The organism is Salipiger mangrovisoli, from assembly GCF_015223355.1.
GTDB lineage: Bacteria > Pseudomonadota > Alphaproteobacteria > Rhodobacterales > Rhodobacteraceae > Salipiger > Salipiger mangrovisoli.
The window spans coordinates 53841-280224 of the sequence record NZ_JADFFK010000002.1 but is presented as its reverse complement, the minus strand read 5'-3'; the positions used below and the strand labels follow the sequence as shown (position 1 = coordinate 280224).

Annotated in this window: 201 protein-coding genes, 1 tRNA gene and 1 pseudogene (2 of these 203 only partly in view); 93 read left to right on the top strand and 110 right to left on the bottom strand. The window is 67.9% G+C overall.

The window, feature by feature from the left end; all coding sequences use genetic code 11:
* On the top strand, positions 1-593 hold the 3' portion of the coding sequence (locus IQ782_RS04695; RefSeq protein WP_194133456.1) for a transglycosylase SLT domain-containing protein. It extends 4 nt beyond the left edge of the window; only the last 593 of its 597 coding nucleotides appear in the window; its start codon lies beyond the left edge, outside the window; it ends in the stop codon at positions 591-593.
* 81 nt (positions 594-674) lie between these two features.
* Here the strand turns inward: IQ782_RS04695 and IQ782_RS04690 are convergent, their stop codons facing one another.
* The 4 genes from IQ782_RS04690 to dapE form a co-directional block, all read right to left on the bottom strand.
* On the bottom strand, positions 675-1256 hold the full coding sequence (locus IQ782_RS04690; RefSeq protein WP_194133455.1) for a LolA family protein: 582 nt from the start codon (positions 1254-1256) through the stop codon (positions 675-677).
* 294 nt (positions 1257-1550) lie between these two features.
* Entirely contained in the window at positions 1551-4973 is a 3423-nt protein-coding gene (locus IQ782_RS04685) for a DNA translocase FtsK (protein ID WP_194133454.1), read from the bottom strand.
* A gap of 21 nt (positions 4974-4994) precedes the next feature.
* The gene (locus IQ782_RS04680) at positions 4995-6176 is read right to left on the bottom strand and encodes an aminotransferase class I/II-fold pyridoxal phosphate-dependent enzyme (protein WP_194133453.1); all 1182 of its coding nucleotides are present in this window, start codon (positions 6174-6176) and stop codon (positions 4995-4997) included.
* Positions 6177-6466: 290 nt separating this feature from the next.
* Positions 6467-7618 carry a succinyl-diaminopimelate desuccinylase gene (gene dapE / locus IQ782_RS04675; RefSeq protein WP_194133452.1) on the bottom strand — a complete coding sequence of 384 codons (1152 nt, stop codon included), beginning with the start codon at positions 7616-7618 and terminating at the stop codon, positions 6467-6469.
* 159 nt (positions 7619-7777) lie between these two features.
* Here dapE and IQ782_RS04670 point away from each other — a divergent pair, with 159 nt between their 5' ends.
* Together IQ782_RS04670 and rnr are read left to right on the top strand one after the other, a co-directional pair.
* Positions 7778-8851 (top strand): Hint domain-containing protein, encoded by a 1074-nt coding sequence (locus tag IQ782_RS04670; protein WP_194133451.1) that lies wholly within the window; start codon positions 7778-7780, stop codon positions 8849-8851.
* A 142-nt stretch (positions 8852-8993) separates the two neighbouring features.
* A complete protein-coding gene (rnr, locus tag IQ782_RS04665; RefSeq protein WP_194133450.1) occupies positions 8994-11321 on the top strand; it encodes a ribonuclease R in 2328 nt (775 codons plus the stop codon).
* On the opposite strand, the gene IQ782_RS04660 is transcribed toward rnr, so the two are convergent.
* Positions 11293-12003, bottom strand: coding sequence for a glutathione S-transferase family protein (locus IQ782_RS04660; protein WP_194133449.1), 711 nt, complete (start codon positions 12001-12003; stop codon positions 11293-11295). The two genes, rnr and IQ782_RS04660, sit on opposite strands and share 29 nt — an antisense overlap.
* A gap of 103 nt (positions 12004-12106) precedes the next feature.
* Here IQ782_RS04660 and IQ782_RS04655 point away from each other — a divergent pair, with 103 nt between their 5' ends.
* Complete coding sequence (locus IQ782_RS04655) at positions 12107-12814, top strand: helix-turn-helix transcriptional regulator (RefSeq protein WP_194133448.1); 708 nt, start codon at positions 12107-12109, stop codon at positions 12812-12814.
* Between the two features lie 125 nt (positions 12815-12939).
* Positions 12940-14229 carry a lytic murein transglycosylase gene (locus tag IQ782_RS04650; RefSeq protein ID WP_194133447.1) on the top strand — a complete coding sequence of 430 codons (1290 nt, stop codon included), beginning with the start codon at positions 12940-12942 and terminating at the stop codon, positions 14227-14229.
* A 1-nt stretch (position 14230) separates the two neighbouring features.
* On the opposite strand, the gene IQ782_RS04645 is transcribed toward IQ782_RS04650, so the two are convergent.
* The 12 genes from IQ782_RS04645 to IQ782_RS04595 form a co-directional block, all read right to left on the bottom strand.
* Positions 14231-14671 (bottom strand): hypothetical protein, encoded by a 441-nt coding sequence (locus IQ782_RS04645; protein WP_194133446.1) that lies wholly within the window; start codon positions 14669-14671, stop codon positions 14231-14233.
* Positions 14668-15150 (bottom strand): RNA pyrophosphohydrolase, encoded by a 483-nt coding sequence (locus IQ782_RS04640; RefSeq protein ID WP_194133534.1) that lies wholly within the window; start codon positions 15148-15150, stop codon positions 14668-14670. The genes IQ782_RS04645 and IQ782_RS04640 overlap by 4 nt, the downstream gene beginning before the upstream one ends.
* 146 nt (positions 15151-15296) lie before the next feature.
* The gene (locus IQ782_RS04635) at positions 15297-16661 is read right to left on the bottom strand and encodes a S41 family peptidase (RefSeq protein WP_194133445.1); all 1365 of its coding nucleotides are present in this window, start codon (positions 16659-16661) and stop codon (positions 15297-15299) included.
* A 7-nt stretch (positions 16662-16668) separates the two neighbouring features.
* Complete coding sequence (locus IQ782_RS04630) at positions 16669-17781, bottom strand: murein hydrolase activator EnvC family protein (RefSeq protein ID WP_194133444.1); 1113 nt, start codon at positions 17779-17781, stop codon at positions 16669-16671.
* Positions 17778-19295, bottom strand: coding sequence for a 2,3-bisphosphoglycerate-independent phosphoglycerate mutase (gene gpmI, locus IQ782_RS04625; protein ID WP_194133443.1), 1518 nt, complete (start codon positions 19293-19295; stop codon positions 17778-17780). Before gpmI ends, IQ782_RS04630 begins: the two co-directional genes overlap by 4 nt.
* A 79-nt stretch (positions 19296-19374) precedes the next feature.
* Positions 19375-20655: a TRAP transporter large permease gene (locus IQ782_RS04620; RefSeq protein ID WP_194133442.1), complete on the bottom strand. Its 1281-nt coding sequence runs from the start codon at positions 20653-20655 to the stop codon at positions 19375-19377.
* On the bottom strand, positions 20655-21152 hold the full coding sequence (locus IQ782_RS04615; protein WP_194133441.1) for a TRAP transporter small permease: 498 nt from the start codon (positions 21150-21152) through the stop codon (positions 20655-20657). The genes IQ782_RS04620 and IQ782_RS04615 overlap by 1 nt, the downstream gene beginning before the upstream one ends.
* Before the next feature lie 102 nt (positions 21153-21254).
* On the bottom strand, positions 21255-22259 hold the full coding sequence (locus IQ782_RS04610; protein WP_194133440.1) for a TRAP transporter substrate-binding protein: 1005 nt from the start codon (positions 22257-22259) through the stop codon (positions 21255-21257).
* Positions 22260-22499: 240 nt separating this feature from the next.
* On the bottom strand, positions 22500-22754 hold the full coding sequence (locus tag IQ782_RS04605) for a DUF6455 family protein (RefSeq protein ID WP_240989087.1): 255 nt from the start codon (positions 22752-22754) through the stop codon (positions 22500-22502).
* Between the two features lie 3 nt (positions 22755-22757).
* Positions 22758-23081 carry a DUF6455 family protein gene (locus IQ782_RS29655; protein ID WP_240989086.1) on the bottom strand — a complete coding sequence of 108 codons (324 nt, stop codon included), beginning with the start codon at positions 23079-23081 and terminating at the stop codon, positions 22758-22760.
* 4 nt (positions 23082-23085) lie between these two features.
* Complete coding sequence (locus IQ782_RS04600; protein ID WP_194133439.1) at positions 23086-23343, bottom strand: DUF6455 family protein; 258 nt, start codon at positions 23341-23343, stop codon at positions 23086-23088.
* Between the two features lie 91 nt (positions 23344-23434).
* Positions 23435-24148, bottom strand: coding sequence for a M48 family metallopeptidase (locus tag IQ782_RS04595; RefSeq protein WP_194133438.1), 714 nt, complete (start codon positions 24146-24148; stop codon positions 23435-23437).
* 179 nt (positions 24149-24327) lie between these two features.
* Between IQ782_RS04595 and IQ782_RS04590 the strand changes: the two genes are divergently transcribed.
* Entirely contained in the window at positions 24328-24561 is a 234-nt protein-coding gene (locus tag IQ782_RS04590; protein ID WP_194133437.1) for a hypothetical protein, read from the top strand.
* On the opposite strand, the gene IQ782_RS04585 is transcribed toward IQ782_RS04590, so the two are convergent.
* Positions 24562-24819, bottom strand: coding sequence for a DUF167 domain-containing protein (locus tag IQ782_RS04585; RefSeq protein ID WP_194133436.1), 258 nt, complete (start codon positions 24817-24819; stop codon positions 24562-24564).
* Between the two features lie 169 nt (positions 24820-24988).
* On the opposite strand from IQ782_RS04585, the gene IQ782_RS04580 reads away from it, so the two are divergent.
* Positions 24989-25567: a nitroreductase family protein gene (locus IQ782_RS04580; RefSeq protein ID WP_194133435.1), complete on the top strand. Its 579-nt coding sequence runs from the start codon at positions 24989-24991 to the stop codon at positions 25565-25567.
* A complete protein-coding gene (locus tag IQ782_RS04575) occupies positions 25564-26265 on the top strand; it encodes an EI24 domain-containing protein (protein WP_194133434.1) in 702 nt (233 codons plus the stop codon). The genes IQ782_RS04580 and IQ782_RS04575 overlap by 4 nt, the downstream gene beginning before the upstream one ends.
* Before the next feature lie 32 nt (positions 26266-26297).
* Here the strand turns inward: IQ782_RS04575 and IQ782_RS04570 are convergent, their stop codons facing one another.
* A complete protein-coding gene (locus IQ782_RS04570) occupies positions 26298-26591 on the bottom strand; it encodes a DUF1467 family protein (RefSeq protein WP_194133433.1) in 294 nt (97 codons plus the stop codon).
* A gap of 9 nt (positions 26592-26600) precedes the next feature.
* Positions 26601-27005, bottom strand: coding sequence for a methylmalonyl-CoA epimerase (mce, locus tag IQ782_RS04565; RefSeq protein ID WP_194133432.1), 405 nt, complete (start codon positions 27003-27005; stop codon positions 26601-26603).
* A 206-nt stretch (positions 27006-27211) separates the two neighbouring features.
* Between mce and IQ782_RS04560 the strand changes: the two genes are divergently transcribed.
* From IQ782_RS04560 to IQ782_RS04550, 3 genes are all read left to right on the top strand, one after another.
* Complete coding sequence (locus IQ782_RS04560) at positions 27212-27946, top strand: response regulator (RefSeq protein WP_240989085.1); 735 nt, start codon at positions 27212-27214, stop codon at positions 27944-27946.
* Positions 27947-28020: 74 nt separating this feature from the next.
* Positions 28021-28497 carry a hemerythrin domain-containing protein gene (locus IQ782_RS04555; RefSeq protein WP_194133431.1) on the top strand — a complete coding sequence of 159 codons (477 nt, stop codon included), beginning with the start codon at positions 28021-28023 and terminating at the stop codon, positions 28495-28497.
* Positions 28498-28869: 372 nt separating this feature from the next.
* Positions 28870-29502, top strand: a complete 633-nt coding sequence (locus tag IQ782_RS04550; protein WP_194133430.1) for an MT-A70 family methyltransferase — start codon at positions 28870-28872, stop codon at positions 29500-29502.
* Between the two features lie 12 nt (positions 29503-29514).
* On the opposite strand, the gene IQ782_RS04545 is transcribed toward IQ782_RS04550, so the two are convergent.
* Positions 29515-30246 (bottom strand): BglII/BstYI family type II restriction endonuclease, encoded by a 732-nt coding sequence (locus IQ782_RS04545; protein ID WP_194133429.1) that lies wholly within the window; start codon positions 30244-30246, stop codon positions 29515-29517.
* A gap of 5 nt (positions 30247-30251) precedes the next feature.
* Positions 30252-32033, bottom strand: coding sequence for an aspartate--tRNA ligase (gene aspS / locus IQ782_RS04540; protein ID WP_194133428.1), 1782 nt, complete (start codon positions 32031-32033; stop codon positions 30252-30254).
* 183 nt (positions 32034-32216) lie between these two features.
* On the opposite strand from aspS, the gene IQ782_RS04535 reads away from it, so the two are divergent.
* Both IQ782_RS04535 and carB read left to right on the top strand, forming a co-directional pair.
* A complete protein-coding gene (locus IQ782_RS04535; protein ID WP_194133427.1) occupies positions 32217-33449 on the top strand; it encodes an SAM-dependent methyltransferase in 1233 nt (410 codons plus the stop codon).
* Positions 33450-33714: 265 nt separating this feature from the next.
* A complete protein-coding gene (gene carB, locus IQ782_RS04530) occupies positions 33715-37086 on the top strand; it encodes a carbamoyl-phosphate synthase large subunit (protein WP_194133426.1) in 3372 nt (1123 codons plus the stop codon).
* Positions 37087-37340: 254 nt separating this feature from the next.
* Here carB and IQ782_RS04525 read toward each other — a convergent pair whose 3' ends face one another.
* From IQ782_RS04525 to IQ782_RS04505, 5 genes are all read right to left on the bottom strand, one after another.
* Entirely contained in the window at positions 37341-38027 is a 687-nt protein-coding gene (locus IQ782_RS04525) for an ABC transporter ATP-binding protein (protein ID WP_194133425.1), read from the bottom strand.
* Positions 38024-38773, bottom strand: a complete 750-nt coding sequence (locus tag IQ782_RS04520; protein ID WP_194133424.1) for an ABC transporter ATP-binding protein — start codon at positions 38771-38773, stop codon at positions 38024-38026. Before IQ782_RS04520 ends, IQ782_RS04525 begins: the two co-directional genes overlap by 4 nt.
* Positions 38766-39749 (bottom strand): branched-chain amino acid ABC transporter permease, encoded by a 984-nt coding sequence (locus tag IQ782_RS04515; protein ID WP_194133423.1) that lies wholly within the window; start codon positions 39747-39749, stop codon positions 38766-38768. The genes IQ782_RS04520 and IQ782_RS04515 overlap by 8 nt, the downstream gene beginning before the upstream one ends.
* The gene (locus tag IQ782_RS04510) at positions 39746-40666 is read right to left on the bottom strand and encodes a branched-chain amino acid ABC transporter permease (protein WP_194133422.1); all 921 of its coding nucleotides are present in this window, start codon (positions 40664-40666) and stop codon (positions 39746-39748) included. The genes IQ782_RS04515 and IQ782_RS04510 overlap by 4 nt, the downstream gene beginning before the upstream one ends.
* Before the next feature lie 111 nt (positions 40667-40777).
* Positions 40778-41908: an ABC transporter substrate-binding protein gene (locus IQ782_RS04505; RefSeq protein WP_194133421.1), complete on the bottom strand. Its 1131-nt coding sequence runs from the start codon at positions 41906-41908 to the stop codon at positions 40778-40780.
* 220 nt (positions 41909-42128) lie between these two features.
* On the opposite strand from IQ782_RS04505, the gene IQ782_RS04500 reads away from it, so the two are divergent.
* From IQ782_RS04500 to IQ782_RS04480, 5 genes are all read left to right on the top strand, one after another.
* Positions 42129-42527: a winged helix-turn-helix domain-containing protein gene (locus IQ782_RS04500; protein ID WP_240989084.1), complete on the top strand. Its 399-nt coding sequence runs from the start codon at positions 42129-42131 to the stop codon at positions 42525-42527.
* A gap of 69 nt (positions 42528-42596) precedes the next feature.
* Positions 42597-43385, top strand: a complete 789-nt coding sequence (gene modA, locus IQ782_RS04495) for a molybdate ABC transporter substrate-binding protein (protein WP_194133420.1) — start codon at positions 42597-42599, stop codon at positions 43383-43385.
* Between the two features lie 3 nt (positions 43386-43388).
* Positions 43389-44081: a molybdate ABC transporter permease subunit gene (gene modB, locus IQ782_RS04490; RefSeq protein WP_194133419.1), complete on the top strand. Its 693-nt coding sequence runs from the start codon at positions 43389-43391 to the stop codon at positions 44079-44081.
* Positions 44078-45190, top strand: a complete 1113-nt coding sequence (gene modC, locus IQ782_RS04485) for a molybdenum ABC transporter ATP-binding protein (protein WP_194133418.1) — start codon at positions 44078-44080, stop codon at positions 45188-45190. Before modB ends, modC begins: the two co-directional genes overlap by 4 nt.
* A 50-nt stretch (positions 45191-45240) precedes the next feature.
* Positions 45241-45930 carry a GntR family transcriptional regulator gene (locus IQ782_RS04480; protein ID WP_194133417.1) on the top strand — a complete coding sequence of 230 codons (690 nt, stop codon included), beginning with the start codon at positions 45241-45243 and terminating at the stop codon, positions 45928-45930.
* A 9-nt stretch (positions 45931-45939) separates the two neighbouring features.
* Here the strand turns inward: IQ782_RS04480 and IQ782_RS04475 are convergent, their stop codons facing one another.
* From IQ782_RS04475 to IQ782_RS04460, 4 genes are all read right to left on the bottom strand, one after another.
* Positions 45940-46854, bottom strand: coding sequence for a DMT family transporter (locus tag IQ782_RS04475; protein WP_194133416.1), 915 nt, complete (start codon positions 46852-46854; stop codon positions 45940-45942).
* A 65-nt stretch (positions 46855-46919) separates the two neighbouring features.
* On the bottom strand, positions 46920-47306 hold the full coding sequence (locus tag IQ782_RS04470; RefSeq protein WP_194133415.1) for a hypothetical protein: 387 nt from the start codon (positions 47304-47306) through the stop codon (positions 46920-46922).
* A gap of 13 nt (positions 47307-47319) precedes the next feature.
* Positions 47320-48096, bottom strand: coding sequence for a DUF6478 family protein (locus IQ782_RS04465; RefSeq protein ID WP_194133414.1), 777 nt, complete (start codon positions 48094-48096; stop codon positions 47320-47322).
* Positions 48097-48213: 117 nt separating this feature from the next.
* Positions 48214-48825, bottom strand: a complete 612-nt coding sequence (locus IQ782_RS04460) for a dihydroxy-acid dehydratase (protein ID WP_194133413.1) — start codon at positions 48823-48825, stop codon at positions 48214-48216.
* Between the two features lie 203 nt (positions 48826-49028).
* Here IQ782_RS04460 and IQ782_RS04455 point away from each other — a divergent pair, with 203 nt between their 5' ends.
* The 3 genes from IQ782_RS04455 to IQ782_RS04445 all read left to right on the top strand — a co-directional run bounded on the left by IQ782_RS04455 (position 49029) and on the right by IQ782_RS04445 (position 52296).
* Positions 49029-49916 (top strand): CPBP family intramembrane glutamic endopeptidase, encoded by an 888-nt coding sequence (locus IQ782_RS04455; protein WP_194133412.1) that lies wholly within the window; start codon positions 49029-49031, stop codon positions 49914-49916.
* Positions 49917-50056: 140 nt separating this feature from the next.
* Positions 50057-51004, top strand: coding sequence for an acetyl-CoA carboxylase, carboxyltransferase subunit beta (accD, locus tag IQ782_RS04450; protein ID WP_194133411.1), 948 nt, complete (start codon positions 50057-50059; stop codon positions 51002-51004).
* Between the two features lie 53 nt (positions 51005-51057).
* Positions 51058-52296: a bifunctional folylpolyglutamate synthase/dihydrofolate synthase gene (locus tag IQ782_RS04445; protein WP_194133531.1), complete on the top strand. Its 1239-nt coding sequence runs from the start codon at positions 51058-51060 to the stop codon at positions 52294-52296.
* A gap of 387 nt (positions 52297-52683) precedes the next feature.
* Here the strand turns inward: IQ782_RS04445 and zapE are convergent, their stop codons facing one another.
* Complete coding sequence (gene zapE, locus IQ782_RS04440; RefSeq protein ID WP_194133410.1) at positions 52684-53745, bottom strand: cell division protein ZapE; 1062 nt, start codon at positions 53743-53745, stop codon at positions 52684-52686.
* A 139-nt stretch (positions 53746-53884) separates the two neighbouring features.
* Here zapE and IQ782_RS04435 point away from each other — a divergent pair, with 139 nt between their 5' ends.
* On the top strand, positions 53885-55123 hold the full coding sequence (locus IQ782_RS04435) for an MFS transporter (RefSeq protein ID WP_194133409.1): 1239 nt from the start codon (positions 53885-53887) through the stop codon (positions 55121-55123).
* Positions 55124-55153: 30 nt separating this feature from the next.
* Here the strand turns inward: IQ782_RS04435 and IQ782_RS04430 are convergent, their stop codons facing one another.
* The 6 genes from IQ782_RS04430 to IQ782_RS04405 form a co-directional block, all read right to left on the bottom strand.
* Positions 55154-56095: an alpha/beta fold hydrolase gene (locus tag IQ782_RS04430; protein WP_194133408.1), complete on the bottom strand. Its 942-nt coding sequence runs from the start codon at positions 56093-56095 to the stop codon at positions 55154-55156.
* Entirely contained in the window at positions 56092-56712 is a 621-nt protein-coding gene (locus IQ782_RS04425) for an HAD family hydrolase (RefSeq protein WP_194133407.1), read from the bottom strand. Before IQ782_RS04425 ends, IQ782_RS04430 begins: the two co-directional genes overlap by 4 nt.
* Before the next feature lie 3 nt (positions 56713-56715).
* Entirely contained in the window at positions 56716-57165 is a 450-nt protein-coding gene (locus tag IQ782_RS04420; RefSeq protein WP_194133406.1) for a YaiI/YqxD family protein, read from the bottom strand.
* Positions 57162-57992, bottom strand: a complete 831-nt coding sequence (gene fghA, locus IQ782_RS04415; RefSeq protein WP_194133405.1) for an S-formylglutathione hydrolase — start codon at positions 57990-57992, stop codon at positions 57162-57164. The genes IQ782_RS04420 and fghA overlap by 4 nt, the downstream gene beginning before the upstream one ends.
* Positions 57993-58090: 98 nt before the next feature.
* On the bottom strand, positions 58091-59017 hold the full coding sequence (locus IQ782_RS04410) for an AEC family transporter (protein ID WP_194133404.1): 927 nt from the start codon (positions 59015-59017) through the stop codon (positions 58091-58093).
* A gap of 29 nt (positions 59018-59046) precedes the next feature.
* Entirely contained in the window at positions 59047-59226 is a 180-nt protein-coding gene (locus IQ782_RS04405; protein WP_194133403.1) for a zinc-finger domain-containing protein, read from the bottom strand.
* A 74-nt stretch (positions 59227-59300) separates the two neighbouring features.
* On the opposite strand from IQ782_RS04405, the gene IQ782_RS04400 reads away from it, so the two are divergent.
* Positions 59301-60227 (top strand): ABC transporter ATP-binding protein, encoded by a 927-nt coding sequence (locus tag IQ782_RS04400; RefSeq protein ID WP_194133402.1) that lies wholly within the window; start codon positions 59301-59303, stop codon positions 60225-60227.
* Positions 60228-60403: 176 nt separating this feature from the next.
* On the opposite strand, the gene IQ782_RS04395 is transcribed toward IQ782_RS04400, so the two are convergent.
* Positions 60404-60772, bottom strand: coding sequence for a histidine triad nucleotide-binding protein (locus tag IQ782_RS04395; RefSeq protein WP_194133401.1), 369 nt, complete (start codon positions 60770-60772; stop codon positions 60404-60406).
* 9 nt (positions 60773-60781) lie between these two features.
* Complete coding sequence (locus IQ782_RS04390; protein ID WP_194133400.1) at positions 60782-62356, bottom strand: DUF5928 domain-containing protein; 1575 nt, start codon at positions 62354-62356, stop codon at positions 60782-60784.
* A gap of 135 nt (positions 62357-62491) precedes the next feature.
* Between IQ782_RS04390 and IQ782_RS04385 the strand changes: the two genes are divergently transcribed.
* A complete protein-coding gene (locus IQ782_RS04385; protein WP_194133399.1) occupies positions 62492-63310 on the top strand; it encodes a sulfotransferase family protein in 819 nt (272 codons plus the stop codon).
* 3 nt (positions 63311-63313) lie between these two features.
* Here IQ782_RS04385 and IQ782_RS04380 read toward each other — a convergent pair whose 3' ends face one another.
* A complete protein-coding gene (locus tag IQ782_RS04380) occupies positions 63314-63931 on the bottom strand; it encodes a TetR/AcrR family transcriptional regulator (protein ID WP_194133398.1) in 618 nt (205 codons plus the stop codon).
* A gap of 77 nt (positions 63932-64008) precedes the next feature.
* Between IQ782_RS04380 and IQ782_RS04375 the strand changes: the two genes are divergently transcribed.
* Positions 64009-64764 carry an SDR family oxidoreductase gene (locus tag IQ782_RS04375; RefSeq protein WP_194133397.1) on the top strand — a complete coding sequence of 252 codons (756 nt, stop codon included), beginning with the start codon at positions 64009-64011 and terminating at the stop codon, positions 64762-64764.
* 3 nt (positions 64765-64767) lie between these two features.
* On the opposite strand, the gene IQ782_RS04370 is transcribed toward IQ782_RS04375, so the two are convergent.
* Positions 64768-65358, bottom strand: coding sequence for a DUF1285 domain-containing protein (locus tag IQ782_RS04370; RefSeq protein ID WP_194133396.1), 591 nt, complete (start codon positions 65356-65358; stop codon positions 64768-64770).
* A 70-nt stretch (positions 65359-65428) separates the two neighbouring features.
* Here IQ782_RS04370 and IQ782_RS04365 point away from each other — a divergent pair, with 70 nt between their 5' ends.
* From IQ782_RS04365 to IQ782_RS04350, 4 genes are read left to right on the top strand one after another with little or no spacing between them, the layout of a single operon-like run.
* Complete coding sequence (locus IQ782_RS04365) at positions 65429-66430, top strand: AAA family ATPase (RefSeq protein WP_194133395.1); 1002 nt, start codon at positions 65429-65431, stop codon at positions 66428-66430.
* Complete coding sequence (locus IQ782_RS04360) at positions 66427-67305, top strand: DUF58 domain-containing protein (RefSeq protein WP_194133394.1); 879 nt, start codon at positions 66427-66429, stop codon at positions 67303-67305. Before IQ782_RS04365 ends, IQ782_RS04360 begins: the two co-directional genes overlap by 4 nt.
* Positions 67302-70091: a DUF4159 domain-containing protein gene (locus IQ782_RS04355; protein ID WP_194133393.1), complete on the top strand. Its 2790-nt coding sequence runs from the start codon at positions 67302-67304 to the stop codon at positions 70089-70091. The genes IQ782_RS04360 and IQ782_RS04355 overlap by 4 nt, the downstream gene beginning before the upstream one ends.
* A 13-nt stretch (positions 70092-70104) precedes the next feature.
* Positions 70105-72147 (top strand): glutamine amidotransferase, encoded by a 2043-nt coding sequence (locus tag IQ782_RS04350; protein WP_194133392.1) that lies wholly within the window; start codon positions 70105-70107, stop codon positions 72145-72147.
* 61 nt (positions 72148-72208) lie between these two features.
* Here IQ782_RS04350 and IQ782_RS04345 read toward each other — a convergent pair whose 3' ends face one another.
* Entirely contained in the window at positions 72209-72916 is a 708-nt protein-coding gene (locus tag IQ782_RS04345; RefSeq protein WP_194133391.1) for a DUF599 domain-containing protein, read from the bottom strand.
* A 2-nt stretch (positions 72917-72918) separates the two neighbouring features.
* Positions 72919-73329 (bottom strand): CopD family protein, encoded by a 411-nt coding sequence (locus IQ782_RS04340; RefSeq protein WP_194133390.1) that lies wholly within the window; start codon positions 73327-73329, stop codon positions 72919-72921.
* Positions 73330-73461: 132 nt separating this feature from the next.
* On the opposite strand from IQ782_RS04340, the gene IQ782_RS04335 reads away from it, so the two are divergent.
* The 6 genes from IQ782_RS04335 to IQ782_RS04310 all read left to right on the top strand — a co-directional run bounded on the left by IQ782_RS04335 (position 73462) and on the right by IQ782_RS04310 (position 79689).
* The gene (locus IQ782_RS04335; RefSeq protein WP_194133389.1) at positions 73462-74910 is read left to right on the top strand and encodes an FAD-linked oxidase C-terminal domain-containing protein; all 1449 of its coding nucleotides are present in this window, start codon (positions 73462-73464) and stop codon (positions 74908-74910) included.
* A gap of 73 nt (positions 74911-74983) precedes the next feature.
* Positions 74984-76081, top strand: a complete 1098-nt coding sequence (locus tag IQ782_RS04330) for an FAD-binding protein (RefSeq protein ID WP_194133388.1) — start codon at positions 74984-74986, stop codon at positions 76079-76081.
* A 24-nt stretch (positions 76082-76105) separates the two neighbouring features.
* A complete protein-coding gene (glcF, locus tag IQ782_RS04325) occupies positions 76106-77410 on the top strand; it encodes a glycolate oxidase subunit GlcF (RefSeq protein ID WP_194133387.1) in 1305 nt (434 codons plus the stop codon).
* Positions 77411-77489: 79 nt separating this feature from the next.
* The gene (locus IQ782_RS04320) at positions 77490-78269 is read left to right on the top strand and encodes a trypsin-like serine peptidase (protein ID WP_338092548.1); all 780 of its coding nucleotides are present in this window, start codon (positions 77490-77492) and stop codon (positions 78267-78269) included.
* On the top strand, positions 78266-79060 hold the full coding sequence (locus IQ782_RS04315) for a trypsin-like serine peptidase (protein WP_338092547.1): 795 nt from the start codon (positions 78266-78268) through the stop codon (positions 79058-79060). Before IQ782_RS04320 ends, IQ782_RS04315 begins: the two co-directional genes overlap by 4 nt.
* Positions 79061-79212: 152 nt before the next feature.
* Positions 79213-79689, top strand: a complete 477-nt coding sequence (locus IQ782_RS04310; protein ID WP_194133386.1) for an Hsp20 family protein — start codon at positions 79213-79215, stop codon at positions 79687-79689.
* Positions 79690-79814: 125 nt separating this feature from the next.
* On the opposite strand, the gene IQ782_RS04305 is transcribed toward IQ782_RS04310, so the two are convergent.
* Both IQ782_RS04305 and IQ782_RS04300 read right to left on the bottom strand, forming a co-directional pair.
* Positions 79815-80357, bottom strand: coding sequence for a GNAT family N-acetyltransferase (locus tag IQ782_RS04305; RefSeq protein WP_194133385.1), 543 nt, complete (start codon positions 80355-80357; stop codon positions 79815-79817).
* 131 nt (positions 80358-80488) lie between these two features.
* A complete protein-coding gene (locus IQ782_RS04300) occupies positions 80489-81451 on the bottom strand; it encodes an NAD(P)-dependent alcohol dehydrogenase (protein ID WP_194133384.1) in 963 nt (320 codons plus the stop codon).
* 110 nt (positions 81452-81561) lie between these two features.
* Here IQ782_RS04300 and IQ782_RS04295 point away from each other — a divergent pair, with 110 nt between their 5' ends.
* Positions 81562-82461 (top strand): LysR family transcriptional regulator, encoded by a 900-nt coding sequence (locus tag IQ782_RS04295; RefSeq protein WP_194133383.1) that lies wholly within the window; start codon positions 81562-81564, stop codon positions 82459-82461.
* 109 nt (positions 82462-82570) lie between these two features.
* Here IQ782_RS04295 and IQ782_RS04290 read toward each other — a convergent pair whose 3' ends face one another.
* Complete coding sequence (locus IQ782_RS04290; RefSeq protein ID WP_194133382.1) at positions 82571-84730, bottom strand: esterase-like activity of phytase family protein; 2160 nt, start codon at positions 84728-84730, stop codon at positions 82571-82573.
* A gap of 453 nt (positions 84731-85183) precedes the next feature.
* On the bottom strand, positions 85184-85972 hold the full coding sequence (locus IQ782_RS04285) for an alpha/beta hydrolase (RefSeq protein ID WP_194133528.1): 789 nt from the start codon (positions 85970-85972) through the stop codon (positions 85184-85186).
* 89 nt (positions 85973-86061) lie between these two features.
* On the opposite strand from IQ782_RS04285, the gene IQ782_RS04280 reads away from it, so the two are divergent.
* The 4 genes and pseudogenes from IQ782_RS04280 to IQ782_RS30370 form a co-directional block, all read left to right on the top strand.
* The gene (locus tag IQ782_RS04280) at positions 86062-87537 is read left to right on the top strand and encodes an NAD-dependent succinate-semialdehyde dehydrogenase (RefSeq protein WP_194133381.1); all 1476 of its coding nucleotides are present in this window, start codon (positions 86062-86064) and stop codon (positions 87535-87537) included.
* A gap of 283 nt (positions 87538-87820) precedes the next feature.
* A complete protein-coding gene (locus IQ782_RS04275) occupies positions 87821-89041 on the top strand; it encodes an aminopeptidase P family protein (RefSeq protein ID WP_194133380.1) in 1221 nt (406 codons plus the stop codon).
* Between the two features lie 186 nt (positions 89042-89227).
* Positions 89228-89851, top strand: coding sequence for a DUF1523 family protein (locus tag IQ782_RS04270; protein ID WP_194133379.1), 624 nt, complete (start codon positions 89228-89230; stop codon positions 89849-89851).
* Positions 89852-90018: 167 nt separating this feature from the next.
* Positions 90019-90213: pseudogene (locus IQ782_RS30370) on the top strand (hypothetical protein); the annotation flags it as partial.
* A 56-nt stretch (positions 90214-90269) separates the two neighbouring features.
* On the opposite strand, the gene IQ782_RS04265 reads toward IQ782_RS30370, so the two are convergent.
* From IQ782_RS04265 to IQ782_RS04245, 5 genes are all read right to left on the bottom strand, one after another.
* Entirely contained in the window at positions 90270-91220 is a 951-nt protein-coding gene (locus tag IQ782_RS04265; RefSeq protein ID WP_194133378.1) for a nuclear transport factor 2 family protein, read from the bottom strand.
* A 5-nt stretch (positions 91221-91225) separates the two neighbouring features.
* A complete protein-coding gene (locus tag IQ782_RS04260) occupies positions 91226-92092 on the bottom strand; it encodes a dimethyl sulfoxide reductase anchor subunit family protein (RefSeq protein WP_194133377.1) in 867 nt (288 codons plus the stop codon).
* A gap of 1 nt (position 92093) precedes the next feature.
* Positions 92094-92843: a 4Fe-4S dicluster domain-containing protein gene (locus IQ782_RS04255; RefSeq protein ID WP_194133376.1), complete on the bottom strand. Its 750-nt coding sequence runs from the start codon at positions 92841-92843 to the stop codon at positions 92094-92096.
* Positions 92844-92925: 82 nt separating this feature from the next.
* Positions 92926-95733: a molybdopterin oxidoreductase family protein gene (locus IQ782_RS04250; RefSeq protein ID WP_194133375.1), complete on the bottom strand. Its 2808-nt coding sequence runs from the start codon at positions 95731-95733 to the stop codon at positions 92926-92928.
* A 144-nt stretch (positions 95734-95877) separates the two neighbouring features.
* Positions 95878-97101 (bottom strand): glycosyltransferase family 4 protein, encoded by a 1224-nt coding sequence (locus tag IQ782_RS04245; protein WP_194133374.1) that lies wholly within the window; start codon positions 97099-97101, stop codon positions 95878-95880.
* Between the two features lie 307 nt (positions 97102-97408).
* Between IQ782_RS04245 and IQ782_RS04240 the strand changes: the two genes are divergently transcribed.
* Both IQ782_RS04240 and IQ782_RS04235 read left to right on the top strand, forming a co-directional pair.
* Positions 97409-98803, top strand: a complete 1395-nt coding sequence (locus IQ782_RS04240; protein ID WP_194133373.1) for a hypothetical protein — start codon at positions 97409-97411, stop codon at positions 98801-98803.
* A 31-nt stretch (positions 98804-98834) separates the two neighbouring features.
* A complete protein-coding gene (locus tag IQ782_RS04235; protein ID WP_194133372.1) occupies positions 98835-100130 on the top strand; it encodes a glycosyltransferase family 4 protein in 1296 nt (431 codons plus the stop codon).
* Here the strand turns inward: IQ782_RS04235 and IQ782_RS04230 are convergent.
* Positions 100042-100641 (bottom strand): serine O-acetyltransferase, encoded by a 600-nt coding sequence (locus tag IQ782_RS04230; RefSeq protein ID WP_194133371.1) that lies wholly within the window; start codon positions 100639-100641, stop codon positions 100042-100044. The genes IQ782_RS04235 and IQ782_RS04230 overlap by 89 nt on opposite strands.
* Before the next feature lie 298 nt (positions 100642-100939).
* Between IQ782_RS04230 and IQ782_RS04225 the strand changes: the two genes are divergently transcribed.
* Genes IQ782_RS04225 through IQ782_RS04215 form a run of 3 tightly spaced genes read left to right on the top strand, consistent with a single transcriptional unit; the run spans position 100940 to position 105302 of the window.
* The gene (locus IQ782_RS04225; RefSeq protein WP_194133370.1) at positions 100940-102970 is read left to right on the top strand and encodes an acyltransferase family protein; all 2031 of its coding nucleotides are present in this window, start codon (positions 100940-100942) and stop codon (positions 102968-102970) included.
* Positions 102967-104532: a GMC oxidoreductase gene (locus tag IQ782_RS04220; RefSeq protein WP_194133369.1), complete on the top strand. Its 1566-nt coding sequence runs from the start codon at positions 102967-102969 to the stop codon at positions 104530-104532. Before IQ782_RS04225 ends, IQ782_RS04220 begins: the two co-directional genes overlap by 4 nt.
* Complete coding sequence (locus IQ782_RS04215) at positions 104529-105302, top strand: SDR family oxidoreductase (protein ID WP_194133368.1); 774 nt, start codon at positions 104529-104531, stop codon at positions 105300-105302. Before IQ782_RS04220 ends, IQ782_RS04215 begins: the two co-directional genes overlap by 4 nt.
* Here the strand turns inward: IQ782_RS04215 and IQ782_RS04210 are convergent.
* A complete protein-coding gene (locus IQ782_RS04210) occupies positions 105299-106063 on the bottom strand; it encodes a WecB/TagA/CpsF family glycosyltransferase (RefSeq protein WP_194133367.1) in 765 nt (254 codons plus the stop codon). The genes IQ782_RS04215 and IQ782_RS04210 overlap by 4 nt on opposite strands.
* 339 nt (positions 106064-106402) lie before the next feature.
* Between IQ782_RS04210 and IQ782_RS04205 the strand changes: the two genes are divergently transcribed.
* From IQ782_RS04205 to IQ782_RS04180, 6 genes are all read left to right on the top strand, one after another.
* Positions 106403-107530, top strand: a complete 1128-nt coding sequence (locus IQ782_RS04205) for a Gfo/Idh/MocA family oxidoreductase (RefSeq protein ID WP_194133366.1) — start codon at positions 106403-106405, stop codon at positions 107528-107530.
* The gene (locus IQ782_RS04200; RefSeq protein ID WP_194133365.1) at positions 107518-108522 is read left to right on the top strand and encodes an NAD-dependent epimerase/dehydratase family protein; all 1005 of its coding nucleotides are present in this window, start codon (positions 107518-107520) and stop codon (positions 108520-108522) included. Before IQ782_RS04205 ends, IQ782_RS04200 begins: the two co-directional genes overlap by 13 nt.
* Positions 108519-109736 carry a glycosyltransferase gene (locus tag IQ782_RS04195; protein WP_194133364.1) on the top strand — a complete coding sequence of 406 codons (1218 nt, stop codon included), beginning with the start codon at positions 108519-108521 and terminating at the stop codon, positions 109734-109736. Before IQ782_RS04200 ends, IQ782_RS04195 begins: the two co-directional genes overlap by 4 nt.
* On the top strand, positions 109733-110692 hold the full coding sequence (locus tag IQ782_RS04190; RefSeq protein WP_194133363.1) for a glycosyltransferase family 2 protein: 960 nt from the start codon (positions 109733-109735) through the stop codon (positions 110690-110692). Before IQ782_RS04195 ends, IQ782_RS04190 begins: the two co-directional genes overlap by 4 nt.
* 10 nt (positions 110693-110702) lie before the next feature.
* On the top strand, positions 110703-112808 hold the full coding sequence (locus IQ782_RS04185) for an NAD-dependent epimerase/dehydratase family protein (protein ID WP_194133362.1): 2106 nt from the start codon (positions 110703-110705) through the stop codon (positions 112806-112808).
* Between the two features lie 267 nt (positions 112809-113075).
* Entirely contained in the window at positions 113076-114116 is a 1041-nt protein-coding gene (locus IQ782_RS04180) for a CpsD/CapB family tyrosine-protein kinase (RefSeq protein ID WP_194133361.1), read from the top strand.
* A 114-nt stretch (positions 114117-114230) separates the two neighbouring features.
* On the opposite strand, the gene IQ782_RS04175 is transcribed toward IQ782_RS04180, so the two are convergent.
* The 7 genes from IQ782_RS04175 to IQ782_RS04145 all read right to left on the bottom strand — a co-directional run bounded on the left by IQ782_RS04175 (position 114231) and on the right by IQ782_RS04145 (position 131033).
* Positions 114231-115541: a GumC family protein gene (locus IQ782_RS04175; protein ID WP_194133360.1), complete on the bottom strand. Its 1311-nt coding sequence runs from the start codon at positions 115539-115541 to the stop codon at positions 114231-114233.
* A gap of 220 nt (positions 115542-115761) precedes the next feature.
* Positions 115762-116418 carry a 4'-phosphopantetheinyl transferase family protein gene (locus IQ782_RS04170; protein ID WP_194133359.1) on the bottom strand — a complete coding sequence of 219 codons (657 nt, stop codon included), beginning with the start codon at positions 116416-116418 and terminating at the stop codon, positions 115762-115764.
* 1 nt (position 116419) lies between these two features.
* Entirely contained in the window at positions 116420-121138 is a 4719-nt protein-coding gene (locus IQ782_RS04165; RefSeq protein ID WP_194133358.1) for a MupA/Atu3671 family FMN-dependent luciferase-like monooxygenase, read from the bottom strand.
* Positions 121139-121143: 5 nt separating this feature from the next.
* Complete coding sequence (locus IQ782_RS04160; protein WP_194133357.1) at positions 121144-122151, bottom strand: glycosyltransferase family 2 protein; 1008 nt, start codon at positions 122149-122151, stop codon at positions 121144-121146.
* A gap of 4 nt (positions 122152-122155) precedes the next feature.
* Positions 122156-128599 carry a type I polyketide synthase gene (locus IQ782_RS04155; protein ID WP_277347830.1) on the bottom strand — a complete coding sequence of 2148 codons (6444 nt, stop codon included), beginning with the start codon at positions 128597-128599 and terminating at the stop codon, positions 122156-122158.
* 203 nt (positions 128600-128802) lie between these two features.
* On the bottom strand, positions 128803-130185 hold the full coding sequence (locus IQ782_RS04150) for an oligosaccharide flippase family protein (RefSeq protein ID WP_194133355.1): 1383 nt from the start codon (positions 130183-130185) through the stop codon (positions 128803-128805).
* The gene (locus IQ782_RS04145) at positions 130167-131033 is read right to left on the bottom strand and encodes a glycosyltransferase (protein ID WP_194133354.1); all 867 of its coding nucleotides are present in this window, start codon (positions 131031-131033) and stop codon (positions 130167-130169) included. The genes IQ782_RS04150 and IQ782_RS04145 overlap by 19 nt, the downstream gene beginning before the upstream one ends.
* 145 nt (positions 131034-131178) lie before the next feature.
* On the opposite strand from IQ782_RS04145, the gene epsE reads away from it, so the two are divergent.
* Entirely contained in the window at positions 131179-132390 is a 1212-nt protein-coding gene (gene epsE / locus IQ782_RS04140) for an exopolysaccharide biosynthesis GT4 family glycosyltransferase EpsE (protein WP_194133353.1), read from the top strand.
* A 51-nt stretch (positions 132391-132441) separates the two neighbouring features.
* On the opposite strand, the gene IQ782_RS04135 is transcribed toward epsE, so the two are convergent.
* Positions 132442-135411 carry a calcium-binding protein gene (locus IQ782_RS04135; RefSeq protein WP_194133352.1) on the bottom strand — a complete coding sequence of 990 codons (2970 nt, stop codon included), beginning with the start codon at positions 135409-135411 and terminating at the stop codon, positions 132442-132444.
* 334 nt (positions 135412-135745) lie between these two features.
* On the opposite strand from IQ782_RS04135, the gene IQ782_RS04130 reads away from it, so the two are divergent.
* The gene (locus IQ782_RS04130; protein ID WP_194133351.1) at positions 135746-137311 is read left to right on the top strand and encodes a 2-isopropylmalate synthase; all 1566 of its coding nucleotides are present in this window, start codon (positions 135746-135748) and stop codon (positions 137309-137311) included.
* Positions 137312-137387: 76 nt separating this feature from the next.
* Here IQ782_RS04130 and IQ782_RS04125 read toward each other — a convergent pair whose 3' ends face one another.
* The 3 genes from IQ782_RS04125 to IQ782_RS04115 all read right to left on the bottom strand — a co-directional run bounded on the left by IQ782_RS04125 (position 137388) and on the right by IQ782_RS04115 (position 140296).
* On the bottom strand, positions 137388-138278 hold the full coding sequence (locus tag IQ782_RS04125) for a hypothetical protein (protein ID WP_194133350.1): 891 nt from the start codon (positions 138276-138278) through the stop codon (positions 137388-137390).
* 140 nt (positions 138279-138418) lie between these two features.
* A complete protein-coding gene (gene rfbD / locus IQ782_RS04120) occupies positions 138419-139273 on the bottom strand; it encodes a dTDP-4-dehydrorhamnose reductase (protein ID WP_194133349.1) in 855 nt (284 codons plus the stop codon).
* A 36-nt stretch (positions 139274-139309) separates the two neighbouring features.
* Positions 139310-140296, bottom strand: coding sequence for a 2-hydroxyacid dehydrogenase (locus IQ782_RS04115; protein WP_194133348.1), 987 nt, complete (start codon positions 140294-140296; stop codon positions 139310-139312).
* Between the two features lie 106 nt (positions 140297-140402).
* Between IQ782_RS04115 and IQ782_RS04110 the strand changes: the two genes are divergently transcribed.
* Positions 140403-140903, top strand: coding sequence for an SH3 domain-containing protein (locus IQ782_RS04110; RefSeq protein ID WP_194133347.1), 501 nt, complete (start codon positions 140403-140405; stop codon positions 140901-140903).
* A gap of 6 nt (positions 140904-140909) precedes the next feature.
* Here IQ782_RS04110 and IQ782_RS04105 read toward each other — a convergent pair whose 3' ends face one another.
* The gene (locus IQ782_RS04105; protein WP_240989083.1) at positions 140910-141344 is read right to left on the bottom strand and encodes a GNAT family N-acetyltransferase; all 435 of its coding nucleotides are present in this window, start codon (positions 141342-141344) and stop codon (positions 140910-140912) included.
* 195 nt (positions 141345-141539) lie between these two features.
* Here IQ782_RS04105 and IQ782_RS04100 point away from each other — a divergent pair, with 195 nt between their 5' ends.
* Positions 141540-142232: a ZinT family metal-binding protein gene (locus tag IQ782_RS04100; protein WP_194133346.1), complete on the top strand. Its 693-nt coding sequence runs from the start codon at positions 141540-141542 to the stop codon at positions 142230-142232.
* 52 nt (positions 142233-142284) lie between these two features.
* On the opposite strand, the gene IQ782_RS04095 is transcribed toward IQ782_RS04100, so the two are convergent.
* Positions 142285-143079, bottom strand: coding sequence for a Hint domain-containing protein (locus IQ782_RS04095; protein ID WP_338092545.1), 795 nt, complete (start codon positions 143077-143079; stop codon positions 142285-142287).
* Between the two features lie 618 nt (positions 143080-143697).
* On the opposite strand from IQ782_RS04095, the gene IQ782_RS04090 reads away from it, so the two are divergent.
* The 3 genes from IQ782_RS04090 to kdsA are packed head-to-tail and all read left to right on the top strand — an operon-like array spanning position 143698 to position 146263.
* Positions 143698-144651, top strand: coding sequence for a KpsF/GutQ family sugar-phosphate isomerase (locus IQ782_RS04090; RefSeq protein ID WP_194133344.1), 954 nt, complete (start codon positions 143698-143700; stop codon positions 144649-144651).
* Positions 144648-145436: a 3-deoxy-manno-octulosonate cytidylyltransferase gene (locus tag IQ782_RS04085; protein WP_194133343.1), complete on the top strand. Its 789-nt coding sequence runs from the start codon at positions 144648-144650 to the stop codon at positions 145434-145436. The genes IQ782_RS04090 and IQ782_RS04085 overlap by 4 nt, the downstream gene beginning before the upstream one ends.
* Before the next feature lie 5 nt (positions 145437-145441).
* Positions 145442-146263 carry a 3-deoxy-8-phosphooctulonate synthase gene (gene kdsA / locus IQ782_RS04080; protein WP_194133526.1) on the top strand — a complete coding sequence of 274 codons (822 nt, stop codon included), beginning with the start codon at positions 145442-145444 and terminating at the stop codon, positions 146261-146263.
* A 30-nt stretch (positions 146264-146293) separates the two neighbouring features.
* Here the strand turns inward: kdsA and IQ782_RS04075 are convergent, their stop codons facing one another.
* The 6 genes from IQ782_RS04075 to IQ782_RS04050 form a co-directional block, all read right to left on the bottom strand.
* Positions 146294-147010 carry an LrgB family protein gene (locus tag IQ782_RS04075; protein ID WP_194133342.1) on the bottom strand — a complete coding sequence of 239 codons (717 nt, stop codon included), beginning with the start codon at positions 147008-147010 and terminating at the stop codon, positions 146294-146296.
* Positions 147007-147381, bottom strand: a complete 375-nt coding sequence (locus IQ782_RS04070) for a CidA/LrgA family protein (protein ID WP_240989082.1) — start codon at positions 147379-147381, stop codon at positions 147007-147009. The genes IQ782_RS04075 and IQ782_RS04070 overlap by 4 nt, the downstream gene beginning before the upstream one ends.
* Before the next feature lie 288 nt (positions 147382-147669).
* A tRNA-Thr gene (locus tag IQ782_RS04065) sits at positions 147670-147745 on the bottom strand.
* A gap of 45 nt (positions 147746-147790) precedes the next feature.
* A complete protein-coding gene (locus IQ782_RS04060; protein ID WP_194133341.1) occupies positions 147791-149368 on the bottom strand; it encodes a heme biosynthesis protein HemY in 1578 nt (525 codons plus the stop codon).
* An 18-nt stretch (positions 149369-149386) separates the two neighbouring features.
* Positions 149387-150925, bottom strand: a complete 1539-nt coding sequence (locus IQ782_RS04055) for a hypothetical protein (protein WP_194133340.1) — start codon at positions 150923-150925, stop codon at positions 149387-149389.
* Between the two features lie 13 nt (positions 150926-150938).
* Complete coding sequence (locus IQ782_RS04050) at positions 150939-151739, bottom strand: uroporphyrinogen-III synthase (protein WP_194133339.1); 801 nt, start codon at positions 151737-151739, stop codon at positions 150939-150941.
* A gap of 87 nt (positions 151740-151826) precedes the next feature.
* Here IQ782_RS04050 and tsaD point away from each other — a divergent pair, with 87 nt between their 5' ends.
* The 5 genes from tsaD to IQ782_RS04025 all read left to right on the top strand — a co-directional run bounded on the left by tsaD (position 151827) and on the right by IQ782_RS04025 (position 155027).
* Positions 151827-152906 (top strand): tRNA (adenosine(37)-N6)-threonylcarbamoyltransferase complex transferase subunit TsaD, encoded by a 1080-nt coding sequence (gene tsaD, locus IQ782_RS04045; protein WP_194133338.1) that lies wholly within the window; start codon positions 151827-151829, stop codon positions 152904-152906.
* A complete protein-coding gene (locus IQ782_RS04040) occupies positions 152903-153862 on the top strand; it encodes an NAD(P)H-dependent glycerol-3-phosphate dehydrogenase (RefSeq protein ID WP_194133337.1) in 960 nt (319 codons plus the stop codon). Before tsaD ends, IQ782_RS04040 begins: the two co-directional genes overlap by 4 nt.
* 2 nt (positions 153863-153864) lie before the next feature.
* Positions 153865-154137, top strand: coding sequence for a YciI family protein (locus tag IQ782_RS04035; RefSeq protein WP_194133336.1), 273 nt, complete (start codon positions 153865-153867; stop codon positions 154135-154137).
* A 4-nt stretch (positions 154138-154141) separates the two neighbouring features.
* Positions 154142-154561, top strand: a complete 420-nt coding sequence (locus IQ782_RS04030) for an EVE domain-containing protein (RefSeq protein ID WP_194133335.1) — start codon at positions 154142-154144, stop codon at positions 154559-154561.
* Between the two features lie 73 nt (positions 154562-154634).
* Positions 154635-155027: a DUF1761 domain-containing protein gene (locus IQ782_RS04025; RefSeq protein WP_194133334.1), complete on the top strand. Its 393-nt coding sequence runs from the start codon at positions 154635-154637 to the stop codon at positions 155025-155027.
* A gap of 190 nt (positions 155028-155217) precedes the next feature.
* On the opposite strand, the gene IQ782_RS04020 is transcribed toward IQ782_RS04025, so the two are convergent.
* Positions 155218-155559 carry a DUF2853 family protein gene (locus IQ782_RS04020; protein ID WP_194133333.1) on the bottom strand — a complete coding sequence of 114 codons (342 nt, stop codon included), beginning with the start codon at positions 155557-155559 and terminating at the stop codon, positions 155218-155220.
* Between the two features lie 259 nt (positions 155560-155818).
* On the opposite strand from IQ782_RS04020, the gene IQ782_RS04015 reads away from it, so the two are divergent.
* Together IQ782_RS04015 and IQ782_RS04010 are read left to right on the top strand one after the other, a co-directional pair.
* Positions 155819-156256, top strand: coding sequence for a universal stress protein (locus IQ782_RS04015; protein WP_194133332.1), 438 nt, complete (start codon positions 155819-155821; stop codon positions 156254-156256).
* A gap of 16 nt (positions 156257-156272) precedes the next feature.
* On the top strand, positions 156273-157838 hold the full coding sequence (locus tag IQ782_RS04010; RefSeq protein ID WP_194133331.1) for an alanine/glycine:cation symporter family protein: 1566 nt from the start codon (positions 156273-156275) through the stop codon (positions 157836-157838).
* Positions 157839-157901: 63 nt separating this feature from the next.
* Here IQ782_RS04010 and IQ782_RS04005 read toward each other — a convergent pair whose 3' ends face one another.
* Together IQ782_RS04005 and ahcY are read right to left on the bottom strand one after the other, a co-directional pair.
* The gene (locus IQ782_RS04005; RefSeq protein WP_194133330.1) at positions 157902-159251 is read right to left on the bottom strand and encodes an esterase-like activity of phytase family protein; all 1350 of its coding nucleotides are present in this window, start codon (positions 159249-159251) and stop codon (positions 157902-157904) included.
* A 203-nt stretch (positions 159252-159454) separates the two neighbouring features.
* A complete protein-coding gene (gene ahcY / locus IQ782_RS04000; RefSeq protein ID WP_194133329.1) occupies positions 159455-160840 on the bottom strand; it encodes an adenosylhomocysteinase in 1386 nt (461 codons plus the stop codon).
* A 123-nt stretch (positions 160841-160963) separates the two neighbouring features.
* On the opposite strand from ahcY, the gene IQ782_RS03995 reads away from it, so the two are divergent.
* From IQ782_RS03995 to IQ782_RS03985, 3 genes are read left to right on the top strand one after another with little or no spacing between them, the layout of a single operon-like run.
* Entirely contained in the window at positions 160964-161644 is a 681-nt protein-coding gene (locus IQ782_RS03995; RefSeq protein ID WP_194133328.1) for an FkbM family methyltransferase, read from the top strand.
* 2 nt (positions 161645-161646) lie between these two features.
* Positions 161647-162249 carry an HD domain-containing protein gene (locus IQ782_RS03990; RefSeq protein ID WP_194133327.1) on the top strand — a complete coding sequence of 201 codons (603 nt, stop codon included), beginning with the start codon at positions 161647-161649 and terminating at the stop codon, positions 162247-162249.
* A 47-nt stretch (positions 162250-162296) separates the two neighbouring features.
* Positions 162297-162734, top strand: coding sequence for a GNAT family N-acetyltransferase (locus IQ782_RS03985; RefSeq protein ID WP_194133524.1), 438 nt, complete (start codon positions 162297-162299; stop codon positions 162732-162734).
* A gap of 107 nt (positions 162735-162841) precedes the next feature.
* Here IQ782_RS03985 and IQ782_RS03980 read toward each other — a convergent pair whose 3' ends face one another.
* Both IQ782_RS03980 and IQ782_RS03975 read right to left on the bottom strand, forming a co-directional pair.
* The gene (locus tag IQ782_RS03980) at positions 162842-163396 is read right to left on the bottom strand and encodes an ActR/PrrA/RegA family redox response regulator transcription factor (protein WP_194133326.1); all 555 of its coding nucleotides are present in this window, start codon (positions 163394-163396) and stop codon (positions 162842-162844) included.
* A 97-nt stretch (positions 163397-163493) separates the two neighbouring features.
* Positions 163494-164120, bottom strand: coding sequence for an SCO family protein (locus IQ782_RS03975; RefSeq protein ID WP_194133325.1), 627 nt, complete (start codon positions 164118-164120; stop codon positions 163494-163496).
* A 166-nt stretch (positions 164121-164286) separates the two neighbouring features.
* Here IQ782_RS03975 and regB point away from each other — a divergent pair, with 166 nt between their 5' ends.
* The 8 genes from regB (at position 164287) to trxA (ending at position 176144) form a co-directional block, all read left to right on the top strand.
* Entirely contained in the window at positions 164287-165675 is a 1389-nt protein-coding gene (gene regB, locus IQ782_RS03970; RefSeq protein WP_194133324.1) for a sensor histidine kinase RegB, read from the top strand.
* Positions 165676-165786: 111 nt separating this feature from the next.
* Complete coding sequence (locus IQ782_RS03965) at positions 165787-167292, top strand: PAS-domain containing protein (RefSeq protein WP_194133323.1); 1506 nt, start codon at positions 165787-165789, stop codon at positions 167290-167292.
* 48 nt (positions 167293-167340) lie between these two features.
* Positions 167341-167802 carry a tRNA (adenosine(37)-N6)-threonylcarbamoyltransferase complex ATPase subunit type 1 TsaE gene (gene tsaE / locus IQ782_RS03960; RefSeq protein ID WP_194133322.1) on the top strand — a complete coding sequence of 154 codons (462 nt, stop codon included), beginning with the start codon at positions 167341-167343 and terminating at the stop codon, positions 167800-167802.
* A complete protein-coding gene (locus tag IQ782_RS03955; RefSeq protein WP_338092544.1) occupies positions 167799-168758 on the top strand; it encodes an aminoglycoside phosphotransferase family protein in 960 nt (319 codons plus the stop codon). Before tsaE ends, IQ782_RS03955 begins: the two co-directional genes overlap by 4 nt.
* Positions 168758-169432: a nucleotidyltransferase family protein gene (locus IQ782_RS03950; RefSeq protein WP_194133321.1), complete on the top strand. Its 675-nt coding sequence runs from the start codon at positions 168758-168760 to the stop codon at positions 169430-169432. The genes IQ782_RS03955 and IQ782_RS03950 overlap by 1 nt, the downstream gene beginning before the upstream one ends.
* Positions 169425-172355 carry a double-strand break repair protein AddB gene (addB, locus tag IQ782_RS03945; protein WP_194133320.1) on the top strand — a complete coding sequence of 977 codons (2931 nt, stop codon included), beginning with the start codon at positions 169425-169427 and terminating at the stop codon, positions 172353-172355. Before IQ782_RS03950 ends, addB begins: the two co-directional genes overlap by 8 nt.
* A complete protein-coding gene (addA, locus tag IQ782_RS03940) occupies positions 172352-175729 on the top strand; it encodes a double-strand break repair helicase AddA (protein ID WP_194133319.1) in 3378 nt (1125 codons plus the stop codon). The genes addB and addA overlap by 4 nt, the downstream gene beginning before the upstream one ends.
* 94 nt (positions 175730-175823) lie before the next feature.
* Positions 175824-176144 carry a thioredoxin gene (gene trxA, locus IQ782_RS03935; RefSeq protein WP_194133318.1) on the top strand — a complete coding sequence of 107 codons (321 nt, stop codon included), beginning with the start codon at positions 175824-175826 and terminating at the stop codon, positions 176142-176144.
* Between the two features lie 142 nt (positions 176145-176286).
* Here the strand turns inward: trxA and IQ782_RS03930 are convergent, their stop codons facing one another.
* Positions 176287-177264: a phosphotransferase gene (locus tag IQ782_RS03930; protein ID WP_194133317.1), complete on the bottom strand. Its 978-nt coding sequence runs from the start codon at positions 177262-177264 to the stop codon at positions 176287-176289.
* A gap of 94 nt (positions 177265-177358) precedes the next feature.
* On the opposite strand from IQ782_RS03930, the gene hslV reads away from it, so the two are divergent.
* From hslV to IQ782_RS03915, 3 genes are all read left to right on the top strand, one after another.
* Entirely contained in the window at positions 177359-177916 is a 558-nt protein-coding gene (gene hslV, locus IQ782_RS03925) for an ATP-dependent protease subunit HslV (RefSeq protein ID WP_194133316.1), read from the top strand.
* A 22-nt stretch (positions 177917-177938) separates the two neighbouring features.
* Positions 177939-179246, top strand: a complete 1308-nt coding sequence (hslU, locus tag IQ782_RS03920; protein WP_194133315.1) for an ATP-dependent protease ATPase subunit HslU — start codon at positions 177939-177941, stop codon at positions 179244-179246.
* 243 nt (positions 179247-179489) lie between these two features.
* Positions 179490-180167 (top strand): D-lyxose/D-mannose family sugar isomerase, encoded by a 678-nt coding sequence (locus tag IQ782_RS03915; RefSeq protein WP_194133314.1) that lies wholly within the window; start codon positions 179490-179492, stop codon positions 180165-180167.
* 18 nt (positions 180168-180185) lie between these two features.
* On the opposite strand, the gene IQ782_RS03910 is transcribed toward IQ782_RS03915, so the two are convergent.
* On the bottom strand, positions 180186-181724 hold the full coding sequence (locus IQ782_RS03910; RefSeq protein ID WP_194133313.1) for an ABC transporter substrate-binding protein: 1539 nt from the start codon (positions 181722-181724) through the stop codon (positions 180186-180188).
* 131 nt (positions 181725-181855) lie between these two features.
* Complete coding sequence (gene pip, locus IQ782_RS03905) at positions 181856-182854, bottom strand: prolyl aminopeptidase (RefSeq protein WP_194133312.1); 999 nt, start codon at positions 182852-182854, stop codon at positions 181856-181858.
* Positions 182855-182905: 51 nt separating this feature from the next.
* Between pip and ubiG the strand changes: the two genes are divergently transcribed.
* On the top strand, positions 182906-183646 hold the full coding sequence (gene ubiG, locus IQ782_RS03900) for a bifunctional 2-polyprenyl-6-hydroxyphenol methylase/3-demethylubiquinol 3-O-methyltransferase UbiG (protein WP_194133311.1): 741 nt from the start codon (positions 182906-182908) through the stop codon (positions 183644-183646).
* A gap of 92 nt (positions 183647-183738) precedes the next feature.
* Here the strand turns inward: ubiG and IQ782_RS03895 are convergent, their stop codons facing one another.
* From IQ782_RS03895 to IQ782_RS03875, 5 genes are all read right to left on the bottom strand, one after another.
* Positions 183739-185082, bottom strand: coding sequence for a dicarboxylate/amino acid:cation symporter (locus IQ782_RS03895; protein ID WP_240989081.1), 1344 nt, complete (start codon positions 185080-185082; stop codon positions 183739-183741).
* A 157-nt stretch (positions 185083-185239) separates the two neighbouring features.
* Positions 185240-185680 carry a MarR family winged helix-turn-helix transcriptional regulator gene (locus IQ782_RS03890; protein ID WP_194133309.1) on the bottom strand — a complete coding sequence of 147 codons (441 nt, stop codon included), beginning with the start codon at positions 185678-185680 and terminating at the stop codon, positions 185240-185242.
* Positions 185677-186510, bottom strand: a complete 834-nt coding sequence (locus IQ782_RS03885; protein ID WP_194133308.1) for a carbon-nitrogen hydrolase family protein — start codon at positions 186508-186510, stop codon at positions 185677-185679. The genes IQ782_RS03890 and IQ782_RS03885 overlap by 4 nt, the downstream gene beginning before the upstream one ends.
* 12 nt (positions 186511-186522) lie before the next feature.
* Positions 186523-186780 carry a glutaredoxin 3 gene (grxC, locus tag IQ782_RS03880; protein WP_194133307.1) on the bottom strand — a complete coding sequence of 86 codons (258 nt, stop codon included), beginning with the start codon at positions 186778-186780 and terminating at the stop codon, positions 186523-186525.
* A 46-nt stretch (positions 186781-186826) separates the two neighbouring features.
* Complete coding sequence (locus IQ782_RS03875) at positions 186827-187537, bottom strand: ComF family protein (RefSeq protein WP_194133522.1); 711 nt, start codon at positions 187535-187537, stop codon at positions 186827-186829.
* Between the two features lie 41 nt (positions 187538-187578).
* Here IQ782_RS03875 and IQ782_RS03870 point away from each other — a divergent pair, with 41 nt between their 5' ends.
* Positions 187579-188427 carry a methyltransferase domain-containing protein gene (locus IQ782_RS03870; protein ID WP_194133306.1) on the top strand — a complete coding sequence of 283 codons (849 nt, stop codon included), beginning with the start codon at positions 187579-187581 and terminating at the stop codon, positions 188425-188427.
* 51 nt (positions 188428-188478) lie between these two features.
* On the top strand, positions 188479-189543 hold the full coding sequence (gene hemH, locus IQ782_RS03865) for a ferrochelatase (protein WP_194133305.1): 1065 nt from the start codon (positions 188479-188481) through the stop codon (positions 189541-189543).
* A gap of 81 nt (positions 189544-189624) precedes the next feature.
* On the opposite strand, the gene IQ782_RS03860 is transcribed toward hemH, so the two are convergent.
* On the bottom strand, positions 189625-189819 hold the full coding sequence (locus tag IQ782_RS03860) for a ferrochelatase (RefSeq protein WP_194133304.1): 195 nt from the start codon (positions 189817-189819) through the stop codon (positions 189625-189627).
* A 148-nt stretch (positions 189820-189967) separates the two neighbouring features.
* Positions 189968-190567 carry a L,D-transpeptidase gene (locus IQ782_RS03855; RefSeq protein ID WP_194133303.1) on the bottom strand — a complete coding sequence of 200 codons (600 nt, stop codon included), beginning with the start codon at positions 190565-190567 and terminating at the stop codon, positions 189968-189970.
* A gap of 230 nt (positions 190568-190797) precedes the next feature.
* Here IQ782_RS03855 and dalA point away from each other — a divergent pair, with 230 nt between their 5' ends.
* Positions 190798-191355, top strand: coding sequence for a divisome-associated lipoprotein DalA (gene dalA, locus IQ782_RS03850; RefSeq protein WP_194133302.1), 558 nt, complete (start codon positions 190798-190800; stop codon positions 191353-191355).
* Between the two features lie 140 nt (positions 191356-191495).
* On the opposite strand, the gene IQ782_RS03845 is transcribed toward dalA, so the two are convergent.
* The 8 genes from IQ782_RS03845 to hslO form a co-directional block, all read right to left on the bottom strand.
* Positions 191496-192017, bottom strand: coding sequence for a L,D-transpeptidase family protein (locus tag IQ782_RS03845; protein ID WP_194133301.1), 522 nt, complete (start codon positions 192015-192017; stop codon positions 191496-191498).
* Between the two features lie 97 nt (positions 192018-192114).
* Entirely contained in the window at positions 192115-193332 is a 1218-nt protein-coding gene (locus IQ782_RS03840) for a class I SAM-dependent RNA methyltransferase (protein WP_194133300.1), read from the bottom strand.
* Positions 193333-193404: 72 nt separating this feature from the next.
* Positions 193405-195237, bottom strand: coding sequence for an ABC transporter ATP-binding protein (locus tag IQ782_RS03835; protein ID WP_194133299.1), 1833 nt, complete (start codon positions 195235-195237; stop codon positions 193405-193407).
* Between the two features lie 27 nt (positions 195238-195264).
* The gene (locus IQ782_RS03830; RefSeq protein WP_194133298.1) at positions 195265-197121 is read right to left on the bottom strand and encodes an ABC transporter ATP-binding protein; all 1857 of its coding nucleotides are present in this window, start codon (positions 197119-197121) and stop codon (positions 195265-195267) included.
* A 42-nt stretch (positions 197122-197163) separates the two neighbouring features.
* Positions 197164-197745, bottom strand: a complete 582-nt coding sequence (locus IQ782_RS03825; RefSeq protein ID WP_194133297.1) for a LysE family translocator — start codon at positions 197743-197745, stop codon at positions 197164-197166.
* Between the two features lie 9 nt (positions 197746-197754).
* Positions 197755-198918, bottom strand: a complete 1164-nt coding sequence (locus IQ782_RS03820) for a CCA tRNA nucleotidyltransferase (protein ID WP_240989080.1) — start codon at positions 198916-198918, stop codon at positions 197755-197757.
* On the bottom strand, positions 198915-199517 hold the full coding sequence (locus IQ782_RS03815; RefSeq protein WP_194133296.1) for a CoA pyrophosphatase: 603 nt from the start codon (positions 199515-199517) through the stop codon (positions 198915-198917). Before IQ782_RS03815 ends, IQ782_RS03820 begins: the two co-directional genes overlap by 4 nt.
* Positions 199514-200509 (bottom strand): Hsp33 family molecular chaperone HslO, encoded by a 996-nt coding sequence (gene hslO / locus IQ782_RS03810; protein ID WP_194133295.1) that lies wholly within the window; start codon positions 200507-200509, stop codon positions 199514-199516. Before hslO ends, IQ782_RS03815 begins: the two co-directional genes overlap by 4 nt.
* 76 nt (positions 200510-200585) lie before the next feature.
* On the opposite strand from hslO, the gene IQ782_RS03805 reads away from it, so the two are divergent.
* Positions 200586-201023, top strand: coding sequence for an NUDIX hydrolase (locus IQ782_RS03805; protein ID WP_194133294.1), 438 nt, complete (start codon positions 200586-200588; stop codon positions 201021-201023).
* A gap of 6 nt (positions 201024-201029) precedes the next feature.
* On the opposite strand, the gene IQ782_RS03800 is transcribed toward IQ782_RS03805, so the two are convergent.
* On the bottom strand, positions 201030-202268 hold the full coding sequence (locus IQ782_RS03800) for a PP2C family protein-serine/threonine phosphatase (RefSeq protein WP_338092543.1): 1239 nt from the start codon (positions 202266-202268) through the stop codon (positions 201030-201032).
* 152 nt (positions 202269-202420) lie between these two features.
* On the opposite strand from IQ782_RS03800, the gene IQ782_RS03795 reads away from it, so the two are divergent.
* On the top strand, positions 202421-202816 hold the full coding sequence (locus IQ782_RS03795; protein WP_240989079.1) for an Hpt domain-containing protein: 396 nt from the start codon (positions 202421-202423) through the stop codon (positions 202814-202816).
* Between the two features lie 48 nt (positions 202817-202864).
* Here the strand turns inward: IQ782_RS03795 and ilvA are convergent, their stop codons facing one another.
* Both ilvA and IQ782_RS03785 read right to left on the bottom strand, forming a co-directional pair.
* Positions 202865-204091, bottom strand: a complete 1227-nt coding sequence (gene ilvA / locus IQ782_RS03790) for a threonine ammonia-lyase IlvA (RefSeq protein WP_194133293.1) — start codon at positions 204089-204091, stop codon at positions 202865-202867.
* 59 nt (positions 204092-204150) lie between these two features.
* The gene (locus IQ782_RS03785) at positions 204151-204888 is read right to left on the bottom strand and encodes a hypothetical protein (RefSeq protein ID WP_194133292.1); all 738 of its coding nucleotides are present in this window, start codon (positions 204886-204888) and stop codon (positions 204151-204153) included.
* A 132-nt stretch (positions 204889-205020) separates the two neighbouring features.
* On the opposite strand from IQ782_RS03785, the gene IQ782_RS03780 reads away from it, so the two are divergent.
* The 3 genes from IQ782_RS03780 to msrA all read left to right on the top strand — a co-directional run bounded on the left by IQ782_RS03780 (position 205021) and on the right by msrA (position 208027).
* The gene (locus tag IQ782_RS03780; RefSeq protein ID WP_194133291.1) at positions 205021-206241 is read left to right on the top strand and encodes an argininosuccinate synthase; all 1221 of its coding nucleotides are present in this window, start codon (positions 205021-205023) and stop codon (positions 206239-206241) included.
* 162 nt (positions 206242-206403) lie between these two features.
* Positions 206404-206832 carry a DUF1810 domain-containing protein gene (locus IQ782_RS03775; protein WP_194133290.1) on the top strand — a complete coding sequence of 143 codons (429 nt, stop codon included), beginning with the start codon at positions 206404-206406 and terminating at the stop codon, positions 206830-206832.
* A gap of 550 nt (positions 206833-207382) precedes the next feature.
* Positions 207383-208027 (top strand): peptide-methionine (S)-S-oxide reductase MsrA, encoded by a 645-nt coding sequence (gene msrA, locus IQ782_RS03770; RefSeq protein WP_194133289.1) that lies wholly within the window; start codon positions 207383-207385, stop codon positions 208025-208027.
* Between the two features lie 24 nt (positions 208028-208051).
* Here the strand turns inward: msrA and IQ782_RS03765 are convergent, their stop codons facing one another.
* Together IQ782_RS03765 and IQ782_RS03760 are read right to left on the bottom strand one after the other, a co-directional pair.
* On the bottom strand, positions 208052-208924 hold the full coding sequence (locus IQ782_RS03765) for a ribokinase (protein ID WP_194133288.1): 873 nt from the start codon (positions 208922-208924) through the stop codon (positions 208052-208054).
* 65 nt (positions 208925-208989) lie between these two features.
* Entirely contained in the window at positions 208990-211245 is a 2256-nt protein-coding gene (locus IQ782_RS03760; RefSeq protein ID WP_194133287.1) for an NADP-dependent malic enzyme, read from the bottom strand.
* Positions 211246-211378: 133 nt separating this feature from the next.
* Here IQ782_RS03760 and mutS point away from each other — a divergent pair, with 133 nt between their 5' ends.
* Positions 211379-214018 (top strand): DNA mismatch repair protein MutS, encoded by a 2640-nt coding sequence (gene mutS, locus IQ782_RS03755; RefSeq protein ID WP_240989078.1) that lies wholly within the window; start codon positions 211379-211381, stop codon positions 214016-214018.
* Positions 214019-214138: 120 nt separating this feature from the next.
* On the opposite strand, the gene IQ782_RS03750 is transcribed toward mutS, so the two are convergent.
* Together IQ782_RS03750 and hrcA are read right to left on the bottom strand one after the other, a co-directional pair.
* Positions 214139-214693: a nucleotide exchange factor GrpE gene (locus IQ782_RS03750; protein ID WP_194133286.1), complete on the bottom strand. Its 555-nt coding sequence runs from the start codon at positions 214691-214693 to the stop codon at positions 214139-214141.
* A 9-nt stretch (positions 214694-214702) separates the two neighbouring features.
* Positions 214703-215767: a heat-inducible transcriptional repressor HrcA gene (gene hrcA / locus IQ782_RS03745; protein WP_194133285.1), complete on the bottom strand. Its 1065-nt coding sequence runs from the start codon at positions 215765-215767 to the stop codon at positions 214703-214705.
* A 114-nt stretch (positions 215768-215881) separates the two neighbouring features.
* Between hrcA and rph the strand changes: the two genes are divergently transcribed.
* Genes rph through hemW form a run of 3 tightly spaced genes read left to right on the top strand, consistent with a single transcriptional unit; the run spans position 215882 to position 218374 of the window.
* Complete coding sequence (gene rph, locus IQ782_RS03740) at positions 215882-216592, top strand: ribonuclease PH (protein WP_194133284.1); 711 nt, start codon at positions 215882-215884, stop codon at positions 216590-216592.
* Positions 216589-217212, top strand: coding sequence for an RdgB/HAM1 family non-canonical purine NTP pyrophosphatase (rdgB, locus tag IQ782_RS03735; RefSeq protein WP_194133283.1), 624 nt, complete (start codon positions 216589-216591; stop codon positions 217210-217212). The genes rph and rdgB overlap by 4 nt, the downstream gene beginning before the upstream one ends.
* Positions 217205-218374 (top strand): radical SAM family heme chaperone HemW, encoded by a 1170-nt coding sequence (gene hemW, locus IQ782_RS03730; RefSeq protein ID WP_194133517.1) that lies wholly within the window; start codon positions 217205-217207, stop codon positions 218372-218374. The genes rdgB and hemW overlap by 8 nt, the downstream gene beginning before the upstream one ends.
* A gap of 242 nt (positions 218375-218616) precedes the next feature.
* Here the strand turns inward: hemW and IQ782_RS03725 are convergent, their stop codons facing one another.
* From IQ782_RS03725 to rho, 6 genes are read right to left on the bottom strand one after another with little or no spacing between them, the layout of a single operon-like run.
* Positions 218617-219525 carry a ParB/RepB/Spo0J family partition protein gene (locus IQ782_RS03725; protein ID WP_194133282.1) on the bottom strand — a complete coding sequence of 303 codons (909 nt, stop codon included), beginning with the start codon at positions 219523-219525 and terminating at the stop codon, positions 218617-218619.
* 27 nt (positions 219526-219552) lie between these two features.
* On the bottom strand, positions 219553-220362 hold the full coding sequence (locus tag IQ782_RS03720; RefSeq protein WP_194133281.1) for a ParA family protein: 810 nt from the start codon (positions 220360-220362) through the stop codon (positions 219553-219555).
* Positions 220355-220975 carry a 16S rRNA (guanine(527)-N(7))-methyltransferase RsmG gene (gene rsmG / locus IQ782_RS03715; protein ID WP_194133280.1) on the bottom strand — a complete coding sequence of 207 codons (621 nt, stop codon included), beginning with the start codon at positions 220973-220975 and terminating at the stop codon, positions 220355-220357. The genes IQ782_RS03720 and rsmG overlap by 8 nt, the downstream gene beginning before the upstream one ends.
* Entirely contained in the window at positions 220972-222849 is a 1878-nt protein-coding gene (mnmG, locus tag IQ782_RS03710) for a tRNA uridine-5-carboxymethylaminomethyl(34) synthesis enzyme MnmG (protein ID WP_194133279.1), read from the bottom strand. Before mnmG ends, rsmG begins: the two co-directional genes overlap by 4 nt.
* Before the next feature lie 3 nt (positions 222850-222852).
* Positions 222853-224136, bottom strand: a complete 1284-nt coding sequence (mnmE, locus tag IQ782_RS03705) for a tRNA uridine-5-carboxymethylaminomethyl(34) synthesis GTPase MnmE (protein ID WP_194133278.1) — start codon at positions 224134-224136, stop codon at positions 222853-222855.
* Positions 224137-224160: 24 nt separating this feature from the next.
* The gene (gene rho, locus IQ782_RS03700; protein ID WP_194133277.1) at positions 224161-225444 is read right to left on the bottom strand and encodes a transcription termination factor Rho; all 1284 of its coding nucleotides are present in this window, start codon (positions 225442-225444) and stop codon (positions 224161-224163) included.
* A 540-nt stretch (positions 225445-225984) separates the two neighbouring features.
* Here rho and IQ782_RS03695 point away from each other — a divergent pair.
* Positions 225985-226384 carry the 5' portion of a Maf family protein gene (locus IQ782_RS03695; protein WP_194133276.1) on the top strand. Its footprint extends 200 nt past the window's final position, so only the first 400 of its 600 coding nucleotides appear in the window; it begins with the start codon at positions 225985-225987; the stop codon falls past the right edge of the window.

The following is a 226384-nucleotide window of genomic DNA, read 5'->3' as shown; positions in this document are numbered from 1 at the left end:
GCAGATGGCTTCGCGCGGCGACGCTGGTGTTGCTGGCCGCGTCCTGCGGAGGTGGCGGTGCAGGCCGCGCCCCGAACAACCTGGAAGACGCATGCGCCATCATCCGTGAGCGCCCGCAGTATATCCGCGCGTTCCGCGACGCGGAGCGCAAGTGGGGCGTGCCGGTGCACGTGCAGATGGCGACGATCTACCAGGAAAGCAAGTTTATCTCGGACGCGCGGACCCCGTTCCGCTACGCGCTCGGGGTGATTCCCTATGGCCGGCAAAGCTCGGCCTTCGGGTACAGCCAGGCGCTGGACGGCACCTGGGATGAATACCTCAAGGAAACCGGCCGTTGGCGTGCCGACCGCGACGACATCCGCGACGCCACGGATTTCATGGGCTGGTACATGGCCGGCAGCCGCGATCGGCTGGGAATCAGCCTGCGCGATGCGCGCAACCAGTACCTCGCCTACCACGAGGGGCGCGGCGGCTTTTCGCGCGGCACCTACAACGGCAAGTCTTGGCTGATGCGCGTGGCCGAGGACGTGGGCAACCGCGCCGTCGTCTACGAGGTCCAGTTGGCCAACTGCCGGCAGGCGCGCCGCTGGTGACCTCGAGCCGGTGACAGCAAAAAGGCCGGGCATCACGCCCGGCCTTTCCCTTCTGTGCACGCGGCTCCGATCGGCCGGGCGTCACTTCACCCGGTTCACGTCGAAGACCGAGTTCGGCAGCTCGGCATCGTCGAGCGCGCCCAGGACCACGGTGGTCTTGCTGCCATTGCCGTCGGTGATCACCCATTGCCGCAGCTGCACCGGGTTGCCGGTGAACTTCATCTGGATCGAGCCGCGATCGGGGTGATCCGGATCCTGCGCCGTCACCGTGGTGGCGGTGCCGTCGTAGCCATGCCCGGTCACCATGCCGGCACGCCCCAGGTTGACGTTGCGCGCGAGGATGATCGACAGCGGCGTCTGGCTCAGCGGGTAGGTTTCGGGCTGGCCGCCGAGCTTCTTGTCGAAGACATAGACCGCCCCCGCCCAGGCCAGCACCAGCGCCTGGTCCGGCGGGTTATACTCGAAGCGCACCTTGCCCGGCCGCTTGATCGAGATCGTCCCGGTCGAGATCGAGCCGTCGCCGTTGATCTGGGTGAACTGCCCCTTCGCCGACTGGATCGAATTCAGGTACTGCGAAACTTCGCCCAGCGACAGCTTCTGTGCCGCTGCCGGCAGCGTGGTGAGCACAAGCGCCGTGAGCGCGGCGATGAATGTGCGGATCATATGCGTCGTCCTTCTGCTCTTTGTCTGCCGATCTGTCGCATGCCGCGCGTCGGATATGCGATATCAGGCAAGCGTCGATGCCTATCTAGGGCGCGCGGCGGCGCGATCAAAGCCCCCGCGGCGTCACCCCGGCATGGCTCCGCCCAAGTGGGGGCTCTGCCCCCGCCCGCCTGCGGCGGCCTCCCCCGGGATATTTCTGCCTAAAAGAAAGCCCGGAGGCGGCACCTCCGGGCTTCTTCTCTTTTCAAATACGCAAGGCTGCCGGTGCCGCGGGCGCAGCGCCGGGCCGGGGCGTCACTGCTCGGGCACGAGGATCTCGCGCTTGCCGACGTGGTTGGCGGCAGAGACGACACCCTCGTCCTCCATCTGCTCCACCAGGCGCGCGGCCTTGTTGTAGCCGATGCCGAGCTTGCGCTGGATGTAGGAGGTCGAGCACTTGCGGTCCTTGATCACGATGGCAACCGCCTGGTCGTAGAGCGCATCCTCGCCGTCGGTGTTGCCACCGGTGTTCAAGCCGAGCACCGCGTCGATGGTCTCGGCCTTTTCCTCGTCCGGCCCCTGCACCACGCCGTTGACGTATTCCGGCGGGCCGAAGGCCTTGAGGTGGTTCACCACCTCCTCGACCTCTTCATCGCTCACGAAGGGACCGTGGCAGCGGGTGATCTTGGCACCGCCGGCCATGTAGAGCATGTCGCCCATGCCGAGAAGCTGCTCCGCGCCCATCTCGCCGAGGATGGTGCGGCTGTCGATCTTCGAGGTCACCTGGAAGGAGATCCGGGTGGGGAAGTTGGCCTTGATGGTGCCGGTGATCACGTCCACCGAGGGGCGCTGCGTGGCCATGATCAGGTGGATGCCGGAGGCACGGGCCATCTGTGCGAGGCGCTGGATGCAGGCCTCGATCTCCTTGCCCGCGACCATCATCAGGTCGGCCATCTCGTCGACGATGACGACGATATAGGGCATCTTGCGCGGCTCGAACTCCTCGGTCTCGAACACCGGCTCGCCGGTCTCGTCGTCGAAGCCGGTCTGGACGGTGCGCTTGAACATCTCGCCCTTCTTCAGCGCCTCGGCGACGCGGCCGTTGTAGCCGTCGATGTTGCGCACACCCATCTTCGACATCTTGCGGTAGCGGTCCTCCATCTCGCCCACGACCCACTTGAGGGCCACGACGGCCTTCTTGGGGTCGGTCACCACGGGGCTCAGCAGGTGCGGGATGCCGTCGTAGACGCTGAGTTCCAGCATCTTCGGGTCGATCATCACCAGCCGCAGGTCCTCGGGGGTGAGCTTGTAGAGCAGCGACAGGATCATCGTGTTGATTGCCACCGACTTGCCCGAGCCGGTGGTGCCGGCGATCAGCAGGTGCGGCATCTTGGCGAGGTTGGCCACGACCGGATCGCCGCCGATGTCCTTGCCGAGCGCCAGCGGCAGGCGCTGGGTGCCGTTGTCGTAGTCGCGGCTCGAGAGGATCTCGCGGAAGGACACCATCTCGCGCTTGTCGTTGGGCAGTTCGATGCCGATCACCGAGCGGCCCGGCACGGTCGAGACACGGGCGGAGAGCGCGGACATCGAGCGGGCGATATCGTCGGCGAGGCCGATGACGCGGCTGGCCTTGAGGCCCGGCGCGGGTTCGAGTTCGTACATGGTGACCACCGGGCCGGGGCGGACCGAGACGATCTCGCCCTTCACGCCGTAGTCGTCGAGCACCGATTCCAGCATCCGCGCGTTCTCTTCCAGCGCCTCGTCCGAAAGCACGTGGCGCTCGATGTTCTCGGCGCTGGCCAGCAGGTGCAGCGGCGGCAGCTCGTAGTCGATGGCGTTCTCGGCGAAATGCAGCGCCGGCTGCGCCTCGGCCTGGGCGCGGCGCGAGGGTTGCATCACCTTCGGCTCGGATTTCTGCACCACCTTGCGGGGCTGGGCGACGGGGATCGCCGGACGCTGTGCCGTCTCTTCCGACCAGCTCTGGACATCGTAGCCATCATCCTCGTCGTCCGCTTCATAGCCGACGTCCGCCGCGCCGTAGCCTTCGTCGAAGCCGTCTTCATAGGTGTCATCGTCGACTTCATCCTCGGCGTAGGACGCTTCGGCGTACTCCGCGTCGACATGGTCGGCCGCCGCGTAGGCTTGCACCGCGTGATCGTCCCGCGCCAGGTCCCGGCGCGCCGGTGCAGGCTGGGCATGGAAGCTCTCTGGGGCCTCGTCGCCGTAGTCGTCGAAGTCGCGGTAGTCGTCGTAACCCTGCATGTCGGCGCGCGGATCGGCCTCATAGGGATCCTCGGCATGGGTGAAGGGCGCGGGGCCAGAGGTCCGCGCATAACCCGGCTGCGCAGCGACATGTTCCGGCGCCGGCGGCACGGACCGCGTGCCGGGCACCGCGCCGCGCGAGGCGGTCAGCGGCGGCTCGGCCGGCAGCGCCTGCGCCGCCTGGGCCGCGGTAAGCGGCGGCTCGGCGCGCAGCAGCTGCGTCGGTTTGTAGATCAGCGGTGCCGGACCACGGCCACGGCCCTTGGTCAGCGGCTTGCTGGGGTCCTCGGTGCGGCTGGCACCGCCGAAGGACGGCATCGCGGGGCGTTTGCGGCTCTTCACCGCGTGGAGGATCTTGGCGCGGATGCGGTCCTCGCCGTTGTCGGGTTCGATCGGCAAGAGCTCGACCTCGTCGTCATAGGGTTCGGGTTCGGGTTCAGCGCGGCGGGTGATCCGGGCCAGCAGGCCCGGCTTCTTCGCCGGTTCGGGCGCGGGGCGCGGGGCGGGAGCCTGTACGGCGGGTGCGGCGGGCTGCTGCCAGGCCTGCATCTGCGCGTAGGCGTAGGCGTCATCCTCATCGAGCAGCTCAGGCTCTTCGGGTTCCAGTTCCAGCGGCGGCGGCGCGGCGCGGCGCACGCGAGAGACCTGGCGCTGCGCCTGGACGGGAGGCTCGGGGTCATAGTCGTCGGGGTCGTAATCGTTGACCGCCTCGGTGTCGCCGTAGCGGGTGGCCGCCCAGGCCTCGGCCTCGGCGGCCTCCTCGGCCCGGCGCGCACGGCGGTCGGAATGCGCGGCCTGCGCCTTGTGAGCCGCCGCCATGGCGCCGCCGGCACCGCGCCCCAGGACGTTCAGCAGCGAGGCGTAGGACATGATCAACCCGACCAGCAGGAAGCGCGCGATGTTCTGAAGTTCGGGCTTGGTGAAGCCAAGCACGAAGGCGCCAAGCGCCAGAAGCCCGCCGCCCAGCAACACGGTCAGCAGCTTCAGGCCGAAGCCCGCGCTCAGTGGCAGGATGCCGAGGGCCGTGCCCATCATCATGTCGCCGAACAGCCCGCCAAGGCCGAAGCTGTGGGTCCATTCCGGCCCGGTGGTGAGCCCCGCCGCATAGACCGAGGCCAAGGCGATCCAGATCGGGGCGAAGACGACGCGCGAGAGCGCCCGCTCGTCGCCGCGGTGCAGGGCAAAGCGCACGCCCCAGACCAGCAGCACCAGCGCGAGACCCCAGCTGCCGAGGCCGACGATCATGAACAGGGGTGCGGCGATCGAGGCCCCGAGCCGGCCGAGCCAGTTCTGCACCGGCGCATCGGTGGCCGAGAGCCAGGACGGATCGTCCGGCGTGTAGGAGCCGATCATCGCCGCCGCCATGAGGCCGAGGAAAATCAGGGCGATGCCGCCCAGCTCCCTGCCCCGCTTCTCGATCGCGGCCTGCATGTTGCTGTCGAAGAGCGGGTCACGCCCCTTCACCTGATATGCCATCGCTCGCCTCGTCGTTTTTTCTTATTGCCCGTACAGGCAGTCCCGGATCCGGGTCAGCCCGCGCTCGGTTTCCTCGCGGGAGGCCACCAGAGCCACGCGCAGGTAGCCCTTCCCCGGATTTCCCGCCTCGGTGTCACGCGACAGATACGCGCCCGGCAGCACCCGCACGCCGGTTTCCTTCCAGAGTTTCAGCGCCGCTTCCTCGCCGTCCTGCACGGGCAGCCACAGGAAGAAGCCTGCCCGCGGCGGCATGTAGCCCGGCACGTTGCCGAAGATGCGATCCGCCAGCTCGAACTTCTCGAGATAGTGCGCGCGGTTCTCCACCACATGCGCCTCGTCGGCCCAGACCCGCTCGGACACGCGCTGCACCGGCAGCGGCAGCGGCGCGCCGGCAAAGGAGCGGTGCTGCTTGATCCGGCGCAGGCTTTCCGGCCCGCCCGCCACGAAGCCCGAGCGCAGGCCCGGCAGGTTCGAACGCTTGGACAGCGAGTGGAAGATCACCACCCGCTCGGGATCTGCGCCCATCTCGGTCGCCACCTGAAGCGCGCCCACCGGAGCCTCGCCGCGGTAAATCTCGGAGTAGCATTCATCCGCGAGGATCTGGAAATCGTGCTTTTCGCCAAGCGCGATCAGCGTCTCCCAATAGGCACGGTCGGCGACGGCACCCTGCGGGTTGGCGGGCGAACAGAGGTAGACCAGCGCGGTGCGCGCCAGCAGGTCCTCGGGCAGGCCCGCGATGTCGGGCAGATGGCCCGTCGCGTCCGTCGCATTCACGTAGACCGGCTCGGCCCCGACCGACAGTGCCGAGACCGCGTAGACCTGGTAGAATGGGTTGGGCATCAGCACCGCGGGCTGCTGGCCGTTCTTGGTCTCGGGGCAGAGCGCCATGCCGGCGTTGTAAAGTCCTTCGCGGGTGCCGTTCACCGTGGTCACCTGCGTTTCGGGATCCACGGTCACGCCGTAGCGGCGGGCGATCCAGGCAGCGATATTGGCGCGCAGTTCCGGCGTGCCCTCGTTGGGCGGGTATTTGCCGAACTCCTGGACAGACTCGGCCAGCACCTCGCCGACAAAGGCCGGGAAGGCGTGCTTGGGCTCGCCGATGGTCATGTGGATGACCTCGCCGCCGGGCTCGAAGGAATCGAGCAACGCCCGCAGGCGCGGGAACGCGTAAGCCGGAAGGTTCGAGAACCGTTCGGGGAACATGCCAATACTGCCTCTGTAAGTCGGGATCGTAAGCGCCCCGTTTTGCCAAGAAGATACGCAAGGCAACGGGCTTCGTCTACCGCAACTCCACGCTCTGCGGGGGTCGTGGCAGGAATGTCGCAACCTGTCAAAATTTTCGCCATTAGGCGGGGTCGCCGGGAATTCTAATGTCACCCCGGCGACTTAGAGAGGCCCTTTCGCCGCGGAACGTCCGCGCCAGAAGGGGCGAATCACGCCCCTCCCCGTCCGAAGACGCGCGCTGCCCGAGCCGGCGACCGGCCCGCAACAGCTCAGGCGAAATAGTCGCGCAGCATCCGGGTATAGATCGCCTTCAACTGGCCGATCTGCGCCACCTCGACGTTCTCATCGACCTGATGCAGCGTCTTGCCGACCAGGCCGAACTCGACCACCGGGCAATGGTGCCGCACGAAGCGCGCATCCGACGTGCCGCCGGTGGTCGACAGTTCAGGCGTGCGCCCGGTCTCGGCTTTGACCGCGGTCGCGACAAGGTCGGACAGCAGACCCGGCGGGGTCAGGAAGGCCTCGCCCGAAATCTTGAACACCAGCTCGGTGCGGGTGCCAAATTCGGCGTCCACCTTTGCGGTCTCGGCGCGCAACCAGTCCGAGAGCGAGGCCCCGGTGTGCGTGTCGTTGAACCGGATGTTGAGCGTGGCACGGGTCTGGGCGGGCACCACGTTGGTCGCCGGGTTGCCGGTGTCGATGGTCACCACGGCCAGCGTCGAGGGATCGAAGTGCTCGGTGCCCTCGTCGAGTACATGGCTCGACAGCCGGTCCATCAGCCGCGCCATGGCGGGCATCGGGTTGAGGGCACGGTGCAGATAGGCCGAGTGGCCCTGCTTGCCGGTCATGGTGAAAAAGGCGTTCATAGAGCCGCGGCGGCCGATCTTCATCATGTCGCCCATCTCGTCCGGGCAGGTCGGCTCGCCGACGATGCAGATCGACATGCGCTCGCCCTCCGCCTCCATGTACTCGAGCAGCGCCGTGGTGCCGTCCACCGCGTCGCCCTCCTCGTCGCCGGTGATGGTCAGCACGATGGCCCCCTCGGGGGGCGTCTCGCGCACGAAATCCACCGCCGCGGCGGCAAAGGCGGCAACGCCGGATTTCATGTCCGTCGACCCTCGCCCGTACATGAAGCCATCCTTCACCTCCGCGCCAAACGGATCGACCGTCCAGGCCGCAAGATCACCGACCGGCACCACGTCGGTATGGCCATTGAACCCGAAACTCTTGGCGTGACCCTTCCCGCCCCAACGGGCGAAGAGGTTCGCCACCCCGCCCCGGTCGACGCGCGTGCAGGCAAAGCCCGCCCCATCCAAAAGGCCCTGGAGCAACACCAGCGCACCCCCCTCCTCGGGTGTCACCGAGGGACAGCGGATCAGATCGGCTGTCAGCTGGACGGGATCGGTGGGCTGAATGGTCATGGGCGCGTCTCCGGCAATGGTTTGCCCTTGGCTACAGCGCCGGGCGCGCACGTGCAAATGTGATGAAAAGGGCGCAAGGCGCGGGCACGCGGCCACCGGCGGCTGACGCGCCGGCAGGCGCGGTGCTACCCTTGCGAAAAACGAGCAGGACCCCCCGACATGAGCTGGATCGCGATCGCCTCCGAGGAGACGCGCTGGATCGACACTCAGGCTTTTGCCGAGGCGCTGGAGTTGCCCGGACGGCTGCTGACCCGCGGCACCTTGCTGATCGAGACCCGGATCGACCCCCGCGCCGAGCCGAAAACGCTCCTCGCCTACGAACGCGGCTTTCCGCTGTCCGCGAGCCTGACGCTTCAGGTGCTTCCCGACGGGAACATCATCCTCGCCGCCAGCCGCGGCGGCGAGATTTTCCACACGGTGATCGCCCACCCCGAGGACGGACGCCCCGAGACACTGCGCCTGAGCCTGAGCTGGGATGCGGACCGAACCTGGGCGCGGCTCGCGGTCGAGCGCCCCGACACCGACGGCAGCCAGCTGCGCGAGGTGCAGGCACTGCCGCCGCCTTTCTACGAGGACGTCAAGGCGGTCATCCTGCATCCGCAACTGCGCCACACCGCGCCCGACCTTCTGTTCTTCGCGGTCTCGGACGAGATCGAGCCGGTCGGACCGCTGCCCACCCTCTCGGGCACCATCCCCATCGACACGGCGCAGGGACCGCGCCGCCTTGACCGGCTCGGCAGCGGGGCCGAGGTGCGGATCCGAGGAGGCAAGACCTTGCCGGTGCTTCAGACCGTCGCCCGCACCCTGCCCGCCTTCGGCAGCTTCCGCCCGGTGCGCCTGCGCGCGCCCTACCTCGGGCTCACACGCGACATCCTCGTCGCCCCTCACCAGCGCCTGCTGATCTCGGGGTCCGAGGTCGAATATCTCTTCGGGCGCGAGGCGGTGCTGGTTCCGGCGCAGAGCCTGACTCACGGCTTCGCCGCCCACTTCGAACCCTGCGGTCCGCTGATCCGCTACCACCAGCTGCTGCTGCCCGCGCATGACGCGCTCTGCGCCGCCGGCCTCGCGGCCGAGAGCCTCTACATCGGGCGGCTCCGCCGCGATCCGGCGCGGCTCGGGGCCTCGGTGCTGGCCGGCACGGACCGTCGTGCCCTGCCCGAGCATCACCGCGCCGGGCATCCGCTGCTGCGGCCCTTCGAGGCGGTGACGCTGGTCGAGGCGCGCGCGGCCTGAGCGACCGCCCGGAGAGGGCTCTGCGCCCGCAGCCCGCGGCGGCTTTCCGGGATATTTCCTCCTGGAAGAAACCGCGGGCACGGCGCACGAGCGCGGCGAGAATCGCAATGACGCTGGCGGCGGCGCGTGTTACGGCTGCGGCATGAGCAAATTGCCTTCGAAAGCCGAGATCCTCGACTGGATCATGGCGCACCCGACCCAGACCGCGAAACGTGACATCGCCAAGGCCTTTGGCATCAAGGGCGCTGCGCGGATCGACCTCAAGCGCATCCTCAAGGAGCTCGAGGCCGAGGGGCATCTGGAGAAGCGTCACAAGACCTACCGCGACCCGGACCGGCTGCCGCCGGTGTCGGTGCTGCAGGTCAAGGCGCCGGATGAGAACGGCGATCTTTTCGCGCAGCCGCTCGAATGGCATGGCGAGGGTGTCGAGCCGATCGTGCTGCTGGTGCTGCGCGCCTCGGACCCGGCGCTCGGCGAGGGTGACCGCATCCTTGCCAAGCTGCAGGTGGTGCACGAGGCGGACCACAATTACGAGGCGCGGCTGATCCGCAAGATCGGTGTCAGCCCGCGCAAGATCGTCGGCATCTTCCGCAAGGGCCCCGAGGGCGGGCGCATCGTGCCGATCGACAAGGGCGCCGACAAGGAATGGCTGGTGGCCCCCGACGCCATCGGTGGCGCCAAGGACGGCGAGCTGGTCGAGGCCGAGCAGGCCGGGCCGCGCGCCTCGCGCATGGGGCTGCCGAAGGCGCGCATCGTGATGCGGCTCGGCGATCCCTCGGAGCCGAAGGCGGTCTCGCTGATCGCCATCCACCAGCACGGCATCCCCGACGACTTCCCGCCCAAGGTGCTGGAAGAAGCCGACCGGATGAAGCCCGCGGGGCTCAAGGGCCGCGAGGACCTGCGCGAGCTGCCGCTGGTGACCATCGACCCCTCGGACGCGCGCGACCATGACGACGCCTGCTTCGCCGAGCCCGATACCGATCCGAAGAACCCCGGCGGCCACGTGATCTGGGTCGCCATCGCCGACGTGGCGCATTACGTGCTGCCGGGCTCGCAGCTTGACCGCGAGGCCAAGAAGCGCGGCAACTCGAGCTATTTCCCCGACCGCGTCGTGCCGATGCTGCCGGACCGGCTGTCGGGCGATCTGTGTTCGCTGCACGAGGGCGTGCCGCGCGCCTGTATCGTGGTGCGCATGGTGATCGATTCCGAGGGCAACAAGCGCACGCACCATTTCGTCCGCGGGCTGATGCGCTCGCCCGCCTCGCTGAACTACGCCGAGGTGCAGCAGGCGATGGATGGCCAACCCAACGACAAGACCGGGCCGCTTCTGGATGACGTGATCCGCCCGCTCTACGATGCCTACTACGCCCTGCGCGCCGCGCGCGAGCGGCGCCAGCCGCTGGACCTGGAACTGCCCGAGCGCAGGATCGTGCTGGCCGAGGACGGCACCGTCAGCTCGGTGAACTTCGTCGAGCGGCTGGATGCGCACAAGCTGATCGAGGAATTCATGATCCTCGCCAACGTCGCCGCCGCCGAGACGCTGATCGCCAAGCGCACCCCGCTGCTCTTCCGGGTGCACGAGGAGCCGCCCCCCGAGAAGCTCGACGCGCTGCGCGAGACGGCGCTGGCCTCGGGACTGAGCCTTGCCAAGGGGCAGGTGCTGAAGACCTCGCATCTCAACAAGCTGCTGCATGATGCGGCGGGGCGCGAGGATGCCGAGCTCATCAACCTCGCCACGCTGCGTTCGATGACGCAGGCCTACTACAACCCCGAGAACTTCGGGCACTTCGGCCTGGCGCTGCGCAACTACGCGCATTTCACCTCGCCGATCCGGCGCTACTCGGACCTCATCGTGCACCGCGGGCTGATCAAGGCGCACGGCTGGGGCGACGACGGGCTGAGCCAGGAGGACATCGAGCGGCTGCAGCAGACCGCCGAGCACATCTCGGACACCGAGCGGCGCTCGATGATGGCCGAGCGCGACACCACCGACCGCTATCTCGCGGCCTACCTGTCGGAGCGCGTCGGCGCGGAATTCGGCGGGCGGATCAGCGGCATCGCCAAGTTCGGGGTCTTCGTGAAGCTCGACGAGAGTGGCGCCGACGGGCTGGTGCCGATCCGCAACCTCGGCAACGAGTTTTTCCACTTCGACCGCGACGCGGGCACGCTGATGGGCGCCGACACCGGCACGCTGATCACGCTCGGCCAGCGCGTGCGGGTGAAGCTGGTGGACGTCACGCCGGTGACCGGCGGCATCGGGCTGGAGCTGCTGGAGCTTGCCGGCGAGGCGGTCGAGGCACCGCGCCACCGCAAGCCCGCGGGCTATGGGCGTTTCAAGAAGACGCCCGGCGGCCCGAAGGGCAAGGGACCCAAGGGCAAAGGGCCCGCACGCCGCAAGGACGTGCAGGCCCGGGCCAAGGACGCCAAGACCGCCCGCAAGGTCAGCCGGACACGTAAGACAGAGCGTTGAGCGGCGCGTAAAGCGTCGCGCGTCCGCGCGCGACGTAATCCATCAGCGGCTGCCGCGCGCGCAGCGCCCGGCGCAGCGCGGTGTCGCCGGGTAGCCGGTCGATCATGCTGAGGACCGGCAGCGCCGAGGCATCCGCCGCCGAAGGCTGCGCGCCGAACAGCCACGGCCCCTCGCCCAGCACCGCGATCAGCGCGTCCATGTCCATCTCGGCCAGCGCGCAGCGGTCTTCTTCCGAGTAGCGCGCGACTCCGTGCCAGGTCATGCCCTGGCGCTGCCCCTCCTGCACCTTGGCCTCGAGCCCGTCGGGCATGCCCTTGAACACATGCGGGAAGAACTGCGGCCAGACGCGGGCGTCGAGCCAGCGGTCATGCGCCACCTGCCAGCGCAGGCTCTCTTCCACCATGCGCATCACCGAATGGGCCATGCCGCGCGCGGCGGCATCGAAACCGGGGAAGAAGTCGGCCCCCTGCGCCTCGAGCCACTGCTGGATGAGCGCGCTGTCGGGCACCACGCCCTGGGACGTCTCGAGCACCGGCAACTTGCCATAGGGGCCCTCGGGCATGGGCACGAAGCGCGGCTGCCAGTCGAGGCCGGACATTTCCAGCAGGATCATTGCCTTGACGCAGAATGGGCTGTTCGAGGGCTCGCCGAGGGCGGGCGGAAAGGAAATCAGGGTCAACATGGGAAGGGTCCTTTGGGGACTGGGGAAAAGGAAGCGCCGGCCCCTCGGACCCTAGCCGCGGCTCTTGCCGGAAACTGTCAGCAGGGTGCAGGATGATCGTGCCATGTCCCGTACCGAACGCCTCTTCCAGCTCATGCAGGCGATGCGCCGCCTGCCCTCGCCCGTCACGGCCGCCACGCTGGCGCAGGAGACGGGGGTGTCCGAACGCACGCTCTACCGCGACATCGGCTCGCTGCGCGGGCTCGGCGCGGTGATCGACGGCGAGGCGGGCTACGGCTTCACCCTGATCGAGGATCCGCACCTGCCGCCGCTGTCCTTCGACGAGGACGAGCTCGAGGCGCTGGTGCTGGGGCTGCGCGAGGTCGAGGCGCTGGCCGATCCCGCGCTGGCGCATGCGGCGCGCAACGCGCTGGCCAAGCTCCGCGCCCGCCTGCCCGAGCGGCAGGCCCACCAGCTGCGCCACGCGGTGCTGACCGCGCACCGCTTCTCGCCCCCTGCCCCGCCGACCATCGACGCGGCGCTGCTGCGCTGCGCCTGCCGCGAGGAACGGCACATCCGGTTTGACTACCGCGACGCGCAGGGGGCAGCGACGCAGCGCGAGGTGAAGCCTTTGTCGCTGCTGTTGCTCGACAATTCGCATTGCCTGATCGCATGGTGCCTGCTGCGCGACGACTACCGCACCTTCCGGCTCGACCGGATGGCCGGGATGGAGGTGCTCGAGCTGTCGTTCCGGCCCGAGCGCGTGCCGCTGCTGCGCGGCTTCATGGACCGCATGCAGGCCGAGCGGGGCAACTGCGCGATCCGGCTCTGAGGCGCATTCCCGTCCGCGGTCTCTTGCCGACGGGGCAAAAAGTGATCGCCGCCCCTCCTTCGCAAATCGTCCTGCGCAAGGTAGCCTTTCGGACAATAAGAACACGAGCAGTAAGGGGACCCCAGATGAAACGGAGCCTTTCCGGCCTCGCGCTGTGCCTGATGGCCACGCAGGTGCAGGCCGAGCGCATAGACGACTTTACCGCCCCGGTGATCTCGGCACGCCCGGCGGTGCGGCCGATGGCTTTTGCCGCCGCGCAACCGGCGCAGGTGGTCAAGGTCGTGCCGTCGAGCGAGGTGCAGCGGGAGTTCGCCCGCTGGCTCGTCGGGTTCCGCGCCCGCGCCGGTGCCGAGGGGATCAGCGAGCGCACGCTGGATGCTGCGCTGCGCAACGTGACACTGGACGCCGATGCGCTGCACAAGATCAACAACCAGGCCGAGTTCACCAAGACGCTCTGGGCCTACCTCGGCTCGGCGGTCTCGGACACGCGCATCGAGAACGGCCGCGCGGCGCTGGCCGCCAATGACCAGCTCCTGCGCCAGATCGAGGCGCGCTACGGCGTCGAGCGGCAGGTTGTCCTGGCGATCTGGGGCATGGAAAGCGCCTATGGCACCCACCGCGGCACGCATCCGGTGATCCCGGCGCTGGCGACGCTGGCCTATGGCTCGCGGCGCGGCAAGTTCTTCGAGGGGCAGCTGATCGACGCGCTGCGCATCGTGCAGGACGGCGACACCACCGCAGAAAAGATGACCGGCAGCTGGGCCGGGGCGATGGGCCACACGCAGTTCATCCCCTCGTCCTACCGCGCGCTGGCGGTGGACTGGACCGGCGACGGCAAGCGCGACATCTGGTCGGACAACCCCGCGGATGCGCTGGCCTCGACGGCGCATTACCTGGCCGAGAACGGCTGGATCCACGGCCAGCCCTGGGGAGTCGAGGTGCAGCTGCCACGCGGCTTCGACTACGAACTGGCGGGCAGCTCCAATCGCATGCCCTCGGACTGGGCGAAGCTGGGCGTGGTCGCCATGGATGGCCGCCCGGTGCAGGACTTCGGCTCGGCCAGGCTGCTGCTGCCGGCGGGCTACAAGGGCGCGGCCTTCCTGACCTTCAAGAACTTCAAGGTGATCTCGCGCTACAACGCCGCCGATGCCTATGTGATCGGGGTCGGGCATCTGGCTGACCGGATCATGGGCGGCGCGCCGATCCGCTCGAACTGGCCCGACGACGAGCGCGCGTTGACGAGCGACGAGCGCAAGGAGCTTCAGGTGCGGCTCAAGCAGGCGGGCTTCGATCCGTCCGGCGCCGACGGGCGCATCGGGCCGAACACGATCAAGGCGCTGCGCGACTACCAGCGCGCGGTGGGCGTCGTGCCGGACGGCTACGCCTCGCTCGAGGTGCTTCACCGCCTGCGGTAACTCAGCGGCAGCCCGCGCCGCAGCTTTTTTCCAGCGCCTTCACCTGACGGGCGCTGGGGCTCGGCCAGCGGTTGGCATTGCAGGGGTCGGCGATCAGCACCAGACGATCGCCCTCGCGCTTCAGCAGCGCCGCCATCGGGCCGGTCTCGGCCGCGCCGCACCATGGCCCGTAGCAGGAGACGCGCAGGGTGATGCGCCGATCGAAGGGCCGCTTGAATCCCCCCTTCCCCAGCGTCCAGCCCCAGAAGCGCGCAGGCACCTCGCCCGAACTGCGCGGCACCTGGCCGGTCTCGAGCATGCCGTTCACCGCGACCCACTCGGTCTGCTCGGCCTCGGCGGCGCGCACGTCGCGGGCGACATCCGGCGGCAGGCATTTCAGCGCGAAGGCCGGACGGGCAACACCAAGCAACAGAACAAGAAACAGAAACGCGGTACGGATCACAGCTTCTCCCGGAAGGCGGCAATGACCTGCTCGTAGACCGGGCGCTTGAAGGGCACGATCTGGCCCAGCACCTCGTCGGCGGGCAGCCAGCACCATTCCGAGAACTCCGGGTGCTCGGTCTGGATGTTCACCTGCGCGTCCTCGCCGTGGAAGCGCAGCAGGTACCATTTCTGCTCCTGCCCCTTGTAGCGGCCCTTCCAGATGCGCGGCACGATGTCATGCGGCAGGTCGTAGGACAGCCAGCCGTCGGTCTCGGCCTCGACGGTGACCAGCGCGGGGCTGACGCCGATCTCTTCCTCGAGCTCGCGCAGGGCGGCCTCCTGCGGCGCCTCGCCCTTGTCGATCCCGCCCTGCGGCATCTGCCAGGCGGGCACCTCGCTGTCGAGCCTCTGGCCGACGAAGACATGTCCGGCGGCGTTGACGAGCATCACACCGACGTTGCGGCGATAGGGCAGCGCGGCGATCTCTTCGGGGGTCATGGTCTTCATCAGCAGGCTCCTGGATTGTGGCCGCACGCTAGCGCCGGTGCGGGCGTTTTGGAAGGGCAGCCAGGCGCGCGGGCCTTCCATGGAAAAAGGCGCGCCCCGTGGGACGCGCCTTTCTTCAGTTATCCCGACCGGCGGTCTTACTTGTCGGCGGCCTGCGCCTGCTGCATCAGCGCCTGCTCGTCGCCGAGCACGCTGAGGCCCTTGAGGATGTCGATCGCATAGGCCAGCTGGTAGTCGTCCTGGCGCAGCTTGGCGGCATCCTCGGCCTTGGCCCGGTCTTCCTCGATCTGGCGGATCTCGTCCTCGGTCAGGCTGTCGTTGTCCAGAGCGCCGCGCAGGTCGGCCTCGGAGCGGCCGAAGCCGGGCACGGCGTTCTCTTCGTTCTCCGGCTCGGGCGGACGCTGCTCAACAACGATGTCGGGCGAGACGCCGAGCGCCTGGATCGAGCGGCCCGAGGGCGTGTAGTAGCGCGCGGTGGTCAGGCGCATCGCACCATCGCCCCGCAGCGGCATGACCGTCTGGACCGAGCCCTTGCCGAAGCTCTTGGTGCCGACAACCACGGCGCGGCGGTGATCCTTCAGCGCGCCGGCGACGATCTCGGAGGCCGAGGCGGAGCCGCCATTGATCAGCACGACGATCGGCTTGCCATTGGACAGGTCGCCCGCCGTGGCGTTGTAGCGCTCGCCGTCCGAGGCGTTGCGGCCACGGGTCGAGACGATCTCGCCCTTGTCGAGGAAGCCATCGGCCACCTTGATCGCCTGGGTCAGCAACCCGCCGGGGTTGTTGCGCAGGTCGAGCACGATGCCGTTGACCTTGTCCATGCCGCCCGCGGCCTCGACCTCCTTGGCCAGCCCCTCTTCGAGATTGGGGAAGGTCTGGTCGTTGAAGGTGGTCACGCGCAGCACCACGCTGTCGCCCTCGAGACGGGTCCGCACGGCGGTGAGGGTGATGGTGTCGCGGATGATCGAGATGTCGAAGGGCTCGTCCTTGCCCTCGCGCACCACGGTGATCACGATCTCGGAGCCGACCGGCCCACGCATCTTGTCCACCGCCTCGTCGAGCGAGAGTCCGAGCACCGACTCGCCATCCACATGGGTGATGAAGTCGCCGGCCTCGACCCCTGCCTCGTCGGCCGGGGTGCCATCCATCGGCGAGACGACCTTCACGAAACCGTCTTCCTGGGTGACCTCGATGCCGAGTCCCCCGAACTCGCCGCGGGTCTGCACGCGCATGTCGGCGGCATCATCGGGCGGCAGGTAGCTGGAATGCGGGTCAAGCGAGGTGAGCATGCCGTTGATCGCAGCCTCGATCAGCTTCTTGTCATCGACCTCGGTGACATATTGCGCGCGGATGCGCTCGAAAATGTCACCAAAGAGGTCAAGCTGCTCGTAGACGCTGGTGTTCTTCTCGGCTTCCTGTGCGAGCAGAGGGCCGACGAATTGCGTCGTCGCCACAACCCCTGCCACCGTGCCGCCCAGAGCGGCCATCAGAAACTTGTTCATCCTCAGATCATCCCTTGTCGCTGGCGAACCATTCTAGCGGGTCCACGGGGGCGTCGCCCTCTCTTACCTCTATATACAGGGTTTCCGTGCGTCCAGCGCCGGAACCTTCACGTGACGGTGACGCCGTGTCACTTGCTGCATCCCCCATCAAACCCACCGGCGCGCCTTCGGACAGGATCTCGCCCGTCGCGGCATAGCTCTCGTCGAGCCCGGCAAGCACGAAGAGCAGGTCCGGCTGGGGCTCGAGGATGGTCACGAGACCATAGTCGAGCAAGGGGCCGGAATAACGCACGGTGGCGGCAGTGGGTGTGGTGACGATGGCCTGCGGAAGCGTGGCGATGACGATTCCCGGCCGGGAAACCCCGGCGGCATCGCTCTCGCCCGCCGCGCGCAGCACCTGTCCACGCACCGGCAACGGCAGCGCGCCGCGCCTTGCATCGACCGGCGGCAAGGTATTGGGGGCCTCGTCCGATACGATATGCGACAGGCCCGAGGCGAAGCCCTCGAGCGTCTCGGTGGCCGCGATCAGGATCGCGGTGCGCACCGGATCCTCGGTGAAGCGCATGGGCAGGTCGGTGCGATCGGCCACCGCCTGACTCAGCTCGGTGCGCGCCTGCTGGACGCCCGAGAGACCCTCGCGAAGAGTCTGCGCCGCACTTTCCTGGAGCGTGCGCAGCTGCGCCACCTCGTCGAGGTCCGAGCGCAGATCGCGCGCCTCCTGCGCCAATGCCGGCGTCACCGCCGCCAACAGCATCCCCGCCCGTGCCGAGCCGACCGGCCCCGCCGGATGCAACAGCGCCTCGGGGGCGGCGGTGCTGCCCAGGCTCGACAGCACCCCAAGAAGCTGCGCCACCTCGCCCTCCTGTGCCGCAAGGCGGCGGCTCAGTTCGGTCTCGCGCACCGCGGCCTCACGCAGCCCGTCGCGCAGAGCTGCGAGCCCGTCCTCGTAGGCTTCGACGGTGCGGGTCAGCGCCTTGACGCGGTCGCGCGCGGTCTCGGCCTGCCCCAGCTGCACCGACGCCTCTTCGAGTGCCCGCGCGGCAGCACGGGCCGCCTCGCCCGGCGCCTGCGCCAGCGCAGGAGTTGCCATCAGGCAGAAAAGGAGCGCTGCCGCCTTCATCCGTCGATCAGGCTCGTCCCGGTCATCTCCTCGGGCTGCGGCAGGTTCATCAGCTGCAACAGCGTCGGGGCGACATCGGCGAGAATGCCGTCATGCACGGTTGCGCCCTCGGGCCCGCCGAAAAGGATCACCGGAACCGGGTTGGTGGTGTGGGCGGTGTGCGGGCCGTTGGTCGCGTCGTCCCACATGGTCTCGCAATTGCCGTGGTCGGCGATGACGATCATGGCACCGCCGACCTTCTCGAGCGCCGCGACCACCTTGCCAAGCCCATCGTCCACCGCCTCGCAGGCCTTGATCGCCGCATCGAGATCGCCCGTGTGTCCCACCATGTCGGGGTTGGCGAAATTGGTGACGATCAGGTCATAGCCCTTCTCGATCGCATCGACGAAACGCTCGGCCACCTCGGGTTCGGACATCTCGGGCTGCAGGTCGTAGGTCGCCACCTTGGGCGACTTGGGCATGAAGCGGTCCTCGCCCTCCTCCGGGGTCTCCTTGCCGCCGTTGAGGAAGAAGGTGACGTGCGGGTACTTCTCGGTCTCGGCAAGCCGGAACTGCGTCAGCCCATGCTTGGCCACCCATTCGCCCAGCGTGTTGACGATCACCCGCTTGGGATAGGCGGTGGTCATATAGGCGTTGTGCTTGTCGGAATACTCGACCATGCCGAGCAGCGCCGAGAGCTCGGGCTTGTCGCGCTCGAAGCCGTCGAAGTCCGGCGCGCCGATGGCGGCGAGAATCTCGCGCGCGCGGTCGGCGCGGAAGTTGAGGCAGAAGAAGCCATCGCCCGACTTGAGCCCCTCGTAGCCGCCCACAACGGTGGCGGCGATGAATTCGTCGGTCTTGTCCTTGGCGTAGCTCTGGCTGACGGCGGTGACCGCGTCAGGGGCGGTCTCGCCCTTGCCGTTCACCATCGCGTCATAGGCCGTCTCGACCCGCTCCCAGCGGTTGTCGCGGTCCATGGCGTAGTAGCGGCCGATGACGGTGCCAATGCTGGCACCGGCGGGCAGGCTGTCCGAAAGGTCCTTCACGAAGCCCTCGCCCGACTTCGGCGCCACGTCGCGGCCGTCGGTGATCGCGTGCAGCACCACCTCGAGCCCCTGCTCCACCAGCAGCTTCACCGCTGCCTTGATGTGGGTGATATGGCCGTGCACGCCGCCATCCGAGACGAGGCCCATCAGGTGCGCCCGCCCGCCCGCGTCCTTCACCTTGGCGGCGAAGTCCAGAATGGCCTCGTTCTTGAAGAACGACCCATCCTCGATCGCAAGGTCGATCTGGCCCAGATCCATCGCCACCACCCGGCCCGCGCCGATGTTGGTGTGACCGACTTCCGAGTTGCCCATCTGCCCGCTGGGCAGGCCCACGTCCGGCCCGAAGGTGGTCAGCGTGGCATGTGGGCAGGTGGCGTAGAGCCGGTCCATCGTCGGCGTCCTGGCCAGCGCCGGGGCGTTGTAGGCCGTCTCGTCGCGCAGCCCCCAGCCGTCGAGGATGGTCAGGACAACGGGTTTCGGAGTGGTCATGGCATGCCCTTCTGCTCGCGAGGTTGTCGCAGGTGTAGCAGGGCCGCGCGGCGATGTGGAGAGCCGCCGCGCGCCGGGCTCAGCCGAAGATCAGTTTCGGGACAAGGAGCGAGATCTGCGGCACGTAGGTGATCAGCAGCAGCACGAGGATGTTGACCACCACGAAGGGCCAGACCCCGGCGATGATCTGCGCCACCGGCTTGCCCAGCGTCGACGAGGCCACGAAGATGTCGAGCCCGAAGGGCGGCGTGATCATCCCCAGCGAGATATTGAGCGTGACGATCATGCCGAAATGCACCGGATCGATCCCCAGCGACTGCGCCACCGGGAAGAGCGGCGGTACGAGGATCAGCATCGCCGAGTTCGGGTCGATGAACATGCCCGCAATGAAGAAGCAGAGGTTGGCGACCATCAGGAAGGTGATCCAGCCCGCATCGACCGAGTCCAGCATGCCGATGATCCCGGCCGGGACCTGCGCCAGCGTCACGAAGAACGAGATCAGCCCGCCCATCGCCAGAAGCACGAAGATGATCGCCGTGTTGATGGCGCTGCGCTCGGTGATCGCGAAAAGATCCTGCCACGTCAGGCTGCGCAGGATGAAGGCCTCGACGACGATGGCATAGACCACGCTGACCGCCGCCGCCTCGGTGGGGGTGATGATCCCCGAGTAGATGCCGCCGAGGATGATCACCGGCATCCCCAGCGCCCATTTCGCCTGCCAGATGGCGCAGAGCCGCTCGGACCAGGGCATGCGCGGCTCGCGGGTCACCCCGCCCTTGCCGGCCTCGAGCCAGACGAAGAGCGCGAAGGCGAGGCCAAGCACGATGCCCACCGCCAGGCCGCCGGCGAAGAGCTGGGAAATGGAGGTGCCGGTCATCCAGCCGTAGACGATGAGGGTGATCGACGGCGGGATCAGCAGAGAGGTTTCGGCGCTGGCCACCAGCAGGCCGAGGCTGAACCTGTCCGAGTACCCGGCCCGGCGCATCTCGGGGTAGACCATCCGGCCCATCGCCGCGACCGTCGCCGGGGCCGAACCCGAGACCGCGCCGAAGGCCATGGAGCCGCCCACGACCACGTGACCGATGCCGCCGCGCGCATGGCCGACAAGCGCCTTCACCACATTGACCAGCTGCGCCGCGATCTGCCCTGCGCCCATCAGGTTCGCCGCGAAGATGAAGAAGGGGATGGCAAGCAGCGTCGTGTGGTCGATGCCACCGACGATCTTCTGCACGATCGCCGGGTCGGGCAGCCTGGCATAGAAGAGTTCCTTGTAGGCCAGCGCCGGCACACCCAGCACCAGCAGCATCTCGAAACCGGCGAGCAGCAGGCCGGCGGCGAGGAGGATGATCAGGACCAGCATCACTCGGCCTCCGCCTGCGCCGCGAAGCGGTCGATGACGCCGAAAAGACTGAGCCCGTAGCGCAGCGCCAGCAGCAGGAAGCCGATGACCGGCGCGAGGTAGATCAGCCCCATCGGCAGTCCCAGCGTCGGCGAGGTCTGCCCGGATTTCAGCACGAATTGCACCATCTGCACGCCGAGCCAGGCCACGTAGAGCGAGAACAGCAGCCCCACCGTGTCGATTAGGCGCAGCAGCCAGCGCCGCGCCCCCTCGGGGAGCCGGTCACGCAGGTTGGTGATGCCAACGTGCTTGCCGCGTTCCAGCGCGAGGCCGAGCGCGAGGAAGACGAGAAAGAGGTTCATCAACCGCACCGCCTCTTCGATCCAGGCGAAGCGGCTGGCCATGGTGCCGCCGAACTCGCGCATGACGACCGAGCCGAAGAACAGCGCCACCATGGTCAGGAAGAGCACCACGAGGATCGTGCGCTCGACCCGTCGCAGCAGGGTGAGAAATGTCATGGGCGGTCTCCGGGTCTGTCGCGGGCGGCGGCTTGCAAAGAGGCGCCCGGAGAACCGGGCGCCTTTCAGGGTCTTGGTAGATCTACGTGCGGAGCACGGGGCTTACTCGGCCGTGGCCTCTTCGTAGGCCGCCAGCAACGCCGCGCCGGCATCACCGGCCTTGGCGAGATAGGCTTCGGAGGCCGGGCCCCAGGTCAGCTCGCGCAGCTCGGCGCGCTCTTCGGGCGAGGCGACGCGGACGTTGGTGCCGGAGTCCTTGATCACCTGCAGCGCCTCTTCGACGGCGGCGGCCTTGTGCGCGGTCAGATCCGGAATGACCTCGGCAAAGGTGCCCTTGATCACGTCCTGGTACTCGGCCGGCAGGCTCTCCCAGAACATCGGGTTGAACAGCACCACGTCTTCCATCGCACCGTGATCCGAGATCACCACGTTTTCCTGCACCTCGTAGAACTTCATGTTCTTGATGGTGTCGAGCGGGTTCTCCTCGCCGTCCACGACGCCGGTCTGCAGCGAGGTGTAGAGCTCGCCGAAGGGCAGCGCGATGGCCGAGGCACCCAGCGCATTGAACTGCTCGATGAGGATCGAGCTGTCCATCACGCGGAACTTCTGGTCGGCGAAGGCGGCGAGGTTGTCGAGCGGCTTGTTCGAGGTGAACTGCTTCTTGCCGTTCGGCCAGAGCATCAGCGCCACCATGCCCTTGTCGGCGAAGGTGTCGAGCAGCGCCTGGCCGAAGGGACCGTCGCGCAGAGCCTGCGCCTTCCCGGCGTCCTCGGGCAGCAGATACGGGATGTCGAGGATCGACACGGCAGGGTTGAAACCGCCGAGGAAGGCGGCGGGGGCGACGGTGCCCTCGATGGTGCCGAGCTGGACACCCTCGTTCATCTGGCGCTGGTTGCCCAGCTGGCCCTGCGGGAAGATCTGCAGCTCGACCGCGCCCTCGGTGCGCTCCTTGACCAGCTCGGCGACCTTCTCAAGGTGCACGTGGCGGCTTTGCGCGGTGCTTTCGAGATGGCCGATCTTGGCCACGAACTCCTGCGCCGAGGCGGCTCCGGATGCGAAGGAAAGCGCAAGCGCGAGCGCGGCGCCGGCAAGACGGGTCGTGACCATGCGGGGGGTACTCCAGAATTTTGAACGCCACTAGCTATCGGCGTTGCCGGGTGCAAGTCAAAGCGAACCGCCTGACCTTAGAGCGATACTGCGATATTGGCACAAATCTTGGGCATTTCGGCAGATATCAAAACGGCCGCAGATCCTTCAACGCGGCAGTGGCCGCAAAAAAAGGCGGCCCGCCAGCATTGCTACGGGCCGCAGTGAGATGCACTCCCCTCTCAAAAAAGTGCACCTGTCTCAAACCGTTCGGCACAGTCGCATCAGCGGGGCGGATATCCGGCACCCCGGCGGCGGCGCCTTGGCCAGGTCGCTTTGCGTGGCCAGCCATTTCTCGCATTGCTCAACCAGAGCACAGCCGCGGCAAGCGGCCACCATCACCCGATAGTCCTCGGGGCGGAGGCGACCCATGTCGATCTGGTCGCTAAGATTCAGCCCCATCACGCGCGCAACGCTGCGCGCCATCCAGAAATGCCGTGCGTGATCGCCCAGCATGGCTCACACCTCGTGATCGAGTTCACCCTGCAACGTCGCGAAAACGCGGCGGTTCACACAATCTTCCGGGCAGGTCCGCGGCCCGCAAAGATCATCCGTCATCTCGGGTCTTTTGTCGAGCCAACGGTCGCAATTCTCGGCCCACAGGCAGCCGCGGCAGCGCCCCACCATCCCCGCCCAATCGTGCTGCGGCAGCACGCCGAGGCGTTGTGCCTCGGCCAGATCCAGCCCGGTTGCCCGCGCCATGCGCTGCACACGCCAGTAATGCGTGCGTTCGTCACCAAGCGGAAAGGGCCTCGGGCCGCGCAGCATGTTGGCCGAGATCATCGCCTCAGCCTCCGGAGAGCTGCCGGAAAAGGTCGGCGTTGCGGCAGTAGCTCGGCGTCGCGGCGGCAACGCCGTCACGGGTGGAGAGCCAATGTTCGCAGTCACCTGGGCGGTGGCAGCCGGTGCAGGCCAGAACCGCATCTTCGAGACCGGCAAAGCTCAGTCGGCCGCGCAGCATTTGCTCTTCAAGATCGACACCGAGCGCTCCGGCCATCTGATCGACGAGACCGGCGTGGCGCTTGAAATCCTTCGCTCCGGGCATGGCTCTTCTCCCTGTTGTGCAGCCCCTTTGGGCCTACCTCGGGTCAGAGCGTATCAGGTCCGGGCGCAGGCGCCCTTGATGCACATCAACGTCAGGCACCGCCACCGGCGCGATAGGCCTCCACGGTACGCCGGACGGTGTCGATTCGCTCGCCGTTCGGCGGGTGGGTGCCCAGGAAGCGGTTGCCCGGATCGGGCAGGCGTTCGAAGAAACGCGCGCCGCGAATCGCATCGAAGCCGCTGCGCAGGGTGATCACCGTGCCCAGCTCATCCGCTTCCAGCTCGTAGTTCTTGGTGAAGGTGCGCGCGCCGACCGAGGCGCCGAATTCCTCGGCGCTGCGCACCGAAGCCTCGTCGGCCCCGGTCATCGCGGCGATGCCGGAGAAGATGATTGCCCCGATCGCCGCATCCTCCTGGACCCGATCGAGGTGCCCGAGGATGTGATGAGAAGCCTCGTGGCCCATGACAAAGGCCAGTTCGTCGGCGTTCTGCGCCTCGCGGATCAGCGCGAGGTTGAACGCCAGAACCGGACGGCCCTGTCTGTCGCGTGTCTGGAAGGCATTTGGCGTCGAGTCCGGGCGGTCATCCACCACGATCAGGAAATCGCAGTTCGTGCCGCCACGGGTGTAGTTCCTGCACTGCCCCTCGGCCACTGGCTCGACCCTGTGGACAACCTCGGTGAACTGTTGCGCGGCGCGCGAGCCCGTCCCCGAGAACGGATCGCTGCCGCCGGTCGGCACCGAGGAGATCGGCGCCACGGTACAGGCCGAGACAAGGACGAAGAGAAGGGGCAGAAGTCGGCGCATGGGGCGGGTCGCTCCGGTTCGGGTCATGCCGTTCAGGATAGGCGGCACAGCCGGTGGGCGCCAGAGCGCTGCGCGCGGGCTGGCATCATTGTGCTTTCCGCGCGTCTCTGGCCGCGCCGTGACCATGCCGTACGTTTTGCGGATTGTGCGCCGCGGGGCGGCAGGTCTAGGCTGGGGCCATGTTCAGCATCGAGCACGAATTCGACGCCACCGTGGTCACCCTCGTCGACGAGGGCGAGCCGCATCTCCAGGAAGACGTGATTGTCTCGAGTTTCGAGGAATGCGTCACGGTCGAACAGTATGATCCCCGCACCGACAGGGTGAACAAGATCACGCTTTCGATCACCCAGATGCGTGATCTCGCCGCGGCGATCAGCCTGCCCGAAGGCGTCTACACCCGTTCGGTGGAGTGATCACTCCTCTACCCGAAAGGCCTTGTCCCGCGACGTCGCGCCGCGGACCAGCGTGAGCCTTGATTTCGGCACCCCGAGCGCCTTCGACAGCAGCTTGACCACCGCCTCGTTGGCCTTGCCGTTTTCGGGCACGGTGGTGACATAGACGCGGAGCTGACCGCCTTCCTCTCGGATTTCGTTGCGCGAGGCCTTTGGCGTGACTCGCAGCTCCAGCACCGCGCCGGGCGTCGCGAGATGGGTGAGGTCGGGCTTGGCCATGTCAGGCTCCTTTGCGCGGGTGCGGGAAGTGATAGCAGCCGGCCCGCCGGGGCGCACCTGAGTTCGGCCCTTGCCCGCGCGGGCGGAGGCAACAGCCGCAGGGATCGCAAGCGGTTGAATTCGTGCCGCCAAACGCAGACATAAGGGCGACTGACTTGAGGAGACGGCGATGCCCACCCCCAACCCGCAGGCCATGGCGTTCCTGCTCAGCCGGCGCTCGCGTCCGGCAAAGACCCTGACCGGCCCCGCGCCCGACCGCGATGCACTTCTGCCGCTGCTCACCGCCGCGGCGCGCACGCCGGATCATGGCAAGCTCGAGCCCTGGCGCTTCATCGTGCTGGAGCGCGGCGCGCTCGACCGCCTGGCGGACGCGGTGACCGCACGCGCGGCGGCGCTGAACATCGACGACGACCAGGCCGCCAAGGCGCGCGCCGCCTTCGCCGACAGCCCGCTCTGCGTCGCGGTGATCGAGGTGCAGAAGGAAAGCCCCAAGATTCCCGCCCTGGAACAGACCTATTCCGCCGGTGCCGCCTGCCTCGCGCTGCTCAACGCCGCACTGGCTTCCGGCTGGGGGGCCAACTGGCTGACCGGCTGGGCTTCGCACGACCGTACCTTTGTCTCCGAGACCCTGGGGCTGGCCGAGAACGAGCGCGTTGCCGGGTTCCTTCACATCGGCACCGAGACCTCGGCTCCACCGGATCGCCCGCGCCCGGACCTTAAGTCGATCACGACCTGGTTGGACGCATGATCCCCGCGTCCTTCCTCGCCGCCATCGCCCAAATCGGCGATCCGCGCTTCCGGTCGGTGCTGCTCAAGGGACTCGGCCTGACGGTCGGGCTCTTCGTGCTGATCTATTTCGTCTTCGTCACCGTGGTTGGCTGGCTGGTCGGCGACACCGTCACCCTGCCCTGGATCGGCGAGATCACCTGGGTCGACACGGCGATCAGCTGGGGCGCGGTGCCGCTGATGATGCTCCTCTCGGTGGTTCTGATGGTGCCCGTCGCCTCGGCGATCACCTCGTTCTTCCTCGACGACGTGGCACAGGCGGTCGAGGATCGGCATTACCCGGCGCTCGGTCCGGCCACCGAGGTGAGCTGGGGCGAGGCGCTGCGCGACACGCTGAGCTTCCTCGGCGTGATGATTGCCGCCAACCTCGTGGCGCTGGTGCTCTACATCTTCTTCGCGCCCTTCGCGCCCTTCATCTTCTGGGGGCTGAACGGCTTTCTGCTGGGACGGGAATATTTCACCCTCGCGGCGATGCGCCGGGTCGGGCGGGAAAAGGCTGCCGTGCTGCGCCGCCGCCACATGGTGACGATCTGGGTCGCGGGGGTGCTGATGGCCCTGCCGCTGTCGGTGCCGCTGGTGAACCTGCTGATCCCGATCCTCGGGGCGGCGACCTTCACCCACCTCTACCACCGGCTGCAGGGCGAACGCCCCGCAGGCTAGGCGAACGGTCTAAGCATCCGGGGCTGGCGGGGTCACTCGCCAGCCGTCACCGGCGGGCCCATCCGGTTGAACATCCAGCCGTCGATGTCCCGCACCGAGATCATCCCGCTGAAGATGATCCCCGCGAAGATGGCCCAGAGAACCACCGTGATCCCCGTGGTGATCCACGCCTTGCGCTTGAGGTTGTGCACCTCGGGGCTGCCCGCATGGGTGCCGGGCACGATCTCGCCCAGATCCCCCTGCGTCTTCAGCCGCACGGGGATCACGCAAAGGAAGGTCATGAACCAGATGACCGCGAAAAGCACGATGCCGGATGTGATTGCCATGACCGTGCCTCAGACCTGTTCCAGCTCGACCAGCGTGCCCTGGAAATCCTTCGGATGCAGGAAAAGCACCGGCTTGCCATGCGCGCCGATCTTCGGCTCGCCGCTGCCCAGCACCCGTGCACCCTGCGCCTTCAGGTGATCGCGAGCGGCGAGGATGTCGTCCACCTCGTAGCAGACGTGATGGATGCCGCCCGAGGGGTTCTTGTCCAGAAAGCCCTTGATCGGCGACTCCGTCCCGAGCGGGTAGAGCAGCTCGATCTTGGTGTTGGGCAGCTCGATGAACACCACCGTCACGCCGTGGTCCGGCTCGTCCTGCGGCGCGCCCACTTTTGCGCCCAGCGTGTCGCGGTACATCGCCGAGGCGGCCTCCAGATCGGGCACGGCAATGGCGACATGGTTGAGACGACCGATCATGACACTCTCCCTCGAATCCTCGCGTCGCCCGGTTATCGCGCGCCCGGCCCCTGCCCCGCAAGCCGGGTGCGTCCATTAACCGCCCATTAGCCACGTGGGTGCAGGATGGTCCTGCATCGACACCACCAGAGATCCCGCAGGCGCCGCCACGGCGCGGCCGGTTTCACAGGGGAAAACCACAGGAAAACGCCACAGGAACACAGCACATGACCGACAGCGAGATGACCGACAGCGACCGCAACACGCCCTATCCTCCGCGCCCCACCGCCACGCGCCCGCTGCTCGGCATGACGGTCCTGGCGGTTGAGGACAGCCGCTACGCCTGTGACGCGCTGCGGCTGATGGCCCTGCGCAGCGGCGCACGGATCCGCCGCGCCGATTGCCTGCAGGCGGCGCGCCGGCACCTGACGCTCTACCGCCCGACCATCGCGGTGATCGATCTCGGCCTGCCTGACGGCTCGGGGGCCGAGCTGGTCGCCGAGCTGGTGGCCTGCGGCCCGCGGCTGCCGGTCATCCTCGGGATCAGCGGCGATCCTTTCGCCGAGAACGTGCTGCGCGCCGCCGGCGCGGACGGCTTCCTCGAGAAGCCGCTGCAAAGCCTGCTGGAATTCCAGAACGCGATCATTGCCGCCCTGCCCGAAAGCCGTCGGCCGGGCGGAATCCGACTGGTCTCGGACGATCCGATCAACCCCGATCCACTGGCCTATCAGGATGACCTCAGCCACGCCGTGGCGCTCTTGCAGGAGGCGGACGAGCCCGCGCTCGCCGACTACCTTGCCCAGTTTCTCAGCGGACTTGCGCGCAGCGCGGGGGATGGCGCGCTCGAAGGTGCGGCGCTGGCGCTGTCTCTCGCCCGCGCCGAGCAGCGACCTACGGCGCCGGCGATCAGCGCCCTGGCCGCGCTGCTGCGGCACCGCATGGCCACCCGCCTGGCGATCTGAGCCAGCGGCACCGGAACCGGGGCCGCGCCCGCCGCGTTTGCAGGAAAATCGCCATCTGCACGCGGAGAGCTGCCATGACCTCGATCTACGACGCCATCAAGAAGGACCATGAAACCCACCGCGCCCTGCTCGAGCGCATCGACGCAACCAGCGGCGACAGCCCGGAACGCCGCGAGGCGTGGGAGTCCTTCTATCGCGACATCAAGTCCCACTCGGCCGCCGAGGAAGAGGAGTTCTACGCCGAACTGATGAAGCACACCTGGGGCCAGGATGCCGCCCGCCACTCGGTGCATGAACATGCCGAGATGGACGAGATCCTCGAGGAGCTGAACGAGATGGACATGTCCTCGCCAGGCTGGCTGACTCGCTTTCGGACGCTCAAGCATGACTACGAGCACCACATGGACGAGGAGGAGGAAGAGGTCTTCACCCGCGCCCGCAAGGTGGTCGGCGAGCAGGACAACGACGCCTACGGCAAGCGTTTCCTGGACCGGAAGAAGAAGGAGCTGGGGCTGATCGAGAAGAAAAAGGAAGATCATCTCGAAGATTGATCCGCCACCCGGGCCGCGCGCTGGCCCTCAGCCAGCGCCGCGGCAAACACGCCCCGCCCCTTGCGACCCAGCCCTTTTGGCGCTCTGGACATCCGCACCCGGATGCGTTGCCCGCCGGGGTCGCGCGCGGCTCTCGCCACTTGGGCTGGTATCCAGGGTTCAGGGCCCACCTGCTTCTGCATGGCGCTCGCGGGCGGGCGGCGCGGCGCGCGCCGGGCGAGCCAACGTCGAGGCAACGTCGAGGCAATTCTCCGCCTTCCCCAGCGTCGAATCGTTCCATTTTTGTTCGCGATCTGAGATAGAGCACAAATGCCACGCGCGGGGCGCGAAAGCCGCGTGACATTTGCTCGATCCGGGGGCTATATTTCGACAATGACACAAAGCGCCGCGCAACATCTGTCCGATTTCCTGGGGGAAGACCGGTTCGCCACCGTGATGGCGGATCCGCCGTGGCGGTTCACCAACCGCACCGGAAAGGTGGCCCCAGAGCACAAGCGCCTGGCGCGCTACCCGACGATGACGCTGGACGAGATCTGCGCGCTGCCCGTCGCGGACCACCTGCAGGACACGGCGCATTGCTACCTCTGGGTGCCGAACGCGCTGCTGCCCGAGGGGCTGCAAGTGCTCAAGTCCTGGGGCTTCGAGTACAAGTCGAACATCGTCTGGCACAAGATCCGCAAGGATGGCGGCTCGGACGGTCGCGGCGTTGGCTTCTATTTCCGCAACGTGACCGAACTTCTGCTCTTCGGGGTGCGCGGCAAGTACGCCCGCACCGAAGACGCGGGCCGGCGGCAGGTGAACATGCTTCAGACCCGCAAGCGCGAGCACTCGCGCAAGCCGGATGAGCAATACGCGCTGATCGAAAGCTGCTCGAAGGGGCCCTATCTCGAGATGTTCGGGCGCGGGGTGCGCGACGGTTGGACGGTCTGGGGCAACCAGGCCGACGCCGATTACAAGCCTACCTGGAAGACCTACAGCTACAATTCGAGCGTCGCCGCCGAGTAAACCGCCCGGCGGTCAGCCCTGCAGGATCGCATCCGGCAGGCCGATCAGCACCAGCGGGCACGGGTTGCCGACGCCGCGGCGCACCCGCTCGTCGAGCTTCGACCAATGCGTGGTGGCGGTGCCGAACTTGTCGGCGACGAACTTGCGGGCGAAGGCCTCGGGGAAAGACATGCCCTTGGCGAGCTGCGCCTCGACCGCAGCGCGCTGCTTGGCGGTGCGGTCGCCGATGCCGAGCCGTTGCAGGTCTTCCTCGGATTGCAGCCCGTTCGCCTCGAGCCAGCCACGGATCCGCGGCAGCATCCGGTCCTGCAGCGTCGAGCCGCGGGTCACCACGATCCCCAGAGAGATCGCCGACTGTGCATGCAGGCGCTGAAAATTCTCGAGATCGCGGTCGAAGAACGGGTCCTTGTTGTTCCACTCGATCTCGAGCGCCAGCCGCCCCGCCCCGGCGCGGCGCACGTGGTCGATCTCATGCGAAATCGAGTCGCGCTCGACGCCATCGACGATGGTCTGGACAAGGAAGTTGTGCTTCTCCCAGCCGCGGGCGCTGAGCGCGCGCCGCAGTCTCTGGGTCTGCCCCGACTCGCCGCCGCCGCCGGCGATCAACTCTGAAAGCTCGATGGTGAACTCCGAGAGCGTCTCGACCAGCTCGGCCGTCTCCTCGGGGAAATCGACGCTCAGGATCGCCGCGGCATGGTTGCGGACTTCCACATCGAAGCCGCGGGATCTGAGCGTCTCTAGCATCGGGATCATTCCTGCGGGATGACCCGCAGCGACAGGTCCATCAGCTGGTCCGAGGCAGGCACGGAGGGCGCCTGCATCATCAGGTCCTCGGCGCGCTGGTTCATCGGGAACATGATGACCTCGCGGATGTTCTGCTCATCCGCCAGCAGCATCACGATCCGGTCGATGCCGGCCGCGCAGCCGCCGTGCGGCGGGGCGCCGTAGTGGAACGCCTGGTAAAGCGCGCCGAAGCGGTTCTTGACCTCTTCTTCGCCGTAACCGGCGATCTCGAAGGCCTTGAGCATGATCTCCGGCTTGTGGTTCCGGATCGCGCCCGAGACCAGCTCGTAGCCGTTGCAGGCCAGGTCGTACTGGAAGCCGCGCACGTCCATCGGATCGCCCAGCAGGGCGTCCATGCCGCCCTGCGGCATCGAGAACGGGTTGTGCTCGAAGTCGATGTCGCCGGACTCGGCATCCTTCTCGTAGATCGGGAAGTCGACGATCCAGGCGAATGCGAAACGGTCGGTCTCGGTCAGGCCGAGCTCGGCGCCGATCACGTCGCGCGCCTTGCCCGCCACGCGTTCGAAGCTCGAGGGCTTGCCGCCGAGGAAGAAGGCCGCGTCGCCGACACCCAGGCCGAGCTGCTGGCGGATCGCCTCGGTGCGCTCGGGGCCGATGTTCTTAGCCAGCGGGCCGGCGGCTTCCATCGCGCCGTCGGTCTCGCGCCAGAAGATGTAGCCCATGCCGGGCAGACCCTCTTTCTGGGCGAAGGCGTTCATCCGGTCGCAGAACTTGCGCGAGCCGCCGGTGGGCGCGGGGATGGCGCGCACCTCGGTGCCCTCCTGCTCGAGCAACTTGGCGAAGATCGCGAAGCCGGAGCCGCGGAAGTGCTCGGAGCAGTCCTGCATCTTGATCGGGTTGCGCAGGTCGGGCTTGTCGGTGCCGTACCACTTGGCCGCGTCGCGATAGGAGATCTGCGGCCATTCGCCGGGGGCGTCGACCCTACGGCCGCCGCCGAACTCCTCGAAGATGCCCGCGATCACCGGAGAGATCGTGTCGAAGACGTCCTGCTGCTCGACGAAGCTCATCTCCATGTCGAGCTGGTAGAAGTCGGTCGGCGAGCGGTCGGCGCGCGGGTCCTCGTCGCGGAAGCAGGGCGCGATCTGGAAGTACTTGTCGTAGCCCGACACCATGATCAGCTGCTTGAACTGCTGCGGGGCCTGCGGCAGCGCGTAGAACTTGCCCGGGTGCAGGCGCGACGGCACGAGGAAGTCGCGCGCGCCCTCGGGCGAGGACGCGGTGATGATCGGCGTCTGGAACTCGCGGAAGCCGTTGCCCCACATGCGGCGGCGGATCGAGGCGACCACATCCGAGCGCAGGGTCATGTTGCGCTGCATGCTCTCGCGGCGCAGGTCGAGGTAGCGGTAGCGCAGGCGCGTCTCTTCCGGGTACTCCTGCTCGCCGAAGACCATCAGCGGCAGCTCGTTCGACGCGCCCAGCACCTCGATGTCGCGCACGAAGACTTCGACTTCACCGGTCGGGAGCTTGGCGTTCACCAGCTCGGGGTCGCGGGCCTTCACCTCGCCGTCGATGCGGATGCACCACTCAGAGCGCACCTTCTCGACGTCCGCGAAGGCGGCGCTGTCAGGGTCGCACAGGACCTGCGTGATGCCGTAATGGTCGCGCAGGTCGATAAAGAGAATGCCGCCGTGATCGCGGATGCGGTTCACCCATCCGGAGAGACGGACGGTCTCGCCGACGTTGGCCTTGGTCAGATCTGCGCAGGTATGGCTGCGATAGGCATGCATGGCTCTTGCCCTTCGGAAACTGCTGGAAAGTTAGGCGCCGATACACCGCTAGAGCCACGGGAAGTCAAGGGAGGCCCACGGTATTTGCCATATTTCGTTCATGTTGTAACGTCTGGGAACCTTTTTGCGATTCCGAACGTTTTCGACCTTTTTCAAACAGGGAATATCTTAGGGGGTCCGGCAATGTGGCAATCCGTCCTCGAACGCATTTTGAAAAGACTCATTGTTGAAGGCCGCTTGCGGGTCACCTGGCCCGACGGCATGAGCCGCGACTACGGTCCCGGCGCCGGTCCCAAGGCCGAAGTGACTCTCACCGACGACAGCATTGTCGCCGCGCTGTGCCGAAACCCGGTGATGGCCCTCGGCGAGGGCTACATGGATGGCAGAATCGACTGCCCGGCGCACAAGCTCTACGAATTCGTCGCGCTGCTGGTGCGCAACCAGCAGTCCGGCAGGATGCCAAGCTGGTTCACCGCGATGGACCGGATGCGGGTTGCGCTGCGCGGCATAGAGCAGCGCAACAACCCGCTGCGCTCGCAGTCGAACGTGAAACATCACTATGACATCTCTGACGACCTTTACCGGCTCTTTCTCGACCAGGACATGCAGTATTCCTGCGCCTATTTCACCGATCCGGGACTCAGCCTCGAGGCGGCGCAGAAAGCCAAGAAGAACCATATCGCGCACAAGCTGCTGCTGAAGCCCGGCATGCGGGTGCTGGACATCGGCTGCGGCTGGGGTGGCATGGCGCTGACGCTGGCGCGCGACTACGGGGCGCATGTCACCGGGGTCACCCTGTCGGAGAACCAGCTTGCCACCGCCAAGCGCCGCGCCGAGGAGGCCGGGCTTGCGGACAAGACCGAGTTCCGCCTGCTCGACTACCGCAAGGTCGAGGATGCGTTCGACCGCGTGGTCTCGGTCGGGATGCTGGAACACGTCGGCTTCCCGCACCTGCAGGAGTATTTCACCAAGGTGCAGAAGGTGCTGAAGCCGGATGGCGTCGCCCTGATCCATACCATCGGGCACACCGCCCCACCGGCCCCCACCTCGCCGTGGATCGACAAGTACATCTTCCCGGGCGGCTACGTGCCAAGCCTGTCCGAGGTGTCTGCGGCGGTCGAACGGTCCGGCCTCTGGGCCACCGACGTCGAAATTCTGCGCGGCCATTACGGCCCGACGCTCAATCACTGGCGGCGACGCTTCGAGGCGGCGCTGCCGAAGGTGCGCGAGCTGGGCTACGACGAGCGCTTCATCCGCATGTGGCGACTCTACCTCGTGGTCTGCGAGGCGGCCTTCGAGGAAACCCGCCAGGGGGTCTTCCACCTGCAACTGTCCCGCAAGCAATACGCGGTGCCCACCACCCGCGATTATCTGCACGGCCACAGCGAACAGGAAATGCTCCACGCCGCGCAATGAGCGCCGCCCCGGCAGCCTGCCGCTCCGCCCCGCGCCGCGATGGTGCGGGCTTCGCTTGAGAATCCCGAGCCGCAGCCTTGACGCTGCGACAGCTTTCACGTCATCCCCCGTCACCGGCTTTTGCTTTGCAGAAGGAAACAAGGCGGATCTGGGGTTGCGTGGGCAAAGCTTCTGTCTATAACGCACGACAATTTGCGGGGAGCGGCGACTCCAGCGCGTGCTGCCCCATGCCCGACCGCGACAGACATGACATGAAGGTGCCCCCATGCCCAAAAGAACCGATATCAAATCCATCATGATCATCGGAGCGGGGCCCATCATCATCGGGCAAGCCTGCGAATTCGACTACTCCGGCGCACAGGCCTGCAAGGCCCTGCGCGAGGAAGGCTACCGGGTCATCCTGGTGAACTCGAACCCGGCCACAATCATGACCGACCCCGAGCTCGCCGATGCAACCTACATCGAGCCGATCACCCCCGAGGTCGTCGCCAAGATCATCGAGAAGGAGCGCCCCGACGCGCTGCTGCCGACGATGGGCGGCCAGACCGGCCTCAACACCTCGCTGAAGCTCGAGGAAATGGGCGTGCTCGAGAAATTCGGCGTCGAGATGATCGGTGCCAAGCGCGACGCCATCGAGATGGCCGAGGACCGCGCCCTGTTCCGCGAGGCGATGGACCGCATCGGCCTCGAGAACCCGCGCGCCACGATCGTCACCGCGCCGAAGAAGGCGAACGGCAAGGTCGACCTCGACGCCGGCGTCGCCATCGCGCTCGAAGCGCTCGAGGACATCGGCCTTCCGGCGATCATCCGTCCCGCCTTCACCCTCGGCGGCACCGGCGGTGGCGTGGCCTACAACCGCGAAGATTACATGCACTTCTGCCGCACCGGCATGGACGCCTCGCCGGTGAACCAGATCCTCGTCGACGAGTCGCTGCTGGGCTGGAAAGAGTATGAAATGGAGGTCGTCCGCGACAAGGCGGACAACGCGATCATCGTCTGCGCCATCGAGAACGTCGATCCGATGGGCGTGCACACCGGCGACTCGATCACCGTGGCACCGGCGCTGACCCTGACCGACAAAGAATACCAGATCATGCGCAACGGCTCGATCGCCGTGCTGCGCGAGATCGGTGTCGAGACCGGCGGCTCGAACGTGCAATGGGCAGTGAACCCCGAGAACGGCCGCATGGTGGTGATCGAGATGAACCCGCGCGTGTCGCGTTCCTCGGCGCTGGCGTCGAAGGCCACCGGCTTCCCGATCGCCAAGATCGCCGCGAAGCTGGCCGTGGGCTACACGCTCGACGAACTCGACAACGACATCACCAAGGTGACCCCGGCCTCCTTCGAGCCGACCATCGACTACGTCGTCACCAAGATCCCCAAGTTCGCCTTCGAGAAGTTCCCCGGCTCCGAGCCCTACCTCACCACCGCGATGAAGTCGGTCGGCGAAGCCATGGCGATCGGCCGCACCATCCACGAGTCGCTGCAGAAGGCGCTGGCCTCGATGGAATCCGGCCTGACCGGCTTCGACGAGGTCGAGATCCCCGGCGTCGATGTCGACCTCTGGTCGAACGCCCCCGAGAAATCGGCGGTGATCAAGGCGATCAGCAAGCAGACCCCGGACCGCATGCGCACCATCGCGCAGGCGATGCGCCACGGCCTGTCGGATGACGAGATCCACGGCGTGACCATGTTCGACCCGTGGTTCCTCGCCCGCATCCGCGAGATCGTCGAGGCCGAGGCGCAGGTCCGCGAGCAGGGCCTGCCCACCGATGCCGACGGGCTGCGCGCGCTGAAGATCATGGGCTTCACCGACGCCCGCCTCGCCAAGCTGACCGGCTTCGCCGAGAAGGACGTGCGCAAGCGCCGCACCGATCTGGGCGTTGTCGCCAGCTTCAAGCGCATCGACACCTGCGCCGCCGAGTTCGAGGCGCAGACCCCCTACATGTACTCGACCTACGAGATGCCGATGATGGGCGAGGTCGAATGCGAGGCGCGCCCGTCCGACCGCAAGAAGGTGGTGATCCTCGGCGGCGGTCCCAACCGCATCGGCCAGGGCATCGAGTTCGACTACTGCTGCTGCCACGCCTGCTTCGCGCTGACCAATGCCGGCTACGAGACAATCATGGTCAACTGCAACCCCGAGACCGTGTCGACCGACTACGACACATCGGACCGTCTGTATTTCGAGCCGCTGACCTTCGAGCACGTGATGGAAATCCTGCGCGTCGAGCAGGAGAACGGCACGCTGCACGGCGTGATCGTGCAGTTCGGCGGCCAGACCCCGCTGAAGCTTGCGAACGCGCTGGAAGCCGAGGGCATCCCGATCCTCGGCACCACGCCCGACGCGATCGACCTCGCCGAGGACCGCGAGCGCTTCCAGGCGCTGGTCAACCAGCTTGGCCTGAAGCAGCCGCGCAACGGCATCGCCTCGACCGACGCGCAGGCGCTGGCCATCGCCGAGGACATCGGCTTCCCGCTGGTGATCCGCCCCTCCTACGTGCTGGGCGGCCGGGCGATGGAGATCGTCCGCGACATGGCCCACCTCGAGCGCTACATCGCCGAGGCGGTGGTGGTTTCGGGCGACAGCCCGGTGCTGCTCGACAGCTACCTGTCGGGCGCCATCGAGCTTGACGTCGACGCGCTCTGCGACGGCGAGGCCGTGCACGTCGCGGGCATCATGCAGCACATCGAGGAGGCCGGCGTGCACTCGGGCGACAGTGCCTGCTCGCTGCCGCCCTTCTCGCTCTCGGACGAGATCATCGCCCAGATCAAGGTGCAGACCGAGGCTCTGGCCAAGGCGCTCAACGTGGTCGGCCTGATGAACGTGCAGTTCGCGATCAAGAAGAACGAGCAGGGCGTCGAGGAGATTTACCTCATCGAGGTGAACCCGCGCGCCTCGCGCACCGTGCCCTTCGTCGCCAAGGCCACCGACAGCGCGATCGCCTCGATCGCCGCGCGGATCATGGCGGGCGAGAAGCTCTCGGCCTTCCCGCTGCGCGCGCCCTACCCCGAGAACGCCGATTACGACACGGCGCTGCCGCTCGCCGATCCGATGACGCTGGCCGATCCCAACATGCCGTGGTTCTCGGTGAAGGAAGCCGTGCTGCCCTTCGCCCGCTTCCCCGGCGTGGACACGATCCTCGGGCCGGAAATGCGCTCGACCGGCGAAGTCATGGGCTGGGACCGCTCGTTCCCGCGCGCCTTCCTCAAGGCGCAGATGGGCGCGGGCACGCACCTGCCCGAAGAGGGCGCTGTGTTCATCTCGATCCGCGATCAGGACAAGACCCCGCAGATGATCGAGGCCGCGCAGATCCTGTCGGACCTCGGCTTCAAGATCCTCGCCACCGTCGGCACCGCGAAGTTCCTCGAGGCGGCCGGGATCACCTGCGAGGTGGTCAAGAAGGTCTACGAGGGCCGTCCCAACGTGGTCGATCTTCTGAAGGACGGCGGTGTGCAGCTGGTGCTGAACACCACCGAGGGCGCGGCGTCGATCTCCGACTCCAGCGCCATCCGCTCGGTCGCGCTCTATGACAAGATCCCCTACTTCACCACCGCCGCCGGTGCCCATGCCGCGGCGCAGGCGATGCAGGCCCGCGAAGAGGGCGAGCTGGTGGTCAAGTCGCTGCAGGCGTAAGCCTCCACGATCAGAGACAGGAAAAGGGGCGGGAATTTTCCCGCCCCTTTTTCTTTTGGGCCTTCGAGCGCGCTACGCCCCCCGCCCGGACTCAAGGCGAGGCCGCCGGTCGAGCGGCTGCCCGTCCCGGCGGGCTGGCGCTTTGTTTGCCTCGAGCCGAGGTCTAGGTCACACGGACTTGGCTGGAATAAACTGCTGACCTCCAGCGCCGGAGCGCCCCCCACGGGCAGGCCCTCGCCCGGCTATCGTTTGCGCTAGACCCCCAGATACCGCTCCGCCACCTCGCCCTTCACCTCGGCGAACACCCCGTCCCAGACCGAGCGCCCACGTTCAAGGATCACCGCGCGGTCGGCGACCTGCGCAAGTTCCGCCAGCGCCTTGTCCACCACAAGGATCGACAGCCCGCTGTCGCGCTTGAGCACCCCCAGCGCATCCCAAATCTCCTGCCGCACCAGCGGGGCCAGGCCCTCGGTTGCTTCGTCCAGCACCAGCAGCCGCGGGTTGGTCATCAGCGCGCGGCCGATGGCGAGCATCTGCTGCTCGCCCCCCGAGAGCGTGCCCGCCACCTGCCCGCGCCGTTCGGCGAGGCGGGGGAAGAGCACCTCGACCTTCACCTGATCCCAATGTCCGGGCCGCGCGGCGGCGATCAGGTTCTCGGTCACCGTCAGATCCCGAAAGCAGCGCCGCCCCTCGGGCACCAGCCCAACCCCCAGCCGCGCCACCCTGTGCGACGGCAGCCTGCCGATGTCCTGCCCGGCAAAGCGCCGGACACCGCCAGCCGCCATCATCCCGCAAAGGCAGCGCACCGTCGTGCTCTTGCCCATGCCGTTGCGCCCCATGAGCGCCAGCACCTCGCCCTCGGCAATCTCCAGCGACACGCCGAAGAGCGCCTGCGACGCCCCGTAGGACGCGGTGATCTCGTGCAACTCCAGCAGGCTCATGACGCATCCCCGAGATAGGCGTCGCGCACTTCCGGGCTGCGGCGGATCTCCTCGACCGTGCCGGTGGCGATGATGCGCCCGTAGACCAGAACCGAGATGCGGTCGGCGAGGGCGAAGACCGCGTCCATGTCGTGCTCGATCAGCAGGATCGGTGCCTCGGCGCGCAACCGATCGAGGATGCCGGTCAACTGCTTGGACCCCTCGCCGCCAAGACCGGCCATCGGCTCGTCCATCAGGAAGGCCCTGGGCTGCAGGGTCAGCGCGACCGCCACTTCGAGCTGGCGGCGCTGGCCGTGGCTCAATTCGCTGACCACCGTGGCGGCGTGGCCCGCCAGCCCCATGCGCTCCAGTGCCGCTGTGGCGCGGCCCCTCAGCTCCGCCCGCTTCAGCGCCGGCCGGAAGAAACGGTAGGGCGAACTCATCGCCCCCAAGGCACCGAGCACCGCGTTTTGCAGCACCGTGTCCTCCATCGCCAGCGCCGAGACCTGGAAGGTCCGCGCCAGCCCCATGCGCGCGCGGGCCATGGTGCTCAGCGCGGTCACGTCGCGGCCGAGGAAATGCACCGTGCCCTCGTCGGGCGCAATGTTGCCCGAGAGCTGCTTGATCAGCGTCGATTTGCCCGCGCCGTTCGGCCCGATCACCGCGTGGATCTCGCCGGGTCGCAGGTCGAGCGTGATGCCGTCGGACGCGCGCAGCGCCCCGAAGCTCTTCACCAGCCCGCGGGTTTGCAGAACCGGCTCAGTCATGCGCCCGTCCCCGTCCCGCCAGCAGCCCCACGAGGCCGCCCCGCGCGAAGAGCACAACCGCCAGCAGCAGCAGCCCCAGCCAGATGTGCCAGAACTCGGACATGTCGCCGAGCCAGTGCTCGAGCATCACGAAGACCCCCGCCCCCACCACCGGGCCGAACAGCCGCCCGACGCCGCCGAGGATGATGAACACCATGATCTCGCCGCTGGTCTGCCAGCTGAACATGGTCGGGCTGACGAAGCGGTTCAGATCGGCAAAGAGCGCCCCTGCAAGCCCGGTGATCGCGCCCGAGACGACGAAGCCCACCAGTTGCAGGCGCTTGGGGTCGAGCCCCACCGCCTGCACCCGGTCCGGGCTCTGCCGCGCCGCGCCGAGCGCGAGGCCGAAGGGGCTGCGCGCCAGCAGCCGCGCGCCCAGCAGCACGAGGCAGAGCACCGCGTAGCAAAGGCCGAAGAACTGGATCGGGTCGAGCGTGTTCAGACCCGGGAAGCCGTTGCGCACGTAGATCGACAGCCCATCCTCGCCGCCGTAGCGGCTCCAGGAGATCGAGAAGAAGTAGAACATCTGCCCGAAGGCCAGCGTGATCATGATGAAGTAGACGCCCGAGGTGCGCAGCGCGAGCAGCCCGATCAGCAGCGCCGCCAGCGCCGAGGCCAGCACCGCCAACAGCCAGATGAGGGGCATCGAGGTGGAGCCCTCGAACAGGAACGGCCACTCGAACAGCGGCTCGTAGTCCTGCACGTGGCTGGCGAGGATGCCCATGGCATAGCCGCCGATGCCGAAGAAGGTGGCGTGGCCGAGGCTCACCAGCCCGCCGATCCCCAGCGCGATGTTCAGCCCCACCGCCGCCAAAGCGAGGATCGCCGCGCGGGTCGCCAGCGTGATGGTGAAGGGCTCGCCCATGACATGCGCCGCCAGCGGCACCAGCCCGAGCGCCAGCAGCACCGCCGCGTTGAGAAGTCCCTCGCGGCTCATGCCCTTGCTCCGAATAGTCCGGTGGGTCTCCAGACCAGCACCGCCGCCATCAGCACGTAGATCGCCATCGAGGCCAGCGCCGCCCCGGTCTGCGTGGCGGCGGCGGGCTCCATGAAGAGCGCCAGCAGCTGCGGCAGGAAGATGCCGCCCAGGGTGTCGGTGAGGCCCACCAGCAGTGCGCCGACCAGCGCCCCCTCGATCGAACCGATGCCGCCGATGACGATCACCACGAAGGCGAGGATCAGCACCGGTTCGCCCATGCCCACCTGCACCGACTGGATCGCCCCCACGAGCGCCCCCGCCAGCCCCGCCAGCGCCGCGCCGAGCGCGAAGACCAGCGTGTAGAGCCGGGCGATGTCGACGCCGAGCGCGGCGATCATCTCGCGGTCGTTCTCGCCGGCGCGGATGCGGATGCCGAGCCGGGTGCAGGCGATGAGCCAGAACAGCAGCGCCGCGACCACCAGCCCCATGCCGATGAGGAACAGCCGGTAGAGCGGGTACTGGATGCCGCCCGGCAGCGTCACCGGGCCCGACAGCGCCTGCGGAATGTCGAGATAGAGCGGGAACGACCCGAAGATCCAGCGCGTGCCTTCCGAGAAGATCAGGATCAGCGCGAAGGTGGCCAGCACCTGGTCGAGGTGGTCGCGGTCGTAGAGCCTGCGGATCACCAGCCGCTCGACCAGCGCGCCCGCGGCGGCGGCGGCGGCCAGCGCGGCGACCAGAGCCAGAAGAAACGAGCCGGTGGCGACCGCCGTGGCGGCGGCGGCGAAGGCCCCGACCATGTAGAGCGATCCATGGGCGAGGTTGATCAGCCCCATGACGCCGAAGATCAGCGTCAGCCCGGCGGCCATGAGGAACAGCATGACGCCGGATTGCAGCCCGTTCAGCACCTGCTCGGCGATGAGGATGGGGGTCATTCGAAGGTCCGTCTCTCGTCATGCGCGGGCGCCTGCCCGCGCGCCCGGCAGAAACGCCGGGGTCGGACGCGGCCCTGCCCGGCTTTCGCCGAAGGGCCGCGCCCGGCTGCGTCACATCTTGCACTCGTCTTCGTAGGCGTGTCCGCGGTCCTCGATCGCCGTGCCGACGATCTTGTTGGTGAGGATGTCACCCTCCTTCACCACCTCGCGGACGTAGATGTCCTGAATCGGGTGGTGGCTCGGCGAGAACTTGAACTCACCACGCACCGAGCTGAAGTCGGCCTCTTCCAGCGCCGCGCGGAAGGCGTCCTTGTCGGCGATGTCGGCTTTTTCCAGAGCCGAGAGCAGCAGCAGCGCGGTGTCGTAGCCCTGCGCCGAATAGAGCGAGGGCAGACGGTCGTACTTGGCGAGGTATGCCTCGACGAAGTGCGCATTGCTCTCGTTCTCGAGGTCCTTGTTCCACGACGAGGTGTTCTTCACCCCAAGCGCCGCGTCGCCCACTGCTTGCAGGATATTCTGGTCGAAGGAGAAGGCCGGACCCACCAGCGGCAGCTCGACGCCGCTGTCGGCATATTGCTTGAGGAAGGAAATCCCCATGCCGCCGGGCAGGAAGAAGAACACGCTGTCGGCACCCGAGGCGCGGATCTGCGCGATCTCGGCGGCGTAATCGGTCTGGCCAAGCTTGGTGTAGACCTCGCCGGCCAGCTCGCCCTTGAAGAAGCGCTTGAAGCCGTTGAGCGAATCCTTCCCGGCCGGGTAGTTCGGCGCAAGGATGAAGGTCTTCTTGAAGTCGGCGCCGGTGGCATAGGCGCCCGCCGCCTCGTGCAGGTTGTCGTTCTGATACGACACCGAGAAGTAGTTGGGGTTGCAGCCCTTGCCCGCCAGCTGCGCCGGGGCGGCGTTGGTCGACAGGTAGAACAGCCCCTGCGCCGTCGCCGCCGGCACCACCGCCATCGCGAGGTTCGACCAGACGATGCCGGTCAGCAGGTCCACCTTGTCGGACTGGATCATCCGGTCGGCGATCTGCACGGCGACGTCGGGCTTCTGCTGGTCGTCCTCGACCACCACGTCGAGATCATCGCGACCGGCTTCCTCGACGGCCAGCATGAAGCCGTCGCGGGTGTCGATGCCAAGGCCCGCGCCGCCGCCCGAAAGCGTGGTGATGAGCCCGACCTTGACCTCGGCCGAAGCTGCCGTGGCGCAGGCCAGCAACGCCGCGGAAGCGAGAAGATGTTTCAGCATTCTTGTCTCCCTGTGTCCCTTGTGCGGCCGCCTCTTCCGGGCGGCCCCGCTGTTGATTGTGGCCAGTCTTGGTCAGACGTAACGGAAAGACAATGCAGGAAAAGCGCGGCTGTGCGGCCGCGTGGCCTTTTCGCCCTCATTGCGATCATCCCTCCCTTGAGCGGCCGGAGTGGGCGCGCCCCGGCTTGCCAGCCTGCGCCGGATGCGGGATGACTTGGACATGAGCGAGACACCTCCAGACAGCGCCACGCGCCTGCGGCTGCGCATCCTCTTCGGCACCGACGCGATGCTCGGACCGGGCAAGGCCGACCTGCTGGAGCATATCCGCGAGACCGGCTCGATCGCCGCCGCGGGCCGCGCCATGGCGATGAGCTACAAGCGCGCCTGGAGCCTCGTGGAAGAGATGAACTCCGCCTTCCGAGCGCCGCTGGTGGACAGCAGCCGGGGGGGTGCCAAAGGCGGCGGCGCGCATCTGACCGAGACAGGCGACGAGGTGCTGGCCAATTATCGCGCGCTGGAAGAGACCATCGCCGTTGCCGGGGCCGACCGCATAGAGACCCTGCGAGGATTGCTTCGGCCAGCGCAGCACCCTGCCTCCGATATTCCCGAGGGGAAATAACGCTTGCCGCGCCGGGATCCGATTGCGATATGTTCACGCGAATATATCACTTTCCGAGGATTGCCCCCCATGCCCTTTGCCCGCCGCCTGCGCCCGCTCGTCGCCGGAGCCCTGCTCATCGTCCTCCCCCTTGCGGCACAGGCCGAGGAGGTGGTGGTATTCGCCGCCGCCAGTCTGAAAACCGCGCTGGAAGATATCGCCGCCGACTACGAGGCTCGGACCGGCGACGAGATCACCATCTCCTTCGCGGGCTCCTCGGCACTGGCGCGGCAGATCCAGCAAGGCGCACCCGCCGACATCTTCATCTCGGCCAACGAGGCCTGGATGGATGAGCTCGAGACGGACGGCCTGCTCGAACCCGGCACGCGCAGTGACCTTCTGCGCAATTCCATCGTACTGATCGCCCATGGCACCGAGGCCGAGCCCGTCGAGATCTCGGACGCGCTCGACCTGCCCGCGTTGCTGGGCGACGGCCGGCTCGCCATGGCGCTGGTCGACGCGGTGCCGGCGGGCATCTACGGCAAGGCGGCGCTGGAGTCGCTCGGGCTCTGGCCGCAGGTCGCCCCGCGCGTCGCCCAGGCAGACAACGTGCGCGCCGCGCTGGCACTGGTCTCGACCGGAGAGGCGCCGCTCGGCATCGTCTACGCCACCGATGCCGCCGCGGACAAAGCGGTCTCGGTGATCGGCACCTTCCCCGAGGACAGCCACGCGCCGATCATCTACCCCGCAGCACGGCTTTCCGGTCGCGACGGCGTTGCCGCGGCGGACTTCCTGAGCCACCTGCACGGCGACGAGGCGCGTGCCGTCTTCGAGGCGCAGGGCTTCGTGATGGCCGCCCCAGCCGGCACTGGCAGCTGACACATGGAGTGGCTTGGTCCTGAGGAATGGCAGGCGGTGCGGCTCTCGCTGCGGGTCTCGCTCTGGGCCACGCTCTTCGGCCTGCCGCCGGCGCTGCTGGCGGCCTATGCGCTGGCACGCTGGCGCTTTCCCGGCAAATGGCTGCTGAACGGGCTGGTGCACCTGCCGCTGATCCTGCCGCCGGTGGTCACCGGATACCTGCTGCTGCTGACCTTCGGCACGCGCGGCCCGGTGGGCTCGGTGCTGCAGGAGATCGGCGTGGTCTTTGCCTTCCGATGGACCGGTGCCGCGCTGGCCGCCGGGATCATGGCCTTCCCGCTGCTGGTGCGCGCCATGCGCCTGTCGCTCGAAGCAGTGGACCCCAAGCTGGAGCAAGCCGCCGCCACCCTTGGCGCCTCGCGGGTCTGGGTTTTCCTGACCGTCACCCTGCCGCTGATCCTGCCCGGCATCATCGCCGGGTCTGTGCTCGGATTTGCCAAGGCGATGGGCGAATTCGGCGCGACGATCACCTTCGTGTCGAACATCCCCGGCCAGACCCAGACCCTGCCCTCGGCAATCTACGCCTTCCTGCAGGTGCCCGGTGGCGAAAGCGCCGCGCTGCGGCTGGTGGCGGTCTCGGTTGCCGTGGCCATGTCGGCCTTGCTGCTGTCGGAATGGCTGGCGCGGCGGGCACAGCGGCGGGTGGCGGGCACATGACGCTTTCGGTGACGATACAGCACCGGTTCGCGGGCTTCGACCTCGATGCCCGCTTCGAGGCCCCGGCGGGGATCACCGCGCTGTTCGGGCGCTCGGGGTCGGGAAAGACCACCATCGTCAACGCCGTCGCCGGGTTGCTGCGGCCGAACGCCGGGCGGGTGGCGGCTGAAGATCACGTGCTGTTCGACACGGCGCGGGGGGTCTGGCTGCCGCCGCACAGGCGGCGCGTCGGCTACATCTTCCAGGAAGGTCGGCTGTTCCCGCACCTCTCGGTTCGGCAGAACCTGCGCTATGGCACGTGGTTCTCGGCACAGCGCCCAAGACCCGCCGAAGAGAAACGCGTGATCGAGATGCTTGGCATCGGCGCGCTGCTCGAGCGCCGCCCCGGCGCGCTTTCCGGCGGCGAGAAGCAGCGCGTCGCCATCGGGCGCGCGCTGCTCTCCGCCCCGCGCATGATCCTTGCGGACGAGCCTCTGGCGGCGCTGGACGAGGCGCGGAAATCCGAAATCCTGCCCTATTTCGAGCGGCTGCGGGACGAAGCCTCCATTCCCATCCTCTTCGTCAGCCACTCCGCCGCCGAGGTCGCGCGCCTGGCCACCACGGTGGTCGCGCTCGAAGCCGGACGGGTCACCCGGCAGGGGCCGGCCGCCGAGGTTCTGGCAGATCCGGCCGTGACCCCGCTCGGCGCGCGGGCCGCCGGCGCGGTCCTGAGCTGCCGGGTCACCCGGCACCATGACGACGGCCTCACCGAGCTTGACGCGGGCGGGACACCGCTGTTCATTCCCCGGCTTGGCGCGGCACCGGGCACCCCGGTCCGGGTCCGCATCGCGGCCCATGACGTGATCCTGTCGAGGCAGCGGCCCGAAGGGCTCTCGGCGCTGAACATCATCAGCGGACGGGTGCAGGAAATCCGGTCGGGTGATGGACCAGGGACGCTGGTTTCGCTGGAAACCCCCGCCGGACGCCTGCTTGCCCGCATAACCCGGCGTTCGGCCGAGGCGCTGGTTCTCGCGCCCGGGGTTGCCTGCCACGCGGTCATGAAGACTGTTGCCGTCGCGCCAGAGGACATCGGCGGCCTAGGCGGGCCTACCGGTCAAGGATTGCTTTGATATTCCAGCTTCAATAGATTTCCCCTGCGTAAGCTTTTGGGTTCCTTGTCATGGCGTTTCAGGTTGCGGCCGCGGAGAGTATCGATCCACTTGCTCGTCCCTGGGACAAGATCTTCAGAAGCTTGCGAGACAGCATCTGTCGCAACCGGATTCCGACAGGCACCCGGATCCTGCTCCAGGGGGTTGCCGAAGACCGCGGCGCGTCGCCGAAATCGGTGTCCGACGCATTTCTTCTGCTCGCCGCGGAAGGTCTGGTCGAGCGCAATGCGCCCGATCATGCCACGGTGCTGCCGATCTCGGAACGCCGCTTGCGCAATGTGATGTTCCTGCGCGAACAGGCCGAGGTCGAGATTGTCCGGCAGGTCTCTCAGACGGCGGACAGTGACTTTCTCGGCGAACTTCGCGAACAGATCACCCGGCAGAAGTTGGTCGGACTGCGCGGCCCGCGCGACCTGCTTCGGCTCGACGACCGTTTCCATCGGACCCTCGCGGACCGCGTCGGTCACGGCACGATCTGGCCCTACCTTGAGGGCTGGAAGCTCTACAACGACCGCGTGCGCTTCACGGTCGAAGGCAGCTTCACACCCTCCGACATGATCAGCCAGCACAGCGCGCTCGTCGATCGCATCGCCATGCGGGATGCCGAGGGGGCTGCTGCGGCCATCCGCTACCACCTGCGCGGCGCGCTCCGTCGCCTGCCGGAGCAGCGGCTGACCCATCCTGACCAGTTCAGCGACTGACGCGGGCGGTCAGCCTTGCGGCGTCATGCCGGGCCGCGCCCTGTGCCGCTTCAGGCCAAGCGCCCGCTCGCGCAGGATGATGGCAATTCCAGAGGAAATCACGATCGCCGACCCGACAAGCATCAGCGGAGTTGGCACCTCGGCGAAGACGACATAGCCGATGATGATCGCGAACAGGATCGAAGCATAGTCGAAGGGCGCCAGCAGCGCGGCCTCGGCGCCCTTGTAGGCCGAAGTCAGGCAGATCTGCGCCACGCCGCCAACAAGCCCGGTGCTGATCAGCAGCAGCAGCGTCATCGGGTCGGGCACCACCCAGCCGAAGGGCAGCGTCAGCAGGGAAAGCGCGGTCGCGGTCAGCGAGAAATAGAAGACGATGGCCGAGGTCTGCTCGGTCTGCACCATGCGGCGGATGTGGATCTGCACCAGCGCCCGCAGCACGGCCGAGGTCAGCACGAAACCGATCCCCCAGAGCACCGCCGGGCTGACCTCTGACACGGTGAGCAGCGGCAGCATGATCACCAGCACCCCGAGCAGCCCGATGCCCACCGCCGAGATGCGGAACAACCGCACCTTCTCGCCGAGCAGCAGCGCCGCGAAAATCACCGTCAGCGGCGGCGCGGCATAGTCGAGCGCCGTCACCTCGGGCAGCGGCAGGAGCCCCAAGGCCGCGAAGCTACAGCCCATCGCCCCGACCCCGACGATGCCGCGCAGCACATGCGCCAGTGGGCTGGCGACGCGCAGGCCGGTTCGCAAATCGCCGCGCCACAACAGCCAGCCGACGATGACCGGCATGGCAAAGATCGAGCGGAAGAACACCGCCTCGCCGGTCGGCACCTCGTCGGAGGTGGACTTCACGATGGCGGACATAATGACAAAGAGCACCACGGCGGTGAGTTTCAGCGCAATGCCGCGCAGAGGGGACATGGGGACTCCGGGCGATGCGCCGAAAAGAAAAATCCAAGCCACACTGGCGCTTGGCCAAGGCAAGGTCAACCTGCCGCGGTGCGCTCCGTCTCAAGACAGTGACGGCGGAAGGCGCGCTTGAGCAAGTCGAGTTCGGCGCGCAGCAGCGCCATCTCGGCGCGGATGTCATCGCCAAGCGCTTCGCCCGCGATCAGCGTGAAACTGTCCAGCACCGCCCCGCTGGCCGCCTCGCGGATCAGGAAGGTGCGCACGCCGTCTCCGACCGCTTCGAGCGGCACCGGCACCTCGAGCGCCCAGCGGCCGGGCTCGGTCATCGCCGCCAGCGTGACGCCGCGCACCGGCGCGTCGTCGAGCGTGACGTCGATCTCGGGCTGGCTGCCGGCGGGACCCGCGAGAAGACCATGCCAGACGCCCTCGCGGAAACGGGTCTTGGTCAGAATGTAGTCGCTCATCACGTCTTTCCGCTCAGAATTCCGCACGCGGGCGGCGGCTGAAGGTCATGTCCCGCAGGATGACCTGATTCATCTCAGGCCCCTCGAAGATCAGGTCGAGCCACATGCTCTCTACCCTCTTCTCGTTGAGCCGCGTGTAGGCGAGGTCGAACTCGGCGTTGATCTCCTCGGCGTTCAGCGGCAGCTCGCGCACGATCTGCTCGGTGTTCGGCCCATGGCGGATGTTGAGTCGCGCGAAGATTTCCAGCGGCTTTTCCATCTCGACAATCGTATCGACCCGGATCAGGTGACGCCGACCCAGCCCGGCGCAGGCCTCGGGCGGCAGGTCCACCGCCAGCGACAGGTAGGACCCGCTGAACCGGAAAACGTCGAGGCGCAGCCCGTAGGGCGCAAGGTCGGATTCGCGCTGGTTGCGAATCTGCCGCAGGGTGATTTCGGAACGCGGGCAGTCGTGGAAGAGCGTCGCCTCGGCCCCGAGGTGCGCCTTGGACGGGACAGACGCAATGCCGGGCTGCGGTAGCGGCCCCCGCCAGAGCTCGGGGCGCCAGGCCCAGTCGGCATCGGCGGGACGCGGAAAGGCCGAGTTGCCGACAAGCGGCAGCGCCAGCCGTTCCTCGGCCACGTGCAGAAGGTCATCCAGGCGGAGACGCAGGCGGCGCGCCGCGCTGCGCTGGCTGCGCAGCTCCGCCAGGGGCATGTCCGGGGCGGCCCCTGCAAGCCGCGACCAGCGCCGGAGCGATGCCGCCTGCAGCGCCTGCCGCATCCACCTGCCGCCCCATTGCCTTGCCATCTGTCTCTGGCCCCTTGTCCCGCCTTTCGCCCTGATCCTCACCGTGACCGGGGCGCGTTGCGGATCTTATGGCAAATCCCGAAGATCGAATAAACGGGGCGGCGGGCCGAGGGGCCGTCAGCGTTGCGCCGCCGCCTCGGGGCTGAGCGCGACCATGCGGGCATGGACCGCCCGCAGCATCTCTGCCCCGTCGCTCCCGGCCAAGGCCCCGTCCCGCGGCGCGTAGAGCGCCATGAGCACCAGCCTGCCGTTCAGCCGGAACGCGCCGCGCCAGTACCGCGGGTCGCCCTCCGGCAGCACGCGGTTGCCCCCAGAGGCAAGATGAACCAGCGATAGCCCGCCGCGCAGCGCGCTGCCCGAGATCGCCTGCTGACCGGCCTCTGCGGCCATGGTCGCGGGAGACGGCAGGGTGCCGGAGGCGCCGGCAGCTCCCACGGTCACCGTCAGCATCATCGGGTCGACGAAGGCCCCGGTCTCGCCGCCGCTGAGGATCTGGCATGAGGCTAGCACCGCGAAGCCCTGTCCCGCACGGCGGTCGAGCGTCACCGGGTCGATGCAATAGCCGCCGGGGCCGGCGACAACCACCGCGCCTTCTTCAAGCGGCGCCCGCAGCAGCGGCGGCCGCCCCTTGCCCGTCATGTCGTCACAGGAGGCCAGCGCGGAAAACGCCAGAAGCGCCGCGCAGCACCGCCGACGCAGGGCGCGGCCTTTTCCGGGGATCGCGATCATGGATCCGGGTTAGCGAAGCCCCCTGCCCCGCACAAGAACGAAAGCGGTGGCGTCCGGCAACGGCCTGTCACGATCCCGCGCATTGACAGCCCGCCCCAAGCATCTGAACATCGTCGGAAAAGGACCGCAGTCATGCGCCCACATAAGCACACTCCCCTCGCCCACACCTCATCGATGCGCCTTCGGTCCCGGCCCGCGCGTCGATGAGCTATCGCGCCTTCTCGAGCCTGACCGAGCCCGCGCGGAAGACCGGACTCTGGCGTCTGGCACTTGGGCTGGTGCTGACGGGCGTCGTGACGTTCCTGCTGGGGCAGCTGCTGTTCGGCCTCGTCATGCTGGCGGCCCCCTCCGACAGCAGCGCGGCGCTTGCCGGTGCCCTCCACCGCGCTGACACGCCGCTCGCCATGCTGGTGCTGCTGCTCTCGATGGGTGCACTCGGCATCGGGGCGATGCTCGCCGCGCGGGTGGTGCATGACCGCGCGCCGCTGACGCTGATCGGCCCGCTGCCGCTCGCCCTCGGACAGTTCCTGCGCGTCGGCCTTGCCTCTGCGCTCACGGCGCTGCTTGGCGCGGCGCTGATGATCTGGGCACTCGATGAGCCACTCGAACCCGGCCTTCCGGCGCTGCGTTGGCTGGCGCTGCTTCCTTTGGCGCTGGTGGGAATCCTGATCCAGACAAGCAGCGAGGAGCTGCTGTTCCGCGGCTACCTGCAAAGCCAGCTTGCGGCGCGCCTGCCGCAGCCCTGGGTCTGGCTGACCGTGCCCTCGGCGCTTTTCGCGCTTGGTCACTATGCGCCCGGCACCTATGGCGGTGCCGCGGTGAGCGTGGCGATCTGGGCCTTTCTCTTCGGTCTTGCCGCGGCCGACCTGACCGCCCGGTCAGGCACGCTCGGACCCGCCATCGCCCTGCATTTCACCAACAATATCGTGGCGATGGCGCTTGTGTCTCCGCGCGGGGACATGTCGGGACTGGCGTTGATGCGCTGGCCTTTTGGCCCGTCGGACACCGAGGCCCTGATGCGCATGTTGCCGGTCGACCTGGTGACCCTGCTGGTCAGCTGGCTGGCCGCGCGTCTGGTGCTTCGCCGCTGAAATCCCAGCGGCGCTCCAAGCTGGCTGTCCTGCCGCCTTGCAGGCCGTGATTGCATTTCCCCTGCCTCTTGCTTAAGTCACCGCCAACACAAAAACGCTGAACGCCGCACGGAACGCTCGGAACACAAGGGCAGCACCGCATGAACTGGATTACCAACTACGTCCGTCCCCGGATCAACTCGATCTTCTCGCGCCGCGAGGTGCCCGAGAACCTGTGGACCAAATGCGAGTCCTGCGGGACGATGCTGTTCCACCGCGAAGTGACGGACAACCTCGGCGTCTGCACCACCTGCGGGCACCACATGAACATCACGCCCCGCGCGCGCTTCAGCGCGCTTTTCGACGGCGGCGTGTTCAACGAGATCGCCGTGCCCGAGCCGATCACCGATCCGCTTCATTTCCGCGATCAGAAGAAATACCCCGACCGGATGAAGGCGGCGCAGAAATCCACCGGCGAGCGCGAGGCCATGCTGGTCGCCGCCGGCGAGATCAACCGCACCCCGGTCGTGGCCTGCGCGCAGGACTTCTCGTTCATGGCAGGATCGATGGGCATGTACGTCGGCAATGCCATCGTTGCCGCCGCCGAGGAAGCGGTGAAGCTCAAGCGCCCGCTGATCCTCTTCTCCGCCGCCGGTGGCGCGCGGATGCAGGAAGGCATCCTCTCGCTGATGCAAATGCCGCGCACCACCGTGGCCGTGCAGATGCTGCGCGAGGCGGGGCTGCCCTATATCGTCGTGCTCACCCATCCGACCACCGGCGGCGTCACCGCCTCCTATGCAATGCTGGGCGACGTGCAGATCGCCGAGCCGGGGGCGCTGATCTGCTTCGCCGGTCCGCGCGTGATCGAACAGACCATCCGCGAAAAGCTGCCCGAAGGGTTCCAGCGCGCCGAGTACCTGCTCGAGCACGGGATGCTCGACCGCGTGACCGACCGCCGCGAGCTGCGGAGCGAGCTGACCACCATCCTGCGCATGCTGCTGGGCCTGCCGCCCGCGATCGCCGGTGACCTGCCCGCGCCCGGTGCGGAAGCACTCGCCGAAGCCGCCGCGGCCGAGGCACAACCCGCGAAGAAGAAAACCGCCAAGTGAGCAGCGTGGACAGCGTGACGGGACCCGCTGGGTCGGACGTGATCCTCGAGCGGATGATGTCCCTGCACCCCAAGATCATCGACCTGACCCTCGACCGGGTCTGGCGGCTGCTGGACGCGCTGGACCACCCCGAGCGCGCCCTGCCGCCGGTGATCCACCTTGCCGGGACCAACGGCAAGGGCTCGACGCAGGCGATGATCCGCGCCGGGCTCGAAGCTGCCGGCAAGCGCGTGCACGCCTATGTCTCGCCGCATCTCGTGCGCTTCCACGAACGCATCCGGCTGGCCGGAGAACTGATTTCGGAAGAAGCGTTGAGCGCCGTGCTCGACGAATGCTGGGAGAAGAACCAGCACGAGCAGATCACCTATTTCGAAATCACCACCTGCGCCGCTCTGCTGGCCTTTGCCCGCACGCCCGCCGACTACACGCTGCTGGAAACCGGCCTCGGCGGCCGCCTCGACGCGACCAACGTCGTCGAGCAACCCGCGCTGACCATCCTCACGCCGATCTCGCTGGATCACCAGCAGTACCTCGGCGAGACGCTGGCCGAGATCGCCGGCGAGAAGGCCGGCATCCTCAAGCGCGGCGTGCCCTGCGTGGTCGGCCCGCAACCCGACGAAGCGATGGAGGTCATCGAGGCCCGCGCGACCCAACTCGGCGTTCCGCTTCTGGCGCATGGCCAGCACTGGCACGTCTGGGAAGAGCGCGGCCGCATGGTCTACCAGGACGAGACCGGGCTTCTGGACCTGCCACTGCCCAACCTGCCGGGCAAGCACCAGCTCCACAATGCCGGTGCCGCGCTGGCCGCGCTGCGCCACCTCGGCATGGACGAGCCCGCCTGCGAGGCGGCGGTGACCTCGGCCGACTGGCCCGCGCGCATGCAGCGCCTGACCCGTGGCCCGCTGGTCTCGGCGGCACCGCAGGCCGAGCTCTGGCTCGACGGCGGCCACAACCCGGCGGCGGGAGAGGCCCTGGCCGAGCACATCGCCCGGATGCCGCGCCGCCCGACGCACCTGATCTGCGGCATGCTGAACACCAAGGACATCGGCGGCTACCTGCGCCCCCTCGCCGCGGTGGCCGACAGCCTGACCTCGGTGTCGATCCCCGATGCCCCGGCGACGCTGGAAGCCGAGGAAACCGCCCGCATCGCCCGCGCCTCGGGGCTGCGCGCCCATGCCGCCGCCGACGTCCGCGCCGCACTGGCAGCCATCACTGCCGAGGAGCCGCGCGCCCGCGTATTGATCTGCGGCTCGCTCTACCTGGCAGGCACGGTGCTGCGCGAAAACGGCTGAAAGCGGCTGCCGTAGCGGCACCAAGGATGGTAGTTGGAAAAAAATGGACTCTTAGGGTTCGTTTAACCAACTATATCTTGACGGATCACGCGAATGTCACCTAGGCTTAGGTTGTAAGGTTTCGCTTCACCACAATCTGCGCGGTGAAGCGCTCGGGGACAGTCAGAGCTACGGGGCGGTGCCAGCCAAGACGGCACCAAAGGGACAGACCGGTCACGCGCAATTCCTGCGTGGCCTCCGCTGCCGAACTCTCTGCCATGCCCACGGCCCTTCGGGGCCGAAGACGATTTCTATCGCAGGCAGAAGACTTATATAAAACGAGCAGTTTGAAGGGTCCCTCGGGACCCTTCCTTTTTGCGTGGCGTCCGCCGAAGCCGGCGACAGCTCTCAGATCGGCTTGCCCCAGTCCGCATCCTGCATCTCGCGCAACCGGCTGGCAGTGCGCTCGAACTCGAAGGCCCCGGCGCCCTCGACGTAAAGGCTCTCTGGCTCGTCCACCGCGCTGGCGATCAGCTTCACCTTGGCCTCGTAGAGCGCATCGACCAGCGTGACGAAGCGCTTGGCCTCGTTGAAGTTGCCCCGGCCGAGGCGCGGGATGTCCTCGATCACCAGCACCCGCACCGCGTCGGCCAGCGCAAGGTAGTCGGCCGGGCCCAACGGCTGGCCGCAGAGGTCGTAGAACGACGCCCGCGCGACGCCGTTCCAGTAGCGCGGCAGCTCGACCTTGCGGGTCTTGATGTGCAACGTCAGAACTTCCTCGTGGCCGTGCGTCAGTTCCTTCCAGACATGGTCGATCTGCGCGCGGGTCTCGGCGGTCACCGGGCAGAAATAGACCTGCGCGCCCTTCAGCCGGTCCTGCCGGTGATCCTTTTCGGAGACCAGCTCGCGCACCTCGAGCTTCTCCTTGATCTGCTTGATGAAGGGCAGGAAGAGCTGGCGATTGAGCCCGTCCTTGTAAAGATCGTCCGGAACGCGGTTCGAGGTGGTCACCACCACCGTGCCCGCCGCAAAGAGCTGCTCGAACAGCCGTCCCACCAGCATGGCGTCGCCGATGTCGGTGATCTGCATCTCGTCGAAGGCCAGCACCTTCACCGCGTCCGAGACCTTCTTGGCCATAGGCACCACGGGATCCGAGACGCCCTGCTCGCGCAGCCGGTGCAGGTCGGACTGCATCTCCTGCATGAAGGCGTGGAAGTGTACCCGACGCACCGGCACGTGCAGGCTTTCGACGAACATGTCCATCAGCATGGACTTGCCGCGCCCCACCCCGCCCCAGAGGTACAGCCCCCTTGGCGGCTCGGGTGCCTTGCGGAAGAAACCCTTCTTCACCGGCTTGGCAAGCTCGGAACGGATGCGCTCGAAATGGGGAAGCGCCTCTTCCTGCGCGGGATCGCGCAGCAGCAGGCCCTCGGCCACCTTCTCGTCGTAGAGGTCCATCAGCGTGGTCATGCACGCGCCATAGCGCGGCGCGCGGAGATTGTGTAGGCCCCCCGCACATCACGCATCGTGATGTTTCAAATCATGAAACGCGAATTGACCCTGCGTTCAGATGCCGTAAAGCTTCCGCGGCGCAGCAGGAGCCTCCCCAATGAGCCGCACCCCCCTTTTCACGCCCGTCCTCGTGGTGGGCTGCCTGATCATCCTGATCTCCTTTGCGATCCGCGCCAGCTTCGGCGTGTTCCAGATCCCGATCGCCGAGGAGTTCAACTGGCCGCGCGCCGAATTCAGCCTCGCCATTGCGATCCAGAACCTTGCCTGGGGCATCGGCCAGCCGATCTTCGGCGCGATGGCCGAGAAGATCGGCGACCGCAAGGCGATCATCCTCGGCGCGATCATCTACGCCGCGGGCCTCGTGCTTTCGAGCTTCGCCGTCAGCCCGGTGCAGCACCAGCTCTACGAGGTGCTGGTCGGCTTCGGCGTCGCGGGCACCGGCTTTGGCGTGATCCTCGCCGTCGTGGGTCGCGCCTCTTCCGACGAAAACCGCTCGATGAGCCTCGCCATCGCCACCGCCGCGGGCAGCGCCGGGCAGATTTTCGGTGCGCCGATGGCGGAGTGGATGCTCGGTATCATGCCCTGGCAGCAGGTCTTCCTGGTGTTCACCGTGGCGATCCTCGCGGTGCTGCTGTTCCTGCCGCTGATGCGCGCCCCCGCCGCCAGCAAGGCCGAGCTCGAGGAGAGCATGGGCACGATCCTCGGCCGCGCCTTCCGCGACCCGTCGTTCGCGTTGATCTTCCTCGGCTTCTTCTCCTGCGGCTACCAGCTGGCCTTTGTCACCGCCCACTTCCCGGCCTTCGTGACCGAGCTCTGCAGCCCCATCGCCGCGGGCAGCGTGCTGCACAACATCGGCGTGACCACCACCTCGGCGCTTGGCGCGGTGTCGATCGCGGTCATCGGCGTGGCCAACGTCGGCGGCACGTTGCTGGCAGGCTGGGCCGGCAAGCGCTGGCCGCGCAAGTACCTTCTGGCGCTGATCTACCTTGGCCGGACCATCGCCGCCGGCCTGTTCATCATGCTGCCGATCACCCCGGTCAGCGTGCTGGTCTTCTCGGTGGTCATGGGCTCTCTGTGGCTGGCGACGGTGCCGCTTACCTCGGGGCTTGTCGCGCATCTCTACGGGCTGCGCTACATGGGCACGCTCTACGGCATCGTGTTCTTCAGCCACCAGCTCGGCGGCTTCCTCGGAGTCTGGCTGGGCGGTCGGATGTACGACATCTACGGCGACTACACGCTGGTGTGGTGGATCGGCGTCGGTGTCGGTGCGCTGAGCGCCATCGTGCACCTGCCGGTGCGCGAGACGCCCCGCGTGGCCACCGTCCGGCCAGCCTGAGGCCGACCGGACAGCGCGTGCGAGCAGCCGTCAGGCGAACTCGCGCGCGTGCTCCTGCGCGCAGACAAGCTGCGCGACCTGAAGGGCATGGGTGTGCGGGATGCCGTGCCAGGCATCTTCGATGACCCTCTGCTCCACCGCCGGATTCCAGGCCGCAAGCTGCTCGATGCTGCCCGCCCCCACCATCCTGTCCTGCCCGCCCCAGATCGCCAGCATCGGGAGACCAAGCCCGGCAATCCGCCGGTGAATGGCCTCCTGCGGCTCCAGCAGGCAGCCGCGCAGGCTCGACAGCACCGAACGCACGTAGCCGCGCCGCTCGAGTTCCGCCAGGTGGACGCGGTCGATCTCGGGCACTTCGCTGCGCGCGTCCGAGCTCTCGATGACGTTCTGCCGGTGCGCCTTGGGGAACACCATGTGGAACAGCCAATCCCCGAGACCCCGATGCTCGGCCGTCCACTCGACGATCGGCGACAGGTCCGACTCGATGCCCGCCGGTGCCAAAAGCACCAGCCGCGTGACGCGCTCGGGCATCTCGGCCGCGAATTGCACCGCCACCGTGGCGCCCAGCGAATAGCCAAGCAAGGTGAACGGAGCCTCGAGCTTCAGCGCCCCGAGCAGCTCGTGCAGCTGGCGGGTCAGGAAGGCCGGGGTCTGGATTGCCCGCGGGCGGTCGGAATAGCCGCGCCCGTAGAGGTCGTAGGTCAGCACCCGCTTTCCCTGCGCCGCAAGATGCCGCGCCAGCGCCTTGAACACCACCGAAGAGGCGGTCAGCCCGTGGATGCAGACCACCAGGTCGCCCCCCTCGGGACCGGTCAGGCTGTAGTGGGTGTCGCCCTGCGAGAGCCGGGCAAACTGCCCCGGTGCCTCGGTCTGGCAGGTTCGGTCAAGCTTCCGGCGGCGGAGTTCGCCAATCCCCGGAAGCGCCGCGAGCAGCGGCAGCGCCAATGCGATGGCGCCAAGCGTGTAGCTCATGCCGCGTCGCGCTCCGGCAGAAGCCCGTGGGAGATCAGGCAGCGTTCCCAGGCCTCCGGCCTCTCGAACAGGTGCACCTGCCACCCCCGCGCTGCGGCGGCGGCGATGTTCTCTTCGCGGTCATCGGTGAACAGCAGCCGCTCCGGCGCCACCCCGCTCTCGGCTTCGAGCCGCGCGTAGATCTCGGCATCGGGCTTCGTGACGCCCATGTGCCCCGAGATGAACCGGCGGTCGAATTCCCCGAGAAACGGATAGGCCTCCTCGGCGATCTCGAAGGTGCCGATGCCGAAATTGCTCAGCGCGAAGACCGGCACGCCACGCGCCCGAAGCGCCCGCAAGAGCGCGACGGACTCCGGGATCTCCGGGCTCGCGAGGTCGATCCAATGGTCGTGCCAGTGCCGGACCTCGTCGTGCCAGTCCGGGTTCTGTACGGCCGCCTCGTAGACGGTGCTGCGGAAATCCTCGCCGCGATCGACCCTGTCATTCATGTCGTGAAGGTCGATCTCGGCGAACATTTTTCGCCTGCGTTCCTCGCCCATGAGGCGATCATAGTATCGTTCGGGCTGCCACTCTATCAGCACGTTCCCGATGTCTAAGACAACGGCTTCGATGGTCATTTCCTAGTCCCCTGCAGCGCGGACCTCGCGCTCTAGCGCATTTAGGAAACGGGAACGGTCATTCTTTGTAAAGCTCCGGCCTTTCCCGCTCTGGTAGAAAGGATCCGAAGCGCGGATATCTTGCATCAGGTCGCGCATTGCCAGTTGCGCGCCGATGTTGCCGGGGGTGAAGACCTCGCCGTCGGGGCGCAGCACCCGCGCCCCACCCTCGATGCAGCGGGCCGCAAGGGGGATGTCGCTGGTGACCACCACGTCGCCCTTGCCGGCCCGCTCGGCGATCCACATGTCCGCCTCGTCGGGACCGGCGGCGACGGTCACCACCTCGACCAGCGGGTTGCGCGAGGGGCGCAGCCCGCCGTTCGACACCAGCACCATCCGCAGGCGGTGGCGGCTCGCCACGCGCTCCGCCTCCTCCTTCACCGGGCAGGCGTCGGCGTCGATGTAGAGCGTCACGCGTAGAGCGCCTCTGCGTGGAAGGCGATATGCTCTTCCATGAAACTCGAGACGAAGAAGTAGCTGTGGTCATAGCCCGGCTGGATGCGGAAGCTGCCCGCCTGACGCTTCGCCGCCATCGCCTCGGCCAGCGCCTCGGGGTTCAGCAGGTGCAGGAACTGGTCGCTGCCGCCCTGGTCGATCAGCACCGGCCCGTCGAATCCCGTCTCGCGCATCAGCAGGGTGGAATCATGCGCCGCCCACTTGCTCTCGTCCGCGCCAAGGTAGGCGCCCAGTTGCTTGCGGCCCCAGTCGCTCTGCGTCGGGTTGGCGATCGGCGCGAAGGCCGAGACCGAACGGAAGCGACCCGGCAGCGACATCGCCAGCGTCAGCGCGCCATGGCCGCCCATCGAGTGGCCGGTGATCGCCTGCCGCTCCATATCGAGCGAGAACTCCTGCCCGATCAGCGCCGGCAGCTCCTCGGCCACGTAGTCCCACATGCGGAAATGCGGCGCCCAGGGGTCCTCGGTGGCGTTGACGTAGAAGCCCGCGCCCTTGCCGAGGTCATAGGCCTCGTCGTCGGCCACGCCCTCGCCGCGCGGGCTCGTGTCGGGGAAGACCAGCGCCACGCCTGCCTCGGCGGCCCAGGCCTGCGCCCCGGCCTTGGTCATGGCATTCTCATGGGTGCAAGTCAGCCCCGAGAGGTACCAAAGCACCGGGACTTCCATGTCCTTGGCCATCTCGGGCAGGAACAGACCGAAGGTCATCTCGCCGCCGCAGGCTTCGGAGGCATGGCTGTAGACGCCCTGCACGCCGCCGAAGCAGCGGTTCTCGGATTTGGTTTCCATGGTGGCTCTCCTGTTTGCGCCGGGGCTCGGCCCCTGTTGCGCCAAGGGCTACCCCGCCGGGATGACGTGGCGCAAGGGGTGGAACGGGGCGCGGCGGTTCAGGGATGCACCCAGGCAATCACCGCGCTGACCGTCAGGATGCTGGCCGTCGTCGAGACCAGGATCGCCGCCGAAACCCGCTGCGGCGCGATGCCGTAGTGCTGCGCCAGGATGAAGACGTTGCCCGCCACCGGCAGCGCCGCCGCCGAGACCATCACCGCCGCCTGGTAGGCGGTGACCGGGAACAGCAGGAAGGCCCCGATCGCCACGAAACCCGGATGCAGCACCAGCTTGCAGAAACTCAGCCAGCCCGCCACCGCCAGCCGCTCGGCGCTCTTCGAGGCCAGCGAGGCACCGATGGCGAAAAGCGCGCCGGGCGTCGCGGCATTGCCGAGGATGGTCAGGAATTCGGTGATCGGCGCGGGCAGCGTCAGCCCCGAGCCCGAGACGCAGAGCCCCGCCGCAATCGAGACGATCATCGGGTTCTGCACCAGCCCCAGCCCGACCCGTTTCAGCGTGGCCGGGGTCAGCCGCCCCTCACGCGCGCCGGTGACGAGGATGACCAGCAGCGTCGAGAAGACGATGAGGTCGATCGACAGCATCAGGATGATCGGCCCCACCGCCGCCTGCCCCAGCAGCACCGCCAGCATCGGCACGCCAAGAAAGCCGGTGTTGCCGATCGCCGCGCATTGCGCCTCGATCGCCGTGGTCTGCACGTCCTGCCGCCGGATGAAACCGACCACCGTGGCCACCGCGTAGACCGCCGCGGTGCCGAAGAGATAGGCCGAGGCCACGCGCGGGTCGAAGATCTCGGAAATCGACAGCGTGGCGGAAAAGCGGAAGAGCATCGCCGAGAGGGCGAAGTAGAAGACGAAGCGGGTGATCGCCGCGACGGATTGCTCCGAGAAGAATCTGATCCGCGCGGCCCCGTAGCCGAGGCCGATCAGCGCGAAGAACGGCAGAACCTTGAGAAATACTGCGAGCATGAACCGGGGTCAGATGGTCCGGCGGGCGCTCAGACCTTGCCCTCGAAGTCCTTGTGCACGTAGCGCGCATCGCAATAGGGGCATTCCACGACGCCGGTCTCATGCGGCAGCGAGAGCCAGACGCGCGGGTGGCCAAGAGCCCCCTCGCCGCCGTCGCAGGCGATGCGGTAGCTGTCGACGAATTTGGTCTCGGGCGCCTCGGTGGCCATGCTCCGGTTCCCTTTTCACTGGCTTTGCACTACCTGCGTTATGAGACAAGTCAGACACGGGAGCAAGGCTCGGCATGAGTGACGACGCGATCCGCATCGAAGGGCTGCGCAAGACCTACGCAGGTGGCAAGCAGGCCCTGAAGGGCATCGACCTGAACGTGCCGCAGGGGTCGATCTTCGGCCTGCTCGGCCCGAACGGGGCGGGCAAGTCGACGCTGATCAACATCCTCGCCGGGCTGGTGGTGAAGAGCGCCGGCAAGGTGTCGATCTGGGGCTGGGACCAGGACCGCAACCCGCGCCAGTCGCGCGCCGCCATCGGGGTGATGCCGCAGGAGCTGAACCTCGACCCGTTCTTCACCCCGCGCGGCGCGCTCGAGGTGCAGGCCGGGCTCTACGGCGTGCCCAAACGCGACCGGCGCACCGACGAGATCCTCGAGCTGGTCGGGCTCGAGGACAAGGCCGAGGCCTATGCCCGCACCCTCTCGGGCGGCATGCGCCGCCGGCTGCTGCTGGGCAAGGCGCTGGTGCACGCGCCGCACATCCTCGTGCTCGACGAGCCCACCGCCGGCGTCGACATCGAGCTGCGGCAGATGCTCTGGCGCAACGTGCGGCGGCTCAACGCCGAGCGCGGCATGACGATCATCCTCACCACCCACTACCTCGAGGAGGCCGAGGAGATGTGCGACGAGATCGCCATCATCAACCACGGCGAGGTCGCCGCGCGCGACAGCACGGCGAACCTGCTGGGCAATATCGACGCCAAGACGCTGGTGATCACACCCGAGACCATGCCGGACACCCTGCCCGAGGCGCCCGGCATCAAGGCCGAGACACGCGACGGCGGGCTGATCGCGCTCCACTACCGGGCCCGAGAGACCACCGCCGAGGACGTGCTGGGACTGGTGCGTGCCCACGGCATCAGCCTGCGCGACGTGCGCACCGAGCAGGCCGACCTCGAGGACGTCTTCCTGGAACTGACCCGCAGCCGTCCCGCCGCCTGAGAGGGGCCTCCGGCGGGCGTATTTGGGGAACAATGAAGGGGCGGCGCCGATACCCCCGGCGCCGCCCTTTTGACCTTGTGCCCGGCAAGGGGGCCGAGCCCCTTGCTTCTTCTCTTTGACAAATACGCCCGCCGGAGGCGGTCCTGCCCGCCCCGCGCGCGCGGTGGCGGGAAATTTCAGCCGCGCTCGAGCATCCGGCCCAGCGGGCGGCCGGCGAGGATGTGCACGTGCAGGTGCGGCACCTCCTGAACACCCTCGGCGCCGGCATTGGAGATCAGCCGGAAGCCGTTCGCCGCAACGCCCTCCATCTCGCAGACCTTGCCGACGGCGCGGGTGTAGTCGAGAATCTCGGCGTCCGAGGCGTTCTGCGCGAAATCGTCGTAGCAGACGTAGGCGCCCTTGGGGATCACCAGCACGTGGATCGGTGCCTGCGGACGGATGTCGCGGAAGGCAAGGCTGTGCTCGGTCTCGAGCACGGTGTCATTGGGGATCTCGCCCCGCAGGATCTTGGCGAAGATATTCTGGTCGTCGTAGCTGTAAGCCATTGTCATCCCTCAGTCGGAATAGAGTTGATCGTCGGAAAGGATTTGCCGCGCCGCCGCGGGCGAGAGCGAGAGGAACTGCGCGAGGGCCTGCACCTGCGCCTCGATCGGATCGAGTTCGCGCAGATGCAGGTGGCGCGGCAGGTGCGCGTCGCGCAGCGCGTCGCCCTCTTGCAGGATGTCGTTGCGGATGGTCGGCACCAGCCGCGCCATCGCCGACTCGGAGGTGCGCTCGCCTGCCAGCCCGATGCGCGTGGCATGGCCGGCAAGGAATTCGTCCGAGAACTGGCAGTCGATCTGCAGCAGGCGGGTGGTGGCGCGGTCGCGGCAGAAGTCTTCGATCAGGTCGAGGTTGCCGGGATCGAGGCAGATCACCAGCCGGTCGCAGCCGTAGTAGTCATAAAGCATCCGCATCAGCGCCCGGTGATGGCGGTGACGCTTGTCCATCGTCGACTGCAACCCGCCGAGGTCGGGCAGGTCACAGCTTTCCTCGTTGAACAGGTAGTCGATGCAGGGCAGCCCGGTCGCGTCGCGGATGCGGCCGATCAGCCGCTTGGCCACGTGCCATTTCTTGCTGACCAGAATGAGCAGATCGCGCTGTCGCCCGATCGAGCTTTCGGTCTCCCAGAAGCGCGGCGCGAAGCGGTGCCCGGCGCGGCCCTTCTCGGTGAGGAACTGGTAGAGGGCGCGGCCCTCGCCGGAAATCTGGAACGCCACGCGCTCGGAAGAATAGAGCACCCCGAGGCGGCGCTTGAGATCCAGCGCACCGGGGCTGATCTTGCGCGCGAAGAGATAGTCCTGAGCCAGCAGCAGGTCGTAGTGGTCGTTGTAGAAGGTCACCGGCATCCCGTAGTCCGAGAACATCAGGAAGGTCAGCGTGCGGTTCTCGATCTCGGTCTCGGGCACCAGGTGACGGACCAGTGTCTGGAAGAAGGTCTCATCGGGGATCCAGGTGCCCCGGAAGAAGCGCAGCACGTCGCGCCGTTCGGCCGCGAAGCGCAGGATCGCCTCGACGGTGCGGCGGCGCAGGCACCACCATTGCGAGCCGATCATCACCTCAAGATCGGCAGGGATCTTGCGCTTCAGACCAAGCCGCTTCTGCAGCTCGAGCAGGGCGTAGAAGCGCCGCTTCTGGGTGCGCTCGTTGAAAGGGTGGCGGTAGATCAGCCGCTCTTCCTTCCAGCCGGTCTTGATCCAGCCGGAGGTGAAGAAATCGACGCTCTCGATGTAATCGGCCTCGCGCGCATCGAGCAGTTCGTGAGCGTATTCGGCGGATTTGATCGCCATGCAGTCGCCCGAAACCATGTAGAAATGCGTGGCGCGCGGGAAGCGGTCCAGCGCCGCCTCGACCGCGTTGAGCGTCGCCTGCACCAGCGACCACGCCCCCCAGCCGCATTTCACCCGCCGCGCGAAGGTGACGTTCGGGTTGTCGGCCAGCGCGGCGCGGATGAGATCATAGTCGGCCTGGGGCGCGCGGGCATCGAAATGGATGGCCATGCAGTCGCCGACGGCGGTCAGACTCTGCGCCTGCTTGATGACCGCCTGGGGATCCTTGTGGCACAGCAGTATGAAGGCAATCTTCGCCAAAGGATGAGGTCCGCCCAATTTTCGCCCGCATCATCGCCTTTACCCGCCCGAAGGCGTTGAACAGGCCGATGTCTTTTGCTTTTTTGCATGTCCATGGAGCCCGCGACAAGCCGGGCAGTACGAGGAGCGCGCAGGATGGGGTTTCCCGGCACATGGATGACCGAGAGCGAGAGCATGATCTACCGGGTGGTGCCGAAATGCGCCTGCTCGACCATCGGCCAGATCATGTACTACTCGGACCACGGCAGCTTCTACGACGGCGACATCCATGACGCGACGCAGGGCCTGCACAAATGGGCCCGCGACGAGAGCCACAACCCGATCCGTGCCAACGTGAGGACCCGCGGCGCCTACGCCTTCACCTGCGTCCGCAACCCCTACAGCCGCATCCTGTCGAGCTTCTTCGACAAGATCTGCGGCATCCAGCGCAACGGCAACCGCTACCGCGGCAACCTCGTGCCGATGCTGGTGCAGAAATACGGGATCGAGGTCGGCGGGGAAGACGGCAAGGAGGACTTCGACCAGATCCGCGCGTTCCGCCGCTTCCTGCTGTTTGCCCGCGACACCATCCGCTGGCGCCGCCCGATGGACCCCGACATCCACTGGTCGGCGGTCTCGGGGCATGTCTCGACCTTCATCGCAGGGGGCGGGCGCTACAACCAGATCTTCTGGACCGAAAACTTCAACGCGGGGATGCAGGGCGTGCTCGACCGGGTGGAGACCCGTCATCCGGTGGACCTTGCGGCCATTCCCCGTTTCAACGAGTCCGAGGGCCATGGGCCGAAGCGCGCGCATCCGGTCGAGGACTATTTCGACGACCTGTCGATGCACCTGGTCTACGAGATCTACAAACGCGACTTCGATCTCTTCCGCTACGACTTCGAGAACCCGGCGAACAAGATGCCGGTGGGCGAGATCGACCTCGACGAGGTGCACGCCAAGCTTGGCGACTGAGCCTCAGGCCCCGCCCTCGGCGATCCCCAGGTAGCCGAAGACCGCCGGGCGCAGCCGCGCCTCGATGGCGTCAAGGTCGCACTCTCCGTGCATCAGCGCCGCGTGCACCATGCCGCGGCAAAGCGCCGAAAGATCGCGCGCCGCGACCTCGGGCCAAGCGATGCCAAAGCTTTCGAGCAGCTCGATGAGCTGACGGTCCACCAGCCCGCCCGCGGCGCAGACGTCCTCCTCGTCGCAGTCGATCGTCGCCTCGACCTTCTCAAGCTCGCGCGACAGCACCGGGGCGCGGGCGTGGTGCAGGATCGAGGCGTGAAGCACCGTCGAAGTGGCGCAGCGCAGGTCCATGGTCTTCGCGTGCTGAACGGCACCGGACATGTCCTCGAAGAACTGCATCTTCTGCCGCCGCACCAGCTCGGCGAGGATCGTCTGCTTGTTGGGAAAGTATTGGTAGAGCGTGCCGATGCTCACCCCCGCCCGATCGGCGACCGCGTTGGTGGTCAGCGCGCCGATCCCGCCCGCCTCGAGAATCTGAGCCCCCGCAGTCAGGATTGCCTCGACCGAGGCGCGTGAGCGGCCCTGGCGCGGTGTTTTACGGGGAGTTAGCTGGACAATCCGGGCCATGGGGGAATGCGAGTATGAGATCTGAGACTTTGCTCACATTCTAACCGGGAGAGACCATCGCACAAAGGAAAACCGTCATGTCCGGCTACTGGAACGGCCGCAAGGTCCTGCTCACCGGCGCGACTCGTGGCATCGGCCGCGCCATGGCCGAGCAGCTGATGGCCGAGGGTGCGACCGTGCTCGGCGTCGCGCGCAACTTTGCCGCGCTGGACGAGATGACGCGGCGGCTGGGGCCACGCTTCGACGGGCTAGAGGCGGATCTCGGCGATCCCGAAATACCCCGCGGCGTGGTCAACTGGGTGGCGGACATGCATCCCGACTGCTCGGTGCTGATCAACAACGCCGCGGTGATGAGCTACCCGCTGCTCACCGATGGCGGCAACCATGACGTCGGCATCGAGGAGGAGGTGCAGATCAACCTGATCGCCCCGGTGCAGATCGCCACCGCCCTGCTGCCCCGGCTGGCGGCGCAGCGGGATTCGCGGATCGTCAATGTCACTTCGGGGTTGGCCGTCGCACCGAAGACCGATGCGCCAGTCTATTGCGCCACCAAGGCGGCGATGCGCAGCTTCACCCGCAGCCTGCGTTACCAGGCCGAGGATGCGCGGATGGCGATCGGCATCTGCGAGGCGCTGCTGCCTGCCGTGAACACGACGCTCTCGCGCGGTCGGGCCGAGCGCAAGATGCCAGCCCCGGAAGCCGCTGCCGCGATCCTGCGCGGTGCCGCTGCCGGAACGCCCGAGATCTGGATCGGCAAGACCCGGCTGCTGCGCCGGGTCATGCGTCTTTCGCCCGCGTTGGGGCATGTGATCATGCGGCGGATCGAGGCCTGAGGATCAGACCTCCAGCTCGTCCGAGGGGATCATCGGGAAAAACATGCCCGACGACCACAACCCGAACCATCGCACGCCCTCATGTTCGTGGTGCGCGCCAAGCTCGACCAGCCGGTAGAAGCTCTTGCGGTCGATCAGCGCCTCGAGATTGCGCCGCACCAGAATGTAGGGCGAGGGCTCGCCGCTTTCGGCGTCGCGGACCACCCGGATCGGATGCTCGGGCCCGGCGACGGCAAAATCTCCGACATGGGTCTGGAAGGTCAGCACCTGCGACTCGCCCGCACCCTCCGCCTCGAAGTCCGTGGCGACGAAGGGCGCGTCCTCGACGGTGATTCCGACCATCTCGACCGGGGTGACGAGGAAGTATTTCTCTTCGTCTTTCCGCAAGATCGATGAAAATAGTTTCACCAGCTCGAACCTGCCGATCGGCGTGCCGAGGTAGAACCACGTGCCGTCGCGGGCGATCCGCATGTCGAGATCCCCGCAGAAGGGCGGATTCCAGCGTTCGACAGGCGGCAGGCCGCGCTCGGAAGCGGCGCGCGCTGCAGCAGCAATGCCGTCAGCCGAGGGAGTCACGTAATTTTGTGTGCGCATTGCTTTTGCCATTTTTCAGCCCCGCGATACACTCGCTTCGGTAAAGGAATTACGCAAGGGAGTCTCCCCCATGGCCGAAGACCTGGTCGCCGAGATCGAGGCGCTGGAAGAAAAGCTCGCCGAAGCCAAATCGGCGATCACCCGGCGTTTCATCGGGCAGGAACGGGTCGTCGACCTGACCCTTGCCGCGTTGCTCTGCGGCGGCCACGCGCTGCTCATCGGCCTGCCCGGCCTGGGCAAGACCCGCCTGGTCGAGACCCTGTCCACGGTGATGGGCCTCAATGGCAACCGCGTGCAGTTCACCCCCGACCTGATGCCCGCCGACATCCTTGGCTCGGAGGTGCTGGAAACCGCCGCCGACGGCAGCCGCGCCTTCAAGTTCCTGCCCGGCCCGATCTTCTGCCAGCTGCTGATGGCCGACGAGATCAACCGCGCCTCGCCGCGGACCCAGTCGGCGCTTTTGCAGGCGATGCAGGAGAAATCGGTGACCATCGGTGGTGAAACGCGCCAGCTCGAACTGCCGTTCCACGTGCTCGCCACGCAGAACCCGATCGAGCAGGAGGGCACCTACCCGCTGCCAGAGGCGCAGCTCGACCGCTTCCTCGTGCAGATCGACGTGGCCTACCCCGACCGCAAGACCGAGAAGGACATCCTGCTCGCCACCACCGGCACCGAGGAGGCCGTGGCGCATCAGGTCTTCGATCCCGCCACGCTGATGGCCGCGCAGCACCTGCTGCGGCGCATGCCGGTCGGTGACGCGGTGGTCGAGATGATCCTCGACCTGGTCCGCGCCTTCCGCCCGAGCGATCCCTCCTCCTCTGTCCGGGTGCGCGACACCGTGGCCTGGGGCCCCGGCCCGCGCGCCGCGCAGGCGCTGATGTTGACGGTCCGCGCGCGTGCCCTGCTTCAGGGCCGCCTTGCGCCCTCGCCCGACGACGTCATGGACATGGCCCGACCGGTGTTGGTGCACCGCATGGCGCTGACGTTCTCGGCCCGCGCCCGCGGCGAGGACCTCGGCAGCATCATCGACGAGGTCTGCAGCACGCTGGAGCCCTCCGAGGCGGCCGCTTGATCACCCCCGTCGCCCAGCTGCGGCAGAGCGCGCAGCAAGAGGCCACGCGGTTCCCGGCCCTGCTGGCCCGTGCCGAGCAGCTTGCCGGCACGGTGCTGCTGGGCGAGCACGGGCGACGGCGCTCCGGGCTTGGCGATGACTTCTGGCAATACCGCCCGCTGCGCGCCGGCGACACCTACCGCTCGATCGATTGGCGGCGCTCGGGCCGGGGCGACGAGCAATACGTGCGCGAGCGTGAATGGCAGATCGCCCAGAGCGTGCAACTCTGGGTCGATACCGGGGCCTCGATGCGGTTCTCCTCGCACAAGGACCTGCCAACCAAGGGAGATCGCGCCCGGCTGGTCGCGCTGGCCGCCGCGATCCTGCTGATCCGCGGCGGCGAACGGGTCGGCTTTACCGGCTGGACGCTGCCGCCGCGCAACGGCGACATCCAGATCCTGCGCCTCGCCGAGGCGCTGAGCAAGGACGCCGAAGAGGACTACTCCCAGCCCGAGGCGCGCGGCATCATCCCCCACGCCCGCGCGATGTTTGTCTCGGATTTCCTTGGCGATCTCGCCCCGATGGAGGCGGCGCTGACCAAGGCCGCCGACCGCGGCGTGCGGGGCGTGCTCGTTCAGGTGCTCGACCCCACGGAAGAAAGCTTCCCGTTCAAGGGCCGCACGATTTTCGAAAGCGTCGGCAAGACCCTGGCGCATGAGACGCTGAAGGCCGGCGACCTGCGCGAGCGCTACTTGCAGCGCCTTGCCGAGCGCAAAGCGCGGCTCGAGCATCTGTCTCGCTTAACGGGTTGGCAATTTATGTGCCATCATACAAGTGACAGCGCGCAGAACGCCCTGCTCTGGGTTTACCGCGCGATGGATGGAGGGCACGGATGACCGTTCTCGGGCCCCTGGGCTTCACCGCCCCCTGGCTGCTGCTCGGGCTGCTGGCCCTGCCGGTGCTCTGGGTGATCCTGCGCGCCGTGCCCCCGGCCCCCATCCGGCGGCTGTTTCCCGGCGTGGTGCTGCTGCTGGGCCTCAAGGACGACGACCAGGTCACCGACCGTACCCCGTGGTGGCTGCTGCTGCTGCGCCTGCTGGCCGTGGCGGCGGTGATCATCGGCCTCGCCGGACCGATCCTGAACCCCGAGGACGACTCGCAGAGCGCTGGCACAGGGCCGCTGCTGGTGGTGATGGATGCCAGCTGGTCCTCTGCCGCCGATTGGCGCGCCCGGCAGGTGGCGCTCGATGCCCTGCTCTCCCGCGCCGAACGCGAGGCGCGCCCGGTGGCGCTGATGCGCCTCACAGACCCCGAGGCGCCGCACTTCCAGCAGGCAGCCGTGCTGCGGGCGCGTCTCACCGGGCTCGAACCCGAGCCATGGGAGCCCGGCGAGGCCCATGTGGCCCGCGCCCTGTCGATGCTGCCCGAAGAGGATTTCGACAGCTACTGGATGTCCGACGGGCTGGCCCGCGCCAGCCGCGACCCGATGCTGAATGCCTTGATGGAGCACGGGCAGGTCACCGTCTTCGAAAGCCCGCGCAACCTGACGGCGCTGCTGCCGCCACGCTTCGAGGACGGCCACGTGCAGCTGACCGCCCGCCGCCTGCACCCCGGCACCGCGCGCGAGATTTCCATCGCCGGGCACGGGCTTGACCCTGCCGGCAACCCGGCCGTGCTGGTGCGCGCGCCGCTGACCTTCGCCGAGGGCGCCTCGGAGGGTGAGCTCGACCTCTCGCTGCCCGCCGAATTGCGCGCCCGCATCACCCGCTTCGAGATCGACGGCGCGCGCAGCGCCGGAGCCGTCAGCCTGCCCGACGACAGCCTGCGCCGCCGCGAGGTCGCGCTGATCGCCGGGAACGAGAACCGCGAGGGGCTCGAACTGCTCTCGCCGCTCTACTACCTGCACAAGGCGCTGCAGGACGATGTCGACATCCTCGACGGCGCGCTGACCGAGGTGCTGCCCGCCAACCCCGACGTCATCGTGCTGGCCGACGTGGCGACGCTTGGACCCGGCGAGGAAGCGGGGGTGACCGAGTGGCTCGAGAAGGGCGGCACGCTGCTGCGTTTCGCCGGTCCGAGGCTTGCTGCCTCGGACCTGTCGCGCGACCGCGAGGACCCGCTGATGCCCGTGCGGCTGCGCGCCGGAGGGCGCTCGGTCGGCGGCGCGATGAGCTGGGGCGAGCCGAAGTCGCTGGCCCCCTTCCCCGAGGGCAGCCCCTTCGAGGGTCTGACCATTCCCGCCGACGTGACGGTCACCAGCCAGGTCATGGCCCAGCCCGATCCGACGCTCGCCGACCGGGTCATCGCCCAGCTCTCCGACGGCACACCGCTGGTGACCCGCAAGCGCGTCGGGCAGGGGCAGGTCGTGCTGTTCCACGTCACCGCCAACGCCGAATGGTCCAGCCTGCCGCTGTCCGGGCTGTTTGTTCAGATGCTCGAACGGCTGGCGATCTCGGCCATGCCCGCCACGCCAGAACCCGGCGAGCTGGTCGGCACCATGTGGCAGCCGATCCGTGTGCTCGACGGCTTCGGCGCGGTGGTCGACGCAGGTACCCTGCCGGGCGTCCCCGGCGAGGCGCTGCTGACCGAAGCCCTTGGCCCCGAGCTGCGCCCCGGCCTCTACCAGGGCGAGGAACGCAGCCTTGCGCGCAACGTGGTGACCGAAAGCACAGTGCTCGAACCCGCCGTCTGGCCCGACACGGTGCCGGTCGAGGGGCTGAACCGCCCGCAGGAGACCCCGCTTGCCGGCTGGCTGCTTGCCCTGGCCATTGCGCTGCTGCTGGCCGATGTGATCGCCTCTCTGGCACTGTCGGGCCGTCTGCGCGGCGCGCGCCCGACCGCCGCCACGGTGCTGCTGGCACTGGCGCTTGGCGCGCTTGCAACGACGGGCGGCGCGCGGGCGCAGGGGGCATCCTCCTCTAGCGCCGATGCCTTCGCAGAGGCCGCGACGGCCGAGGTCACGCTGGCGCATGTCGTCACCGGCGACACGCAACTCGACGAGCTGGCGCAGAACGGGCTGCGCGGCCTGTCAGAGACGCTTTACTACCGCACCTCGGTCGAGCCCTCGGACCCCATGGCGGTGAATCTCGAAACCGACGAGCTGGCCTTCTTCCCGCTGCTCTACTGGCCGATCACGCCCTCTCAGCCGACGCCCTCGCCCGCCGCCTACGCCAAGCTCAACGACTACCTGCGCTCGGGCGGGATGATCCTGTTCGACACGCGCGATGCTGACGTGGCGGGCTTCGGCGCCGCCTCGCCCGAGGGCCGCAAGCTGCGCGAGCTGGCCGCGCCGCTCGACATCCCGCCGCTTGAGCCGGTTCCGCAAGACCATGTGCTGACGCGGACCTTCTACCTGCTCCAGGACTTCCCCGGCCGCTACAGCAGCCGTGACGTCTGGGTCGAGGCCGCGCCGCCCGATGCCGAGCTGGTCGAAGGCATGCCGTTCCGCAACCTCAACGACAATGTCACCCCGGTGGTGATCGGCGGCAACGACTGGGCCGCGGCCTGGGCGGTGGACAGCCGCGGCAACCCGCAGGTGCGCATCGGATCCGGCTTCGCCGGCGAGCGCCAGCGCGAGATCGCCTACCGCTTCGGGGTCAACCTGGTGATGCATGTGCTGACCGGCAACTACAAATCCGACCAGGTCCACGTCCCCGCCCTGCTCGACAGGCTCGGCAATTGAACGGAGCGCAGGCATGACCGGCGAGATCGTCTTTGACCCGCTGCTGCCCTGGCCCGCGATCTGGGTGCTGGGAGCTCTGGCCCTCGTTTCGGTGGCGCTGGCGCTGTGGCGGGGCATGCCCGGCTGGGCGCTGCGCCTCTGCGCCGGGCTGGTGCTGGTGGCCGCGCTGACCCAGCCCTCCTTCCAGGAGGAGGACCGCGCGCCGCTCTCGGACATCGTCCTGCTGCTCGAGGACCAGAGCGCCTCGCAGCGTCTCGGCGACCGGGTCGAGACAACGGCCAGCGCCGCCGACGCGCTCGAGGCGCGCCTTGCCGCCCGCCCCAACACCGAGGTCCGGCGCATCGCCGTGCCCGATGGCGAGGGCGACAGCGGCACCCTGCTGATGACCGCCCTCTCCGAGGCGCTGGCCGAGGAGCCGCGTGGCCGTGTCGCGGGGATCTTCCTGCTGTCGGACGGGCGGCTGCACGATCTCGAGCGCGCGCCGACCCTGCCCGCGCCGATGCACCTGCTGCTCACCGGGCATGACACCGACTGGGACCGCCGGCTGATCGTCAAGAATGCCCCGGCCTTTGCCATTCTCGGCGAGCCGGTCACCCTGACCTTGCGCGTCGAGGACGACGGTGCCGCGCCGCGCGAGAGCGAAACCGAGCTCCAGATCTCGGTCGATGGCGGCGCGGCGGAAACCTTCCGCGTGCCGCTCGGCCAGGACATCGAACTGCCTGTCACCCTGCCCCACGGCGGGCTCAACGTGATCCAGTTCTCCGTGCCCGAGGGCGCGGGCGAGCTGACCGACCGCAACAACACCGCGCTGGTGCAGATCAACGGCGTGCGCGACCGGCTGCGCGTGCTGCTGGTCTCGGGCGAGCCGCACGCAGGCAGCCGCACCTGGCGCAACCTGCTGAAATCCGACAGTTCCGTCGATCTCGTGCACTTCACCATCCTGCGCCCGCCCGAAAAGCAGGACGGCGTGCCGGTGACCGAGCTGTCGCTGATCGCCTTCCCCACCCGCGAGCTCTTCCTCGAAAAGATCGAGGATTTCGACCTGATCATCTTCGACCGCTACAAGCGCCGCGGCATCCTGCCCGCCATCTACCTCGACAACGTACGCAACTACGTCGAGAACGGCGGCGCCGTGCTGGTCGCCGCCGGTCCCGATTTCGCCAGCGCCGATTCCATCTACCGCTCGCCACTGGCCGAGATCCTGCCCGCCGAACCCACGGCGCGGGTGATCGACCAGGGCTACCGCCCCAAAGTGACCGACCTCGGCCAGCGGCACCCGGTGACCGCGGGGCTCACCGGCGCGGACAGCTGGGGACGCTGGATGCGCCAGGTCGAGGTGACACCCAACGAAAGCGCCGAGGTGCTGATGACCGGCGCCGAGGAAAAGCCGCTGCTGGTGCTCGACCGGATTGGCGAGGGCCGGGCGGCGCTGATCGCCTCGGACCAGGCCTGGCTCTGGTCGCGCGGCTTCGAGGGCGGCGGCCCGCAGCTCGACCTGCTGCGGCGGCTGGCCCATTGGATGATGAAAGAGCCCGAGCTCGAGGAAGAGGCGCTCTGGGCCGAGGCCACGGGACAGCGGATGCAGATCATCCGCCGCACCCTGGCGGACGGCGTCGGCGCGGTGACCATCACCCGCCCCGACGGGACAGAGGACAGCGTCACCTTGCAGGAAGTGTCGCCGGGCAGGTTCGAGGCCGGTTACGCCGGTCCGGAGATTGGCCTCTACCGGCTGAAGGAGGGCGAACAGGAGGCGGTGATCGGCCTCGGCCCTGCTGCCCCGCGCGAATTCGAACAGACCATCGCCAGCGCCACGGCGCTCGAACCGGTGCTCGCCAGCCTGCGCGGCGGTGCGGCACGGATCGAGGATGGGCTGCCGAGCATCCGCGCGGTCGGTGCCGGGCGGCCCGCGGCCGGGCGTGGCTGGATGGGAATCACCCCGCGCGAGGCCTTCGAGACCATGGATGTCACGCGGCTTCCGCTGCTGCCGGCCTGGCTGACGCTGCTTCTTGCAGCCGGGTTCATCGTCGGCGCCTGGCTGCGAGAGGGGCGGCGCTGATCCGCCGCGGCGCCGAGGGCCCGAGACCGGGAGCGGCGCAACTTCCTTAGAAGGCTCTTGCTCAGGTTTCTTCGCTGGCCAACAGCACTTCGCGCGACTGCGAGGTGAACTCGCGCCGCAGGATCACCGACAGGGTGATCAGCACCGCGATCAGCAGCGGGATCGAGCCCAGCAACCAGGCGGTGGAGCCGATGCCGAAATAGACCGAGCGCAGCCCGCGGTTGTAGCTTCGAGCTGCGAGGATATTGATCTCGGCGGCCTTGGCCGCGCGGGTGTAGGCAATCGAGCTTTCGTCGTTCGGCACGGCCCCCATCATCACCGAGCAATAGCCGAAGAGCCGGTTCGACCAGACGAACTTCAGGAAGGCATTGGCGGCAAACGCGAGGATCAGCAGCAGCTTGGCTTCCCAGACGATGGTGGGCGCATCGCCGCCCATCGACAGATCGTCGGCGACACCGCGCACGCGGTCGGGATTGCCGAGCAGCGCGAAGATGCCGCCGATGGCGATCATCGAGGTCGAGGCGAAGAAGGCGGTGCTCTGCCGCAGGCTGCCGACGATGTTGGAATCGAAAATCCGCGGCTGGCGGGTGACGAAATGCTTCATCCAGTGTCGCCGGTAGCGCGCCATCAGCACCGAGACGGAGGGACGCCGTGCCGGGGGATGCTCGATCAGCCACGAGCTTCCGAGCCAGCTCATCACCAGAAGAACCACCCCCGCAAGATCAAGCGGCGCGAAGTAGAAAAAGGGATCGAGGGAGGGAAGCGCCATGGTCAGAACGGCTTGGCCACGACCAGCCAGAGGATGGCGATCGTCCCCACCACGCTGATCTCGTTGAAAATGCGCAGGAACATGTCGGACTCGCGGAACACGCCACGCTTGGCCCGGCCAACCAGAACGCCGGTCCAGACGTAATGCGCCGCCAGCAGCACCACGAGGCCGATCTTGGCATGCAGCCAGGCCGGGAAGCCCCAGAGCACCCCGAGCCACAGCCCGGTGATCACCGCGATCACCGCCAGCCCGGCCGAGAAGCGGTAGAGCCGATAGGTCAGATCGCCAAGCGGGCCGAACGCGCCGGTCTGCGCGAAGTCCCGCTTCCAGTAGATGAGCGCGCGCGGCACGGCGAAGATGGAGGTCATCCATCCCATGACGCAAAGAATGTGAATGATCTTCAGCCAGGTCATGGCGGTCACCTGCTATCATTCCCCCGCGCCGCGCAAGATCCCGCGTCACCCCGGACCGCCGGGCGTGGCAAAAACGCTTGGCCATCGTCGAAATTGGTTATATGAGTTTACCAATTCTAGGAGGAGACCCCGATGAAGATGCCAGCCCCCAACGCAAGCATCCTCGCGCGAAAGGACCAGATCGTCGCGCGACTGAGGGAGGTTCTTCCCGAAGGCTCGGTGATCTCGGAGCTGTCCGAGACCCGCGCCTATGAATGCGACGCGCTCACCGCCTACCGCTGCCCGCCGCTCTGCGCGGTCCTGCCGTCCTCGACCGAAGAGGTCTCGGCGGTGCTGAAGATCTGCTTTGAGGAAGGCGTGCCCGTCGTGCCGCGCGGCTCGGGCACCTCGCTGGCGGGTGGCGCGCTGCCCACCGCCGACAGCGTGATCCTCGGCGTGGCGAAGATGAACAGCGTGCTCGAAACCGATTACGCCAACCGCCTCATCCGCGTGCAGACCGGGCGCACCAACCTCTCGGTCAGCGGCGCGGTGGCCGAGGAAGATTTCTTCTACGCCCCGGACCCCTCGTCGCAACTTGCCTGCGCCATCGCCGGGAACATCGCGATGAACTCGGGCGGGGCGCATTGCCTGAAATACGGCGTGACCACCAACAACCTCATGGGCGTGACCATGGTGCTGATGGATGGCACGGTGATCGAGCTTGGCGGCGCGCATCTCGACGCGCCGGGGCTCGACCTGCTGGGCGTCATCTGCGGCTCCGAGGGCCAGCTCGGCGTGGTCACCGAGGCCACCCTGCGCATCCTGCGCAAGCCCGAGGGCGCGCGGCCGGTGCTGATGGGCTTCGCCGCCAACGAGGTGGCCGGGGAATGCGTGTCGGACATCATCAAGGCGGGCGTTCTGCCGGTGGCGATCGAATTCATGGACCGCCCCTGCATCGAGGCCTGCGAAGCCTTTGCCCACGCGGGCTACCCGATGTGCGAGGCGCTGCTGATCGTCGAGGTCGAGGGCTCGGAGGCCGAGATCGCCGAGCAGCTCGAGAAGATCATCGAAATCGCGAAGCGCCATAACCCCGTCGAACTGCGCGAGGCGCGCGACGCGGACGAGGCGGGCCGCATCTGGCTCGGCCGCAAGTCCGCCTTCGGCGCCATGGGGCAGATCAACGACTACATGTGCCTCGACGGCACGATCCCGGTCTCCTCGCTGCCGCACGTGCTGCGGCGGATCGGCGAGATGTCGGAGGAGTTCGGCCTGAAGGTCGCCAATGTCTTCCACGCCGGCGACGGCAACATGCACCCGCTGATCCTGTTCAACGCCAACCAGGAGGGCCAGCTCGAACTCTGCGAGCGCTTCGGGGCGGAGATCCTGAAGCTCTGCGTCGAGGTCGGCGGCTGCCTGACCGGCGAGCACGGCGTCGGCATCGAGAAGCGCGACCTGATGCACGCGCAGTACCGGCCCGCCGACCTCGAGGCACAGATGGCGGTGAAGGACGTGTTCGACCCGCACTGGCTGCTGAACCCCGCGAAGGTGTTTCCGCTGGACGCCTCGGAGAGCCGCCGCAGGCTCGCGATCGCCGCCGAGTGAGCGGGACCGCAGGCCGCGAGACGCGGGGGCGCTGCCCCCGCACCCCCGAGATATTTGGACCTAGAAGAAAGCCATGACACCGACGAGCGAAAACGATCTGGCCGAGGCGATCCTCGGGGCGCGCGGGGCGCTGCGGCTCCGCGGGGGCGGCACGCGGAGCATCGGCCTGTCCGAGGGCACGCTGCTGGAGACCGGCGGCATCACCGGGGTGACGCTCTACGAGCCGGGGGCGCTGACGCTGGTGGCCAGGGCCGGCACACCGCTGGCCGAGGTCGAGGCGGCCCTGGACGCCGAGAACCAGCGCCTGGCCTTCGAGGTGCCGGATCTGCGCGGGCTGCTCGGGACGCAGGGCGCCAGCACCCTGGGCGGGATCGTCGCCGCCAATGCCTCGGGGCCGCGGCGCATCGCCTCGGGCGCCTGCCGGGATTTCCTGCTCGGCGTGCGCTTCGTCGACGGCGCGGGCCGCGTGGTGTCGAACGGCGGGCGGGTGATGAAGAACGTCACGGGTTACGACCTGGTCAAGCTGATGGCCGGCAGCCACGGCACCCTCGGGGTGCTGACCGAGGTGAGCTTCAAGGTGCTGCCGAAGCCCGAGGCCGCCGCGACCTTGGTGCTGCACGGGCTTACGGAGTCCGAAGCCGTGGCCGCGATGGCGGCGGCGCTCGGCTCGCCCTACGATGTGACCGGCGCGGCGCATGACCCCGGCGCGCGGCAGACGCTGCTGCGCATCGAGGGATTCGCGCGCTCGGTCGCCTACCGCCTCGGACAGCTCAGGGCCCTCTTTCCGGGGCGCGAGACCAGCGAGGACACCGACCCCGACGCGGTTGCGGCGCTCTGGGCCGGGGTGCGCGACGTGGCACCGCTGCAAGGGCGGGTCGGGGATGTCTGGCGCATCTCGTGCAAACCTTCGGACGCGCCGGAACTGGCCGCGCGGCTGCGCGCCGAGGCGCTGCTTTATGACTGGGGCGGCGGGCTGGTCTGGGCGCTGCTGCCCGAGGGCACCGACGCGCGCGCCCGGCTCGGCACTTTCGCTGGCCACGCCACGCGCGTTCGCGGCACCGGCAGCGCCCCCGCGTTCCACCCTGATCCCGCCCCCGTCGCCGCGCTCGCCGAGGGGCTGCGCCGCCGCTTCGACCCGCGCGGGGTGCTGAACCCCGGCCTGATGGCGTGACCCGAGCGAGCTGAGGACCAAGACATGCAGACCACTTTCACTCCCGACCAGCTGCGCGATCCGGGCACCGAGCGCGCCAATGAGATCCTGCGCTCCTGCGTGCATTGCGGCTTTTGCACCGCCACCTGCCCGACCTACCAGGTCCTGGGTGACGAGCTCGACAGCCCGCGCGGCCGCATCTACCTGATCAAGGACATGCTCGAGAACGAGCGGGTGCCGGATGCCAAGACGGTCATGCACATCGACCGCTGCCTGTCGTGCCTGTCCTGCATGACCACCTGCCCCTCGGGCGTGCACTACATGCACCTGGTGGACCACGCGCGGGCCTATATCGAAAAGACCTACACGCGGCCCTGGCACGACCGCGCGCTGCGCTGGTTGCTGGCGCAGGTCATTCCGCACCCGATGCGCTTCCGCGTGGCGCTGGCGCTGGCCAAGCTGGGCCGCCCCTTCGCCGGGCTGCTGCCCGACCCGCGGCTGAAGGCGATGCTGGAGATGGCGCCGAAACGGATCCCGCCGGTCAGCCGCAACGACGATCCGCAGAGCTTTGCCCCCATCGCGCCGCGCCGCAAGCGCGTCGCGCTGATGACCGGCTGCGCGCAGAAGGCGCTGAACACCGACATCAACGATGCCACCATCCGCCTGCTGCGGCGGCTCGGCTGCGAGGTGGTGGTGGCGAAGGGCGCGGGCTGCTGCGGCGCGCTCACCCATCACATGGGGCGCGAGGCCGAGGCGCACGGGTCGGCCGAGGCCAACATCCACGCCTGGACCGCCGAGATGCAGGGCGAGGGGCTCGACGCCATCGTCATCAACACCTCGGGCTGCGGCACCACGGTGAAGGACTACGGCCACATGTTCCGGACCTCGCCGCTTGCGGAGGCCGCGGCAAAGGTCTCGGCGAAGGCGATGGATATCAGCGAGCTGCTGCGCGATCTCGAGATTCCCCAAGAGATGCTGACGGGCGGCCCGCAGCAGCTGCGCGTCGCCTATCACGCCGCCTGCTCGCTGCAACACGGGCAAAAGGTGAAATCGGCGCCCAAGGACCTGCTCAAGCGCGCCGGCTTCGAGGTGGTCGAGCCCGCCGACAGCCACCTCTGCTGCGGCAGCGCCGGCACCTACAACCTGTTGCAGCCGGAGATCTCGAAGCAGCTGCGCGATCGCAAGGTGAAGACGCTGGAAGCCAAGGCGCCGCAGCTCATCGCCGCGGGCAACATTGGCTGCATGATGCAGATCGGCTCGGGCACCGGGCTGCCGGTGGTGCACACGGTCGAGCTTCTCGACTGGGCCACCGGCGGGCCGAAGCCGCCGGCGCTGGCGGCGCTCGGCTGACGCAAGGGCGCGCCCGCGCGCGCCCAAATTTCGCCCCAGACTCTCCCTAGCGTAAGGGGGCGAACAGGGAGTCATTTGCGTGAGATACCTCATTGCGCTGCTCGCCGCGTTGCTGGCCGCGCCGGCATTCGCCCAGGGTGGCCTGTTTTCCATGGAAAGCCGCGAGGAAGGGCGCGGCTGGGAGGCGGTCGGACGCCTGGAGGTTGGCGGCAGGGCCTTCTGCACCGGCGCGCTGATTGCCCCGGACCTGGTGCTCACCGCCGCGCATTGCCTGTTCGACGCGCGCAGCGGTGCACGTGTGCCGGTCGATCAGATCCAGTTCCTTGCCGGCTGGCGCAACGGCCGCGCCGCCGCCTACCGCCGGGTGCGCCGGGCACTCTCGCTCGACAGCTACGACTTCAGTGCCGCGGCCAGCCCCGATCGGGTGCGCCAGGATCTCGCGGTGATCGAGCTGCAACTGCCGATCCGCAATTCCAGCATCGCGCCATTCGGGCTTGGCCCCTTGCCCGAGGCGGGCGACGAGCTCGGCGTGGTCTCCTACGCCCATGACCGGTCGGAGGCGCCTGCCCTGCAGGACTACTGCGGGGTCCTCGACCGTCAGGAGGGCATGCTGGTGCTCGATTGCACGGTGGATTTCGGCAGCTCCGGCTCGCCGGTGTTTTCCTTTGCGAGCGGCGAGCCACGCATCGTCTCGGTGATCTCGGCCAAGGCCGAGGCCGGGGGCGCGCCGGTCTCGCTCGCGACCGGGCTCACCGGGCCGCTGACCGAATTGCGCAGCGCGCTCGCCGAGGACATCGTGCTGAACCCGCTGGGCGCGGGCAGCAGGCGCGACACGGGCGCGAAGTTCATCAAGCCGTGAAGTCGCATTATCTCCTCGTCGCGCTCTTTCTGGCGCTGCCCGCGGTGGCCGCCGCACAGGCGCATTTCGACGTCATCGACCGTCGCGGCGACCTGCTGGGCTGGGAGGCGGTCGGGCGGCTCGACACCGGCGACGGCTTCTGCACCGGCGCGCTGGTTGCCTCGGACATCGTGCTTACCGCCGCGCATTGCGTCTTCGCTCCCAACGGCAGTCCGCGCCCGCCCGAAAGCCTGACCTTCCGCGCCGGCTATTACAGCGGCACGCAGATCGTGGCGCAGCGCGTGCGCCGCTGGGTCGTGCCGCCCGCCTACCTTCCGGGTGCTACGCCAACACACGAAAGCGTTGCCGTCGACGTGGCGCTGCTGAAGCTCGACGCGCCGGTGACCAGCGCCGAGGCCGACCCCTTTCGCGTGGTGGACCATGCGCCGGAAGGCAGCGAGGTCACCGTGCTCAGCTACGGCAAGGGCCGCGAGGAGGTGCTCTCGCGCGAACCCTCCTGCGCCATCACCCAACGCTATGCCGACGATGTTCTGGGCTTCGACTGCGATGTGACCTTCGGCAGTTCGGGCGCGCCGGTTTTCCTGCGCGAGGACGGCCGGTTGCGGATCCTGTCGGTGATCTCCTCGATCGGCGGTGGTTCGGCCTATGGACCGGGCATCGCGACGCTCGTTCCCGAGCTCGCCGCGCGGCTGCGCAACGAGGACTCGCGTCCGGCTGCCGGCACCGGTGCGAAGCGGATCACCGTGGGCGGCGCGCGCCAGTCCACCGGGGCACGCTTCGTCCGCCCCTGAGCTTCCCGCCCTCTTGAAAGCACAAAAATGCCTCCCCATCTGAGCTTTACCGGGGTGCCTGTAACAGGGCCCCGGCGCCAAGCCCGCGCCTGTTCCACGAGGAAAGGCGCATCACAAAGGTATCGCACAGTCTCGCTCAACGGAGGATTCCCATGCGACATTTCGATCTTGCCCCGCTCTATCGCGCCACCGTCGGTTTCGACCAGATCGCCGACATGATGGACCGGGTGCTGGCCAGCGACGTGGCCCAGCCCAGCTACCCCCCCTACAACATCGAGAAGACCGCCGACGATGCCTATCGCATCTCGATCGCCGTGGCCGGCTTCGCCGACGAGGATCTCTCGGTCGAGGTGAAAGAGCACGCGTTGGTCGTCTCCGCGAAGAAATCCGATGACGGCCAGGGCCGCACCTACCTGCACCGCGGCATCGCCACCCGCGCCTTCGAGCGCCGCTTCACCCTGGCCGACCACGTGCGGGTCGAGGGGGCGACGCATGAGAACGGCATGCTGCACATCGACCTGCGCCGCGAGATCCCCGAGGCGCTGAAACCGCGCCGGATCGCGATCGCCAAGCCGCAGCGCACCGCGGCCATCGAAAAAGACGTGGTCGACGCGCAATCGGTCAACTGACCGGTCCGGACTGATCCAAGGGTGCATTGACCCGACCGGGGCCCCGCTGGACGCAGCGGGGCCTTCTTCTCTTGCGGTGCTGCGACGGCGGCCCGAGGAAATGCGCAGGCCGCGGACGCGCCGTGCTAGCGCGACCGGCGCGGCCGGTACAGGAACAGCGCCTCCTTCCCGCCGTAGCGTCCCTTGCGCTCATCACGGAAGCCGACCTTCCGCGCGACGTGGATCGAGGCGGCATGCGCGGGTTCGAACATCGCCACCGTCGCCGCGTGTCCAAGCGTCGCATCCGCCCATCGCAGCATCGCCGTCACCGCCTCGGTCGCATATCCCTTTCCATGGGCATGGACGGCAAACACCCAGCCGGCCTCGGGCACACCCGCGAGATCGGGCTCGGTGTCGCGGCGATAGTCGGCGAAGCCCACCTCGCCCAGGAAGGTGCCATCCGCCCTGTCGGTCACCGCCCAGTAGCCAAAGCCGAGGTGCAGCCAGTGCCCCGTATAGCGCAGCAGCCGCGCCCAGGCCTGCTCGCGGGTTGAAGGGACGCCCGAGATATGGGCCACCACACGGGGATCGGCCCACATCCTCGAGACAGCCTCGAAGTCGTCAGCCCGGTGACCACGCAGGATCAGCCGTTCGGTCTCCAGCACGGGAACCAGTGTCGTGTCTTGCATGGTCGAGTGCGCCTTCCGTGCCGCAGGGGGTTTGAAGCCATCTTCAAGCACATGCGCTCGCCCTTTGCACGAGGGGCAACGCCCCACGCCTGCGACCCCCGAGACTATGGGGCCTCGACCGCTGCACCCAGCTACGCCCCGATCTCCAGCACCACCGCCCCGGCGCGGTGCCGCGTCTCCACCAGCCGGTGCGCCGCGGCGATCTCGTCCAGCGCGAAGCGGGAGTCGATGACCGGGCGCAGCTTGCCCGCACGCCACAGCTCCAGCAGGGTCTGCAATCCCGCGCGACTCTCGCGGCTCACGTGCAGCACCATGCGCGGCCCGCCCGTGAGCTTCGCCCGCAGCAGGTGCCCCAGATCCCACAGGCCGAAATTGAGCGGCAGGAACAGGCCCTGCTTTCCAAGCAGCCCGCGGCTTTCCGGCCAGCGCATTGCCCCCACCGTGTCAAAGACAAGATCGAAGCGCCCCGCGACCTCGTCCTTGCGGTGGTCAAGCACGCCCACGGCCCCGAGCCCGCGCAGCAAGCCCTCGCGCCCCGGCCCGGCCACCGCCGTCACCCGCGCGCCGAGCGCCGCGGCGATCTGCACCGCATAGGCCCCGACCCCACCCGAGGCGCCGAGGATCAACACTTCCTGCCCCGCGCGCAGGCTTGCCACGTCGCGCAGGAACTCCAGCGCCGTCAGCCCGCCGAAGGGCAGCGCCGCGGCCTCGTCGAACCCCATGCCCTCGGGGAGGGGCACCACCGCGCCCGTGGCCTTGGCCAGCCCATATTCCGCATGGCCGCCGTGCCCCAGCACCGCAAGCACCCGCTGCCCCACCGCAAAGCCGGTGACCCCCGCGCCCAGCATCACGACCTCACCCGCCACGTCAGAGCCGGGCACGAGGTGGCGCGGCCTCCACAGCCCCGCGACCAGCCGCCCGATCAGCGCCAGCCCGCCGGGGAAGGCGGCGGCGCGCAGCCGCCAGTCGGCGGTGGTGACCGAGGCAGCACGGATGCGGATGAGGATCTCGCCCGGCCCCGGCTCGGGGCGCGGCAGCTCTTCGATGCGCAGGCTGTCGGCGGGGCCGTAGCGGCGGGCGGTGACGGCTTTCATGGCGGGCTCCTCGGGGCTCGGGGTCGGATTCTGATTGGATGGGCCCGAAATACACCAAACGGTTACGCAGGCATATTGACCGATATTGCACCGACCCCATACAAATACGCATGGATTGGCAAAACCTCCGCTTCGACTGGAACCGGTTGCGCGGCTTTCTCGCCACCGCCGAGCAGGGCTCGCTCTCCGGCGCGGCGCGGGCGCTGAACATGAGCCAACCGACGCTCGGCCGGCAGGTCGCGGCGCTGGAGGCGGAACTCGGCCTGACCCTCTTCGAGCGCCATGGCACCGGGCTGCAGCTCACCGAGGCAGGGATGCAGCTGGCGGAACATGCCCGCGCCATGGGCGAGGCCGCCGAGCGGCTGTCGCGCGTGGCCTCGGGCCAGCAACAGCAGATCGCCGGGCACGTGACGATCACCGCCTCCGAGATCTACGCTGCCTGGCTGCTGCCGCGACTCCTGCCGAGGATACGCGCGGCCGCGCCCGGACTGACGCTCGAGATCCTCGCCTCCAACGCCATTCGCGACCTCAAGCGCCGAGAGGCCGACATCGCGCTGCGCAACGCCCGGCCCGAGCAACCCGAGCTGATCGCGAAACGTATCGCCGAGGACCGCGGCAGCTTCTACGCCACGCCGGGCTATCTTGCCACGCTGCCGCCGATCACCGGCCTGCCCGACCTCGCCGCCGCCGAGTTCATCGCCTTCGAGGACCCCGGCCCGCACCTGAACTTCCTGCGCGAACTGGGCGTGCCGGTCACCGAGGCGAACTTCCCGCTGGTCAGCTCCAGCCACCTCGTCCACTGGCAGATGGCCCGCGCCGGGCTGGGCATCGGGGTCGGCCCGCTCGGCCTCGGCGATGCCGACCCGCAGCTTGTCCGCGCATTTCCATCGCTCGAGATTCCCTACCCGGTCTGGCTGGTCGCCCACCGCGAGCTGCATACCTCGCGCCGCATCCGCCTCGTCTACGACCTTCTGGCCGAGCTGATCCCGCCACTGCTGCGCATGCCCTGACCCTTCTTCTCTTTCCAAATACGCACGGCGCACGCCTGCCGCCCGCGCGGCGAATGGCAAAGGCGCCGCACGGTCTCCCGCACGGCGCCCCTGCGTCGATTCACGAGGCTCAGTCGAGCTTGAAGGACCAGAAGAAGGTCTCGCCCGAGCTGTCGTCGACACCGTCATTGTCGGTCGAGACATAGGCCGTGCCGTCCTGCGCGATGGCGAGGCCCTCGACCTTGTCCACCACGTAGCCGCCCCAGCCCTTCAGGTCGGGAATGAGGTCACGCACCTCTTCCTTGCTGACCACCGGCAGCTCGCCGCCCAGCGGTGCGGGAACCATCTCCGAAAGCGGGATGCGGTAGACCTTCTTGGTGACCGCCGCCGCGCCGATCTGGTTGTCGCGCTCCACCACATAGACGTGGTCGCCGTGCGCGGTGATTTCCGACAGTCCAACCCAGCCCTTTTCGGGCGCAGCCTTGGCATAGCGTACGGCGCCCCATTCCTCGGTCTCGGGGTTGTAGGACACCAGCTTCACGTGGTCCTTGGGATCGTCGCCCCATTCGCGCTGGACAGCCATCCACAGCGTGCCCTCCACCATGGTGACGCCCTCGAAACCGAAGCGCTTCTCACCGGCGAGCAACTCGGCGGGCAGGCCCACCTCGTCCTCGATCTCGCCCTCGGCGCTCAAGTGGTAGAGCGCGTGCGGGATCAGCTTCGCGGTATTGCCCTCGGAGGCGAGCCAGAAGCCGCCGTCGCCATCCAGCGTGATGCCCTCGATGTCGAGCTTCTGCGCCGGCATGCCCGCGCGGGTGATCTCGATGGCACGGGTGATCTTCGCGGGTTTCGACGATGGGTCGATGACGAAGATGCGCGGCTGGAAGCCGTAGAAGCTGTCGTTGACCGCGTAGACCAAGCCGTCCTCGCCCGCGACCATGCCCGAGATCGCGCCCCAGCCGATCAGCTCGTCGGCACCGGCGGAGGTCAGCGTCGGGTACTGGGCTTCGCCTTCGGCATACTCGTAGATCATCACGTGGGCGCGCACGCCGCCATCTTCCACGAGGTCTTCCTCGTTGGCGGTGACCAGCAGGTTGCGCTGCGGGATGGCCACGGCACCCTCGGGGGCGATGCCCGAGGGCAGCATCTGCTTCAGCACCGGCGCGGCGGGATCGGTCATGTCGTAGACCCCGGCGACCGAGCCGCGCTCGGAGAGCAGGATCATGTAGGGCGTGCCGTCGAAGGTGGCGAACTCCATGCCCTCGGGCTCGGCACCCTTGGCGTCCGAGCGCTTGTCCGGGTAGTGGCCGACCTGCACCACGGCATGCTCGAAGCTGTTGCCGCTGTCGTAGAGCTCGGTGCCGTCCTTGCGGAACACGGTGAAGCTGCGCGAGCCGCCGTCCATGTCGCCCTCGTTGGCGATGGCGAAGGTCTCGTCGTCGATCCACTGCACCGAGTCGGGCTCGCGCAGGCGGCCCGGCTGGCTTTCCGTGAAGATCAGCGCGCCGCGCTCGTCGGTGGCGTCGATCCCGGTGAGGTCGGTACTGCCCGCGGAGAAGTGGTTCAGCACCTCGCCCGCCTTGTTCAGCACGACGATGTGGTTGTTCTCCTGCAGCGTCAGGACGATCTCGCCCGCGCCGTTGATGTCGACGAACTCGGGCTCGGGATCCTCGGGCGCGATCTCGGCAAGGCCGGTCACGTCAGCCTTCACGAGGCTGGCGCAGTCGGCCGAACCGTCCACCACGTCGAGGATCGCCACATAGCCCGCAGGCATCTGCGGCACGCGGCCATCGCCGGCATCCTCGTCGCGCTCGTTCTCGATCGCCACGGCGACGAAACTGCCATCCTTCGCCAGCGCCACGCTGTCCGGCTGGCCGCCGAGGTCGCACGCGCCGACGATCTCGCCGCTCGCCATGTTCACCATCTCGAGTTTGCCCGAGGGGTTGGTGAAGCTCTCCGACGTGTTCACCCCGACGAAGGCGGTGCCGCCCGCGACGGCGACCGAGGTCGGCTCGCCGCCCATCTCGATATTGCCCAGCGGCTTCGGCGCGCGCGGGTCGGTGATGTCGATGCGGCCGATCACGCCCAGCGGGCTGTCGGTGTAGACCAGCGTGTTGCCGTCTTCCGAGGCGTAGATGATCTCGGCCGAGGTGACGCGGGCGCGGTCCTCGCCCTCGCCCATGTTGTCGGGCGTCGCGAAGCTGGCGATGCGGTTGAAGGTCATTTCGGCCTGCGCGGCACCGGCGAAAAGCGCCAGCGCCGAGGTCAGGCACAGCGTGCGGATGGTCATGGGACGTCCCCCTGTTGCGGTCCGCTTCGCCATGGGGCGGCAATGTAACAGCCACGTGATGCGCGGATGACGCATTGATGACGCTGAGGAAATCAGGTGCTCCCCAAGCTTCCGCACCTGCGCAAACATTCCCGCGATCCCGCCTCCCCTTGCACGGATCCCGGCCTCCGGCGGCGCGGCATCCTGCCCCTCTGCCGACGATCACACCGGCTTTGGCAGTTTGAAATCACCAAGGAGATTGACCTTGTCGATAGCAGCCCCGATCCCCCCGCGCTTGTCCCGTCGTGTCCGCCCCCTGCGCCTCGCCACGGCCTTTGCACTTGCCCTTGGCACCCTTCTGAACGGCGCGGCCTCCGCTTCCGACACCCTGCTCACCATCGTCGCGGCGGACGGGCAAACGACCGCCCGTCTCCCTCGGCCCATCTCCCTCGGCGCGCCGCCGCTGCTGCGCGGTCAGTCTCCGGTCACCGCCTTGCACAGCGGGCTGCCGGCCTCGGCCAGGCCGTCGATGACATCGAAATGATGCAGCCCCGCATCGATCACCACGTCGCAGCCCCAGGCCTCGCCCAGCCAGCGCGCCTGGTCGAGAAACACCGGCCGCTCGTCCCCGCCGACCCAGACGGTCACCGGCACCCGCGGCGCGGGCTGGCGGATCGGGCTCTCGGCCAAAGCTTCCGCCTCGTCCAGCTTCAGCCCGGCGTTCATCTCGGTCTGCATCAGCGGACGCAGATCCGACAGCGGCGAGATCGGCACGACCCCGGTGATCCGCGATGCCACCTGCTCTGGCAGCAGCCCCGGAGCCAGCATCCGCGCCACGAGGTGCCCACCCGCCGAATGTCCGGTCAGGCGGATCGGTCCGGCGATCTCCGCCGCCGCCCTGCACAGCGCAGCCGCCACCTGCCGGGTGATCTCTGAAATGCGCACATCGGGGCAGAGATCGTAGGACGGCATCGCCACCGCCCAGCCCGCCGCCAGCGCTCCCGCGGCGAAATGCGACCAGACCGAGCGGTCGAAGCGCAGCCAGTAGCCGCCGTGCACGAAGACCACGAGGCCCGTCGCCTCCCCCTCTGGCAGGAACAGGTCCAGCGCCTCGCGCGCGCCCGACCCGTAGGCGAGGCTGCGGAAGCGTCCCTCTTCGGCAAGCTCTGTCCGGAACGCCTCGGCCGCCGCGCTCCAGCGGGGCGGGAAGTCGGCCGCGCCGGGAATATGGGCTGCATTGGCATATGCGTCGCTGAGATCCATCGTCATCCTCCGTTCTCGTACTAGAGTAGGGGATAGCAGATACGCCGACGCCCGCAGCAGGAAACGCGGCAGGACAAATGGAGATCGCCATGCTTGACCAGACCACCAACCTTCCCGCGCTGCTGAAGGACCCGAGCCTCCTGGCCACCCGCGCCTATGTGAACGGCGAGTGGATCACCGGGGCGGACGGCGAGTTCGAGGTGACCAACCCGGCCCGCGGCGACGTCATCGCCCGCGTCGCCGACCTCAGCCGCGCGCAGATCGCCGGGGCCATCGACGGCGCCTACCTCGCGCAGAAGGCCTGGGCGGGATGGACCGGCAAGGAGCGCGCCAAGGTGCTGCGCAAGTGGTTCGACCTGATGATGGAGAACCAGGACGACCTCGGCACCATCATGACCGCCGAACAGGGCAAGCCGCTGGCCGAGGCCAAGGGCGAGATCGCCTATGGCGCGTCCTTCATCGAGTTCTTCGGCGAGGAGGCCAAGCGCGTCTACGGCGAGACCATCCCCGGCCACGCCCGCGACAAGCGCATCACGGTGCTCAAGCAACCGATCGGCGTCGCCGCCTCGATCACGCCGTGGAACTTCCCCAACGCGATGATCACCCGCAAGGCCGGCCCGGCGCTGGCCGCCGGCTGCGCCTTCGTCGCGCGCCCGGCCTCGGAAACCCCGCTCTCGGCGCTGGCCATCGCCGTGCTCGCCGAGCGCGCCGGCATCCCGGCAGGGGTGTTCAACGTGGTGCCGACCTCCTCGTCCTCGGAGGCGGGCAAGGAGTTCTGCGAGAACCCCAAGGTGCGCAAGCTGACCTTCACCGGCTCCACCGAGGTCGGCCGCATCCTGCTCCGCCAGGCCGCAGACCAGGTGATGAAATGCTCGATGGAGCTCGGCGGCAACGCGCCCTTCATCGTCTTTGACGACGCCGATCTCGACGCGGCGGTCGAGGGCGCCATCGCCTGCAAGTTCCGCAACAACGGCCAGACCTGCGTCTGCGCCAACCGAATCTACGTGCAGTCCGGCGTCTATGACGCCTTCGCCGAGAAGCTTGCCGCCGCCGTCGGCAAGCTGAAGGTCGGTGACGGTCTCGAAGAGGGCACCGATCTCGGCCCGCTGATCACCACCAAGGCGATCGACAAGGTGCAGGAGCACATCCGCGACGCCAGGGAGAAGGGTGGCACGCTCCTTCTCGGCAGCGAGGAGCAGGAGCTCGACGGCCAGTTCTTTGCCCCGACCATCGTCACCGGCGCGACGCGCGAAATGAAATTCGCCACCGAGGAGACCTTCGGCCCGCTCGCCCCCCTGTTCAAGTTCGAGACGGTGGACGAGGTGATCGACATGGCCAACGACACGATCTTCGGCCTCGCCTCCTATTTCTACGCCAAGGATCTCAGCCGCGTGTACAAGGTCGCCGAGGCGCTGGAGTACGGCATCGTCGGGGTGAACACCGGGCTCATCTCCACCGAGCTCGCGCCCTTCGGCGGGGTCAAGCAGTCGGGCCTCGGCCGCGAGGGCAGCCACCACGGCATCGAGGACTATCTCGAGATGAAATACGTCTGCCTCAGCGTCTGACGCCGGCCTTTCTTCTAGGCTCAAATATCCCGGGGAGTGTGAGGGGCAGCGCCCCTCACCGCATCGCGGCGCAGCCGCGACCCCGCGTAACGCTCCACGTGAAACAGCGCTTGCCAAGCGCCCCGGAGCGCCGCATCCTTCGCGTCGGGCAGGCGATGGCGTCGCCGGTGCCGCTTGGCATTGCCCCGTCTTTTCACAGACGTTCCGTCCTGAACGCCGGGACCTTGCTTTGTCTCTGCGGCAGGGTCGGGTTCCACACCCTCCGCATCCAAAGGAGGGCCATATGGACCACCACGCGAACACCCGTCCCGCGACCTATCGCTTCCACAACGGCGACAAGGGGCCCCTGCCCTTCGCAGCCGCGGAATACGACGCCCGGCTCGCCGGCCTGCGCGCCGAAATGGCGACCGAGGGGCTCGACGCCTGCGTGCTCAGCTCGATGCACAACATCGCCTATTATTCCGGCTTTCTCTATTGCAGCTTCGGCCGCCCCTACGCGCTGGTGGTCACCGCCACCGAATGCGTCACGATCAGCGCCGGCATCGACGCCGGTCAGCCCTGGCGGCGCTGCCATGGCGACAACATCACCTATACCGACTGGACGCGGAACAACCTCTGGCACGCCGTGCGCGAGGTGACCGGCGCCGGAAAGGCGATCGGCTACGAGGGCGATCACCTGACCCTGGCGCAGAAATCCCTGCTGGACAGCTTCCTGCTGCCCTCCGCCACGCGGGACGTCGCCCCTGCGACCATGCGCCAGAGGATGCTGAAGTCACCGGCCGAGATCGCCCTCATCCGCCATGGCGCAGCGGTCGCCGACATCGGCGGATACGCCCTCCGCGAGGCCATCCGCATCGGCGCGCGCGAGCTTGACGTGGCCATGGCCGGGCGCGACGCCATGGAACTGGAAATCGCCAAGCGCTTTCCCGATGCCGAGTACCGCGACACATGGGTCTGGCTGCAGTCGGGACCGAACACCGACGGCGCGCACAACCCGGTCACCGCGCGCCGGCTCGAGCGCGGCGACATCCTCTCGCTGAACTGCTTCCCGATGATCTCGGGCTATTACACGGCGCTCGAGCGCACGCTCTTCCTCGCCGAGGTCGATGCCGCCTCGCTGGCGATCTGGGAGGCCAACGTGGCGACCCACGAGCTCGGCCTCTCGCTGCTGCGGCCGGGCGTCAGCTGCGCCGCGGTGACCCAGGCGCTCAACGCCTTCCTGGCCGAGCGCGACCTGCTGCAGTACCGCACCTTCGGCTACGGTCACAGTTTCGGCGTGCTGTCGCATTACTACGGGCGCGAGGCGGGGCTGGAGTTGCGCGAGGACGTGGAGACGGTGCTGACGCCCGGCATGGTGGTTTCGATGGAGCCGATGCTGACGATCCCCGAAGGACAGCCCGGCGCCGGCGGCTACCGCGAACATGACATTCTGGTCATCACCGAGGACGGCGCGGAGAACATCACCGGCTACCCCTACGGGCCGGCCTTCAACGTGATCGGCTAGCTGCAGGCCCGAAGGATGGGGGCTCTGCCCCCGTCCGCTGGCGCGGACTCCCCCGGGATATTGGGACCTAGAAGAAAACCGCAGGCGGCGGCGCTCCGCCGAGCTTTTCTGCGGGCCGTGGTTGATTTTCCCGTGCCGACGGGTCACCTGATGGAAAACCCAAAGCGATTTCCAGGAGAGCTTGCGATGCGCTACGTGAAATGGACCTTCATCGTGCTTTTCTGGGTGCTGGTCGCCGGCTTCCTGCATTACACCCTGCCGCAGCACGACATCGCGCGGATCACCGACACCTACGAGAAGCGCGAGACGCCGGGCTCGATGAACCGCTGGTTCTGGAGCCAGGCAGGCAGCAAGAGCGCCGCGGCGACGGGCGGGCGGGATGTCTTCTTCATCCAGACGCGGCTGGCGAACGACAAGGTGATGGTCTACCGCAACGAGGACACCAGTTGGGGCTGGCCGCCCTATTTCAAGTTCGACACCTCGAACCTGCAAGCCGAGGCAAACGACCTGCGCTCGGGCGCGGCCCAGCCGCAATGGGTGGCGATCAAGCATTACGGCTGGCGCAACGAGTTCCTGTCGATCTACCCGAACGCGGTGAAGATCACCCCCGTCGACGGGCCGGATGCGCGCATCATCCCCTGGACCAACATCATCGTTCTGACGCTGCTGGCGGCGATCTGCTGGGCGGCCTGGGTGCGCTGGCGGCGCTTCCGCCGGGCGCGCATCGACCCGGCGCTTGAAGAGATGGGCGACAATATCGACGAGGCCGGCGGGCGCATCCGCGGCTTTTTCGGGCGCAAGAAAGGCTAACACGCGGCGCCCTGTCCCGGTTTTCCGTGCCAACGATCGCGTCGGGGCACCATGGCATGGATGCTGATGGTGTCGCGGGAAAATCGTGACGAGGGATCGACGTGGGTTTCGCCACCGCGGTCAGGGCCTGCTTTCGGGCCTCAGTGACCTTCTGAGGGCGCGCGGCGCGTCCGGAATTCTGGTGGCTCGCTCTCTTTGTCTGCGGCACCGGCGCGCACTTGGTGCTGCTAGACCTCAGCCTTTTCCGCCAGACCACCACTGAGATCGCGTCGCAGAGCAGCTTCGCGCCCTTCTCCTCGTGTTTCGGACTGGTCGTGGTATGCCCCGCATCTCGGTCACCGTCCGGCGGCTGGTGGTCCTGAAACGTGCTGGCCGCGCGCGGCGGCCCCGGCGGCAATCGCCAGGGGCCGCCGCCGGTTCAGTAGCCGCCCGTGGCGCGCAGGATCTGCACCCAGACGCCGGGCGCGTCGTAGAGCGTCCATTCCCGCCGCAGCCCATCCGGCCCGAACTCGGCATGCGTCATCCCGAGGATGTCGACAGGCGCGCCGCTGGCAGGACCGAAGGCCCCCTGGCCGTCGTGCCGCCCGAGCAGCCGCCAGCGGATGCAGGCGCGCGGCGGCGCGAGCGGGGCCTCTGCGCCAAGCGCGTGCTCGACCTGGAAACGGGCCGAGGGAAAGGCCGCCCGCAGCCCGATCCAGAAGGCCTCGGCCTCGCGCGGGCCGCAGCCGACCTCGCCACCGGGCAGGAAGAGTTCCGCCGCCGGATCGTAGTGCTCTGCCAGCGCCGCCACCTCGCCCGACATCACCCGGCCAAGAAGCTCGGCCAGCGCCCCACCCCAAGGATTGCCATCGCCGGTCCCGGCATCGCGCGGCGGCAGCGGATCGGGCGCGCCGCCGGCGAGTCGCAGCCGCGCGGCCTCCTGCGGATCGAGACCGATCTGCCTGACGATCGCCGCCTCGTCGCGCAGCAGCCATTCCTCGCGCAGCCTGCCCGACAGGCAGAGCCGCCCGGACATCTGGGCAAATTGGACCGCCTTGCCGGTCGCCGCGCCGTAGGGGCCAGCACCGTCGTGGCGCGCGGTGACATGGAACCGCTCGGCGGCATAGAGCTGGTTCGGCGCCGCGGCCTGCCAGAGCCGGTCCTCGAGCATCAGCCGCGGACCGGCCAGCGCGGCGAGCCGCGTCGCGCGTTCCGCGCCCAGCACCTCGGGCTCGACCAAGGCACCGCTGCCACCATGCGAGATCACGTCCGACGCCAGCCATTCGCCCAGAAGATCGAGGCGCCGCCCCTCGTCGAGATCGCCGCTCAGGGCAGAGAGATACTCGGCAGCGTCCTGAAAGCGCGGGTCGAACCCGGCAAGAAACGGCACACTTGTCACCTTCCGTAGTAGAGGCCTACCACGTGCTCGGCCTCTGCGAAGAACACCCACCGTGAGAGGAACACGCCGGTGACATGCGAGGCAAGCGAAATAAGTCCGAAATAAGGCAAAGCCCCCAGGAGCAGCAGGGCGGCGGGCAGAAGAAAGGCGCATAGGCCGGCCAGCACGCGCAGCTTCGACGCATGGCGACGCGCGACCACGAAGACCATCTCGCGGGTGAGGTAGCTGCTGCCGCTGTGGGGCGGGAAAAGCGCCCGCGGCCGCCCCTGCGCGCCGAGCCCGGTGGCACTGGCCAGCGTGCTCCCGCTGCGCGCAAACCGGCTGCCGCCGTCGTGCCAGACCCAGAGTTGCAGTGCCGCCGTCCCGATCAGCAGTGCCAGCGCCGGCCAGCGCTGCCCGGCGAGCAACGCGCCGCCGGTGAGCGCATAGGCCAGAAACAGCGCCGGGGTGCTCGAGTGGTGCCAGCGCGGCACCGATCTGAGCTGCGCGTAGATCATCCCGGTGCAGAGAACCGTGGTCAGCGCCGCGGCAGCGGTGAGCCAGCCAAGCGGCCGCACGGGCTGGCCGAGCAGCAGCGACAGCCCGAAGCCGCCGCCGAGCAGAAGCGTCGCCAGCGCCGCCCAGGCCTCGCGCGAGAGCCAGCTCGTGCGCCACTGGCTGAAAGCCTTCAACGCGCGGTCGCGGCGCCCGAGGTGAGCTGCCGAGGCCGCGAGGCCGGACAGGCACAGCGCATAGGCCAGCGCCAGCGGACCCAAGCCGGCAAGGCCGCGCGGCGGCGAGGGGGCGACGCCGAGCCAGGCCAGCAGCCCGAAGCCGAGCCCCGAGAGCGTGGTGAAAAGAACGAGCGAGGGTGCCGGATGCATCTCAGAGCCTCGCCAGAGTCCGGTCGATCCAGCCCAGCAGCCCTTTCGGCTCTTCGGCCACCGGCTCCAGCCAGGGGGCGAGCACGTCCACTTCGCCCTGCCAGGCGTCGCGCGGGCGGGGCGGCAGATACTTGTTGGCCGGGCGCGTGCCCTGCTCGGGCATGAGGTCCATGCCGCCGCGTGCTTCGACCAGCAGGCTGACGGCGCTCTCGGGGTCGGAGAGGTCGCCGAAGTGCCGTGCGCCGGCGGGGCAACTGCGCACGCAGGCGGGTTCGCGGTCCGCCTCGGGCAGGCGCTCGTTGTAGATGCGGTCGACGCAGAGGGTGCATTTCTTCATCACGCCCTCGGCCATGTCCATTTCGCGCGCGCCGTAGGGGCAGGCCCAGGCGCAGAGGCCGCAGCCGATGCAATCGGCCTCGTTCACCAGCACGATGCCGTCCTCGACCCGCTTGTAGCTCGCGCCGGTGGGGCAGACGATGACGCAGGGTGCCTCGGCACAATGCAGGCAGGACTTGGGGAAATGCACCAGCTGCGCCGGGCCGGCCTCGGGCGCGACCTCGAAGCCATGCACGCGGTTGAGGAAGCTGCCGGAGGGATCGGCGCCATAGGGGTCCTGGTCCGACAGCGGACTCGGCTGGCTCTGGCTGTTCCAGGCCTTGCAGGACACCACGCAGGCCTGGCACCCGACGCAGGTGTCGAGGTCGATGACAAGGCCGAGCTGGCGGTGCGTATGGCTGGGGTGGTCGGTCATGGCGTCGCGTTTCGGTTCCTTGGCGAGCGAGGGACCGGGGCGCTGCCCCGGACCCCGGGATACTTGGACCTAGAAGAAGCGTCTAGGCGGGGCGCGGGACGGGAGAGCGGAGCGGCGGGAAAACCGGTTGGGCTTCGCTGGGCGGGGCGCATTTCTCGAGGCGCACGCGCAGGTCGAACCAGGCGGCCTGCCCGGTGATCGGGTCGGAGTTGGACCAGCGCTGCCCGTCGCCGCGCGGCGGCAGCAGCTCGGGGATCAGGTGGTTGAGCAGGAAGCCCTCGGTCGCCTCCGGCGCGGCGGGGGAGAGCCCCCAGGCGCCCTTGCGCTTGCCGATGGCGTTCCAGGTCCAGACGACATCGGGGTTCTGCGCCTCCATCCGCGCGGCGGGCACGGTGATCTCGCCATGCGCCGAGGTGACCCGGACCCAATCGCCTTCGGAGAGGCCAAGCGCGCGCCACCTGTCGCCGGAGACGTAGAGCGGGCTCGCGCCCTGGAGCTGCCGCAGCCAGGCGTTCTGGCTGCCCCAGCTGTGGTACATCGCCATCGGGCGCTGGGTGAGCGCATGCAGCGGGAAGTCCTGCGCCGCGCCGGGCATCTCGGCCAGCGGCGGATACCAGACCGGAAGCGGCGTCATGACCGCGGCGAGCCGGGCGCGCAGATGCTCGGGCGGCTGGGGGGAGCCCTGGCCTTCGGCGGCGCGCTGAAAGCGGCGCAAAGGCTCGGACCAGAGCTGCACCAGCGCAGGTGCCGGGGCGTCGAGCAGGCCGCTGTCCACCGCCCAGTCCTGGTAGGCCCGGTTCCAGGGTTTGTAGTAGGCGGCCTCCGGCGGCACCGGGATGGCATGCGTGCCGCCCGCGCCGATGTAGCTGTCCAGCTGCGCCTCGTTCGGCGTGCCGCGCCCGTCCTGCAACCCGTGCGGCCCCATGCGGAAGCCGGCGAGCGGGCCGATGCCGGGCCGGCGCTCGTGGTTGGTGAGGTAATCGGCGTAGTCGCGGTAGACCGGCTGGCCGTTCTCGGACATCCCCGGCAGGCCGAGCCGCGCGCCGAGGTCCAGAAGCACCGACTGGAAGGGGCGCACGTCGCGGTCCGGCGCCACCACCGGCCAGCGGATCGCATCGGCGGCGGCATCGGGCTCGGAGATCGGCCGGTCGAGAAGCGAGATGCAATCGTGGCGCTCGAGGTAGGTGGTGTCGGGCAGGATGAGATCCGCATAGGCCACCATCTCGGAGGCATAGGCGTCGGAGTAGATGATCCGCGGGATCAGGTAGCCGCCCTCCTCGTCCTGCGCGGTCAGCATCTCCATCGTGCCGGCGGTGTTCATCGCCGAGTTCCACGCCATGTTCGACATGTAGAGAAACAGCGTGTCGATCGGGTAGGGGTCTCCGGCCGCCGAGTTGGCGATGACCATGTGCATCATCCCGTGCACCGCCAGCGGCGCCTCCCAGCTGAAGGCCTTGTCGATCCGCAGCGGCGCGCCGTTTTCGTCCACCGCCAGATCCTCGGGCCCGAGCGGATAGCCGAGCGGCGGGCCCGGCAGCGGCTGTCCCGGAACGGCGCGGGCGTGCGGGCGGCAATGCGCCTCGGGCGGCTTGGGATAGGGCGGCTTGAAGCGGAAGCTGCCGGGGGTGTCGATGGCCCCGAGCAGCGCCTGCAGCAGGTGGATGGCACGGCAGGTCTGGAAACCGTTGGAATGGGCCGAGACGCCGCGCATGGCGTGCACCGCCACCGGGCGGCCGGGCATGGTGCGATGCTCGCGGCCGCGGAAATCGGTCCAGGGGCGGTTCAGCTCGGGCGTGCGGTCGAAGGCGGCGCGGGCGATCTCGGCGGCGAGCCAGCGGATGCGCTCGGGCGGCAGGCCGACGCGGCCTGCCACCGCCTCGGGGGCATAGGCCCGGTCCATGTATTGCGCGGCGATCATCTCCATCACCGTGCGATGGCTGATCCCGGCGCGGCGCAGGTGACCGGTGAGCTTCGGCTCCACCCCCTCGCCATCCCAGGGCGCGGGGCGCCCGTTGCGCGCGTCGATGACCAGCGGCGCACCCGCCTCGTCGCGCAGGAACAGACCGTAGTCCGGCGACTTCGGATCGCAGTCGATCAGCACCGGGGCATTGGTGAACCGCGCGAGGAAGTCGAGGTCGATCCGCCCGGCGCGCAGGAGTTCGTGCACCAGCGAGAGCACCAGCAGACCGTCGCTGCCGGGGGTGATGCCGAGCCAGTCGTCGGCGATCGCGCTGTAGCCGCTGCGCACCGGATTGATGCTGACCACCCTGGCACCGCGCGCCTTGAGCCGTGCGAGCCCTCGCTTGAGCGGATTGCTGTCGTGATCCTCGGCCACGCCGAAGAGCAGCAGCAGCTCTGCGTGCTCCCAGTCGGGGGTGCCGAACTCCCAGAAGCTGCCGCCGAGGGTGTAGATCCCCGCCGCCGCCATGTTGACCGAGCAGAACCCGCCATGCGCCGCGTAATTGGGGGTGCCGAACTGCTGCGCCCACCAGCCGGTGAGACTTTGCGACTGGTCGCGACCGGTGAAGAAGGCGAGTTTTTCGGGAGCGCTCTCGCGCAGGGGCGCCAGCCAGCTGACGGCGGTCTCCAGCGCCTCCTCCCAGCTGATTTCCTCGAACGCGCCCGAGCCGCGCGGTCCGGTGCGGCGCAGCGGGGCGCGCAGCCGGGCCGGAGAGGTCACCTGCTTCAGCCCCGCCGCGCCCTTGGCGCAGAGCACGCCCCGGTTCACCGGGTGGTCGCGGCTGCCTTCGATATAGACCGGCGTGCCGTTCTTCAGGTGGACATCGATGCCGCAGCGGCAGGCGCACATGTAGCAGGTCGTCTTGCGGATCTCGTCCGAGATCTGCACCTGGGTGTCAGGGGTATCGCGCTGCCGTTCCGTCTGAGCCATGCGGGTCCACGTCCGTGCCTTGGAGAAAGGCTAGGGCACAAGCCCTCGTGAGGCTAGGTCTTTCCCGATCACGCCGGCGCGATGGTCACCCGATGAGCGGCACGGTGCCCGACCAGCCGCGCGCCCCGCCGCGGGACGGGGACATCAGTGCGCGGCGCTGACACGGCGCGGCGCATCCGGTGCGGTGGCCGGGCTGCGCACCTCGGAACGCTGCGCCACATGTGCTTCGAGCAACGCGCCGACCGCCTGCCCCCAGGCGTCCCAGTTGAGCCGCGTCTCGTATTCCTCGCGGCTGCTGCGCGACAGGGTGGCGTAGCGCTCGGGGTTGTCGATGCATTCGAGAATGCGGGTCACAAAGGCCTCGGCGCCGCAGCCCGGCGGCATCGCGTAGCCGTTGATTCCGTCGCGCACCGGAACGCCGCCGATGCGCAGGCAGAGCGAGGGCACGCCATGCGCCGAGGCCTCGCAGAAGGCGAATCCGTAGCTCTCGAAGCTGGGCATGACCACGAAATGGGAGCGGGCATAGAGTTGCTGGAACAGCGCCGCCTGCTCAGGCACCGACTTGTCGAGCTGCGGGTGGATCTCGATGTGCGGCCCGCGCGACTGCGGCGGCGGGAGGCAGCCGATCACCGTCAGCCGGGCATCGATGCCGCGGGCGCGCAGCAGGCACATGACCTCCTGGGCCACCCGCCCGCCCTTGGCCCACCAGTTGCGCCCGACGACCAGCAGGTGCAGCGGCCCCGAGCGCGAGATCGGCCGCGGCGCAGGGGGCGGCGGCGGCGCGATGTTGGCGCCCCAGGGCACCATCTGCGCCTTGCCTGCGGGAATGTCATAGCGCGCGGCACTGGCGTCCATCAGCCATTGCGACGGCCAGAGCAGCAGGTCGGCGCGGCGGAACACCTCGGCCTCGGAGCGCTCGACCCAATCGTCGAGCAGGCGTCCGCCGGGAATCACGCCGGGGTGCGCCTGGCCGATTTCGGACCGGCGATAGATGCTGTGCGTGGCGTCCGAGGTATAGGCCACGGTCATGGGATAGGGCAGCCGGAGCCCGAGCAGCGACTGGAAGGCATAGGCCCCGAAGAGAACGTCGTAGCGGTCCTTGCGCAGCGCCGATGCGATCCGCCGGGAGATCACCGGCGCAAGCGCCATCTGCGCCCGCCAGCGCAGCCGCAGGCTCAGCGCATCGGGCAGCGCGAGGATCGTGCGTCGCAGGGGCTCGGCGAGACCCCAGTCGATGGGCAGAACGGTGACCTCGCCCGCGTGCGCGCGCAAGGCGTCGTGCATCCGCGCGTTCCCGCCGGAGTACAGGTTCCGGTCCTGCGCCGGGAAGTCACTCAGATAGGCGATCTTGAGGGGGCGACGGGCCATCCTGACTCTCGTGTTCCTGCAACCTTCCTGCTGGACAGGCTGCGCGCGCTTTCGGGCAGCATCGTGTCGCCAAAGGAACAATCCTGCGATTTTCACGCGATTTACGCCCGGCCGAGGACATGCCGCCAGCGGCCCTCGGGCGGTGATGCCGCAATTGTGCCAATTCTGCCATTTGACCCCGCCTCGCCGCGCTCTCCAGGCGACAACCTGGGCGGGACATGGTAGGTCTGTGCCCTGGTCCGGGGGGCATGGCGATGCCGCGCGGATCGGTGTTCTGAGTAGTCTGGTGCACGGGTCGCGACACGGTATGCCGAACCCTCTTGCCTTTCTGATGCTGGCGCTCTGGCCGATCGTCACGATCGTGCTGTTTCGCCGCCTGCCGCCCGACCGGGCGCTGGTCGCCGCGCTGCTGGCGGGGTACCTCGTGCTGCCCGAACCCCCGGCGGTCTTCGACCTGCCGATGTTCCCGCCTCTGACCAAGCACAATATCCCCGCGCTCACGGCCTTTGCGATCTGCCTCTGGCGCTACGGGCTACAGGGCGGGCTGCTGCCGCGGTCTCCGGTCGGAAAGGTCCTGCTGCTCACTTACGTCTTCTCGCCCGCGCTGACCGCGCTCACCAACACCGAGCCGGTGTTCTACGGCCAGATCGGCCTGCCCGGCCTGAGCGTCAAGGATGGCGTCGCACTGGTGCTCCAGCAATTCCTGCTGGTTCTGCCGTTCCTGCTGGCGCGGCAATTCTTGGCGCAGGGCGGCGCACAACGGCGGCTGCTGGTCGCGCTGATGATCGGCGGGCTGGTCTACACGCTGCCGATGCTGGTCGAGATGCGCCTGTCGCCGCAGCTCAACAGATGGGTCTACGGCTATTACCAGCACCTGTTCGGCCAGTCGATCCGGGCCAATGGCTATCGGCCGGTGGTGTTCCTCTACCACGGGCTCTGGGTCGCCTTCTTCCTGATGACCGCCGCGGTCTCGGCCTGGGCACTTTGGCGCAACAAGCGCAGCATGAAGTTGCTGATGGCGGCGCTCTGGCTGACGCTTGTGCTCGTGCTTTCGAAATCCCTGGGGGCGCTGATCTTTGCCCTGGTGCTGATCCCGGCGGTTGTGCTGCTGAGCCGTGCCGCGCAGATCCGCCTGGCGATCGTGATCGGGCTTCTGGCCATCACCTATCCGGTGCTCAAGGGCACGCATCTGGTGCCCGAGGACCGGCTTCTTGCCCAGGCGGCCAGCATCGACCAGGAGCGCTCCTATTCGCTGGAGTTCCGCTTCGCGAACGAGAACACGCTGCTTGACCGCGCCTATCTCAAGCCGGTCTTCGGCTGGGGCAGCTGGGGGCGCAACCACATCCTCGATCCGGTCAGCGGCGCGATCCTCACCGTCACCGACGGGCGCTGGATCATCGTGATCGGGGTCTACGGCTGGGTCGGCTTCCTGGCCGAGTTCGGCCTGCTGCTGCTGCCGCTGCTGCTGCTCTGGAAGGAAAGCAAGACCCGCGGCAGCGACATGGTCTCGCCCTTCATCGCACCGCTCTCGCTGCTGCTGGCGATCAACCTGTCGGACATGATCCCGAATGCCACGCTCACGCCGCTGACATGGCTCGTGGCCGGCGCGCTCACCGGCTATGCCGAGGCCCTCAAGGCCGGGCGCCAGACGCAGGTCGCCCAGACCCGCTCGGGGGGGCTCGAATGGAAATCGATTCTCTAGCCCCCAATGTCCCCTTCGAATGTATGCGCAGATGACATCCTCACAGAAACCCCGCGTCCTGGCGATCGCCGAGGCCGCCAATCCGGAATGGGTCAGCGTCCCGCTGGTGGGCTGGTCGCTTGCGACGGCGCTGCGCGAGGTCGCCGACGTGCACATCGTCACCCAGGTCCGCAACCGCGGCGCGCTGATCCGCGCCGGGCTCGCCGAGGGTCGCGATTTCACCGCGATCAACTCCGAGGCCTTTGCCCGCCCCATGTGGAGGCTCGCCGAGGTGCTGCGGATGGGCGAAGGCAAGGGCTGGACCATGGTCCAGGCGGTGAACACCCTCAGCTATCCCTACTTCGAACGTCTGGTCTGGAAGGTCTTCGGTCCCGGTATCCGCGACCACGCCTGGGACGTGGTGCACCGCATCACGCCACTCAGCCCGACGGTCGCATCACCGCTGGCGGCGCATTGCGCGCGCGCCGGCGTGCCCTTCGTGCTGGGGCCGCTCAACGGCGGCGTGCCCTGGCCCAGGGGCTTCGACGCCGAGCGCCGCCGCGAGCGGGAATGGCTGAGTTACCTGCGCGGTGCCTACAAGGTGATGCCGGGGCGCGGGGCCACGCTGCATCACGCCAGCGCCATTCTCGCGGGCTCGCGCCACACCGCCTCGGAGGTCCCGGAGACCTGCCGGGACAAGCTGGTCTACCTGCCCGAGAATGCCATCGACCCGGCCCGGTTCAACAAGCAGGCGACGCCCGAGCCCGGCACGCTGCGCGCCGCCTTCGTCGGCCGGATGGTGCCCTACAAGGGGCCCGACATGCTGCTCGAAGCCGCGGCCCCGATGCTGCGGGACGGGCGCATGACGCTCGAGATGATCGGCGACGGGCCGATGCGCGCGCCGCTCGAGGCGAAGGTGCGGACGCTGGGAATCGCCCAGGCGGTCACCTTCCACGGATGGCTCGAGCACCGGGCGGTTCAGGACGTGCTCTGCCGCTGCCACCTGCTCGGGTTTCCCTCGATCCGCGAATTCGGCGGGGGCGTCGTGCTCGAGGCCATGGCGCTCGGGGTGGTGCCGATGATCGTCGATTACGCCGGGCCGGGCGAGCTGGTCACCGAAGGCACCGGGATCAAGCTGCCCTGCACCGACCGCAGCGGCATCATCGCCGCCTTCCGCGGCGCGCTGGAGTCGCTCTCTGCGGACCCGGCGCCGCTGCCCGACATGGCACGGGCGGCACGGGAGCGGGTGCACGCGCAGTTCACATGGGCGCGGAAGGCCGCGCAGGTGGCGCAGGTCTACGACTGGATCGCGCAGGGACGGCCGGGGTCTCCTCCGACGCTTCTGTGACCTCTGCCGACGCCGGCTTCCGCCGATAGGAGACCACCCGCGCCGGTGCCCCGACGGCCACCGCCCCCGGCGGAACGTCGCGGGTCACAACCGCATTGGCACCGATTTCCGCGTGATCGCCGATGGTCACCGGACCGATGATCTTTGCCCCCGCACCCACGTCCACATGGCCACCCAGAACAACCCGGCCGGCCAGGGTGACCTGGTGGAAGATCAAGCAGTTGACGCCGATCTCGGCCTCCGGGTGCACGATGATCCCCTGCGGATGCGGCAGCACCAGACCGCCGCCGATCCGAGTGTTCAGATGCAGCTCGCATTGGGTCACCAGCGACCAGACACGGTGCCACAGAACCCAGTACTTGGCGGCCAGCCTCCCCCCGAGGCCACCGCGCGCGCGCGCCGCCTGGTAGCTGCGGACCGAGCGCAACAGCCGATCTCCGGCTGTCCCGCCCCCGCGGCCGCGCTCCCGCGTCCAGTCCGGCTCCCGTGCCGAAATCGCCATGTCGTCCATGCTGACCCGCTCCCCTGTCTTCGGACCATCGTGACCGGGCCATCCCCTGCCCGCTTTTCTGGCCCGGCATTTTTGCCGCAGCCTCGCAGTTTCGCAACACTTGTGCGGCTAGTCTGGCGCGAGCCGCGTTTTCCTTGCAGCAGTTCCACCGGCGTCCCTATAGTCGAACGAGTGGTCTGCGGGGGCATGAGGCGCGCCCGTTTTGTCCAAGCTCCGGTTCCGTTTATGTCCAAACCCGCCCCCCTCCCCGTTCGACCTGCCGCCGCTGCCGCGTTCTTCCCAGAGGGTCGGCGCCCCCATGCCTGAGCTCGCGCACGCCCCCATGCCCTACCGCCCCGACATCGACGGGCTGCGCGCCATCGCCGTGCTGTCGGTGGTGCTCTACCACTTCGGCCTGCCCTGGCTCGGCGGCGGCTTCACCGGCGTCGACGTGTTCTTTGTCATCTCGGGGTTCCTGATTGGTGGCATCCTCTGGCGCGAGTATGACGCCGAGGGACGCATCCGCCTCGGCGCCTTCTACCTGCGCCGGTTCCGGCGTCTCGCCCCGGCCTTCTTCACCATGGCATTGGCCACCGCGGCGCTGAGCGCGGCGCTGCTGCTGCCCTTCGAGTTCCGCGAATTCGGCAAGTCGCTGATCGCCGCCACGGTCTACCTGTCGAACGTCCTGTTCTTCCGGCAGGCGGGATATTTCGACAGCGGAGCCGAGACGAAGCCCTTGCTGCACACCTGGTCGCTGGCGGTCGAAGAGCAGTTCTACATCTTCCTGCCGCTGCTGATCCTGGCGCTTGCGCGCAACCGGACGGTGCTGCTGATGGCGCTGGTGACGATCTGGGCCGCCTCGCTCGGTGCCTCGATTCTTGCCACGCCCAGCCAGCCCGGCGCGGCCTTCTATCTCTTCCCCTTCCGCGCCTGGGAACTGCTGACGGGCGTGCTTCTTGCGATCTGGGGGCTCGAGACCGGCCGCGTCTGGCGCGGTCACCCGGCCCTCAGCTGGGCAGGTCTGGCACTTGTGCTGGGGGCCGCGCTGCTGATCCCGGCGGGGCCGATGTTCCCCGGCGTGCTGGCGCTCGCGCCGGTGCTCGGCGCGGTGCTGCTGATCGCCAGCGGCACCGGCGACAGCCCGGTGAACCGGGCGCTGTCGCATCCCGCCGCGCTGTTCTTCGGGCGCATCTCCTATTCGCTCTACCTCTGGCACTGGCCGGTGGTGACGCTCTCGCTCTACCTGCGCGGCGCCTATTCCAGCCCGCTCGAGGCGTCGTGCTGGATGGCGCTTGCGGTGGCGCTGGCCTGGCTTTCATGGCGCTATGTCGAGATGCCGATGCGCCGCGCCCGCCTGTCCGGCGTCGTGCTTCTCACCGGCACCGCGCTGGCCTCCGGTGCGACGCTGGCCCTCGGCGCCTGGCTCTACCTCGGCGACGGGCTGGCGGATCGTTTCGATGCCTCGGTGCGCCCGCATATCGCCGCCTCGGCGGACTTCCTGCAGGACTGGAGCCGCTGCACCACCCCGGCAAGCGGCCCGCTCATGGGGATCGAGACCTGCCCGATCGGCCCCGAGGGCACGCCGCAGGTGCTGGTCTGGGGTGACAGCCACGTCCGCGCCTTCAAGGAGGGGCTCGACCTTGCCGCCCAGGACGCCGGCGTGCCGGCGCTGATCATCTGGCGCGCCGGGTGCCCTCCGCTCTTCGGCCTGCGCAAGACCGAAAGCGCCGCCAAGCCCGCGCAGGACCGCGCCTGCGCCCAGGCCAACCTGCAAATCCGCCAGGCCCTTCCCGAGCTGCCCGAGCTTCAGCGCATCGCGCTGATCGGGCGCTGGACCTATTACGCCCAGGGATCAGGCATCGGCCTGGATGCGGGCAACACGATCACCCTCTTTCCCGCCGACGCGCCGACCCCGGCCGAAGCGCCGCAATCGCACATCCTCGCCGAGGCGGTGCGCACCACCGTCGCCGAGTTGCGCCGAGAGGTGCCGCAGGTCATCGCGCTGCGCCAGCCGCCCGAGATCCCGCTCTATGACAGCCGCGTCGCCGCGCGCGAGGCGGCCCATGCCGGCTGGCCGCTGGCCCCCCACCCCGTCACCGATCCCGACGTGCCGATCAGCGCGCTGGCGCAGCGCGTGGCCGAGGCCGAGGCCCCCTGGCGCGCGCTCGCGGCCAGGGACGAGATCGCCTTCATCGACAGCTGGCCGCGCTTTTGCGATGCCGAGACCTGCCACGCGCTGCAGGACGGTGCGGGCTGGTACTTCGACAACAACCATGTCACCAACACCGCCGCCCTCGGCCTGCGCGATCTTTTCGCCCCGGTCTTCGGCACCAGGGTCGCCGGCCTGTGAGCCCTCCGCTGACCGAAACCCGCTGGGACGTCATCGTCATCGGCACCGGCATCGGCGGTGGCACGCTTGGCCGGGCGCTGGCCGAGGCCGGCAGGAAGGTGCTGTTCATCGAACGCGGCCCCGCCGGGCAGCGCGCCGCGCGCAATGGCCTGTCCGAGGTCTTTGTCCCCGAGGCGCGACTGGCCCGAGGACTCTGGCCCGAGCCGTTGCATGCGCGGGTGAACGGGGTCGAATCGCGCTTCTTCGCCCCGCTGGGAGCCGGGCTGGGCGGTTCTTCGGTCTTCTACGCCGCCACGCTGGAGCGGCCCGAGCGGCACGATCTCGACGATCTTCCCGGCCTGCCGCACCCGGCAGGCGGCTGGCCGGTTGGTTTCGATGCCATGCGCCCCTGGTATGATCGCGCCAGCGCGCTCTATCGCCTGCATGGCAGCGCCGACCCGCTCTCTTCGGAGCCCGCGCCGATCCTGCGCCCGCCGCCGCCCTTCACCGCCACCGAAACGGGACTGATGCGCGCGATGCAGGCCGGCGGCCTGCACCCCTATTACGCTCACACCGCCATCGATCGCGGCGCCGACTGCCTGAATTGCCTCGGAACCAAGTGCCCGCGCCCATGCAAGATGGACGGACGTTCCGCCGGGGTGGAACCTGCGCTGGCGACCGGCAATGCCGCGCTGCTCGACCGGGCCGAGGTGACGCGGCTGATCGGCGGCGGCGACCGGGTCGAGGGGGTGGAGCTGCGCCTCGACGGCGCGACCCATGTGGTCCGGGCCGGGACCTACGTGCTGGCCGCGGGCGCGCTCAACTCGCCGCGCCTCCTGCTCGCCTCGGCCTGCGAGGCCTGGCCCGAGGGTGCGGCCAATGGCTCGGGACAGGTTGGTCGCAATCTGATGTTCCACCTCAACGAGATCTTCGCGCTCTGGCCGCCGCGCGGCACGTCCGACAGCGGCGCGACCAAGGCCATCGCGCTGCGCGACCTCTACCACGCGCAGGGCAGGCGCATGGGCATGGTGCAGGCCATGGGCATCCGCGCCTCTTACGGCGAGATCACCTTCTACCTCACCCAGATGCTGGCCCGGTCCCGCTTGCGCGCCGTGCCGGGGCTGGGCCAACTCAGCCGCCTGCCGGCCGCACTCGCCGCCAAAGTGCTCGGCCATGCGCAGATCTTCGTCGGCCTGCTCGAGGATCTGCCCTACCCCGAAAACCGCGTCACCCACGATCCCGCGCAGCCCCATCGCCTGTCGGTGGACTATCGGCTGCATCCCGAACTGCTGGAACGTCGCCGCGCCTTCCGCCGCGCGATCTTCCGCGCTTTCAAGGGGCAGCGCCGGCTCCTGCTCGGGCATGGCCCCGAGCTGAACTTCGGCCACCCCTCGGGCACGCTGCGCTTCGGCACCGATCCGGCGCGCTCGGTGCTGGACCCGGACTGCCGCGCCCATGGGCTGCGCAACCTGCGGGTGGCGGACGCCTCGTTCATGCCCAGCTCGATGGGGGTGAACCCGAGCCTGACCATCGCAGCCAATGCCCTGCGCGTGGCCGGATCGATCCTCGAGGAAGACAGATGACAAAGCTTACCCCCGCCGATGGCATCGCGGTGATCACCGGCGCAGGCTCGGGTCTCGGGCGGGCGATGAGCCTCGCGCTGACCCGACGCGGCTTCGCCGTGGCCGGACTTGGCCGCCGCCGAGCCGCCCTGGAAGAGACCCGCGCCATGAGCGCGCCCGGGCGCTTCCACCTCTACCCCACCGACATTGCCGCGCCGGCGGAGGTGGCCCGGACCTTTGCCCGCATCCGCGCCGAGCACGGGCGCATCGCGCTGCTGGTCAACAACGCCGCCGCCTATCCCCGCCGCGACATCCTCAACGAGAACGCCGAGAGCTTCATGGCAACCGTTGCCACCAACCTCGGCGGCACCGTGGCCTGCTGTCGCGCGGCGCTGGAGGACATGGTCGAGACCGGGCGCGGGCGGATCCTCAACGTCGCCACCTTCGCCGATCTTGCGCCGCTGCCCGCCTCGTCCGCCTATTCGGTGTCGAAAGGCGCCGCCCGCATCTTCACCCGTGCGCTGATCGCCGACCTGTCGGACCGCTTCCCCGATATCGTCATCACCGACTGGATGCCGGGAATGCTCCGCACGCAAATGGGCATCCCGGACGGGCTGCCGCCCGAGCAGGCGGCGCTCTGGGGCGTGGCGCTGGCGCTGGACGCCGATCCGGCGCTCACCGGCGCGACCTTCGAGATGGACCGGGAAATCCTGCCGCCGCGCGGCGGTCGGGACAGGCTCAAGGACCTGCTGCGGCTGCGCCGCCGCAGGCCGCGCCGCATTGTCCCCTAGGGGCGCAGCGTGAAGAAGCGCAAGAGCAGCGCCCGCATCGATTGGCCCGGCAGGATCGCTAAGCAGTGCAGGTAGCGCAGCCCCAGCCGCCGGGGGCTGTTGACCATGCGCCAGAGCCATTCCAGCGCCATCTTGCGCGCCCATTCCGGCGCGCGTTTCTGCGTCCCCGCGAAGAAATCCAAGCCGGCACCGATGCCCGCGAAACCCACCTTCGGCGCGAGCTTCCGACCCAATGCGCCGAATATCTCCTGCTTGGGCGCGCCAAGCGCCACGAAGCACAGCCCTGCCCCCGAGTCGGTGATCTCGTCGTAGACCGCGCGCGCCTCGGGCGCTTCGGGATCGAAGCCCATCGGCGGAGAGATCATCGTCACCACGCTCAGATCGCGCACTTCGCGTTCGAGATAGCTGCGCGCGCGTGACAGTGCCGCCGGGGTGCTGCCGACCAGCGCAACGCCGATGCCCTGCTTGGCCGCGATGCGCGCCAGCGGCAGGATCGCATCGGAGCCGGGGATCAGCTCCACCGGGCGGCCGGCCAGATGCGACAGCCAGACGATGGGATTGCCATCCGCGACGACAAAATCCTGCGCCGCATAGGCCGCCCGGAAACGGGCCGAGCTGCGCAGTTTCACAAGGTGATCGAGGTTGATCGTGGCCAGAGCAAAACCCTGCCGCTGGGCGAGCCTTTCGGTCACCCGCGCCCGCAGTGCTGCCCACGTGGGCACGGTTATGGCAACACGCTGGCCGCCAATCCGAAATTCCATACGCGGATCCATCGGCGCGCGACATCCCTTCTTCGCCCCGTCGGCGACTGTGACCGATGCCCTTGCGCGATCCTAGCTGGCCAAGCCGATTTGCCTTTGACCGTGGCCGCCATGCCGCAGTTGCGAGACAAATGCACCGCAATCCGGTCAATGCGTCGAAGAGGCCTGCACATGGTCGAAATTCGGTCAAAGTTCTCTGGTTGGAGACGTTCCGAAGACGCCTCCGGTTTGCGCGTCCCGTCTTTGCCCGCCCCGCAGTTCAGGTAGTCCGATGATCGCCCTCCGCCTTCCCCGCTCCGCGCGCCGCATCGGCGCGTCTCATTGCGCGGAGAGCGCCAGGTGACCGAGACGATCGCCCTGCTCGGCTGCGGCTTCGTTGCCGATCTCTACCTCCGGTCGCTTCAGGCCATGCCCGGCATCTCGGTGCATTCGGTGCACGACCGCGACATGGACCGCCTGTCGCGTTTCTGCGCGCATTGGCAGCTGCGCGCAGAACCGGAACTCGGGGCCTTTCTTGGCGGCCTGCCCAAGGGCTGCGTCGTGCTCAACCTGACCAACCCTGCCGCGCACTACACGCTGAACAAGGCGCTGCTCGAGGCCGGCCATCACGTCTACTGCGAAAAGCCGCTCGCCCTGGATCTGGGGCAGGCGAAAGAGCTCTGCGCGCTGGCGGCGGCGCGGGGGCTGTTGCTGGCGTCCGCGCCCTGCTCGGTGCTGGGAGAGGCAGCGCAGACGCTCGGCCACGCGCTGCGCAGCGGCACCGCCGGCCCTCCCCGCGCGATCTACGCCGAGTTGGACGACGGGTTCATTCCGCAGGCGCCCTATGCCAAGTGGCACAGCGAAAGCGGCGCACCCTGGCCGCATGAGGACGAATTCCGCACCGGCTGCACGCTGGAGCATGCGGGCTATTATCTCACCTGGCTGATTTCCTGGTTCGGGACGGTCCGCAAGGTCGTTGCCGCCTCGGCCGAGGTGCTGCCCGACAAGGCCGGTCTGGGAGGTGTCGCCCCCGATCTCTCGGTCGCCACGCTGTTCTTCGAAAACGGCCCCGTCACCCGGCTGACCTGCTCGATCGTCGCCAGCCATGGCCACGGCATCCGCATCTTCGGCGACCGGGGCGTTCTGAGCTGCGACGCCTCCTGGGACAATGCCGCCAAGGTCCGCTTCGCCCAGCGCCGCGCGCTGCGGCGGCGGCTGGTGGAAAATCCCTTCCCGCGCCGCATCCGCCTGCCGCAGCCGACCCATCCAAAGGTGAAACGCTGGGGTGCGGCTGCGATGAACTTCATGCTCGGCCCGGCCGAGATGCTCGACGCGCTGCGCGAGAACCGCCCCTGCCGTTTGTCGGCCGAGTTCGCCCTGCACCTGACCGAGGTCACCCTCGCGATCCAGAACGCGGGCGAGGACGCGGGTGCACAGGTCATGACAACCCGCTGCGCCCCGATGGAGCCGATGCCATGGGCGAAGTGACTGCCGCCGTGGGGGGCGAAGTTACCGGCGCGCCCCGCATCCTGCTGACCGGGGCCAATGGCTTCGTCGGACAGGCGGTTCTGGCCGAGGCACGCGCGCAGGCAATCCAGATCGTCGCCGTCAGCCGCTCGACCGCGCCGGGCAAGCTCCGCCAGATCAAGGGGGTAACCTGGATCGAGGCCGACCTGTCCGATCCCGCGAATATCCCCGTGCTGCGCGAGGCCGCGCGGGGCTGCTCCGCCGCGATCCACGCCGCCGCCCATCTTGGCAGCGACGAGGGCGCGGTCAGCGCCGCGACCATCGATGGCACCCGCCACCTGCTGGCCGCGCTCGACGGGCTGCCTCTTCACCTCGTGCTGGTCAGTTCAATCGCCGTCTACGACACCGCGCGCCTGCCCACCGGCAGCGAGATCAGCGAGTCGACCCCGCTCGAAACCCCCGCCACCGCCCGCGACCCCTATGTCGCCGGCAAGCTGCGGCAGGAGGAGCTCTGCCGCGCGTCTGGCCTGCCGCTGTGGATCCTGCGCCCCGGCGCGATCTTCGGCGAGGGCCGCACGTGGAACGCCCATCTCGGCCCGGCGTTCGGGCCGGTGCTGATCCGCGTCGGGATGAAGGGCGAGCTGCCGCTCGCCCATGTCGGCCACGTCGCCAAGCGCCTGCTGCAGGCCGCCCTGCGCCGCCCGGCGCGGATGCGCGTGGTCAACGTCGTCGATCCAGACCGCCCCGACCGCACCCGGTTCCTGCGCGCCCATGCCGCCTCGGGCTGGCCGAAGCTGGTGCTGCCCCTGCCCTGGCCGCTGTGGATGCTCGCGGCGCGGCTGCTGGCACCGCTCGGCCTGCGCCTGCCCGGCCTGCTGCGGGTGCCGACGCTCAAGGCGCGGATGATGCCGCTGCGCTATTCCGACAAGGGCCTTCTGGCAGCGCTCGGTCCGCTGCCGCAGGACCGTTTCGGCGCGCTGATGGCGCAGGCGCTGCGGGAGGGCACGGAATGAGCCTGCCGAAGCTGGCCTATCTCACCGGCGAATATCCCCGCGCCTCGGACACCTTCATCCAGCGCGAGGTCGCCGCGCTCCGCGATCTCGGCCATGAGGTTCTGACCTGCTCGATCCGCACCACCGGGGCCGAGCATCTTGTCGGCCCCGAGCAGCGCGAGGAGCACGCCCGCACCTTTCGGGTGCTCGCCGACTGCCGGTCGCCCCTGCGCCTGCTCCGTGCCCATTCCCGCTGGCTGCGCCGCCCCGCCCGCTACCTGCGTGCCCTGGCACTCGCCTGGCAAAGCGCCCCGAAAGGGCTGAAGGGCCGCGCCTACAACCTCATCTACTTCGCCGAGGCCGGGGTGCTGGCCGACCACCTTGCCCGGCAGGGTGTCCAGCACCTGCACAACCACATCGCCAAGGCCTCCTGCACCGTCGCCATGCTGGCTTCGGAGCTCTCGGGCATCCCTTACAGTTTCACCATCCATGGCCCCGACATCTTCTTCGAGCCGCATCACTGGCGCATCGACGAGAAGACCCGCCGTGCCCGCTTCGTCGCCTGCATCAGCGCCTTCTGCCGCGCGCAGCTGATGTGCTTTGCAGATCGCGCCGACTGGCAGAGGCTGCACATCGTGCATTGCGGCATCACCCCGGAGCGTTACGCCCCCGCGCGCCACGGCGGCCAGACCCTGCTCTTTGTCGGCCGCCTCGCGGCGGTGAAGGGCGTGCCGGTGCTGCTGCGGGCGCTGGCCGATCTCGCCCCCCGCCACCCGGAGTTGCGCCTGCGCCTCATCGGCGATGGACCCGAACGCATCGCGCTCGAGACCCTGGCGCAGGAACTGGGCCTCGGCGAGCGCACCGAATTCCTCGGCTACCGCGGGCAAGCCGAGGTCGCCGAGGCGGTGAGCCATGCCGATGTCTTCGTGCTGCCGAGCTTTGCCGAGGGCGTGCCCGTGGTGCTGATGGAGGCGATGGCGGCGCAGGTGCCCGTGGTCACCACCCGCATCGCCGGGGTGCCGGAGCTGGTCGAAGACGGCACCAGCGGCCTGCTGGTGCCTCCGGGCGAGACCGGGGCGCTGGCAGAGGCGCTGGAGGCGCTGATCGCCGCCCCGGAAAGACGCCGCGCCATGGGAGCCGCCGGGCGCACCAAGGTCGCAGAGGAGTTCGACGTGCGCACCGAGGCGGCGAAGCTCTCCGCCCTCTTCACCCAAGCTCCGGAGGCAGGCGCATGACGCCCGTCGACGTCGTGCTCATCGGCCGCAACGAAGGCGCGCGGCTGGTCGCCGCCCTGGCCTCGGTCGCGGGACAGGCACGGCAGCTGGTCTATGTCGACAGCGGCTCGTCCGACGACAGCCTCGCCGCGGCACGCCGGGCCGGGGCGCGGGTGATCGAGCTGGATCTCTCCACCCCCTTCACCGCCGCCCGCGCCCGCAACGCCGGGTACGCGGGGCTCGACGATCCGCAATTCGTGCAGTTTATCGACGGCGACTGCGCGCTGGTGCCCGGCTGGATCGAGGCCGCGCGGGCGCATCTCGAAACCCGCCCCGCAACTGCCGTGGTCACCGGCTGGCGCTCCGAAATCCACCGCGACGCCAGCCTCTACAACCAGCTGTGCGACTTTGAATGGCACCGCCCTGCCGGGGTGATCCTTGCCTGCGGCGGCGACATGATGGTGCGCGCCGAAGCCTTCGCCGCTGTCGGGGGCTTCGATCCCACGGTCATTGCCGCCGAGGACGACGAATTCTGCACCCGCCTGCGCAAGGCCGGCTGGACGCTCGAACGGCTGCCGCGCGAGATGACCCGCCACGATGCGGCCATGCTGCGCTTCGGCCAATGGTGGCGGCGCGCTCTGCGCACCGGCCACGGCTTCGCGCAGGTCGGCCATCTGCATCCCGAGTATTTCGAAACCGAACGCAAGCGCGCGCTGGCCTACGGGCTGGCGCTGCCGCTGCTGATCCTGCTCGGCGCGCTGCTGTTCTGGCCGCTCGCGCTGGTGGCGCTCGCCGCCTATCCGATCAACTGGATCCGCACCGCCCAGGGACTGCGCCGCGAGGGACTCCCCGCCCCCGAGGCGCACCGCCACGCGCTGCTGCTCACCCTGTCCAAGTTTCCCAACCTCATCGGCATGGCCACCTATCACTGGCGCCGGCTGAGGCAGGCGCCCATGCGTCTGATCGAGTACAAGTAAGGAGCCCTCCATGCCGCAACCCATCCGCGTGGGCCTGATCGGGGCCGGCTATATCGCCAGCTGGCACGGCGACGCGCTGAAGGCGTGCCCGGACGCGCAGGTCACCGCCGTCTGCGACCTCTCTGAGCCTGCCGCCGAGGGGCTGGCCATGGCCTATGGTGCGGTGCCCTTCACCTCGACCCAGGCGCTGATCACCAGCGGTGCCTGCGACGCGGTGCACATCCTCACCCCGCCGCAGCTGCACGCGGGGCTGGCGCGGCAATGCCTGAACGCGGGGTTGCACGTGCTGGTGGAAAAGCCGGTCGCGGTGAGCCTCGAGGAAACCCGCGCCATCACCGAAGCGGCGCAAGCGGCGGGCCGGCGCTTCCATCCCGGACACAATTTCCTCGGCCTGCCCTCCTATCTTCGCATGAAGGAAGCGCTGAAGGCGGGCGAATATGGCCGCGTCTCGCAGGCCGAGATCAGCTGGGCGCTGCCGCTCGCGCCGCTGCGCTCGGGGCCGTTCGGCCTGTGGCTGCTGCGCGAGCCCAAGAACCTGCTGCTGGAGCTGGGGCCGCACCCCTTTGCCTTCGCCGTCGACCTCTTCGGACCGCTCGACATCCTGCATGCCGAGGAGACCAAGCCCATCGCCCTGCCCGGCGACGACCTCCGGCCGCAGGGGTTCCGCATCCTCGCCCGTGCCGGCGGGACAGAGATCACCTTCCACCTGTCGATGGTCGAGACGGTGGACGACCGGTCGGTCACCCTGCGCGGCTCCTCGGGACGTGCGCGGCTCGACTATGCCGCAGATACGCTGGTGGTGGACCGCGAGAACGCCTCGGATCTCATCGTGAACCCGCTGCGGCGGCAGCTTGACCTTGGCTGGCAGCATCTGCGCGAGGGACTGCGCAATGCCGCCGTGCAAAGCGCCTCGCTGAACCAGAAAGGCCCCTATGCGCAGAGCTTCCGCGGCATGATGGCGGCCGTCTACGGTCCGCTTGCCAATGGCCAGCCGCAGGACAGCCGGTTCAGCGCCGAGAGCGCGCTCACGGTGATGCAGGCGCTCGAGGACGCCATCGCCAAGCTGCCCCCCGCGGCGCTGGCGGTGACTGCGCCCGCCGTGCAGACCCGGAAGCCCAAGCCCACCGCCATGGTGATCGGCGGCACCGGCTTCATCGGCCGCGCCCTGACCCGCAAGCTTGTGGCCGAGGGGCAGGACGTGCGCGTGCTGTCGCGCGGGCAGCATGGCCCCTTCCCCGACCTGCCGGACCGGATCGAGACCGCCGCCGTCTCGCTGCACGATCTGGACGCGCTGACGCAGGCGATGCAGGGCATCGACGTGGTCTACAACCTTGCCCGCTCGCTCGAGACCAGCTGGGCGGACGCGCTGGTCAACGACGTCGGCGTCTCCACCCGCATCGCCATGGCTTGCGAGGCGGCGGGGGTAAAGCGGCTGGTCTACACCGGCACCATCGCCAGCTACGACATGTCCGACCCGCAGACACAGATCACCGAGGAAACCCGCTTCCCCGAGGACATGACGGACCGCAACCTCTACGCCCGCTCCAAGGCCGAATGCGAGCGCCAGCTGATGAAGCTGCACGCCGAGCGCGGCCTGCCGGTGACCATTGCCCGCCCCGGCATCGTCGTCGGTGCCGGCGGTCCGCTTCAGCATTGGGGCATCGGGCGCTGGCACGGTGCCGGCGCGGTGCGCATCTGGGGTTCGGGGCGGAACATACTGCCCTTCGTGCTGATCGACGACGTGGCCGACGGGTTGATCCGCATGGCGCAGAACCCGGCCGCACTGGGCGAGAGCTTCAACCTCGTGGGCGAGCCGATGCTCACCGCCCGCGGCTATTTCGACGCGATCGCCGAAAGGCTCGGCGCGCGGCTGCGCGTCAGCTCGGGCAATCTCACCGTCTTCTACGCCAGCGACGCGGTGAAATACGCTCTGAAAACACATGCCCTGCGCAAGAAGGGCCTCGTGCGGCCCTCGCTCGCCGACTGGCAGAGCCGCGCGCATCTGTCGCCCTTCGTGAACGACAAGCCCAAGGCCGTGCTTGGCTGGCAGCCCGAGAGCGATCGCGCACGGTTCATCGAAAGCGCCATAGGCTCGGCGAATCTCTTCGGGTTCTGACAGGGGGCGCGGCCAGAACGGCCGCCACGCCGGCAGGTTGGCTTCCGGAAATCGTGAACAATCCCCCAAATTCGACCTTATTCTTGACCGAATCTCGTGGTGATCTGGCGCTCAAGGTAACGATTGCATCTGGATGCGCGGAACAGCCGAGGTCCCGCGCGACACCCCCGCAGACAGGCGGTATCTTCAAGCTGTCCGCTGCCGAAGGGCCTCGTGCGGACTTGGTTTTGGGGACGGCAGCCGCCCTCGGGGTGCGGAGAGACGAGTATGGTAGAACGCCGAAAATTCCACCGCCGGAAGCGCGCGGACGAGACGCCGGAAGATCCGCCGATCTACCCGCTCGAGCGCCGCGAGGACCGGCTTGCCCGGCGCGAGGCCGACCGCGAGGCACAGGAGGCCCGCGTCGCCGAGCAGCTTCGGGCCGGACAGCAGCGCGCAGAGAGGCAGGCCACGCGCCAACAGGTCGTCGCCGACATGCCTTGTGCCGTTGCGCCGCAGCCCGCGCCGGAGCAGGTCATCCCGCCCGCGGAGAGCGTGCCCGCCTTCCGTCGCCCGATCACCCATCGCACCGCGCCCCAGGCAGAAGCGCTCTGGGACCGCCTGCCGGTCTTTCCCATCGACACGGGCCACCTCGAGCGCAACCGCATCATCACCGCCAGCCGCGACGACCCGGCGCATGCCGCCTTCGACGTGCTGCGCACCCGGCTGACCCAGGCGCTGGCCGAGAACGGCTGGAGCCGCGTCGGCATCACGTCGCCCAGCAAGGGCTGCGGCAAGACCTTCACCGCGGCCAACCTCGCGATTTCGCTGTCCCGGCAAGAGGGTCTGCGGGCGCTGCTGATGGACCTAGATTTGCGCAATCCCTCGCTGCACAAGGTGTTGGGCGTGCAACGCCCCGGCGCGATGGGCGCGCTGCTCCGCGGTGCGGTTGCGCCCGAAGGGCACCTGCTGCGCATGGGTGAAAACCGCATCCATGCCGGGCACAAGGTCGCTTTCGGCTTCAACGAGGTGGTCGAACCCTATGCCGCCGAACTGCTCAACGCTCCGGCCACCGCAGAGGTGATCACCTCGATCGAGGCGCGGCTGCAACCGGACGTGATGCTCTTCGACCTGCCCCCGGCGCTCTACTACGACGACGTGCTGGCCTTCCGGCCGCAGATCGATGGCGTTCTGCTGGTGGTTGGCGGCGGTATCACGACCGAGCGCGAAATTCGCGAGGTCCAGCGGCGTCTCGGCACAAGCACCCCGCTGCTCGGCATGGTGCTGAACAAGGCCGAAGGCACGGATCTGAAAAAGTACCAGTACTAGCGCGCGCAACGCCGCAGCCCCGGCCGCGGCCGGGAAACCGCAGAATGACAAAGCGCCGGCCCGTGGGAACGAGCCGGCGCTTCTGCCTGCGACGCGCCTCGGGCAGGACCGGGATCAGGCACCCACCCGCGGCAGCAAGCGCTCGATCAGCGGCAGCCGGTCGCCCAGCAGACGCATCAGTCCAAAGGCCAGCGCGGCCAATGCCAGCAGCAGCGCGGCAACGCCGAGCCTGCGGCCGCGGCGGCTGCGGCGGGCCTTCACCGGCGGGATCGAAACAACCGGCTGCACGCCCAGGATACGCTCCATCTGGGCCGCGCTGCGCAGCGCCGGGTTCATGAGCTCGGCGGCGAAGGCGGTCATCAGCCCGGCGATCAGGCTCGCCGCCGCCCCGACGGCCACCAGTTTGCGGCGGCTCTGCGACGAGGACATCTCGGGCACCAGCGCCGTTTCCAGCACCTCGAAACGGTCCGACTGCTGCCGGTCCTCAAGCATCTGGCCCATTTCGGCGTCTGCCTTGCGGCGCGTGATCACGCTGTACTGATCCTGAAGTTGCGTGCGCTCGCGTTCCAGACTGCTGAGTTCGCGCTCGACCTCGGGCGCGCGGCGGATGGTGTCCTCCAGATCCTCGATGCGCTGCGCGATCAGTTGCTTCTGCTCCTGGAGCAGCGCCAGCTGACGCATCTGCACGTCCTCGCGCTGGCGGGCCGAATTGGCCTGCAACGCCACGATGTCGCGGTCGAGTTCGAGCTTGTTGTCCTCCAGCGTCACGATCTGGTCGCGCATCGCCCCCAGCCCGGCCGGCAGAGCCTCGGAGTTCTGCTGCTTGAAGCTGGCGATCTTGGCATCCATCGCCTCGATCTCTGTCTCCACCCGCGCGTCCTCTGCCTCGAAGAACGACAGCGCGTCACGGGCGCGTGTCTCGCTCCGGCTGCGCGACAGCTCGATCACCGAATGCATCAGCTCGTTGGCGACATCCGCCGCTTTCTGCGGATCGTCCAGACGCACCGTGATCATCAACCCCGACGGCGTCACCTGCGGCGCGTAGACCGCCGCATTGGCGCGGATCTCCTGGATCGAAGCCGCCTCGCGCATCTGGAAGACACGCTGGTTCATCGGCATCGCGGGATCGCTCATGAACAGCTGGTGCTCGCGCATGATGCGCACGAGGTTGTCGCGAGACATGATGCGCTGCTCGAGCAGCTGCACGCGGCGTGACGCATCCTCCGCCGCGCTTGTCGGGCTGGTGGGATTGGGCGCGACCTGCGCTTCCTCGATCTGTACCACCGCCGTCGCCTCGTAGAGCTTGGGTTGGTTCAGCGCGAAGAAGACGGAAATCCCCGTACCCATCACGAAGATCATGAAAATCAGCCCGAAGCGGCGGCGCAATGCGGAGAGCACTTCGGAAAACGTCTGGAACTGGTTCAAAACTATACTCCCGCAAAGGCCCCCAATGCGTTCGGAAAGCGACGCACCCACTCCGACCAATTTGGGGTTGGGACCGGAAAAGACGCGCCGCTTTCATGTCAAAATGTAACTTACGCGCCCAGTTTATGCCATGTTTATACGGCGACTTTTAGGAAACAATTCGTGTCCGGAACGCGGATCGAGAACACATAAATGTCATAAACTGAGGTATTTTCGCGCATCAGGCGTGAGGAAGGGCGCAGATGGACAGGATGAGGTCAAATTCGGCGACCTGCAGCATCGGAAATTGCGCCCCCCGTCCCGGCCCAATTTCCGCCACCATTCGCAATCCACCTTGCGGCAGAAAAGATTCCATCGCTTCGAAACCAAAAAGCGTTCCGGTGAGCGGGTACTGCGCCTTGTAGGCCGCCTCCTTCGCGCTGAAGATTCGCAGCGCTGCCCGTGAAAAAGGAAGCGGCGACAGCCGCGTCAGTTCCGGCATCGTGGTGATGGCCGGGATCAGCTCGGAGGCCATCGGCCGGTCGACTTCCAGATCGATGCCGAGCCCGCGCCAGTGGCGGCCATGCGCGGCCATCGCCAGGCACAGCCCGGCGGTGTGGGTGATGCTGGCCACCACGCCCTCGGGCCAGACCGGCGCGCGGTCCTCCGCCTTGGGGATCGCCCTGTCCGACAGACCAAGCTGGCGCAGTGCCGCCCGCGCCGCGAGGCGCCCGCCGGCAAATTCGGCCCGCCGCTTCGGCACGGCACCGGCAATCGCGTCGCGTTCCTCGGGGAAGAGTTCGGACAGGTCCGCGACCGGCTCGGATACCGCCCAGACAACGCCTTCGGGCAGGGGCGCCGCGCGCAGCAGGTCGCAAAGCTCTTCGGGCCGCGCCATGTCAGGCACTGCGCCGGGCACGCATTTCGCGCCGCCGGGTCATCGCATCGGAACGCATCCGGGCGCGCTCGTTGAGCGGGCGCTCGGGGTCCGGCACGGCGTGTGTCGGCACCGGATCGGCTCCCGTGTCGGCGATCGGTTCGGTCCTTCTCGGCACCGCGGCCCTGGCTGGCGCATCCTTCGCCAGACCGGCGACCCGCGCCGCAAGATCGGCCAGCACCGGGAAGCGGAAGATGTCGGTGATCGACAGGCCCCGCACCCCAAGCTCGTCGCGGATTGCCCGATGCGTCTGCACCGCAAGCAACGAATGCCCGCCGAGCTCGAAGAAGTTGTCCCGTCCCGAAATCCCCTGCACCCCCAGAACCGTGGACCAGATCCCGGCAATCAGGGCCTCCGTTCGCGCCGTTTCGGCAGCGGGCGCTGCGCCGGGGGCGGAACCGGGGGCGACGGGCGCGGCGACGACGCGGGAGGGCGCAAGCGGATCCGGCTTTGCCATCGGACCGGACGCGGGCTCCCCTGCCCGGCGCGCAACAGGCGCGGGCAGCGCCTTTCGGTCCACCTTCTTGTTCGGGGTCAGCGGGAAGGCCTCCAGCTTGACGAAATGCGAGGGCACCATGAAAGCTGGCAGGTCTCTGCCCATCTCGCTCCGCAGCGCCGACGCTTTCACCTCGGCGGGCGCGGTGTAATAGCCGACGAGCCGCAGGTCGCCGGGGGTGTCCTCGCGCGCAACGACAACGGCCTGCGAAATCCCCGTCTGAGCTTCCATGACGGCCTCGATCTCGCCCAGCTCGATGCGGTAGCCGCGCAGCTTCACCTGGTGGTCGACCCGGCCGATGAAATCGATCCGCCCATCCATGCGCCGCCGCACCAGATCGCCGGTGCGGTACATGCGACCGGGATGGAAGGGGTTCGGCACGAAGCGCTCGGCGGTCAGATCGGCGCGGCCCCAATAGCCGCGAGTCACCCCCTCGCCGCCAATCCACAGCTCGCCCGGCACGCCCACGCCCACTGGCTGCTGCGCCTCGTCGAGCACGTAAAGCTGCTGGTTGGCCAGCGGCAGGCCGATGTTGACCACCCCGTCGGTGCCGCGCGCGTCCTCGGTCGAGGACCAGATCGTCGTCTCGGTCGGCCCGTACATGTTGGTGAGGCTGGCCCCGGTGATCCGCCCGAACTCCTCGACCAGCGCGCCGGGCAGCGGCTCGCCGCCGAGGAACAGGTGATCCACCTTCGACAGGGCAAACCGCGCCTCGTCATTCATCGCGATCATCCGCGCCATCGAGGGGGTGCACTGCAGATGCGTCACGCCATGGCGCAGGATCTGCGCGGCGATCGAGAAGTCATCCTCGGCGAGCTCCGGGGCAACATTCGCTCGCTTCACCACCTCGGCCAGCGGCACCAGCCCCTCCAGCACGGTATCGACGGCAATCCCGTAGTCGATCAGGCAGGCGATCTCGCCCACGCCGATGCGCTTGAGCTGCTCGGTCCGCTCCAGCGCGTCCTCGACCGTACCGAACAGGCCGCTCTCGGTGAAATAGCGCTCGAAGGCGAAGTCGAGAATGGCCTCGAGATCCTCGGGTTCGAGAATATCCAGATCGAGATCGAAGGCGTTGTTCACCCCTTTCGGCCGCTTGAACGCCGGGAAAGCCCAGGCGTATTGCTTGATCAGAGCCGCCGCCGAGCGCAGGTATTCGCGCATCGGCCCGCGCGCCGTCTCGCGCGCTGCCTCGCGGGTTTCGGCGACATAGCTGTGCAGCATCAGCGTGACGGTGAAATCCTTGGGATTCCGGCCCGCCTCGCGCAGCGCTGCGTGGTAGAGCCGGATCATCTCGGCCACGTCATCGATGCTCTGGCCCAGAAGGTGAGTCAGCACGTTGCAGCCATGGGTTCCGGCGTCTTTCCAGGTCTGCGGGTTGCCCGCGACGGTCAGCCAGAGCGGCAGATCCTTCGACACCGGGCGCGGCTGGGTGACCACCTCAAGCGTCGTGCCGTCCTTGCGGGGGAAGGCGACAGGCCTGCCAGCCCACAAATCCCGAATCTGGGAAATATTCTCGATGACTGCGGACTTGTTGTCCGGCGGCGTGTTCTCAGGCCGAAGCACGAAGTCATCCGGCTGCCAGCCGGACGCCAGCGCCAGCCCGGCCCGGCCGTTCGTGAGGTTGTCGATCACGGCCCATTCCTCGGCGATCCGTGCCGGGTGGTGCAGCGGAGAGACCACCGAACCGGCGCGCACGGCGAGGGTCTCGGTCACCGCCGCCACCGCCGCGCCGGTCACCGAGGGATTGGGATAGGGGCCGCCGAAGGCGTGAAAATGCCGCTCGGGGGTCCAGACCGCGCAGAAGCCGTTGCGGTCACCGAACTTCGCGCCTTCCAGCAGCAGCCGGTACTTGTCGCGCCCGGCACCATCGTCATTGCCCCAGTAGTAGAGCGAGAAGTCCATGCGCTGGTCGGACAGCGGCATCGCCCCCTTGGAGATCAGCGTCCGGTCCTCGTCGGAGGTCAGCACCACCTTGAAGCCACGCGCCAGCGTGTAGAAGAGCTCCAGCACCGAGATATCGAAGCTGAGGGAAGTCACCGCCAGCCATGTCCCGGCCGGTTCACGCGGCACCACCGCATCCATGCCGCAGAAGAAATTCACCACGTTGCGATGTTCGACCATCACCCCCTTGGGCGTGCCGGTCGAGCCGCTGGTGTAGATGAGATAGGCAACGTCCTCGGGCGCGCTCGTCCCTTCGGGGCGCGCCGCCGGAGCCTGCGACAGGCGCGGATCGGCGTCGAGCAGAAGCAGCTGCGCGGCGTGCTCGGGCAGCGTTTGCGCCAGCGCCGACTGGGTGACGATCACCGGCGCGCCACTGTCGGCGATATAGTGCTTCAGTCGATCCGCCGGATAGGCAGGGTCGAGCGGCAGATAGGCGCCTCCGGCCTTGAGGATGCCAAGCGCGCCGACCAAGAGATCGACCGAGCGGCGGGTACAGAGCCCGGCCACCACACCCGGCCCCACGCCCATGCCCCGCAGCACATGCGCCGCGCGGTTGGCGCGGGCGTCGAGGTCGGCATAGCTGAGGCTCTGTCCCTCGAAGACCAGCGCCACTGCCTCGGGGGTCTTCGCCACCTGCGCCTCGAAGGCCGCTTGCACGGTCAGTCCGCGGTCATGTTCGACCCCAGTGGCGTTCCACAGGTCGATCACCATCGCGCGCTCGGCCTCTGGCAGGATCGGCAGGGCGCGGACCTCGGTGCCCTCGGCGAGATGCGCGGCGATCAGTTCCAGCCGCGCGGCGATCAGCTCGGCCAGCGCGGCGGGAAGCCGGCCGCTATCCGCGTGCAGCAGGATGCCCTGCGCGGTCTGCTCGACGGTCAGCAGGGTGCCGGGAATCATGCCCGCCGCCATGCTCAACCCCAGGTGCGGTACCTGCGGCGCGCCGCTCAGCTCCGGCGCGCGGGCCGGCAGGTCGGTGGCGAAACCGACGCGCTTGCGCGCCTCGGCCTGTGCCACGGCCATACGGGCCTCGACCGCCGCCACGTATCCCCCTGCTTCCACCCGCAGCGGCACCCAGGGCGCGATGACCCCGGTTTTGGCGAGCCCGCTCAGGGCGAGGCTGGAGAAGGCGATGTCACAGCTGCCATGCGCGTCGTGCCGGGCCGCAAAAGCCGCGACAACCGAGGCGAAATCTGCCTCGCCGAACGACAGCGCCCGCGAGGTGATCTCGCCCGGCGTCTTGCTTTGCCCGGCCAGCTCGAAGGGGCGCAGCGCCGCGAGGCGGGCGCGCCAGAAGGACTCGTGCGGGGCGACCGCGCGGATCGCGGTGTCGATGCGGGCGCGCTCCTCGGGGAGGACAGGATCGAGGGTGCCGCCGGGCCGGCCCACCTGCGCCACCCGCGCAGGCGCACCGCAGACATGGGCAAACCGCGCCAGCCGCAGCGCGCCACTGCCGCAGGCGACGGTGAGGTGGTCGTCGGTCGCCTCGAGGATCTCGCCCGGTGTGCCGCGCCCCTCGATGCCCTTCGCCTCGCCGACCAGCCACAGCCGGCCGCCCGCGCGCACCTTCGGGGCCGAAAGTGGGTTCGCATAGCCGCCATGATCCAGCGCCCGCACCAGCCGCGCCAGATCGGTCGCGGGCCTGCCGAAGTCGAGCAACCCATGCGCCGAGGGCCGGTCGGCCAGCGCGTGGTAGCTGCGCTGCGACAGATCCTGCGGCAGGCGGGTGAGCCCCGTGGCAAGCTGGCCGAGGACCTCGTCGAAACTGTCTATGGCGGCCTCAAAGGCCTTGGCATTCAGCGTCAGCGCCGTGTCACTGCCCGAGATGTCAAAGCCGCGGGTCACGAGAAGGTCGCCCTCGTCCACGCCACCTTCGATCATGTGCCAGGTGATGCCATGGCGGGTCTCGCCCTCGATCAGCGCCCAGACCGGTGCATTGAGCCCGGCGTGGCGCGGCAGCGGCCCGTCGTGGAAGTTGACCGCGCCCTTGCTCGGCAGCGCCAGGACAGAGGCGGGAATGATGTCCAGATTAGAGATCGACAGCAGGTAGTCGAACGCCTGCGGCAGGCGGTCCGCCAGCCCGTTGCCCGGCGCGATCACCGGGATTCCCTGATCTGCGGCCCATATCCCGATATCGGGATTGCGCGTCACCACGGCGGAAATTCCGTGGCCTGCCGCGAGCAGCTTGTCGCAGCATTGCACCAGCAGGGACTCGTTGCCGATCACGACAGAGGAAAACTTGGCCATCACACTCACTCCACGTTCGCCTCGGCGCGGCCGATCCCTGTGGGAGCGGCGCTGTCCGGCGCGGGCCGGAACAGGGCGCGGAGGTCATGGGACAGAAGATCGCGCAGGAACTGCGCGGGATCGGCGGGCGGCTTGCGCTGGATCAGACGCCGCAGCCGCCACAGCAGGCCGCCGCAAACATGCGACAGCGTGGCCAGCGCGGCATAGGTCCGCCCGTGGGATTTCGCGAAATACAGCCAGCGGCTGTCGAGCCAGAAGCCCGGAACGCGGGCCCAGCGTTTCATGCCGGTCGAGACCGAGCCGATGTGCATGACCTCGCTGCCGCGCACGTAATGGGTCTGATGCCCGGCGCGCGCGGCCCGCAGGCAGAGTTCGGTTTCCTCGAAATAGAGAAAGAAGCGCTCGTCGAAGAGACCGATCTCGTCCAGCACCCTGCGCCGCATCAGCAGCGAGGCCCCGGCCAGCCAGTCGACGCGCCGGGTGGCGCCGGGGACCGGCATCGGAACGGCGCGGTTGCGCAGCAGCCGCGAAACCGGGCCGGAGCGCGCCGCCCCCTCGAACTCGGAGGCGATCGAGGGAAAGCGGAAGGCTGTCATCTGCGCCGCTCCGTCCTCGCCGAAAAGGTAGCTTCCGGCGAAACCCGCCTCGGGGTGGGTCTCGAGGTGCTCGACCAGTGCGCGCAATGCGCCGGCTTCCGGGAAGGCGTCGGAGTTCAGCAGGTAGATGTAGTCGGGGCGGGAGCCGTCCGACATGCCCGCGCGGATGCCGATATTGTTGCCCGCGCCGAAGCCGCCATTATGGCCCGAGGAGATCAGCCGCACCGGCGCAGCCTGCGCCCAATCCTGCGTCGCAAGCGCCTGTGCCATGACCTCGAAAGAGCCGTCGCCGCTGTCGTTGTCGATGAGGATCAGCTCGGCATCGAGCCCCGCCATCGCGCGCAGCGCCGCCTGCGCCGAGCGCAGCGTCATTTCGGCAGTGCGGTAGTTGAGCGACAGGACCAGCACGCGGGGCATCGGACTACTCCGCCGCACGGGCGCTGAAGTTCAGCACCTCGCCGCCCGCGGTGCCCGCCTCGGCCTCGGCGATCGCCCGGCGCATCTGCGCCGCCAGCACCCGCACGTTGGGCTCCAGCACCATGGAATCGTGATCCCCCGGCACCTCGTGCACCTCGACCCCCGGCACGTGCTGGCCCCAGTCGTTGTCCTCCAGGACATAGGCGCGTTCCGAGTTCACCATGCGCCCCTTGCCGACCCGCCACGTGCCGACCAGCGGCGGGCGGTAGAGCACCAGGCGCCCGTCCCAGGGCTGCACCCGGTACCGCGCCACGGCACCGAGGAAAGCGGCCTCGATCTCGGCATTGTGGAAGGCGTGACCGGCGTCGGTCTCGCCCCTGGCGCGGCGCTTCTCGATCTCCCAGCGCAGGCGGTTCCGGGCCCAGACCAGCGGGTAGAGCAGCCCCTTCGCCCTGGCCTGCTGCCACTGGATGCGCAGCCGGTCGGCGCGCTCCAGCGGGCGGCGCACCGGCAGCGGCGTGTCGAGCAGCACGCAAAGCGACACCCGCTCGCCCATCGCCTCGAGCTGGCGGGCGATTTCGTAGGCGGTGATGCCGCCGCCGGAGAAGCCGCCGACCATATAGGGGCCGTCGGGCTGCACCTGCCGCATCTCGGCGATATAGTCGCGGGCGGCCGCCTCGATGCTGTCATGCGGTGCCTCGCCGCCGTAGAGTCCCCTGGCCTGAAGCCCGTAGAACGGCCGGTCGGCCCCCAGCAGATGCGCGAGGTGGCGCAGGTTGAGGACATTGCCGAACATCCCCGCCACCAGGAAGAAGGGCCGGCGCGGCCCGCCCTCGCCCTCGTGCATCGGCACAAGATGGGTGAAGCGGCGCTCTGGGGCCCTGGGGTGCGCCGTATCCGCCTCTGCGGCACGGTAGCCGGTGCGGTCGGCGATCAGCGCGGCGCAGGTGCGGATGGTCGGGGCCTCGAAGAGCACCGAGATCGGGAAGTCGATGCGGAAGGCCTTGCGCACCATGGCAAAGAGCCGGACGGCAATGAGGCTGTGCCCGCCGAGATCGAAGAAACTGTCCTCGGCGCCGACGTTCTGCACCCCCAGCAGCTCTTCCCAGAAACCCGCAAGGATGTGCTCGATCTCGCCCGACGGGGCAACGTAATCGCCCTCGAGCTGCGGGCGGTCGAACTTCTGCCCCTCGGCGGTCTCGGTGGTCGCCGCGGCGGTCTGGCGGGTGAGCTGGTCGAGGTCCATCGACGAGACCACCACCTGCGGCAGCCCGAGCGACAGCGCGCGGGCAAAGGCCTCGACCCCCTCGGCAGGCAGGATGCCCTGGGTCAGGCTGTGGGCGAGTCGCTCCTCGGCCGCGGAAAGCGGCAGCGCATCCGCGGCGTCTTCGACCTCGAGCTCGGCGGCGCCGAGGCGCGGCCCGGCCTGAAGCTGCTCCGGCGTGGCGAGACGGCGCAGGGTAAAGCCCGAAACCTCGACCAGCACGCTGCCATCGGGCGCACAGAGCGTGACGTCGAAGCTTGCGGTCTCCGCCCCGGCGTGGTTGCCGGCCGCATTGCGGACCCAGCTGACGATGCGGTCCGGAAGCGGCGCATGCACGCGGACGCGGGCATAGGAGACCGGCACCCACAGATGGGTCGGCTGCCAGCCGGCGATCAGTTCCATCGCCCAGCCGGTCGCGATGTCGAGCAGCGCCGGGTGCAGCAGACAGCCGTCGTGCGCGGCCTCGGCGGGCAGGGACAGGTCGGCGATCCCCTCGCCCTGTCCCAGCGCGCGGGCGTCCAGCACCTTCCAGCGCGGGCCGAAATCCAGCTGAACCTCCTGCGCGGCGGCAAGCTTGCCTCCCTGCGGCGCGCGCGTCGGCATGCCGCAGCGGCTGCGGATCGCGCCAAGGTCGATTGGCGCGGGGCGCGTCAGCGGCAGCAACGACAGCACCGCCTGCGCAGTGAGGGCAAAGCCGCGACGACCGTTCAGCGTGGCATTGGCCAGAACCTCGAAGCCGTAGCCCTCGTCGCGGCGGGTCAGCCGCAGGCGCATCTCGCGGCTGCCGCCCTCGGTGACGCGCAGCGGGCGCAGGAAGGCCAGGTCGCGGATCTCGGCGGGCATCTCCTCGCGCTGTGCTTTCAGCGCATGGGCTGCCAGCGTGAGATAGCCAGTGCCCGGCAGCAGTGCGTCGCCGGCGCGGGTGCGATGCTCGGCGATGATCCAGTCGTCGGTCGTGAGGGTCGAGGTGAAGAGCCGGTTGCCGCTCCGGTCGAAGCCTGCCGTCTCCAGCAGCGGCAGGCCGGTCGGCTCGGCCGGGGCCTCGGGCAGATCGCCGCGGCGCGCGGCGACGGCCTCGGCGGCCATGCCGACCTCGTTCCAGATGCCCCAGTTGATCGCGGTAACCCGCGTGCGGCCACCGGCGCGCGCGCGGGCAAAGGCGTTCAGATATTCGTTGGCGGCGACGTAATCGACCTGGCCGGCGGGCGCGGTCACGGTGGAAGAGGACGAGAACAGCACGATCCAGTCGCAGGACCCGTCCGGGAAGACCTCGCCCAGCACCTGCGTGCCGTGGATCTTCGGGGTGAAGACTTCTTCGACCGAGGCGGGGGTCTTCGCGAGCAGCGGCGCATCGTCGATCACCCCGGCACCGTGGATCACCCCGGTGATACGGCCGAAGCGCGCCTCGGCCTCGGCGCGGACCGCCCGAAGCTGGTCACGGTTGCAGACGTCGGCGGCCATGACCAAGACCTCGCCGCCCGCCTCCTCCAGCGCCAGCACCGCGCGAATGCGCTGCGAGATGGCGTCCTGTGGTGCGTGGCGGGCCAGATGGTCGGGCCAGTCGGCGCGCGCCGGCAGATCGCGGCGCGAGACGAGGACCAGCTTCGCCCGCTGCGCCGCGAAAGCCATGGCAAGTGTGCGCCCGATCCCGCCGAAGCCGCCGGTCAGCAGGTAGGTCCCCTGCCCCGGCCGGGGCGCGCCCTCGGGCAGCGGCACGGGTTTCATGGCGCAGGCGTAGCGGCGCCCCCCGCGCAGAGCGGCGATGGCATCGCCAGGCGTCGCCAGCAGGTCCTCGAGCACCATGTCGGTGAGCTTCGCAAACTCCCCCTCGCGCTGCGCAGCGGCCTTGCGGCGGGTCAGCAGACCGGCCGCTGCGGGCGCGGGCAGGATGACGTCGAGCGTCGCGACGCTCACCCCCGGCACCTCGCGCGGGATGACACGGGCGGGCCCGGCGATGGTCGCCTTGGACGGATGCGGCAGCGGCTCGTCGCGGACCTGCACCGCGCCGGTGGTCAGCACGCTCAGGTGCAGCGGGCGCGGCAGGGTCTGCTCGGCCAGGGCCTGCGCGAGGAAGAGCAGCGAATAGAATCCCTGCTCCTGCAAGCGGTGGAAGAAGCTCGATCCGGGACGGTGACCCTCGTCGTCGGTGACCAGCCAGAAATGCGCGATGCGGCTCGGCACATGGCCGCGCAGGGCAAGGTCCTGCAACAGCAGGTCATAGCCCTCGCGCCCGCGCTCCGGCGACAGGATGTAGGAGGTGTCGGACCGCCGGGTGAAGGTGTCGCCGGGGCGAACCTCGATCACCTGATGCCCGGCGGCGACGAGCCGCGAGGCGCAGCGCGCGGCCAGCCCGGCCCCGTCCATGAACATCAGCCAGACCTGCGGCTCGCCCGCGTCGAGCCCCCCGGCCAAGTCGAAGTCCACCTCGGCGGCGCGCGGCCGCCAGGCCGGTGCCCAGCCCCAGGCGCCGAGATCGTCGCTGCGCGTCAGCCGCTGCGGCGCGGCCTGCGCCTGGGTCTTGCCCGGCGCGATGAAATAGGGCGCGCGCTGGAAGGCGTAGCTCGGCAGCACCACCCGGTTGCGGCGGGCCTCGCCCCAGACCTGGCTCCAGTCGATCTCGGCCCCCAGTGCCCAGAGCCGGCCAAGCACCTCGAACATGTACTTGTCGTCGGCGATCTGCTCTTCGGCATGACGCAGCGAGCTCAGAACCTGCTGACCCGGCACCCGCGGGTGCTGGCGGGCCAGCGAGGACAGCGCCTTGCCCGGCCCGACTTCCAGGAAAATGCGGCTCTGTTCCTCGGCAATCGTGGCGACGCAGTCGGCGAACTGCACGGTGCCGCGCAGGTGCTCGGTCCAATAGTCCGGGCTGGTGGCCTGCTCGACGGTCATCCAGGTCCCGCTGCGGTTCGAGGTCAGCGGTATCTGCGGCGGACTGAGGTCGATCGAGCGCAGGTAGGCGCGGAACTGCTCGAGGATGGGCTCGAGCATCCGGCTGTGCGCGGCGATGTCGATGGCGATGCGCTGGCAGTCGATCCCGTCCGATTTCAGGCTCTGTTCAAGGGCATTCAGCGCCTCTATCGGCCCCGAGGCCACCGACAGCTCGGGGGCGTTGACTGCACCGAGGTCGAGCGCCTCGCCAAGGTGGGTCTGCAGGCTCTCGGCAGGCAGGTTCACCGAGAGCATGCCCCCGGCGGGTACGGAATCGAAGAGCCGCCCGCGCAGGTGCACGAGGCCGATGCAATCCTCGAAGCTGATCACCCCAGCGAGACAGGCGGCGCTGTTCTCGCCCATCGAGTGACCGGCAAGCGCGGCCGGGACGATGCCCCAGCTCATCCAGAGCCGCGCCAGGGCGACCTCGACGATTAGGATCAGCGGCAGTTGCAGCGAGGGCTGTTTCAGCGCTTCGTCGGCGGCGGGTTTCGCCTCGGGCGCAGGCAGCCAGAGCGCACGGATATCCGCGTCGGTGATCTCGGCCAGCGCGGCCAGCCCGCGATCCATCCAATCGGCAAAAACAGGCTCTGTTTCGTAGAGATCGCGCGCCATGCCGGCGTATTGCGCGCCGCCGCCGGGGAACATGAAGGCCACGTCCGGGCGGTCAAGCGCACTGTGGGAATGCACCCTGCGAGGGGTGTCCTGCTCCAGCAGAAGCGCCGCCTCGACGTGGCTTTCCGCCACCACAACGCGGCGCTTGTCGAAGGCGTGGCGCCCCTGTTTCAGGGTATAGGCCACATCGGCGAGCGGCTGCTCGGGGTGCGCGCGCAGGTGCGCCGCGAGGCGTTTTGCATTGGCATCCAGGGCCGCCTTGCTGCGCCCGGAGAGGGTGAGGATCTGGAACGGCCAGTCGCTTTGTTCGGACGCGGCACGCGCCGGGGCCTCTTCCAGCACCACATGCGCATTGGTGCCGCCGACGCCCAGCGAATTGACCCCGGCGCGGCGCGGGTGGCCGCGGCGCTCCCAGGGGGTGAGCACGTCGTTCACCACGAAGGGAGAGGCCTCGAAATCGATGGCGGGATTGGGTTTCTCGAACCCAAGCGAGGGCGGCATTTGCGCGTGGTGCAGCGCCAGCGAGGTCTTGATCAGGCTCGCGACCCCTGCGGCGGTGTCGAGATGGCCGATGTTGGTCTTCACCGAGCCGATGCGGCAATGCCCTTGTTCAGAGCCGCTTTCCGCAAAGGCCTGGGTCAGCGCCGCCACCTCGATCGGATCACCTAGATAGGTGCCGGTGCCGTGACATTCGACGTAATCGACCGTGTCAGAGGGGATCCCGGCGACGGCTTGTGCCTCGGCGATCGCCTGCGCCTGACCATCGACCGAGGGGGCCAGATAGCCCGCCTTTCCGGCGCCGTCATTGTTGATCGCCGTGCCCTTGATCACCGCCCAGATGTGGTCGCCGTCGGCGATCGCATCCCTCAGGCGGCGCAGCACCACCACGCCCGCGCCCGAGCCGAAAACCGTGCCCTGCGCGCGATGGTCGAAGGCATGGCATTCTCCGTCGGGCGAGAGGATCTCGTTTTCCTTGTAGAGATAGCCGCGCGTCTGCGGCAGCTCGATGGTCACCCCGCCCGCCAACGCCATGTCGCACTCGCCCCCCAGCAGCGCCTGCACGGCGAAATGGGTGGCGACCAGCGAGGTCGAACAGGCGGTCTGCACGTTCACGGAAGGTCCGTGCAGGTCGAGCACGTAGCTCAACCGGGTGGTCAGGAAGTCCTTGTCGTTGCCGGTATGGCGCAGCAGGAACATGCCCGTGTTCTCGACGAGGTCGGGGTTCGAGCAGAGGTTCACGTAGAAGTAGCTGCCCATGCCGACGCCGCCGAAGACACCGACGGAGCCGTCGAAGCTCTGCGGCACATGGCCGGCATTTTCCAGCGCCTCCCAGGCGGTCTCGAGGAACTGCCGGTGCTGCGGATCCATGATCGCCGCATCCTTGGGGGCGAAGCCGAAGAACTCGGCGTCGAACATCTCGAAGCCGTCGAGCGGCGCGCCGAAGGGCACGTAGTCGCGGTGCCGGAGCAGCCCCGGATCCTCGCCCGCGGCGGTCAGTTCCTCGTCGCTGAAGCGGCGGATGGCGCGACGGCCCTCGCGCAGGTTTTCCCAGTAGCTCGCGATGTCCGCTGCGCCGGGCAAATGCGCGGCCATGCCGACGATGGCAATCTCCGTCTCGGCGATGTCCCGTTCACTGTCCAAGAAACGTCCCTCACTCGCACAAACCCGCGATGTCTCGCTCCGTAAAGTCTGAATACGGAGAAAATTGGGCGCAATCCGGGAAGGCGCGCCCTGGCTGGAAACAAACATCGGCCTGGCGGCGGCACTGTCCATCCGAGCAGAGTCTATCAGGCGAGATCTGCGCTGTCTGCGCCGGGACACGTCGTCACGCACTGGTGAAGCAATCAGCCGCCCTGCGCCGCCAGCGCGGTCACCGCGGACCAGTTGAGCGAGATCGCGACAAGCGCCAGCGCCGCGCCGAGCAACGCGAAGACGAGATCATGCAACGGGTCCCAGACCCCCATGCGCCGCGCCAGCCAGACCACAACCGGATAGGCCAGCAGGAAGGCCGCCCCGTAGCCCAGCAGCGCGCCGATCAGCCCGTAGGTCTCGAGACCGACGAGGATGCAGCCGATCATCAGCACCGCCCGCGTCAGCGCCAGCACGAAAAAGCTGCGGCTGTCACCCGCCGCCAGCGCCGCCTGATCGTAGGTCTGCACCACGATCTGCGGCATCTGCATGCAGGCGACGATCACGGTCACCGCACCGGCGGCAAGGTAGCGCGAATCGTACATCAGGGTGACAAGCCAATGGCCGCAGAGCCCGAAGCTGGCAACCAGCAGCAGCAGCGGACCGGTGACGGCGAAGCGCATCTTGCGCAGGCGCCGGAAATTCTCGCGGCTCGCCCGCGGCGGGCTCTCGCGGTAGATCGGGATCAGCACCTTGCGGGTGACCATGCCGCCCAGCAGCATCGGGAAGGACGCAAGGAAATAGCCGATGTTGTAGACCCCGAAGGCTTCGAGGCTGAGGTACTTGCCGATCAGGATCTTGTCGCCCTGGCTGAAGAAGAAACCGCAGACGGTCGACAGGAAGATCCACTTTCCGAAATTCACCAGCTCGTGCCGTGCCTCCGCCTCCATGCGGAAGCGGTTGCGCCCGCCGGCCAGAAAAGCCGAATTGGCCACCACCTCGAAGAGGCTGCTGATCAGCCCCGAGATCACCAGCGCCCAAACCGAGCCGGTGGCCCAGGCCAGAAGCACAGCGCTGACAACGCCGAGCGTCTGCGTGGCCAGTTCCAGCAGGGTGACGCGGCCGAGCCGCAGGTGACGGTTGGCGCTGTCCATGCGGGTCGGGCGGAAGCCGACGATCAGCAGCGCCAGCCCCGCAACGGGCAGAAGCTGGAGAAGCTGCGGCTGGTCGTAGAAGGCGGCCATCGGCCAGGCAAACGCGCAGGCGGTGAGCCACAGCCCGATGCCGCGCAGCACCTGGATGGTCCAGGCAGTGTCGAGGAAATCGCGGTCGTCGCCGCGCCTGCTTTGCAGGATCGCCGGGGTGACTCCCACGTCCGAGAACTGCATCAACCCCATCAGGAAGACCGTGAGCAGTGCCATCAGGCCAAAGGCCTCGGGGAACAGCAGCCGCGTCAGGATCAGGTTGCCGCCCAGTCGCAGCGCCTGGCTGAAACCGAAGCTGCCCACGGTCAGCAGCGAGCTGCGCAGCACGCGCGCGCCCAGAGAGGCGCCCGAGAAGCGCTGGATCAGGGTGGTTGTCACCGGCCGCGGCTCCATTCGGGTCGGCCCTGCGGGGTCAGCCGCACCAGCAGCGCCACACCGGAATAGACGGCAAAGCCGATCGGATCGCGCAGCGCCATGCGCAGCTTGCCGGACATCGAGAGCGGCAGCTTGTCGTCATTGCCAAGAAGCCGAGGGTAAAGCGCGCCGACCTGCGCGACGCCCGCGTCCTGGCGGCGGCGCACGCGGACCAGTGCCGCCAGCCCCTCGGCGATCGGCCATTCGTAATGGGCCGCCACCGAAACGCGCTCTGCGGGGGTGAAGCTCAGCCGCACGAACGTGTCGTCCGAGATGATGTCGGGGAACTCCTGCCAGCGGGCACGACCCTCGGCATTGACCGCGAAGACGCCGCAGCCAGGAACACCGCCGGTCATGAAGGGCACCTGCCGCCAACTGCGGGCATAGGCGCGGGCGGCCCAGCCGTGGGCGGTGATGCGCAGCCGGCCGCTGGCATAGCGCGCGCCAGGCCGGGACAACGCCGCGTGGATCTGCGACAGGAGCGGCCGGCTGACCGTCACATCGGCGTCGAGATAGACTCGGCTCCCTGCCCGTGCCTCGGCATCTCCGGCATTGAGCGCGGCGAGCTTGCCGCCCTCGGCGCGTTCGATCACCCGCAGGCTCCAGCCGCGTGACGCAAAGTCATCCTCGAGGGCGCGGGCGCGGGCGGCGGTGTCATCCCGGCACCCATTGGCGACGACGATGACCTCGGGCGCGGGCAGCGCGCCGGGCCAGTCCGAGGCCAGGAGCGCCTTGAGACACGCACCGATCAGCGCGCCTTCGTTGCTGGCGGGCAGGATCACGGCAAGGGAGGGGCTGCTAGTTACGCGAGATTCGTCAGACGCCATGATCCGTACCAAGGACGACACACATGCATAATCCATGCACCAGGACAGGGTAGCTTTGCCAGCAAACTGTGGCCAAAGAATGATTTGAAGCAATGTGTGTTTTTATTGCCGGGCGGGCCTGTCTGCTCGGCGCGTGGGGGGCTCTGTGCCGCAGAAACTTCGGATCGGGTATCTCGTGCCCCAGTTCCCAGGGCAGACCCATATCTTCTTCTGGCGCGAAATCGAGGCACTGGAGGCGATGGGCCACACGGTGCACCTTCTGTCGACCCGCGTTCCGCCGACCGGGTTGATCGCCCACAGCTGGTCCAAGCAGGCCATCGCCCGCACCACATACCTTGGCGAGATCCGCCCGCTGGCGGCAGCCACTACGCTCGCGCGCCTGCTGCCGCGCGGGCTGCCGCGCGACCTGTTGCGCGAGGGGCCGCGCTTTGCCCGCGATACCGTGCTGACGCTCACGGCTGCCGAGGCGCTGCGGACCCATGCCGCCGAACATGGGCTCGACCATATCCACGTGCACAGCTGCGCCCGCGCGGCGCTGGTCGCCAACCTCGCGCAGAGGCTGGGCGGGCCGCGGTACTCGCTGACGCTGCACGGCCCACTGTCGGATTACGGACCGGGCCAGAGGGTGAAGTGGCGCGATGCCGCCTTCGCCACGGTGATCACCCGCAAGCTCACCGAGCAGGTGCACGAGGCGCTGGCCGGGCACCTGCCGCCGCGGCTGGTGATCCGCCCGATGGGTGTCGACACCGACATGCTGCGCCGCGCTGCGCCCTACGTGCCGCCCGAAAAGGGCCGGCCCCTGCGGCTGTTCTCCTGCGGACGGCTCAACGTGGTGAAGGGCCATCAGGACCTGATGTCGGCCATGCGCCAGCTGCTCGACCAGGGCGTCGACGTGCGGCTGGAGATCGCAGGCGAGGATGACGCCGGCGGCACCGGCTATCGCACCGAACTCGAAGCGCAGCTGCGCCGGCTGCGGCTGCAGGACCACGTGAAGCTGCTCGGTGCGATCGACGCCAGCGCGGTGCACGACAAGTTGCTGGCGGCGCATGTCTTCGTGCTGGCCTCCTGGCACGAGCCGCTCGGCGTCGCCTACATGGAGGCGATGGCCTGCGGCGTGCCGGTCATCGGCACCGATGGGGGCGGGGTGCGCGAGCTGATCGACGACGGCCACACCGGCAAGCTGGTCGCTCCGAAAGACCCGACGGCGCTGGCGCGGGCGATCCGCGAACTGGCGCAGAATCCCGAGAGCGCGGCACGCTTCGGTGCGGCGGGCCGGGCGCGGGTCGAGCGGGACTTCCGCGCCAGCCTCGGGGCGGAGACCCTGGTCGAGGAAATCCTGCGCGCACGCCAGGGGTAGGGGCAAAAGCCTTCGAAGGCTTTTGCAACTCTCTTCGAAGAGAGTTGCCGGTCAGAGCCCGGCGGCGGGCAGCTCGAGTCCGGGCGAGTCCTCGAATTCCAGCGTCTCGACCGCGAAGAGCGTCACCTGCCCCTTTGGCCCCTCGGCGATCAGCCGCCCCTCGGCATCGCGGCCGAAGGCGTAATCCCCGCGCGCGCCCGGCAGCAGCGCCCGGTCGCGGCCCGGACCGCCGTGCAGGTTGTCATCGCCGCCCTGCCCCGCCAGCAGGTCGTCCCCCGCCCCGCCGAGCAGGACATCCGGGCGCGCGCTGCCGTCAAGACGCTCACCCTCCGGCGCGGCGCGCGCCAGCAGGCCGTCGTCGAAGGTCCCTTCGGCGCGCTCTTCCCATGCGGTCGGGGCCGAGGCATTGTAGCTCATCAGCATGTCCCAGCGCGGGTTGGCATCGTCGAGGTGCCGCAGCGCCCCCCAGCTGCCCCATTGCGAGGCCGGGGCGACATCGACGAAGGCGTTGAACAGCGTGCCCCCCGCGCCGATCCAGCCGGTCAGCAACTGCTCGTAGAGCTTGGCCACCTCGGGACTGTAGTTGAACACCTCGAAGAAGCCGGTAAGCCGCTCGTCCTGCACCCGCTCGGCCTGCGCCGCCACATGGGTGCCGCCCTCGTACATCACCAGCCGCAGACCGGCGGTTTCGGCCACACCGGCGTGATAGGGGAAGATCTCGCCGGTCAGCTCGGCCAGCGAGCCTTCCTGCAGCGCCATGGCCACCGGCAGCATGGCGGCATCATATCTGTGGCGCTTGACGTATTCGCGCAGCGCGACGCGGCGCAGCCCCTGCGCCTCGCCCTCTTCCTGCGCCTGCATCTCGGCGCGCGACAGCCAGTCATCCATCTGGCCCGCCATCTCCTCGCCGCCCAACTCGTAGCCGAAATAGCCCGCCACCGCGTAGGCGTCGAAACTCTCGCGCGGCGCGCGGCCGAGCGTCAGGTAGGCGAGCGGCGCGGTGAGGATCTGCTCCTCGAGTCCCGGCCAGCCGGTATGGGTCGAGATCACCCGCACCAGCCGGTCACTCGCCCTGTCGCCGAAGACCTCGGTCCAGATGTCCATGACCTGCGCCGCGCGCAACCCGTAGAACTGAATCCAGCCCGATTCCGAGCGGCCCCAGCGCGCCTCGGCCTGCTGCGCCGCCCATTGCGCCTGCGGGAAAATGTGGTTCCAGACCTCGTTCGAATATTCGACATAGGCCTTGAGCCCCGGATCGAGCCGCGCCTTCACCAACTCGGCGAAGCGCCGGACATAGTCATCATCCGCCATGTGCGGCAGGGTAAACCACGGGTCGGCGCCGACCTGGTTGGCCAGGGCGATCATCACCTCCGGCGGCACACCCCAGGCGGTCCATGTCGCATCGCCGAGACGCGGGCGGTCGTCCCAATGCTGGACCGGAGAGCCGTTGGTCATCATCCAGTCCATGAAGCGCAGGCTGCGCAGGTCGTGGACGCGCGCCAGCCACTCGGGATTGAACAGCGCCCCGGCTTCGAAGAGCGCGACCTGATCCTCGCGCAGCACGTGGATGTCGCGGATCGGATCCTCGGGATCGATGGACGAGAGCGAGATCCCGACCGAGCCCTCGCCCGGCGCATAGTCGAAAAGCGCGCGCCCCTCTTCCATCCGCACCCGGCTGGCGCGGCCGGTGATCTGCAGATCGCCCTTGCCCGTCCAGAGCACCACGTAGGTGCCGCGCAGATGCGAGGCGGCCTCGGGCTGGTCGGTGAGCAGCAGGGCCTCGAGCCGCTCGACCCCTTCGGGTATGCGCAGCGGCCAGCCCTCCGCGTCGAGCGCGCCAAGCGCGCGCAGCGCGTCGATCTCGACCCCGCCCCATTGACCCGGCAGGTGACCGATCCAGGGGCGCGCGGACTTCATCAGGTCTACGAAGGGGTGCTGGGTGGACCAGTCCGACAACCCGTTGAGTCCCATCGCCAGCGCCGGGGGCCCTTCGGGCCGGGCGCCGGGCTCGGGCAGCGCCAGATCGGGGCGCGGAGGCAGGGGCGCCCCGGCGGCGGGAGCCTGCGCTTGCTGCGCGGTCTCGGGCCGAGGCGCCGCCGCCGCGGCGCGCTGCTCGGGCAGCAGCGCCGAGACCAGCTGCCAAACGCGCCCGGCGATCTGTGGATAGGCGGAGGCGATGGCCTGGTCGATCTCGGGCGGCGGTCTGTACCCTTCCGGCGGCGGCGCGGCGTAGAGCGCGCTGTAGCTGACCATGGCAGCGAGGAAGTAGAGCGAGGCGGTGCCATGCGGCGCGTCATCGACATAAAGCGCCTCGACCGGCATGTCCTGCAACAGCCCGCCCTCGCCCAGCAGGTCCGACATCACCCGCGCCACGGGAACGAGTTGCACCGGCCGCTCGGGGCGTGCGGCCCGCAGCTTCTCCAGAAGATCGTCGTACCAGACTCCGTAAGCCGCAAGCGTGTACGCGTGGTAGCGCCGCATCCCCCGCGCCGAGGGTGGGAAGTCGCCCGCGACCGAAGCCATGTCGGGCCAGCCCTCGTAGATCCACAGCGGCGTGCCGGGGGCGTGGCCCTCGACCCAGTCGGCGACGGTGAGAATCGCGTCCATCGGGCTGGTGCCCGAGGGGTTGTTGCCGGGATAGGGAGCATCGGCCCCCTGGTATTGCAGGAAGTTTGCCGGGGTGATCAGCACGGCGTCATAGCCCGCGTCCCCAAAGGCGCCGCGGCCCGGATCCCAATTGTTCGCGACGCCGGGGATGGTCCAGTTCGGCACTGGCGGCAGCCCGTCGGAGAAGTCGCGCAGGAATCCCCACTGCCCGTCCAGGGCAAGGCTCGCGCCATCCGCCTGGGCCAGCTGCGAGAGCCAGTAGGGCGTGTTGCTATGGGCTTCCTGCCCAAGGAAATGCACCAGTGAATTCCCGAAGACATAGACCTCGCGCGCCGGGCGCTCCCCCTCCTGCGCGAGGGCTGCCAACGGCCAGCCGGCGGCCAGAATTGCCGCCCTGAGTAAACGCCCGACCATGAAACTCCCCTGAACCAAATACCTTCCCCGGAGCATATGGGCACCCGGCCCGACCACTCAAGCGGCGCGCGGCAGGCTTCTGCGGCGCAGCATAATTTTCCGTCAGAAGAACGGCTTTTGCGGTTTTCATTTCTTTCGCCGCGCGTATAGTCGCCGCCATGATGACACTTGGCCAAATTCCTGCTGCTGCACGTGCGCTTCGCGCACCGGTTGCGCTTGGCCTGCGTCTAGTCCTAATCCGCCTCTGAGCGCGCATCTCGGCGCGACCGCTCAGAGGAGGACCGTTTCGCGCCGGCGAACCCTTTCCAGGACGACGACTCAAGAGATCCGAAAAATGACCGATCAAGCCAAAGACCGCGTGTACATCTTCGACACGACCCTCCGTGACGGCGAACAGTCGCCCGGCGCGACCATGACCCATGACGAGAAGCTCGAGATCGCCGAGCTGCTCGACGAGATGGGTGTCGATATCATCGAAGCGGGCTTCCCGATTGCCTCCGAGGGCGACTTCCGCGCCGTCTCGGAGATCGCCGAGCGCGCGAAAACCTCGGTGATCTGCGGCCTTGCCCGCGCACAGATCAACGACATCGACCGCTGCTGGGAGGCGGTGAAACACGCCGCCCGCCCGCGCATCCATACCTTCATCGGCACCTCGCCGCTGCACCGCGCCATCCCGAACCTCACGATGGACGAGATGGCCGAGCGCATCCACCAGACGGTGACCCACGCGCGCAACCTCTGCGACAACGTGCAGTGGTCGCCGATGGACGCGACCCGCACCGAGCATGACTACCTCTGCCGCGTGGTCGAGATCGCCATCAAGGCCGGCGCCACTACGATCAACATCCCCGACACCGTGGGCTACACCGCCCCGCGCGAATCGGCGGACCTCATCAAGATGCTGCTCGAGCGGGTGCCGGGCGCGGATGACATCATCTTCGCGACCCACTGCCACAACGACCTTGGCATGGCGACGGCCAACAGCCTTGCCGCCGTCGAGGCCGGTGCGCGGCAGATCGAATGCACGATCAACGGCCTTGGCGAGCGGGCGGGCAACACCGCGCTCGAAGAGGTGGTGATGGCGCTCAAGGTGCGCGGCGACATCATGCCGTACGAGACGAAGATCGACACCCGCAAGATCATGCACATCTCGCGCCGCGTCGCGACGGTCTCGGGCTTCCCGGTGCAGTTCAACAAGGCGATCGTCGGCAAGAACGCCTTTGCCCACGAGTCGGGCATCCATCAGGACGGCATGCTCAAGAACAAGGAGACCTTCGAGATCATGCGTCCCGAGGACGTGGGTCTTGCGGGCACCTCGCTGCCGCTTGGCAAGCACTCGGGCCGCGCCGCGCTCCGTGCCAAGCTCAAGGACCTTGGTGTCGAGGTGGGGGACAACCAGCTCAAGGACATCTTCGTGCGGTTCAAGGACCTTGCCGACCGCAAGAAGGAGGTCTTCGACGAGGACATCCTCGCGCTGGTGACGGCGGCGATGACCGATGGCGCGGATCACCTCGAGATCGTCTCGCTCAAGGTCGTCTGCGGCACCGGCGGTCCGGCCGAGGCAACACTCGAGATGGAAGTGGGCGGCGAAGAGAAGTCCTGCGTGATGGAAGGCGACGGCCCGGTCGACGCCACCTTCAAGGCCGTGCGCGCGCTCTACCCGAACTCGGCCCGTCTGCAACTTTATCAGGTGAACGCGGTGACCGAGGGCACCGACGCGCAGGCCACCGTCTCCGTGCGTCTGGAAGAGGATGGCAAGATCGCCACCGGCCAGTCGGCTGACACCGACACGGTCTACGCCTCGGCCAAGGCCTATGTGAACGCGCTCAACCGCCTGCACGTGCGCCGCAGCAAGACCGGCAGCGACCAGAAGGAAATCAGCTACAAGGACGTGGGCTGACCCGCCTCAGCGCCCTGTCATGACGAAACGAAAGCCCGCTCTCGAAGGAGCGGGCTTTTTCCTGCCTCGGGCTGCATCAGACAAAGTGCCCGTCGTAGCCGAGCTGATGCGCCGAGTGCCCATGCCCTTCGCCATGCGCTCCAAACCGGGCCTCTTCGTGGTCGGACCCGTCGAGCCGCCAGTCCCAGGCCGCATCGCCATCATAGAGCGCCCCGTGCAGGGCGGCATACTGGCTTTCGACAAACATGACTTCGTGTTGCGCAAGTTCCCCCGCTGCACCCTGCGCGCCGACCCCGGCCAGAACGGGCATGGGCTCCGGCTGCGAGGCAAAGATGAACGCCTCGGGCTCGTCCTCCTCGGCCATCATCTCGGCGAGAAAGGCGCGCCCTTCCTGTGACGGCCCCTGCCCCGAGAGATCAAGCGCTGCGGTTTCGCCAGGCTCGAACGGATCCGGCACCGGCTCGCTCTCCGGCACGTGGCCCGTCTCTTCGAGTCCCATGTCCTCGAGCGGGCCGTCCACCGATAGCTGCATGATCTCCGGCAGACGCTCGGTCCAGCCGATTCGCCAGCTTTCGGCATAGCTTGCGACAGTCGGGGCGGCGACCGCATCCTCCGGCGCGTGCCCGATATCGATCCAATGGCCGATGCTGATCACCGCATTGCGCAGGCCGCGAACGCTGCCATCCGCCTCGCCGCGCAGCAGCGCCAGCTTCGATTTCCGCCCCTGCGACAGCATCGCCTGTTCATGCGCCAGCGCATCCTCGGCATGGAGCGCCGCGAGCTGCGATGCGTCGAGCGCTTCGGAGGCCCCGCTGAAGCCTCCCTCGATGTTCGCGTATCCGAAGACGCCCGTGGCGATGCCCGCGTCCACCAGCGCCAAGTCCTGAGCCGTTTCGGGAGAGTGGACGCCATTGCCCATACCCCAGGCCTGCCAGGAGGACAGGCCACGTTCCTGTATCCGTTCCATGGGTCACCTCATCCGCATCATTGCGTTGCCGCCACATTGGTACGGACGCACGGCAGAAGAGGCGCGATATCATGGCCGCAAAGTGGACATTTCTCGCGTTTTTACATGAAGTTGCGGCTAGTTTTCGGGGCCCTGCGGGATCAGCCCTGTTCGGCCTTGAGCTCCTTGAGGATGGCAGACAGGCCCACCCGCCAGTCCGGGCGCGGCAGGCCGAAGGCGGCCTCGGTCGCGCTGGTGTCCAGCCGCGAGTTTGCCGGGCGCTTGGCTGGCGTCGGGAACTCGGAACTGGGGATGTCCACCACCTCGCAGTCGATGCCCGCCTGGGCGAAGATCTCGCGGGCGAAATCGGCCCAGCTGACGTCCGGCCCGCCGGACAGGTGGTAGGTGCCCGATTTCTCCGGTGCGGCGATCAGCTGTTCCGCGGCGGCAAGGCATAGCTCGGCGATGTCGGCGGCCGGGGTCGGCCCGCCCACCTGGTCGGCGACGATGGTCAGCCGGTCGCGCTCGGCACCGAGCTTGAGCATGGTCTTCACGAAGTTCTTGCCATGCGCCGAAACCACCCAGCTGGTGCGGATGATCGCATGGGTACCACCCGCGGCGCGCACCGCCGCCTCGCCGGCCAGCTTGGAGCGGCCATAGGCACCGAGCGGCCCGGTCGGGGCATCGGGCGTGAAGGGCGTGTCGCCCGAGCCGTCGAAGACGTAATCGGTCGAGATATGGATGAAGGGAATGCCCAGGTCGGCGCAGGCCTGCGCCATGGCACCGGGGGCCTCGCCGTTGACCTGCGCGGCGGTGACCTCGTCGCTCTCGGCCAGATCCACCGCGGTGTAAGCGGCGGCGTTGATCACCACGTCGGGAGCCTCGGCCCGTACCGCCTCGGCACAATCGGCTGGATCGGTCAGATCCGCCTCGTCCCGCCCGAGGGCCACCACCGGGGTGCGGCGCTGCAGCTCGCGCGCCACCTGCCCCGTCCTGCCGAACATCAGTATCCGCATCTTTTATCCATGTTAGTCAGTGTGTCGGGGTCAGTCTCAGAGCATCGCCGGGACGACCTGATCCGGCGGGCGGTGCCCGTCAGCGAAGGTCTTGACGTTGATGATCACCTTTTCGCCCATTTCGATTCGCCCCTCGAGTGTCGCCGAGCCCATATGCGGCAGCATCACCACGTTGGGCATGTTCACCAGCTCGGGGTTGCCCTTGATCTTGTGCTGATAGACGTCGAGCCCGGCACCGCCCAGCTCGCCCGCCTTCAGCATCCGGGTCAGCGCCGCCTCGTCGATCACCTCGCCGCGCGAGGTGTTCAACAGCACCGCCGAGGGTTTCATCAGCCGCAGCCGCCGGGCGTTCAGCAGGTGGAAGGTCGAGGGGGTGTGCGGGCAGTTGACCGACACCACGTCCATCCGCGCCACCATCTGGTCGAGGCTCTCCCAGTAGGTCGCCTCGAGCGACTCCTCGGTCTCTTCGCGCAGGCGGCGGCGGTTGTGGTAGTGGATCTGCATGCCGAAGGCCGAGGCGCGCCGTGCCACCGCCTGACCGATCCGCCCCATCCCGAGGATGCCGAGCCGCTTTCCGCCGAGCCGCGTGCCGAGGAAGGCGGTCGGTGCCCATCCGGCCCAGTTGCCCTCCTGCATGGTGGCAAGCCCCTCCTGCATGCGGCGCATCACCGCCAGCATGAGGCCCATCACCATGTCGGCGGTATCGTCGGTCATGACCCCCGGCGTGTTCGACACCATGATGCCCCGCGCCCGCGCGGTTTCCACGTCGATATGGTCGACACCCGCACCATAGTTGGCGATCAGCTTGAGTCGCGGCCCCGCCTGAGCGATCAGCCCGGCGTCGATCTGGTCGGTCAGCGTCGGCACCAGCACGTCGGCCTCGGCCATCGCCGCGGTCAATTCCGCGCGAGTCATCGCGAGGTCGTCGGTACGCAGCTTGACGTTAAAAAGCTCGCTCAGGCGGGTTTCAACCACCTCCGGCAAACGTCGCGTGACGACAACAGTCAGGCGTTTCTGCGGCATTCCGGTCAGGGCCTCCCTTTCCTTACGCTCTGCGCTTTGGCACACTGTCGCAAGCATGCACGGGGCACAAGAACCCCGGCGTAAAATCTCGAGCAGGACAGACACGATGGTCAGGACTTCTGTGTTGGCGGGGCTGCTTGCCGCCCTGCTCTGCGGCACGGCCGCGCAGGCGGCCGAAGAGCGCGGGCCGGTCACCAACCTGCCGCTGCCGCGGTACGTGTCGCTCAAGACAAGCGAGGGCAACGCCCGGCGCGGCCCGTCGCTCACCCATCGCATCGACTGGGTCTACACGCGGCGCGACATGCCGCTGGAGATCATCGCCGAATACGGACACTGGCGCCGGGTACGCGACAAGGACGGCGCGGGCGGCTGGATCCACTACGCGCTGCTGTCGGGGGTGCGCACCGTGCTGGTCGAGGAGGACATGCTCGAATTGCACCAGCGTCCCGATGCGGGCACCCCGGTCGAGGCCAAACTGGCGGTCGGTGTCATCGCGCATCTCGAGCATTGCGAAAAGGACTGGTGCGAGCTGTCCGCCGGGGGCTACGAGGGCTGGGCACCCAAGGCTGCGGTCTGGGGCGTCGATGCGGATGAGATCCTCGAGTAACCCCGCTCAGGGTTGCCAGCGATAGACCAGGTCGAGCGGTTCCTCGCCCACGAGCTCGAAACCGCAGGTCCGGTAGAAATCATTCGCCGGACTGCCCTTCAGCGCCATGAGGCGGATCGGCATGCGCGCCTCGCGCGCGCCCTGCTGGAGACCGGCGATGATCTTGCGCCCGAGGCCGGTCCCGCGAAACCCCGCCCCCAGGTAGAAGTGATCCAGATAGTGTTCGTGCGGCCGCCTGCGCAGCACGTAGAAGCCGGCCAGCCGGTCATCGCAAAGCAGCAGCGTCGTGTCCTCTGGCGCGAAACCATCAAGAAAGCGCCGGCGCACGCGTATCGGGTCGAACCGCTGGATCGCCTCGAGGCTCGGCCGCATCGCCTCGGCCCGCAACTCGGCAAGTGCCTGCGCATCGGCTGGCGTGGCGAGACGCCGCGTGATCTGCATCGATCTTTCTCCTCTCGAGTCCCGGTGATGTCTTAGCCGGGCACGGGCCGCGGGCAAAGGGGACCCCGCCGCACCGCGACCCCTGCGCAAATGCCGCGGTTGCCGACAATCGCAACATGGCCTAGGTGGATATTGTTATGTTATCACATAACAGAATCAGCCGCTCCGCGCGGCATCTGCGAAAGGCCAAGACCGATGAACACCTCCCTCCCCGCGCTGCTTGCAGCCCTCGCGCTCGGAACCGCGCTTTGCAACGCGCCCGCCGCGCAGGCCGACTCCGGCACCGCACCCGCCCAAGACACCGGCCACGACCACCATGATCATGCCCACACCAGCCCCCACGATCACGGCGACGACGCGATCTACCGCGGCCACTTCGAGGACGCGCAGATCGCCGACCGGCCCCTTTCGGATTGGCAAGGTGACTGGCAATCGGTCTACCCGCTGCTGCAGAACGGCGCCTTGGCACCGGTCATGGCGCACAAGGCGGAACAGGGCGACAAGAGCGCCGAGGCCTATACCGCCGACTACCGCACCGGCTATGCGACCGACGTCGACCGCATTGCCATCGCGGGCAGCACCGTGACCTTCTTCTCCGGCGAAGGGTCCGTTTCGGGAACCTATGCGAGCGACGGCTACGAGGTGCTGACCTATGAAAAGGGCAACCGCGGCGTGCGCTTCGGCTTCGCCAAGACCGCGGGGGACGCGAAGGCACCCGGCTACATCCAGTTCAGCGACCATCGCATCGCTCCGGCAGCATCGGACCACTACCACCTCTACTGGGGTGACGACCGCGCGGCGCTGCTCGAGGAGGTCACAAATTGGCCGACCTATTACCCGTCGGCCCTGAGCGCAGAAGAGATCGTCGAGGAGATGCTCGCCCATTGATCGCTTCGAGCGCGCGCGCCGGCGCGGCCCACCGGGCCGCGCCGGCAAAGGGTCACGCGGCGCGCTGGATCAGCAGCGCAGACTCGCGCGATGTCAGGTTGCGCCGGGCATGGGCACCATAGCCGGCCGGGCGCAGATCAACGCCGGGCAACAACGCCAAGAGCCGCGCGCGGTCGGTTTCGGAAAGGCTCGACAGGGAGGTGTTGGCAGGGTGGAAGCTCTCGGTCTCGACGCCATTGGCAAAGACGATCTCGTGGCGCGGCAGCAGCAGGTGCGCGTAGGTCACCTCGCGCACCCTCAGGTCGCGGCAGATGGTCGAGCCATTGACCAGGTGCTTGGCCGCCACCAGCACCTCGTCGGTGTTGAACAGGGCCCGCGCCATCGCCCCGCGGATAACCATCCGGTGCTCGGGCGAGACAAGAAACTCGTCGTCTGGGCGTTCGATGCCAAGAGCCCCGGCGCGGATTCGCACCGGTCGCAGCTCGGGCAGCACGTGCAACCTTGCGCCACTCATCCGGCGGCTGCCGATCCAATGCACCGGTTGCAGCCCGTCATCCTTGGTCTGCACCAAATCGCCCTCGCGCAGGGTCTCGACGGACTTCGGCCCCCGCGCGGTGAGAATGCGCGTGCCCCAGGCGAAGCAGATCACCCCACCCTCGTCGGGCATCGCGTGATCCCGGCGCAGGCTCGCGGAACATGTCAGGTGGACCACCCAGAGATCCTTGCCGCGTGGCGGGACCGCATCGAGAAACATCAGCAGAGGGTGCGGGCTGTCCGCGACGTCGATCCGGGTCACCGAGTAGCTGCGAAGCCCATCGGTCACGACGAAGCTCGGATCGGAGGCCACCGCAGTCCCGGAGCTCCCCTCTTGAGAGGGCTGCACCGCGCCGCCAAGCGCTTCCCCGACCAACTGGCGCACCTTGAGCGCCGCGCGTCCCCGACGTGCCGCCCCTGCGTCTTCCCGGTCAACCCCAGACGAGTCCGAGGACCCGTCAACCCGTACAATGTCACCAAACCAGGCCCAGGAGGCCCCGACTTGCAAGGATGACGCCGGTGCGGCCTTCAGGCCGTCTATGCGCGTCTGCGACCAGGAGACGACAAACGTGCCTTGCGAGGCCGTTGCCATGTCCCGAAATCCTGCTCTCGTTTTATTCTTGTATGCTGATTTCAAGATACCAAGCGGCAAGGCGGGCTCCTAGTAGCAATGACGCCCTTTAGAGACACGAAGATGACTCATTTTGTGTCAGTTTCGTCTTCCGGCGGAACGCGAGCCTGGCCAGCGCAACTTGCGGCAGCAGCAACGTCAGGCAGCGGGCGCGCAGCGCGCCTCTCACCAGCGCGAGTCGACGCGCAGGCGCATCAGCCCGCGGCCGGCCTTGCAGGGCACAGGGCGGCCCACCCCGCGCCATTGGACAAGCCCGCGATTGCGGGATAACACGCGGACATCTCAAGATCAGGGATCCCCATGTCCGAAACTCCTTCCGACATCGCCCGCCGGGTGCTGGCCACCGAGACCGAGGCGCTGGTGCGCCTCTCGGACGAGCTTCCGGCCGATTTCGACGCCGTGGTCGCGCTGCTGCTGAGCATCCGCGGGCGGGTCATCGTCTCCGGCATGGGCAAGTCCGGCCATGTCGCCGCCAAGATCGCCGCCACGCTGGCCTCCACCGGCACCCCGGCGCAATTCGTCCACCCCGGCGAGGCCAGCCACGGCGATCTCGGCATGATCACCTCGGCCGACGCGGTGATCCTGATCTCCAATTCCGGCGAGACCCGCGAGCTTGCCGACATGATCGGCTATTGCGCGCGCTTCTCGATCCCGATGATCGCCATCACCAAGCGCGCCGAAAGCACGCTGGCCAGCGCTGCCGATCATATCCTGCTGCTGCCCGACGCCCCCGAGGCCTGCGCCATCGGCATGGCGCCGACCACCTCGACGACGCTGTGCATGGCGCTCGGCGACGCGCTGGCGGTGGCGCTGATGAGCAACCGCGGTTTCGGCCGCGACAGCTACGCGCATTTCCATCCCGGCGGCTCGCTCGGTGCGGCGCTGCTGCGGGTCTCGGCGGTGATGCACAAGGGCGACGAGCTGCCCGTGGTCAGCCCCGACACCCCGATGAGCGAGGCGCTGGTGGTCATGTCGCAGAAAGGCTTCGGCGTCGCCGCGGTGGTGACGGACGGCCAGGTTGCAGGCATCATCACCGACGGCGACCTGCGCCGCAACATGGAGGGGCTGCTGGAGCGCCGCGCTGGCGAGGTTGCCACGCCCGGCCCGACGGTCACCCGCCCCGAAACGCTACTGACGGAGGCACTCGGCGTGCTCAACGCGAAGAAACGGACGGTCCTTCTGGTGGTCGACGAGGCCGAGCGCCTCGTCGGGCTGCTGCATATCCACGACGCGCTGCGGGCAGGTGTCGCATGAGCGCGGTCATCTTCATCCCCGCCCGCTACGCCTCGAGCCGCTATCCGGGCAAGCCGCTGGTCGAGCTGACCGGCGCCACCGGCGAGAAGAAGAGCCTGATCCAGCGCGCCTGGGAAGCCGCGCTGACGGTCGAGGGCGTCTCGGCGGTCTACGTGCTGACCGACGACGACCGCATCGCCGAGGCGGCGAAAGGCTTCGGCGCCGAGGTGCTGATGACCTCCTCCGAGGCGCGCAACGGCACCGAGCGCTGCGCCGAGGGCGTGGCGCAGCTGACCGGTGAGCCGGAGATCGTCATCAACCTGCAGGGCGACGCGCCGCTGACCCCGCCGTGGTTCATCGAGGCGCTGATCGCCGCCATGCAGGACCCCAAGGTCGAGATGGCGACCCCGGTGCTCAAGACCGATCCCGAGACGCTGGCCAATTTCGTCACCGACCGCCACGCCGGCCGCGTCGGCGGCACCACCGCGGTGATGCGCGCCGACGGCACCGCGCTCTATTTCTCCAAGGAAGTGCTGCCCTACGTCGGCAACCTCGAAACCCCGCCCGAGGTCTGGCACCACGTCGGTGTCTACGGCTACCGCCCCGAGGCGCTGCGCCGCTACGCCGCCTGGCCCGAGGGGCCGATCGAGCGCGCCGAGGGGCTCGAGCAGCTGCGCTTCCTGGAAAACGGCGGCACCGTCACCTGCGTGCCGGTCGAGGCGCGCGGAAGGGTGTTCTGGGAGCTCAACAACCCCGTCGACGTGGCCCGCATAGAGGCCGTTCTGAAGAAGGAAGGCATCGCATGACCAAGATGAAACCCGTCGCCGTCAAATCCGTCACCTTCGCCAACGACGCGCCGCTGGCGCTGATCGCCGGACCGTGCCAGCTGGAAAGCCTCGAGCACGCACGGATGCTGGCCGAGAAGATCGCCACCGCCGCCGAGGCCGCCCGCACCCCCTGGGTGTTCAAGGGCAGCTTCGACAAGGCCAACCGCTCCTCGCTCTCGGGCAAGCGCGGCATCGGCATGGAGGCGGGGCTGTCGATCCTGTCGCAGATCGGCGCCGAATTCGGCGTGCCGGTGCTCACCGACATCCACACCGCCGAGCAATGCAGCATGGTGGCCGAGGCGGTCGACATCCTGCAGATCCCCGCCTTCCTGTCGCGCCAGACCGACCTGCTGCTCGCCGCGGGCGAAACCGGCGCGGCGATCAACGTCAAGAAGGGCCAGTTCCTCGCGCCCTGGGACATGGCCAACGTGGCCTCCAAGATCGCCAGCACCGGCAACGAGCGGCTGCTGCTCTGCGAGCGCGGCGCGAGCTTCGGCTACAACATGCTGGTCTCGGACATGCGCTCGCTGCCGATCATGGCGGAAACCGGCTACCCGGTGGTCTTCGACGCCACCCACTCGGTGCAGCTGCCGGGCGGACAGGGCACCTCCTCGGGCGGCCAGCGCCAGTTCGTCGGCACGCTCGCCCGCGCCGCCGTCGCCGTAGGCTGCGCCGCGGTCTTCATCGAAACGCATGAGGACCCGGACAACGCCCCCTCCGACGGGCCGAACATGGTGCCGGTGGACCAGCTTGGCGCGCTGCTGACCAAGCTGCGCGCGCTCGACGAGGTGGCCAAGGAGGCCTGAGTTCGAGGGGGCCGCAAGGCCCCTTCTCTTTTAGCGGAAGAGCTGCAGCACAAGCGGCGCCAGCAGACCCGTCAGAACCGCGTTCATCCCCATGCCGATCCCGGCAAAGGCCCCGGCGGTCGGGTTGACCTGCAGCGCCCGCGCGGTGCCCACGCCATGCGCGGCGACCCCGGTGGCAAAGCCCCGCCCGCGCCAGTCGCGCAGCCCCAGCGCGTTCAGCATCGGCGTCACGGCGATCGCCCCGATCATCCCGGTCAGCAGCACCAGCACCGCGGTCATCGACGGATCCCCGCCGAGCTTCTCCGAGATGCCGATCGCCACCGGCGCGGTCGCCGACTTCGGCGCCAGCGAGGCCAGCAGGCCGACGTCGGCCCCCAGCAGCCACGCGAGCCCCAGCGCCGAGACAACTGCCGTCAGCGAGCCCGCCAGCAGCGCCAGCGCCATGGGCAGCGCCGCGCGGCGCACGCGCTTCAGGTTGGCATGCAGCGGCAGCGCCAGCGACACGGTTGCCGGGCCGAGCATGAAGTGGACGAACTGCGCGCCCTCGAAGTAGGTTTCATAAGGCGTACCGGTGGCCAGCAGCAGCGCCCCCAGCACGATCACCGACAGCAGCACCGGGTTGAACCAGGGCTTGCCGCGCGACAGGCGGAAGATGCGGTCGCCGATCCAATAGGCGACCAGCGTGGCGGTGAGCCACAGCAGCGGCCCGCTCTCGAGGTAGGACCAGATCAGCAGCGGGTCGGTCATGCCTCCTCCTCCTCGTCGACATTGCCGGTGAGCCGCGCCACATACTCGAAGGTCACCGCCCCGACGCAGATCGCCAGCAGCGTCGAGCCGACCAGCGACACGCCGATCGCCAGAGCATGCGCCGACAGGTCCGACAGCCGCGCCACCGCCCCCACGCCCACCGGCACGAAGAGCAGCGACAGGTTCTGCAGCAGGAAGCTCGCCACCGGGCGGACCAGCGCCAGCAACCGCTCTGAAAGCGCCATGCCGACGACCAGCGCGACCATCGCCAGAACCGGTCCCGGAAGCGGCAGGGCGAAGATGCGCGAGACCACCTCGCCGCAGAGCTGGAAGAGCAGAAGGACGATGATACCGGAAACGATGGCGGGCATGGGACGAACCTCTTTGCGGTGGCAGCTCCGCTCAACCTGCGTCCGCCGCAGGGACAAGTCGAGAGCCCGCCGCCCGGACCCCCTCGCCCTGACACGCACCGCGCCTTGATCCGACCGCCGTCCCGCCTCGGACAAACGCGCGCGACCGCTTTCTTCTAGGTCCAAATATCCCGGGGGAGTCCGCGCAGCGGACGGGGGCGGAGCCCCCTTCCTCCAGCCCTGGATGCCGAACGAAAAAGGCCACCCCTGGGGGCGGCCCTTTGTTTCATCGGGTCTTCTGGAAGACCGTGGTGCCGGTGAAGGGACTCGAACCCCCGACCCCATCATTACGAATGACGTGCTCTACCAGCTGAGCTACACCGGCACTGGTGGGCGGCCTCTTAGCACCGGGGCCGCCGCAGGAAAAGGCCTATTTTACCTTCTCGTGTTCCGGCATGCCCCGGCGGTCCTCCGCGATGTCCTCAACGGTCTCGGCATCAGGGACATCCGGCCTCGGATCGGGCGAAATCCCGGCGCTTTCCGCGGCTTCCACCTCGGGCTCCGGCTTCGGCGTCAGCACCTCCGGTGCCGCCTCGGCCTCTGCGGCCGCCTCCGCCTCGGCGCTACGGTCCTCGAGCGATCCGATGATCAGCGGCAACATCTCCGCCCCGGCGGGGGCCACGTCCGATTGCGGCGGGCTGCGCCAGCTGAGCGTGTCGAAGCCCTCGCAGTTGGCGCAGACCGGCACCCATTCGGCGTGGATGTGGTTGCACTTGTCGCAGACCCACTGCGGACCGCGCGGCGCCAGGAGCGCCTTGGCCAGCCAGCCGCGCACCACCGGCTCGGCCGCGCCCTCGCCCTTGGCGATGGCCGCCATGACGGTGAGCACACGCGCATCCGGCTCGGTCTCGGCAAGGTTGCCCACGGCGCGGCGCGCCTCGGGGAAATCCTCCGCGGCGAGCGCCAGCTCGGCCTTCAGCAGCTTGGTCTCGCGGTGTTCGGGATTGACCGTGGTAAGCGTGCCGAAGCGCTTCATCCGCTGCGCCGGGGTCTCGTCGGGGGCGATCTCGGCGAAGGCGGCCGCGAGGTCCGGATGCGGCTGCACCGACCAGGCCTTCTTGAGGATCCGCGTCGCCAGCTTCGGCTTGTCCTGCGCGATGTAGGACCGCGCCGCCATCGCCGCGCCGGGGATCAGGTCGGGCGAGCCCTTGGACGCGGCGATCGCCGCCTCGCGGGCCTCGATCGGCTTGTCCTCGTCCATGATGTCCTTGGCTTCCGACAGCGCCAGAACGGCGTCGCGGCGACGGTAGACGTCGCGCGGCAGCGCCCCGTGCTTGAGCTTGGCCGAGAGCGTCCTGCGCGCGCCCTGCCAGTCATGCTTCGAGGCCTGGAGTTGCAGCAGCAGGTCCTGGATTTCCTCGTGCTTGGGCTTGAGGGCAAAGGCGCGTTCGGCCAGTTTCAGCGCGGTGTCCGTGTCGCCCTTGGCCAGCTTCTGCTTCATCATGCCGCGGATGCCGACGAAGCGCGTCTGCTCGTTGGTGATCAGGGCCTTGTAGACCTCTTCGGCCTTGCGGCTATCGCCGGTCATCTCGGCGGCCTGCGCGGTCAGCAGCTGCGTCAGCTCGGGCTTGTGCAGGTAGCGCTCGGCCTTCTGCGCCTTGGCCATGGCCAGCTTGCCCTCGCCCGAGGCCAGCGCCAGAAGCCCCTCGGACATCGCCTGGTAGCCCTTGCGCTCACGGTTGCGGTCGAAATAGCGCGACAGCGCAGTGTCATCGCCGTTGATGAACTTCAGCACCGCGATGAGCAGCGACACCAGCTTGAAGACCACCCACAGCACGAAGACCAGCACGATGGCGGCAATCACCGATTGCAGCGGCCCGAGGGTGAATTCCATTCCGCCGGCGGTGACCTGGATGCCGCCCTGGCTTTCCATCAGGTAGCCTGCGCCCAGGGTCAGCCCCGCGACGGCAGCGACGAAGAGAACGATTTTCAGAAGTGACCAAAGCATGAAAACGATCCCTTACCCTCAGTTCTGGTTCAGTGTCTGTGCAACGGCATCCGCGCCGTCGAGCGCCGCCTTGCGCGCCTCGGCGCGGGCCGTCCAGCCCGACAGCTCGGCCTGCGCCGGCTCGGGCAGGGCCGCAAGCTCGCTCAATACGGTGCCAAGATCGCCCGCGCGCAGCGCCGCCTCGGCGCGCGACAGCACCGCGTCCGGGTCGTCCCCCTCGCGCGGCTCGACAGAGCGCGCGCCGAGCTGGTTGGCTAAGAAGGTGGTCACCCGGCTGGCGGTGTCCTCGTTGGTCGCCTCGGCCCGGCGCGCCGCCGAAAGCGCGTCGCGCGCCACCGGCGGGAACTCGGAGACAAGGGCGGCCTGCGTCGGCGCGCCTTCCGGGGCGGATGCCGCCAATCCTTCGGGCACCGTGACGCCGTTGGACTGCAACACCTGGAGCGGCTCGGCATAGGCTGCACCGTCGCGGAGCGCGGTGTTGATCTCGGAGAGCGCCGTGCGCGACTTGGCCAGCATCGCCTGGTCCGAGGCGGTCTGCTTGGCGGCCAGCGCCTCCTGCGTCATCTGCTCGACCTCGGCGCGCTGCGTCTCGATCGCGCTGCGCACATCGGCCAGCGCCTTTTCATACGCGGCCATGGCCTCGGGCGAGACCGAGTCGGACAGCCATTGGGTCTGCATCTCTTCGATGCGGGTCTGAAGCTGCGTCACCTGCTCGCCCAGCGAGGCCGCCGAACCCTCGGCCGCCTGCATCCGCTGGCCAAGATCGGCCGTGGCGCTTTCAAGACCGGAAAGGTCGATGCCGCCGACCTGCGCGGCGGTCTGCTCGACGGTGCCGCTCAGCGCGGCGATCCGCTCGGACTGCTGCGACAGCGAAGCGGCGGTCTGCGCCTCGAAGGCCGCACCGCCATCGCCGAAGGGGAAGTTGCCGGACTGGTAGCTCGACGCCCCCCAGCCGAGCGCGGCGGCGAGAACGCCGCCAAGTGCCATGGGCACGAAGCCCCCCTTGCGCTCGACCACCGTCTCGCGGACCACCTCGCGTGGCGGCACTGCGGCCGCGGCGGGCGACGGCGTTTCGGGCTCCAGCGTCTCAAAGTCGGGCGAAATGCTATCGTCGCCAGCGGCAATCAGCGTGTCCGCCTGCTTGCCGATATCGGTCTCGCTGTCGAGGTCCATGGGTTCGCCCGCCGTGTGGATCGATTCCATCGAGCTGGCCGGTTCCTGGGCCGGGTCGTCTTCCGCGACCGTATCGTCGGCCTCACCGGTCGCGAGCGAATCGTCGGCGTCGAAGACCCCTTCCGCCGCAGGCGCTTCGCCGGGTTTGGCGCCGCTCTCGTCCGCAAGGCTCTCTTCCGGCGCCGTGTCTTCGGCTTCGAGGCTCTCGGCTCCAGAGGCGTTCTTCACCTCCTCCGCGAGGTTCTCCTCTGCACCGGCAGCAGGCGTTTCGGAGGTTTCTCGCACCGGGGCATCCTCCTCGGGGGCGATGCTTTCGGGGGGCTGTCCCTGGTCCGACTCCGGCTGCTTCTTGGCGTCGTCTAAAGGCTTCTTCTTGTCGGCCACGCGGTCCACCCTTTCAATCTGTCGCTTGCGGATCCTCTCCGGACCTCGCGTCACTTTCATAACTTTTCACGGACCCGCCGGGGTCCACAAGCGACCGCGCGCATTCCAGGAGCTTTTCCACTGCCTTACGCATGAGCTCGGCGTCGGGTCGCAAAACAATCTCTGAGTCGAGAACATAGAGGCCGGAGAGGGCTGCTTCCACCTCCCCGCTCATATATGCGGCGAAAAGCGGCGCGGTAGCGTTAACGTCCCTTGCCGCCGCCGCGAAAAGCCGGGCGCTGCGCGGTGAAAAAAGCGGCACGATGACCGGGACTGAGCCGCGCAGGGCCGCTATGGCCTGATCCGTCATGGGACGAGTCGGCTGGTCGTAGATCACCGCCTCGGCGCAGGGCTGACCCGCGGCAGTGAGTCGCGCCGCCAGATCGCCGCGCGCGTGAGTTCCGCGCAAGTGCACAAGCCGCCCCTCCGGCCGCTCGGCCAGGATCAGCGCCAGCAGCGACTCCGCGTCGCCCTCGGCCACGCGCGGGCTGAACCCGACCCCGCGCGCCGCGCGCGCCGTCGCCTCGCCCACGGCATAGCAGAGCGGCAGCACCGCGCCGCCCAGCTCGGCAAAGGCCTGCACACCGCTGGCGGACGTGAAGATCAGCCCGGTCGTCCCCGCCATCTCGGGCAGCGGGCCGGTGGTCTCGACCTCGATCAGCGGGCTGACCAGCGGCACGATCCCCGTCACGCCCGCGGCACGAATCCCTTCCAGAAAGCGCTGCGAGGCCGCGCGCGGGCGGGTGAGCAGCAGGAAGGGCTGGGAATCTGGCATCCTTGCTCCGGGATTGCGGGGGCCGGGATTGTGAGGGCCTTGCTGTGGTGGTAGCTGCAAGGACAAAGGGATGCAACGGACGTGCCGATGCCTGAACTGACGATCCTCGGACTGGAAAGCAGCTGTGACGACACCGCCGCCGCCGTGCTGCGCGGGCAGGAGATCCTGTCTTCGGTGGTGCTCGGCCAGAACGAGCTGCACGCGGCCTTTGGCGGCGTGGTGCCCGAGATTGCCGCCCGCGCCCATGCCGAGAAGCTCGACCTCGCCATCGAACAGGCGCTGGTGCAGGCGGGGGTTCCAGTGACCGAGCTTGACGCCATCGCGGTGACCGCCGGCCCCGGCCTCATCGGCGGCGTGCTCTCGGGCGTGATGATGGCCAAGGGCATCGCCGCGGCCACAGGCAAGCCGCTGATCGGGGTGAACCACCTTGCCGGCCACGCGCTGACGCCGCGGCTGACCGACGGGCTGGCCTTCCCCTACCTGATGCTGCTGGTCTCGGGCGGGCACTGCCAGTTCCTGATCGTGCGCGGCCCGCAGGACTTCAAGCGCCTCGGCGGCACCATCGACGACGCCCCCGGCGAGGCCTTCGACAAGACCGCCCGCCTGCTCGGCCTGCCGCAGCCCGGCGGCCCCTCGGTCGAGGAAGCCGCGACGTCCGGCGACGAGAAACGCTTCCGCTTCCCGCGCCCGCTGCTCGACCGCGAGGGCTGCGACCTGTCCTTCTCAGGTCTGAAGACCGCGCTGCTGCGGATGCGTGACAAGCTGATCGAGGAACAGGGCGGGCTGCACCGGCAGGACGTGGCCGATCTCTGCGCCGGGTTCCAGGCCGCGGTGCGCGACGTTCTGGCCGAGAAGACCCGCCGTGCCTTGCGGGTCTATCTCGAGGAAAACCCCGGAGAACCGGCGCTGGCCGTGGCCGGGGGCGTCGCCGCCAACACAGCCCTGCGCGGCGCGCTCGAGGCGCTCTGCGAAGAGCACGGCGTGACCTTCACCGCGCCACCACTGCGGCTCTGCACCGACAACGCCGCGATGATCGCCTATGCGGGCGGTGAGTTGCTGGCGGCGGGCGAAGTCTCGGACATGACCCTCGCCGCCCGCCCGCGCTGGCCGCTCGACACCGCCGCTGCGCCGCTGCTCGGCTCAGGCAAGAAGGGAGCCAAGGCATGATCGGCGTTCTGGGCGCGGGCGCCTTCGGCACGGCGCTGGCCGTTGCGCTGGCCCGCGATGGCCGGCAGGTCATGCTCTGGGGCCGCAACGAAGGCACCATGGCCGAGATGGCGCGGAGCCGCGAGACCGCCCGCCTGCCCGGCGTGACCCTGCCCGAAGGCATCGAGATCACCGCCGACCTCGCGCGGGCCGCCAGCGCCGAGACGCTGCTGCTGGCGGTGCCGATGCAGACGCTTTCCGCCGTCCTGGGGTCGATCGAGAGCCCGCTCGAGGGCCGCAAGCTGGTCGCCTGCTGCAAGGGCATCGACCTGGCCACCGGCGAGGGGCCGAGCCATGTCATCGCCCATGCCAAGCCCGGCACCCTGCCCGCGATCCTCACCGGACCAAGCTTTGCCGCCGATATCGCCCGCGGCCTGCCCACCGCACTGACGCTGGCCTGCGAGGATGCCGAGGCGGGGCTGGTGCTGCAGCACGTGCTTTCGACAAAGACGCTTCGGCTCTATCGCAGCACCGATGTCACCGGCGCCGAGGTCGGCGGCGCGCTGAAGAACGTCATGGCCATCGCCTGCGGCGCCTGTATCGGCGCCGGGTTTGGCGACAGCGCGCGCGCCGCGCTGATGACCCGCGGCTTTGCCGAGATGACCCGCCTCGCCGTGCATCTCGGCGCGAAACCAGAGACTGTTACGGGGCTTTCGGGCCTTGGCGATCTGGCGCTCACCTGCACCTCGGAGCTGTCGCGCAACTATCGCTACGGGCTGGCCCTCGGCCGCGCCGAAGGCTTCGACCCGTCGGTCACCGTCGAGGGCGCCGCCACCGCCCGCGCCGTCGCCGCGCTGGCAGAGCGCGAGGCGCTGGCGATGCCCGTCTCGGGCGTTGTCGCCGCGCTGACCGAAGGCAAAGTGACCATTTCCGAAGCTCTCGATGAGCTTCTTTCCAGACCCCTGAAGGAGGAATGACCATGCTCGTCGCGCTTGTCGCCAAAGACAAACCCGGTGCTCTCGATGTCCGCAAGGACACCCGCGCCGAACACCTTGCCTATATCGAACGCACCGGCGTCGTGGCACAGGCCGGCCCGCTGCTGGATGACGCCGGCGAGATGGCAGGCAGCCTGGTGATCCTCGACGTCGCCGACATGGCCGCGGCGCAGGACTGGGCCGACAAGGACCCCTACGCGCTGGCGGGCCTCTTCGAAAGCGTCACGCTGACCGCCTGGAAAAAGGTCATCGGGTGAGCCGATGAGATACTGGCTCTTCAAGTCCGAGCCCTCGACCTGGTCCTGGGAGGACCAGGTCGCCAAGGGCGAGACGGGCGAGGAATGGGACGGCGTGCGGAACTACCAGGCGCGCAACTTCATGCGCGAGATGACGCTGGGCGACCGCGGCTTCTTCTACCATTCGCAAAGCGAGAAGGCGGTGGTGGGCATCGTCGAGATCTGCGCCGAATCCCACCCCGACAGCAAGGCCGATGATCCGCGCTGGGACTGCGTGGACATCAAGGCCATCGAAAAGCTGCCGCGGCCGGTGACGCTCGACGAGATCAAGGGCGACCCGGCGTTGTCCGAAATGGCGCTGATCAAACAGTCGCGCCTGTCGGTTCAGCCGGTCAGCGCGGCCGAATTCGCGCATATCTGCGCCAAGGGCGGCCTGAAGGGCTGATCCAGCCCGCAAACCGGCTAGGCAGCGCGCCGCCTTTGCGGCAGGCTTTTCCGCGTGAGCGAGGGAGGCCGCTATGGAATTCATCAGCGTGATCGTCGCGGCACTGGCCGGATGGCTGTTCGGCGCGGGCTGGTACATGACCCTGTCGAAACCCTGGCTCGCAGCCTCGGGCATCGACTGCGACGAGACCGGCAGGCCAAAGAACGCCAGCCCGCTGCCCTTCGTGCTCTCGGCCATCGCCATGCTGCTGGTGGCAGGCATGATGCGGCACATCTTTCACGAGGCGGGCATCGTCACCGCCGGGGCCGGGCTGCTTTCGGGGCTCGGGATCGGGCTGTTCTTCATTTCGCCCTGGATCATGATCAACAATGCCTACGGGCAGCGACCCTTCAGGCTGACGCTGATCGATGGCGGCTACGCCACCTTTGGCTGCGCGGTGATCGGCCTGGTGCTGGCGCTGTTCTGAAAGACCGACGGGCAGGCGCAAGGGCCGGAAAGCAAGACAGGAGTCCAGCCATAGGCCGGACCCCTGCACCACCCCGCGTGCTCCCACGCACGTTCCGGAGGAACTGGACCCGACCGTTCTGGCCGAGTCCCATCATCCCACGCCCGGCCAGCCGGAGCAAAGACCAACTGCCTAGAATTCGATGCGTCGCTCAGGCGTAGACGCTGTCCTTGCCGAAATGCTTCACCAGCATGTAGTAGACCACCGCCCGGTACTTGTTGCGTTCGGAGCGGCCGTAGGTCTCTACCACCGCGTGGATTGCATCCATCAGCTCCGGCCCGTCGGCGAGGCCCAGTTTCTTGACCAGGAAGTTGTCCTTCACCGTCTCGAGCTCATGGTCCTGGCTGGCGGCCACGGTGGCTGCATCAGCGTCGTAGATCGACGGACCGCAGCCGATGGTGACCTTGGTGAGCAGGTCCATGTCGGGTTCCATGCCGCATTTGTCGCGCAGATCCTCGGCGTATTTCTCGATCAGCTCGTCTCGCTTGCCCATGTCGCTCTCCTCTTGGACGGGGTCCGGCGGCGCAACGCCACCGTCCCTGCGCGAACTATAGTCAGCCTTGATTGTTGATAAAAAGAAGAAAATCGTTCTCTTTTTCTGCACAGCCGACCCACGCGCCTTTGCGTTAACCTTTTTTTAGTGACAAAGCCGTGATGCCGCCCGCAGCATGGGCGCGTGAGTGCATTGCCATCCAGACCCGGAAAACGGGCATCGCAATGGGCTCTCAGGACGCAGAAACCGGGGAAATCCAATGGCAACAGAGACGTTTGTCGTCGCCTATGAAAACAAGGAAGGTGATGACGGTCTGCTCGATTACGCAATCGCGCGGGCCAAGAAGGACGGTGCGGCCCTGCTGCTCGTCCATATCCTGGAATGGTCGCCCTACAAGTTCCTGACTCCTCAGGAAATCGAAGAGCGCCATGCCCGCCGCAAGGAAGAGCTGACGCGGGCCAAGGAGGTGATCCTGGACCCGGCGCTGGCCAAGGTAAGCGCGGCGGGACTGCAGGCGGACTGCCGCATCCGCTACGGCTCCGTGGTGGAGCTGGTGGCCGAGATCGCCTCGGAGGCCGGCGCAAGCATGATCTTCGTCGGCCGTTCCGGCACGCAATCCATGACCGCGCGCATCTTCGGCTCCGTGCCGCTGGGGCTCGCGCAGATTGCCCCCGTGCCAACAGTCATCGTCCCCTGAGCCGCAGGAGCCCCACATGAAACCCATCCAAGTCATCCCCCGTGCTGCCCTGCCGCTGCTCGGCGCGGCGCTCGCCGCCCTGCCCGCCCAGGCGCAGGAGACGGCCCACAGCATCGACGAGAAGATCAACGAGGTCGTCGGCAACATCACGGGACCGTTCGTCAACTTCATCTTCGCCCCCTTCCCCGGCACCTCCTTTCCGTGGATCGTGCTCTGGCTGGTGATCGCGGCGACGATCTTCACGCTCTATTTCGCCTTCGTGCAGTTCCGCGCCTTCCCGCATTCCATCGCGCTGGTGTCGGGCAAGTATTCCGATCCCGATGACGCCGGAGAGGTCAGCCACTTCCAGGCCCTCGCCACGGCGCTCTCGGGCACCGTCGGGCTTGGCAACATCGCCGGCGTGGCGGTGGCCGTGTCGATCGGCGGGCCCGGCGCGACCTTCTGGATGATCCTCGCAGGCCTCATGGGGATGGCGTCGAAGTTCACCGAATGCACCCTTGGCGTGAAGTACCGCAACGAATACGCCGACGGCACCGTCTCGGGCGGGCCGATGTACTACCTCAGCAAGGGCATGGCCGAACGCGGCTTTGCCGGTTTCGGCAAGGTCCTGGCGATCTGCTTCTCGATCGTCTGCGTGCTTGGCTCGCTGGGCGGCGGCAACATGTTCCAGGCGAACCAGGCCCACGCGCAGCTGGCAAATATCTTCGGCGACTATCCCGGATGGATCACCGGGGTCATCTTCGCCGCCATCGTCTTCGCGGTGATCATCGGCGGCCTCAAGAGCATCGCGCAGGTCACCGAGAAGATCGTGCCCTTCATGGGGGTGCTCTACGTCGGCACCGCGCTGATCATCATCGCGATCAACTACGACCGGATCGGCTGGGCGCTTGGCCAGATCTTCGACGGTGCCTTCACCGGGCTCGGCGTCGCGGGCGGGCTCGTCGGTGCGCTGATCCAGGGCTTCAAGCGCGCCGCCTTCTCCAACGAGGCCGGCGTCGGCTCGGCCGCCATCGCCCACTCGGCGGTGCGCACCAAGGAGCCGATCACCGAGGGCTTCGTGTCGCTGCTCGAACCGTTCATCGACACGGTGGTGATCTGCACCATGACCGCGCTGGTCATCGTGATCACCGGCGTGCTGCAGGTCGACGCGGAGACCGGCCAATACATCTGGAACGCCGAGCTGGGCCGGGTCGAAACGCTTGGCGATGTCTCGGGCGTGGCGCTGACCTCGGCGGCCTTCGGATCCGCGATCAGCTGGTTCCCCTACGTGCTGGCGCTGGCGGTGATCCTCTTCGCCTTCTCGACGATGATCTCCTGGAGCTACTACGGCCTCAAGGCTTGGACATACATGTTCGGCGAGGGCAAATTCCAGGAAGTGAGCTTCAAGGTCCTCTTCTGCCTCTTCGTGATCATCGGCGCCGCGATGAACCTTGGCCCGGTCATCGACTTCTCGGATGCGGCGATCTTTGCCATGGCCCTGTTCAACATCATCGGCCTCTACTTCCTGATGCCGATCGTGAAGGCCGAGATGACCAGCTACACCTCGCGGCTGAAGTCTGGCGAGATCAAGCGCTACGCCTGACGGGCGTCACAACAACGCTCAAAGGGGCGCCCACGGGCGCCCCTTTTCCGTGTCGCGACAGCCTTACTTCGCGGCCAGCAGCTCGGGCACCTCGAGCAGGATGAACTCGTTGTGCGCCGCCTCGCCCGGCACCCGTCCGCCGGAGAACGGCAGGTTGTTGTCGTTGGCGACCATGATGTGCGTCTCGTCGACGGCGATCACATCCTCGATGGTGAAGAACGGGAAGCTGAAGTGGTCGCCGCCCGCGCCCATGCCATCGAGCGCTTTCGCGTCGGGGTCGGCGATGTTCAGCAGGTCGATCTGACCGATGCGGCGGATGAAACCCTCGCCGTCTGTCTGCGCCATGTCGACCAGCACGATGTTCTTCACCTTCGCAGGGTTCGGGTAGCAGCCGGCGGTCTCGGTCGAGCCCTCGGCACAGGCCATGGCCATGTCGCCCTCGCCGTTGTCGCGCTCGATGACCAGCGCGCGGGTCTCGTCGATGAAGTTGAAATCACCGATCGCGGTCGCGCCCTCGGCGAGCTGGAACTTCACGCTCTCCCCGGTCCATTCCCCTGCTTTCGGGTCGAAGGCGATGACCCTCAGGAAGGGCCCTTCGGTCTCTCCGCCCTCGATCAGGATCGGCTTTTCCAGCATCGCCCAGAGCAGGTTCGTGCCCGGCTGCAACGCCATGCCCTCATAGCCGCCCGAGCGCTGCACCTGGAAGTCGGTGCCGGCGGTCGCAGGAACGAAGACGCTGTAGGTGTCGGGCCCTTGCAGCTCCTTGCCGTCGAGCTCGGTGGCGAAGACCTCTTTCACAACGCCGTCGAGCCCGGCGCGGATGATGTAGGGGCCGAACTCGTCGCCGATCCAGACCTCACCGTCGAGCACCTGAATCGACTCGGTGTCGAAATCGGCGCCCGTGAGATAGCGGCTCTCGGTGCCTTCATAGGCAATGCGGAAGGGCACCTTGTGATCCGGGTCCGAGAGGAACACGGTCTCGCGGCGCTCCACCGTACCGGTCTCGAAATCGGGGGCCATGCGGTGGAAGAACAGCATCGCGTCGGGCGAGTTGCGCTTCGAGCCGAAGCCGTTGTCGGTCAGCGTGTAGATGCTTCCATCCTCGGCGCGGGTCATGGCAAAGCCGGACATGCCCTGCACCGGCTGGCCGATGAACGGTAGCGAGATGCCGGTGCCGTGGTTGCCGTAGTTCTTACCGGTGTTTCCCTCGACGCTCATCGCAGACTCGTTGCGCGCGGCCCCGGTGAACTTGCCCGAAAGCCAGGCGTCGCGCGGGGCATTCGCCGGCGGCTCGACCAGCGACAAGGCAGGCAGGTAGGCGTGACCGGCGAGCTTGGCCGGGAAGACGTCCTGCGCCATGGCGGGTGCGGCAAGCACGCTGGCGAGGGCGAGAAGGGACAGCGAAAGGCGCATCGGGATCTCCTCGAAGATGCGGTGGATGCGCCGCTGCTACGGGCCATGCGTAACGATCACGTGGCCGTGATGTGACGGCCGCGTGAAACCGCGCGCCCTTTCATCTTTCCCCGAATATGCGCGCCCGAGGCGTCCCCGCCCCGAATGCAAAACGCCCCGCCGGAGGGGCGGGGCGTCTGAAAGACCCTGAAACAGGGTCTAAATCAGTAGCGGTAGTGCTCCGGCTTGAACGGGCCCTCCGGCGTCACGCCGATATAGGCCGCCTGCTCGGTCGACAGCTTGGTCAGCTTGGCCCCGACGCGATCGAGGTGCAGGCGCGCGACCTTCTCGTCGAGGTGCTTGGGCAGGATGTAGACCTTGTTCTCGTACTGCGCGCCATTCTTGTAGAGCTCGATCTGCGCCAGCACCTGGTTGGTGAAGGAGGCCGACATCACGAAGCTCGGGTGGCCGGTGGCATTGCCGAGGTTCAGCAGGCGCCCTTCCGACAGCAGGATGATCTTGTTGCCCGAGGGCATCTCGATCATGTCCACCTGTTCCTTGATGTTGGTCCACTTGTGGTTGCGCAGGCTCGCCACCTGGATCTCGTTGTCGAAGTGGCCGATGTTGCCGACGATGGCCATGTTCTTCATCTCGCGCATGTGCTCGATGCGGATCACGTCCTTGTTGCCGGTCGTGGTGATGAAGATGTCGGCGTCGGCGACGACGTCCTCCAGCAGCACCACCTCGAAGCCGTCCATCGCCGCCTGCAGGGCGCAGATCGGATCGGCCTCGGTGACCTTCACCCGCGCGCCGGCCCCGGCCAGCGAGGCGGCCGAGCCCTTGCCCACGTCGCCGTAGCCGCAGACCACGGCGACCTTGCCCGCCAGCATCACGTCGGTGGCGCGGCGGATGCCGTCCACCAGGCTCTCGCGGCAGCCGTACTTGTTGTCGAACTTCGACTTGGTGACCGAGTCGTTGACGTTGATCGCCGGGAAGGGCAGCAGGCCCTTCTTCTGCAGGTCATAAAGACGGTGCACGCCGGTCGTGGTCTCTTCCGAAACGCCCATGATCGCTTCGCGGGTCTTGGCAAACCAGCCCGGCGAAGCCGCCATGCGCTTCTTGATCTGCGCATGGATCACCTCTTCCTCTTCCGAGGTCGGCACGCCCAGGTCTTCCCCCGCCTCGGCGCGCGCGCCGAGCAGGATGTAGAGCGTCGCGTCGCCACCGTCGTCGAGGATCATGTTCGCGCCTTCGGGGAACATGAACGAGCGGTCCAGGTAGTCCCAGTGCTCGACCAGCGTCTGCCCCTTCACCGCGAAGACCGGCGTGCCGCTTGCGGCGATCGCCGCGGCGGCGTGGTCCTGCGTCGAGAAGATGTTGCACGAGGCCCAGCGCACGTCGGCGCCCAGCGCCTTCAGCGTCTCGATCAGCACGGCGGTCTGGATGGTCATGTGCAGCGAGCCGACGATCCGCGCGCCCTTCAGCGGCTGTGCCTCGCCGAACTCGGCGCGGCAGGCCATCAGGCCCGGCATCTCGGTCTCGGCGATATCCAGTTCCTTCCGGCCGAACTCGGCCAGAGAAATGTCCTTGACGATGTAGTCTTCAGCCATGGTCCGGCGCTCCAATTCAAGTCTCGGGATTGCTGCGCGGGGTAGCATCCCTTGCCATGCCCCGCAACGTCGATCACTATTCGCGGCAAACAGAGGCATAATCTTCAGCAGGACGAGCACAGCGTGGACCAGCCTGTTCCCAGCAATGCCTACGGGCGCTACTGCCTGCCCGAAGGTCTGGATACGCGCCCCGCGGTCAAGGCGGTGCGGGCCGGCGAGGTCTACGAGCCGCAGACCATCGCCTTCATGCGCGCCCACGCGGGGCACGGGGACGTGGTCCACGCCGGCACCTTCTTCGGGGATTTCCTGCCCGGCGTCGCGGCGGCGCTGGCCCCCGGCGCCAGGCTCTGGGCCTTCGAGCCCAACCCCGGCAGCTACGCCTGCGCGGTGGAAACGCTCCGGCTCAACGCGCTCGAGAATGTCACCCTGACCAATGTCGGCCTGTCGAACGCCGAGGAGACGCTGCACTTCCGCACCCATGACGAAGAGGGCGCGCCGCTCGGCGGCCTCTCGCATGTCACCGAGGCATCCGGCCCCGGAGTCACCCCGGTGCAGGCGGCGATGCTCGACTTCGCGATCCCCCGCGAACGCCAGGTCTCGATCCTGCAACTCGACGTCGAGGGCCACGAGAAGCGCGCGCTCAAGGGCGCCTATCACCTCATCCACCGCTGCCGCCCGATCCTGATCCTCGAGAACCACGGCAACGAGACCTGGATCCAGCGCACGTTCCGCGGCCTCGGCTACCGGGTCTGCGGCAAGCTGCACGGCAATTTCGTCTACGCCACGGAAGACCTCGAACTTTGAAGATGCCTCTCAAGTCCAAGCCCCCCCGCGCCTGGCAGCGCATGCTCTCCGGCCGCCGCCTCGACCTGCTCGACCCCACTCCGGTCGACATCGAGATCGAGGACATCGCCCATGGGCTCGCCTTCGTCGCCCGCTGGAACGGCCAGACCAAGGGAGACTTCCCCTATTCCGTCGCCGAGCACTCGCTGTTGGTGGAAACGCTGTTCTGCCGCCTCTGTCCCGGCGCCAAGCCCGCCGAGAGGCTCTTCGCCCTGCTGCACGACGCACCCGAATACGTCATCGGCGACATGATCTCTCCGGTGAAGGCGGCCGTCGGTCCGGGCTACGGCGAGCTCGACGCGCGGCTGGCGGCGGCGATCCACATCCGCTTCGGCCTGCCCGCCGCCCCCGCCCTCCGCCTCAAGAAGCAGATCAAGAAGGCCGACAACGTCTCGGCCTGGATGGAAGCCACCCAGATCGCCGGCTTCTCCGAAACCGAGGCCTCGCGCTTCTTCAAGCGCCCCGAACCGGCGCTGATCGCGGGGCTCGACATCCACCTGCGCCCGCCCGTGGAGGTGCGCCGCGCCTATACCGCGCGCCACGCAGAGCTACTGGCCGAGCTGTGAGCGCGCCGGTCACCGTCCGCCGCGCCGGCGCGCTCGACGCGCGGCCCATGGCCGAGCTGCTCAACGAGGTGATCGCCCGGGGCGGCACCACCGCGATGACCGACCCGGTGAGAGCAGAGGATTTGCGCGCCTGGATGCACGCCCCGCGGGCCATCTGGCATGTCGCCGAGGACGAGGCGGGCGCGCTGCTCGGCTTCCAATGGGTCGAGCCGCACCCGAAGCTCGGCGCCAGCGTGGCCCAGATCGCCAGCTTCGCACGGGTCGGGCGCACCGGCCTCGGCATCGGCTCGGCACTCTTCGAGGCCACCCGCGCCGCCTGCCGCGCCGAGGGCTACGCCTGGATCAACGCCGAGATCCGCGCCGACAACGAGGGCGGTCTGATCTACTACCAGAGCCGCGGCTTCGAGGATTACGGCCATATCCGCGACGACCGTCTCGGCGACGGCCGCACCGTGGACAAGGTGCTCAAGCGCTACGACCTCTGACCCCCTCCGACCCCCAAGAAAGCCGCGCCCCTTGCGGCGCGCGGCCCCTGACTTCTTCTAGGCAGAAATATCCCCGCCGGAGGCCAGCGCCCGCAGGGCGCTCCCGCTCACTTCGGCGAGCGCTTGGCGAGGATGCGCTGCAGCGTCCGGCGGTGCATGTTGAGCCGCCGCGCGGTCTCCGAGACGTTGCGGTCGCACAGCTCGTAGACCCGCTGGATGTGCTCCCAGCGCACCCGGTCGGCGCTCATCGGGTTTTCCGGCGGCGGCGGCAGGTCGTCGCCGCGCGACAGCAGCGCGTTGGTGATATCGGTCGCATCGGCGGGTTTCGACAGGTAGTCGGTGGCGCCGATCTTCACCGCGGCCACCGCCGTGGCGATCGCGCCGTAGCCGGTCAGCACCACGATGCGGCTGTCGGGGCGGCGTTCGCGCAGCGCTTCCACCACGTCGAGCCCGTTGCCGTCCTCGAGCCGCAGGTCGACGACCGCATAGGCGGGCGGCCGGGCCTTGGCGATGGCCAGGCCAGCGGCGACCGACTCCGCGGTCTCGACCTCGAATCCGCGTTTTTCCATGGCCTTGGCCAGGCGCTTCAGGAAAGGCTCGTCGTCATCGACCAGCAGAAGCGAGCGATCATCGCCCAGATCGTCTTGTGTCAGTTCCGCCACGGGGGCCCCCGTCCTATGGACCGGCTTCAAGCGCCGTATGAGAATTTCTCTTATCCCGCCCGCGACATGCGGTCAAATCTCGGACGGGATCCTTGGCTCACATGTGGTCGATGAAGCAGGCGGCGCGCTCGGCCAGCCGCTCTGGCGATACGTCCCGGCGGAAGAACTCGGCGAAGCCGCTGCCGGGCAGCACCAGGTAGGTGAAGGCCGAATGGTCCACCGAATAGAACTCGGGATCCTCGTCGTTCTTCTTGTAATAGACCCGGTAGGCCTGCGCCGCCTGCGCGATCTGCGCCTCCGTGCCGCTGAGGCCAAGCATCTTCTCGTGGATGTTGGCGGCATAGGCCCCCATCACCTCGGGCGTGTCGCGCGCCGGGTCGACCGTGATCATCGCCGGGGTCACGGCATAGCCCTTCTCGGCCAGAAGATCGACCGCATCGGCGTTGCGGACGTTGTCGAGCGGGCAGATGTCCGGGCAGAAGCTATAGCCGAAATAGAGCAGGGTCGGCTCGGTGATGACCTCGGCATCGGTGACCGTCCGGCCGTCGGGCAGCACCAGCTCGAAGGCTCCGCCGATGGCACCCGCACCGCCGGCCACCGCGCCCTCGCGGCAGTCGGCAAAGGCATCGTCGCCGCGCCCCCATTGCGTCGCGACCCAGATCCCGGCCGAAAGCGCAACGAGCCCTCCGGCGGCGACGATGGCGACAAGCGTGGCGGGTTTCATGGCGGTCTCCTTGCGGGTATGTGGGGCGAGTATGCGGGGCGGGCATGCGGGATCGATATCGTGGCGCGACGGATTGCAAATCCCCGCCCCGGACATAACACTCCCAGACCTAACGATTGCCCTCCGGGGATCAAGCAAAGACCGCACGGAAAAAGAAGGCACCGGCATGAGCCCGACGGACCAAGTCCTGCCCTGGCAGGGAGAGCGCAGCACCTTCATCCGCCTGCGCACCATGATCCTGCTGCGCTGGGTGGCGATCGTCGGCCAGATCGCCGCGCTGGTGGTCGCCCAATCCATCTACGACCTGCAGCTGCCGCTTGGCCTGTGCTACCTCGCCGTGGGCATCTCGGTGCTCGGCAACCTTGTCGCCAGCCTGATCTTCCCCGAAACCAAGCGCCTGTCGGAAGCCGAGAACTTCCTGATGGTGATGTTCGACCTGCTGCAACTGTGCTTCCTGCTCTATCTCACCGGCGGGCTGCACAACCCGTTCTCGGTGATGGTGCTGGGGCCGGTGACCGTTTCGGCGGTGATGCTGTCGCTGCGCTCGACCATCGTGCTCAACGTCACCGCCTTCCTGCTGATCTCGGGCATGGTCTTCTTTCATGTCCCCCTGCACACCTTCGACGGGCAGGTGTTGCAGATTCCCGATCTCTTCGTCTTTGGCCAATGGGTCGCGGTGGCCATCGCGCTGGTCTTCCTGTCGGTCTATGCGCGCCGGGTCACCACCGAGATGAACGCCATGTCCGACGCGCTCAACGCCACGCAGATGGCGCTCTCGCGACAGCAGAAGCTGAACGACCTCGGCGGCGTGGTGGCGGCGGCGGCACATGAGCTCGGCACGCCGCTGGCAACCATCAAGCTGACCTCGGCCGAGCTGATCGAGGAACTCGACGACCGCCCCGAGCTGCAGGAGGATGCGCGGCTGATCCGCGCGCAGGCGGACCGCTGCCGAGACATCCTGCGCTCGATGGGCCGGGCCGGGAAAGACGACCTGCACCTGCGCCGCGCGCCGCTGACCGAGGTGATCCGCGAGGCCGCCGAACCGCACGAGAACCGCGGCAAGCTGGTAACGCTCGAGACGATCGACCAGACCGAGATGCCGATGCCGCAGATCCTGCGCCACCCCGAGGTCATCCACGGGCTTCGCAACCTCGTGCAGAACGCAGTCGATTTCGCCCGCAGCCGGGTCTGGATCGAGGCGGGATGGGACGCCGAACGCATCACCGTGCGGATCATCGACGACGGGCCGGGCTTTCCGCCGCAGCTGATCGGCCGCATCGGTGACCCGATGATCCGCCGCCGCCGCAACGAGGCCGAGCGCCGCGCCCGCCCCGAGTACGAAGGCATGGGGTTGGGTCTGTTCATCGCCAAGACGCTGCTGGAGCGTTCCGGTGCCGAGCTGAGTTTCGCCAATGGCTCGGACCCGACCACCCCGGCCCCGCCCGGCACCCGTCGCGGCGCGGTGGTCGAGCTTGTCTGGCCACGAGAGACCATCGTCGCCCCCGATCTGCCGCCCGGAAGCGCGATTGGCGACAACCCCAGCTTCGACGGCTGAAACCGCAGAGCACGGATCCCGCGATCAATTTGATTGCCCGCTCAAGATTAACAGAAATTTAACCCCTGAGCCCTTAATCAGGCAGGACGTCCTGCAATTCGGAGGCCAAGGTTGGAGCTGACAATCGCGCTTGCCATCGGTATCGGCGCCGGAGTCGCAGCGTTCTTCGGCTCGGTCTTCACCCGAGCGCCACGCGCTGCCGACAGCCCCGAGCGGGTCCCGCCGCCGCTGCCCTTCAAGACCGCGGACACCGAAATCCTGCTGATCGGCGACAGGGTCGCCCACATGACCCAGGGCGCCCGCAGCTTGCTCGACCTGGGCGACGGCGAGCTGCCCGACTGGGCCACGCTGCGGCACCGGCTTGAACCCTTCTTCGGCCCGCTGCCCGACGCCCCGCCGCAGGAGGCCGCCAGTTTCGCCGCGCTCAACGCATCGGGCGCGCGGCTCTTCCTGCTCCCCGAAGGAACGATGTTGCGCCTGCACGTGCAGGCGGGATGCCTGACCGACGGGCAGCAGCTGCGCATGATACAGGATCAGGCCGACACCCCCCGGCTGCAACGGGCCATCGCGCTCGTGCCCTGCCCGATCTGGCAGTCCGACGAGGCCCAGCGCGTGACCTGGTACAACGCCGCCTACGAAGATGCCTGCGCGCAGGTCGGCGCCGCGCCGACCGGGCCTGCGCCCTTCGACCTTGCCCTGCCCGACGGCCTCAACACCCAAAGAGCGCGCATCGCCCTCGGCGCGCGGGGCGAGGACAGCAAATTCTGGTACGAGGTGCAGTCGCACCGCAACCGGGACGGTTGGATGCATTTCGCCACCAATATCGATGCGATCATCCGTTCCGAGGTGAACCAGCGCAACTTCCTGCAGACCCTGACCCGGATCTTCGCGCATCTGCCCATCGGTCTGGCCATCTTCGACCGCGACCGGCGGCTTGTGCTCTTCAACCCCGCACTGATCGATCTCACCGGCCTGTCGGCGGAGTTCCTCAGCAGCCGGCCCAATCTCATGAGCCTGTTCGACACGCTGCGCGAGGGGCGGATGATGCCCGAGCCGAAGAACTACCAAAGCTGGCGCGAGCATCTGTCGGGGGTCATCGCCGCCGCGTCCTCCGACCTCTATGTCGAAACCTGGGACCTGCCTTCGGGGCTGACCTACCGGATCACCGGCCGGCCCCACCCCGATTGCGGCATCGCGTTCCTGTTCGAGGACATCAGCTCCGAGATCTCGCTCACCCGGCGCTTCCGGCAGGAACTTGAACAGGCGCATTTCGTGCTCGACTGCCACGAGGAGGCGATCGCGGTCTTCTCGAACCAGGGCGGTCTCAGCTTCTGCAACGAGGCTTACACGGCGCTCTGGTCCGAAGACCCCGACAGCTGCGTCGCAGAGCTCTCGGTGACCGAGGCGACCGCCCGCTGGCAGGCCGCCTGCGCGCCCAGCCCGATCTGGGGCGACATCCGCGACTTTGCCCTGAGCCTGCGTGACCGCGCCGCCTGGGAGGCCCCCCTGCACATGCTCGACGGCCGGTCGCTGCTGTGCCGCGTCGTGCCCATGCCCGGCGGCGCAACGCTCCTGCGCTTCTCTGTCGAGCCCGAGATGGCCACCGCTTCCGGCTGACCTCCGGATGCCGCTTGCGCGTGACTGCCGGGGCGGTATCTTCGCGCCATGACGACGCGCGCCCTGTCCCTGCCCTCTCCAGACGCAACCTGCGTGCTGGCCGCCACGCTTGCCCCGCGCCTGCGTCCCGGTGACGTGCTGCTGCTGATCGGGGGCATCGGCGCGGGAAAGACCCATTTCGCCCGCTGCCTGATCCAGTCCCTGATGGACGAGCCCGAGGACGTGCCCTCGCCCACCTTCACGCTGGTGCAGGTCTACGACGTGCCCACGGGCGAGCTCTGGCACACCGACCTCTACCGCCTGTCAGACCCCGACCAGGTGGTCGAACTGGGTCTGACCGAGGCCTTCGACGAGGCGATCTGCCTGGTGGAATGGCCCGACCGGCTGGCGGACCTCACCCCCGCCGCGGCGCTGACCCTCGCCTTCGAGGTGACCGGCGACGAGACCCGGCAGGTGACGCTCGACTGGCAGGACGCGCGCTGGGACAGCCGCCTGGAGGGGCTCTCGTGAAAGACTTTCTGCTCAAAGCGGGCTGGGCCGATGCCGAGGCGCATCCGCTGGCCGGCGACGCCTCGTCGCGCCGCTACACGCGCCTGACCCGTGGCCGCGACTCGGCGATCCTGATGGACGACCCCGAGGGCGACGTGGCGCTTTTCGCCCGGCTCGCCCGGCACCTGCGGTCGATCGGCCTGAGCGCCCCGCGCGTGCTGGCCGAGGTACCGGGGAAACTGCTGCTGGAAGACCTCGGCGACGGGTTGGTGGCGCGGCTCTGCACCGATGCCGAGGCCGAAAAGCGGCTCTATCTCGTGGCAACCGACGCGCTGATCGCCCTGCACCGCTTTGACCCGCCCGAGGACCTGCCCGTCGCCGACGCCGCGCATCTGTCGCAGATCACCGGACTCGCCTTCGACGCCTACGTCCCCGGCAGCGGCGCCCCGCAGGACCCCGAGGCCCGCGCATCGGTCATCGCCGCCCTGCACGACCTGATCGCCGAGCACGCCCCCGAGACCGACGTGATGATCCTGCGCGACTACCACGCCGAGAACATCCTCTGGCTGCCCGACCGCGAGGGCGCGGGCCGGGCCGGGCTGCTCGACTTCCAGGACGCCCTCAAGGGCCCGCGCGCCTATGACCTGATCTCGCTGATCCGCGACGCGCGCCGCGATGTCTCCGCCGAGGCCGCCGAGGCCTGCATCGGTCACTATCTCGGGCAAACCGGCGCCGACGAGCCAAGCTTCCGCACCGCGCTCGCCGTGCTCGGCGTGCAGCGCAGCCTGCGCATCCTCGGCATCTTCGCCTCGCTCGCGAAGACCCGGGGCAAGCCGCAGTACATCGACCTGATCCCGCGCGTCTGGGACAACCTGCAAACCGACCTGGCGCATCCGGCCCTGGCCGGGCTCCGCGCCCTGCTGGACCCGGCATTGCCCGCGCCCACGCCCGAGACCCTCGAAAGGCTGAAATCCTGATGCCCCACGCCGTGATGCTCTTTGCCGCGGGCTTCGGCACGCGCATGGGCGCGCTGACCGCCGACCGCCCCAAGCCGCTGATCGAGGTCGCCGGAAAGCCGCTGCTGGACCACGCGCTCGAGCTGACGACCGGCCTGCCCACGCGCGTCGTGAACGCCCATTACCGCGCAGAGCAGGTCGCCGCGCATCTCGATCGCAGCGGGGTCGTGCTGTCGGTCGAGCAGCCGGAGATCCTCGACACCGGCGGCGGGCTGCGCCACGCGCTGCCGCTGCTGGGGCCGGAGCCGGTCTACACGCTGAACACCGATGCCGTCTGGGCCGGGCCGAACCCGCTGGAGCTGCTGGCCGAGGCCTGGGATCCCGCCCGCATGGACGCGCTGCTGCTCTGCGTGCCGCTGCCCCGCGCGGTGGGCCGCAAGGGCGCGGGAGACTTCACGCTGCAAGCGGACGGTCAGCTGCGCTGGACGGGCGATCACGTCTACACCGGCGCGCAGATCCTCAAGACCGAGCTGCTGGCCGAGATACCCGAGGAGGTGTTCTCGCTGCGTCTGCTCTGGCAGCGGATGGGCGACGAGGGCCGCCTGCACGGGCTCGACTACCCCGGGCACTGGGCCGATGTCGGCCATCCCGAGGGCATCGCCCTCGCCGAAGAGATGCTGGCCCGCAATGTTTGAGCCCTCCGGCACCCCCCGCGTCTACGGCCTCGCCCCCGGCGTCGATTTCCCCGCCGCGCTGGTCGCCGGTCTGCGCGCGCGCATGGCGGGCCGCCCGCCCGAGGAGATGGCGAAGGTCGAGCTGATCCTCAACACCAGCCGCATGGCGCGGCGGGTCAAGGCGATCTTCGATTCCGGCCCCGCGACGCTGCTGCCGCGCATCCGCCTGCTGACCGACATGGCCGATCCCGCCGCGCTGCGCGACCTGCCCGCGCCGGTGCCGCCGCTGCGCCGCAGGCTCGAACTCACCGGGTTGGTGTCGAAGCTGCTCGACGCCCAGCCCGACCTCGCCCCCCGCGCCGCGCTTTTCGATCTGGCCGACAGCCTCGCCACGCTGATGGACGAGATGCAGGACGAGGGCGTCTCACCCGACCAGATCGCCGCGCTCGACGTCAGCGACGAGTCGGGCCACTGGCAGCGCGCGCTCAGCTTTCTCAACATCGTGCAGCGGTTTTTCGAGCAGGGCGAGGAAGCGCCGGATCGGAACGCCTTCCAGCGCTACGCTCTCGACGAGAAGCTGAAGAGCTGGCAGGCCGCGCCGCCGACCCATCCGATCATCGTCGCCGGCTCCACCGGATCGCGCGGCGGCGCCTACAAGCTGATGTGCGCGGTCTCGCGTCTGCCGCAAGGCGCGGTGGTGCTGCCCGGCTTCGACTTCGACACGCCCGGCCCGGTCTGGGGCGGTCTGAGCGACGCGCTCTCTGCCGAGGATCACCCGCAGTTCCGCTTCGCCAAGCTGCTCTTCGACCTCGCGCTCGACCCCACGTGCGTGCCGCATTGGCACGAGCAGGCGCCGCCCAGCGCGGCGCGCAACCGGCTCGTCTCTCTCGCCCTGCGCCCGGCACCGGTCACCGATCAATGGCGGTCGGAAGGCGTGCACCTGCCCGTGCTGACCGACGCCACGGAAAAGCTGACGCTGGTCGAGGCCAACTCCAAGCGCGAAGAGGCCATGGCCATCGCCCTGCGGCTGCGGCAGGCGGCCGAGGACGGCACCACGGCGGCGCTGATCACCCCCGACCGGATGCTGACGCGGCAGGTGACGGCGGCGCTTGATCGCTGGGACATCGTGCCCGACGACAGCGCCGGCATCCCGCTGCAGCTGACCCCGCCGGGTCGCTTCCTGCGGCAGGTGGCGGCGCTGTTCCAGCGCGAGCTGACCGCCGAGAGCCTGCTGTCGCTGCTGAAGCACCCGCTCACCCACAGCGGGTCGGAGCGCAACAACCACCTGCGCGCCACCCGCGAGCTGGAACTGCATATCCGCAAGAAGAGCTGGCCCTTCCCGCAGCCCGAGCTGATCGAGGCCTGGGGCGCGGCCGCCGGTTTCCCCGACTGGGCGAACTGGGTCGCCGAGACCTTCTGTCAGCCGCCGCTCTACGGCACGCGCGCGCTCATCGACTGGCTGATGATTCACGTGGAACGGGCCGAGGCCATCGCCGCCGGTCCCGAGATGGGCGAGTCGGAGCTCTGGAAGGAAGGCGCGGGCCGCAAGGCGCGGCAGGTGGTGACCGAGCTCGAGGGCGAGGCCAGCCATGGCACCGACCTCGACGCGCGCGACTACGCCGATCTTTTCGGCGCGATCCTTGCCAAGGGCGAGGTGCGCGACCGCGACGCGCCGCATCCGCATATCCTGATCTGGGGCACGCTGGAGGCCCGCGTCATGGGCGCCGAGCTGCTGATCCTCGGCGGGCTGAACGAGGGCAGCTGGCCGGAAATTCCCGGTGCAGACCCGTGGCTGAACCGCCGGATGCGCCACAAGGCCGGCCTGCGCCTGCCCGAGCGCAACATCGGCCTCGCCGCGCATGACTTCCAGCAGGCGGTCGCCGCAGACGAGGTCTGGCTCACCCGCGCGCTCAAATCCGACGACGCCGAGACGGTGCCCGCCCGCTGGGTGAACCGCCTGATGAACCTGATGAACGGCCTGCCCGCGAAACAGGGCCCCGAGGCGCTGAAGGCCATGCAGGCGCGCGGCCGTCACTGGCTGGCGCTGGCGCGGCAGGTCGAGAGCCCGATCAAGGCACCCTCGGCCGCGCGCCCCTCGCCGGTGCCCCCCGTCGCGGCCCGGCCAAGGCAGCTCTCGGTCACCGAGATCAAGACGCTGATCCGCGACCCCTACGCCATCTACGCCAAGCGCGTGCTGCGGCTGCGCCCGCTCAACCCGCTGCAACGCGCCCCCGACGCCCTGCTGCGCGGCATCCTCATCCACCAGGTGTTCGAGGAATTCGTACGCGAAACAGTCTCTGATCCGGGGCTTCTGACAGCCGAGGCGCTGCGCGCCAAGGCCGCGACGGTGATCGGCGACCCCGAGGTCCTGCCCTTCCCGGTGACCCGCCACGTCTGGCAGTCGCGCATCGCCCGCATCGCCGAGTGGTTCACCCGCACCGAGGCCGCGCGACAGCAGATCGCCCGCCCGGCGCATTTCGAGACCAGTGGCTCCAGCGACATCCCGGCTCTCGGCTTCACCCTCAAGGGCACCGCCGACCGGATCGACATCGACGAAAAGGGCAACGCGCACCTTTACGACTACAAGACCGGCGCCGCCCCCACCGCAAAGCAGCAGAAGAACTTCGACAAGCAGCTGCTGCTCGAAGCGGCGATGGTCGAGCGCGGGGCCTTCCCGAACCTGCAGCCGCGCCATGCCGCGCGCGCCGTCTTCGTCTCTGTCTCGACCAATCCGAACGAGGTGGAGGCACCGCTCGACGAGGTGCCCCCCGCCAAGGTCTGGAGCCAGTTCGAGACCCTGATGACCCGCTGGTTCGAGCCCGATCGCGGCTATACCGCCCGCGCCGCGATGCTCAGCGAGAACGATTTTTCCGACTACGATCACCTCTCGCGCTTCGGCGAATGGGACGTGATCGACGCCGCCGAACGGGAGATGCTGGAATGAGCCGCAACGAGGCCAGCGAAAAGCAGGTCGAAGCCGCCCGCCCCGATGCCTCCACGTGGCTCGCCGCCAACGCGGGTTCGGGCAAGACCCGCGTGCTCACCGACCGCGTCGCGCGGCTGCTGCTCGACGAGGTGCTGCCCGAACACATCCTGTGCCTGACCTACACGAAGGCCGCAGCCACCGAGATGCAGAACCGCCTGTTCAAGCGGCTCGGGGACTGGGCGATGCGGGACGACGACGATCTGATCGCCGAGCTGCGCCAGCTCGGCCTTGACGGCGCACTGCCGCCCGAGCGGCTGCGGCAGGCCCGCACGCTCTTTGCCCGCGCCATCGAGACCCCCGGCGGCCTGCGCATCCAGACCATCCACTCCTTCTGCGCGAGCCTATTGCGGCGTTTTCCGCTGGAGGCCGGGGTCTCGCCGCAGTTCACCGAGATGGAGGACCGCTCCGCCGAGATGCTGCGCGCCGAGGTGCTGGAACGCATGGCAGAGGGTCGCGATGCCTGGCTTGTCGAGGCCATGGCCCCCTTCCTCGGCGAACAGCCCGAGGCGCTTCTTGCGGAGCTCTGCGGGCGCAAGGCGGCCTTCCTGCCGCCCCGCGCGCCCGAGGACATCCGTGCGCTCTACGGGTTACCCGGCGACATGGACGAGGAGGCGGTTCTGGCCGAGGTGTTCCTCGGCAGCGAGAGCGATCTCATCGCCCGGGTGATCCCGGTGCTGATGGCCGGCAAGAGCACCGACCAGGGCGCGGCGACGAAGCTCGCGCGCTTCACCGGGCCCGACATGGCCGGGATGCTGGCGCTGGAAGACGCGCTGCTCACCCAGAAGGGCACGATCAGCAGCCGCGTGCCGACCAAGGACAGCAAGCAGGCCCTCGGCCCCGACGCGCCCCGGCTCGAACAGCTGGCGCAGCGGGTCGAAAGCGCCCGCGAGGCGCGGCTCGCCGTCGAGGCGGTGAAGCGCGAGATCACCCTGCACCGCTTCGCGCAAGTCTTCCTGCCCGCCTACGAGGCCGAGAAGATGCGCCGCGGCTGGCTCGATTTCGACGATCTGGTGGTGCGCGCCCGTGACCTTCTGGCCGATGACCGGGTCGCCGACTGGGTGCTCTACCGGCTCGACGGCGGCATCGACCACATCCTCGTCGACGAGGCGCAGGACACCAGCCCGGTGCAATGGCAGGTGATCGAGCGTCTGGCGCGCGAGTTCACCTCGGGCGAGGGTGCGCGCGGCGACGTACGGCGGACGATCTTCGTCGTCGGCGACAAGAAGCAGTCGATCTACTCCTTCCAGGGCGCCGACCCGCGCGAGTTCGACCGCATGTGCGACGATTTCGCCGAACGCCTGCAGGGCACCGATGCACCGCTGTCGCGGATGATGCTCGAATACTCCTTCCGCTCCGCCGGGCCGGTGCTGAAGCTGGTGGATGCCACCTTCGAGGGGCGCGAGGAGTCGGGGTTTTCCCCGGAACAGAGACACAAGGCGTTCAAATCCGAGATGCCGGGCCGGGTCGATCTCTGGCCGCATATCGAGCCCGCCAAGGAGGAAGAGGAAGACGCCGAGTGGTACGAGCCCGTCGACCGCATCGGCGCGCAGCACCACACCGTGCGGCTGGCCAACCGCATCGCCCTCTTCATCGCCGAGACCATCGGCAAGCCGCTGCCCGTCGAGATCGGCTTTAGCGGTGAGTACAAGGCCCGCCCCGCCCATGCCGGTGACTTCCTGATCCTCGTACGGCGGCGCGGCACGCTTTTCACCGAGATCATCCGCGCCATCAAGGCGCGCGGCCTGCCCATCGCCGGGGCCGACCGGTTGAAGGTCATGTCGGAACTGGCGGTGAAGGACATCGGCGCGCTGCTGGCCTTCCTCGCCACGCCCGAGGACGACCTCTCGCTCGCCACGGCGCTGCGCTCGCCGCTCTTCGGCCTGACCGAGAAGGCGCTCTTCGATCTGGCGCATCCCCGCAAGCCCGGCAGCTACCTCTGGGTCGCCCTGCGCGAGCGGCGCGAGGAATTTCCGGCCGTGCTGCAGGTGATGGATGACCTGCTGAACCGCACCGACTTCCTGCGCCCCTACGACCTGATCGAGCGCATCCTGACCCGCCATCGCGGCCGCCAGAAGCTGCTCGGGCGGCTCGGCGAAGAGGCCGAGGACGGGATCAACGCGCTGCTGCAGCAGGCGCTGGCCTACGAGCAGAGCACCGTGCCCTCGCTCACCGGCTTTCTCGAGTGGATGCAGTCCGACGATCTGGAGATCAAGCGCGCCCCCGACAGCGCCGGGGCGCGGATCCGGGTCATGACGGTGCACGGCTCCAAGGGCCTGGAAGCGCCGATCGTGATCCTGCCCGACTGTGCCCAGCCGACCAAGACCATCCGCGAGCGCCTGCTGCCCGCCGGGGAAGGGGACACCGCGGGCATGGTCTGGCAGTCGAGCGCCGCGTCGCAGCCACAGGTGCAGTCCGACGCGCTTGAACGCGCCAAGGCCGCCGCCGAGCGCGAGCGCGACCGGCTGCTCTACGTCGCCCTGACCCGCGCCGAGAAATGGCTGGTGGTCGCCGCCGCCGGAAATCTCGGCAAGGACGGCAGTGCCTGGTTCGACCAGGTGCAGAAGGGCATGGAGCGCGCCGGGGCCGAGACGGTCGGCTATGAGTTCGGCAAATGGGGCTCGGGCGAGGGCCTGCGGCTTGGCCAGGCCGACTGGTCCCACCTGCCCTTCGAGCAGGTCGAAGCCAGCGCGCCGGTGCTGCCCGATCTTCCGCCGCATCTGCTCACCCCCGCGCCCCTCCCCGCGCCGCTGCCCGAAAGCCGGTCGCCCTCGGACCTCGGCGGCGCCAAGGCGCTCTCGGGGATCGAGGGGATGGACGAGGAAGAGGCAAAGCTGCGCGGCACGGTGCTGCACCTGCTTCTGGAACATCTCGCGCCGCTCCCGGCAGAGGAGCGCGCCGGGGCCGTTCCGCATGTGCTGACCCTGGCCGAGGATCTGCCCGAAGAGACGGAGACCCTCGTCGCCGAGGCGCTGGCGGTGCTTGCCGCCCCCGCGCTCGGCCCGGTCTTTGCCGGCGAAGCCCTCGCCGAAGTGCCGATTTCCGCCGGGATAGAGCCTCTGGGCCGCATTCATGGCGTCATCGATCGGCTGCTGGTCACCCCCGAGAAGGTCATCGCGCTCGACTTCAAGTCGAACCGCACCGTGCCGGCCTCCCCCGCGGACGTCCCCGAGGGCCTGCTGCGCCAGATGGGCGCCTATGCCGCCGCGCTGGAGCAGGTCTTCCCCGGCCGCGAGATCGAAACGGGGCTGATCTGGACCGCGACGCAGACCTTGATGGTGCTGCCACAGGATCTGGTATGTGCGGCGCTGCACAGGACTACCGCAACTTCTTGACGACTCCTCGGGGCGTGCCTACCTTCGCCCCCCGAACACCGGGTGCGCCACTGCCGTGCACCCTGCTGCCAAACCCCTGCCAAGGAGACCTCCCATGGCCACCGTCCCCGTCACCGACGCGACCTTCGACGAAGAAGTGAAGAACTCCGACATCCCCGTTGTGGTGGATTTCTGGGCCGAATGGTGCGGCCCCTGCAAGCAGATCGGCCCGGCCCTCGAAGAGCTCGCCGCCGAGTATGAAGGCAAGATCAAGATCGCCAAGGTCGACGTTGACCAGAACCCGAACACCGCCGCCATGATGGGCGTGCGCGGCATCCCCGCGCTGTTCATCTTCAAGGACGGCCAGGTGATCTCGAACCGCGCCGGTGCCGCCCCCAAGGCTTCGCTGGCCAGCTGGATCAGCGAGTCGATCTGAGCGTTCCGGCCCAAGGATTTCGCGAAATGCGCCTCCCAACCGGGGGCGCATTTTTCTTGGCGCAGGCTGCGGCCGCAACCGCGCCCGCTGCCTTTCATTGTTCCTCAAATACGCCCGCCGGAGGCCTCCACCCGCGCGACGCTCAGGCGCCGGGAAACACCCTCCCCGCCAGCGCCTGCACCCCGGCCCAGCGCCGCGCCTGTGCCGGTCCCCGATCCTCGGCCTTCGCCGGCAGCCCCCACCATTCCGCCAGCACCCGGTTGCGCAGCAGCAGCTGGACCGAGGGATCCTGTGCCCCCACCAGCGCATAGCCCTCGAAGAAGGCATCCTGCACCTCGGACGGCAGCACCTCCCCCTTGGGAATGGCCTGCTTCGGCGCGTGCAGGATGGCGTAGTCGGCAAGCAACCGGGCGATGTCATGCCCGACGGGCACCACCCGGCCTCCGGCAAAATCGAGACCCCAGCAGCCCGCCTCGCCCAGCACGAGGTTGCGCATGTGCAGATCGCCATGGGTCTGCGCGGTGCGCGTCTCGCGGCCTTCGTACCGGGCCTGATCCGCGCAGAGCACCTCGGCGCAGGCAAGGAAGCGCTCCGGCTCCGCCACAAGCCGCTTGCCGGAAGCAACCTCCGCCATCACCGAGCGCAGGAACCGCAGGGTGTGCTTCGGCTGGAACTCCCTACGATCGCCCGGAAGCGCCCTGTGGAACCCGCCGATCCAGACCCCGGCCCGCCGCAGCAGCGCCGCCTGATCGGCCAGCGGTGCGCCTTCCAGCAGCACAGAAAGCGGCCGCGCGTCGAGAAAAGCCATCACGCAGGCGCGCCGCGCCACGTCGAAGGCCAGCACCTCTGGCACGCCGCGTGCATAGACCTCCTGCACCGCCAGATGCGCCGACATGGCCGCGGCGAACTTCTCCGGCTCTTCCGGCCGCGCCTCGTGTTTCAGCACCAGCCGCCGCCCCTGCGGCCCGTCCATGCGCAGCACGACCCGCGCCACGCGCGCGTCCTCGCGCCGGGCCAGCGGCGCGGCCGTCCATGCCGCCGGATCAAGCCCCAGCCCGCGGGCAAGAACCGGCCAATGCGCCAGAGCCGCCTGTGCCAAATCCCCCGCGATCATTCCCATTTGCCCATCCCTGCGCTATCTGCCCCCACAACGGCAGCGCCTTGCGAGGGGACATCCCAGCCCCCATATGGCGCCCAGCAAGAAAGGAAAGACAATGTCCGATCAGGAATTTCCGGGCTGGCACGGCACCACGATCATCGGCGTCCGCAAGGGCGGCAAGGTGGTCGTCGCGGGTGACGGGCAGGTGAGCCTCGGCCAGACCGTCATCAAGGGCACCGCGCGCAAGGTGCGCCGGCTGGCCCCCGGCGGTCACGAGGTGGTCTGCGGCTTCGCCGGCTCCACCGCCGATGCCTTCACCCTGCTCGAGCGGCTGGAGGGCAAGCTCGAGAAATCCCCCGGCCAGCTGCAGCGCGCCTGCGTCGATCTTGCCAAGGACTGGCGCACCGACAAGTACCTGCAGAAGCTCGAGGCGATGCTGATCGTCACCGACGGCAAGGACCTCTACGTGATCACCGGCGCCGGCGACGTGCTCGAGCCCGAGCATGACATCGCCGCCATCGGCTCGGGCGGCAACTTCGCCCTCGCCGCCGCACGCGGGCTCTACGCCTACGAGGACGACGCCGAGAAGATCGCACGCCATGCCATGGCCATCGCCTCCGACATCTGCGTCTACACCAACGGCAAGCTGACCGTTGAGACCATTTCGGCCTGAAACAGAGCCTGAAAGGACGACCATGACTGACCTGACACCCCGCGAGATCGTCTCGGAACTCGACCGCTTCATCATCGGCCAGCAGGACGCCAAGCGCGCCGTGGCCGTGGCGCTGCGCAACCGCTGGCGCCGCAAGCAGCTGAGCGCCGACCTGCGCGACGAGGTCTACCCCAAGAACATCCTGATGATCGGCCCGACCGGCGTCGGCAAGACCGAGATCTCGCGCCGTCTCGCCAAGCTGGCCCGCGCGCCCTTCATCAAGGTCGAGGCCACCAAGTTCACCGAGGTCGGCTACGTCGGCCGCGACGTCGAGCAGATCATCCGCGATCTCGTCGACGCCTCGATCATCCAGACCCGCGACTGGATGCGCGAGGACGTGAAGGCCGCCGCGCACAAGAACGCCGAGGAGCGCGTCGTCTCCGCCATCGCCGGCGAGGATGCGCGCGAGGGAACCCGCGAGATGTTCCGCAAGAAGCTCAAGAGCGGCGAGCTCGACGACACGGTGATCGAGCTCGACGTGGCCGAGAGCGCCTCGCCCTTCCCGATGATGGAGATCCCCGGACAGCCCGGCCAGAACATGGGGATGATGAATCTCGGCGACATCTTCGGCAAGGCCTTCGGCGGGCGCACCACGCGCAAGAAGATGACCGTGGCGGAAAGCTACGAGGTGCTGATCGGCGAAGAGGCCGACAAACTGCTCGACGACGAGCAGGTCAAGCTCGCCGCCATCGAGGCGGTGGAGCAGAACGGCATCGTCTTCCTCGACGAGATCGACAAGGTCGCGGCGCGGCAGGAAGCCCGCGGCGGCGACGTGTCGCGTGAGGGCGTGCAGCGCGACCTGCTGCCGCTGATCGAGGGCACCACCGTCAGCACCAAGCACGGCGCGGTGAAGACCGACCACATCCTGTTCATCGCCTCGGGCGCCTTCCACATCGCCAAGCCCTCGGACCTGCTGCCCGAGCTTCAGGGCCGCCTGCCGATCCGGGTCAACCTGCGGGCGCTGACCGAAGCGGATTTCGTGCGCATCCTGACCGAGACCGACAACGCCCTCACCCGCCAGTACACGGCGCTGATGGCCACCGAGGAGGTCACCGTCAGCTTCACCGAGGAAGGCATCCACGCGCTGGCGAAGATCGCCGCCGAGGTCAACGAGAGCGTCGAGAACATCGGCGCGCGGCGGCTCTACACGGTGATGGAGCGGGTCTTCGAGGAACTGAGCTTCACCGCGCCCGACCAGCCCGGCACCTCGATCACCGTCGACGAAGCCTTCGTCGAGAAGCACCTCGGCGAGCTGACCCGCTCGACCGACCTCAGCCGCTACGTGCTCTGAAACCCCGGGTGCGGGGGCCAGCCCCCCGCACCGCGCTTTCCCGTGGGGGGCCAGCCCCCCACACCGCGCTTTCCCGTGGGGGGCCAGCCCCCCACACCCCCCGGCGTATTTTCAAAGAGAAGAATGAAGGCACGCCCGCGGCTTCTTCTCTTTCCAAATACGCCCGCCGGAGGCGTTCGGCCTCTACCACCCCTCGCATCCTCCGGCTATGTTCGCGCCAACATCTTCTGGAGGAGACCCGCGATGAAACGTTCCCACGTCAATGAGATCCTGCGCGCCAGCGAGGCGTTCATCCGCAGCCATGGCTACACGCTGCCGCCCTTCGCCTATCTCACCCCCGAGGGGCTGAGGAAATCCGAGCATGGCGAGATCAAGCGCCGCCGCATGGGCTGGGACGTGACCGACTACGGCGGCGGGAAATTCGACGAGCTGGGGCTGTTCCTCTTCACCACCCGCAACGGGCTCAACGCCGATCTCGGCCAGCGCAGCGCCATGCTCTACGCCGAGAAGATCATGATCTCGCGCAGGGACCAGCTCAGCCCGATGCACCGGCACGATCTCAAGGTCGAGGACATCATCAACCGCGGCGGCGGCACGCTGGTGCTGGAGCTCTTCACCGCCACGCCCGAGGGCGAGATCGACCGCGACGCCGAGGTCACCGTGCTCTGTGACGGCATCGAGCGCAGCCTGCCCGCCGGCGGGCACCTGAAGCTCGATCCGGGCGAGTCGGTGACGCTCTTCCCGACCACCTGGCACGCCTTCTGGGGCGAGGGCAGCGACGTGCTGATCGGCGAGGTCTCGACGGTGAACGACGATCTGACGGACAATATCTTCGCCGAGCCTCTGGGGCGCTTCTCGGAGATCGAGGAAGACGAGGCACCGCGGCACCTGCTGGTCTCGGATTACGACGACAAGCTCTGAGCCGCGGCCGAGACCGCGTCAGGCCATCCACCACCGTTCGGCCATGCGCGAATCGTCCATCGCACGCATGGCCCCCACGCGCTGCGGCGTGGCGATGCGGGCCGAATGCGCCTGCAGGTGGTTGGCGTACATCGGCAGGATCAGCCCGCCCTCGTCGCGGCTGATCCGCTGCATCTCGGCGTAGAGTTCGGCGCGGCGGGCAGAGTCGAACTCGGCCCGCGCCTCGCGCAGCAGCGCGCCGAAGCGGCCCGAGCCACCACGGGTGGCATTCCAGGGCGCGGCTTCGGTCAGCACGGTCGAGAAGGCCCAATCCTCGGTGGCGCGGCCGGACCAGCCACCGGCCCGGAATCCGGCGCTGTCGCGCGGCCAGCGCGTCTCGGACGGAAGCTGGCGCAGCTCCAGCGAGATGCCGGCCTGCGCCGCGCTCTCGCGGTAGAGCTCGGCCGCGCGGGTCGCGCCATCGAAGGCCGCCTCGGAGACCAGCATCGGCAGGGCGATCCCCTCGAGCCCGGCTTGCGAGAGATGCCAGCGGGCGCGCTCGGGATCGAAGCCCTGCGGCTCGAGCGCGGCGAAATAGGGGTTGGCGGGGCCGATCGGGCTGTCCTGCCCGATGCTGCCGTGACCCTGCAGGATCTCGGCCACCATCGCCGCGCGGTCGACCGACGCCTTCAGCGCCTGGCGCAGATGCGGATCGGCGAAGGGCGCAAGATCGGTGCGCAGCGCGAAGCCGTAGTGCTGATTTCCCGCGAGGCTCTGCACGGTGAAGCGCGGCTCGGCCTGCAGCGCGCCTGCCTCAGCGGCGGGAAGCCGGTCGATGGCGTCGACGCGGCCCGAGCGCAACGCTTCGAGCCGCTCGCGCGGGTCGTTCATGGCGAGGAAATCCACGCCGTCGAACCAGCCCGCGCGGCCGTCCTTGTAATGCTCGGCGACCCGGCGGCCGATGAAGCGGCGGCCCGGCTCGAAGCGTTCGACCCGGTAGAGCCCGGTGCCGATGCCGCGCGCCATGGCCTCGGCGATCTGCCCGGCGGGGTAGATCAGCAGGTGGTAATCGGCGAGCAGATAGGGGAAATCGGCGTTGCCGGTGGCGAGGGTGAACTGCACCTGATGCGGCGCGGTGGCGCGCATCTCCTCGATCTCGGCGACGATGGGCCGGGCCGGAGAGGCGGTGTCGCGATGCAGCGCCAGCGAGGCCAGCACGTCTTCGGCGCCGAACGCCTTGCCGTTGTGGAAGCGCACGCCGGTGCGCAGGTCGAAGGTCCAGACGCGGGCATCCGGCGAGGCGCTCCAGCCGGTCGCCAGCTCGCCGCGCAGCGCGCCGCCCGCCGCCACCTCGGTCAGCGTGTCGAAGACCGCGCCCTGCGCCGCGGCGCTCATGAAAAGCCCGGCGTGGGTCCGCGCGTCCCAGCTGTCGGAAATCCGCGCGCCGCCCAGCGCGGCGCGGAAGTAGCCGCCGCGGGTCGCCCCCGCCACGGCGGCGGCACCGGCCAGTCCCGACGCGCCGAGAACGGCGGCGGCGAGGGCCGATTGCAGGACGCGGCGGCGGCGGATGACGGTCATGGCGCGGGGCGCTCCCCTGGAGTCGTGTCTGGTGTCGTGTCTGTGCGGTGCCCACTCTGCACGGCGGCCCGCCCGGGCGCAACAGCGCCCCTGTTACAGGCCGGTCAAACCTGCGCCATCGCGGCCCGCGCTCAGTACTCGTGCCGGTTGGGCAGGCTTTCGAGCAAGGCAATCTGGTCCATCACCCGCACCAGTTCGGCGCTGATGCCCGGCTCCGACAAGGCATGGCCGGCATTGCGGATCATCCGCAGTTCGGCCTCGGGCCAGGCGCGCGACAGCTCCCAGGCGCGGCGCGGCGGGCAGATCATGTCGTAGCGGCCCTGGACGATGACCCCGGGGATGCCGCGCAGCTTGCCCGCGTTCTTCAGGATCCAGCCGTCTTCTTCGAGGAAGCCCGCGTTGACGAAATAGTGGTTCTCGAGTCGGGCGAAGGCGCGGGCGTAATCCGCCGGGGCCTCGCCGCCGTGACCGTTGGAATAGACCGAGGCCAGCGCGTTCTCCCAGCTCGACCAGGCACGGGCGAAGCGCACTTCTTCGCGCAGGTCGCCGGAGAACAGCCGCCGGTGGTAGGCGGCAACGAGATCGCCGCGCTCGTCTTCGGGGATCAGGCTTTCGAAGCGCGCCCATGTCTCGGGCCAGAACTGTCCCGCGCCGCCGCCGTAGAACCAGTCAAGCTCGGCCTGGGTCATCATGAAGACGCCGCGCAGCACCAGCTGGCGCACCCGCTCGGGATGGGTGATCGCATAGACCAGCGACAGCGTCGCGCCCCAGCTGCCGCCGAAGACGATGACCCTGTCGATCTCCAGCGTCTCGCGGATCTTCTCGATGTCGGCGACGAGGTGCCACGTGGTGTTGTTCTCGACGCTGGCGTGGGGCGTTGAACGCCCGCAGCCGCGCTGGTCGAAGAGCACCACGCGGTAGACGTCGGGGTCGAAGTAGCGCCGCATCGCCGGGCTGCAGCCGCCACCGGGGCCACCGTGCAGCACGATGACCGGAATCCCTGACGGGTTTCCGCATTGCTCTACATAGAGCTTGTGCCCATCACCGACGTCGAGCATGCGCTGGTCGAACGGGTCGATCGCGGGATAGAGATGTTGCACTGCGCTCTTTTGGCCCGGGTATTTGTCCATGGAACCTCTATATTGGCTGATGAGCCCAAAAGAAAACGGGATACCTGCACTATGACCCTGACCGTCGATCCGTCCGAAGTCGCCAAGTTCGAAGCCATGGCGGCAGAATGGTGGGACCCGAACGGAAAGTTCAAGCCGCTGCACATGATGAACCCCGTGCGTCTCGATTATATCACGGCACAGGTTGCCGGGGAGTTCGATCGCGATCTTGCGACGCCGCGTCCCTTCGAGGGGCTGCGCATCCTCGACATCGGCTGCGGCGGCGGGCTGCTGTGCGAGCCGATGGCCCGGCTCGGGGCCGAGATCGTCGGCGTCGATGCCGCCGAGCGCAACATCCCGGTGGCGCGCACCCATGCCGAGCAGTCGGGGCTGGAGATCGACTACCGCTTCTCCACCGCCGAGGCGCTGGCCGAGGCGGGCGAGCAGTTCGACGTGGTGCTGAACATGGAAGTGGTCGAGCATGTCGCCGACCCGCAGGCGTATCTGAATGCCTGCCACGACCTGCTGAAGCCCGGCGGGCTGCACCTGTGCTCGACCATCAACCGCAACGCCAAGAGCTTCGCCATGGCGATCGTCGGGGCGGAATGGGTGATGCGCTGGCTGCCCAAGGGCACCCATGACTGGGCGAAATTCATTACCCCGGACAAGCTTTACGAGCTGATGCGCAAGGCGGGCCTCGAGCCGGTGGACCGCAAGGGCTACGTGTTCAACCCGGTGACCTGGCGCTGGTCGATCTCGGACCGCGATCTGTCTGTGAACTACGTGACCGCAGCGCTGAAGCCCAAGGGCTGAGACGCGACACCGCCCCGGAAATCGACCCTGATCAAGGGGAAAAGCGCCTGTCCGAACCTCGGGCAGGCGCTTCGCGGTTCAGCGGCGTGCGGTCATTCCGCCGGACGCTGCGCGTGGTGCGCCAGCTCGGCCTCGGCTTCGGGGTCGATGTGCAGATCGTCGATCACCACGCCCGCCGCGGGGTCGCGGTAGACCTCCATGTCGATCTGTCCCTCGGTCTTGGCGACGATGGCGGTGACCACCGCGTCGCCGGTGATGTTCACCGCGGTACGGATCATGTCCATCAGCCGGTCCACCCCGAGGATCAGCGCGATGCCTTCGATCGGCAGCCCGACCTGCCCCAGCACCATGGTCAGCATCACCATGCCGACGCCCGGCACCCCGGCCGTACCGATCGACGCCAGAACCGCCATGCCGATCACCGTCAGGTAGCCGGTCAGCCCCAGATCGATGCCGTAGACATTCGCCAGGAACACCGTCGCCACGCCCTGCATGATCGCCGTGCCGTCCATGTTGATCGTCGCGCCGAAGGGCACGGTGAAGGACGCCACCGAGTTGGTCACCCCCATGCGCTCGGTGACGGCGCGCAGGGTGACCGGGATCGTGGCGTTGGACGAGGCGGTGGAGAAGGCGAAGATCTGCGCCGGACGGATCTTCTTCATGAAGATGAAGGGATCGAGCCCCGAGAAGACCTTGAGATACAGCATCAGCGTGACGAAGAGGTGCAGCAGCAGCGCGCCGACCAGCACCAGCACGTAGGTCATCACCGGCAGGAACAGCCCGATTCCCTGTTCGGTGAAGGTCTTGGCGATCAGGCAGAAGACGCCATAGGGCGCGAAGGCCATGACGATCTCGACCACCTTCATCATCAGCTCGTTCATGTATTCGCAGGCATCGACGAACGTGGTCGAGCGCTCACCCAGCATCAGCGCGGCGACACCGAGAATGATGGTATAGAAGATGATCTGCAGCATCTCGCCCGCGGCAAACGAGGCCACGGGGTTGCGCGGCACGATGGCGGCAAAGGTTTCCCAGATGGTCGGCGCCTCTTTCGCGGTGACGCCCGAGGTATCGACCCCCTCCATGGTGAAGCCGTTGCCCGGTGCCACGACGATGGCGATGAGGATCGCAACGGCGATGGCGGTGGCGGTGGTCAGCAGGTAGAGCCCAAAGGAGCGCCCGCCGACCCGCCCGAGGATGCGGATGTCGCCGATCCCGGCGACGCCGCAGATCAGCGAGAAGAACACCAGCGGCACCACCAGCATCTGCAGCGCGTTGACGAACATGCGCCCGACCATGCCGAAGAAGCCGCCGACGATATTGCTGTTGATCCAGCCGATCTGCAGCATGTTCAGGATCACGCCGAGGACGAAGCCCGCCCCCATGCCGATCATCACCTTGGTGGTCAGGGAAAGTCGTCCGGTTGCAGTGCTCATGTCACCCTCCATGTGTCATCCTTCCAGTTTCGCGAACTGGCAGACCCGGAGGCGGAAAATCTGGCACTACGTCATGAAAAGGTGAACTGGCGCTGCCGGATCACCTCTAGATTGCATAGAACTTTGGCAGATTCCTACTGAAACATCTGACCCAAGGTCACTCTGCCTCGAGCTTGAGCCGCAACTCGCGCAGCACCGGCAGGGCGGCACGCACCTTGTCGGCCCCCAGATCCTTGACCATTTCCGAGATCACCGGCGCCATCGCCGCCAGCGCCGCCTCGCGGGCGCGCTTGCCCGCCGGGCTGATGGAAACCATCTTGCGCCGCGCGTCGTCCCAGTCGGGACGGATGTGCACGTAGCCCGCGATCTCGAGCTTGGTGAGCGTGTTGGTCATCGCGCCACGGGTGACGTGGAAGCTGCGCGCCAGCTGTGCCGGGCTGCGCTCGTTCTGAACCCGCGCAAGGTGGTTGAGCACGGAGAAATGCGAGATCTCCATGCGGTCTGGCAGCACGCGGGTCAGGCGGTTGCGCAGGAGCTGGTCGGCGGTCAGAAGCTCGCTGAACAGCGATATGGCCAGCGCATCGACGGGGGAGCTCATGCCGGTCCCTCGAACTGGCGGTCGTGGGTGAGCACGGGGATCTGCGCGCGGGCCCTCGCGACCTGCGCAAGGTCGATCTCGGCATAGACGATGCCCGGCTCGGTGCCGCCGTCGGCCACCACCTCGCCCCAGGGGGAGACAACCAGCGAATGGCCGTGGGTGCGGCGCGGCTTGCCCTCGGAGATCTTGTGCGCCCCGCATTGCGCCGGGGCCAGCACCCAGGACCCGGTCTCGATGGCGCGGGCGCGCAGCAGCGGCTCCCAATGCGCCGGACCGGTGGCGGGCGAAAAGGCCGCGGGCACGGTGAGGATCTGCGCCCCGGCATGGGCCAGCGCCCGGTGCAGGTAGGCAAAGCGCACGTCGTAGCAGATGGTCATGCCGACGGTGCCGAGGGGCGTTTCCACGGCCACCGCCCGGTCACCGGGGGCGAACCCCTCGGACTCGCGGTAGGTCTCGGTCTCGGTCACCTGCACGTCGAACATGTGGATCTTGTCGTAGCGCGCGGCGATCTCACCCTGCGGCGTGATCAGGAAGCTGCGGTTGGCAAAGCGCGTCTCGGGCGGCGCGGACTTCACGCCCAGAGAGCCGATCAGCAGCCAGACGCCCAGCCCCTTCGCCTCTGCGCGCAGCCCGGCGAGGGTCTGATCCTCGGACTCGGGTTGCAGCACCGCCTTCTGGTGGCTGCGGCTCGACGAGACGCAATTGGTCACTTCCGGCGTCAGGATGAACTCCGCGCCCTGCCCGGCCGCCTCGCGCATCATCACGCGGACAGTCTCGAGATTCTCCGCCGGATCGTCCGACGAGCTGATCTGAAGCAGCGCGGCCTTCATCACGTCTCTCCGTCAATCGGCCAGCAGCGGGTCGAGCTTGCCGTCACGCTCCATGGCGTAAAGGTCGTCACAGCCCCCCACGTGGAACTCGCCCACGAAGATCTGCGGCACGGTGCGGCCGCCGTTGGCGCGCTGGGTCATCTCGGCGCGGCGCTCGGGCGCGGCGGCGACGTTGATCTCGGTGAACTCGGCGCCCTTCTGGGTAAGCAGCCGCTTGGCCGCGACGCAGAAGCCGCAGGTGGGGGTGGTGTAGATTTCGATCGGTTTCATTCAGGAGTTCCCTTTCCGGCGGGCTGGCAGCCCATCTTTCAGGGATTTAGGTATCCTTTGCAACGCGCGCCAGTACCGAGACCACCACCTGCGTCGCCCCGGCCTCGATACAGGCCCGCGACGCTGCGGAAAGCGTCGCGCCAGAGGTCATCACGTCGTCAACCAGCAGCACCTTCCGACCAGCCAGCGCGGTCCGGCCGCGTGCCGAGGGCTGGATCGCTCCATCCAGCACCGCGAACCGCGCCTCGCGCCCCTTGCCATCGAGCGCGGGTGTGGCGCGGATCCGGCGCAGCGCGTCCGGCATGTGCCCGAGCCCCAGCTCTAGCGCCAGCGCCGCGCCGAGCAGCGCCGACTGGTTGTAGCGGCGGCGCAGGTGGCGGCGCAGGTGCAGCGGCACCGGCACCACCAGCGCCCCCTCGGCCAGCCCGCGCAGATCGCGCGCCATCCAGCGCGCCGCCGGGCCGGCGATGTCGGTGCGATCGCCGTGCTTGAGCATCAGCACCAGCTTGCGGCCATTGTCGCGGTAGAGCAGCGCCGCGCGGCCCTTCTGCCAGGGCCGCTCCTGCGCACGGCAGGCGTCGCACTGCTCGGCCGCGTCGGACCGACCGGGCAGCGGCGCAGCGCAGAGGTCGCAGCAGAGCCCGCCAAGGAAAGGCGTGTCGCGCCAGCACGGGCCACAAAGCCCGTGGTCGCTTTCCACCAAGCCGCCGCAGATCAGGCAGCGCGGCGGATAAACCAGCCGCAGCGCCCCGCGCATCAAGGTTTGCAACCGCTCACGGCGCATCCTATCTAGCCTCCATGTCACGCCCAGTTTCCAGCCAGGCCCCGCAGCTCATAGACCGCTCCGCCCTCGCCACGCACCGCGCCCGCGCGCGCCGTGCGCCCGAGCTTGCGCGGGCGCTGTTCCTGCACGAAGCCGCGCGGGACGAGGCGCAGGATCGCCTGATGATGGTTAACAGGGCGTTCAATTCCCCGGCCATCGTCACGCCTTTCCCCGAGATCTGGCAGGGTGCCCTGCCCGGCGCCCGGATCGTCCCCGACAACGAGGTTCTGGACCTTGAGCCGGCGGCGCATGACCTGGTGATCCACGCGCTGGCGCTGCACTGGGCGAACGATCCGGTGGGCCAGCTGATCCAGTGCCGCCGCGCCCTGAGGGCGGACGGGCTCTGCGTAACCATCGCCTTCGGCGGCGAGACCCTTTCCGAGCTGCGCGCCGCGCTTGGGCAGGCCGAGATCGAAGTGACCGGAGGACTGTCGCCGCGGGTGCTGCCGATGGGCGAGATCCGCGACCTCGGTGCGCTGCTGCAACGCGCCGGGCTGGCGCTGCCGGTGGCGGATTCCCTGCCGCTCGATGTCAGCTACGAAAGTGCCCTTCACCTGATGCGCGACCTGCGCGCCATGGGCGAGGCGAATGCTCTGTCCGCCCGCCTGCGGCACCCCACCCGCCGCGCGGTGCTGCTGCGCGCCGCCGAGCTCTACGCGCAGACCTACGCCCGTCCCGACGGTCGGCTCAAGGCCACGTTCGAGCTGGTGACCCTGACCGGCTGGGCTCCGGACGAAAGCCAGCAGAAGCCGCTGCGACCGGGCACTGCGGCGCATCGTCTCGCCGACGCCCTCGGCGCGAGGGAAACCCCGCTCAAGGATTGAATCATTCTAAATTCGCGTTAATTAGCGCGTGACTTTGAGGGAACAGAACGCATGAACGACATGACCACCGGCCCGATCCGTCCCGCTCAGGCCCCCGCCGATCACCCGGCGCTCCCCCGCGAAAAAGTCGGTATCCTGCTCGCCAACCTCGGCACGCCCGATCACTACAGCTACTGGCCGATGCGCCGCTACTTGTCGGAATTCCTTTCGGACCAGCGGGTCATCGACTACCCGAAGTGGAAATGGCAGCCGCTGCTGCAGTTGATCATCCTCAGCAAGCGGCCCTTCTCCTCGGGGAAAAACTACAAATCGATCTGGAACGAGGCGCTCAACGAGAGCCCGCTCATGACGATCACCAAGGCGCAGAGCGCCGCCATCGCGGCCTCGATGAAGGCGCGCTATGGCGATCAGGTGATGGTCGATTTCTGCATGCGCTACGGCAACCCTTCGACCAAGTCGAAGGTCAAGGCGATGACCGAGGCCGGCTGCCGCAAGATCCTGTTCTTCCCGCTCTACCCGCAATACGCGGGGGCGACCTCGGCCACTGCCAACGACGCTTTCTTCAAGGCGCTGATGGACGAGCCGTGGCAACCCACCGCGCGCGTGGTCGATCCCTATTTCGAGCACCCGCTCTACATCGAAGCGCTGGCGCAGTCGGTTGAACGGGCCTATGCGGCCAAGGACCAGAAGCCCGAAATGCTGGTGGTGTCCTATCACGGCATGCCGAAGCGCTACCTGATGCAGGGCGATCCCTACCATTGCCAGTGCCAGAAAACGACGCGGCTGCTGCGCGAGCGCCTCGGTTGGGACAAGACGCAGATCCGCACCACCTTCCAATCGGTCTTTGGCCCCGAGGAATGGCTGAAGCCCTACACGGTGGAAGAAGTCGCGCGGCTGGCGAAGGACGAAGGCAAGAAGCGCATCGCGGTGATCGCCCCGGCTTTCTCGGCCGACTGCATCGAGACTCTCGAAGAGATCAACGAGGAGATTCGCGAGAGCTTCGAGCACGCGGGCGGCGAGGAGTTCACCTATATCCCCTGCCTGAACGACGATCCGGCGCATATCGAGGCGCTGAGCCGGGTGATCGAGGACAACCTGAAGGGCTGGCTCGACTGAGCCACCCGCAGCTTGCCGAACGGGCGACAAAAAAGGCGGTGCTTTCGCACCGCCTTTTCTGTTCCGGATCGCTCCGTCCGATCAGTCGGTCGCGGCAGCAGCAGCGACGACGGCGATCAGCAGCAGCGGGATCAGGATGCCGGCCGAAGAGGACGACGCCTGGGTCTCTTCCACCACGACGACGGGCTCCATGACCATGTCGTCCTTGGCGTAGGAGCCGGCCATTGCCGAGGTGGCGGAAGCTGCGAGTGCGGCGGCGAGTGCGAGTTTCTTCATGTTAACCTCCAGAAAACGCCTGCCGGGGCTTCGGAAAACCGGCCACGGCAAGCATCAAGACTTACCTCGTGCCAATTTTCTAAGCAGAAATCCGCCGATAAAGCAAACCCCTAGAGATATCTGGGTTTTTCGACCAGTTGACCTGTCGTCAAATCAGCAACACCTGCGTTCCGACCTGCGCCATCTCGTAAAGCGCCTCGACGTGCTCGTTATAGAGACCGATGCAGCCATTCGACGAGCGGCGACCGATCTTGCGCGTGTCGTGGGTGCCGTGGATTCGGTAGTACTGCCAGCTCAGGTGCAGCGCGCGGGTTCCGAGCGGGTTGTCCGGGCCCGGCGGCACGTAATCCGGCCATTCCGGGTTGCGCTGCTTCATCGACGGCGTCGGACGCCAGTCGGGGTGCGGGTCCTTCAGCACCACCTGGGTGCGGCCCTTGCGGGTCAGGTCATCGGTCAGCGGCACCGACGACGGATAAAGGTGATAGCGGCCGTTTTCTTCCCAGAAATGCAGCGCGCGCGACGAGATATCGACCAGCACCGCGCCCTTGCTCAGGTTGCTGAAGTAGGGCTGCCAGTCGAGGGTGCGGAAGCTCGAGATGTTGTGGCGGATGACCTTAGAGATATCGTTCTCCATCTCGACCGTGCCCGCGCCATTGTAGCTCTGCGCTAGGGCCGGCGTCGCCGCCGCGCCAGCCAGCGCGGCCGAGCCGGCGAGGAAGGCGCGACGGGAGTAGGGGGATTTTGCCATGGCGGAAGTGTCCTTTGGAGCCACGAATACGAAATGCCAGTAGAAGGCTCTAAGGCCGTACGCCCGAGAGCCACTGAAGGTTCCCCATTCATATGGCGAGAGCGCCGCAGTCGCAAATCAAACACAGGTGTACACGTGCGATCACATGCATGTGGGTTTGATCACGCACGCAGGGCAAGCTATGTGAGTCCCGCGATAGTGAACAAGCGGTACGCGAAGGCCAGCCAAAAATGAACAGACGCACGTTTCTCCTGCTTTCCTCCGGCCTGCTCGCCGCGGCCTGTGCCCAGACGGTGGCGCCGTTGCAAATCGGCCCGGACGGCAAGCCGCTTCCGCGCGTCTACCGGATCAACGAGAGCGAAAGCGGCAAGATCGAGTATTCGATGCTCGATTCGGTCAACGCCCTGCGCCAGGCGCGCGGTGTTGCGGGCGTCTCGCTCGATTCCAAGCTGAACGCCGCCGCGGCCACCCATTCGCGCGACATGTCGGTGCAGAACCGCCCCTGGCACTTCGGCTCCGACGGCTCCTCGCCGATCGACCGGGTGCAGCGCGTCGGCTACACGGGTCGTCTGCTCGGCGAGAACATCTCGGAGACCTACGAGTCCGAGCTCGAGACGCTGGCTGCCTGGATGGACGATGCGCCGACCCGCGACGTGATCCTTGATCCTGCCGCGCGCCAGATGGGATTCGCCTGGTTCCAGGAACCCGGCGGCAAGATCTGGTGGACGCTGGTCATGGGTGCGCCCGATCTCGCGCCGACTCCGGGCACGCAAACCGCCGGCTTCTGAGCCGCGTCCTCCGGGAATGATCGAATGGCCGCCTCTCGGGGCGGCCATTTTCGTTGCGGCGGACGCGCCCGAAACGCCCCTGCAAAAGCAAAAGGCCGCCCAAGGGGCGGCCTGTCTAGGATCGGTGCAGTACCGCCCGTTCAGGGCATGATCAGGATCGGTGTCGGCCGGTCGGTGCGGATCATCGCGTAGATGTCCTCGATCTCGCGGTCGCTCACCGCGATACAGCCCCAGGTCCAGTCCCAGACACCGTTCTGATAGGCCGCGGGACGCCCGTGAATGAAGATGTCCCCTCCAGGGCTCTCGCCAAGAAAGCGCGCCTCGGCGCGATCGGCGGCATTGGGATAATCGATCCCGAGGCTCAGGTGGAACCGCGAATTCGGGTTGCGCCGGTCGATCATGTAAAGCCCTTCGGGCGTCTTGCCGTCACCCTCGACCTTCTTGTCGCCGGTCGGGCTGAAGCCCAGCCCGACGTCGTAGACCTTCATGATCGAATCATGGTGCAGCAGGTACATCTTTCGAGCCTGCTTATGCACGACGACATGGGTGACCGCAGGCCCGTCATAGGACCTGAATTTCATGCTCGCCGGGTCGCGCCCACCGCCGCAGGCGGCAAGCAGCAACACTGCTGCGAGCACGAACACGTGCCTGCCAATAAACATCTTGCCTGTCTCACTCGTTCTTATTTTGCCACAGTTATACATGACCGCGCGGCATCGCGATAGGAGGAGATGGCAGGAACCTGTCGGAATCTCGGCACTATTGCCTTTTGAATCCTGCAACGAGCTCGATGTGGGTCGACCAGCGGAACTGATCCACCACGCGCAGCCCGTCCAGCACGTAGCCGGCCCGCAGGAGCGCCGCCGCATCGCGGGCAAAGGTGACCGGGTTGCACGACACGAAAGCGATACGCGGGATCTTCGCCTCGCAGAGCTGCGCGACCTGTGCCTCGGCCCCGGCACGCGGCGGGTCGATTACCGCGGCGTCGAAGCGCGCCAGTTCGGCGGGCAGCAGCGGGTTGCGGAACAGGTCGCGCGCCTCGGTCGTGACATGGCGCAGGCCCTGCGCGTGACGCCAGCCGTGATCGAGCGCCGAAGTCATCGCCTTGTCACCCTCGACCGCGTGCACCCGCGCCGTCTCGGCGATCGGCAGCGCGAAGGTGCCGCATCCGGCAAACAGGTCGACAACGTGGCTGGCACCTTCGATATGCTCGAGCACATCCGCCAGCAGCGCCGCCTCGCCCTGCGGCGTCGCTTGCAGGAAGGCACCCGGCGGCGGCGAGACCTCGGCCCGGCCCATCTTCTGCATCGGTGGCCGGCGGGTCAGCACCGCGTCATCCCCCCAGGCGATGCGCGCGCAGTTATGCCGCCGCGCCAGCTCGGAAAGCTGCTGCTGCATCTCGGCGTCGGCATCCTTGCCGCCCTTCACGACCACGTCGAGCCCGCCGAGGCTGGTGGTGACCAGCACCGACAGCTCGGCCTTGCGGCTCGCCCCCAGAACCGCCAGCGCCTCGACCAGCGGCAGGGCGGCAGAGAGCTTCGGATCGACCACGCGGCACTCGGGCACCTCGACGATCACGTCCGAGCGTTTGCGATGGAAACCGACCTGCGCGCCCTTCTTGGTGCGCTTGGCCGAGAAGCCGGCGCGGCGGCGGGTCTGCTCGGGCGATGTGGCAATCTCGCGGAACGTGGCCTCGATGCCATGGGCGGCCAGCGCCTGGCGCACCACCGACTGCTTCCACTCGGCGACGAAATCCGGCCGGGCATGCTGCAACTGGCAGCCGCCGCAGCTTTTCGCGTGGCGGCAGGGCGCGCTGACCCGCATCTCCGAGGGCCGGAGGATACGCGGCGCGTCCATGATGCCGCCGGTGATCTCGCCCTCGACGAGCTCGCCGGGCAGAGTGCCGGGCACGAAGACGGGACCGGCGGCGATGCCGTCCCCCTGGTGCCCGAGCCGTTCGATTGTGACCTGTTTCATGCGCCGCGTCATGCCCCCAAACCGGGCTGTCACGCAAGCCTCATCCGCTGCGCCAGATGCACGCGGCAGAGCCTATTCCGCAGCTTCCTGCGGGTCGATCACCCCGCCGCTCTGACGGTTCCAGTAGCGCGCGTAGAGCCCGTTCCGCGCCAGCAGCGCGTCGTGGCTGCCCTGCTCGACGATGCGACCCTGATCCAGCACCACGATCCGGTCCATGCTGGCGATGGTCGACAGCCGGTGCGCGATGGCCAGAACGGTCTTGCCCTCCATCACCCGTTCGAGCGCCCGCTGGATCAGCGCTTCGACCTCGGAATCAAGCGCCGAGGTCGCCTCGTCCATCACCAGGATCGGCGCGTCCTTGAGGATCGCGCGGGCCAGCGCGATGCGCTGCCGCTGCCCGCCCGAGAGCTTCACGCCGCGTTCGCCGAGATGCGCGTCATAGCCTTTGCGCCCCATGTGGTCGCGCAGGTGCAGGATGAAGCCATGCGCCTCGGCCTTCTCGGCGGCGGCGATCACCTCCTCCATCGTGGCATCGGGTCGGCCATAGCGGATGTTGTCCAGCGCCGAGCGGTTGAACATGGCGGTCTCCTGCGTGACCATGCCGATCTGCCGCCGCAGGCTCTCCTGCGTGACGCCCGCGATGTTCTGCCCGTCGATGAAGATACCGCCCTTTTCCGTGTCGTAGAGCCGCAGCAGCAGCGCCACGAGGGTCGATTTTCCCGCCCCCGAGGCCCCGACGATGCCCACCTTCTCACCCGGCGCGATGTCCAGTGCGATATGCTCGACACCGCCTTCCTCGCGGCCATAGGCAAAGCCCGCGTCGCGGAATTCGATGCGCCCCTGCGGCACCGCCAGCGCTGGCGCGTCCGGCGCGTCGAGCAGCGTGTGATCGGGGGTGATGGTGCGGATGCCGTCCTCGATCTCGCCGATGTTGGCGTAGATGCCCATCAGCGTGAAGCTGACCCAGCCGGTCATCTGGCTGAGCCGGATGGCGACGGCCCCGGTGGCGGCGATGTCGCCCGCCGTGACGTAGCCCTGCGACCAGAAGGCCAGAGCGCCACCGATCAGCAGCACGGGCAGCGTGCCTGCCAGCGCCATCAGCCAGAAGCGGAAGGCCGAGGCGATATGACCGAAGGCGATGAACCGCTCGCGGTAGGTCGACATGGCGTCGAGCGCGGCGCGGTCCTCGAACTCGTCATGGGCAAAGAGCTTCACGGTCTTGATGTTGGTCACCGTGTCGACGAGCTGCCCGGTGACCATGGCCCGCGCGGCGGCCCGTGCCTTCGAGCGGGTGCGGATGCGCGGCATGAAGTGGCGCAGCAGCAGGCCGTAGACGACGATCCAGCCGATCAGCGCCAGCCCGATGCGCCAGTCGATAGAGCCGACCAGCCAGACCGAGCCGATCACCGACGCGAGCGCGAAGAGCACCGCCTGGATGACCTCGGAAATCACGTCGTTCAGCGCCCGCGCGGTCTGCATCTCCTTCTGCGAGATGCGCCCGGCGAAGTCGTTGTCGAAGAAGGTCACCGAATGACCCAGCGTGTAACGGTGGACCCGGCTGAGGATCAGGTTGAACACGTTGGGCTGCATGACGACCGACTGCACGTAGGCCGAGAGCCCGGCGATCCCCGGCCGCAGCAGGATGAAGAAGGCGGCGCAGAGCAGCAGGAACAGCCAGTGATCGGCAAAGACCGTGCTGGCGGGGCTGCTCAGGGTCTTGTCGATCACATCGCCCAGCAGCTTCGCCGACATCACCTCGAAGACCCCGCCCAGCGCCGAGAGGATCCCCGCCGGGATCAGCACTGGCCAGGCTCCGCGCAGCGCCCAGAGCACGAAGCGCCCCAGCGTCTGCGGCGGCGGCGTATGGGCGCGGGAAAACGGGTCTATCATGTCGGAAAGGCTCATGCCTTGTCCTCTCGGTCTTGGGTCAGTTCATGCGGTGTCCTGCGCTTGGCTGTCGGCGTCGGGGTCGAGGAACCCGCCGGACTGGCGCGCCCAGAATCCTGCATATAGGCCAGCTTGGGCCAAAAGCGCGTCATGTGCACCCTCCTCGACGATGTGCCCGCCGTCCATCACGAGAATGCGATCCATGGCGGCGATGGTCGACAGCCGGTGCGCGATGGCGATCACCGTCTTGCCTTCCATCATGCCGTAGAGCGTGTCCTGGATGGCGGCCTCGACCTCGCTGTCGAGCGCCGAGGTGGCCTCGTCGAGGATCAGGATCGGCGCATCCTTGAGGATCACCCGCGCCAGCGCGATGCGCTGCCGTTGGCCGCCCGAGAGTTTCACCCCGCGCTCGCCGACATGGGCGTCGTAGCCGCGCCGCCCCTGCCCGTCCTCAAGCGTCAGGATGAACTCATGCGCCTGCGCCTGTTTCGCGGCCTCGATCATCTGCGCCTCGCTCGCCTCGGGGCGGCCGTAGAGCAGGTTCTCGCGTACCGAACGGTGCATCAGCGCGCTGTCCTGCTGCACCATGCCGATCTGCCGCCGCAGGCTGTCCTGCGTGACGCGGGTGATGTCCTGCCCGTCGATCTCTACCGTTCCGGATTCGGGGTCGTAAAAGCGCAGAAGCAGCTTAACGAGGGTCGATTTTCCGGTGCCCGAACGACCGACAAGGCCGATCTTCTCGCCCGGCCGGATGGTCAGCGTCACCCGATCAAGCCCGCCCGAGCCGCGCCCGTAGTGATGCGACAGGGTCGAGACCGCGATCTCGCCCTGCGAGACCCGCAGCGGTTTCGCCTCCGGCGCATCCACAAGCTCGATCGGCTGGGCAATGGTTTCCATGCCCTCGGCCACGACACCGAGTTGGCGGAAGAAGGTGGTCAGCGCCCACATGATCCAGCCGGTCATCGCGTTGAGCCGAAGGGTCAGCGCCGTGGCCGCCGCAACCGCGCCGGTGCTGGCGTGACCCTGCATCCACAGCGCAATGGCCCAGCCGACGACCCCCACGATGAGCAGCCCGTTGAGCACCATCAGCCCGAGATCCATCAAGGTGTAGATCCGCATCTCGGCCTGGAAGGTCTGCCGCGCCTCCTCGATCGCCTCCTTGGCGTAGTCGAGCTCCTGCCGGTCGTGGGCGAACATCTTCACCGAGTGGATGTTGGTATAGGCATCCACCACCCGCCCCGTGACGAAGCTGCGCGCATCCGAGGCGGCCTTGGACGCCGCGCCGACGCGGGTGACCGTCCAGCGCATCAGCCCGGCATAGAGCGCAAGCCAGAGCAGCATCGGGATCACCAGCCGAGGATCGGCATCCCCGAGCAGCACCAGCGCCCCCACGAGGTAGGAGATCGAGAAGGTGATCGCGTCGAAGACCTGGAACACCGCCTCGCCCGCCGCCGGGGGCGTCTGCATGATGCGGTTGGCGATGCGCCCGGCGAAATCATTCTCGAACCAGCCGATCGACTGGCGCAGAACCTGCTTGTGCGCGCGCCAGCGCACGAGCGTGCCGAAGTTGGGCATGATCGCATTGTTCAGCAGCAGCACGTCGAGCGCCTGGAAGAGCGGTCGCAGGAAAAGGATGAAGAGCGCGAGGCCGATCAGCTGCCAGCCGTGCGCCTCCCAGACCTGCGCCGGATCGCCACCTAGGATGTCGACGACCCAGCCCATGGCCCAGATCAGCCCGATCTCGACGCTGGCGACCACCACCGACAGAAGCCCGGTCCAGACGAACACCCGGCGGAACGGCCGGGAATAGTCCAGCATGAAGGGCAGCAGCTTGGTCGGGGGCCGGTCCGTCTGCGGATAGTCCACATAAGGATCGACCATGCTCTCGAAACGGCGAAACATGGGTCAGGTCCTGAAAAGATGACGCTAGGTCTAGGTCAGGCCCTACAGGAACACCATGACGGAAAAACTTGCCAGTGCCACGGCCATGACCCGCGTGAACCAGCGCCAGGCCGCCGGGGTCGCCAGAAGGAAGGTCAGCAGCGCCCCCGCCGAGGTCCAGAACAGGCAGCAGAAGAGGTTCAGGCCCGAGAAGGCCGAGCCCAGCCGCAGCGCCTCGCCCCAGGGACCCATCATCGACGGGTAGGCCGAGGCCGCCGCCAGCGCCACCGCCCAGACCTTGGGGTTCACCCATTGGAAAAGCGCGCCCTCGACCAAGGTCATGGGGCGCTCTGCCTCGGCCTTCTTGCGGCGCTCTGAAGTCCATAGCCCCCAGGCCATGTAGAGCATCCATAGGCTCGCCGCGATGCGCAGCGCGAACTCGAGCCGGGGCATCTGTTGCAGCAGCGCCGCGATGCCAAGCCCGGTGAGCCCGGCGGTGATGCCGACGCCGATCACCACGCCGAAGAGATGCGGCAAGGTGCGTTTCACGCCGAAGCGCGCGCCCGAGGCGGTGAGGAGGATGACATTGGGACCCGGCGAGAAGAGCCCGAAGAAGACAAAGGCGTAGAGCGGGTCGAGAGTCATGTAGTGCGCTTACTCGTCAGACAGAAGTTCCGCCTTGGTAAGCGTGAAACCCGATGCGATCCAGCGTTTCTCGGCGTCGCGCAGCGCCTCGCCCAGCGCGGGGCCTTTCAGGGCAGGCATGAAATCCTTGGCCGAGAGCGGGAAGCGGACCTCGGTGCCCTTGGCCATCCCGAAGAGAGCGTCTTCCGTGACCGGCTGCTGGAAGCTCGCGGCGCGCAGCAGGAGCACGCTCTGCGCCACCTCGGCACCGTGGCGATAGGCCAGTTCCGCCGGGCTCTGCATCTCGCCGATCAGGCTCTGATACAGGGAAAGTTGCCGCTGCTGCGCCTTCGAGAGCCGCAGATCAGGCTCTTCGACACCAAGGCTGGCGAGCCTGCGCAGCGCATCGGGGGCGACGGACAGTCTCTGCTCCTCGGCCACCAGCGGACCCAGCGCGATCACCGAGGCTCCGGGCAGCACATGCGCCAGCACCCCGACCTGCGCCATGACCGAAACCGCCGGAACGGGATCGGGTGCGGCCAGAAGGCGCAGCATTTCCTGCCCGACGCGCTCGCGTGACAGGGTGTCGAGCCCATCAAGGGTCTCGGCGATGCCCGCCAGTGCCTCGGGGTCGAAGCCCTGCTCGGGATCGCCGTACCAGGCGGAGAAGCGGAAGTAGCGCAGCGTGCGCAGGTAATCCTCGCGGATGCGGTCGGTGGCAGTGCCGATGAAGCGCACCCGGCGGGCGCGCAGGTCCGGAAGCCCGTCCAGCGGGTCGCGGATCAGCCCCCGCGCATCGGCGTAGAGCGCATTCATGGTGAAATCGCGCCGCGCCGCATCCTCGGCGATGTCGCCCGAGAAGCGCACGACGGCGCGGCGGCCGTCGGTCTCGGTGTCGGCGCGGAAGGTGGTGATCTCGTGACCGATGCCGCCGGCCACCACCGTCACCGTGCCATGCTCGATGCCCGTGGGCACCGGCTTCAGGCCCGCGGCCTGCGCCAGTTCGACCACCCGCTCGGGACGCGCGTCGCTGGCGATGTCCACGTCGCTCACCGCCACGCCCATCAGCGCGTTGCGCACGCAGCCGCCGACGACATAGCCCTGGTGCCCGCCCGCTTCGAGCATGGCCAGCACCTGCTGCGTCTCGGCCCGTGTCAGCCAATCCCCGGTTACCGTGGTCTTGCCAGGAGTCATGCCATCCGCTCCGCCAGCCCGCGCAGCATCCGCGCCGTCGCACCCCAGATGTAATAGGGGCCGAAGGGCACCGTCCAGTAACGCCGCGTGGTGCCCTGCCAATGCCGTCCCTGGATGCGGTAATTGCCCAGCGCGGCAATGTGCTCGAAGGGCACGCGGAAGACCTCTGCCACCTCGCCGGGCTCCGGAACAGGGTCGAAATCATACATGACAAGGCCGATGACCGGGGTCACCTGGAAGCCGGTGACCGTTTCATGCGCTGGCAGCGTGCCCAGCACGTCCACCCGGCTTTCCGACAGCCCCACCTCCTCGCGCGCCTCGCGCAGGGCGGCGGCCACCGCGTCCTCGTCACCGGGATCGACCTTGCCGCCGGGGAAGGCGATCTGGCCGGGGTGGTGCTTCAGCCGCGAGCTGCGCTTGGTCAGCACCAGCTCGAGCCCCTGCTCGCAGGCGACAAACCCTGCGAGGACCCCGGCGGGACGCAGTTTGCGCCCCGCCGGAAGAGGCGTGTCCGGGTTCAGGTCGAAATCGGACGAGACGCCGGAGTCCGCCTCCAGCGCCCGTTTCAGCAGATCGATCTGATCCCGGACGCGGCTCACTTCTTGGCCTCGAACCCGACCGACTCCGGGTCGAGTTCGTAATGCGCGCCGCAGAACTGGCAGTCTGCGGTGACCTTGCCGTCCTCGGTGGTCATCTTCTCGATGTCCCGCGCCGAGTAGATCGACAGCGACTGGCGCACGCGATCTTCCGAGCAAGTGCAGCCGAAACGCACCGGCTGGGCGTCGAACACCCGCGGGTTTTCCTCGTGATAGAGCCGCACCAAGAGGTCGGTCGGCGCGAGATCCGGGCCGATCAGCTCCAATTCGTCCACCGTGTCGAGGTGGAAGTTCACGCGGCGCCAGTTCTCACCGTCATCCGTGTCGCCGAGCAGATCCTCGGGGCGCAGCACGCCGTTCTCGCCGCTGCCGCCTTCGCCGTCGACCTGCGGCTTGGCGAAGGGCGAGGCTTTCGGCATGTGCTGAAGCATCACGCCGCCGGCCCGCCAGTGCGAGCTGCCATCCGCCTGCGGCACGTTGCCGAAGTTGAGCATGAAGCGGGTCGGGATCTGTTCGGACTGGGCAAAGTAGCTTTCCGCGCAGCGCGCCAACTGACCGCCTGCCAGCGGGGTGATGCCCTGGTACGGCGTCGTGCCCTTGCCCTGGTCGATGAGCACGGCGAAATAGCCGTCCTCGAGCTGGTCGTAGGCCGGGGCGTCGGTGACCTGGTCGCGGTCGAAGCTGGCATAGGCGCGCAGGCGGGCCGGCTCGCCCTCTTTCGTGGGGGCGAAGTAGTCGGTCGCGATCATGCGCAGCGCGCCGCGGGTCTGCACCTGCAGCGACAGCTTCCAGCGCAGCTTCATGGTCTGGCCGATCAGCGCGGTCAGCAGAGTCATCTCCGCGATCAGCGCCTCGACCGGCTCGGGATAGTCGTGTTGACTGAGGACCCCGTTCAGCACCCCGTCGAGCCGCGCCACGCGGCCCCGGATGTCGGCGTTGTCCAATTGAAATGGAAGGACGGTATCGTCCCAGGCGAGTTTGCTGCCGATGGTCATGGGGTTTCCTTATCTGCCGGATCTTGGCATATCGGCCCCATATAAGCAGCAAGACCACGGGAACCAAGGGGGACCGATGACTGCAAGATACGGCGAACCGCCCGAATCCGGGCGTCGGTACACCCTGCGTCCCGGAGCCTATGCAATCCTGCCACGAAACGGCGCGGTCCTGGTCACCCATCAGGCGGAACCCTGGCCCGAGTACCAGTTGCCCGGCGGCGGCATCGACGCGGGTGAGTCTCCCCTCGCCGCGCTGCACCGCGAGGTTTTCGAGGAAACCGGCTGGAAGATCGACGCGCCGCGCCGGCTTGGTGCCTTCCGCCGCTTCACCTACATGCCCGAATACGACCTCTGGGCAGAGAAGCTCTGCATCATCTACGCCGCCCGCCCGGTGCGCCCGCTTGGCGCGCCGAGCGAGCCGGGGCACCAGGCGGTGTGGATGGACCCCGAGCTGGCCTCGGAACTGCTCGGCAATCCCGGCGACCGCGACTTCCTGCGCCGCCTCCTGCGCTGAACCGTCTCAGCCGCCAAGCTCCAGCAGGGCGGCCGAGACGTCGTCTTCGAGGCGCCGGCCGCTGCGCGTGCGCTGGGTCAGCCGCCAGTAAAGGTCGTCGAGATACTCGGTGCCCTGCCCCTGCACCTCGGTGGCCAGCGCGCGCAGCCCGGCCAGGTCGAGTTGCGTGCCATCGGGCAGCAACGCCTCGGTGAACCCGTCGGAATAGAGCAGCAGCCGGTCACCCGGCCGCATCTGCAGGCGCAGCCGCTCGTAGCGCGCACCGGGAACCAACCCCACCGGCAGCCCCCCCTGCCCGATGAATTCGCTGCCGCCGCCCGCGCGCAGCAGCAGCGGCGGCGGATGGCCCGCCTGCACCAGCTCGACCCTGCCGGAATCGAGATCGGCCACCGCATAGGCCATCGTCAGGTATTCCGCGACGCCCGGATCGGCGGCCAGCCGTTCGTTGAGCCGGCGCGCCACCTCGTCGGGCGGGCGGAAAAGCGTGCCGTGAACGATACGCTCGAGCGCGATGTTCTGATCCGGAAAGTCCCCCCCCAGCAGCCCGGCGATGCGCGCGGTCATGAGCGCCGAGGTGATGCCATGGCCCGAGACATCGATGCTGAACACGCCGACGCTGCGCTCGCAATGCGAGAAGCTGCCCACCAGGTCACCGCCGACATGGCCGCAGGGCTTGAGCAGAAGGCTCACCTGCGAGCTGCCGATGCGGCGGCTGCGGCGCGGCACCAGTGCCTGCTGGATGGTGCGGGCCTGTTGCAGGTCGCGGTCCACCGCGTCATAGGCCGCCTGCAACCGCCCGAGCGTCGCCGAAAGCTGGCGCTGCATCTGCACGATCCGTGCCCCCGCGTTGATCCGCGCCCGCAGCTCGCCGGCGTTCACCGGCTTGGTAAGGAAATCATCCGCCCCCGCATCCAGCCCGCGCGCGATCTCGGCCTTGTCGCTCTTGCTGGTCAGCAGGATGAAATAGCCGTAGCGGTCGCCGCATTGGGCGCGGAACAGGCGGCAGAATTCCAGCCCGTCCATGCCCGGCATCATCCAGTCCGAAAGCACCGCGTCGGGGCGCATCTCGTCGCAGAGCCGAAGCGCCTCGGCACCGCTCTGGGCCTGCTGCACCTCGAGCCCCCAGCGCTGGAGCATGGAAGAAAGGATCTTCAGCTGCAACGGGCTGTCATCCACCACCAGCACCCGCCGGAGCGGCACCTGCCCCCATTTCGGATCGAAACTTTCCGCCGTGTTCGGGACCACCCCGCATCCTTTCAAGCCGTGTGTGACAGGACGGCAGAATAGACCCCCGGCGTTAATGGCCGCTTTCGCCCGGCAGCGGTCCAGCCCCGGTCGGACCGGCCGAAAGGCTTCGTTCAGACTTTCCTGAGACACTGCGGGCAGGAGGTATCCCGATGACCGAAACCCCGCCCTCGTCCGCGCAGCCCGTCCTTTACCCGGATCCCGGCGGCCCGCTGATCGACTGGCAACGGGTGTCCGACCTGCGCGCGGAAATCGGGGCCGAGGATTTTGACGAGGTCGTCGCGCTTTTCCTGACCGAAGTGCAGGCCACGCTGGATCGACTGCCGGGCTGCGCCACCGATCGGCACGCGCTGTCCGAACAGCTGCATTTTCTCAAGGGCAGTACTCTGAACCTGGGGTTTTCCCGGCTCTCGACACTCTGCGAGGCGGGCGAACTGGCGATCAGCGCCGGGCTCGGGGCACCGCTCGACCCCGAGATGCTGTGCAGCTGCTATGCCCGCTCGCGGCAGGAATTTCTTGATCAGCTGCCGCGGCTGCGCGCGGCCTGAGCATGGATCAGGGGCCGCACCGGGGGATATCGCCCGGCACGGCCCTGTTCAGATCACGAACTGCGCCAGGACCTCGTCGTCGGTGATGTCGCGATAGGCATAGCCATGCGCGTCGAGATCGCCGAACAGCCGGTCGAAATTCGCCGGATTCGCCGTCTCGATCCCGATCAGCACCGAACCGAAGTTGCGCGCCGATTTCTTCAGGTACTCGAAGCGGGCGATATCATCCTCCGGCCCGAGGAAATTCAGGAAGTCCTTCAGCGCACCGGGACGCTGCGGCAGGCGCAGGATGAAGTACTTCTTCACCCCCGAGTAGCGCTGCGCGCGTTCCTTCACCTCCGGCAGCCGCTCGAAATCGAAGTTGCCGCCCGAGGTGATGCAGACCACGGTCTTGCCGCGGATCGACTGGCCGAGGTCCTTCAGCGCATCGATCGACAGCGCCCCGGCGGGCTCCAGAACCACGCCCTCGACGTTCAGCATCTCGAGCATGGTGGTGCAAAGCCGGTCTTCGTTGATCGCCAACGTGTTGGCGAGGCCAACCCCCTTCAGCACCTCGAAGGTCTTCGCCCCGATCCGCGCCACGGCCGCGCCATCGGCGAAATTGTTGACCGCAGGCAGCGTCACCGGCTTGCCCGCTTCCAGCGCCGCGCGCAGGCAGGCCCCGCCTTGCGGCTCGACGAAGGTATAATTGGTATCCGTGCCGAAATAGCTGAGCAGCCCCGAGCCGAGCCCGCCGCCGCCCACCGGGATCACCAGGTGATCCGGCACTCGGCCAAGCTGCGTTTCGATCTCGACCGCCACCGTGGCCTGCCCCTCGATCACGTCCTCGTCGTCGAAGGGCGACAGGAAATGCCCGCCGATCTCGGCGCAATAGGCCTGCGCGGCGGTCAGGCATTCGTCGAAATAGTCCCCGATCAGACGGATCTCGACGTTTGCGCCGCCGAACATCCGGGTCTTCTGGATCTTCTGCTGCGGCGTGGTCACCGGCATGAAGATCACCCCGGTCTTGTCGAACTGGCGGCACATGTAGGCCACGCCCTGCGCGTGGTTGCCGGCGCTCGCCGCGACGAAAACCGCGGCTTCCGGACGTTTGCGCATGGCGTTGAAGGCACCGCGCAGCTTGTAGCTGCGCACCGGGCTCAGGTCCTCGCGCTTGAGCCAAATCTCGGCGCCGAAGATCGCCGAGAGGTGATCGTTGCGCAGAAGCGGCGTCTCGGGAAAGACCGAGCGCATTTCCTGAGTGGCGGCGCGGGCGTGAGCGAGAAAATCATCCATGCCCTAGGCTGTGGCGCATCGGCGCGCTTTGCGCAAGGCCGATGCAAACGCGGCGGGACTCAGCCGAGAGGGCGCTTCTCGACGAAATGGCCATAGAGCGAGGTCAGCACCGAAATCCCGATCATCGTCGCGAACCAATTGATCACCAGGCCGTAGACCAGGTTGACGATCGAGCCCGCGCTGTCGTCGATCAGCGCCGGAAGCTCGACCAGCAGCGAGCCGCCGATCACCAGCAGCGCCAGCGTCACCACCGCGCCGTCGTCGTCCGAGGTGGCGCGCCAGGCCTGCTTCAGCGTCAGCTTCTCGCCCAGCGCGGCGGCGGGCAGGATCAGCCCGAGCCGGAAGAACAGGTAGCCGCCCAGCCCCACCAGGCCGAAGACGAGGATCGGGGCGAGCCCCGGAACGGCCGCGCCGACAAGCGCAACCGGGATGGCCGAGACCATCATGCCCAGGAAGATCACCAGCCCGATGAGGATCGACCGGCCGAAATAACCGAGGATTTCGCCGCCATGCCATTGCGGAAGCCAGCCGCGCGGCTCCTCGCCGGTCAGCACGAAGCGGTGCCAGGCCACGGCGATCCACAGGCTCGCCAGCACGGCCAGCACCATGAGCGCGAGCGCCGGAACGCCGATCATCGGCACCGGCATCCCGTCCGCGCCGGTGTCCGAAGGATGGAGATAGGTGGCGATCTGGCTTGCGACCTGCACGAGATACAGAACCAGCGACACCCGCAGCGCCGTGCCGATATTGTCGATCACCATCCGCAGGGAATGCAGAAAAATGCGCCAACCCTTCATGGAACCCCCACCCGTTTCCCAATTACTTAGCCGACCGCTAGCATATGACGCCGATAGGTCAACGGCCGATCCTTGATACCGGAGATAAAACCCAGTAAGGCGCGGGGCCAGTTCATACGTGAGGGAAAGCCCATGTCCGCGCCCAAGAAAGTCGTCCTGGCCTATTCCGGGGGCCTCGACACCTCGATCATCCTGAAATGGCTGCAGACCGAATACGGCTGCGAGGTCGTCACCTTCACCGCCGATCTCGGCCAGGGTGAAGAGCTGGAGCCCGCCCGCGCCAAGGCCGAGATGCTGGGCGTGTCGAAAGTCTATATCGAGGACCTGCGCGAGGAGTTCGTGCGCGACTTCGTCTTCCCGATGTTCCGCGCCAACGCGCTCTACGAGGGCCTGTACCTGCTCGGCACGTCGATCGCCCGCCCGCTGATCTCGAAGCGGCTGGTCGAGATCGCCGCCGCCGAGGGTGCCGACGCCGTGGCGCATGGCGCGACCGGCAAGGGCAACGACCAGGTGCGCTTCGAACTGGCCGCCTATGCACTGAACCCCGACATCAAGGTGATCGCCCCTTGGCGCCTGTGGGACCTGACCTCGCGCACCCGCCTGCTGGAGTTCGCCGAGCAGAACCAGATTCCCGTCGCCAAGGACAAGCGCGGCGAGGCACCGTTCTCGGTCGACGCGAACCTGCTGCACACCTCCTCCGAGGGCAAGGTTCTGGAAAACCCGTCCGAGGAAGCGCCCGACTACGTGCTGCAGCGCGTGGTGCCGGTCGAGCAGGCGCCGAACGAGCCCGAGTACATCGAGGTCAGCTTCGAGAAGGGCGACGCCGTGGCGATCAACGGCGAGGCGATGTCGCCCGCGACGATCCTCACCAAGCTCAACGAGTATGGCGGCAAGCACGGTATCGGCGTTCTGGACCTCGTCGAGAACCGTTTCGTCGGGATGAAGTCGCGCGGCATCTACGAGACGCCGGGCGGCACCATCCTGCTCGAAGCGCACCGCGGCATCGAACAGATCACGCTGGATTCCGGCGCCGGTCACCTCAAGGACTCGATCATGCCGCGCTACGCCGAGCTGATCTACAACGGCTTCTGGTTCTCGCCCGAGCGCGAGATGCTGCAGGCGCTGATCGACAAGAGCCAGGAGCATGTCACCGGCACCGTCCGGCTGAAGCTCTACAAGGGCTCGGCGCGCACCGTGGCGCGCTGGTCGGATCACTCGCTCTACTCCGAGGCGCATGTGACCTTCGAAGAGGACGCCGGTGCCTACAACCAGGAAGACGCGAAGGGCTTCATCCAGCTCAACGCGCTGCGCCTGAAACTGCTGGCCGCACGGAACCGCCGCCTGAAAGGCTGAGCCGCCGTCCCGACAGCAACCCGACGACCCACCTTATCCCCGCCGGAGAGCCTCCGGCGGGGATTTTTTTACCAAAGACCCGCGACGCGCCCCCGGACGGGTCCATGCCATCGATTTGCGGCCGCGCCATGCTACCTGAAGCGCATGCAGGAGGTGGGTGGCATGGCGGAGCATCAGGAATTTCTCGACGCGCAAGAGCGGATCTGGCCGCAGGTCAGCCGTGAACTTCAGGCGGGCCAGAAGGTGTCGCATTGGATCTGGTGGGTCTTTCCCCAGCTCGAGAGCCTGGGACGTTCGTCCCGCGCCCGACATTTCGGAATGCACGATGCCGAGGCGGCGCGCGCCTATCTCGCCCATCCGGTCCTGGGGCCGCGGCTGACCGAGGCGGCGGGCTGGCTGCTCCGGCATCCCGAGCGCAGCGCCGAGGAGATGCTCGGCCCGGTCGATGCGCTCAAGCTGCGGTCCTGCATGACGCTCTTCGAAGCCGTGCCGGGCGCGCCGGCGGTGTTCTCCGAGGTTCTGGAAAGCCTGTATGCAGGAAGCCGCTGTCCGCTCACCCGCGCGGCGCTGGACAGGGGAGCGCCGGAATGAAATCGCCGCCTCCGGTCACGACACCGGAGGCGGCCCAGGGCACGCCGAGGTGGGGATACGCAAGCGCGCCCTAGCTTCTGTGCACCGCCGGTTTCCATGGCATCCCCGCACGAGGCTTCGCCAGTCGTCTTCGGTGCAATTCTTGTCTTTCTTCGGCTGCACATGGCCGCCGTCTTTAATCAACCGGCCCTTCCGCGCGCCGCCAGCAAAAGCCTTCCGAAGAAGATGGCGGCAAATCGTTAAGAATACCTGTAGTGCGCTTGCGGATCAGGCCGCCAAAACTCGTTACCCTTCCGCCGCGATGGTCCAGGCGGGAGCAACACCGCCCTGCCGTCACGACATTGCTTGAGACACGCAACCGAGCCGCGAGAAGTTTCGGGCGCGTGCAACTTTTTTCGCATTTATTCGCAGCGCGCCCCGCCGCGGCCTTCGGGCGCGGGGGATACCCTGAATTCGGCACGTCACCGGACCCGGCCCGCTTCGAAAAATCGTTGATCGGCGCAGCGCTGGGGCGCAGGCTGGAGCGACAGGAGAGGAGGAGGGAAAAGACATGAGGTGGCTGGTCACTGCGCTGGTTTCGACCCTGATCGCGATGCAATCCACGGCCCCCGCTGCGCATGCCGAAACGCGGGAGATCATAGTTGCGGGCGGCTGCTTCTGGTGTGTCGAGGCCGATTTCGAGAAGGTGCGCGGGGTGCGCGAGGTGATTTCCGGCTACACCGGCGGCACGCTCCAGGCTCCCACCTACAAGCAGGTGAGCCGCGGCGGCACCGGCCACTACGAGGCGGTGCGGATCCTCTATGACGACAGCCGCATCACGGCCGAGGAACTCTACGCGCTGTTCTTCCGATCGATCGATCCGACCGACGCCGGCGGGCAATTCTGCGACCGCGGCGACAGCTACCGCACGGCGATCTTCGCCAATGGTCCGGTGCAGAAGCGCGCCGCCGAGGCGGCAAAGGCCCAGGCGCAGGTGGCCCTGGGGCAGAAGATCGTCACGCCGGTGCTTCAGGCCGGGCGGTTCTGGCCGGCCGAGAGCTATCATCAGGATTACTACAAGGGCAGCAACCTCGTGCTGACCCGGTTCGGACCGCTGCGGCAATCCACGGCCTACAAGCGCTACCGCGAGGCCTGCGGCCGCGACACGCGGGTGCGGGCGCTCTGGGGCAGCGCGGCGGCCTTCGCCGGGGGCTGACCCCGGACGACGGCCGCGGGCCGCTCAGAAACGGTGCTCGGTGACATCCTTGAGATCGGGAATGACGTCGGCGGTGCCCTGCCGGGTGACCATGATCGCCGCGGCACGCTGCGCCATCTCGATCGAGGTCGGCATCGGCAGGCCACGGTCGAGTCCGGCCAGCAGATAGCCGGTGAACGTGTCGCCCGCACCGGTGGTGTCCACCGGGGTCACCGGCAGCGCGGCAAAGGCGCGGCTCTCGCCGGCGTCGGTGTTGATCCAGCGGCAGCCGCGCGCGCCGAGCGTGACCACCACGTCGCGCACCGGGATGGTGTCGATGCCCTGCCCGGTGGCGCGCTCGAGCTGCGCGGCCTCGACCTCGTTCAGCACCAGCAGGTCGAGCAGCGGCAGCACCAGCGTCACCGCGTCGGCGTCGAAGGGCGCCGCGGCATAGGCCACGCGCAGCCCGCGCGCCGAGGCCAGTTCCGCGGCCTCGCGCTGCGCGTTGGTCTCGTTCTGGAAAACGAAGATATCCTCGGGCGCGGCCTCGGCCAGCCCGGCCTCGATGCGCTCCACGGAAAGCGCCCGGTTGGCGCCGGGATAGATCAGGATGCAGTTCTCGGCCGCGGCGTCGAGCATGATGATCGCATGGCCGGTGGCCTCGGGCAGAACGGCGATCTGCCGCGTGTCGACCCCGTATTCGGTGAGCCGCTCGATCGCCCAGCGCCCGTCCTCGCCGACCGCACCGAGATGGCGCACCTGCGCCCCGGCCCGCGCCGCCGCCACCGACATGTTGGCGCCCTTGCCGCCCAGTCCGCGGGTCAGCGAGCTGGTCGCCAGCGTCTCGCCCGGGGCCAGGAGATGTGGCACGCGGTAGGTCATGTCCGCGTTGATGGACCCAAGGTTGTAGATCGCCATGCGCGCGCCTTTCATTGTTCCGGTAAATACGCCTGCCGGAGCTTGCCGGCAGGCGCGGGGCCGGGTCAGCCGACCTTGCAGGCCGCCAGAACCGCCATGTTGAGAATGTCATTGGCGGTCATCGTCGTCGAGCAGATCTGGATCGAGCTGTCGATGCCGGCGAGGATCGGGCCGATCACCGTGGCGCCGGCCATTTCCTGCATCAGCTTGACCGAGATCGAGGCCGAGTGGCGCGCCGGGACCACCAGCACGTTGGCCGGGCCGGTCAGCCGCTGGAACGGATAGTTTTCCTGCGCCTTGCGGTTCAGCGCCACGTCGACCGTCATCTCTCCCTCGTACTCGAAATCGACCCCGCGCGCGTCGAGAATCTTCGGTGCGCGGTGCATCTTCGAGGCCCGCTCCGACACCGGGTAGCCGAAGGTCGAGAAGGACACGAAGGCGACGCGCGGCTCCAGGCCGAGGTGGCGGGCGACGCCCGCGGCGCGCTCGGCGATGTTCGCGAGATCCTCCGCCTCGGGCCATTCCTGCACCAGCGTGTCGCTGATCAGCACGATGCGGCCCTTGTGCAGCAGCGCGGTGACCCCGGCGACCCCATGCTCGGCATCGGCGTCATAGACATGGTTGATCGCCTCGAGCACATGCGCCGACTTGCGCGTCGCGCCGGTGATCAGCCCGTCGCCATGGCCATGCGCCAGCATCAGCGAGGCGAAGACGTGGCGGTCGCGCGCTGCCAGACGGTGCACGTCCTGGCGGTCGTAGCCCTTGCGCTGCAGGCGCTGGTAGAGGAACTCCTTGTAGGTCTCGAGATGCGCGGTATTGGCGGCGTTGACCACCTTGATCTCGCGCACCGCGTCACCGAGTCCGCTGGCCTCGAGCTTCTCCTTCACGTCGGCCTCGCGGCCCACGACGATCGCCTTGCCGAAGCCGTTGCGCTGGTACATGACCGCGGCGCGCAGCACGCGGGGATCGTCACCCTCGGCGAAGATCATCCGCGACTGCGCGGCGCGGGCGCGGCTGTTGATGCCCCGCAGCACCGCGGCGGTGGGGTCCATGCGGCCGCGAAGCCCGGCCTCGTAGGCCTCCATGTCGATGATCGGGCGGCGCGCGGCGCCGGTGTCCATGCCGGCGCGCGCCACGGCGGGCGGGATTCGGTGGATGAGCCTCGGGTCGAAGGGCGTGGGGATGATGTAGTCGCGGCCGAAGGTCAGCGACTTGCCGTAGGCCACCGCCACCTCGTCGGGCACGTCTTCGCGCGCGAGCTCGGCCAGCGCGCGGGCGCAGGCGATCTTCATCTCGTCGTTGATCGCCCGGGCGTGGATGTCGAGCGCGCCGCGGAACAGGTACGGGAAGCCAAGAACGTTGTTAACCTGGTTCGGATAGTCCGAGCGGCCGGTGGCGACGATGGCGTCGACACGCACCTCATGGGCCTCTTCCGGGGTGATCTCGGGATCGGGGTTCGCCATGGCGAAGATCACCGGGTTGTCGGCCATGCTCTTGACCATGTCCTGCGTGACCGCACCCTTGGCCGAGACGCCGAGGAAGACATCGGCGCCGACCATCGCCTCGTCGAGGGTGCGCAGCTTGGTGTTGGCGGCATGCGCCGACTTCCACTGGTTCATGCCCTCGGTGCGGCCCTGGTAGATCACGCCCTTGGTGTCGCACATGATGCAGTTGTCATGCTTGGCCCCCATCGACTTCAGCAGCTCGAGGCAGGCGATGCCCGCCGCGCCCGCGCCGTTGAGCACGATCTTCACGTCTTCGATCTTCTTGCCCGAGAGGTGCAGCGCGTTCATCAGGCCCGCGGCGCAGATCACCGCGGTGCCGTGCTGGTCGTCGTGGAAGACCGGGATGTCCATCTCTTCCTTGAGGCGCTGCTCGATGATGAAGCATTCGGGCGCCTTGATGTCCTCGAGGTTGATGCCGCCGAAGGTCGGCCCCATCAGCTTGCAGGCCTTGATGAATTCCTCGGGGTCCTCGGTGTCGAGCTCGATGTCGACCGAGTTCACGTCGGCGAACCGCTTGAAGAGGACCGACTTGCCCTCCATCACAGGCTTGCCGCCCAGCGCACCGAGGTTGCCGAGACCCAGAACCGCGGTGCCGTTCGAGATCACCGCGACCAGGTTGCCCTTGTTCGTGTAGTCATAGGCCAGCTCGGGGTTGGCGGCGATTTCCTCGCAGGGAACCGCAACACCCGGGGAATAGGCAAGGCTCAGGTCGCGCTGCGTGGTCATCGGGACCGTCGCCTGGACCTCCCACTTGCCGGGGGTCGGATCAAGGTGGAAGGCAAGCGCCTCTTCACGGGTGAATTTTGTTTTTGTCATTGGCCTGCGTTCCTCCGGTATGAGCGGCGTTTGTCTTAGCGCAGGGGAAGGCGTGGCTCAACTGGGCGCATTTCGCCTTTCACCGCCCCCGCGCGCTTTGGTATGTCTGCGCCAAGCAGCACTGGGGGACTAGATGACGGCAGTCACGCCGATGATGGCGCAATATCTTGAGATCAAGGCGCAGTATCCGGACGCGCTCCTGTTCTACCGGATGGGCGACTTCTACGAGATGTTCTTCGACGACGCGGTGGCGGCGTCCGAGGCGCTGGATATCGCGCTGACCAAGCGCGGCAAGCACGCGGGCGACGACATCCCGATGTGCGGCGTGCCGGTGCACGCGGCCGAGGGCTACCTGCTGACGCTGATCCGCAAGGGCTTCCGCGTCGCCGTGGGCGAGCAGCTGGAAAGCCCGGCCGAGGCGAAGAAGCGCGGGCACAAGTCGGTGGTGAAACGCGACGTGGTGCGGCTGGTGACCCCCGGCACCCTCACCGAGGAGTCACTGCTGGAAGCCCGCCGCCACAACTACCTTGCCGCTTTGGGCCGAATTCGGGACGACTGGGCGCTGGCCTGGACCGACATTTCCACCGGCGCGCTGCACGTCATGCCGCTGAACCGCGCCCGCATCGGTGCCGAACTGGCGCGGCTCGCGCCCTCGGAGGTTCTGGTCTCCGACAGCACCGACGAAGAGTTGCGCCCGGTGCTGAGCGATCTTGGCATCTACCCCACCGTGCTGGGCGCGGCCTCCTTTGACTCCACCGGCGCGGAAGAGAGACTGAAACGGCTCTTTGCCGTGCAGACGCTCTCGGGCTTCGGGGCCTTCGAGCGGCCCGAGCTCTCGGCCCTCGGCGCGCTGGTCGACTATCTCGACATCACCCAAAAGGGCCGCCTGCCCCTGCTCCGCCCGCCGCAACGCGATGCGGTCTCGAACCTGTTGCAGATCGACGCCGCCACCCGCCGCAACCTCGAGCTGACGCATTCGATGAACGGCGGGCGCGCCGGCTCGCTGCTGTCGGTGATCGACCGGACGGTGACGCCCGGCGGTGCGCGCCTGCTTGAGAGGCGAGTTTCGTCCCCTTCGCGCAATCTAGAGGTGATCGAAGCCCGGCTTCAGGCTCTGGACTGGGCGATGGAGAGCGCCGAGGCCAAGCTTCTGCGCGACAGCCTGCGCAAGGTGCCCGATCTCGACCGCGCGCTGTCGCGGCTCGGTCTCGACCGTGGCGGGCCGCGCGACCTGGCCGCAGTGCGCAACGCGCTGGCACAGGCCGAGGAGATCGCTCAGACCCTCGATAGGGCCGAATTGCCGCCGCTTCTGGCTGATGCACGTGAAACACTGACCGGCCACGACGAGCTTATCGCGCTGCTCGAGGCCGCGCTGGTCGCCGAGCCGCCGCTGATGGTGCGCGACGGCGGCTTCATCGCGCCGGGCTACGATGCGGCGCTCGACGAGGCGCGCACGCTGCGCGACCAGGGCCGCGGGGTGATCGCCTCGATGCAGGCGAAATACGTCGAGATGAGCGGCGTCACCTCGATGAAGATCAAACACAACAACGTGCTGGGCTACTTCATCGAGACCACCGCGACCCACGCCGAGAAGATGATGTCTCCGCCGCTGAACGAGACCTTCATCCACCGCCAGACCACCGCCAACCAGGTGCGCTTCACCACGGTCGAGCTGACCGAGCTGGAGACCCGCATCCTGAACGCCGGCAACGAGGCGCTGGAAATCGAGAAGCGGCTCTACGAAAGCCTGAAAGGCGCCATCCTCGCGCGCGCGCCGCAGGTGTCCGAGACCGGGCTGTCGCTGGCCGAGGTCGACGTGGCGCTTGGTCTTGCCGATTTGGCCAAGGCACAGAAATGGGCCCGCCCGCAGGTCGACGGCAGCCGCGCCTTCGAGATCGAGGCCGGACGTCACCCGGTGGTGGAACGCGCGCTTCAGCAACAGGGCGGCGCGCCCTTCATCGCCAATGACTGCGCGCTGAATGCCCATGGCGAGGGCGCGGCGGTGACCCTGCTGACCGGCCCGAACATGGCCGGTAAGTCAACTTACCTGCGGCAGAACGCGCTGATTGCCTTGCTGGCGCAGATGGGCTCCTACGTGCCCGCCGACCGTGCGCATCTGGGCGTGGTCAGCCAGATCTTCAGCCGCGTCGGTGCCTCGGACGACCTGGCGCGCGGGCGCTCGACCTTCATGGTCGAGATGGTCGAGACCGCCGCCATCCTCAACCAGGCCGACGATCGGGCGCTGGTGATCCTCGACGAGATCGGCCGTGGCACCGCCACCTATGACGGCCTGTCGATCGCCTGGGCCACGCTCGAGCACCTGCACGGCGTCAACCGCGTGCGCGCGCTTTTTGCCACGCACTACCACGAGATGACCCAGCTTGCCGCCAAGCTCGAGGGCGTCGGCAATGCCACCGTCGCGGTGAAGGAGTGGGAGGGCGAGGTGATCTTCCTGCACGAGGTGCGCGAGGGCGCCGCCGACCGCTCCTACGGCGTGCAGGTTGCGCAGCTTGCCGGCCTGCCGCCCGCCGTCATCGCCCGTGCCCGCGACGTGCTGAGCGCACTGGAAGAGGGCGAGCGCGGCCGGACCTCGCCCAAGGCGCTGATCGACGACCTGCCGCTCTTCTCGGCGGCGGCGAAACCCGAGCCGGTTCAGGTGAAAAAGGGGCCTTCGGTCGTGGAAGAACGGCTCGAAACCTTGCTCCCTGACGAGATGACCCCGCGCGAGGCACTTCAGGCGCTTTACGATCTGAAGGCTCTGCTGAAGGGCTAGGAGGGTTTCACGTGAATCCATCCGGCGGGTTTGGATTCACGTGAAACCAAACCCGCTGTTGCCCAAAGAAAAACCCCCGGTCCTTCGACCGGGGGTTTTCCGTGACTATCCCTGACGAGATCAGCCCGGCATCGAGCTGACGCCGACCTGTGCCGGACGCAGCAGGCGGTCGTAGAGCATGAAGCCCTCGGCCGAGACCTGGATGATCTCGCCGGCCTTGGTGCCGGGCACCGGGGCCTCGAACATCGCCTCGTGCTGCTTGGGGTCGAACTTGTCGCCGACCTCGGGCTTGATGGTGGTCATGCCATGGCGCGAGAAGACATTGGTCAGCTCGCGCAGGGTCAGCTCCACACCCTCGATCAGCGCCTCGCCCGCCTCGGCGTCACGCGCCGCGTTCAGCGCGCGGCTCAGGTTGTCATAAACCGGCAGCAGGTCACGGGCGAGCTTCGAGCCGCCGTACTGCTGCGCCTCGCGGCGATCCTTGTCGGCACGCTTGCGGGCGTTCTCGGCATCGGCCAGCGCCCGCATGAAGCGGTCCTTGTACTCGTCGCGCTCGGCGCGCAGCGAGTCGAGTTCGATCGCCTCGTTGTCGATCTCTTCCATCTCGTCGGCGAAAGCCTCTGCCTCTGCCGCCTCGATGTCGTCGAGGAATTCGTCTTTCTTCGCGTCTGCCATGTCTAACCTCTAGCTCCGCTCGGCAATCAGCCTGCCGACCAGCTGTGCCGTGTAGTCCACGATGGGTACGATCCGCCCGTAGTTGAGCCGCGTGGGTCCGATGACCCCGACCGCACCGATTATCTTTCGATCCGCGTTCATATATGGAGAGACCACCAGAGAGGAACCCGAAAGTGAGAAAAGTTTGTTCTCGGAGCCGATAAAAATTCGGACCCCGTCGCCGCTCTCGGCCAGCTGGAGGAACTCGGCGATATCCCGCTTGCGTTCGAGGTCGTCAAACAGCGACCGGATGCGATCCAGCTCCTCGGTCTCACCGTCCTGACCCAGCAGATTCGAGGTGCCGCGCACGATCAGCCGGGCGGAATTGTCGGCATCCTTCTCCCAGGCGGCCATGCCCGTCTCGATGAGATCCGCCGCCAGCGTGTCGATCTCCTGCCGGCGGGTCGCGATCTGGCGGGTGATCTCGCCGCGCAGCTCCGACAGGGTCTTTCCCTCGATCAGCGCGTTGAGGAAATTCGCCGCCTCGCGCATCGAGCTGGGGGTCTGCCCGGCGGGCGGGCGGAACAGCCGGTTCTCGACGCTGCCATCGGCAAAGACCAGCACCACCAGCGCCCGGTCGTGGCCGAGCGAGACGAACTCGATATGTTTGACCGGGGCCTCGTGCTTGGGGGTCAGAACCAAGGATGCCCCGTGGGTTACCCCCGAAAGCGCGGCGCCGACCCGGTCGAGAAGCCCGCCCATGTCGTCGCCGCCCTGCGCGGTGGTGGCGTCCAGCGCCTGCCGATCGGAACTGTCAAGGTCGCGGACCTCCAGCAGCCCGTCGACGAACATCCGCAGGCCGACCTGCGTGGGCACGCGCCCGGCCGAGACATGCGGGCTGTCGAGCAGCCCGAGGTACTCGAGATCCTGCATCACGTTGCGGATCGTCGCGGCCGAGACCTTCTCGGACAGGCTGCGCGTCAGGGTGCGGGAACCCACCGGCTCACCCGTCTCGAGATAGGATTCAACCACGCGGCGGAACACCTCGCGCGAGCGATCGTTCATCTCTTCGAGAAGACGGCTACCCTCTTTCATGCACAAACTCCGGCTGTTCAGGGTCATTAAAGGCCCCCCTTCGCAGCCGTCAATCGGGGTTGCGAGACAGCATCAGCCCCAGTATCCCGGCAGCAACCGAGAAGAGAGGCACTCATGAGACCTTCTGGACGAAATCTAAGCGATATGCGCAGCGTTTCAATCGAAACGGGCGTCACGAAACATGCCGAAGGCTCCTGCCTGATCAAGATGGGCGACACCCACGTGCTGTGCACCGCCACGCTCGAGGACCGCGTGCCGCCCTTCGTGAAGGGCAGCGGCCTTGGCTGGGTGACCGCGGAATACGGCATGCTGCCGCGCTCCACCGGCTCGCGCATGCGCCGCGAGGCAACCACCGGCAAGCAGGGCGGCCGCACCGTCGAGATCCAGCGGCTGATCGGCCGTTCGCTCCGCGCCGGTGTTGACCGCGTCGCGCTCGGCGAGCGCCAGATCACCATCGACTGCGACGTGATCCAGGCCGACGGCGGCACCCGCTGCGCCTCGATCACCGGCGGTTGGGTCGCGCTGCGCCTTGCCGTGAACAAGCTGATGAAGACCGGCGCCATCACCACCGACCCTCTGACCCCGGTCGCGGCGGTGAGCTGCGGCATCTACGCCGGTCAGCCGGTGCTGGACCTCGACTATGCCGAGGACAGCGAAGCCGGCGTCGACGGCAACTTCATCCTGCGCGGCGACGGCCAGCTGATCGAAGTTCAGATGTCCGCCGAGGGCGCGACCTTCAGCCGTGACCAGATGAACAAGCTGATGGACCTTGCCGAGGCGGGCGTCTCGCAACTGGTCGAAGCGCAGCTGGCGGCCTGCAAATGAGCCGGATCTTCAGCGACAAGAAGCTGCTCGTCGCGACCCATAACGCGGGCAAGCTCGAGGAGATCACCGAGCTGCTCGCACCCTACGGGGTCGAGGTCGTGGGCGCGAAGGAGATGAACCTTCCCGAGCCTGCGGAAACCGGCACCACCTTTGTCGAGAACGCCCGCATCAAGGCGCATGCCGCTGCCAAGGCCACCGGCCTGCCGGCGCTCGCCGACGACAGCGGCATCTCGGTCGATGCGCTCGACGGCGCTCCCGGTGTCTACACCGCCGATTGGGCCGAAACGCCCAATGGTCGGGACTTCGTCATGGCCATGGGCAAGACCCACGACGCGCTGCTGAAGACCGGCTCTGCACAGCCTTGGACCGCGCGGTTCAACTGCACGCTCGTCCTTGCCTGGCCCGATGGCACCGATGCCGTCTTCCCCGGCGTGATGGAGGGCCAGGTGGTCTGGCCGATGCGCGGCGACAACGGCCACGGCTACGACCCGATCTTCCAGCCCGAGGGCCATGAGATCACCTTCGCCGAGATGGCGAGCGACGAAAAGAACCGCATCAGCCACCGCGCCGATGCCTTCGCCAAGTTCGTGCAGGGCTGCTTTGCCCGCGATGATGCCTGAGTCCGGGTCTGAAACCTGGCGTGAAGGAGGCTTCGGCCTCTACGTGCATTGGCCTTTCTGCGAGGCCAAATGCCCCTACTGCGACTTCAACAGCCATGTCGTCCGGTCGATCGACCAGACCCGCTGGGCAGACGCACTCGGTTCCGAGGTCCGCCGCTACGGCGCGCTGACCTCGGGACGCATCCTCAATTCGATCTATTTCGGCGGCGGCACGCCCTCCTTGATGGAGCCGGCGACGGTTCAGGCCGTTCTGGACGCCGCCAAGGAACATTGGACCTGGGCCAATGACATCGAGATCACGCTGGAGGCGAACCCGCGCTCGGTCGAGGTCTCGAAGTTCGAGGGCTTCCGCGAGGCGGGCGTCAACAGGGTCTCCATGGGCATTCAGAGCCTGCGGCCGGACGATCTGCGCCGCCTCGGGCGACTGCATGACGTGGATGAGGCGATCGTCGCGCTGGAAACCGCCAAGTCGGTCTTCGAGCGGGTCAACTTCGACCTGATCTACGCGCGCGAGAACCAGACCCTGAAAGGCTGGGAAACAGAGCTGCGCGAAGCGCTCGATCTCGCTGCCGACCACCTGTCGCTCTACCAGCTGACGATCGAGGAAGGCACGATGTTCTGGGAGCGCGCGCAGCGCGGCCAGATGAAGAAGCTGCCCGACGAGGATCTTGCCGCCGACATGTTCCTTGCGACGCAGGAGATCACCGCGAAGGCGGGCTATGCCCCTTACGAAGTGTCGAACCACGCTTTGGCCGGCGCGCAGTCGCGGCACAATCTCGTCTACTGGCGCGGCGGAGATTACGTCGGCGTCGGTCCCGGTGCGCACGGCCGTGTCACGGTGAACGGCACACGTCATGCCACCGAGGCCTGGAAAATGCCCGGCGCCTGGATCGAAAAGGCCGAGGCCGGTCGCGGCGACAGCGTTTTCGATCCGCTCGGTTCCGAGGACATCATGACAGAATTTGTCATGATGGGTCTGCGTCTGAGCGAGGGGATCTCGCTGGCGCGTCTTGCCGAGATCTCACCGACGCCCCTGCCCGCCCACAAGCTGAGCGAGCTTCAGGACCTTGGCCTGATCTGGCGCGAGCGCGACCTGATCGGGGCCACGACCGAGGGGCGGCTGGTGCTCAACGGGGTCATTTCCGAGCTTCTGACCAACTGAGCCCTCGCCGTTTCATGTGAAACGTTACCCACAGGATCCGGTCGGATCCTGTGGAGATCTCGCCCCCAGAATGATCGCGGAAAACCAGAAGGCCGAGCCACATGGGCTCGGCCTTCTCTATTTGAACCAGATCCGTCGGATCCGGTCGGATCTGGTGAACAAACGCCCGGTCTTCCGGGTACGGCTATTGCCTCATGTGCACCTCAACGAGATCTCTCCACAGGATCCTGTGGAGAGATCCCTTAGCGGGCAGCGCTGAGGATCGCGCAGAGCTTGTCCAGCTCCTCGAAGCTTTCGTAGCTCACGACCAGCTTTCCGCTCTCGGCGCCCGGCGCATTCTGAATCGCGACCTTCATTCCGAGCGCTGCCGAGAGATCTCCCTCCAGCGCGCGCGTGTCGGCATCCTTCTGCGCCCCGCCAAATCCATTGAGACCCTGTTTCGGAGCTTTCTGTGTCTGTGGTTTGGCAAGCTGCTCGGCCTGGCGGACCGAAAGTTTGCGCCGGACGATCTCTTTCGCCAGCTCCTCAGGGTTCTCCGAGGTGATCAGCGTGCGGGCGTGACCCGCGGTCAGCTCGCCTTCGACCACCATGGTCTGTACCGACTCCGGCAGGTTCAGCAGACGCAGCAGGTTGGCAATGTGGCTGCGGCTCTTGCCGAGCGCTTCGGCAATCTTTTCCTGCGTATGCCCGAAGCGGTTCATCAGCTGCTTGTAGCCTGCCGCTTCTTCGATCGCGTTCAGATCCGCGCGCTGGATGTTCTCGATGATCGCAACTTCGAGCACTTCGATGTCGTCGAACTCGCGGACGAGCGCCGGCACCTCGTGGAGCTGCGCCATCTGCGCGGCGCGCCAGCGGCGCTCGCCGGCGACGATCTCGAAGTCCCCTTCCGAACCGGGCCTGGGACGCACGATGATCGGCTGGATAATGCCCTTCGCCCGAATCGATTCCGAAAGTTCGGTGAGCTGTTCGGACGTGAAGGTCCGGCGCGGCTGGTCCTTGTTCGGGAACAGCTTCTCGATCGGGATCATCCGATCGGGCGTCCGCGGTGTTGCCTCTTCCTCGGCCACCACGGCCGGGCGCACATCCACATCCGACATCAGGGCCGACAGACCCCGCCCGAGTCCCCGACGCATTTCGCGTTTCTCTGCCATAACTGCCCTCTCGTCTCGAATTTGGTCTTATGCCGCCATCTGCGCATTGTTGCGCAGCAGCTCGTCGGCCAGCGCCCGATAAGCCAGCGCGCCCTTGGAATTGGTGTCATAGGTCAGCACGGGACACGCATAGGACGGCGCTTCGCTCACCCGAACGTTGCGCGGGATCACCGTGGTGAACACCAGGTCGCCAAGGTTGGCGCGCGCGTCTTCCTCGACCATGCGGGAGAGATTGTTGCGGGCGTCGAACATGGTCAGCACCACGCCCTCGATGCGCAGGTCCGGGTTCGCGCTCTGGCGGACCTCACGGATTGTCAGCATCAACTGCGACAGACCCTCCAGAGCGAAAAATTCGCTCTGCAGGGGCACCAGGATCGAATGCGCCGCGACCATCGCGTTGACCGTCAGAAGGTTCAGCGAGGGCGGGCAGTCGATCAGGATGTAATCGAAGCCGAATTGCGCCATGTCCGCCTGGCGCAGGGCGTCATGCAGAAGGAAGCTCCGCTTCTCGTTCGCCACCAGTTCGATGTCGGCCGACGCCAGATCCACCGTCGCCGGGATCAGTTTAAGGTTCGCCGTCTCGGTTTCGAGGATCATGTCCGACAGCGGCGCATCCTCGAGCAACAGCTCGTAGGCGGTATATTCCCTTGCCTCAGGCTCGATACCCAGACCGGTCGACGAGTTCCCCTGCGGATCGAGATCGACGATCAGCACCTTCAACCCGCGTTCGGCCAGCGCCGCGCCAAGGTTGATCGTCGTCGTGGTCTTGCCCACCCCGCCCTTCTGGTTGGCAATGGCAACGATCTTGGCCGCGCCGGGCCGGAAGGAATCAGACATGAGTCAGCGCTCCGATTTGCAAGACAACCGCGTTGGGATCCGTAAGACTTGTATGCCGTACCAGATCAAACTGCCACATCTTGCGTGCGTCCGCGATTTCTTTTTCCGCTTGCGCCCCCTTGGGAAAGAGCGCCGTGCCATTCTCGCACAGGTGACGCTGGGCAAAGCCCAAAAGTTTGTCGAGCGAGGCCAGAGCGCGGGCGCTGAGCAAATCCACGCCAAGCGGCGGAATTTCCTCAATCCGCTGCGCCTCGACCTTGGCCTCGACGCCGGTTTCCCGCAGCACTGTCCGCAGGAAAGCACATTTCCGCTGGTCGCTTTCCACCAGGGTAACGATCATCTCGGGCGCGAACTCCGCGCGCAAGATCGCAACCACAAGGCCGGGAAAGCCGCCGCCAACACCGAGATCCGCCCAATGCTGGGGATATTCCTGTGGAATACTCCAGACCTGCGCGGAATCAACGATATGCCGGGTCCAAGCCTCCTCCAGCGTGGTCGGCGAAACCAGGTTGATGCGCGGGTTCCACTTGTGAAGCAGGTCCATGTAATGCTCGAGGCGGTCGCATGTTTCACGTGAAACACTGAGCCCGCCTCCAAGGTCCAGAGATCTCATGCGCTGCGGGCCCGGTCGTTGCGGCGGAGCCTGATCAGCAACAGGGACAGCGCCGCGGGGGTCATCCCGTCAACCTTTGCCGCTTGCGCCAACGTGGACGGCTTCGCCCGAGCAAGCTTCTGCTTTAACTCCGTCGACAGTCCTTCGATCGTCGAAAAATCGAAATCAGACGGCACCTGGTAGGTCTCATCGCGCTTCAACGCCTCGACGTCGCGCTTCTGGCGGTCGATATAGTTCGCATAAAGCGCGTCCTTTTCGAGCTGCGCCCCGATCTCGTCTTCGATCGCCGAAATCTCTGGCACGTGGCCGCGCAGGAACTCCATCGAGATATCCGGGAACGACAAAAGCTGGAAAAGGCTGCGGCGCGCGCCGTCGGCGTTCATCTTGAGCCCGAGATCGCCCAGCTCGCGCGGCGTCATCGTGATGCTTTCGAGCACGCCCCTGCCCTCTTCCAGTTTCTCGGACTTCTCGAGGAACGCGCGTTTGCGCTCTTTGGAGACGCATCCGAGCGCCATTGCCATCGGGGTCAGCCGCTGATCGGCGTTGTCCGCCCGCAGCGACAGGCGGAATTCGGCGCGCGAGGTGAACATGCGGTAGGGCTCGGTCACGCCCCGCGACGTCAGGTCATCAACCATGACGCCGATATAGCTGTCGGCCCGGCTAAAGGTGATCTCTCCGCGGCCAAGGCTCTCCGAAGCCGCATTCAGACCCGCGACCATGCCCTGTGCCGCGGCTTCTTCGTAGCCGGTCGTCCCGTTGATCTGACCGGCAAGGTAGAGACCTGACACGGCTTTCACCGAAAGGCGAAGGTCCAGGGCGCGGGGATCGACAAAATCATACTCGATCGCATAGCCCGGCTGAAGGATCCTTGCCTGTTCAAGGCCGACGATCGAATGGACATAGGCCTCCTGCACATCCTCGGGCAAGGAGGTCGAAATCCCGTTCGGATAAACCGTGTGGTCGTCAAGTCCTTCCGGTTCAAGGAAAATTTGATGCGATTCCTTATCCGCGAAGCGCACGATCTTGTCCTCGATAGAGGGACAGTAGCGCGGCCCGATCCCTTCGATATGGCCACCGTACATCGCGGATCGGGAAAGGTTGTCGCGGATCAGCTCGTGCGTGCGGCTGTTGGTATGGGTGATGCCGCAGGAGATCTGGCGGACCAAAGGCATCTTCGAGAGGAAAGAGAACAGCGCCGGATCCTCGTCGCCCGGTTGGCTGTCGAGGATGTCCCAGTTGATTGTGCGTCCGTCGAGCCGCGGCGGCGTGCCTGTCTTCAAACGCCCCAGCGGCAATGCCATCGCATCGAGCCGTTCGGCGAGCTTGACCGCGGGCTTGTCTCCCATGCGGCCGCCGGGCCGTTTCTGGTCTCCGATGTGGATGACACCGCGCAGGAATGTGCCGGTGGTCAGCACCACGGCGGCGCTGCGCGCTTCCGATCCGTCAGCGAGAACCACACCCTGGACGAGATCCCCGTCCATGATCAGGTCTGTCACCTCGCCTTCCAGGATGGTCAGATTGGGGGCGGCTTCCATCTCGCGCAGCATCGCCTCGCGATAGAGCTTCCGGTCCGCCTGCGTACGCGGTCCCTGCACTGCGGGTCCCTTGCGGCGGTTGAGGAGCCGGAACTGGATGCCCGCCTGATCCGCAACGCGGCCCATCACGCCATCCATGGCGTCGATTTCGCGCACCAGATGGCCCTTTCCAAGCCCCCCGATGGCCGGATTGCACGACATGACCCCGATCCCGCCTCGGGTCAGGGTTACAAGCGCCGTTTTTGCACCCATACGCGCCGAAGCCGCGGCGGCCTCGGTGCCCGCATGTCCGCCGCCGACAACGACGACATCAAAATCGAGTTGTTTCACGTGAAACACTCCTTACTTGCCCAGGCAGAAGCTCGAAAAGATCTTGTCCAGCAGATTTTCCACGTCGACGCGGCCGATCAGGGCCTCGAGGCGTCGAATCGCGACACGGACTTCCTCCGCAGCGATATCGTACCGCTCGGGCCCGAAATCAAGCAGTTCCAGCGCGGTCGTAAGCGCATCGGCGCCTTCCTGGAAGGCAATTCTATGCCGCTCGCGCGTCGCGAGACCACTGGTCTGCACCCGCGCGGACAGGGTGTTGCCGATTTCGGCGATCAGCGCTTCGATCCCCTGCCCGGTCGCGGCTGAAATCGCCAGCACGTCCCCGGAGAGATCTCCCTTCGACCGACGCACGATGTCGCCCTTGCGCGGAATGACATCGAGCGTCTCGTCCGCTTCGAGCAGGAAGACCCGCAGATCTGCCAGTTCAGCGCGGTCCCTCGCCCGTTGAATGCCGATTTTCTCCACCGGATCCGCTGCCTCGCGAAGCCCCGCCGTATCAAGAAGCGTTACCGGAAGGCCAGCGATCTCCATGCGGACCTCGATAACGTCGCGGGTGGTCCCCGCATGTTCCGAGGTGATGGCCGCGTCCCTACCAGCTAAGGTATTGAGAAGAGTTGATTTTCCGACATTCGGACGACCTATGATCGCAACCTCGAAGCCGGATCTGATGCGTTCCGCAGCGTCAATCCCGGCCAGTTCGCGGGCGACTTCCGCCTTCACCTTGAGGAGCGCGGCGCGCACGTCGTCGCTGACGTCGACCGGAACCTCCTCGTCGGCGAAATCGATGGTCACCTCGAGCAGAGAGGCGGCGAAAATCAGCTCTTCGCGCCAGAGATCGACCTTTTTTCCAAGCGCGCCGGCGAAAATCGTCATCGCCTGGCTGCGCTGGCTTTCGGTCTCGGCCTCGATCAGATCCGCGAGCGCCTCGACCTGGGTCAGATCCAGCCGGTCATGTTCCAACGCGCGCCGGGTGAATTCTCCCGGTTCCGCCTGACGAACACCGTCCATCGCTGCAAGTTCGCGAAGTACCGCGCGCAGGATCGCGATGCTGCCATGCAGATGAAACTCGACGACCTGTTCGCCGGTGAAACTCTTGCCTGCCTCGAATGTCAGGACCAGCGCCTCGTCGAGCACCTGCCCTGCCCCGTCGGTCAGCTTGCGCAGCGCGCTGCGGCGCGGCGCGGGTACATCGCCGCAAAGACGAGAACAGGCGTCCCATGCGGAGGGTCCGGAGACCCTCACCACGGAAACGCCTGCTTTGCCGACCGCGCTGGCAAGTGCGAAGATCGTGTCCATCCCCGCCTCCTTTGCGGTTTTTCTTTAGCTGTTCATCGAGTCGAAGAATTCGCCGTTTGTCTTGGTCTGCTTGAGCTTCGACAGCAGGAACTCGACCGCGTCGGTCGTGCCCATCGGGTTGAGGATCCGGCGCAGGACGAAGGTCTTCTGCAGGTCGACCTTGTCGGTGAGCAGATCCTCTTTCCGGGTGCCCGACTTGAGGATGTCGATCGCCGGGAAGACGCGCTTGTCGGCGACCTTGCGGTCGAGCACGATTTCCGAGTTACCGGTACCCTTGAATTCTTCGAAGATGACTTCGTCCATGCGCGAGCCGGTGTCGATCAGCGCGGTGGCGATGATGGTGAGCGAGCCGCCCTCTTCGATGTTCCGCGCCGCGCCGAAGAAGCGCTTCGGACGCTGCAGAGCGTTCGCATCGACACCACCGGTCAGAACCTTGCCCGACGACGGCACGACGGTGTTGAACGCCCTACCAAGTCTTGTGATCGAGTCGAGAAGAATCACAACATCTCGTTTATGTTCGACGAGGCGCTTGGCTTTCTCGATGACCATTTCCGACACGGCCACGTGACGGGTCGCCGGTTCGTCGAAGGTCGAGGAGACAACCTCGCCCTTCACCGAGCGCTGCATGTCGGTGACTTCCTCGGGACGTTCGTCGATCAGCAGAACGATGAGGTAGCACTCGGGGTGGTTCTTCTCGATCGAGTTGGCGATGTTCTGCAGCAGCACCGTCTTACCGGTCCGCGGCGGTGCCACGATGAGCGAACGCTGTCCCTTGCCGATCGGCGCGACCAGGTCGATGATCCGGGCCGACTTGTCCTTGATCGTCGGATCCTCGACTTCCATCTTCAGGCGCTCATCGGGATAGAGCGGCGTAAGGTTGTCGAAGGCGATCTTGTGGCGCGCGCGTTCCGGATCCTCGAAGTTGATCGCCGAGACGTCGACCAGCGCGAAGTAGCGCTCCTCGTTGTCGGGCGCGCGGATTTCGCCTTCGATGGTGTCGCCGGTGCGCAGCGAGTATTTCCGGATCATCTCGGGCGAGACATAGATGTCATCGGGGCCCGGCAGGTAGTTCGCCTCGGGCGAGCGCAGGAAGCCGAAGCCGTCCTGCAGCACCTCGAGCACGCCGTCGCCGAAGATGGTCCAGCCCTCGTCCGCGCGTTCGCGCAGGATCTGGAACATCATCTCGCCCTTGCGCATCGTCGAGGCGTTCTCGATCTCGAGCTCCTCGGCCATTGCCAGGAGATCCTTCGGGCTCTGCGCCTTCAGGTCGGACAGGTTCAGACGCTCGACGATATCGGCATCGGTCATGCATTCCTCCGGGCCGCGTTCGGCCGTCGCTTTCGCAGATTTCTGCGTGTGTCTTTCGGGAAGGTCCCACCAGAACAGGTGTTGAGAAGATGCCTATCCCCTCCCCCCCTCGAAGTCAATTCCTGGCCGGACACCGGGGGCCGGCCCGCTCTCTGAAAAAAATTTAGAAAGAAAAAGAAGAGATGATTTTGGTTAAGGGTAACCCGAGTCCGGTGGATCAAATGTTTCACGGAGCTCTGTCCACGGCGGATCTCTCTGTGGATAGATCTGCGGAGATCTGTCGGGCGGGCTTTGGGGGAATCGCCTTTCGGATCATGTAAATAAGGGCTATCAATCGTGTAAGCCCCGCTGGGGATAGATCTTTGAAAGATCTCAAGGGATCCGGTTCTCCACAGTGGGAAGTTATCAAAACCCACAGACTCAGGAATCACCACGACTCGGCGTAAGCCTCAGGAGATTTCCCCAGCCTTGAAACCGGGGGCGATTTTCCCCAGAAGCTTCCCCTGACAAAGACCCAAGACTGCGAACAGGTTTATCCCCATGAGTCTTCCGCTCGTCCTCGCCTCCGGCTCGCAGATCCGCGCCGATCTGCTGCGCGCCGCGGGCGTTCCCTTTGGAATAGAGGTGGCGCGCGTCGATGAATCGTCGATTCGCGACTCGCTGCTGGCGGAGGGCGCGCCGCCGCGTGACGTGGCGGACGCGCTGGCCGAGTACAAGGCGCGCAAGGTTTCCGACAAGAACCCCGGTGCACTGGTGCTGGGCTGTGACCAGGTGCTGAGCTGCAACGGCAAGCTCTACTCGAAGCCCAAGAGCCCCGAGGAGGCCCGCGTGCAGCTCATGGAGCTGCGGGACCAGCGGCTGCATCTTCTTTCGGCGGCGGTGATCTACGAGGGCGGCGAGCCGGTCTGGCGGCACGTCGGCGTGGCGCGGCTCAAGATGC

Coding starts and splice junctions, on each gene's coding strand:
- IQ782_RS04380 (WP_194133398.1), bottom strand. CDS start 63,931: ATGGCCCGGATTGTCCAGCTAACTCCCCGTAAAACACCGCGCCAGGGC.
- IQ782_RS04410 (WP_194133404.1), bottom strand. CDS start 59,017: ATGCTCGCAGTATTTCTCAAGGTTCTGCCGTTCTTCGCGCTGATCGGC.
- IQ782_RS04195 (WP_194133364.1), top strand. CDS start 108,519: ATGAGCCTGCCGAAGCTGGCCTATCTCACCGGCGAATATCCCCGCGCC.
- IQ782_RS04150 (WP_194133355.1), bottom strand. CDS start 130,185: ATGGAGCCGCGGCCGGTGACAACCACCCTGATCCAGCGCTTCTCGGGC.
- rfbD (WP_194133349.1), bottom strand. CDS start 139,273: ATGCGGATACTGATGTTCGGCAGGACGGGGCAGGTGGCGCGCGAGCTG.
- dapE (WP_194133452.1), bottom strand. CDS start 7,618: ATGACCATTCAGCCCACCGATCCCGTCCAGCTGACAGCCGATCTGATC.
- IQ782_RS04515 (WP_194133423.1), bottom strand. CDS start 39,749: ATGAGCCGCGAGGGACTTCTCAACGCGGCGGTGCTGCTGGCGCTCGGG.
- IQ782_RS04180 (WP_194133361.1), top strand. CDS start 113,076: ATGGTAGAACGCCGAAAATTCCACCGCCGGAAGCGCGCGGACGAGACG.
- IQ782_RS04610 (WP_194133440.1), bottom strand. CDS start 22,259: ATGGTCACGACCCGTCTTGCCGGCGCCGCGCTCGCGCTTGCGCTTTCC.
- IQ782_RS04145 (WP_194133354.1), bottom strand. CDS start 131,033: ATGGCGTCTGACGAATCTCGCGTAACTAGCAGCCCCTCCCTTGCCGTG.
- IQ782_RS04685 (WP_194133454.1), bottom strand. CDS start 4,973: ATGGCATATCAGGTGAAGGGGCGTGACCCGCTCTTCGACAGCAACATG.
- hemH (WP_194133305.1), top strand. CDS start 188,479: ATGAACGACATGACCACCGGCCCGATCCGTCCCGCTCAGGCCCCCGCC.
- modB (WP_194133419.1), top strand. CDS start 43,389: ATGGAGTGGCTTGGTCCTGAGGAATGGCAGGCGGTGCGGCTCTCGCTG.
- IQ782_RS04035 (WP_194133336.1), top strand. CDS start 153,865: ATGCTCGTCGCGCTTGTCGCCAAAGACAAACCCGGTGCTCTCGATGTC.
- IQ782_RS04090 (WP_194133344.1), top strand. CDS start 143,698: ATGTCCGAAACTCCTTCCGACATCGCCCGCCGGGTGCTGGCCACCGAG.
- IQ782_RS04375 (WP_194133397.1), top strand. CDS start 64,009: ATGTCCGGCTACTGGAACGGCCGCAAGGTCCTGCTCACCGGCGCGACT.
- gpmI (WP_194133443.1), bottom strand. CDS start 19,295: ATGACCACTCCGAAACCCGTTGTCCTGACCATCCTCGACGGCTGGGGG.
- IQ782_RS04480 (WP_194133417.1), top strand. CDS start 45,241: ATGGCGTTTCAGGTTGCGGCCGCGGAGAGTATCGATCCACTTGCTCGT.
- zapE (WP_194133410.1), bottom strand. CDS start 53,745: ATGACCACGCTGATGGACCTCTACGACGAGAAGGTGGCCGAGGGCCTG.
- IQ782_RS04405 (WP_194133403.1), bottom strand. CDS start 59,226: ATGGCCACCGAGGCGCCCGAGACCAAATTCGTCGACAGCTACCGCATC.
- IQ782_RS04165 (WP_194133358.1), bottom strand. CDS start 121,138: ATGGCCAAGTTTTCCTCTGTCGTGATCGGCAACGAGTCCCTGCTGGTG.
- IQ782_RS03870 (WP_194133306.1), top strand. CDS start 187,579: ATGTCACGCCCAGTTTCCAGCCAGGCCCCGCAGCTCATAGACCGCTCC.
- IQ782_RS03775 (WP_194133290.1), top strand. CDS start 206,404: ATGGCGGAGCATCAGGAATTTCTCGACGCGCAAGAGCGGATCTGGCCG.
- IQ782_RS04335 (WP_194133389.1), top strand. CDS start 73,462: ATGAAGATGCCAGCCCCCAACGCAAGCATCCTCGCGCGAAAGGACCAG.
- rdgB (WP_194133283.1), top strand. CDS start 216,589: ATGAGCCGGATCTTCAGCGACAAGAAGCTGCTCGTCGCGACCCATAAC.
- IQ782_RS03725 (WP_194133282.1), bottom strand. CDS start 219,525: ATGGCAGAGAAACGCGAAATGCGTCGGGGACTCGGGCGGGGTCTGTCG.
- msrA (WP_194133289.1), top strand. CDS start 207,383: ATGAGGTGGCTGGTCACTGCGCTGGTTTCGACCCTGATCGCGATGCAA.
- IQ782_RS03860 (WP_194133304.1), bottom strand. CDS start 189,819: ATGAAGAAACTCGCACTCGCCGCCGCACTCGCAGCTTCCGCCACCTCG.
- IQ782_RS04385 (WP_194133399.1), top strand. CDS start 62,492: ATGGGGTTTCCCGGCACATGGATGACCGAGAGCGAGAGCATGATCTAC.
- IQ782_RS03985 (WP_194133524.1), top strand. CDS start 162,297: ATGGCCGAGCTGCTCAACGAGGTGATCGCCCGGGGCGGCACCACCGCG.
- IQ782_RS04525 (WP_194133425.1), bottom strand. CDS start 38,027: ATGAGCCTGCTGGAGTTGCACGAGATCACCGCGTCCTACGGGGCGTCG.
- ubiG (WP_194133311.1), top strand. CDS start 182,906: ATGACCCTGACCGTCGATCCGTCCGAAGTCGCCAAGTTCGAAGCCATG.
- IQ782_RS04560 (WP_240989085.1), top strand. CDS start 27,212: ATGACCGACAGCGAGATGACCGACAGCGACCGCAACACGCCCTATCCT.
- IQ782_RS03855 (WP_194133303.1), bottom strand. CDS start 190,567: ATGGCAAAATCCCCCTACTCCCGTCGCGCCTTCCTCGCCGGCTCGGCC.
- IQ782_RS03785 (WP_194133292.1), bottom strand. CDS start 204,888: ATGAAGGGTTGGCGCATTTTTCTGCATTCCCTGCGGATGGTGATCGAC.
- IQ782_RS04050 (WP_194133339.1), bottom strand. CDS start 151,739: ATGCCAGATTCCCAGCCCTTCCTGCTGCTCACCCGCCCGCGCGCGGCC.
- IQ782_RS04240 (WP_194133373.1), top strand. CDS start 97,409: ATGCCGAACCCTCTTGCCTTTCTGATGCTGGCGCTCTGGCCGATCGTC.
- IQ782_RS04460 (WP_194133413.1), bottom strand. CDS start 48,825: ATGATCGCGATCCCCGGAAAAGGCCGCGCCCTGCGTCGGCGGTGCTGC.
- IQ782_RS04470 (WP_194133415.1), bottom strand. CDS start 47,306: ATGAGCGACTACATTCTGACCAAGACCCGTTTCCGCGAGGGCGTCTGG.
- mce (WP_194133432.1), bottom strand. CDS start 27,005: ATGATCGGTCGTCTCAACCATGTCGCCATTGCCGTGCCCGATCTGGAG.
- aspS (WP_194133428.1), bottom strand. CDS start 32,033: ATGCATGCCTATCGCAGCCATACCTGCGCAGATCTGACCAAGGCCAAC.
- IQ782_RS04510 (WP_194133422.1), bottom strand. CDS start 40,666: ATGACCCCCATCCTCATCGCCGAGCAGGTGCTGAACGGGCTGCAATCC.
- IQ782_RS04680 (WP_194133453.1), bottom strand. CDS start 6,176: ATGTTCCCCGAACGGTTCTCGAACCTTCCGGCTTACGCGTTCCCGCGC.
- IQ782_RS04170 (WP_194133359.1), bottom strand. CDS start 116,418: ATGGCGCGGCCCGAAGAGCTTTGCGACCTGCTGCGCGCGGCGCCCCTG.
- IQ782_RS04430 (WP_194133408.1), bottom strand. CDS start 56,095: ATGAGCTACACGCTTGGCGCCATCGCATTGGCGCTGCCGCTGCTCGCG.
- IQ782_RS04185 (WP_194133362.1), top strand. CDS start 110,703: ATGCCGCAACCCATCCGCGTGGGCCTGATCGGGGCCGGCTATATCGCC.
- ilvA (WP_194133293.1), bottom strand. CDS start 204,091: ATGGATGATTTTCTCGCTCACGCCCGCGCCGCCACTCAGGAAATGCGC.
- IQ782_RS03840 (WP_194133300.1), bottom strand. CDS start 193,332: ATGAAACAGGTCACAATCGAACGGCTCGGGCACCAGGGGGACGGCATC.
- IQ782_RS03780 (WP_194133291.1), top strand. CDS start 205,021: ATGTCCGCGCCCAAGAAAGTCGTCCTGGCCTATTCCGGGGGCCTCGAC.
- IQ782_RS04570 (WP_194133433.1), bottom strand. CDS start 26,591: ATGGCAATCACATCCGGCATCGTGCTTTTCGCGGTCATCTGGTTCATG.
- IQ782_RS04585 (WP_194133436.1), bottom strand. CDS start 24,819: ATGGCCAAGCCCGACCTCACCCATCTCGCGACGCCCGGCGCGGTGCTG.
- IQ782_RS04160 (WP_194133357.1), bottom strand. CDS start 122,151: ATGCCCCGCGTGCTGGTCCTGTCGCTCAACTACCGCACTGCCGAAATG.
- IQ782_RS04115 (WP_194133348.1), bottom strand. CDS start 140,296: ATGCCGCAGAAACGCCTGACTGTTGTCGTCACGCGACGTTTGCCGGAG.
- IQ782_RS04575 (WP_194133434.1), top strand. CDS start 25,564: ATGATCCCCGCGTCCTTCCTCGCCGCCATCGCCCAAATCGGCGATCCG.
- fghA (WP_194133405.1), bottom strand. CDS start 57,992: ATGGAAACCAAATCCGAGAACCGCTGCTTCGGCGGCGTGCAGGGCGTC.
- IQ782_RS03760 (WP_194133287.1), bottom strand. CDS start 211,245: ATGACAAAAACAAAATTCACCCGTGAAGAGGCGCTTGCCTTCCACCTT.
- IQ782_RS04030 (WP_194133335.1), top strand. CDS start 154,142: ATGAGATACTGGCTCTTCAAGTCCGAGCCCTCGACCTGGTCCTGGGAG.
- rnr (WP_194133450.1), top strand. CDS start 8,994: ATGAGCAAATTGCCTTCGAAAGCCGAGATCCTCGACTGGATCATGGCG.
- IQ782_RS04255 (WP_194133376.1), bottom strand. CDS start 92,843: ATGACCGACCACCCCAGCCATACGCACCGCCAGCTCGGCCTTGTCATC.
- IQ782_RS03750 (WP_194133286.1), bottom strand. CDS start 214,693: ATGGCAGACGCGAAGAAAGACGAATTCCTCGACGACATCGAGGCGGCA.
- IQ782_RS29655 (WP_240989086.1), bottom strand. CDS start 23,081: ATGATCTCGGCCAACATGCTGCGCGGCCCGAGGCCCTTTCCGCTTGGT.
- IQ782_RS04250 (WP_194133375.1), bottom strand. CDS start 95,733: ATGGCTCAGACGGAACGGCAGCGCGATACCCCTGACACCCAGGTGCAG.
- IQ782_RS04615 (WP_194133441.1), bottom strand. CDS start 21,152: ATGACATTTCTCACCCTGCTGCGACGGGTCGAGCGCACGATCCTCGTG.
- accD (WP_194133411.1), top strand. CDS start 50,057: ATGAACTGGATTACCAACTACGTCCGTCCCCGGATCAACTCGATCTTC.
- modC (WP_194133418.1), top strand. CDS start 44,078: ATGACGCTTTCGGTGACGATACAGCACCGGTTCGCGGGCTTCGACCTC.
- IQ782_RS04605 (WP_240989087.1), bottom strand. CDS start 22,754: ATGCTGGGCGATCACGCACGGCATTTCTGGATGGCGCGCAGCGTTGCG.
- IQ782_RS04550 (WP_194133430.1), top strand. CDS start 28,870: ATGACACAAAGCGCCGCGCAACATCTGTCCGATTTCCTGGGGGAAGAC.
- IQ782_RS04580 (WP_194133435.1), top strand. CDS start 24,989: ATGCCCACCCCCAACCCGCAGGCCATGGCGTTCCTGCTCAGCCGGCGC.
- IQ782_RS04345 (WP_194133391.1), bottom strand. CDS start 72,916: ATGGCGCTTCCCTCCCTCGATCCCTTTTTCTACTTCGCGCCGCTTGAT.
- dalA (WP_194133302.1), top strand. CDS start 190,798: ATGAACAGACGCACGTTTCTCCTGCTTTCCTCCGGCCTGCTCGCCGCG.
- IQ782_RS04365 (WP_194133395.1), top strand. CDS start 65,429: ATGGCCGAAGACCTGGTCGCCGAGATCGAGGCGCTGGAAGAAAAGCTC.
- hslV (WP_194133316.1), top strand. CDS start 177,359: ATGTCCGATCAGGAATTTCCGGGCTGGCACGGCACCACGATCATCGGC.
- modA (WP_194133420.1), top strand. CDS start 42,597: ATGCCCTTTGCCCGCCGCCTGCGCCCGCTCGTCGCCGGAGCCCTGCTC.
- IQ782_RS04005 (WP_194133330.1), bottom strand. CDS start 159,251: ATGCGCCTTTCGCTGTCCCTTCTCGCCCTCGCCAGCGTGCTTGCCGCA.
- rho (WP_194133277.1), bottom strand. CDS start 225,444: ATGACCGATGCCGATATCGTCGAGCGTCTGAACCTGTCCGACCTGAAG.
- IQ782_RS04285 (WP_194133528.1), bottom strand. CDS start 85,972: ATGGATCTCAGCGACGCATATGCCAATGCAGCCCATATTCCCGGCGCG.
- IQ782_RS03915 (WP_194133314.1), top strand. CDS start 179,490: ATGAAACGTTCCCACGTCAATGAGATCCTGCGCGCCAGCGAGGCGTTC.
- IQ782_RS03805 (WP_194133294.1), top strand. CDS start 200,586: ATGACTGCAAGATACGGCGAACCGCCCGAATCCGGGCGTCGGTACACC.
- addB (WP_194133320.1), top strand. CDS start 169,425: ATGTTTGAGCCCTCCGGCACCCCCCGCGTCTACGGCCTCGCCCCCGGC.
- IQ782_RS03990 (WP_194133327.1), top strand. CDS start 161,647: ATGCCTCTCAAGTCCAAGCCCCCCCGCGCCTGGCAGCGCATGCTCTCC.
- IQ782_RS04630 (WP_194133444.1), bottom strand. CDS start 17,781: ATGAAGGCGGCAGCGCTCCTTTTCTGCCTGATGGCAACTCCTGCGCTG.
- IQ782_RS04600 (WP_194133439.1), bottom strand. CDS start 23,343: ATGCCCGGAGCGAAGGATTTCAAGCGCCACGCCGGTCTCGTCGATCAG.
- IQ782_RS04590 (WP_194133437.1), top strand. CDS start 24,328: ATGTTCAGCATCGAGCACGAATTCGACGCCACCGTGGTCACCCTCGTC.
- IQ782_RS04330 (WP_194133388.1), top strand. CDS start 74,984: ATGACACCGACGAGCGAAAACGATCTGGCCGAGGCGATCCTCGGGGCG.
- kdsA (WP_194133526.1), top strand. CDS start 145,442: ATGAAACCCGTCGCCGTCAAATCCGTCACCTTCGCCAACGACGCGCCG.
- IQ782_RS04260 (WP_194133377.1), bottom strand. CDS start 92,092: ATGCATCCGGCACCCTCGCTCGTTCTTTTCACCACGCTCTCGGGGCTC.
- IQ782_RS03930 (WP_194133317.1), bottom strand. CDS start 177,264: ATGGGAATGATCGCGGGGGATTTGGCACAGGCGGCTCTGGCGCATTGG.
- IQ782_RS04670 (WP_194133451.1), top strand. CDS start 7,778: ATGAGCTGGATCGCGATCGCCTCCGAGGAGACGCGCTGGATCGACACT.
- IQ782_RS04300 (WP_194133384.1), bottom strand. CDS start 81,451: ATGAAAGCCGTCACCGCCCGCCGCTACGGCCCCGCCGACAGCCTGCGC.
- IQ782_RS04245 (WP_194133374.1), bottom strand. CDS start 97,101: ATGGCCCGTCGCCCCCTCAAGATCGCCTATCTGAGTGACTTCCCGGCG.
- IQ782_RS04060 (WP_194133341.1), bottom strand. CDS start 149,368: ATGCTTTGGTCACTTCTGAAAATCGTTCTCTTCGTCGCTGCCGTCGCG.
- IQ782_RS03720 (WP_194133281.1), bottom strand. CDS start 220,362: ATGTCTGATTCCTTCCGGCCCGGCGCGGCCAAGATCGTTGCCATTGCC.
- IQ782_RS03910 (WP_194133313.1), bottom strand. CDS start 181,724: ATGACCGTCATCCGCCGCCGCCGCGTCCTGCAATCGGCCCTCGCCGCC.
- IQ782_RS04400 (WP_194133402.1), top strand. CDS start 59,301: ATGAGTGACGACGCGATCCGCATCGAAGGGCTGCGCAAGACCTACGCA.
- IQ782_RS04545 (WP_194133429.1), bottom strand. CDS start 30,246: ATGCTAGAGACGCTCAGATCCCGCGGCTTCGATGTGGAAGTCCGCAAC.
- carB (WP_194133426.1), top strand. CDS start 33,715: ATGCCCAAAAGAACCGATATCAAATCCATCATGATCATCGGAGCGGGG.
- IQ782_RS04020 (WP_194133333.1), bottom strand. CDS start 155,559: ATGGGCAAGCGAGACGAGCTGATCGAGAAATACGCCGAGGATCTGCGC.
- IQ782_RS03950 (WP_194133321.1), top strand. CDS start 168,758: ATGCCCCACGCCGTGATGCTCTTTGCCGCGGGCTTCGGCACGCGCATG.
- rph (WP_194133284.1), top strand. CDS start 215,882: ATGAGACCTTCTGGACGAAATCTAAGCGATATGCGCAGCGTTTCAATC.
- IQ782_RS04015 (WP_194133332.1), top strand. CDS start 155,819: ATGGCAACAGAGACGTTTGTCGTCGCCTATGAAAACAAGGAAGGTGAT.
- IQ782_RS04445 (WP_194133531.1), top strand. CDS start 51,058: ATGATGTCCCTGCACCCCAAGATCATCGACCTGACCCTCGACCGGGTC.
- IQ782_RS04025 (WP_194133334.1), top strand. CDS start 154,635: ATGGAATTCATCAGCGTGATCGTCGCGGCACTGGCCGGATGGCTGTTC.
- hslO (WP_194133295.1), bottom strand. CDS start 200,509: ATGACCATCGGCAGCAAACTCGCCTGGGACGATACCGTCCTTCCATTT.
- IQ782_RS04620 (WP_194133442.1), bottom strand. CDS start 20,655: ATGCTGGTCCTGATCATCCTCCTCGCCGCCGGCCTGCTGCTCGCCGGT.
- IQ782_RS04290 (WP_194133382.1), bottom strand. CDS start 84,730: ATGACCATCCGCACGCTGTGCCTGACCTCGGCGCTGGCGCTTTTCGCC.
- IQ782_RS04650 (WP_194133447.1), top strand. CDS start 12,940: ATGAAACGGAGCCTTTCCGGCCTCGCGCTGTGCCTGATGGCCACGCAG.
- IQ782_RS04465 (WP_194133414.1), bottom strand. CDS start 48,096: ATGGCAAGGCAATGGGGCGGCAGGTGGATGCGGCAGGCGCTGCAGGCG.
- tsaD (WP_194133338.1), top strand. CDS start 151,827: ATGCCTGAACTGACGATCCTCGGACTGGAAAGCAGCTGTGACGACACC.
- IQ782_RS04040 (WP_194133337.1), top strand. CDS start 152,903: ATGATCGGCGTTCTGGGCGCGGGCGCCTTCGGCACGGCGCTGGCCGTT.
- IQ782_RS04455 (WP_194133412.1), top strand. CDS start 49,029: ATGAGCTATCGCGCCTTCTCGAGCCTGACCGAGCCCGCGCGGAAGACC.
- IQ782_RS04270 (WP_194133379.1), top strand. CDS start 89,228: ATGCGCTACGTGAAATGGACCTTCATCGTGCTTTTCTGGGTGCTGGTC.
- IQ782_RS04505 (WP_194133421.1), bottom strand. CDS start 41,908: ATGCTGAAACATCTTCTCGCTTCCGCGGCGTTGCTGGCCTGCGCCACG.
- IQ782_RS04305 (WP_194133385.1), bottom strand. CDS start 80,357: ATGCAAGACACGACACTGGTTCCCGTGCTGGAGACCGAACGGCTGATC.
- IQ782_RS04105 (WP_240989083.1), bottom strand. CDS start 141,344: ATGCAGATCACGCGGCGTCTCGCCACGCCAGCCGATGCGCAGGCACTT.
- IQ782_RS04655 (WP_194133448.1), top strand. CDS start 12,107: ATGTCCCGTACCGAACGCCTCTTCCAGCTCATGCAGGCGATGCGCCGC.
- IQ782_RS04075 (WP_194133342.1), bottom strand. CDS start 147,010: ATGACCGACCCGCTGCTGATCTGGTCCTACCTCGAGAGCGGGCCGCTG.
- IQ782_RS04130 (WP_194133351.1), top strand. CDS start 135,746: ATGACCGATCAAGCCAAAGACCGCGTGTACATCTTCGACACGACCCTC.
- IQ782_RS03825 (WP_194133297.1), bottom strand. CDS start 197,745: ATGACTCTCGACCCGCTCTACGCCTTTGTCTTCTTCGGGCTCTTCTCG.
- IQ782_RS04135 (WP_194133352.1), bottom strand. CDS start 135,411: ATGGTCGGGCGTTTACTCAGGGCGGCAATTCTGGCCGCCGGCTGGCCG.
- IQ782_RS04070 (WP_240989082.1), bottom strand. CDS start 147,381: ATGCCCGCCATCGTTTCCGGTATCATCGTCCTTCTGCTCTTCCAGCTC.
- IQ782_RS03765 (WP_194133288.1), bottom strand. CDS start 208,924: ATGGCGATCTACAACCTTGGGTCCATCAACGCGGACATGACCTACCGC.
- IQ782_RS03975 (WP_194133325.1), bottom strand. CDS start 164,120: ATGAAACCCGCCACGCTTGTCGCCATCGTCGCCGCCGGAGGGCTCGTT.
- IQ782_RS04690 (WP_194133455.1), bottom strand. CDS start 1,256: ATGATCCGCACATTCATCGCCGCGCTCACGGCGCTTGTGCTCACCACG.
- IQ782_RS03885 (WP_194133308.1), bottom strand. CDS start 186,510: ATGAAGGCCGCGCTGCTTCAGATCAGCTCGTCGGACGATCCGGCGGAG.
- IQ782_RS04395 (WP_194133401.1), bottom strand. CDS start 60,772: ATGGCTTACAGCTACGACGACCAGAATATCTTCGCCAAGATCCTGCGG.
- IQ782_RS04215 (WP_194133368.1), top strand. CDS start 104,529: ATGACAAAGCTTACCCCCGCCGATGGCATCGCGGTGATCACCGGCGCA.
- IQ782_RS03890 (WP_194133309.1), bottom strand. CDS start 185,680: ATGAGCTCCCCCGTCGATGCGCTGGCCATATCGCTGTTCAGCGAGCTT.
- grxC (WP_194133307.1), bottom strand. CDS start 186,780: ATGAAACCGATCGAAATCTACACCACCCCCACCTGCGGCTTCTGCGTC.
- IQ782_RS04225 (WP_194133370.1), top strand. CDS start 100,940: ATGCCTGAGCTCGCGCACGCCCCCATGCCCTACCGCCCCGACATCGAC.
- IQ782_RS04350 (WP_194133392.1), top strand. CDS start 70,105: ATGACCGGCGAGATCGTCTTTGACCCGCTGCTGCCCTGGCCCGCGATC.
- IQ782_RS04555 (WP_194133431.1), top strand. CDS start 28,021: ATGACCTCGATCTACGACGCCATCAAGAAGGACCATGAAACCCACCGC.
- IQ782_RS04110 (WP_194133347.1), top strand. CDS start 140,403: ATGGTCAGGACTTCTGTGTTGGCGGGGCTGCTTGCCGCCCTGCTCTGC.
- mnmE (WP_194133278.1), bottom strand. CDS start 224,136: ATGGACACGATCTTCGCACTTGCCAGCGCGGTCGGCAAAGCAGGCGTT.
- IQ782_RS04660 (WP_194133449.1), bottom strand. CDS start 12,003: ATGTTGACCCTGATTTCCTTTCCGCCCGCCCTCGGCGAGCCCTCGAAC.
- IQ782_RS04425 (WP_194133407.1), bottom strand. CDS start 56,712: ATGACCATCGAAGCCGTTGTCTTAGACATCGGGAACGTGCTGATAGAG.
- IQ782_RS04210 (WP_194133367.1), bottom strand. CDS start 106,063: ATGGAATTTCGGATTGGCGGCCAGCGTGTTGCCATAACCGTGCCCACG.
- IQ782_RS04500 (WP_240989084.1), top strand. CDS start 42,129: ATGAGCGAGACACCTCCAGACAGCGCCACGCGCCTGCGGCTGCGCATC.
- IQ782_RS04010 (WP_194133331.1), top strand. CDS start 156,273: ATGAAACCCATCCAAGTCATCCCCCGTGCTGCCCTGCCGCTGCTCGGC.
- IQ782_RS04100 (WP_194133346.1), top strand. CDS start 141,540: ATGAACACCTCCCTCCCCGCGCTGCTTGCAGCCCTCGCGCTCGGAACC.
- IQ782_RS03845 (WP_194133301.1), bottom strand. CDS start 192,017: ATGTTTATTGGCAGGCACGTGTTCGTGCTCGCAGCAGTGTTGCTGCTT.
- IQ782_RS04355 (WP_194133393.1), top strand. CDS start 67,302: ATGACCGTTCTCGGGCCCCTGGGCTTCACCGCCCCCTGGCTGCTGCTC.
- IQ782_RS04535 (WP_194133427.1), top strand. CDS start 32,217: ATGTGGCAATCCGTCCTCGAACGCATTTTGAAAAGACTCATTGTTGAA.
- pip (WP_194133312.1), bottom strand. CDS start 182,854: ATGGACAAATACCCGGGCCAAAAGAGCGCAGTGCAACATCTCTATCCC.
- addA (WP_194133319.1), top strand. CDS start 172,352: ATGAGCCGCAACGAGGCCAGCGAAAAGCAGGTCGAAGCCGCCCGCCCC.
- IQ782_RS04200 (WP_194133365.1), top strand. CDS start 107,518: ATGGGCGAAGTGACTGCCGCCGTGGGGGGCGAAGTTACCGGCGCGCCC.
- IQ782_RS04595 (WP_194133438.1), bottom strand. CDS start 24,148: ATGCGCCGACTTCTGCCCCTTCTCTTCGTCCTTGTCTCGGCCTGTACC.
- IQ782_RS04435 (WP_194133409.1), top strand. CDS start 53,885: ATGAGCCGCACCCCCCTTTTCACGCCCGTCCTCGTGGTGGGCTGCCTG.
- IQ782_RS03875 (WP_194133522.1), bottom strand. CDS start 187,537: ATGCGCGGGGCGCTGCGGCTGGTTTATCCGCCGCGCTGCCTGATCTGC.
- tsaE (WP_194133322.1), top strand. CDS start 167,341: ATGACGACGCGCGCCCTGTCCCTGCCCTCTCCAGACGCAACCTGCGTG.
- IQ782_RS04230 (WP_194133371.1), bottom strand. CDS start 100,641: ATGGACGACATGGCGATTTCGGCACGGGAGCCGGACTGGACGCGGGAG.
- hslU (WP_194133315.1), top strand. CDS start 177,939: ATGACTGACCTGACACCCCGCGAGATCGTCTCGGAACTCGACCGCTTC.
- IQ782_RS03835 (WP_194133299.1), bottom strand. CDS start 195,237: ATGAGCCTTTCCGACATGATAGACCCGTTTTCCCGCGCCCATACGCCG.
- hemW (WP_194133517.1), top strand. CDS start 217,205: ATGCCTGAGTCCGGGTCTGAAACCTGGCGTGAAGGAGGCTTCGGCCTC.
- IQ782_RS04370 (WP_194133396.1), bottom strand. CDS start 65,358: ATGCGCACACAAAATTACGTGACTCCCTCGGCTGACGGCATTGCTGCT.
- IQ782_RS04340 (WP_194133390.1), bottom strand. CDS start 73,329: ATGACCTGGCTGAAGATCATTCACATTCTTTGCGTCATGGGATGGATG.
- IQ782_RS04295 (WP_194133383.1), top strand. CDS start 81,562: ATGGATTGGCAAAACCTCCGCTTCGACTGGAACCGGTTGCGCGGCTTT.
- IQ782_RS03830 (WP_194133298.1), bottom strand. CDS start 197,121: ATGTTTCGCCGTTTCGAGAGCATGGTCGATCCTTATGTGGACTATCCG.
- mutS (WP_240989078.1), top strand. CDS start 211,379: ATGACGGCAGTCACGCCGATGATGGCGCAATATCTTGAGATCAAGGCG.
- regB (WP_194133324.1), top strand. CDS start 164,287: ATGAGCCCGACGGACCAAGTCCTGCCCTGGCAGGGAGAGCGCAGCACC.
- IQ782_RS04310 (WP_194133386.1), top strand. CDS start 79,213: ATGCGACATTTCGATCTTGCCCCGCTCTATCGCGCCACCGTCGGTTTC.
- IQ782_RS04085 (WP_194133343.1), top strand. CDS start 144,648: ATGAGCGCGGTCATCTTCATCCCCGCCCGCTACGCCTCGAGCCGCTAT.
- IQ782_RS04520 (WP_194133424.1), bottom strand. CDS start 38,773: ATGACTGAGCCGGTTCTGCAAACCCGCGGGCTGGTGAAGAGCTTCGGG.
- IQ782_RS04280 (WP_194133381.1), top strand. CDS start 86,062: ATGCTTGACCAGACCACCAACCTTCCCGCGCTGCTGAAGGACCCGAGC.
- IQ782_RS03895 (WP_240989081.1), bottom strand. CDS start 185,082: ATGAGCACTGCAACCGGACGACTTTCCCTGACCACCAAGGTGATGATC.
- hrcA (WP_194133285.1), bottom strand. CDS start 215,767: ATGAAAGAGGGTAGCCGTCTTCTCGAAGAGATGAACGATCGCTCGCGC.
- IQ782_RS03820 (WP_240989080.1), bottom strand. CDS start 198,918: ATGACTCCTGGCAAGACCACGGTAACCGGGGATTGGCTGACACGGGCC.
- IQ782_RS04475 (WP_194133416.1), bottom strand. CDS start 46,854: ATGTCCCCTCTGCGCGGCATTGCGCTGAAACTCACCGCCGTGGTGCTC.
- IQ782_RS04190 (WP_194133363.1), top strand. CDS start 109,733: ATGACGCCCGTCGACGTCGTGCTCATCGGCCGCAACGAAGGCGCGCGG.
- glcF (WP_194133387.1), top strand. CDS start 76,106: ATGCAGACCACTTTCACTCCCGACCAGCTGCGCGATCCGGGCACCGAG.
- IQ782_RS04640 (WP_194133534.1), bottom strand. CDS start 15,150: ATGACCCCCGAAGAGATCGCCGCGCTGCCCTATCGCCGCAACGTCGGT.
- IQ782_RS04635 (WP_194133445.1), bottom strand. CDS start 16,661: ATGAACAAGTTTCTGATGGCCGCTCTGGGCGGCACGGTGGCAGGGGTT.
- IQ782_RS04235 (WP_194133372.1), top strand. CDS start 98,835: ATGACATCCTCACAGAAACCCCGCGTCCTGGCGATCGCCGAGGCCGCC.
- IQ782_RS03795 (WP_240989079.1), top strand. CDS start 202,421: ATGACCGAAACCCCGCCCTCGTCCGCGCAGCCCGTCCTTTACCCGGAT.
- IQ782_RS04125 (WP_194133350.1), bottom strand. CDS start 138,278: ATGGAACGGATACAGGAACGTGGCCTGTCCTCCTGGCAGGCCTGGGGT.
- rsmG (WP_194133280.1), bottom strand. CDS start 220,975: ATGAGATCTCTGGACCTTGGAGGCGGGCTCAGTGTTTCACGTGAAACA.
- trxA (WP_194133318.1), top strand. CDS start 175,824: ATGGCCACCGTCCCCGTCACCGACGCGACCTTCGACGAAGAAGTGAAG.
- IQ782_RS04275 (WP_194133380.1), top strand. CDS start 87,821: ATGGACCACCACGCGAACACCCGTCCCGCGACCTATCGCTTCCACAAC.
- ahcY (WP_194133329.1), bottom strand. CDS start 160,840: ATGGCTGAAGACTACATCGTCAAGGACATTTCTCTGGCCGAGTTCGGC.